Origin of the sequence: Larkinella knui (genome assembly GCF_003858645.1) — a bacterium.
Classification (GTDB): Bacteria; Bacteroidota; Bacteroidia; order Cytophagales; family Spirosomataceae; genus Larkinella; species Larkinella knui.
In genome coordinates this window covers 57672-288357 of the sequence record NZ_RQJP01000007.1, presented here as the reverse complement: position 1 = coordinate 288357, position 230686 = coordinate 57672, and the positions used below count along the sequence as shown (strand labels likewise).

Annotated in this window: 173 protein-coding genes and 1 pseudogene (2 of these 174 only partly in view); 78 read left to right on the top strand and 96 right to left on the bottom strand. The window is 53.3% G+C overall.

Annotated features, from left to right (window positions below; translation table 11 throughout):
• Both EHT87_RS29655 and EHT87_RS29650 read right to left on the bottom strand, forming a co-directional pair.
• Positions 1 to 447, bottom strand: the 5' end (the start) of a protein-coding gene (locus EHT87_RS29655; protein ID WP_124910405.1) for a sensor histidine kinase. The gene continues 828 nt to the left of window position 1, outside the view; 447 of the gene's 1275 nt are visible here — the first part of the coding sequence; the start codon lies at positions 445 to 447; the stop codon falls past the left edge of the window.
• Positions 444 to 1121, bottom strand: coding sequence for a response regulator transcription factor (locus tag EHT87_RS29650; RefSeq protein WP_124910404.1), 678 nt, complete (start codon positions 1119 to 1121; stop codon positions 444 to 446). The genes EHT87_RS29655 and EHT87_RS29650 overlap by 4 nt, the downstream gene beginning before the upstream one ends.
• Before the next feature lie 282 nt (positions 1122 to 1403).
• On the opposite strand from EHT87_RS29650, the gene EHT87_RS29645 reads away from it, so the two are divergent.
• The 4 genes from EHT87_RS29645 (at position 1404) to EHT87_RS29630 (ending at position 7859) form a co-directional block, all read left to right on the top strand.
• Entirely contained in the window at positions 1404 to 2810 is a 1407-nt protein-coding gene (locus tag EHT87_RS29645) for a TolC family protein (protein WP_124910403.1), read from the top strand.
• 128 nt (positions 2811 to 2938) lie between these two features.
• Complete coding sequence (locus tag EHT87_RS29640; RefSeq protein WP_124910402.1) at positions 2939 to 6166, top strand: efflux RND transporter permease subunit; 3228 nt, start codon at positions 2939 to 2941, stop codon at positions 6164 to 6166.
• The gene (locus EHT87_RS29635) at positions 6163 to 7305 is read left to right on the top strand and encodes an efflux RND transporter periplasmic adaptor subunit (protein ID WP_124910401.1); all 1143 of its coding nucleotides are present in this window, start codon (positions 6163 to 6165) and stop codon (positions 7303 to 7305) included. The genes EHT87_RS29640 and EHT87_RS29635 overlap by 4 nt, the downstream gene beginning before the upstream one ends.
• Positions 7302 to 7859, top strand: coding sequence for a hypothetical protein (locus tag EHT87_RS29630; RefSeq protein WP_124910400.1), 558 nt, complete (start codon positions 7302 to 7304; stop codon positions 7857 to 7859). Before EHT87_RS29635 ends, EHT87_RS29630 begins: the two co-directional genes overlap by 4 nt.
• Positions 7860 to 7862: 3 nt before the next feature.
• Here EHT87_RS29630 and gloA2 read toward each other — a convergent pair whose 3' ends face one another.
• From gloA2 to EHT87_RS29615, 3 genes are read right to left on the bottom strand one after another with little or no spacing between them, the layout of a single operon-like run.
• Positions 7863 to 8252: an SMU1112c/YaeR family gloxylase I-like metalloprotein gene (gloA2, locus tag EHT87_RS29625; RefSeq protein ID WP_124910399.1), complete on the bottom strand. Its 390-nt coding sequence runs from the start codon at positions 8250 to 8252 to the stop codon at positions 7863 to 7865.
• Between the two features lie 19 nt (positions 8253 to 8271).
• Positions 8272 to 8754 (bottom strand): FKBP-type peptidyl-prolyl cis-trans isomerase, encoded by a 483-nt coding sequence (locus EHT87_RS29620; protein ID WP_124910398.1) that lies wholly within the window; start codon positions 8752 to 8754, stop codon positions 8272 to 8274.
• Between the two features lie 36 nt (positions 8755 to 8790).
• Entirely contained in the window at positions 8791 to 10383 is a 1593-nt protein-coding gene (locus EHT87_RS29615; protein WP_124910397.1) for a Na+/H+ antiporter, read from the bottom strand.
• Between the two features lie 235 nt (positions 10384 to 10618).
• Here EHT87_RS29615 and EHT87_RS29610 point away from each other — a divergent pair, with 235 nt between their 5' ends.
• The 6 genes from EHT87_RS29610 to EHT87_RS29585 all read left to right on the top strand — a co-directional run bounded on the left by EHT87_RS29610 (position 10619) and on the right by EHT87_RS29585 (position 17945).
• Positions 10619 to 10861: a hypothetical protein gene (locus EHT87_RS29610; protein WP_124910396.1), complete on the top strand. Its 243-nt coding sequence runs from the start codon at positions 10619 to 10621 to the stop codon at positions 10859 to 10861.
• 80 nt (positions 10862 to 10941) lie between these two features.
• On the top strand, positions 10942 to 14418 hold the full coding sequence (locus EHT87_RS29605) for a ThuA domain-containing protein (protein ID WP_124910395.1): 3477 nt from the start codon (positions 10942 to 10944) through the stop codon (positions 14416 to 14418).
• Between the two features lie 173 nt (positions 14419 to 14591).
• Positions 14592 to 15203 carry an RNA polymerase sigma factor gene (locus EHT87_RS29600; protein WP_229321465.1) on the top strand — a complete coding sequence of 204 codons (612 nt, stop codon included), beginning with the start codon at positions 14592 to 14594 and terminating at the stop codon, positions 15201 to 15203.
• A gap of 367 nt (positions 15204 to 15570) precedes the next feature.
• The gene (locus EHT87_RS29595; RefSeq protein ID WP_124910394.1) at positions 15571 to 16248 is read left to right on the top strand and encodes a winged helix-turn-helix domain-containing protein; all 678 of its coding nucleotides are present in this window, start codon (positions 15571 to 15573) and stop codon (positions 16246 to 16248) included.
• A 111-nt stretch (positions 16249 to 16359) separates the two neighbouring features.
• Positions 16360 to 16560, top strand: a complete 201-nt coding sequence (locus tag EHT87_RS29590; protein ID WP_124910393.1) for a hypothetical protein — start codon at positions 16360 to 16362, stop codon at positions 16558 to 16560.
• Between the two features lie 8 nt (positions 16561 to 16568).
• Positions 16569 to 17945: a sensor histidine kinase gene (locus tag EHT87_RS29585; RefSeq protein ID WP_124910392.1), complete on the top strand. Its 1377-nt coding sequence runs from the start codon at positions 16569 to 16571 to the stop codon at positions 17943 to 17945.
• A 29-nt stretch (positions 17946 to 17974) separates the two neighbouring features.
• On the opposite strand, the gene EHT87_RS29580 is transcribed toward EHT87_RS29585, so the two are convergent.
• The 3 genes from EHT87_RS29580 to EHT87_RS29570 all read right to left on the bottom strand — a co-directional run bounded on the left by EHT87_RS29580 (position 17975) and on the right by EHT87_RS29570 (position 20366).
• Complete coding sequence (locus tag EHT87_RS29580) at positions 17975 to 18646, bottom strand: NAD-dependent epimerase/dehydratase family protein (protein ID WP_124910391.1); 672 nt, start codon at positions 18644 to 18646, stop codon at positions 17975 to 17977.
• Positions 18643 to 19227 (bottom strand): TetR/AcrR family transcriptional regulator, encoded by a 585-nt coding sequence (locus EHT87_RS29575; protein WP_229321464.1) that lies wholly within the window; start codon positions 19225 to 19227, stop codon positions 18643 to 18645. The genes EHT87_RS29580 and EHT87_RS29575 overlap by 4 nt, the downstream gene beginning before the upstream one ends.
• A 173-nt stretch (positions 19228 to 19400) precedes the next feature.
• Positions 19401 to 20366, bottom strand: coding sequence for a dihydrodipicolinate synthase family protein (locus EHT87_RS29570; protein WP_124910390.1), 966 nt, complete (start codon positions 20364 to 20366; stop codon positions 19401 to 19403).
• Between the two features lie 279 nt (positions 20367 to 20645).
• Between EHT87_RS29570 and EHT87_RS29565 the strand changes: the two genes are divergently transcribed.
• The 3 genes from EHT87_RS29565 (at position 20646) to EHT87_RS29555 (ending at position 23368) form a co-directional block, all read left to right on the top strand.
• Positions 20646 to 21704: an Atu2307/SP_0267 family LLM class monooxygenase gene (locus tag EHT87_RS29565; protein WP_124910389.1), complete on the top strand. Its 1059-nt coding sequence runs from the start codon at positions 20646 to 20648 to the stop codon at positions 21702 to 21704.
• Positions 21705 to 21791: 87 nt separating this feature from the next.
• On the top strand, positions 21792 to 22703 hold the full coding sequence (locus tag EHT87_RS29560; RefSeq protein ID WP_124910388.1) for an alpha/beta hydrolase: 912 nt from the start codon (positions 21792 to 21794) through the stop codon (positions 22701 to 22703).
• 71 nt (positions 22704 to 22774) lie between these two features.
• Positions 22775 to 23368, top strand: a complete 594-nt coding sequence (locus tag EHT87_RS29555) for a 2OG-Fe(II) oxygenase (RefSeq protein WP_124910387.1) — start codon at positions 22775 to 22777, stop codon at positions 23366 to 23368.
• Positions 23369 to 23468: 100 nt separating this feature from the next.
• Here the strand turns inward: EHT87_RS29555 and EHT87_RS29550 are convergent, their stop codons facing one another.
• A complete protein-coding gene (locus EHT87_RS29550) occupies positions 23469 to 26108 on the bottom strand; it encodes a DUF7133 domain-containing protein (protein ID WP_124910386.1) in 2640 nt (879 codons plus the stop codon).
• 389 nt (positions 26109 to 26497) lie between these two features.
• Here EHT87_RS29550 and EHT87_RS29545 point away from each other — a divergent pair, with 389 nt between their 5' ends.
• Complete coding sequence (locus tag EHT87_RS29545; protein ID WP_229321462.1) at positions 26498 to 27877, top strand: glucuronyl esterase domain-containing protein; 1380 nt, start codon at positions 26498 to 26500, stop codon at positions 27875 to 27877.
• Positions 27878 to 27996: 119 nt separating this feature from the next.
• On the opposite strand, the gene EHT87_RS29540 is transcribed toward EHT87_RS29545, so the two are convergent.
• Positions 27997 to 30030, bottom strand: coding sequence for an alpha/beta hydrolase domain-containing protein (locus EHT87_RS29540; RefSeq protein ID WP_124910385.1), 2034 nt, complete (start codon positions 30028 to 30030; stop codon positions 27997 to 27999).
• Between the two features lie 104 nt (positions 30031 to 30134).
• Positions 30135 to 31565: a sulfatase family protein gene (locus tag EHT87_RS29535; protein ID WP_124910384.1), complete on the bottom strand. Its 1431-nt coding sequence runs from the start codon at positions 31563 to 31565 to the stop codon at positions 30135 to 30137.
• Between the two features lie 293 nt (positions 31566 to 31858).
• On the opposite strand from EHT87_RS29535, the gene EHT87_RS29530 reads away from it, so the two are divergent.
• Entirely contained in the window at positions 31859 to 32176 is a 318-nt protein-coding gene (locus EHT87_RS29530) for a hypothetical protein (protein WP_124910383.1), read from the top strand.
• A 164-nt stretch (positions 32177 to 32340) separates the two neighbouring features.
• On the opposite strand, the gene EHT87_RS29525 is transcribed toward EHT87_RS29530, so the two are convergent.
• Positions 32341 to 32664 (bottom strand): thioredoxin family protein, encoded by a 324-nt coding sequence (locus EHT87_RS29525; protein WP_124910382.1) that lies wholly within the window; start codon positions 32662 to 32664, stop codon positions 32341 to 32343.
• A 232-nt stretch (positions 32665 to 32896) separates the two neighbouring features.
• Between EHT87_RS29525 and EHT87_RS29520 the strand changes: the two genes are divergently transcribed.
• Both EHT87_RS29520 and EHT87_RS29515 read left to right on the top strand, forming a co-directional pair.
• Positions 32897 to 34117, top strand: coding sequence for a PAS domain-containing sensor histidine kinase (locus EHT87_RS29520; RefSeq protein WP_124910381.1), 1221 nt, complete (start codon positions 32897 to 32899; stop codon positions 34115 to 34117).
• On the top strand, positions 34095 to 35150 hold the full coding sequence (locus tag EHT87_RS29515) for a response regulator (RefSeq protein ID WP_124910380.1): 1056 nt from the start codon (positions 34095 to 34097) through the stop codon (positions 35148 to 35150). Before EHT87_RS29520 ends, EHT87_RS29515 begins: the two co-directional genes overlap by 23 nt.
• A 266-nt stretch (positions 35151 to 35416) precedes the next feature.
• On the opposite strand, the gene EHT87_RS29510 is transcribed toward EHT87_RS29515, so the two are convergent.
• From EHT87_RS29510 to EHT87_RS29460, 11 genes are all read right to left on the bottom strand, one after another.
• Complete coding sequence (locus tag EHT87_RS29510) at positions 35417 to 36346, bottom strand: SMP-30/gluconolactonase/LRE family protein (protein ID WP_124910379.1); 930 nt, start codon at positions 36344 to 36346, stop codon at positions 35417 to 35419.
• 301 nt (positions 36347 to 36647) lie between these two features.
• The gene (locus EHT87_RS29505; RefSeq protein ID WP_124910378.1) at positions 36648 to 37760 is read right to left on the bottom strand and encodes a bile acid:sodium symporter family protein; all 1113 of its coding nucleotides are present in this window, start codon (positions 37758 to 37760) and stop codon (positions 36648 to 36650) included.
• Positions 37761 to 38011: 251 nt separating this feature from the next.
• Positions 38012 to 39292, bottom strand: coding sequence for an amidohydrolase/deacetylase family metallohydrolase (locus tag EHT87_RS29500; protein ID WP_124910377.1), 1281 nt, complete (start codon positions 39290 to 39292; stop codon positions 38012 to 38014).
• Positions 39293 to 39420: 128 nt separating this feature from the next.
• Positions 39421 to 40638: an aminotransferase class V-fold PLP-dependent enzyme gene (locus tag EHT87_RS29495; protein WP_124910376.1), complete on the bottom strand. Its 1218-nt coding sequence runs from the start codon at positions 40636 to 40638 to the stop codon at positions 39421 to 39423.
• 10 nt (positions 40639 to 40648) lie between these two features.
• Positions 40649 to 42118, bottom strand: coding sequence for a PQQ-dependent sugar dehydrogenase (locus EHT87_RS29490; RefSeq protein ID WP_124910375.1), 1470 nt, complete (start codon positions 42116 to 42118; stop codon positions 40649 to 40651).
• Positions 42115 to 42501, bottom strand: coding sequence for a c-type cytochrome (locus EHT87_RS29485; protein WP_229321460.1), 387 nt, complete (start codon positions 42499 to 42501; stop codon positions 42115 to 42117). Before EHT87_RS29485 ends, EHT87_RS29490 begins: the two co-directional genes overlap by 4 nt.
• A 274-nt stretch (positions 42502 to 42775) precedes the next feature.
• The gene (locus EHT87_RS29480) at positions 42776 to 44533 is read right to left on the bottom strand and encodes a PQQ-dependent sugar dehydrogenase (RefSeq protein ID WP_124910373.1); all 1758 of its coding nucleotides are present in this window, start codon (positions 44531 to 44533) and stop codon (positions 42776 to 42778) included.
• A gap of 38 nt (positions 44534 to 44571) precedes the next feature.
• On the bottom strand, positions 44572 to 45819 hold the full coding sequence (locus tag EHT87_RS29475; RefSeq protein ID WP_124910372.1) for an amidohydrolase/deacetylase family metallohydrolase: 1248 nt from the start codon (positions 45817 to 45819) through the stop codon (positions 44572 to 44574).
• Positions 45820 to 45846: 27 nt separating this feature from the next.
• Positions 45847 to 47067 (bottom strand): aminotransferase class V-fold PLP-dependent enzyme, encoded by a 1221-nt coding sequence (locus tag EHT87_RS29470; RefSeq protein WP_124910371.1) that lies wholly within the window; start codon positions 47065 to 47067, stop codon positions 45847 to 45849.
• Between the two features lie 153 nt (positions 47068 to 47220).
• Complete coding sequence (locus EHT87_RS29465) at positions 47221 to 47682, bottom strand: RidA family protein (RefSeq protein WP_124910370.1); 462 nt, start codon at positions 47680 to 47682, stop codon at positions 47221 to 47223.
• Positions 47683 to 47786: 104 nt separating this feature from the next.
• On the bottom strand, positions 47787 to 48809 hold the full coding sequence (locus tag EHT87_RS29460; RefSeq protein ID WP_229321458.1) for a FecR family protein: 1023 nt from the start codon (positions 48807 to 48809) through the stop codon (positions 47787 to 47789).
• Positions 48810 to 49101: 292 nt separating this feature from the next.
• On the opposite strand from EHT87_RS29460, the gene EHT87_RS29455 reads away from it, so the two are divergent.
• The 3 genes from EHT87_RS29455 to EHT87_RS29445 all read left to right on the top strand — a co-directional run bounded on the left by EHT87_RS29455 (position 49102) and on the right by EHT87_RS29445 (position 52814).
• Positions 49102 to 49908 (top strand): ThuA domain-containing protein, encoded by an 807-nt coding sequence (locus EHT87_RS29455; protein ID WP_124910368.1) that lies wholly within the window; start codon positions 49102 to 49104, stop codon positions 49906 to 49908.
• A gap of 84 nt (positions 49909 to 49992) precedes the next feature.
• The gene (locus EHT87_RS29450) at positions 49993 to 51216 is read left to right on the top strand and encodes a DUF5009 domain-containing protein (RefSeq protein ID WP_124910367.1); all 1224 of its coding nucleotides are present in this window, start codon (positions 49993 to 49995) and stop codon (positions 51214 to 51216) included.
• 71 nt (positions 51217 to 51287) lie between these two features.
• The gene (locus EHT87_RS29445; protein ID WP_124910366.1) at positions 51288 to 52814 is read left to right on the top strand and encodes a T9SS type B sorting domain-containing protein; all 1527 of its coding nucleotides are present in this window, start codon (positions 51288 to 51290) and stop codon (positions 52812 to 52814) included.
• A 29-nt stretch (positions 52815 to 52843) separates the two neighbouring features.
• Here the strand turns inward: EHT87_RS29445 and EHT87_RS29440 are convergent, their stop codons facing one another.
• Together EHT87_RS29440 and EHT87_RS29435 are read right to left on the bottom strand one after the other, a co-directional pair.
• The gene (locus EHT87_RS29440; protein ID WP_124910365.1) at positions 52844 to 54469 is read right to left on the bottom strand and encodes a S8 family peptidase; all 1626 of its coding nucleotides are present in this window, start codon (positions 54467 to 54469) and stop codon (positions 52844 to 52846) included.
• 232 nt (positions 54470 to 54701) lie between these two features.
• Complete coding sequence (locus EHT87_RS29435; RefSeq protein WP_124910364.1) at positions 54702 to 55325, bottom strand: RNA polymerase sigma factor; 624 nt, start codon at positions 55323 to 55325, stop codon at positions 54702 to 54704.
• Between the two features lie 230 nt (positions 55326 to 55555).
• On the opposite strand from EHT87_RS29435, the gene EHT87_RS29430 reads away from it, so the two are divergent.
• Complete coding sequence (locus tag EHT87_RS29430; protein WP_124910363.1) at positions 55556 to 56680, top strand: FecR family protein; 1125 nt, start codon at positions 55556 to 55558, stop codon at positions 56678 to 56680.
• A gap of 53 nt (positions 56681 to 56733) precedes the next feature.
• Here the strand turns inward: EHT87_RS29430 and EHT87_RS29425 are convergent, their stop codons facing one another.
• Complete coding sequence (locus EHT87_RS29425; protein WP_124910362.1) at positions 56734 to 56931, bottom strand: hypothetical protein; 198 nt, start codon at positions 56929 to 56931, stop codon at positions 56734 to 56736.
• A 77-nt stretch (positions 56932 to 57008) separates the two neighbouring features.
• On the opposite strand from EHT87_RS29425, the gene EHT87_RS29420 reads away from it, so the two are divergent.
• The 5 genes from EHT87_RS29420 to EHT87_RS29400 all read left to right on the top strand — a co-directional run bounded on the left by EHT87_RS29420 (position 57009) and on the right by EHT87_RS29400 (position 66390).
• On the top strand, positions 57009 to 60284 hold the full coding sequence (locus EHT87_RS29420) for a TonB-dependent receptor (protein WP_124910361.1): 3276 nt from the start codon (positions 57009 to 57011) through the stop codon (positions 60282 to 60284).
• Between the two features lie 34 nt (positions 60285 to 60318).
• A complete protein-coding gene (locus EHT87_RS29415) occupies positions 60319 to 61986 on the top strand; it encodes a RagB/SusD family nutrient uptake outer membrane protein (RefSeq protein WP_124910360.1) in 1668 nt (555 codons plus the stop codon).
• Positions 61987 to 62077: 91 nt separating this feature from the next.
• Positions 62078 to 63940 carry a glycoside hydrolase family 97 protein gene (locus EHT87_RS29410; protein ID WP_124910359.1) on the top strand — a complete coding sequence of 621 codons (1863 nt, stop codon included), beginning with the start codon at positions 62078 to 62080 and terminating at the stop codon, positions 63938 to 63940.
• 105 nt (positions 63941 to 64045) lie between these two features.
• Positions 64046 to 64237 carry a cold-shock protein gene (locus EHT87_RS29405; RefSeq protein ID WP_114409215.1) on the top strand — a complete coding sequence of 64 codons (192 nt, stop codon included), beginning with the start codon at positions 64046 to 64048 and terminating at the stop codon, positions 64235 to 64237.
• 224 nt (positions 64238 to 64461) lie between these two features.
• On the top strand, positions 64462 to 66390 hold the full coding sequence (locus tag EHT87_RS29400; RefSeq protein WP_124910358.1) for a histidinol-phosphatase: 1929 nt from the start codon (positions 64462 to 64464) through the stop codon (positions 66388 to 66390).
• 110 nt (positions 66391 to 66500) lie between these two features.
• Here EHT87_RS29400 and EHT87_RS29395 read toward each other — a convergent pair whose 3' ends face one another.
• A complete protein-coding gene (locus EHT87_RS29395) occupies positions 66501 to 67628 on the bottom strand; it encodes a hypothetical protein (RefSeq protein ID WP_124910357.1) in 1128 nt (375 codons plus the stop codon).
• Positions 67629 to 67923: 295 nt separating this feature from the next.
• Between EHT87_RS29395 and EHT87_RS29390 the strand changes: the two genes are divergently transcribed.
• From EHT87_RS29390 to EHT87_RS29380, 3 genes are read left to right on the top strand one after another with little or no spacing between them, the layout of a single operon-like run.
• Positions 67924 to 69372: a class I SAM-dependent DNA methyltransferase gene (locus EHT87_RS29390; RefSeq protein ID WP_124910356.1), complete on the top strand. Its 1449-nt coding sequence runs from the start codon at positions 67924 to 67926 to the stop codon at positions 69370 to 69372.
• Positions 69369 to 70922 (top strand): restriction endonuclease subunit S, encoded by a 1554-nt coding sequence (locus EHT87_RS29385; RefSeq protein ID WP_124910355.1) that lies wholly within the window; start codon positions 69369 to 69371, stop codon positions 70920 to 70922. The genes EHT87_RS29390 and EHT87_RS29385 overlap by 4 nt, the downstream gene beginning before the upstream one ends.
• Positions 70919 to 72421: a restriction system-associated AAA family ATPase gene (locus EHT87_RS29380; RefSeq protein ID WP_124910354.1), complete on the top strand. Its 1503-nt coding sequence runs from the start codon at positions 70919 to 70921 to the stop codon at positions 72419 to 72421. The genes EHT87_RS29385 and EHT87_RS29380 overlap by 4 nt, the downstream gene beginning before the upstream one ends.
• Positions 72422 to 72503: 82 nt before the next feature.
• On the opposite strand, the gene EHT87_RS29375 is transcribed toward EHT87_RS29380, so the two are convergent.
• From EHT87_RS29375 to EHT87_RS29370, 3 genes are all read right to left on the bottom strand, one after another.
• Positions 72504 to 73637 carry a hypothetical protein gene (locus tag EHT87_RS29375; protein WP_124910353.1) on the bottom strand — a complete coding sequence of 378 codons (1134 nt, stop codon included), beginning with the start codon at positions 73635 to 73637 and terminating at the stop codon, positions 72504 to 72506.
• Positions 73638 to 73774: 137 nt separating this feature from the next.
• Positions 73775 to 73915, bottom strand: coding sequence for a hypothetical protein (locus EHT87_RS31475; protein ID WP_185716380.1), 141 nt, complete (start codon positions 73913 to 73915; stop codon positions 73775 to 73777).
• Between the two features lie 27 nt (positions 73916 to 73942).
• Complete coding sequence (locus tag EHT87_RS29370; protein WP_185716379.1) at positions 73943 to 75877, bottom strand: glycoside hydrolase family 2 protein; 1935 nt, start codon at positions 75875 to 75877, stop codon at positions 73943 to 73945.
• A 191-nt stretch (positions 75878 to 76068) separates the two neighbouring features.
• On the opposite strand from EHT87_RS29370, the gene EHT87_RS29365 reads away from it, so the two are divergent.
• On the top strand, positions 76069 to 77799 hold the full coding sequence (locus tag EHT87_RS29365; protein ID WP_124910352.1) for a DUF885 family protein: 1731 nt from the start codon (positions 76069 to 76071) through the stop codon (positions 77797 to 77799).
• A 27-nt stretch (positions 77800 to 77826) separates the two neighbouring features.
• Here EHT87_RS29365 and EHT87_RS29360 read toward each other — a convergent pair whose 3' ends face one another.
• Positions 77827 to 79893 carry a caspase family protein gene (locus EHT87_RS29360; RefSeq protein WP_124910351.1) on the bottom strand — a complete coding sequence of 689 codons (2067 nt, stop codon included), beginning with the start codon at positions 79891 to 79893 and terminating at the stop codon, positions 77827 to 77829.
• A 101-nt stretch (positions 79894 to 79994) separates the two neighbouring features.
• Positions 79995 to 83612: a tetratricopeptide repeat protein gene (locus EHT87_RS29355; RefSeq protein WP_124910350.1), complete on the bottom strand. Its 3618-nt coding sequence runs from the start codon at positions 83610 to 83612 to the stop codon at positions 79995 to 79997.
• Positions 83613 to 83677: 65 nt separating this feature from the next.
• On the opposite strand from EHT87_RS29355, the gene EHT87_RS29350 reads away from it, so the two are divergent.
• The gene (locus EHT87_RS29350; protein WP_124910349.1) at positions 83678 to 86464 is read left to right on the top strand and encodes a CHAT domain-containing tetratricopeptide repeat protein; all 2787 of its coding nucleotides are present in this window, start codon (positions 83678 to 83680) and stop codon (positions 86462 to 86464) included.
• On the opposite strand, the gene EHT87_RS29345 is transcribed toward EHT87_RS29350, so the two are convergent.
• From EHT87_RS29345 to EHT87_RS29335, 3 genes are all read right to left on the bottom strand, one after another.
• Positions 86461 to 87156 (bottom strand): hypothetical protein, encoded by a 696-nt coding sequence (locus tag EHT87_RS29345; protein ID WP_124910348.1) that lies wholly within the window; start codon positions 87154 to 87156, stop codon positions 86461 to 86463. The genes EHT87_RS29350 and EHT87_RS29345 overlap by 4 nt on opposite strands.
• Positions 87157 to 87253: 97 nt before the next feature.
• The gene (locus EHT87_RS29340) at positions 87254 to 87808 is read right to left on the bottom strand and encodes an RNA polymerase sigma factor (protein WP_124910347.1); all 555 of its coding nucleotides are present in this window, start codon (positions 87806 to 87808) and stop codon (positions 87254 to 87256) included.
• Between the two features lie 127 nt (positions 87809 to 87935).
• On the bottom strand, positions 87936 to 88172 hold the full coding sequence (locus EHT87_RS29335; protein WP_124910346.1) for a hypothetical protein: 237 nt from the start codon (positions 88170 to 88172) through the stop codon (positions 87936 to 87938).
• A 91-nt stretch (positions 88173 to 88263) separates the two neighbouring features.
• Between EHT87_RS29335 and EHT87_RS29330 the strand changes: the two genes are divergently transcribed.
• Both EHT87_RS29330 and EHT87_RS29325 read left to right on the top strand, forming a co-directional pair.
• The gene (locus EHT87_RS29330; protein ID WP_124910345.1) at positions 88264 to 89271 is read left to right on the top strand and encodes a hypothetical protein; all 1008 of its coding nucleotides are present in this window, start codon (positions 88264 to 88266) and stop codon (positions 89269 to 89271) included.
• Positions 89268 to 89909 (top strand): hypothetical protein, encoded by a 642-nt coding sequence (locus EHT87_RS29325; protein WP_124910344.1) that lies wholly within the window; start codon positions 89268 to 89270, stop codon positions 89907 to 89909. Before EHT87_RS29330 ends, EHT87_RS29325 begins: the two co-directional genes overlap by 4 nt.
• Here EHT87_RS29325 and EHT87_RS29320 read toward each other — a convergent pair.
• Positions 89902 to 91494 (bottom strand): tetratricopeptide repeat protein, encoded by a 1593-nt coding sequence (locus EHT87_RS29320; RefSeq protein WP_124910343.1) that lies wholly within the window; start codon positions 91492 to 91494, stop codon positions 89902 to 89904. The two genes, EHT87_RS29325 and EHT87_RS29320, sit on opposite strands and share 8 nt — an antisense overlap.
• A gap of 200 nt (positions 91495 to 91694) precedes the next feature.
• Between EHT87_RS29320 and EHT87_RS29315 the strand changes: the two genes are divergently transcribed.
• From EHT87_RS29315 to EHT87_RS29285, 8 genes and pseudogenes are all read left to right on the top strand, one after another.
• Positions 91695 to 92489 (top strand): hypothetical protein, encoded by a 795-nt coding sequence (locus EHT87_RS29315; protein WP_124910342.1) that lies wholly within the window; start codon positions 91695 to 91697, stop codon positions 92487 to 92489.
• Positions 92486 to 93874 (top strand): annotated as a pseudogene (locus EHT87_RS31910) (cytochrome D1 domain-containing protein); the annotation flags it as partial. The gene EHT87_RS29315 and the pseudogene EHT87_RS31910, both read left to right, overlap by 4 nt.
• Complete coding sequence (locus EHT87_RS31905) at positions 93875 to 96049, top strand: caspase family protein (RefSeq protein ID WP_229321456.1); 2175 nt, start codon at positions 93875 to 93877, stop codon at positions 96047 to 96049.
• A gap of 141 nt (positions 96050 to 96190) precedes the next feature.
• A complete protein-coding gene (locus EHT87_RS29305; protein ID WP_124910340.1) occupies positions 96191 to 96898 on the top strand; it encodes a hypothetical protein in 708 nt (235 codons plus the stop codon).
• A gap of 32 nt (positions 96899 to 96930) precedes the next feature.
• Positions 96931 to 98046, top strand: coding sequence for a hypothetical protein (locus EHT87_RS29300; RefSeq protein WP_124910339.1), 1116 nt, complete (start codon positions 96931 to 96933; stop codon positions 98044 to 98046).
• 19 nt (positions 98047 to 98065) lie between these two features.
• Positions 98066 to 98812, top strand: a complete 747-nt coding sequence (locus EHT87_RS29295; protein ID WP_124910338.1) for a hypothetical protein — start codon at positions 98066 to 98068, stop codon at positions 98810 to 98812.
• A 27-nt stretch (positions 98813 to 98839) separates the two neighbouring features.
• A complete protein-coding gene (locus EHT87_RS29290) occupies positions 98840 to 99535 on the top strand; it encodes a hypothetical protein (RefSeq protein WP_148096043.1) in 696 nt (231 codons plus the stop codon).
• A 245-nt stretch (positions 99536 to 99780) separates the two neighbouring features.
• Complete coding sequence (locus tag EHT87_RS29285; RefSeq protein ID WP_124910557.1) at positions 99781 to 102147, top strand: M1 family metallopeptidase; 2367 nt, start codon at positions 99781 to 99783, stop codon at positions 102145 to 102147.
• Positions 102148 to 102510: 363 nt separating this feature from the next.
• On the opposite strand, the gene EHT87_RS29280 is transcribed toward EHT87_RS29285, so the two are convergent.
• Positions 102511 to 104292: an ABC transporter ATP-binding protein gene (locus tag EHT87_RS29280; protein ID WP_124910556.1), complete on the bottom strand. Its 1782-nt coding sequence runs from the start codon at positions 104290 to 104292 to the stop codon at positions 102511 to 102513.
• A gap of 532 nt (positions 104293 to 104824) precedes the next feature.
• Between EHT87_RS29280 and EHT87_RS29275 the strand changes: the two genes are divergently transcribed.
• The 5 genes from EHT87_RS29275 (at position 104825) to EHT87_RS29255 (ending at position 112288) form a co-directional block, all read left to right on the top strand.
• Positions 104825 to 105895 carry an N-acetyltransferase DgcN family protein gene (locus tag EHT87_RS29275; protein WP_124910336.1) on the top strand — a complete coding sequence of 357 codons (1071 nt, stop codon included), beginning with the start codon at positions 104825 to 104827 and terminating at the stop codon, positions 105893 to 105895.
• Positions 105885 to 106958 carry a mandelate racemase/muconate lactonizing enzyme family protein gene (locus EHT87_RS29270; protein WP_124910335.1) on the top strand — a complete coding sequence of 358 codons (1074 nt, stop codon included), beginning with the start codon at positions 105885 to 105887 and terminating at the stop codon, positions 106956 to 106958. Before EHT87_RS29275 ends, EHT87_RS29270 begins: the two co-directional genes overlap by 11 nt.
• Before the next feature lie 12 nt (positions 106959 to 106970).
• Complete coding sequence (locus EHT87_RS29265) at positions 106971 to 108323, top strand: APC family permease (protein WP_124910555.1); 1353 nt, start codon at positions 106971 to 106973, stop codon at positions 108321 to 108323.
• Between the two features lie 231 nt (positions 108324 to 108554).
• Positions 108555 to 109658, top strand: coding sequence for a 3-oxoacyl-[acyl-carrier-protein] synthase III C-terminal domain-containing protein (locus tag EHT87_RS29260; protein ID WP_124910334.1), 1104 nt, complete (start codon positions 108555 to 108557; stop codon positions 109656 to 109658).
• Between the two features lie 242 nt (positions 109659 to 109900).
• Positions 109901 to 112288: a mechanosensitive ion channel family protein gene (locus EHT87_RS29255; protein WP_124910333.1), complete on the top strand. Its 2388-nt coding sequence runs from the start codon at positions 109901 to 109903 to the stop codon at positions 112286 to 112288.
• Positions 112289 to 112384: 96 nt separating this feature from the next.
• Here the strand turns inward: EHT87_RS29255 and EHT87_RS29250 are convergent, their stop codons facing one another.
• From EHT87_RS29250 to EHT87_RS29230, 5 genes are all read right to left on the bottom strand, one after another.
• Entirely contained in the window at positions 112385 to 115006 is a 2622-nt protein-coding gene (locus EHT87_RS29250; RefSeq protein WP_221622092.1) for an ABC transporter permease, read from the bottom strand.
• 83 nt (positions 115007 to 115089) lie between these two features.
• Positions 115090 to 117795 carry an ABC transporter permease gene (locus tag EHT87_RS29245; protein ID WP_221622091.1) on the bottom strand — a complete coding sequence of 902 codons (2706 nt, stop codon included), beginning with the start codon at positions 117793 to 117795 and terminating at the stop codon, positions 115090 to 115092.
• A gap of 104 nt (positions 117796 to 117899) precedes the next feature.
• The gene (locus tag EHT87_RS29240; RefSeq protein ID WP_221622090.1) at positions 117900 to 120605 is read right to left on the bottom strand and encodes a permease prefix domain 2-containing transporter; all 2706 of its coding nucleotides are present in this window, start codon (positions 120603 to 120605) and stop codon (positions 117900 to 117902) included.
• A gap of 108 nt (positions 120606 to 120713) precedes the next feature.
• Positions 120714 to 123308, bottom strand: coding sequence for an ABC transporter permease (locus tag EHT87_RS29235; RefSeq protein ID WP_124910332.1), 2595 nt, complete (start codon positions 123306 to 123308; stop codon positions 120714 to 120716).
• A gap of 105 nt (positions 123309 to 123413) precedes the next feature.
• Positions 123414 to 123749, bottom strand: coding sequence for a PadR family transcriptional regulator (locus tag EHT87_RS29230; protein ID WP_124910331.1), 336 nt, complete (start codon positions 123747 to 123749; stop codon positions 123414 to 123416).
• 325 nt (positions 123750 to 124074) lie between these two features.
• On the opposite strand from EHT87_RS29230, the gene EHT87_RS29225 reads away from it, so the two are divergent.
• Positions 124075 to 125505 (top strand): glycoside hydrolase family 125 protein, encoded by a 1431-nt coding sequence (locus EHT87_RS29225; protein WP_124910330.1) that lies wholly within the window; start codon positions 124075 to 124077, stop codon positions 125503 to 125505.
• A 370-nt stretch (positions 125506 to 125875) separates the two neighbouring features.
• Here EHT87_RS29225 and EHT87_RS29220 read toward each other — a convergent pair whose 3' ends face one another.
• The 9 genes from EHT87_RS29220 to EHT87_RS29180 form a co-directional block, all read right to left on the bottom strand.
• Positions 125876 to 128245: a TonB-dependent receptor domain-containing protein gene (locus tag EHT87_RS29220; protein ID WP_229321455.1), complete on the bottom strand. Its 2370-nt coding sequence runs from the start codon at positions 128243 to 128245 to the stop codon at positions 125876 to 125878.
• 37 nt (positions 128246 to 128282) lie between these two features.
• On the bottom strand, positions 128283 to 129632 hold the full coding sequence (locus EHT87_RS29215; protein WP_124910328.1) for an HTTM domain-containing protein: 1350 nt from the start codon (positions 129630 to 129632) through the stop codon (positions 128283 to 128285).
• Positions 129632 to 130789 carry an imelysin family protein gene (locus EHT87_RS29210; RefSeq protein ID WP_124910327.1) on the bottom strand — a complete coding sequence of 386 codons (1158 nt, stop codon included), beginning with the start codon at positions 130787 to 130789 and terminating at the stop codon, positions 129632 to 129634. Before EHT87_RS29210 ends, EHT87_RS29215 begins: the two co-directional genes overlap by 1 nt.
• Before the next feature lie 91 nt (positions 130790 to 130880).
• Positions 130881 to 132062, bottom strand: coding sequence for a DUF4856 domain-containing protein (locus EHT87_RS29205; RefSeq protein WP_124910326.1), 1182 nt, complete (start codon positions 132060 to 132062; stop codon positions 130881 to 130883).
• A gap of 183 nt (positions 132063 to 132245) precedes the next feature.
• A complete protein-coding gene (locus EHT87_RS29200) occupies positions 132246 to 133550 on the bottom strand; it encodes a porin family protein (protein WP_124910325.1) in 1305 nt (434 codons plus the stop codon).
• Positions 133531 to 134106: an RNA polymerase sigma factor gene (locus tag EHT87_RS29195; RefSeq protein ID WP_124910324.1), complete on the bottom strand. Its 576-nt coding sequence runs from the start codon at positions 134104 to 134106 to the stop codon at positions 133531 to 133533. The genes EHT87_RS29200 and EHT87_RS29195 overlap by 20 nt, the downstream gene beginning before the upstream one ends.
• A 70-nt stretch (positions 134107 to 134176) precedes the next feature.
• Positions 134177 to 134704 carry a hypothetical protein gene (locus tag EHT87_RS29190; protein WP_124910323.1) on the bottom strand — a complete coding sequence of 176 codons (528 nt, stop codon included), beginning with the start codon at positions 134702 to 134704 and terminating at the stop codon, positions 134177 to 134179.
• 91 nt (positions 134705 to 134795) lie between these two features.
• Positions 134796 to 135467 carry a hypothetical protein gene (locus tag EHT87_RS29185; RefSeq protein WP_124910322.1) on the bottom strand — a complete coding sequence of 224 codons (672 nt, stop codon included), beginning with the start codon at positions 135465 to 135467 and terminating at the stop codon, positions 134796 to 134798.
• Between the two features lie 257 nt (positions 135468 to 135724).
• Entirely contained in the window at positions 135725 to 136765 is a 1041-nt protein-coding gene (locus tag EHT87_RS29180) for a sensor histidine kinase (RefSeq protein ID WP_221622089.1), read from the bottom strand.
• A gap of 237 nt (positions 136766 to 137002) precedes the next feature.
• On the opposite strand from EHT87_RS29180, the gene EHT87_RS29175 reads away from it, so the two are divergent.
• Positions 137003 to 138139: a redoxin family protein gene (locus tag EHT87_RS29175; RefSeq protein ID WP_124910320.1), complete on the top strand. Its 1137-nt coding sequence runs from the start codon at positions 137003 to 137005 to the stop codon at positions 138137 to 138139.
• A 16-nt stretch (positions 138140 to 138155) separates the two neighbouring features.
• Here the strand turns inward: EHT87_RS29175 and EHT87_RS29170 are convergent, their stop codons facing one another.
• Complete coding sequence (locus EHT87_RS29170; protein ID WP_124910319.1) at positions 138156 to 139397, bottom strand: MFS transporter; 1242 nt, start codon at positions 139395 to 139397, stop codon at positions 138156 to 138158.
• A gap of 210 nt (positions 139398 to 139607) precedes the next feature.
• Between EHT87_RS29170 and EHT87_RS31690 the strand changes: the two genes are divergently transcribed.
• Genes EHT87_RS31690 through EHT87_RS31785 form a run of 3 tightly spaced genes read left to right on the top strand, consistent with a single transcriptional unit; the run spans position 139608 to position 140613 of the window.
• Positions 139608 to 140135: a DUF1016 N-terminal domain-containing protein gene (locus EHT87_RS31690; protein ID WP_229321453.1), complete on the top strand. Its 528-nt coding sequence runs from the start codon at positions 139608 to 139610 to the stop codon at positions 140133 to 140135.
• Positions 140136 to 140156: 21 nt separating this feature from the next.
• Entirely contained in the window at positions 140157 to 140321 is a 165-nt protein-coding gene (locus tag EHT87_RS31790; RefSeq protein WP_262707766.1) for a PDDEXK nuclease domain-containing protein, read from the top strand.
• A gap of 13 nt (positions 140322 to 140334) precedes the next feature.
• Positions 140335 to 140613 carry a PDDEXK nuclease domain-containing protein gene (locus EHT87_RS31785; RefSeq protein WP_262707765.1) on the top strand — a complete coding sequence of 93 codons (279 nt, stop codon included), beginning with the start codon at positions 140335 to 140337 and terminating at the stop codon, positions 140611 to 140613.
• Positions 140614 to 140650: 37 nt separating this feature from the next.
• On the opposite strand, the gene EHT87_RS29160 is transcribed toward EHT87_RS31785, so the two are convergent.
• Positions 140651 to 140989, bottom strand: a complete 339-nt coding sequence (locus EHT87_RS29160) for a cupin domain-containing protein (RefSeq protein ID WP_124910318.1) — start codon at positions 140987 to 140989, stop codon at positions 140651 to 140653.
• A 251-nt stretch (positions 140990 to 141240) separates the two neighbouring features.
• Here EHT87_RS29160 and EHT87_RS29155 point away from each other — a divergent pair, with 251 nt between their 5' ends.
• Positions 141241 to 142350 (top strand): sensor histidine kinase, encoded by a 1110-nt coding sequence (locus tag EHT87_RS29155; protein ID WP_185716378.1) that lies wholly within the window; start codon positions 141241 to 141243, stop codon positions 142348 to 142350.
• Here the strand turns inward: EHT87_RS29155 and EHT87_RS29150 are convergent.
• The 4 genes from EHT87_RS29150 to EHT87_RS29135 all read right to left on the bottom strand — a co-directional run bounded on the left by EHT87_RS29150 (position 142347) and on the right by EHT87_RS29135 (position 146952).
• Positions 142347 to 142934, bottom strand: a complete 588-nt coding sequence (locus EHT87_RS29150) for a biliverdin-producing heme oxygenase (RefSeq protein WP_124910316.1) — start codon at positions 142932 to 142934, stop codon at positions 142347 to 142349. The two genes, EHT87_RS29155 and EHT87_RS29150, sit on opposite strands and share 4 nt — an antisense overlap.
• Positions 142935 to 142937: 3 nt before the next feature.
• The gene (locus tag EHT87_RS29145) at positions 142938 to 143363 is read right to left on the bottom strand and encodes a response regulator (RefSeq protein WP_124910315.1); all 426 of its coding nucleotides are present in this window, start codon (positions 143361 to 143363) and stop codon (positions 142938 to 142940) included.
• Between the two features lie 12 nt (positions 143364 to 143375).
• On the bottom strand, positions 143376 to 145643 hold the full coding sequence (locus EHT87_RS29140) for an ATP-binding protein (protein WP_124910314.1): 2268 nt from the start codon (positions 145641 to 145643) through the stop codon (positions 143376 to 143378).
• Positions 145644 to 145815: 172 nt separating this feature from the next.
• Positions 145816 to 146952 (bottom strand): DUF4421 family protein, encoded by a 1137-nt coding sequence (locus EHT87_RS29135; protein WP_124910313.1) that lies wholly within the window; start codon positions 146950 to 146952, stop codon positions 145816 to 145818.
• Positions 146953 to 147108: 156 nt separating this feature from the next.
• Here EHT87_RS29135 and EHT87_RS29130 point away from each other — a divergent pair, with 156 nt between their 5' ends.
• Entirely contained in the window at positions 147109 to 147927 is an 819-nt protein-coding gene (locus EHT87_RS29130) for a glycoside hydrolase family 16 protein (RefSeq protein WP_124910312.1), read from the top strand.
• Positions 147928 to 148035: 108 nt separating this feature from the next.
• Here the strand turns inward: EHT87_RS29130 and EHT87_RS29125 are convergent, their stop codons facing one another.
• The 4 genes from EHT87_RS29125 to EHT87_RS29110 are packed head-to-tail and all read right to left on the bottom strand — an operon-like array spanning position 148036 to position 150951.
• Positions 148036 to 148719, bottom strand: coding sequence for a LytR/AlgR family response regulator transcription factor (locus EHT87_RS29125; RefSeq protein WP_124910311.1), 684 nt, complete (start codon positions 148717 to 148719; stop codon positions 148036 to 148038).
• A 6-nt stretch (positions 148720 to 148725) separates the two neighbouring features.
• Positions 148726 to 149763 carry a sensor histidine kinase gene (locus EHT87_RS29120; RefSeq protein WP_124910310.1) on the bottom strand — a complete coding sequence of 346 codons (1038 nt, stop codon included), beginning with the start codon at positions 149761 to 149763 and terminating at the stop codon, positions 148726 to 148728.
• Positions 149764 to 149776: 13 nt separating this feature from the next.
• The gene (locus EHT87_RS29115) at positions 149777 to 150202 is read right to left on the bottom strand and encodes a DUF2846 domain-containing protein (RefSeq protein ID WP_124910309.1); all 426 of its coding nucleotides are present in this window, start codon (positions 150200 to 150202) and stop codon (positions 149777 to 149779) included.
• Positions 150199 to 150951, bottom strand: a complete 753-nt coding sequence (locus EHT87_RS29110; RefSeq protein WP_124910308.1) for a hypothetical protein — start codon at positions 150949 to 150951, stop codon at positions 150199 to 150201. Before EHT87_RS29110 ends, EHT87_RS29115 begins: the two co-directional genes overlap by 4 nt.
• 433 nt (positions 150952 to 151384) lie before the next feature.
• Here EHT87_RS29110 and EHT87_RS29105 point away from each other — a divergent pair, with 433 nt between their 5' ends.
• Positions 151385 to 152644: a ComEC/Rec2 family competence protein gene (locus EHT87_RS29105; protein WP_124910307.1), complete on the top strand. Its 1260-nt coding sequence runs from the start codon at positions 151385 to 151387 to the stop codon at positions 152642 to 152644.
• Positions 152645 to 152675: 31 nt separating this feature from the next.
• Positions 152676 to 153401, top strand: a complete 726-nt coding sequence (locus EHT87_RS29100) for a DUF72 domain-containing protein (RefSeq protein ID WP_124910306.1) — start codon at positions 152676 to 152678, stop codon at positions 153399 to 153401.
• Between the two features lie 5 nt (positions 153402 to 153406).
• Here the strand turns inward: EHT87_RS29100 and EHT87_RS29095 are convergent, their stop codons facing one another.
• From EHT87_RS29095 to EHT87_RS29065, 7 genes are all read right to left on the bottom strand, one after another.
• Positions 153407 to 153841, bottom strand: a complete 435-nt coding sequence (locus tag EHT87_RS29095; protein ID WP_124910305.1) for an ester cyclase — start codon at positions 153839 to 153841, stop codon at positions 153407 to 153409.
• 83 nt (positions 153842 to 153924) lie between these two features.
• Positions 153925 to 154458 (bottom strand): Crp/Fnr family transcriptional regulator, encoded by a 534-nt coding sequence (locus EHT87_RS29090; RefSeq protein ID WP_229321451.1) that lies wholly within the window; start codon positions 154456 to 154458, stop codon positions 153925 to 153927.
• Between the two features lie 58 nt (positions 154459 to 154516).
• Positions 154517 to 155980, bottom strand: coding sequence for a sulfatase family protein (locus EHT87_RS29085; protein ID WP_124910303.1), 1464 nt, complete (start codon positions 155978 to 155980; stop codon positions 154517 to 154519).
• Positions 155981 to 156064: 84 nt separating this feature from the next.
• Entirely contained in the window at positions 156065 to 156574 is a 510-nt protein-coding gene (locus tag EHT87_RS29080; protein WP_124910302.1) for a GNAT family N-acetyltransferase, read from the bottom strand.
• 74 nt (positions 156575 to 156648) lie between these two features.
• Positions 156649 to 157929, bottom strand: a complete 1281-nt coding sequence (locus EHT87_RS29075) for an O-antigen ligase family protein (RefSeq protein ID WP_124910301.1) — start codon at positions 157927 to 157929, stop codon at positions 156649 to 156651.
• A 250-nt stretch (positions 157930 to 158179) separates the two neighbouring features.
• The gene (locus EHT87_RS29070) at positions 158180 to 159169 is read right to left on the bottom strand and encodes an ankyrin repeat domain-containing protein (RefSeq protein ID WP_124910300.1); all 990 of its coding nucleotides are present in this window, start codon (positions 159167 to 159169) and stop codon (positions 158180 to 158182) included.
• Positions 159170 to 159396: 227 nt separating this feature from the next.
• Positions 159397 to 160899, bottom strand: a complete 1503-nt coding sequence (locus EHT87_RS29065; protein WP_124910299.1) for a right-handed parallel beta-helix repeat-containing protein — start codon at positions 160897 to 160899, stop codon at positions 159397 to 159399.
• A gap of 329 nt (positions 160900 to 161228) precedes the next feature.
• On the opposite strand from EHT87_RS29065, the gene EHT87_RS29060 reads away from it, so the two are divergent.
• From EHT87_RS29060 to EHT87_RS29045, 4 genes are all read left to right on the top strand, one after another.
• Positions 161229 to 162233 carry an NAD(P)/FAD-dependent oxidoreductase gene (locus EHT87_RS29060; RefSeq protein WP_124910298.1) on the top strand — a complete coding sequence of 335 codons (1005 nt, stop codon included), beginning with the start codon at positions 161229 to 161231 and terminating at the stop codon, positions 162231 to 162233.
• 83 nt (positions 162234 to 162316) lie between these two features.
• On the top strand, positions 162317 to 162631 hold the full coding sequence (locus EHT87_RS29055) for a 2Fe-2S iron-sulfur cluster-binding protein (RefSeq protein WP_124910297.1): 315 nt from the start codon (positions 162317 to 162319) through the stop codon (positions 162629 to 162631).
• Positions 162632 to 162741: 110 nt separating this feature from the next.
• Positions 162742 to 165903: a sensor histidine kinase gene (locus EHT87_RS29050; RefSeq protein ID WP_124910296.1), complete on the top strand. Its 3162-nt coding sequence runs from the start codon at positions 162742 to 162744 to the stop codon at positions 165901 to 165903.
• Positions 165904 to 165982: 79 nt separating this feature from the next.
• A complete protein-coding gene (locus tag EHT87_RS29045) occupies positions 165983 to 168298 on the top strand; it encodes a glycoside hydrolase family 20 protein (RefSeq protein ID WP_124910295.1) in 2316 nt (771 codons plus the stop codon).
• 4 nt (positions 168299 to 168302) lie between these two features.
• Here the strand turns inward: EHT87_RS29045 and EHT87_RS29040 are convergent, their stop codons facing one another.
• Together EHT87_RS29040 and EHT87_RS29035 are read right to left on the bottom strand one after the other, a co-directional pair.
• Complete coding sequence (locus EHT87_RS29040; protein WP_124910294.1) at positions 168303 to 168713, bottom strand: putative toxin-antitoxin system toxin component, PIN family; 411 nt, start codon at positions 168711 to 168713, stop codon at positions 168303 to 168305.
• Positions 168710 to 168955, bottom strand: a complete 246-nt coding sequence (locus EHT87_RS29035; protein ID WP_124910293.1) for a DUF8507 family protein — start codon at positions 168953 to 168955, stop codon at positions 168710 to 168712. The genes EHT87_RS29040 and EHT87_RS29035 overlap by 4 nt, the downstream gene beginning before the upstream one ends.
• Positions 168956 to 169107: 152 nt before the next feature.
• On the opposite strand from EHT87_RS29035, the gene EHT87_RS29030 reads away from it, so the two are divergent.
• From EHT87_RS29030 to EHT87_RS29015, 4 genes are all read left to right on the top strand, one after another.
• On the top strand, positions 169108 to 170019 hold the full coding sequence (locus EHT87_RS29030) for a DUF1338 domain-containing protein (protein WP_124910292.1): 912 nt from the start codon (positions 169108 to 169110) through the stop codon (positions 170017 to 170019).
• Between the two features lie 96 nt (positions 170020 to 170115).
• On the top strand, positions 170116 to 171132 hold the full coding sequence (locus EHT87_RS29025) for an alkaline phosphatase D family protein (RefSeq protein WP_124910291.1): 1017 nt from the start codon (positions 170116 to 170118) through the stop codon (positions 171130 to 171132).
• Between the two features lie 442 nt (positions 171133 to 171574).
• The gene (locus EHT87_RS29020; protein WP_229321449.1) at positions 171575 to 172741 is read left to right on the top strand and encodes a sensor histidine kinase; all 1167 of its coding nucleotides are present in this window, start codon (positions 171575 to 171577) and stop codon (positions 172739 to 172741) included.
• Complete coding sequence (locus EHT87_RS29015) at positions 172707 to 173123, top strand: response regulator (protein WP_124910290.1); 417 nt, start codon at positions 172707 to 172709, stop codon at positions 173121 to 173123. The genes EHT87_RS29020 and EHT87_RS29015 overlap by 35 nt, the downstream gene beginning before the upstream one ends.
• Before the next feature lie 8 nt (positions 173124 to 173131).
• On the opposite strand, the gene EHT87_RS29010 is transcribed toward EHT87_RS29015, so the two are convergent.
• The 6 genes from EHT87_RS29010 to EHT87_RS28985 form a co-directional block, all read right to left on the bottom strand.
• Positions 173132 to 173953 (bottom strand): hypothetical protein, encoded by an 822-nt coding sequence (locus EHT87_RS29010; protein ID WP_124910289.1) that lies wholly within the window; start codon positions 173951 to 173953, stop codon positions 173132 to 173134.
• Positions 173954 to 174146: 193 nt separating this feature from the next.
• On the bottom strand, positions 174147 to 174893 hold the full coding sequence (locus tag EHT87_RS29005; protein WP_124910288.1) for a class I SAM-dependent methyltransferase: 747 nt from the start codon (positions 174891 to 174893) through the stop codon (positions 174147 to 174149).
• Between the two features lie 26 nt (positions 174894 to 174919).
• Positions 174920 to 175357, bottom strand: coding sequence for an SRPBCC domain-containing protein (locus EHT87_RS29000; RefSeq protein WP_124910287.1), 438 nt, complete (start codon positions 175355 to 175357; stop codon positions 174920 to 174922).
• Positions 175358 to 175618: 261 nt separating this feature from the next.
• Positions 175619 to 177244, bottom strand: coding sequence for an acyl-CoA carboxylase subunit beta (locus tag EHT87_RS28995; RefSeq protein ID WP_124910286.1), 1626 nt, complete (start codon positions 177242 to 177244; stop codon positions 175619 to 175621).
• 109 nt (positions 177245 to 177353) lie between these two features.
• A complete protein-coding gene (locus EHT87_RS28990; protein WP_124910285.1) occupies positions 177354 to 178349 on the bottom strand; it encodes an MlaD family protein in 996 nt (331 codons plus the stop codon).
• A gap of 166 nt (positions 178350 to 178515) precedes the next feature.
• The gene (locus tag EHT87_RS28985; protein ID WP_374756049.1) at positions 178516 to 179286 is read right to left on the bottom strand and encodes an N-acetylmuramoyl-L-alanine amidase family protein; all 771 of its coding nucleotides are present in this window, start codon (positions 179284 to 179286) and stop codon (positions 178516 to 178518) included.
• 250 nt (positions 179287 to 179536) lie between these two features.
• On the opposite strand from EHT87_RS28985, the gene EHT87_RS28980 reads away from it, so the two are divergent.
• The gene (locus tag EHT87_RS28980) at positions 179537 to 182449 is read left to right on the top strand and encodes a putative LPS assembly protein LptD (RefSeq protein WP_229321447.1); all 2913 of its coding nucleotides are present in this window, start codon (positions 179537 to 179539) and stop codon (positions 182447 to 182449) included.
• Between the two features lie 116 nt (positions 182450 to 182565).
• Here the strand turns inward: EHT87_RS28980 and EHT87_RS28975 are convergent, their stop codons facing one another.
• On the bottom strand, positions 182566 to 183015 hold the full coding sequence (locus EHT87_RS28975) for a DUF1573 domain-containing protein (protein ID WP_124910284.1): 450 nt from the start codon (positions 183013 to 183015) through the stop codon (positions 182566 to 182568).
• A 316-nt stretch (positions 183016 to 183331) separates the two neighbouring features.
• Here EHT87_RS28975 and EHT87_RS28970 point away from each other — a divergent pair, with 316 nt between their 5' ends.
• From EHT87_RS28970 to nuoK, 4 genes are all read left to right on the top strand, one after another.
• Positions 183332 to 185755 carry an alpha-ketoacid dehydrogenase subunit alpha/beta gene (locus EHT87_RS28970; RefSeq protein ID WP_124910283.1) on the top strand — a complete coding sequence of 808 codons (2424 nt, stop codon included), beginning with the start codon at positions 183332 to 183334 and terminating at the stop codon, positions 185753 to 185755.
• A 75-nt stretch (positions 185756 to 185830) separates the two neighbouring features.
• Positions 185831 to 187249: a 4Fe-4S binding protein gene (locus EHT87_RS28965; protein WP_124910282.1), complete on the top strand. Its 1419-nt coding sequence runs from the start codon at positions 185831 to 185833 to the stop codon at positions 187247 to 187249.
• Positions 187250 to 187272: 23 nt separating this feature from the next.
• A complete protein-coding gene (locus tag EHT87_RS28960; RefSeq protein WP_124910281.1) occupies positions 187273 to 187797 on the top strand; it encodes an NADH-quinone oxidoreductase subunit J family protein in 525 nt (174 codons plus the stop codon).
• 7 nt (positions 187798 to 187804) lie between these two features.
• A complete protein-coding gene (gene nuoK, locus EHT87_RS28955; RefSeq protein ID WP_124910280.1) occupies positions 187805 to 188113 on the top strand; it encodes an NADH-quinone oxidoreductase subunit NuoK in 309 nt (102 codons plus the stop codon).
• 76 nt (positions 188114 to 188189) lie between these two features.
• Here nuoK and EHT87_RS28950 read toward each other — a convergent pair whose 3' ends face one another.
• From EHT87_RS28950 to EHT87_RS28930, 5 genes are all read right to left on the bottom strand, one after another.
• On the bottom strand, positions 188190 to 189596 hold the full coding sequence (locus tag EHT87_RS28950; RefSeq protein ID WP_124910279.1) for an MBL fold metallo-hydrolase: 1407 nt from the start codon (positions 189594 to 189596) through the stop codon (positions 188190 to 188192).
• The gene (locus tag EHT87_RS28945; protein ID WP_124910278.1) at positions 189593 to 190393 is read right to left on the bottom strand and encodes a sulfite exporter TauE/SafE family protein; all 801 of its coding nucleotides are present in this window, start codon (positions 190391 to 190393) and stop codon (positions 189593 to 189595) included. The genes EHT87_RS28950 and EHT87_RS28945 overlap by 4 nt, the downstream gene beginning before the upstream one ends.
• A gap of 128 nt (positions 190394 to 190521) precedes the next feature.
• Positions 190522 to 192093, bottom strand: a complete 1572-nt coding sequence (locus EHT87_RS28940; RefSeq protein ID WP_124910277.1) for an amino acid permease — start codon at positions 192091 to 192093, stop codon at positions 190522 to 190524.
• Between the two features lie 137 nt (positions 192094 to 192230).
• Positions 192231 to 195236 (bottom strand): protein translocase subunit SecDF, encoded by a 3006-nt coding sequence (gene secDF, locus EHT87_RS28935; RefSeq protein WP_124910276.1) that lies wholly within the window; start codon positions 195234 to 195236, stop codon positions 192231 to 192233.
• A gap of 147 nt (positions 195237 to 195383) precedes the next feature.
• Positions 195384 to 195758: a hypothetical protein gene (locus tag EHT87_RS28930; protein ID WP_124910275.1), complete on the bottom strand. Its 375-nt coding sequence runs from the start codon at positions 195756 to 195758 to the stop codon at positions 195384 to 195386.
• A 125-nt stretch (positions 195759 to 195883) separates the two neighbouring features.
• Here EHT87_RS28930 and nadC point away from each other — a divergent pair, with 125 nt between their 5' ends.
• From nadC to nadB, 5 genes are all read left to right on the top strand, one after another.
• Positions 195884 to 196717, top strand: a complete 834-nt coding sequence (gene nadC / locus EHT87_RS28925; protein WP_124910274.1) for a carboxylating nicotinate-nucleotide diphosphorylase — start codon at positions 195884 to 195886, stop codon at positions 196715 to 196717.
• A gap of 207 nt (positions 196718 to 196924) precedes the next feature.
• Positions 196925 to 197848: a quinolinate synthase NadA gene (nadA, locus tag EHT87_RS28920; protein WP_374756048.1), complete on the top strand. Its 924-nt coding sequence runs from the start codon at positions 196925 to 196927 to the stop codon at positions 197846 to 197848.
• 12 nt (positions 197849 to 197860) lie between these two features.
• Entirely contained in the window at positions 197861 to 198085 is a 225-nt protein-coding gene (locus EHT87_RS28915) for a DUF2281 domain-containing protein (protein WP_124910272.1), read from the top strand.
• 3 nt (positions 198086 to 198088) lie between these two features.
• A complete protein-coding gene (locus tag EHT87_RS28910) occupies positions 198089 to 198475 on the top strand; it encodes a type II toxin-antitoxin system VapC family toxin (protein WP_124910271.1) in 387 nt (128 codons plus the stop codon).
• Between the two features lie 17 nt (positions 198476 to 198492).
• Positions 198493 to 200085, top strand: coding sequence for an L-aspartate oxidase (gene nadB, locus EHT87_RS28905; RefSeq protein ID WP_124910270.1), 1593 nt, complete (start codon positions 198493 to 198495; stop codon positions 200083 to 200085).
• Here the strand turns inward: nadB and EHT87_RS28900 are convergent.
• From EHT87_RS28900 to EHT87_RS28890, 3 genes are all read right to left on the bottom strand, one after another.
• Positions 200082 to 201323 (bottom strand): serine hydrolase domain-containing protein, encoded by a 1242-nt coding sequence (locus EHT87_RS28900; protein WP_229321444.1) that lies wholly within the window; start codon positions 201321 to 201323, stop codon positions 200082 to 200084. The genes nadB and EHT87_RS28900 overlap by 4 nt on opposite strands.
• 195 nt (positions 201324 to 201518) lie before the next feature.
• Positions 201519 to 202793 carry a dicarboxylate/amino acid:cation symporter gene (locus tag EHT87_RS28895; protein WP_124910269.1) on the bottom strand — a complete coding sequence of 425 codons (1275 nt, stop codon included), beginning with the start codon at positions 202791 to 202793 and terminating at the stop codon, positions 201519 to 201521.
• A gap of 66 nt (positions 202794 to 202859) precedes the next feature.
• On the bottom strand, positions 202860 to 203582 hold the full coding sequence (locus EHT87_RS28890; protein WP_124910268.1) for an arylesterase: 723 nt from the start codon (positions 203580 to 203582) through the stop codon (positions 202860 to 202862).
• Between the two features lie 164 nt (positions 203583 to 203746).
• On the opposite strand from EHT87_RS28890, the gene EHT87_RS28885 reads away from it, so the two are divergent.
• A complete protein-coding gene (locus tag EHT87_RS28885) occupies positions 203747 to 204445 on the top strand; it encodes an ABC transporter ATP-binding protein (protein ID WP_124910267.1) in 699 nt (232 codons plus the stop codon).
• A gap of 65 nt (positions 204446 to 204510) precedes the next feature.
• Positions 204511 to 207021, top strand: a complete 2511-nt coding sequence (locus EHT87_RS28880; protein WP_124910547.1) for an ABC transporter permease — start codon at positions 204511 to 204513, stop codon at positions 207019 to 207021.
• A gap of 216 nt (positions 207022 to 207237) precedes the next feature.
• Here the strand turns inward: EHT87_RS28880 and EHT87_RS28875 are convergent, their stop codons facing one another.
• From EHT87_RS28875 to EHT87_RS28825, 11 genes are all read right to left on the bottom strand, one after another.
• Entirely contained in the window at positions 207238 to 209940 is a 2703-nt protein-coding gene (locus EHT87_RS28875) for an ABC transporter permease (protein WP_221622088.1), read from the bottom strand.
• 101 nt (positions 209941 to 210041) lie between these two features.
• Positions 210042 to 212714, bottom strand: coding sequence for an ABC transporter permease (locus EHT87_RS28870; protein WP_221622087.1), 2673 nt, complete (start codon positions 212712 to 212714; stop codon positions 210042 to 210044).
• A complete protein-coding gene (locus EHT87_RS28865; RefSeq protein WP_124910266.1) occupies positions 212711 to 213049 on the bottom strand; it encodes a PadR family transcriptional regulator in 339 nt (112 codons plus the stop codon). Before EHT87_RS28865 ends, EHT87_RS28870 begins: the two co-directional genes overlap by 4 nt.
• Positions 213050 to 213242: 193 nt before the next feature.
• Positions 213243 to 214259: a T9SS type A sorting domain-containing protein gene (locus EHT87_RS28860; RefSeq protein WP_124910265.1), complete on the bottom strand. Its 1017-nt coding sequence runs from the start codon at positions 214257 to 214259 to the stop codon at positions 213243 to 213245.
• A gap of 107 nt (positions 214260 to 214366) precedes the next feature.
• The gene (locus tag EHT87_RS28855; RefSeq protein ID WP_124910264.1) at positions 214367 to 215689 is read right to left on the bottom strand and encodes a Gfo/Idh/MocA family protein; all 1323 of its coding nucleotides are present in this window, start codon (positions 215687 to 215689) and stop codon (positions 214367 to 214369) included.
• A gap of 86 nt (positions 215690 to 215775) precedes the next feature.
• A complete protein-coding gene (locus tag EHT87_RS28850; protein WP_229321442.1) occupies positions 215776 to 216588 on the bottom strand; it encodes an endonuclease/exonuclease/phosphatase family protein in 813 nt (270 codons plus the stop codon).
• Between the two features lie 261 nt (positions 216589 to 216849).
• On the bottom strand, positions 216850 to 218034 hold the full coding sequence (locus EHT87_RS28845) for a purple acid phosphatase family protein (RefSeq protein WP_124910263.1): 1185 nt from the start codon (positions 218032 to 218034) through the stop codon (positions 216850 to 216852).
• A gap of 156 nt (positions 218035 to 218190) precedes the next feature.
• Entirely contained in the window at positions 218191 to 219921 is a 1731-nt protein-coding gene (locus tag EHT87_RS28840; RefSeq protein WP_124910262.1) for a RagB/SusD family nutrient uptake outer membrane protein, read from the bottom strand.
• A 24-nt stretch (positions 219922 to 219945) separates the two neighbouring features.
• Positions 219946 to 223563, bottom strand: coding sequence for a TonB-dependent receptor (locus EHT87_RS28835; RefSeq protein ID WP_124910261.1), 3618 nt, complete (start codon positions 223561 to 223563; stop codon positions 219946 to 219948).
• 230 nt (positions 223564 to 223793) lie between these two features.
• On the bottom strand, positions 223794 to 224810 hold the full coding sequence (locus EHT87_RS28830; protein WP_124910260.1) for a FecR family protein: 1017 nt from the start codon (positions 224808 to 224810) through the stop codon (positions 223794 to 223796).
• Positions 224811 to 224883: 73 nt separating this feature from the next.
• Positions 224884 to 225468, bottom strand: a complete 585-nt coding sequence (locus EHT87_RS28825) for an RNA polymerase sigma-70 factor (RefSeq protein ID WP_124910259.1) — start codon at positions 225466 to 225468, stop codon at positions 224884 to 224886.
• Positions 225469 to 225800: 332 nt separating this feature from the next.
• Here EHT87_RS28825 and secA point away from each other — a divergent pair, with 332 nt between their 5' ends.
• From secA to EHT87_RS28810, 3 genes are all read left to right on the top strand, one after another.
• Complete coding sequence (gene secA, locus EHT87_RS28820) at positions 225801 to 229190, top strand: preprotein translocase subunit SecA (RefSeq protein ID WP_124910258.1); 3390 nt, start codon at positions 225801 to 225803, stop codon at positions 229188 to 229190.
• Positions 229191 to 229300: 110 nt separating this feature from the next.
• Complete coding sequence (locus tag EHT87_RS28815) at positions 229301 to 229882, top strand: Uma2 family endonuclease (protein ID WP_124910257.1); 582 nt, start codon at positions 229301 to 229303, stop codon at positions 229880 to 229882.
• Positions 229883 to 230074: 192 nt separating this feature from the next.
• A protein-coding gene (locus tag EHT87_RS28810; RefSeq protein ID WP_124910543.1) for a 3-oxoacyl-ACP synthase III family protein crosses the window boundary here: on the top strand, positions 230075 to 230686 show its 5' portion. The gene runs 333 nt beyond the window's last position; the window shows 612 of its 945 coding nt (coding positions 1-612); it begins with the start codon at positions 230075 to 230077; its stop codon lies beyond the right edge, outside the window.

Here is a 230686-nt window from a genome sequence, read left to right as displayed (position 1 = left end):
GAACGTGCCGAGCAGCAGCAGCCCCAGACAGGTCGCCATCGTAGCGGTAATGACCTCGATCAGCTGGTAGGATTGAATCAGCGATTTTCGAATCGACACCCGGTTCGTTACGCCCTGAATGGTGGTATAAAACGTAAGCTGCCGGAACGGCATCAGTTCATCGTCGTACCGGTTCCGGATCAGGGTGTCGATAAACGTTTCGGGCAACAGCGGACGATGCCCAACCGGCACGACGTCGACTTTATTTTCAATAAAATACGTACTATCCGACCAGGACTTATGAGCGCGTATATAAGCCTCAAAATCAAGTCGTTCCACCCGCAACCGGCTTTCGACTTCCCGATAAATCAAAATCCGGACGACCTGATAAAAGGCCAGCCCGGCGAACAGATAAATGGCCAGCGAAAAGGCCAGGTAAATGCGGTTGGTTTTAGCGAGCAGTTTCAAGGTTCTCCGAATTTATACCCAATGCCGTACACCGAGCGCACATAATCCGAACCGCCTTTTTCCAGTAGCTTTCGGCGCAGGTTTTTAATGTGTGAATAAACCATATCCAGTGAATCGGCGGAATCGATGTTGTCGCCCCACAAATGTTCGGCGATGGAAACTTTGGTCAGCACAACGTCGATGTTCGACAGAAAATACAGCAATAAATCGTATTCTTTTCGGGAGATGACGGTCAGCTGATCGTTGATGTACACCTTCCGCGACGCGGGCAGCACCCGGATTTCGTGGTACCGGATTTCGGTCTGTCCGCCAAAATTCCGCCGGCGAATCAGCGACTTCACCCGGGCGTTCAGTTCCGACAGATGGAACGGCTTGGTCAGGTAGTCGTCCGAACCAATTTCCAGCCCCCGAATCTTATCTTCCAGCGCATTACGGGCCGAGATGATGATCACCCCCGTAGTGGCCAGCAGCTTCTTCAGCGTCTGAATCAGTTGAAAACCGTCGCCGTCGGGCAGCGTCAGATCCACGATAACACAGTCATAATCATAGAGATAAATCCGCTCGTCGGCTTCCCGGAACGTCCCCGCCGTCTCGCAAATATACCCCTCTTTGTTCATATAGTCGGTGATGCTTTCGGCCAGGCCTTTTTCATCTTCTACTACCAGTACCTTCATTTTTCTACGGGGTTCGTCTAAACTAAACACCAAAAGTAGAGGCCAATGTTGGAAAGATTCTGGAGGTTTCTCATGGAGGGGGTGATGAAAAAAAGATTGTTTCGCAGAGTTTAGCAGAGAAAAAGGGGAGTTACACAGAGAAAAATAACTCTGATAAACTCTGATTTTCTCCGCTAAACTCTGCGAAACAATCTTTTTACTTTCCAAATGTTTCCAGAATTGCCCCTTTGTTTTGCAGGCTGTTGATCACCGATTTGTCACCATCGTGATCCGCAATCGCCAATGAAACACGCTATTTTCTGGTTTATCCGATCATTCAAACTTTTCCTGGTTGCTACGGTACTTCTGCCCGGCCCCGGTATCAGTTTCGCCCAAACCCTGACGCTGTCGCAGGCCATCGAGCAGGGGACGCGGGCTTATCCGTTTCTGAAATCCAAACAGGCCGAAATCCAGAGTGCTGAAAAGCGGATTCAGTCCAGCCGGACGGACTATCTGCCCACCGTCATCCTCCAGGATCAGTACACCTACGCAACCAGCAACAGCCTGAACGGGTCGTTTTTCCCCAACGAAGGAACGTCGGTTTCAACCTCCGGCGGTATTCGGTCCGACAACATCTACCAGGGCACCACCGGCAGTTTCGCCAGCGCCGTCATCGACTGGCGGGTGATCAATTTTGGCCGGGTGAAAGCCAACGTGAAGGTGGCCGAAGCGGATCTTCACCGTTCGCAGTCCGATTACGAAAACGAACTCTTTCAGCATCAGATTCGGATCATCGACGCTTATTTAACGCTGCTGATCAACCAGAAACTGGCAGAAGTCCAGCGCAGCAACGTCGAACGCGCCCAGACGTTCAAGAATGTGGTCGATGCGGGCGTTCAATCCGGTATGCGGGCGGGCGTCGATAGTTCGCTGGCGACCGCCGAAGCGGTTCGGGCGCGGCTTCAACTCCTGGAAAGTCAGCAGCGTGAACAGGTGCAGCGGCTCAGGCTTTCGGAACTCATCGGCCAGGTGCAGGCCGGTTTGCGGGTCGACAGCATGAAATTCTATACGACTTTACCGCAAACCACTTTCCAATCGGATTCAATTTCTCCGAAAAACCCGGTTTTGCGGTTTTTTCAATCCCAGATCAACTTCTCATCCGCGCGGACGGTGGCGCTCCAGCGTTCCATGCTGCCGTCGATTTCGCTCGTCGGAGCCGGGTGGGCCCGGGGTTCGGGATTTGCCAATACCGGCGATGCCTTCAGCATGGATTTTAGCCGGGGCCTTGGTTATCAGGCGTATAATTATCTGTTCGGCGTCGTGGCCCGCTGGAATCTGACCAATACGTTGCGCGTCAAACACGATTACCGCAGCGAACAGTTTCAGGTCGAACGTTTCCGGCAACTCTACAACGACCAGCAATTGCGCATTACCCGCCAGAACCGGGAAGCCGATACGCAATTGCAGGTTGGGCTGGAACAGGCCCGGCAGGCACCCGTCCAACTCCGGGCCGCGCAGCAAGCCTACAACCAGGCCAAAGCCCGCTACCAGAACGGACTGGCCGATTTGCCCACCCTCCTGCAAAGCTTCGTGACCCTGAACCGGGCCGAAACCGACGGCTACATCGCCACCAGCAACGTCTGGCGGTATCTGCTCCTGAAAGCCGCTGCCGAGGGAGATATCTCGCTGTTTATGAACCAGATTAAATAAAGTATACGGTTTTCGGTTTACCGTTTTCGGTGGCTGACGCATGCCAGCTAACACGCTGCATAAATCCGTCAGGAAGCATGCGTCAGCCACCGAAAACGGTAAACCGAAACCGAAAACCCAGAATTTTTATGTATCAACTCATTCGTTCCGCACTGCGGAAGCCCATTTCGGTGCTGGTATTGGTGCTCGGCCTCCTGTTTTTTTCAGTGATGTCGCTGTTTACCATTCCGGTGGATATTTTTCCGAATCTCGATTTGCCAACGATCTACGTGGTGCAGCCCTACGGTGGGATGGCCCCCGACCAGATGGACGGTTTTATCGCGACCCGCTACCAGGACCACTTCCTCTACGTCTCCGGGATTCGCGACATCGACGTAAAAACCATTCAGGGCCTGTCGCTCATCAAGCTTTCGTTTTATCCGGGCACCGATATGGCGCAGGCGGCCGCCGAGGTGGCCAACAACGTTTCGCGCGCCAAAGCCTACATGCCGGAGGGAACCGTGCCGCCCCAGGTGGTGCGGTTCGATGCCAGTTCGGTGCCGGTGGGGCAACTGGTTTTTGAAAGCCCCAGCCGCTCGCTCAACGAAATTCAGGATTACGCGTCGTCGCGGGTGCGGCCCATGTTCTCGCGGATTCCGGGCGTTTCCAGCCCTCCGCCCTTCGGGGGAAACCAGCGGACGGTGATCGTGAAAGTGAATCCGGCCCTGGTGCGGAGCTATCAGCTCACGCCCGAGGAAGTGATCAAATCGATTGTGACCAACAACCAGCCATCACCGGCCGGAAACATTCGGATTGGCGAAAAAACGCTGATGACGCCCGTTAACTCGCTGGTCAAGAAGCCGGAAGACTTTCTCAATATCCCGATTCGGGTCGGATCGGGAACCACGGTTTTTGTGCGTGACATCGCCACGGTGGAAGACGGCGCCGACGTCACGGTGAGTTACGCGCTGGTCAACGGGCGACGGGCGGTATACATTCCGGTGGTCAAAAAATCGGATGCCTCCACACTCGACGTCGTCAACAACATCCGCAAGGCGCTTCCCGAATTGCGGGCCGCCGTGCCGGAAGATGTCAAGATTTCCTACGAATTCGATCAGTCGGTTTACGTCACCAACGCCCTCAAAAGTCTGGTAACGGAAGGAATTCTGGGGGCGGTTTTGACCGGTTTGATGGTGTTGCTTTTCCTGCGCGACTGGCGAAGTGTGATTATCGTGGTGGTTACCATCCCGATCTCGATTCTGTCGGCGGTCATCATGCTCAACCTTTGCGGGCAAACCATCAACATCATGACGCTGTCGGGGCTGGCACTGGCCATCGGGATTCTGGTCGATCAGGCCACGGTGACGATTGAAAACATTCACCAGCACCTGGAAATGGGTCGGCCCAAAGCCGTGGCAATCTGGGATGCCTGTAAAGAAATCGTTTTCCCGGAATTCCTGATTCTGCTGGCCATTCTGGCGGTTTTTGCGCCCGCGTTCGTCATGAGTGGCGTACCCCGTTCGATGTTCCTGCCACTGTCGTTGTCCGTCGGTTTTGCCATGATCGCGTCATTTTTACTGTCGCAAACGTTCGTTCCGGTACTGGCCAACTGGCTCCTGAAAAGTCATCCGGCCCACGAACCGGCTACGCTGGCACTCGATGCGCAGGAACGGCATACGATGCTGGAAGAAGGCGCTCATCCGGTCAAAAATGCCACCGGTTTTGACAAGTTCAAACAACGGTATTCGGCCTCACTCGAAAAAATCCTGAATCGCCGGGGGCTGGTGGTTGGCGGTTATCTAATTGGTAGTCTGGCGATTATCGTCGTGTGCTTTCTGGTGATCGGAACCGATATTCTGCCCCACGGCAACAGCCACCAATTTCAGATGCGCCTGCGGATTCCGGACGGAACGCGGGTGGAACGCACCGAAACCGCCACGCTGAAAGTGCTGGATATTATCAAAGAATCGGTCGGGGCCGACAACGTGGAAATCTCGTCGGCCTACGTCGGCACGGTTCCTTCCAGCTACGGAACGTCCAACATCTTCGTGTTCAACAGCGGTCCGCACGAAGCGGTTTTGCAGGTGTCGCTGAAGGAAGATCATCCGGTGAAAATGGACAACCTGAAGGAAGAACTGCGGGAGCGGATTGCCAAAGCTTTGCCGACGGCCAACATCTCCTTCGAACCGATTGAGCTGACCGAAAAAATCATGAGTCAGGGCGCGTCGACGCCGATTGAGGTGACGGTAGCCGCCAAAGACCTGAACGAAGCCGGGCGGTTTGCCAACAAAATCCGGCAGGAAATGGCGAAAATCGACTTCCTGCGCGACGTCCAGATTGCCCAGCCCCTCGCCTACCCGGTTTTGAACGTAACACTGAACCGCGAACGGGCCGGTCAACTGGGAGTTACGTCCACGCAGGTGGCCCGCTCGATGGTCGCGGCCACCTCATCCAGCCGGTTTACGGACAAAAACCTCTGGCTCGATGAGTCGAAAGGGCTGGCCTATCAGGTGCAGGTGCAGATTCCGGAATACAAAATGAGCAGCGCCAGCGACATCGGAAACATCCCGCTGAAGAGTGGCGAAATGCACCCGCTGCTGTCAGACGTCGCGACGTTTTCGGAAGGTACCGCCCCCGGCGAATACGACCGCGCCGGACCCAACCGGCTGGTGACGATCACGGCCAATTTGCAGAACAAGGATTTGGGTTCGGCCCAAAAAGCCGTTCAACTGGCGATCAAAAACGCGGGTGAACCGCCCCGGGGTGTGCTCGTTGAACTGGGTGGTCAAACCAGCCTGCTGACCGACACGCTGAGCAGTTTGCAAACCGGTCTTCTCGTCGCGATTGTGATTATTTTCCTGTTGCTGGCGGCCAATTACCAGTCGTTTAAGTTGTCGCTGGTTATTCTGGCGGCCATTCCGGCCGTCATCGCCGGGTCGCTGCTGATGCTGCTGGCCTGTGGGGCCACGCTCAATCTCCAATCGTACATGGGTTTGATCATGTCCGTGGGCGTATCGGTCGCCAACGCCATTCTGATGGTGACCAATGCGGAAAATTTACGGCTGGAAATGGGCGATACGCGCAAAGCCGTCGTGCTGGCGGCCAACAGCCGGATTCGACCGATTCTAATGACCAGCATCGCCATGATTGCCGGGATGGTGCCGATGGCCTCCGGTATGGGCGAGGGTGGCGACCAGATTGCCCCGCTCGGCCAGGCCGTCATCGGCGGTTTGATTGCTTCCACGCTGGCGGCTTTGCTGATTCTGCCCTGCGTTTTCACGCAGTTTCAGACCAAAGCTTCCGTTCAGTCTGTATCTCTCGATCCGGAAGATCCGGAAAGCAAATTTTATAATCAACCCCTCAGTACTGTCGTATGAAACCGCTTTTGAAACTCGTTTGGCCCGTTGTCGCTGCTGCCGGAATGGCCGCCTGTACTTCGGCCGCCAGTGAAGAGAAAAAAACCGCTAAAGAGCCTGCAATTCAACAGGTTGCCGTAGCCGAGGTGCAGACGATGCGGCCCCGCCAGGAAGTGATGTTACCGGGCGAACTGAAGCCGTGGAACCGGGTAAGTCTGTACGCCAAAGTAAAGGGTTTTATCCGGGATGTGCGGGTCGATCGGGGTTCGTCGGTTCGGAAAGGGCAGGTGCTGGCGTTGCTCGACGCGCCGGAAGTGCTGTCGGAACTGAGCACGGCCCAGGCCCAACTCCAGGCGCAGGAAGCCGCGTTGCAGGAGCAAACCGCCCGGTTTCGCGCCAGTCGGCTGACTTACAACCGTTTGCTGCAAACCAGCAAAGTCGAAGGGGCGGTTTCGCTGCACGAACTCGATCAGGCGCAGGCCAAAATGCTGGCCGACAGCGCGACCGTAGCCGTGGCAACCGGCACTATTCAGGCGGGCCGTTCCAATTACCAGACCAAAAAAGAACTGCGGCAATACCTGACCATTACCGCCCCGTTCGACGGCGTCATCACCGAAAGGAACGTGAGTGCCGGGGCGCTGGTTGGCGCGGGCGACAGCAATTCCAAACCGCTTTTTGTGCTGGAAGACAGCCGGACGCTGCGGTTGACGGTGGCGATTCCGGAAGCTTTCGCGAATCAACTGGCCAGTAAAAGTGCGGTTACCTTTACCGTCAACGCCATTCCCGAGCAGCGGTTCAACGCGCGACTGGCCCGGAGTGCCCAGAGTCTGGTGGAAGCCAACCGCTCGATGCTGGCCGAATTTGACGTAGACAACAAGGCGAATCAACTGAAATCCGGGATGTATGCCGAAGTGAAGATGCCCATGGAACGAACGGCTTCCACGCTTTTTGTTCCGAAAACCGCCGTGGTCAGTTCCAGCGAAAAAACGTTTGTGATTCGTGTCAATAACAACAAGGCGGAGTGGGTGTCGGTCGAAAAAGGCAATACGCTCGATAGCCTGGTCGAAGTGTTCGGTGGTCTGCGAACGGGTGAGCCCATCGTCAAAATCGCGTCGGAAGAAATTCGCGATGGCCAGACCTTAACCACTACTAAGCAATGATGCGGTATTGGTTTTTCCTGGGAGCGGTGTTGCTGCTGGTTCAGGGCTGCAAAACCCACCGAACCCGCTATCAACTGGTGTATCGTACCAACCGGGGCGACTACCAGGTGCAGGCTCCCGATCTGCGGGCGGTAAAGGTGCAGTGGCACCCGTACACCGTGCAGGTGACGACGGCTGCGGGCCAGAAAAAAACCGCGGCTACCGAACAGCTCTGGGGGTATCAGCAGACCGACGGAACGTTGTACCGGCTGTATCTCGGTACGGCGTACGAGGTGGTGCAGGAAAAGACGCTGACGCTCTACCGGCAGTCGGAGTTTGGGGAAGGGGCCACGGAACACTATTTTTTCAGTGTTACACCCGATGAACCGGTTTTGGCTTTAAACCGTCATAATCTGGAAGTTGCCTTCGCCAAATACCCGTGTATGCAGGACCTGATCCAGCAAACGCCCGCCCGAAACTGGCTCAAAGCCGATCACAAAAGCTACCGGCTGATCGAGAGCTACGATCACTGCCGGCAAAAAGCCGCGGGTTCGCAACTCTCGACGGTTCACTGACGATCATTCCTCGTACAGTTCCAACGGTAACCCGTCCGGATCGCTGAAAAACGTAAACCGTCGCCCGGTATGCGCATCGATCCGGATGGGTTCGGCTTCAATACCGGCGGTTTCCAGTTCCTTTTTGGCTTTTTCTACATCTGGAACCGCAAACGCCAGATGCCGTAACCCCAGGGCTTCGGGCCGCGATGGGCGCGCGGGCGGATTCGGAAACGAGAACAGTTCGATGATGTACTGCCCGTTCAGTTCCAGATCCAGTTTGTACGATTCGCGTTCGGCGCGGTATACTTCCCGGATTATTTTCAACCCTAAAATTTCCGTGTAAAACCGCTTCGACCGTTCGTAATCCGAACCGATAATGGCGATGTGGTGCACGCGCGTGAGGTGTAGCATAAGGCTTCCTGATGATCCGTTATTGGTTAATCCGAACCAGATCGATGGTAAAGATCAGGATCGAATTGGCCGGAATTCCACTTTGCGCCTGTTGACCGTAGGCCAGACTGGGAGGCAGATACAAGGTGATGCTGCCCCCGGGTGCCACCAGCGGAATGCCTTCCTGCCAGCCCAGAATGAGCTGGTTTAATCCAAAAGTAACCCCGTTTCCACTATCGAAAGTGCTGCCCGTGGTTAATTTGCCGGTATAATTGACCGTCACATTGGAACAGGCCGTGGGTTTGGCCCCGGAACCGGGCGACTGGATGCTGTAATAAAAACCGCGATCATCGGCGGTGGCGGCAATGCGGCTGGTGTCGATAAACTTTTTTAGGGCCACTACTTCAGCCTGCGGAGCTTTGATGGAAACCGGGGTTGGGTCGCAGGGCGTTTGCTCGGTATTCGACAGGCAACCGCCCATCAGAAGCGTGCCGATCAAGGCAATAAATCCGTATTTTTTCATTGGTGTTAAAAACTTGACCGGGCAAGCTACTCATTTTTATCGAATGGCGTGGTCGCTTTTTTCTTCTTCCAGATCCAGTTGCGCTTCCACTTTCCGGATCACATCCTCGTCGAATTCCTCCTGATGCCGAAGCTTTTCCAATTCCCGGCGCTTGATGCGGTGGAGTTGCGCCACGGTTTCGTTGTAGCGGGTCAATTGCGCCCCATCGCCGTCTGACGTAATGAGTTGACTGAGCAATAACCCGCCTTCCAGCCGGTTTTTCAAATTGACCAGCAAATCGTTGTCGCCCAGTTGAGTCGCCAGATTCTGGTTCAGTTCAAGCAAGGCGGCTTCCTGCATCTGCCGGTTGATAGCGGCTTCCTGGTGCTTTTCGGGCAAGCGCGGAAACACTTCGTTGGGGTGTACCCAGCGAATGATCAGCGGCAGCGTGAGTCCCTGAAACACCAGCGTAACCAGAATGACCACAAACGTAATGAATATAATCAGGGGGCGCTGGGGAAAGGGCGCTCCGGTGGGCAGCGTCAGCGGGATCGACAGGGCGGCCGCCAGCGAAACCACGCCCCGCATTCCCGCCCAGCCGATCACGACCGGCCCCCGCCAGCCCACATTTCGCACGGCAACCGTGATGAAACGACCCGCAAAATCCGTAAATGCCGACGAAAACAAGGCAAAAGCCACCCGAACCGCAATTACCAGCGCGGAAATGGCCAAACCGTAGCCAATGGAACTTAGCAGCGAATGGCCGTCCAACCCTTCCACGACAATAGGAAGTTCGAGGCCAATCAGAACAAACACCAATCCATTGATGATGAAAATAACCGTAGCCCACATCGACAATCCCTGCACCCGCTCGGTGTGGTTGAGGAGTTGGGAGCTGTGTTTGGACAGAAACAAGCCCCCGCTGACTACGGCAATGACGCCCGAATAATGAAATTCCTCCGCGGTCAGGTACATGATGTAGGGCGCGATGAACGTCAGCATGATACTGATGCGCGGCTGAATGGGCAACCAGCGGTGAATGGCGTAGAACAAACCCGCCACCGCCAGCCCGATGCCCGCCCCCATGATCGTGACCATCACAAAACTGAGCGCCACTTGCTGCCAGACGAAGTTGCCCGAGATAATGGTAGACATGGCAAATTGAAAGACAATCAGGCTGGCGGCATCGTTGATCAGACTTTCGCCTTCCAGAATGCTGATGGTACTTTTGGGAATATTGACGCCTTTGAGCACCGACGTTGCCGCGACGGCATCCGGAGGAGAAATGATTCCGCCCAGCAGGAAGCCAATCGCCAGGGTAAAACCGGGGATAAAAGCCGCCGACGCATAGCCCACCGCCGTTGCGGTCAGAATAACCAGACCGAAAGCCAGCACCAGAACGATCCGTCGCCAGCGCCAGAGTTCGCGCCAGGACATAAACCAGGCGGCTTCGTAGAGCAGCGGAGGCAGAAATACCACAAAAATGAGGTCCGGCTCGACGCTCACGTGGGGAACGCCCGGAATCAGGCTGGTCAGCAAACCGCCGATGACCAGAAAAATGGGGGTCGGAATCCGCAGCCGATGCGCTAATGTAGCGAGCAACGCCATTCCCAGTAAGAGAGTGAGGCCGATAAAAACCAGTTCACGCATGTGTATTCGAATTAAGTAGTGAAAAATTGAGGGAACCGCTTCCGGGTTTGAAAAGACAGCTTACGTGGAGCGGTTTTCGCTTCCGCCGTGATTTTGACCGGTCTTTTAAACATTTTTTAGAACTATAAAGCAGATTTCTGGAACGATTTGCTTTAGGTATTCAAATGCCTGTTTTCAGGAACAACCCGTTCGTGAATTCCGGAAACCGGCCCACTATGATGAACTTTATTTTTCTATGAAACGAAGAATCGCACTCGAAAACGGAGCGATGGTGACCGGCGCTTTGCCGGTTTGGCCGACTGAACCCGGCGGTTTGGCTACCACCGGCGTCAAACCCAGTCCGGCGGTTTTCGCCCGGACACCTCTTTTCCGACCCGATTCGCCGGGCACCCGGGCCCTCAATGTACAAACGTTCAGCCAGAAAATGGCGGTCGATGGCTCCAAAAAAACAAGCCGAATCCTTTTTCTGCCGATTTGAAGAACGAAGAAACCGCCAGCCGAACCTCCGCAAACCGTTTGGAATGCGAATGTATAAAACCACAACCTAAATCCTGCGTTATGCCCTTCCTACTGCGAATCAGTTCCCTTATAATCATCGGCATTGCTTTTCTGCTGCATTCCAGCATGACCGTGCGGCTGGCCGATCCGGCCCGGGTGCTGGTGTTTTCGAAAACCAAAGGCTGGAAACACACCTCGATTCCGTTCGGGATTGCGGCCATTCAGAAACTGGGTCAGGCGAATAACTTTCTGGTGGATACGACCAAAAATGCCGCCGTTTTTACGGATGAAAACCTGAAAAAATACGCTGCGGTGATCTTCAACAACACCACCGGCAACGTCCTCAACGGCGAGCAGCAGGCGGCTTTTGAACGCTACATCCAGGCGGGCGGTGGCTACGTCGGTATTCACGCGGCCGCCGATACGGAATACGACTGGCCGTGGTATGGCAAACTGATGGGCGCGCATTTTGCCAGCCATCCGCACAACTCCAACGTCCGCAAAGCCACCGTCGATGTTACTGACAAGAAGCATGTTTCCACAACAACGTTACCGGATCATTGGGACCGCACCGACGAATGGTACAATTACCGCTCGTTTTATTCGGGCATCAAAGTGCTGGCCAACCTCGACGAAAACAGCTACGAAGGCGGTACCAACGGGGCCAGTCACCCGATTAGCTGGTACCACGAATTCGACGGCGGGCGGGCTTTTTATACCGGCAACGGCCACACCGACGAAAGCTACAGCGAACCGCTGTTTCTGAACCACATCCTGGGCGGCATCAAATACGCCATCGGCGACGCCAAACCGCTGGATTACAAAAAATCGTACGCCAAAGTGACGCCGGAGCAAAACCGCTTCGTCAAAACGATTCTCGTCAATGACCTGGCTTCGCCGATGGAAGTGGCCGTGACACCCGACGGACGCGTGTTTTTTTCCGAAATTCAGGGCAACTTATCGGTGTATGACACCCGGACGCGGAAAAATGCGCTGGTCCACAAATTCCCGATTACGTACGTGGGCGGAACCGGCCTGATCGGTCTGACCATTGACCCGAATTTTGCCAAAAACGGGTACCTCTACGTCTATTATACCCCCGCCGGACAAACCGAGGAACCGATTAATTTTCAGCTTTCGCGGTTTACGGTCAACGCCAATAACACGCTTGATCTGAAATCGGAGAAAGTTCTGCTGACGGTTCCGGTGGAGAAAAACAGCGGTTCGCACCACGGCGGTTCGCTGGCCTGGGACAAGGAAGGCAACCTGTATTTGTCGACGGGCGACAGTTCCAGTCCGTTTCCGTCGGATGGGTATTCGCCCATGGACGAGCGGCCCGGCAAGGAATTTTACAGCCTGGACGCCCAGCGGTCGGCGGGAAACACGAACGATCTGAAGGGAAAAATACTGCGGATTCATCCCCAGCCCGACGGTTCCTACACGATTCCGGACGGTAATTTATTCCCGAAAGGAACCGACCCGTCGGGGGTGCGGCCTTCCGACCGCGCGAAAACGCGCCCCGAGATTTATACGATGGGTTGCCGCAATCCGTACCGCATCGCCGTCAACCCGAGGACCTCGGTTTTGTACTGGGGTGAAATTGGCCCCGATGCGGGCAAGGAAGGCGCGCAGGGACCGCGCGGTTACGACGAATTCAATCAGGCCAAAAAAGCCGGTTATTTCGGCTGGCCGTATTTTGTCGGCAACAATTACTCGTACGTAAAGTGGGATTTTGCGACCAAAACCGCCGGTCCGAAATTCGATCCGGCGGCACCGGTCAACAACTCACCGAACAATACCGGGTTGAATCAACTGCCGCCCGCGATGCCCGCCATGATCTGGTATCCGTACGCGGCTTCGGAGGAATTTCCGGAGTTGGGGCAGGGTGGCCGCAGCGCCATGGCGGGCAAGTTTTACACCTTCGACAAGAATTCAAAATCGGCTACCAAATTCCCGGAATACTACGACGGTAAGCTGTTCGTCTTCGACTGGATGCGCAACTGGGTGCTGGCGCTCAGTTTCGATGAAAACGAAAACTACGTTCGCAGTGAGCCTTTTATGGCCGGGAACGGCGATTTCCGGCGTCCGATCGACCTGGATTTCGGGCCCGACGGGGCGATGTATATGCTGGAATACGGCTCGGTGTATGGTGCCGACAACGAAGATGCACGTCTGGTAAAAATCGAGTACAATACCGGAAACCGCCCCCCGCTGGCCCAGGCCAGCGTACAGGATACGGCGGTGGAAAACCACCTCGACCGCACGGTTTTTCTAACCTCCGAACGCCGGAACTTCCCGGTTTTGCGCGAAGCCGCCGGCCAGGCTCCGTTGGCGGTGGCCTTCGTGAGCCGGGGTTCGCGCGACCTCGATGACGACGATGAGGTAAGCTACGAATGGCTGTTCGACGGCAAAAAAGTGGGTGCCACCACCCCGAATGCGAAGTATACCTACACCAAACCCGGTATCTACAAAGCCATCCTGAAAGTAACGGACCGGGCCGGATTGGTGGGCCGGGATACCGTTGTCGTTAAAGTTGGCAATACCAAGCCAGCGGTAACCATCGCCAGCACCGATAATAAATCGTTTTTCTGGGAAGGCAAGCCGTTTACGTATACGGTAAAGGTTCAGGATCAGGAAGATGGCAGCGTGGACCCGAAGCGAGTCAAGGTGTTTTATGCCTACAACCCGCAACCCAGTACTGCCGATCCGAATGCGCCCAAATCGCCGACGTCCGTGCTGGTGAGCAATCCGCCGGGCAAAATGCTGATGGACGCCAGTGACTGCAAAGCCTGCCACACGATTGATAAAGTGTCGGTGGGGCCGTCGCTGTTGAGCGTGGCGCAGCGGTATAAAACCCAAACCGGCGCGCTGGAACAACTGGCGACTAAAATCATCAACGGCGGTGGCGGCAACTGGGGAACCACGCACGTGATGAGTGCCCACCCGCAGGTTTCGGGAACCGATGCGCAGGAAATGGTGCGGTATATTTTCTCCCTGACTGACAAACCGCACGCCCGGAAAACCATGCCGCTGCAAGGGTCGCTCACCCTGAATGACCACCAAAAGGATGAATTGAGAGGGCAGTATACTCTGCTGGCTTCTTATACAGATAAAGGCGGAGCGGTTGGGCCGCTGACCGGTTCGGATGCGGTAACGCTGCGGAATGCGAAAGTGCGGGCCGTGTATACCGATGCGCAATCCGGCTTTCCGCGGTTTGGTGCCAACCTGTCGCAGGGGGGTCACAAGGCGTATATCCTGCTGAAAAACATCGACTTGACCAACATCAAACAGTTTACGTACGAGTACGCGTCGCTGGACCAGCCGGGTGAAATTCAGGTGCGGATCGACTCGCAGGCGGGTCCGGTCATCAGCACGACGGCCTATCAGCCGACGGGTGCCTGGAACACGAATAAGGAAGTTACCGGCACGATCAGCAAACCCGTTACGGGCAAACATGATGTCTACTTTTTTGCCATCAAACGCACCAAACCCAACGACGCCATTCTAAAATTTGTCACGATTCAGTTTCAGGAATGAGTTTATGCCGGGCCGTCGTGGCGGCCCGGCATAAACCGTAAACGATTCTGCACAATTTTATTTTGAAAAACTGGTATTTAAACGGTCTTTACTTGCATAAATCGCAAAATCTCGATTTTTTATTTATGTTTTAACGATTAATGCTGTTATTTTACCAAAGAATAGCATCAGGTATGTTGGACCACCGACAGCGTATAATCGAAGAAAACGACTATTTACTGGAACTCTGGCAGCGATCGAAAGCCGGAGATAAGGTTGCTTTTTGCCAGTTGGCCGAATCGCAATACCGTTCTCTGTTCAGCTATGCGGCTAATTTTACGGAGGATCGCGAATTCATCAAAGATTCGATTCAGGAAATTTTTATCAATATCTGGGAAAAACGCCAGTCACTTACGATTCAGTTTGTGGCCATTTACCTATTCAAATCGCTTCGGAATCAGCTCATGCAGGAATTCCGGCGGAGCAAGAATGCGGTTTCGGTCCCGTATCTTCAGGAGATCAGTCAACTGTCTGATTGGGAGACGGTTGAAACCGCCATTGAGAAAAACGAGGTCGATTCAGAAAATCAGCGCAAGGTTCGGCTGGCCATCGAGTCGCTCCCCAAACGGCAGCAGGAAGTGGTTTTCCTGAAATTTTACAAGGGGCTGGAAAATGAACAGATCGCGGAGTTAATGGAAATTAACCGCCAATCGGTCGCCAATTTGCTTTACAAAGCCTTGTCTACGCTCAAAAGTCAAATAGCCTTTTTTAAATACTGGCTGGTGGTTTTGTCTTTACTTTGGTAAAACCGCACAAAAAATAGCCACTGAACTCATTTTCAGTGGCTATTGACATTTGACAAACTTAAAACGCATCAACGATAAAAAAGATAAAGAGCACTATCAGTCGGTTGAGTGGCCGATCAAACGGGTTGATCATTCAACCATGCGTCAAAGGAAGGGCGCTGTTCTTAGAAGTTCTTTAAAATAAGATTAGAATTTGCTTACAAACGGGTTGAATTAGCCGGCACGCCCGGAAAGGACGGTCGGCGGCTGAAAAAACCATCAACGACCGATTAACCTGGTCAGAAACAGAAACGTATACAAACCGCAGTGAATCATAACAATCCAATTGGCTGCTGGTTAGTAAGGCTGTAACCGGCTTTTTCTGAACATGAAAATTTTAGTGGTTGAAGATGAGCCCAAAACCCTGAATGCCATTCGACAGGGACTGGAAGAAACTCAGTTTGAAGTGGACATTGCCTATGACGGCCTGATTGCCAAGCGGTTGGCGCTAAAAAATTCGTATGCCGCCATCATCACCGATGTAATCATTCCGGGGCTGAATGGTTTTGAGCTGATTCGTCAACTCCGGGCGCAGGGCGTAACGACGCCTATTCTGCTGCTGACGGCACTGGGCGAAACCAGCGACAAAGTGATGGGCTTCGATGCCGGAACGGATCAGTATCTGACCAAACCGTTTCAGTTTGCCGAACTGCTGGCGCGGGTTCGGTCGCTAACCAAACGCAGTACGCAGGTCGCCATGACGGCCCAGACGCTCCGGTTTGCGGGTATTGAAATGAACCTGGATGCCAAAACCGTTCGTCGCGACGGCCAGGTGGTCGACCTGACGGCCCGGGAATTTGCCCTCCTCGAATACCTGATGCGAAACCAGGGGCGGGTGCTGTCGAAAGTGGATATTGCCGAGCGGGTTTGGGATTTAAATTTTGATGCCGGAACGAATGTAGTCGAAGTCTATATAAATTATCTGCGTAAAAAGATCGATAAAGAGTTTTCGAAGAAACTCATCCACACGCAGTTTGGCATGGGCTATGTGCTTAAAGAAGAGTAATGTATGGATTGGCCGAAGCGGTTTTTCTAAGTAAATTCTAAGCAGTTCCTTACTCCGGGTTAAGAACTTCGTTCCAATTTTGCAGTCAACGCGTATCTTTTTCTGATCCCTATGACGCCTAAAGTGCAATACCGCTATGCCTCCGGAACGGATTCGAGCCAGTTGATGGGACCCGGGAGCAATCCGAACCCGGCCGCTTCCCCTGCCCGCGAACCCCGTCGGCCCGACTGGCTGATGATTTTGATGGTTGGCCTGTTTGTACTGACGTTACTGATTGCCTGGCTGGTCGATATTCCGGCTTTATTGCGGTAAACTTCCCTATGACGATCCGAACCCGACTGACACTCCGTTTTACTGGGTTGGTTTCGGCCATTCTTGCCCTCGCATTTGCCTGTCTCTACGCCTTCTGCTGGTATTTTATTTCGTCGGATTTTTACCGCCGGCTCGACCGGAAAGCCGATACCGTCGGCGAGTTGCTGATTCACCAGCGCCTGGGTCCGCCGTTGCTCAGTCAGTTTACCCGCCTGCGAAAAGATCAGCTTCCGGCCCAGAAAATTGCCGTATACGACGGTCGGAACAGTCCGGTTTTTATCACCAATGAACAAACCCCGCTGGCCGTGTCCACAAAGGTGCTGGATGAAATCCGGAAGAAAAAGAGTAAGAAGTTCCGGCAGGGAGCGGCCTTTGTAACGGGGGTGCGCTACGCAACGGCATCACAGCAGTATGTTGTTCTGGCCAGTGCCGAAAACCGGTATGGCGACCAGTTTCTGCGCCGGATGCTGGGCGTTTTGATCGGCTTATTCGGTGCCATTGTTGGCGTGGTGGCTTTCTCGGGCTGGCTCTACGCGGGCGAGGCACTCCGGCCCATGCAGCGCATGGAACAGCAACTGAATCATATTTTCCCCAACACGCTGCAGGAACGGTTGCCGGTTAGTACGGACAACGACGAAATCAGCCGGCTGTCCATCACCATCAACCGTTTGCTCGACCGGATCGATGAATCGTTTCGACTGCAACGGATGTTTGTGGCGAATGTCTCGCACGAATTAAAAAATCCGCTGACCCAGATGAGTTCTCAGTTGGAGGTGGCGCTGCTCAACCGCCGGGAACCGGCGGTTTATGAAGAAATTATCCGATCTGTGCTGGACGATGTCGGCGAATTATCGACCCTTACGCGGGACTTGTTGCAGCTTTCGCAGGTCAACCAGACGTCGGCGGTTGGTTTGCTGACCGATTCGGTGCGCCTGGACGAAGTGGTCTGGGACATTCGGGAGGAAGTCAGTGGCATTCATCCGCGCTACGAAGTGACCGTTCAGTTTGATGAATTACCGGACGATTTCAACCAGTTGACCGTGCCGGGCAATACGGCGCTGCTGCGAACGGCGCTGAAAAACCTGACCGAAAATGCCTGCAAATTTTCCAGTGATGGCAAAGCGTCGATTCAGGTTCGGGTTAAGGAAACTGCCGTACAGATCAGCGTTCAGAACCAGGGTGTCCCGATTCCCGCCGACGATCTGCCCTACATTTTCGAACCCTTTTACCGGAGTCGGCAAACCGCCGAAGTCCGCGGAAACGGGGTTGGTCTGTCGCTGGTCGAACGGATTATCCGGCTTCACCAGGGAAAGGTAACGGTTAGCTCCGGTGAAGGCCAGCCGACGGTTTTTCACCTGGAACTGATTCGGGAATTAACCCATTGACTGTAAGAAATTTACCTAAATACACATCGCTACCTTTTTGCCAGTTCAATAATATCCTTTCCTTCCACCGGATTCTTTTCGTAGCCTTTACGGACGGTATTGATCATGGCCAGGCCCAGCTCTTTGAGCGTGCAAAAACCGCCGGGATACAAGGCCCGGCCAAGGGGAAACAACCAACCGACATACCGGTACATTTTCAGCGTATTTTTTAATCCTTCGGTCGGTTTAATGAAGCCCGGACGAAAGTTAAAGACCTGTTTGAAAGGCAGTTTCAGCAAATCATTTTCGGTTTTCCCCTTTACCCGCGCCCACATCGAACGGCCTTTTTCGCTGCTGTCCGTACCGGCTCCGGAAATGTAACAAAACGTCATAGCCGGGTTCAGGTTGCTGAGCGTGGTCGCCACGTTCAGCGTCAGCGTATAAGTTACCTTAAAATAATCCGGCTCGCTCATGCCCACCGAGGAAACACCCAGGCAGAAAAAACAGGCGTCATAGCCAACCAACTGATTTTCAATCGACGACAGATCATAAAAATCAGTATGAATGATTTCCTTCAGTTTAGGATGCGACAAACCAGACGGTTTTCGGTTTAGGATCAAAACCGCTTCCACATCCGGGTGCTGCAGACATTCGTGCAGCACTCCCTCGCCGACCATGCCGGTCGTACCGGTAATAATGGCCCGTATTCCGTTCGTTTTCATCGTGTTTCGGGGTTTGCGATCATCGTCCAGGTCAATTCGAAGACCTCGTCGATCAATTTCCGTTGGTCGTCAGCGGGTACTGCATGGACGGTCAGGTACTGGTACATTCCGTTGATCTGGTTTCCGGTAAGTGCGGCAATCAGGTCCACGGGCAACGGTTTCAGAATCTTCGCATGCCACGCATCCTGCAGCAACGACGTGTGCAGTTCCGTTTGCTTCCGGATTTCTTCTTCGGGAACCAGTCCGAGATGCGGTGAAAAATGAAACTGCTGGATGAAGTAAAAAGCTTCTTTATTTTCCAGCGCCCATTCTACCGAGCAACGGAACAGATTCCTGAATTTTTCCTTGACCGCTTCCGCTTCGTTGATCTTTGCCGCTACATACTGGTTCAGTTCCGCCTTAATGGACGAATACAAAGCCACCACCAACTCATCTTTCGTCTTGAAGTAGTGGAAAAGCGTCCCGTTGGAAACTCCGGCTTCACTGGCAATTTTACTGGTCGGCGTCCCGTGAAAACCGGACGCAACAAAGAGCCTCAATGCCGTTGCCAGTATTTTTTCGGGTTTATCTATTGTACGCATTTCACAAACTGACTGATCACTCTACAAACATAGAGATCGAATTACGAATTTCAAAACCACAACGGTTATTTAATGAGCCGTTAGCCGAAAAATCAATTCCATCGGGTAATTCCGGCGGAGCGGTCTAAGAATATTTATCAGGCTGCTCCGCCGGGGGCATTTTTCTAAGCCGGTTACCGGTTTTCGCCTGGGGTGAAAAATTCCGGGATCAGGCGTTTGGCGGCCTCCCGCACCGGCCCGGCCTCGCTTTCCGGAATCGATAGGTAAGGCCAGCGGAGTCGGCTGCCAACCGTCCCCCAACCGCCGACAACCGCCAGAAATTTGTCGCAGGCCTGATTGGAATACCGGTTTCCGGTGATGAAGGGAGCAATGCATTCGGTGATGAACTGCCGGATGCGGGTTTCCCATTCCAGTGCGGTTTCCAGATTGGTTTGCATCAGATTATACCAGTCCTGCGCCACTTTTGGATGCAGACAGGCCACATTGGAATAGGCTCCGTGCGCCCCTTCCCGAACGCCCGTTGCCAGGAAATGGCCCGGCACGAATACCGACAAATCGGCCATGTGTTGCCGCATCTGGGCGTACCAATTCAAATCGCCCCCCAGCACTTTCACGCCAACGAGTTGGGGAATGGCCTCCTTCAAGCGGCCGAATTCTTCGGGCGTCAGCCGGACTTTGGCGTGGGGCGGGTTGTAGAGCACCAGCCGAACGGTTTCTGAAACAGCCGCCATTTTGCGTAAAAACGCGATTTGCTCGGCTTCAGTGGTCGGAAACCAGTCGGGCAAGATGACCTGTACCGCACCCGGTTCCCACTTCAGACTGCGCTTCAGGCGTTCCAGCGACAGGATCGGACTGATGTGACTGACGCCAATCTGAAACGGCATACCCGCTGTCCGGCATTTCTGCGCCAGCAACGCCTGAATCTGGTCGAATTCGGTTTCGGTCTGGTTGTAAAACTCGCCCGCCGTTCCATTGGAATAAATACCGTCTACATCAAACCCGATCAGGGTGTCGATTTCGTCGGCTAAACGGGTAAAATCAATGCGCTCATCGTCATTGATGGGGAGCATGAGCGTCGCCCAGTTGCCCCGGATGTCGGCGGCTTCGAGGGGTCGATCGACTGTTTTTTTTAGTGTCATACGCTGGCATTCGCTTGGGCGCGAATTTCCGGGTTTATTTAGTGTTGATAAGCCATGCGGGGCACATCTTGTTCGGCGTACTGGCTAATCATCGGCTTTCGTCGGGAAATATACTCCATTTTGCCGATCATCGGATGGGCCGGAAAAATCTGAAGTATTGACGGTTCGTACCTGAACGAATGAACTATTAGGGGTTTTTCGAAGTACTACTATCATCAGAATCCGGCCGATCGGGGCGGAAAAATCCTTTTGAAGACTTGTCGTTTAAATCACATAATCATGGAGCTAGGAATCAGTAGTTTTGGCGAAGTTCTGCCCGACGGCGTGGCCGGAAAAGCCGTCAATGCCCACCAGCGGATGCAGCAGTTGCTGGAAGAAATTAAGCTGGCCGACGAAGTTGGCCTGGATGTTTTTGCGCTGGGTGAACACCACCGGCCGGATTTTATGGTTTCGGCCCCGGAGGTCATTCTGGCGGCCGCGGCCACCATCACCAAAAACATCCGGCTGTCGAGTTCCGTCACGGTATTGAGTTCCGCCGATCCGGTTCGGGTGTTTCAAAACTTTGCCTCGCTGGACCTCATTTCCAACGGCCGGGCCGAGATCATGGCCGGGCGGGGTTCGTTCATCGAATCGTTTCCCTTGTTTGGCTACGACCTGAAGGATTACGACGAATTATTTACCGAAAAACTGGATCTGCTCGTCGCCATCAATAAAAGTGAAATTGTCAACTGGCAGGGCAAACACCGGGCCGCCATCCGCAACCTGGGCGTTTATCCCCGGCCTTACCAGGAATCGCTCCCGATCTGGCTGGCTGTCGGTGGCACGCCCGCGTCGGCGGTTCGGGCGGGCACCATGAACCTGCCGATGACGCTGGCCATGCTGGGCGGTTCGCCCGACCGGTTTGTTCCCTTCGTGAATCTGTTCCGGCAATCGGCGCAGAAAGCCGGACATGACGTGGCCCGTTTGCCGCTGGCAATCAATTCGCACTTTTACCTGGCCGATAATTCGCAGCAGGCGGCTGATGAATTATTCCCTTCCTACGAGCAGATGATGAACCGCATTGGCCGCGAACGGGGCTGGTCGCCCATCGGTCGCGATCATTTTGAGTACATGCGCCAATCCGGCCCGTTGTTGGTGGGCAGTCCGCAACAGGCTATCGACAAGATTTTGCACTTTCACGAATTGTTCAAGAACACCCGGTACCTGGCCCAATTGATTGGTAGCCACCAGCTTCCGCACAGCAAAGTGCTGCACGCAATTGAGTTGTTTGGAACCCGGGTGGCGCCCGTGATCCGGAAGGAATTAAGCACCCACGGACCGGCGGGTGTCACGGTTTAGTCCGCGAGCGTACTGATTAAGAACTCCACTTATTGCCAAAATCTCACGGACTGAACGGGGACGCCCGCCGGTCCGCGGGCACTTTTTATGAATCAAAAAACCTTCGCCTTCGGGCTGCTGCTGTCCTTTTTAGGCGTTAAAGCGCAGACGGCCCATCCCGTACTGGCCATTTTTCCGCCGGAAACCCGGATGTTTCAAAACGTGGCCTACGCCGGTGACACGCTGAAAAAGCATCAGCTGGATATTTATCTACCCGCCAAAACCGGGCCGTCGACGCCACTGGTGGTCTGGGTTCACGGCGGGGCCTGGATGCTGAACGACAAGTATGCCGACATGGGGTATATGAAAAATACCATCCGTGCCATTCTCGAAAAAGGCTATGCGTTTGCGTCGATCGATTACCGCTACAGCACCACCGCCCCTTTTCCGGCCCAGATTCAGGATTGCAACCAGGCCCTCACGTTTCTTTACCGGAACGCCGAAAAATACAATTACGACAAAAACCGCATCGCCCTGATTGGTTTCTCGGCGGGTGGACACCTGGCTTCGCTGCTGGCGCTGTCGAACAACAACCCGGTGCCGGATTTTTACGCCGACCGAAAACCGGCTCCCTTCCGCATCAAAACCGTGATCGATTTCTACGGCCCGGCCGATCTGCTGGCGATGATTCCCCGAACCGGTTCGCTCTCAGACAGCATTCGTGATCCCGAAAGCCACCTGTTGGGAGCCACACCCTTACACCGGCCCGATCTGGCCAAAATTGCCAGCCCGGTTACGTACATCGACAAAAATGATCCGCAGTTCCTGATCATCCACGGCCAGAAAGACGAGTCGGTGCCACCGGCACAATCGATTTTGCTCAGCTCGTGGCTGACGCTCGCGAAGGTCAAAAACCGGGTCATCATTGTCCCGAACGCTCCGCATTACGGTTCGATGTTCGACAGTGACTATAACCGGAAAGCGATTTTCGAGTGGCTGGAGACGTACTTGCAACGGTAATTGCCCCGAATTAAACGTACCTTACCGAAATACCGGCAATTGGCCGAAGGCTGTGCTCACTACGCTCCTGCTTGCAAACGATCTTTGATACCCTGATTACGAGTTTTATTGACCATAAAGTAGGCATCGCTGATCATTTTTTAAGTGCGTCACTAGCGACGCACCTCAAAGAAAATCTGACCACGCTGCACGCCCAAAAGCAGCTCCGATCGGCTGGAACGGGAAATGATGCGCTGGTTGTGCATGATAAACAGGTCAGAAGTGACAGGATCTACTGGCTGGATCGCAGCCACAATAACGGGTACGAAAATGAGTTTTTCGACCTCATGGACCGGTTTGTAAGCTACCTGAACGAAACTTGTTATACGGGCATCACCGGCTACGAATTTCATTATACGCTGTATGAAACGGGCAGTTTTTACAAAAAACACCTCGATCAGTTCCGTACAAACGACAGCCGCCAGTATTCGATGATACTGTATTTAAATACCGACTGGCAGGCGGATGACGGTGGCGAATTGTGCATTCATCAGGGCGATACACGGCAATACATCGCACCGGAAAATGGCAAAAGTGTGTTCTTTAAAAGCAGTGAATTAGTACACGAAGTGCTCCGAACGAATAAGCCGAGAATGAGCATAACCGGCTGGTTGAAAGTAAATTAGTTTTCGGTATACAGTTTTCGGTGGCTAACGCATGTTTGCTGGCGCGTTTTTGCATTGCGTTAGCTGGGATGCGTTAGCCACCGAAAACCGTAAACTACCTCTATTTCTTCTGCTGTGACAAAAACGTAATCAGCGACGCAAATTCTTCGTACGACAGGGCGTTTGCCAGACCGGACGGCATCATCGACGTTTCTTGCTCTTTGCGCGTCAGAATATCGCTGGCTTTGATCGTGAATACTTCGCCGGTGATGTTGCGCATCACCACTTTGCTGGCCGATTCTTCGGAAACAAAACCCATGTAACTTTTACCGCCTTTGGCCGTGATCAACACCGTGGCAAATCCCTGGGAGATGGAGGCATTCGGTTTGAGAATCGACTCGGCGATCTGTTCGCGGTTCATGATCGAGCCAATTTGGCCCATAAAGGGCCCTTTCATCGGCTCGCTTTTGCTGAGGCTGTGGCAGGCAATGCAGCCCTGCTGGGTGAACAGCGTTTTGCCCAGAATCGGGTCGCCCTTGATTTTCGCCATTGCCAGCATTACGTCTTCAATCGACGCTTTTCCAACCTGGCCTTTCTGGTTTCTGATTTTCTCCAGATCGACCTTTGTTTCTTCGTTGGCCGCCACGACTTCTTCCCCACCAAATTCGGTGATTTCCATCCGGTGCCGACCGTTTAGATCGGCAAAAAACGACTTGCCGGATTCGTTGGCTTTCGTCCATTCCTGCATCAGCAACTCTTTGATAACCGGTGACGATTCCCACGTAATCCCTTTGTAATAAGGGCCGTGCGTATCGGGACGGGTACTCCACCACCATGAACCGTCGTAATCGGCTTCTTTTTTATAAAGCCGCGATAGAGTCGTCAGTATCTGTTTTTTCAGCGCTTCATCTTTCGCGTTTTTATAGGCTGCGATCAAACCGGTTGCGGCTTTCGGATCGTGCATATACCGCAACGCCCAGAGCGCAATCGTTGAATTTTCGGTACCGATCGCGTTCACACACGCATCGACTGCGTTCAGGCTCACCAGTGCCCGCACCGCCATGTGTGGAGGAACAATGGCCGCATTCGGCGTCGCGTGGGGGCCTTCCGTGCCTTTCGCCGGAGCAACAAACGAAGCCGGCACTTTCACCTGCAACAAAGCCGGAGCCGCTTCAATCCGTCCCAAACGGCCCAACCCAATGGTTGCCGCCAGCCGTACCCGCTCCGAAGGGTCTTTCAATCCCTGGAGAAACGGTTCGATCGGGACATTTTTGAGGTTCGGTTTCCGGTCGGCCAGGGCTTTCAGGGCAAATTCCCGGACATCGGCTTCCGACGTCAGCTTCACCAGGTTTTCAATACCGCTGGTTCCGGCGGCCTGCGCATACGTAAAAATTCCGGCCACCCGGACGTACAGCGGCAGGCTTTTGTCGGCGGCCAGTTTCCAGGAAGCGTCAGCCGCGTCTTTCGGGCGGGAGAGCAATTCCTGCTGGGCCGCCAGACGCGCCACGGCGCTGCCGGATTTCAGCAGCGCAACCAGTTGTTTCACTGATGCTTTTTTGACATCCGCAAACGGTTTGTATTCCCAGCTTTTGGGCACCACCCGCACCACGTAGCCTTTGGACGGATTGCCGGAATAACCCGCACCGTCCCAGGCCGACAGGTACATCCGGCCCGACGCGTCGACGTCCACATCCGTAATTTGCGGCAACTTGATAAATTCTTCCTCCTTTTGCGTGAAACTCGGGCCGTCCGGCGTGACGCGGTGAATGTAAAGCTGGCTTCGTCCCCAGTCGGCCATCATCGGAACGTGGTTGTATTTTTCCGGCCAGGTCGAATCGTCCATGAACAGCGAACCCGTCCCGGAACCACCGCCCACATCGACCAGCGCCGGAATAATCTCATCCGTAAAGCCCTTAAAAAGAACCGGATAGCCGTATTCGCCGGACTGAATCTGATGGCTAAACCGGATGTTCCAGCCCCCGCCGTCGTTGGTGTTGTCACGCGTAAAAATATTCATGTAGGGATCGATGGCAACGTCATAAATGTTTCGCATCCCGTGCGAATACACTTCCATTTCAGTACCGTCGGGCCGCACCCGCACAATACCGCCCCCGAGTTGGGTCAATTTTTTTCCGCTCCGGTCCACGGCGTCGTGGAAACCAAAGTCGCCGACGGCAATGTAAATCCAGCCGTCGATGCCCATCCGGATTCCGTTGGTGGCGTGGTCGGTGCCCCGGCTTTGCAGAAATTTCGGGGAGCTGATGTTTTGAATGAGCGGTTTTGACGGGCCGTCGGCCAGGCCGTCGTGGTTTTTATCTTCGAAAACCACCAGATCCATGCCGCTGGCTTTTCCGGTTTCGGCCGAAAACGTCGTGTGCAGAACGAACACCTGATCTCCGCTGGCGATGATACCGCGCGGGTCATCGGCCATCGCAAATTTGGTGTGCTGATCGACTTTGCCGTCGTTATTGCTATCGACCAGCTTGACAATGAAGCCTTTCCCCGGCGTTTTGCCCAACGATCCGATCATGTCCACCCCTACATACACTTCACCCGTTGGCGCGACAGCGAGACAGGCCGGGCTGGGCGTTAGATCCGGCCCGGCAAAGTTCGTAATCAGAAGTTCTTCAGGATCAGCCCAGCCACCCACAGCGGGTTCGGCGGGTTTTGGGACTAGTGTTGGTTCAGAACCGCCCAATTTCCCAATCAGGGCAATCAGGATCAGGAAAGCATAAACCAGACTCAGGGAAATTTTTAACATGGTTTTTCTCTTTAAAACGTAACTCCGGTGTCGGGAAATTGAATACGAAGTACGTCTACTTTACGGAAAAATAAAAATGATTAAACCGGCGGGTATCACCCCGAATTTTCATATTTTTTCATGGAAAGCAATCGGTTGCATCGAATCAGCCCCCTGCGAATTTTGGTTCTCTTTATTTTTGTATTATTACAAAAAAAGGAGATTAGTCAGGACTTTAAAAAGGCGAAATGGGCAGAAATGAACCTTCTTGCGGTTTTGGCAAATCAGCATTACCAATACCATTCTGCTAAACGCGAACGGATCGTTCGGCAGTCGTCCCAGCGAACGTAATCTGGATCAAAACCCCAACGCATTCCGTTTATTCAGTTCCTAAATACCGCTTACTACCTATGAAAAATGCTGCTTATCTCCTCTCTTTCGTCGTTCTGACCGGTTTTCAGGCCGCGGCTCAGGATCAGGATTCTACCCGAAAAGCGTTCATGGTCGCTCAGGCGCTTATTCAAAAGCAATCGGAGCAGGATCATAAAAAGATGCTGGACCAACTGAACATCACGTCGCTTCGGCCCGGTCCGTCGGGCAATCCCAGCGCACCCAATGCCGCCAACGTCGATGAGTCGCAGGCGACGCCCTACACCCGTTTACCCGATCCACTGGTGTTGAAAGATGGCAAAAAAGTAACGACGGCGCAGCAATGGTGGCAGCAACGGCGACCCGAAATTGTGGAGGATTTTGACCGGGAGATATACGGCCGGGTGCCGAAAAACCTTCCGAAAGTAACCTGGGAGGTCACCAGCGAAACGAAAGAGATGAACGGGAATTTTCCGGTAATTACGAAAAAGCTGATGGGGCATGTCGACAATTCGTCCTATCCCGCCATCAAAGTCGACATCGAGCTAACCCTTTCAACCCCCGCCAACGCCCCCGGCCCGGTACCGGTCATGATGAGCTATGGGTTCCGGTTTCCACCCGGTTTCCGTCTGCCGGCACCGACCGCGGCCACCCCACCGGCGAAGCCCGAACCCACCTGGCAGCAGCAGCTTCTGGCCAAAGGCTGGGGCTATGCGGTTTTGTATCCGACGAGCTACCAGGCCGACAACGGTGCGGGGTTGACGCAGGGTATCATCGGTCTGCTGAACAAAGGCCAGACGCGCAAACCCGACGACTGGGGAGCGTTGCGAGCCTGGGCCTGGGGAGCCAGCCGCGCGCTGGATTATTTCGAAACCGATAAGGCGGTGAATCCGAAAAAAGTGGGCATCGAAGGACTTTCGCGGTATGGCAAAGCTACCATTGTAACCATGGCGTACGAACCCCGGCTGGCCATCGCGTTTGTCGGTTCTTCCGGCGAGGGCGGGGTTAAGATTCACCGCCGTAAATTTGGCGAACAGGTCGAAAATGTGGCTTCCGCGGCCGAATACCACTGGATGGCGGGCAATTTTATCAAGTATGCCGGACCGCTGACGCCCAATGACTTACCCGTCGATGCGCACGAACTGGTGGCGCTGTGTGCTCCGCGACCGGTTTTCATCAGTTCCGGTTCGCCCCAGGTGGAGGGCAACTGGGTCGATGCCAAAGGCATGTTTCTGGGGGGTGCTTTGGCTGGGCCGGTTTATAAATTACTGGGCAAAAAAGACCTGGGAACTACGGAATTTCCGCCCATCGAAACCGCACTGGTCGACGGCGACATCGCTTTCCGCCAGCACAGCGGAGGGCATACGACCGGCCCGAACTGGCCGACTTTTCTGATTTTTGCGGATCGATATTTCAAATAATCAATCCACTGGTTGCGGGTGATCACTCAGCCGATTCTGGACAAAACCGGAAAGCCGCTGCGGGTCGCTGAACATTCGGCAGCCGGAGGTACGTCCGCCAAACGCCCCGCGGTTTTACCCTACTTCAGAACGGAACTGGCTTCGGCGGCCTGGCTGTATTTCTGAACATCTTCATCCAGCAGCAGGCGTCGTCTGGCCAGATTTCGGGCGGCTTTCCGAACCGCTTCGACGTAATTGGCGTGTGTTTGGTAGCGTTCCTGTAACGACAATCGCGGGTCGCGGGCCAACTCGCGTTCGGCTTTGGTGGTCTTGAACGGAATAAACTGACCGGCTCCTTCGCACCCTTCATTTTCGCCAAAACCGGCCCGTCGCAAGGCCCAGCCCGTGGTCGTGGCCACCGGAACCGCCACGGGCGGCAGCCGGATTCCGGCCACTTCATTGCCGTCCTGATCGACCCTGGACACAAAGTTTACATACGCCGGTCGGCCCGATACGTCGGGCGGGAAATGGGTCAGAATACCCTGTGCGAAAGCGGGGCCAAAATCAAGCGGGTAGCGGGTGGTAATAAGTCCGGTATAGGTTATGCCCGGAATCGTCGGCCAGCCCAGATCAGCTTGTGGAACCAGGCCGGTTTGCAAACCGGGTTGGGGAATGGCGACCACCGCCGTACCGTTGGACCGGCGCGGAACCTCGCTGTCCGGCGGTTTTGTTCCCTTGGTCACCCACTCATCCAAAGCAATGAAGAGCGCCCGCAGCAACGGTTCGGCGTTGGTTGGATTCTGCCCTTGCTGACAGATTCCGGCCGTCGTCGCGTTTCCGGTGCCGTGTTGTGCGCCCGATACCAGAAAAAAACGCACATTTTCGGGGTCAGGCAGGTCATTTCCTTTCGGATCGGTATGCAGCAGCGAAGCAGCTTTTACCCAGTATTCATTGGCCGAATTGATTTCGAAAACCTTGGGACAGGTACCCGTCGTGGAGCAGGCCGCCCCCCGACCGGCGGTTTTTCCGGTCAATGGATCGGTCAAAACCGGGTAGGCAAACGGAAAAATACCTTCCGGATAGAGGTGGTTCTGCCGGTTGCGCTCGGTGCGGGAAGGCTGGGCAAACCGAACGTTCAGGCCAATACCGTTGCCGCCACCCAGCCAGTTTTCCATGCCGTCGATCACGCGCCGGTTTTGCTCATCGGCATTGAAACCCAGGGTCTGAAAGTCGTTCAGATACCGGGCGGGTTGCGAAAGTGTAAACGAGAACGTATACCGCACGTCGTCTGCCAGCGGATTCGGATGGCCGAAATCATCTTCTTTGGCGTAGCGCAAAAACGAGACAAAATCCCGCGTGGCGGCAAAACCGATTCCGGCCACAATGGGGTCGCGGGCGATGTAGGCAAATTCATACACCGCACTTTGTCGAAAAGCCGTTCCGGCGGGTGATAGCCGAATGGTCCGCTCGTTGACATACTCCCAACCGCCGGCCGGAATCACCGTTGGCGTATCCTGCAAATGATCCCGCACGGTAAGCGTGGCCCGGGATTGGTCCAGGGTTGCCGCCGGATACGCCAGTGCGTATGTCGTCGACGTCGCCTGATCGAATGAAATGTATTCGTACGAAGGACCGGTTATCGTTGACCCATCGGCATGTTTGGCAACAGGGACGCTGATGGTCAGGTTAGTAGAAACGGGAGCAGCTGAAGGATCCCAGCCGTTCCAGGCAATCGTGTAGCCCCGGTTCATCAGAAATCCTTCCCCCGCATCGTCGGCGGTGGTCGGGTCGTTGCCGCCCCGGCTGTTGTTCAGCCCACCAAAAAGTTTGCCGCCCCGGTTATTGACTTCCAGAAAAAGTTTGTGGTTTCCCGCCTTCAGGTCGATTGGTTTCAGAATATAAATATCCATCGCGTATTCCACCAGCCCTCGGGCGTTGCGGGGTGCCAGCCGGAGGTCGGTGATGACGGCATTCGGGGGGCTGTTCGGATCCAGTTCGCCGTAGGCTTTTCCCCGAAGTTTTTCATAAGCGCCAACTTTTCCAAACAGCCGGCCTTCGAACGTCGGCGATTGACGGCTGGTAATTTCAATTCGGACAATCCGCGCCTGAAGAGCGGGACTATCGAAAACCAATCCAGCCAGCAACAGAAGCAACAGATGGGGGCAACGTATCACAGTTCAGGAAAATTAGATGCGTTTTGAGCGCAGTGGCGTCTTCGGCATGAAAGCCGTTATACCCACACTACTACCGGGTTAAGTCCGAAAAAACCAGCATTCGACTACTTGACGGTTTGTTTCAAAACCTGGTATCGTTTTCGAAGTTCGTCCATTTTGGATTTATAATCGGGATGGGTAGCCAGATTGGTCGTTTCGTGCGGATCGGCCGCAATCGAATACAGTTCCTCGTAACCGTGCTCGATAAAGTTCATGTATTTGAAATCCTTCGTAACGACGCCCTCCACTTTCGGAAGTCGCGGGCTGCCCATAAACGTATGCTCGTAAAAGAAATCCGTCCGCGCCGGACTGGTAGCTTTCATCAAATCCAGGCCCTGCATGGTTTTCGGTATTTCGACGCCCGCAAGCGCTAAAATGGTGGGCGCAATATCAATATTCAGCGCGATTCGGGTTGGTTTTATCCCTTTCAGATGGGTGGATAACGCTGGATTATAAACAATGAGTGGCACCCGGATGGATTCTTCATGCCCAAACCACTTGCCTTCCAGGCCGTGTTCGCCCAGGTAAAACCCATTGTCGCCCATGAACAGAATAACGGTATTCTGATCCAGCTTCAGCTGTTTCAACTGAGCCACCAGCTTGCCAACCACCTCATCGACCCCGGTGATGAGACGGTAATAGTCTTTCACGGTTTTCTGATGCCGTTCGGCCGTAGAAAACAGCGGTTTCCAGCGTTCCCGGGCGATGTTTTTATCGGTACGAAAAAAGTCGGGGAAGCGATTCCAATAGGCGGGATCGGCGGTTTCCGGCACCGGAATTCTGGCGTTTTGATACAAATCCCGATACCGCTCCTGAATCGGATACGTGGGCGGATTCCCGTCCAGCTCGTGCGGAGCCTTGAAGCTAACCGATAAACAAAACGGTCGTTTTCCGGCAAAATCGTTCAGAAACCGGCTGACGGCGTGGCCGACGCTGTCGGTATGATGAATCGATTTGCCGCCCGAATCGGTCAGTTCATACGGCGGCTGGCCTTTGCGATTACAGGCCCAGAAATTATACTGGTTTTCGGGCGGATTCTCGCCAACACCGTATTTGCCGACGAATCCGATTGTATATCCGGCTTTTTTGAGCAACAACGGATACGTATGGGCAAGGGCTTCCGGCGAAAAATCCGTCACAAAATCATTGATTTTATGCCGCGATTCATACTGCCCGCTCAGGATACTCGCCCGGCTGACACAACAGATCGACGTGGTAACGTAAGCATTCTGAAACAGCATCCCGCCCTTCGCCAGCGCATCCAGATTCGGCGTTTGAATAATCGGGTTGCCCATCGCTCCCAGGGCATCCCAGCGGTGGTCGTCGGTCAACAGGAAAATAATGTTGGGCTTTGGGCGCGCCTGTCCAACCGGGTTTTCCATCGGAATACCGACAAAGGCAACACTAAAAAAAGCCAGTAGCCCGATCCCGATCATACCGACGCCCATAAAACCCGGTTTATTCATAGATTCCTTCCGAAACTTAAATGATGTCATCCAACGGTTTTCGGCTTCGAAGAAACACGAAAATGCGTAATAAATCAGCAGCACCCCGAAAGAATTTCAAGGGAGGTCGTGCCGCTATACACGGGCGGGCGTACAGGGTCAGCGAAGGTTGTCGTGTCCACAAAACACCAGCAACTCGACGTTGTCCCTGGCTCATGCGTGCCCCGGCGCCACCCCGATTTTATAGTTAAACGAATTCCGAACGTCTATGAATGAAAATACCGTAAGTAAAAATGATACGACATAGCCTTTGGCGTTTATCAGGAAAACAACAAATCAAGCGTATGAACAAGAATCTAGTGCTTATTTACTGTCTGGGGTGGTTGCTAACTGCCTGCGTTTCTAATCATATTACCTGGAATGCAAATTCCGCCATGAAAAAAGTAACCATCGGAATGAGCAAGGAGCAAGTCATCCAGCTTGTGGGCGACGATTACATGATTGCTTCTTCATCAAAAGATGATAAGGGGAACCACCTGGAAGTACTGGCCTACAAAAGTGATGTTGACGAAGAATACAAGCTCAAATTTATCAACTCCCGACTGATGGGGTGGAGCCGGGAACATATCAATAAATATCCAGTACCCGTCCCTTCTTCTTAGAGCGAAGTGGCCTGAAAAGGCAGAAACAGAAAACCCGGCCGGAGTGGTTTAGAACTCCGACCGGGTTTTTCCGCAACACGCTTTCTTTTTTACGTTTCCGAACAGCAAAGTCAGGATTCACTCGACAACGGGTACTACCGGTACTCTATTGAACTAGCCCTATTTTACGCATCCGCTTCCTGCCGTAACTGGGCGGACAGAAGTCGGATCAATTCGCGGGAATCCAGCGGACCATTCTGCCGCCAGATTTCGATCCCTTGTTTCAGCAGAATAAACGACGGCACCTGGTGAACGCCAAAACTCCTAACTACTTCAGGATGAACCGCCTGGTCGACGCGGGTGATTCGAATTAGATCGCCCAACTCTGCCCCGACCCGTTCCAGCAACTGATTGACTCCGGCCCGCTGCGTCAATACATTAGGGACAAATACCAGCAGAACCGCCGTTTTGGCGGGAACAATAAGGGGTCGAAAAAGAGTCGCTTCCATAAAACAAACAGATTATTGACGCATGGAAATGGTCACTGGGTTTCCGGATTTCGCCGGGCGGTCGCGACAGACCGGCGAAATCCGGAAACAAAAATGCGTCTTTTGCCACCCAGCAAACATGAGATACGTTGGTTGCCGAACTGATATTTGTCAGCTAGTTCTTCCTTTTTCCCCATTATCTTGCAGAAAATCCCGCAATCCGCCATTACTTGCAAAGCACCAGACGTATTTTATGATTACCGACTTATTTTCTGCCGTTTTTGCTAACGCCACCATCGGCATTATTCTCTCTGACAGCCGGGGACGGATGATTTCGGTTAGCCATTACGCGTTGAAATTGTTTGGCTATACGGAAGCTGAAATGGTGGGTCAAACCATCGAATTGCTGGTATCTGACTCCATTACGCACCTCCACAAGAACCTGCGAATGTCGTTTAACGCCAACCCGCAGGTGCGACCGATGGGCCACGGCCGCGGGGATCTGTACGCCAAACGCAAAGACGGTTCTTCGTTCCCGGCCGAAATCAGCCTGAGCTATTTTTATCAGGAAGAAGAACTTTACGTGGTTGCTTACATCATTGATACGACGTATAAAAAAGAAGCCGAACGGGTTCTTGTTGAACAGAAGAACCGCATTGAACAACTCAACGCCGAACTGGAACACAAGGTAGCTGACCGAACCAACGCGCTCATGGTCACGTTACACCAGCTTGAAATGTCGAAAGATGAACTCTCCAAAGCGCTGGCCACCGAACGCGAACTGGGTGAACTGAAATCGCGCTTTGTGTCGATGGCGTCGCACGAATTCCGAACTCCCCTGAGCGCGATCCTGACCTCGGCGGACCTACTGAATAAATACACGACGACCGACCAGCAAGACAAACGAAACCGCCACATTCAGCGCATCAAGGGGTCGGTCAACCACCTCAACGACATTCTGGAAGAATTTTTATCGGTGGGCAAGCTGGAAGAAGGCAAAATTGAAGCGTCCTATTCATTATTTGATCTCAATGACCTGGTAGACAGCGTGATCGGCGACATGCAGGGCATGTTAAAAGCAGGACAAACGATTCAAACCGAACAGGACTGTCCGGAAAAAGTCTGGCTCGATCAGTCGCTGATTCGCAAAATGCTGGTCAACCTGCTGTCAAATGCCATTAAATATTCCGGCGAAGACCAGCCGATTCGAATCAGCCTCTGGTGCCGCGACGGCCAGGTTCGTATATCGATTCAGGACCAGGGCATTGGTATGTCGGACGAAGATCAGAAACACCTGTTCGAACGATTTTACCGGGCAAAAAATGTTACGACCATTCAGGGGACGGGTTTAGGCTTACACATTGTCGCTCAGTATCTTACACTCCTGAACGGTTCCATCGACTTCCACAGCCAACTCAACCGCGGCACAACCGTAACCCTTTCATTTCATCATGAAAACCATTCTGCTCATTGAAGATAACGATCACATTCGGGAAAATACCGCCGAGATTCTGGAACTTGCCAATTACCACGTTCTGACCGCCGAAAACGGCAAAATTGGCGTTGGAAAGGCGTTGGAAACCAAGCCGGACCTGGTCATTTGCGACATTATGATGCCGGTATTGGATGGGTATGGTGTACTGCATATTTTCAACAAAAACCCGGAGCTGGCGGGAATTCCGTTTATTTTTCTGACCGCCAAAACGGAGCGCGCCGACTTCCGCCGGGGCATGGAAATGGGGGCCGACGATTACCTGACCAAACCGTTCGATGAAATTGAATTGCTGAATGCGGTGGAAGGACGCCTGAAACGGTTTTATCAAATGCGCCCCACCTATGAGCCCACCAAAGAAGGCCTGGTTCAATTTTTGGATGATGCCCACTCACTGACCGGTATCGACTCGCTGACGGTGGACCGGAAGGGGCATTTAATCAAGAAAAAGCAGTTTATTTATTCGGAAGGCGACGAACCCATGCGGCTGTATTTTATCCAGGCTGGCCGTGTCAAAACGTATAAAACCAATCCGGATGGCAAAGAATTTATTACGGGATTACACCAGCCGGGCGATTTTTTCGGGTATGTGAGCCTGCTGGAGCAAACCGACCAGACGGATTCGGCCGTCGCGCTGGAGGATTCCGAGTTGGTCTATATTCCGAAAGACGTTTTTATCGACCTGATTTCGCGCGACGGCGAAGTGGCCCGCCGGTTTGTTCAGCTGCTGGCCAATCGGGTCACCGAGCGCGAACAGCAATTGCTTGAGATGGCTTATGACTCCCTGCGCCGACGGGTTGCCGACACGCTCCTGCGTCTGCATCAAAATCTGCAAACCAATGGCCATGAATCAGTCATCCAATTCTCACGCGATGACCTGGCGGCCATGGTCGGAACCGCAACGGAATCGCTGATTCGAACGCTGAGTGAGTTTAAAGCCGACGGGCTGGTCGACATCAGCGGCACCAATATCCGCGTGCTTCAACCCGAAAAACTGAAGCGCTCACGCTGGTAATGCGGAGGAGGAGGCCCATTTTTCTACCGGATTTTCAAGGCAAGGATGGTTGTCAATCCGGTAGAAAATCAGATTTCGTTGTCGCTTTCGTTCTCGCTTGCGTGTCGCGAGTGACTTCTATCCAAAGGGCGTCCGGCCCGTGCATCGCCCACCGACAAGCAGCTACCTGTCCGAAAACCACGCGTCGGGCCGGAGGCCCTATTTATATTCCTCACTCGCGACACGCGAGCGAGAACGGAACAACGGAAAGAACGGAAAATCAGATTTTACTTCTTCCGTATCGCCCATTCCCGGCCCGGCTTATCGACCCGGAAGCTTTCCAGATTGCCCTGATCCTGAAGCGTTACGTAGGCCGTGCGACCATCCTTTCCGCCGAAACAGATGTTGGTAGGGCGCTTGCCGACCAACTGAATTTCCTGAACCACTTTGCCGTTCGGCGCCACTTTGGCAACGGTTCCTTTCCCAAACCGGGCGATGTAGAGATTACCGTCCACGTCGCAGCGCATACCGTCCATGCCGAAATCCGGAAACTCGATCAGCAGGCGTTTGTTGCTGAGTTTGCCATCGGCCGATAAATCATAGGCCCAGACTTTCCGCTGATTCGACTCGTTGACGTACAGGTGTTTATCATCCGGACTCACTTCGACGCCGTTGGTGGTTCCCATGTTTTCTTCCAGCAACGTCACCTTGCCATCGGTATCGATGCGCCAGAGATTACCGGTATTGTTTTTCCAACTCGGGTCGCTTGCATACAGCCGGTCTTTGCTGTCGATGGCGATGTCGTTGGGCTGGTTCATGCGCGGTTCGTTGGCAAAAACACTCAGGTTTTTGGTACCTGCGGCCACCTTCAGAATGTTGTGTTTGGGGTAGTCGGCAATAAACATATCGCCCTTCTTATTGAACCGAATGCCGTTGCCAATGCTGCCTTCGGGCAGTTCGATGAACACGCTGGCTTCGCCGGTCGGCGTTACCTGCCCAATGGTGCCCTGTTTCCCAAAGTTGACCGCGTAAACCGTGCCGGACTTGTCTACCGCCGGACCTTCCACACCAGACGTAAATCCGTTGACCGGCGTAAACACACTCGATTTAAATAATTCCTCAGCGGTATTGGGCATGGCAGAAATCAGCAATAAGCCCGCGCCGGTCAGCGAGGCAACAAAAGCACGTGATCGGTTTTTCAAACGCATTCGATTCATTGTATCTGGTTGGTTGATTCAAGGTCTATAATAGAGCAGAAATGATTTGGCTCCGGAGGAGCCCCCTGTTACTAGAATTCCGATGCTCGATTTGATTTCAAGCCCCGGCGGGGCGTCCTCGTAATGAAGAACAGGACGCTACTGTTGACGCTCGCGTGCCGCGAGTGACGTTTATCCAAAGGGCCTCCGGCCCGCGCATCGCCCACCGACAAGCAGCCAACTCTCCGAAAGCCACACTTCGGGCCGGAGGCCCTATTTATATTCCTCACTCGCGGCACGCGAGCGAGACGTCGAACGTTAGTTACAGACTCCGGTGCCCATGCACTACTTCCTGCGGGGCTTCCCGCTCTTCTTTTGGCATCCGGCGGTGCCACCATGACGCCAGAATAGAGCCGGTGATGTTCATCAGCGGACCAAAAATAGCCGGAGCCAGACCGACGGTGGCCATTTTACCCATCTGGTTGGCAATCCCCGACGCCAGACCGCCGTTTTGCATCCCCACTTCAATTGCAATGGTTCGGCAGTCGCGCTCGCTCATCCGGAACAAACGACCCGACCAGTAGCCCAGCAAGTAACCGGATAAGTTGTGAATCAGGACCAGAACAAGCAGGATGGGGCCAATCGACAGCAGGCTGTTGCGACCCGCCGAGGTAATGATGACAATGATAAACGTGATGCCAAACATGGAAACATACGGCATGGCATCGTCCAGCCATTTGGCCTTTCCACTCAGAAACTTGTTGAACAGCAAGCCCGCGCCAATCGGCAGAATCACCATTTTAGTGATGTCCCACATCATCGCCAGCGTATCGATTTCGACGAAAGCACCCGCCAGCAACCGCATCAGAACCGGCGTCACAAACGGGGCCAGCATGGTGGAGATGGCCGTGATGGTGATCGACAAGGCCAGATTGGCTTTGGCCAGGTACGAAATCACGTTGGAAGCCATGCCGTTGGGCGAACAACCGATCAGGATAATTCCGGCGGCAATTTCGGGCGGCAAACCGCTGATGCTCGCCAGCGTATACCCAATGGTCGGCATGATGATGAAGTGGCTAACAACGCCGATCAGCACCCCGCGCGGCATTTTAACCACCCCGACAAAATCACCGAGACTCATCGAGGTTCCCATCCCGAACATGATGAGCTGGATCAGGGGCGTAATTAACGTACTGAATTTGAACCCGTTGTAGGAAACAAAATATGTGGGATAAAACAGGGCCGTGGTGACGGCGGCAAAAATCATCACCGTGTAGGAAAACCCTTTCAAATTTTCGAACCCCCGAAAACCGATGGCGACTGCCAGAAAAAAGGCAATCAGAAAAGGTCCCGCCAGCGGAAGATTTCCGGAGACCATCAACCCAAGCGCAACCAGCAGACAGACACCCGCCAGACCCAGAATCAGCTTATGCATAATACTATTTTCAGAAGGTTTAGGAATTACCCCCAAATATAACAGTTTGAGGTATTCGGTTTACGGTTTTCTGTTTACGGTGGGCTGACGCGTTTCTGCTAGCGGAGTTAAACTAAATGCGCTGGTCGGCATTTGAAATGCCGACCTAAACTGTTACGGATTTTAAATCCGCAACAGCCACAATCAAGATTGCAAATCTTGATTAGCCCGGTTAATGCTTCAGCCCACCGTAAACCGTAAACCGAATACCGTCACTGCGGCCGCTGCCGAACCACAATCGGCTCGGCAATGCCGTTGAGGTCATACACGATCCGGCCTTTGCGGATGGTCATTTCGCAGATCAGTTTTTGTTTTCCCTCAATTTTGTGGCCGGTGTAATCGAAAAAGCCGAAGTAGCCCGTATCCCGAACCGCAAATTTACCGTCCTGCAAATCCAGAATAGCCACATCGGCTTCGGAGCCTTCCGTCAGACTGCCCAGTTCGGGCCGTTTGATGGCCTGCGCCGGACTCCAGGTGCTGGCCTTAATCACCGCCGGAAGATCCATACCCATTGCCAGAAATTTCGACATCACGTTCAGCATGTCTTTCATGGCGTTGTTCATGCTGCCGGTATGAATATCGGTACTGATCGTGTTCGGAAAAAAACCGCTTTTCAGCGCCGGAATGGCCTGGGAGAACGCAAAGCTGATGCCGCCGTAGCCCACGTCGAACAAGACACCTTTCTTCTGCGCTTCCCACACAAACGGTTTTACCTTGTTGGTCGCCACATCCAGAATCGGCTCGCGGGTGGCCAGTTGTCCGAAACAATGGGTGAAAATATCGCCCGGACGAAGGTGTCTCAGGAATAACTCTTCAATGGAAAGTGTCGGTTTGCTGCCGCCGAAGTCGATCATCACCGGCTTGTTCGCCAGCTTTCCGGCTTCCACGGCGCGGTCGGTTGGGGTCCAGTCGTGGCCGTTGAAGTGCGCCAGTTTGACGCCCACAACCAGATCCGGGTATTTCCGGGCCATTTCCGCCGTCGCTTTAGGGTCCATGTCTTCGATGTTCTGCTCGAATTTGCCACCCCGCATACCGCTACCGACAATGTTGAGCAACGCCAGCACCCGTGTCTGCGACGCATCGATCGTTTGTTTCTTGAACGTTTCGAAATCCCGCCAGCCCGAACAGCCCGCATCGACGATGGTTGTCACGCCATTCCGAAATGTAAACCCGTCGGGCGGCAACGCATTCGGTCCGTTACTGTAGGTCTGGTCCATATTGGTCCCAAAAAAAACGTGGGTATGGATGTCGATGATACCGGGCGTCACGTACATTCCTTTGGCCTTGACCACCTGCCGGGCACCCGTCGCATCGATGTTTTTCGCCACCTTCGCGATTTTCCCGTCCAGAATGGCCACATCCATAATCCCGTTGATGTTATTTTTGGGGTCGATGACGTGCCCGCCCTTGATCACAACGTGGTAGGGTTGCGCCCAGGCCAGATGAGCGACAGTGACCAGGGCGGTAAAAATGAAAAGAAACCGATTTTTCATACGATTAGGGTTAGTTAATTCAGGAGAATACCCCCAACCGAATCGTCGGACCGGGCCCTGAAGGGAACTTTTATATCCGGATTGGAAGCCTTTCAGGGGCCGGGCCGACGATTCGGTTAAGGGCAATTTTAAACCGCCTTCGAAAGCTCTTCCTTAATTCGTTTCGCTACGATTTTTTCCTGGCCCGGTTTCAGCATCCAGACCGTAACGCCGATGCTGCTGGGACCACCGCCACCGACTTCGATGGACGGATCACCGTTCCGCAGTGCTTCCTGCAATTGCTTGCCCGAAATCTTGAGTTGCGCCGGGTCCCAGGAGATGCGGAGCGAGGGCGTATGATTGCCCAGCGGATTCACACGGACTTCCGTTTTGATGCCATTGATGGTTTTAACGGTATTTTCGACGTGCGCAACGCCGTCTTCCCACGACTTCCAGAGCTTGGTATAATCCTGCGTGATGAATTTTTCGAGGGCGACGTACATGCCCAAAATTTCTTCCTTGTTCACTTTCATGCCGCGGCCGATGTTGAAACCGCGCGGGGGCATGTGCATCCGGGCGGCTGCAATGATGTCTTTCTTGCCCATCAGCAACCCCGCACTTTGCGGTCCGCGCATGGCTTTTCCGCCCGAAACGACCACAAAACTGAACCCCATGTCGTTGAATTTCCAGAGGTTTTCGGTCGGCGGCACATCGGCGGCAATGTCGATGGAGGTTGGAATGTTGTGCTTCTTACCCAAAGCCACCCACTCCTCGTGCATAATTTTGCCTTTATCCGACTGAATATGCAGGAAGTGCATAAGAGCGGTTTTCTCGTTGATGGCTTTTTCCACGTCCTCAACGGTTTCGACCATCACCATTTTGCAACCGGTATTGGTCAGCGCGTGGTTATACACAATTTCGTGTCCTTTCTGGCAAATCACCTCCGATTTCATCCCCGTCCCTTCCAGGTGCGGCAACGCTTCTACTTTTTTCTGGTCCAGGCCGGTCAGGATGCCCGCCAGCCCCAGCGTCATTCCCGAAAACGCACCCGAGGTTACCACAGCCGCTTCCGAATGCACCATTTTGGCAATTTTCTCGCCAACTTTATCCTGCAATTCGTCCAGCAAACAAAACTCTTTCGAGGCATTGTTAATGGCTTCGAGCACTTCGTCGTGCATCAGCGAACCGGTCATATACGTCAGTGTTCCGGCCGCATTGATAAACGTCCGAACGCCAAACTCCTTGAACAAATCCCGTTTGGGAGCCGCCAGCGAAGCTGCTGATGAAGTGAGGGGAATACCGCCTACCAATCCGCCCAGAAGGGGCACGGTCGATAAACGTTTAATGAGCTTTCTTCTGCTTAACATAATCGTGTCGTTAATCGGTTAATTTGGATTTTTTACGCTGTTTCTTCATCGCTTTCTGATCGGCCGGCAAGGTTATTTTCCAGATGTTGCCGCCTTTCCCGCCGTATTCGATCACATAGACGGCATTATCCACCAGCAAAGCGTCCGTTGGTTCCGTAAAACCGTCAACAATCCGGGTGGTTTTAACCGAATAATTATCCGTGGTTTTGTTGTACGTTAAATCAAGATGCAATAAGTCGCGGCCCTGTTTTTTAAGTGGATTGATCGCCGTTGCATTACGTCGCGGGCCCGAATACCGGATTACAAAACCGTCGCCTTTTAAGTCATCGGCCAGCACTTTTTTGGTATCGAAAAACAACGCCAAAGGCGAACTGTGCGCGTTAAAGGTTCCGACCGGAACGTGCGTCGAATCGCCGTCCATCACGATCCCGGTCGCCCGGTCGCGGTATTCATTCGCATCCGGCCCCACGTTCAATACCGGCCCTGTAAAGTTGACGCCCGCCGGTTTTTTCGGAAACTCCGGATCGTTCCGGAAATACCGCATCAGCCACGCGTGGGCAAATTTGCTCATGAACGGATCTTTCTCCGGGTCGGGCTGCCAGTCAGGATTTTGCTGCGGATTTTCGATGCCGCCCATGACCCACGGAAAACCGTAATGATGGCCCTGCCGCACCCAGAACATATCTTCGGGATGGTCGTAATCGCCGGAATTGGAAACCGCAAACAGCTTGCCGTCACCATCGAATGCCATGTCGTAGGCGTTCCGGATGCCTTCGGCGTAGATGTAGCCATCGGCTCGCAACTTCGCTTCATCATTCGCCAGTTCCAGATTTTTAGCCTCGACCGGAAAACGGAAAATCCGGGCGGTCAGCGCATTATCGCGCGCATTCGGGTATATACCACCGTTATCTTGCACCTCCCCGTGATCGGTCCGGGCGCCGGTATTGACGTAAATGTATTTCTCATCCGGGCTGATTTCCAACGCATTCCAACCGTGGTCAAAGGTGGTTTTGTTGGTCCCGTACTCGACGGTATTGAACACGACGGTCATCTCCGGTTTTTCGCCCGAGGCCAGGTCGTAGCGCACCATCCGGCCTTTTGTGCCCTTGTTGTTATTGACGCTGATGTTGCCCGCCAAAAACAGCGTATTTTTCAGAAAAGCCGCTCCCTGCAAGCGCGTAATGCCGTGGTCTTCGGCCGAAAAAACCTTTTCGGCAACCGGCGGCTGGCCGTTCATTTTAACCCGAAACACGTCGCCGGTAAACGTCGTATAGTAAATGTCGCCGGTCGTCGGATGCTGAATGAGCCGCACGGCTTCGGGCCCGACGGCCATGAAATGTTCCACTTTAATGTCCGGGCGCAGGGCTGTCGGCGGCACAGGCGGCTTGGCATCGGGGCCTTGCGCACAGAGCAATACCGGGCAACATACGACGGCGGTCAGTACGCTTATTTTTCTCAGAAATAAGTTGAATGAAGTCATTTCGTGTCCGGGTTCTTTTTGGTTAATTTACGGAGATAGCCCACTAATTGCCACCGCTGTTCTTCGGAAAAAACATCTTTAAAAGGTGGCATATTTCCCCGACCATTCGACAGTTTCCAGAACAAAGCCCCGTCGCTTTGTTTGCTCACTTCCGGGTCGTGAAAGTTGGCCGGTTTGGCTCCTAAAGCCCGGCCCGCAGCGCCATCGCCATACCCCGCTTCGCCGTGGCAGGATGAGCAATATTCCATGAATAATTCTTCGCCCTGCGCCAGTGTTAACGGCTCCGTCGGAAAGTGACTTTTCAGCGTATCGGCCCAGGTTGGTGCCTTCCATTTGTCCTGCTTCGGATCGTCGGTTTTTGGCTTATCCGTGAAGCTCATCATCCCGATTAAACCCAGCGTTAAAAACGCGGTAATACGTAATTTATATGAATGCATTTAAGAATAAAATGAGCGTAACAAACCATTTAAATAACCAGGCAGCTGCTTCAGCATGTCATGTTAATCATCAGCCCACGGGCGGTTCGCCGTTGCGATTTAACTATGGGTTTAAACGAATACCGGTCACTCCTGAAACCGTTTCAACGGTTTGTCTGAAACGGCGTTTTTTCATCGCGGTCCCACGGTTAAAACCGTAGGCTAGTTCAATTACCGCTGCTTACTTCTTCTTTTTAATCGACTTCCGAACGGCATCTACTTCATCGACGGAAACCGCACTGGCCGAATTACCGAAGCTTTGCCGAACAAACGTCAGCACTTCGGCGATGGCTTCGTTCTTCAGGAAATCGTGCTGCGGCATTACGTTGTTGTACGACTGGCCTTTCACCTCGATGGGGCCTTCCAGCCCTTTCAGAAGCACTTCGATCAGCCGGTTTTTGTCGCCCAGGACCCATTCGGAATCGGCCAGGGGCGGAAAACGCTGCGAGTCGCCCCGCCCGTTGCGCTGGTGGCAGGCGGCACAATAGACGCCGTACACTTTGCTCCCCAAAACCGGCTTATCCTTGTCCAGGTTGTCGGCAATTTTATCCGGCGTCCGGATGTTCGACATCGATTTCCGCTTTTCCATCTGCGCCAGTTGCGCCGGCCCAAATTTGCTTTTATCGCCTTTGTAGGTCACCTTCCAGATTTTCCCTTTTTCGGTTTCGGCAATGTAGAGTGAACCATCGGGGCCCATCGCAATGCCCATTGGCCGATAAACGGCATCGCTCACGTTCACAACCGGATCGACACCGGCAAACCCATCGGCGAATACTTCCCAATTGGTGGATGGTGAGCCGTTTTTGTCCGGAACAAAGCAAATGAAATACCCCGCCTGCGGATACGGGGCGCGGTTGGTCGAACCGTGAAACGCAATGAAAGCGCCGTTTTTGTAGTGCTCCGGAAAACCGTTCGTAGCCCCGGTTTTCTGGTAAAACACCAGATCGTTCGGTGCCCAGTGGGCGGGAAAACCGATGACGGGCTGCTCATAATCAGCGCCTTTGCCCGCTTTTTTGCCGTCTCCGCCGTACTCCGGATTGAGGAGCTTTTTCTTCTGGATCTGGTCGTAATAATAATACGGCCAGCCCGCATCCATTCCCTCCTTCACCCGCAAAAACTCCTCGGAGGGCAACACCGCGCTTTCCCAGGGTGAATACAAATGGGACCACAGCATCAGAAAATCATCCCGACCGTGCCCCACCGTGTACAGCGTCTGATCTGCCGGATTCCAGTCCAGGGCAACGATACTCCGCAGGCCGGTGGCAAAAAGTTTTCCGTCTTTCTGGGTCTGGCCCACTTTGTTGGCATCGAACCGCCAGATGCCGCCGTGGTCGGCCAGCAGGCCGCAGGGGTTGAGGCCCGGCGAACTCGGAATGCGGTTTTTCTCCTGACACGCGTTGGAACCGGCGCCGAATGGCACATACATATACCCTTTGTTGTCGAAGGCCACCGGTTTGGTAATGTGCTCGTGCATGCCGTGGGCGTGGTCGTCGGTCAGCATAATTTCCGCCGGGCCTTCAGGCACCAGCTGGCCGGGGGTCAGTTTGTAGCGGTAGACGATCAGTTCGGAACTAAAATACAGGTAGCCGTTGTGAATCCGCATCGCCGTGCCATAGGCCCGTTCGCGCGTCAAACCGCCGAACCGTTTGATGATGTCGGCCCGACCGTCGCCGTTGGTGTCCCGGAGGGCAATCACCGATTCGTCTTTGTCCCGTGCAAACCGGGCTTTGACGTAAATATCGCCGTTGTCGTTCACGGCAAGATGCCGCGCGCGACCGGCCAGACTGTCGACGACGACGGTGGCTTCAAACCCTTCGGGCAGAAAAAGTCCGCCGTTTTCCGCCGTCCGAACCGGCAGCGTAGTAGTCGTTTCAGGCCGGACAAAACCGACCACAGCTAGTAAAGCCAGAAAAAGGCCTCGGGTGTATAGTTTTGACATTCAGAATATTAAGAGAATAGGATTAGTCAGATTTAGTTCTATTTCGCCACAATCGGATTGGCAATGCCATTGAGGTCGTAGACGATCTTGCCGCCTTTGATGGTCATTTCACATTCAAATTTTTTCTTGCCTTCCATCCGGTAACCGGTTTTGTCGTAGAAGCCAAAATTGCCTTCGCGCATGGTCAGGATGGCCACATCGGCGATGGCTCCCACCGACAGATGACCCAGAATTTCGCGTTTGATGACCTGCGCTGGCGTCCAGGTACTGGCTTTGATGACATCCGCCACGGGAACACCCATGACGACGAATTTGGACATGATGCTCAGGATGTCTTTCATCGAACCGTTCATGCTGCCGGTATGCAAATCGGTGCTGATGGTGGTCGGATAAAAACCGGCTTTAATGGCCGGAATAGCCTGCGAGTAATTGAAGCTGGCTCCGCCGTAGCCCACATCGAAAACGATGCCTCTTTTGCGGGCTTCCAGCACAAACGGTTTCACTTTTCCGGTGGCTTCATCCACGATCGTTTGCCGGACGTTTCCTTCCAGCAGCGTGTAGGTGTGGGTAAAAATATCGCCGGGGCGCAGGTGTTTCATAAACAACTCTTCCAGCGACAACGGCGGGTCGTGCATCCCGAAATCGATCATCACCGGCATGTTGGCCAGTTTTCCGGCTTCCACGGCCTTGTCGACGGGCGTCCAGGTGCCGCCCATAAAGTGGGCCACTTTGAAACCGACGACATCATTCTGGTTACCGAGAGCCATCGCTGCGGCCATTTTGGGGTCCATGTCGGTGGTATCCTGCTCCCAGTTTCCGCCCCGCATGCCTTCGCCGACAATGTTCAGCAGCGAAAGCACCCGCGTTTTTGACGAAAAAATGATGTTCTTTTTGAAAGCCGGGAACGACTGCCACCCCGCCCCGCCCGCATCGACGATGGTGGTGACGCCCACGCGGAAGGTAAAACCGTCGGGCGAAACCGCCGTCAGGCCATTGCTCAGGTAATGGTTCGGTTCGGTTCCGTAAAAAACGTGGCCGTGGATGTCGATCAGGCCGGGCGTGACGTACATGCCTTTGGCATTGACCACCTGCTTGGCCTGCCGCGCATCGATGGTTTTGGCAACCTGGACGATTTTTCCGTCGGTAATGGCCACATCCATCACCTCGTTGATGTTGTTTTTCGGATCGATTACCTGACCGCCTTTGATAACCAGGCTATAGGTCTGGGCCTGAACCGAACCGCTAATCAAGCCAAGTACGGAAAGTAAAAAGTAGAGTTTTCGCATGGGTTTAGGCACAACGGGCCGACAAAATCAGACGGACGCTTTGCTGAGTTCTTCCTTCAGCCGGGTAGCAACGATCTTCTCCTGGCCGGGTTTCAACATCCAGGTTGTGAGGCTAATACCGCCCTGTTCGCCAACCACTTCGATGGATGGATCGCCGTTGCGCAGCGCTTCCTGCAAGGCTTTGGTCGTCAGATTGATTTTGGCGGGTTCCCACTTAATCCGCAGGGTCGGCGTGTGGTTGCCCAGTTCGGGCCGGAAGGTTTCGGTCGTTACCCCATTGACTTTTTTGACCGCATCGGCAATGTGCGCCACGCGGTCTTCCCACATTTTCCATTCTTTCTGCTGATCCTGGCCAACGAATTTTTCGAGGGCAACATACATGCCTAGAATTTCTTCCTTGTTCACTTTCATGCCCCGTCCGATGGTCGACCCCCGGGGCGGCATGCTCAGTCGGGCGGCCGCAATCAGGTTTTTCTTGCCCATCAAAATACCGGCACTTTGCGGTCCGCGCATGGCTTTTCCGCCCGAAACGCACACCAGATCGAAGCCCATTTCGTGGAATTTCCACAAGTTCTCGACCGGCGGCACGTCAGCCGCAATGTCGATCATGGTTGGAATGTTGTGTTTTTTGGCCAGATTCACCCAGTCCTGGTGCATGATTTTTCCCTGATCCGACTGGATGTTCAGGAACCACATCAGGGCGGTTTTTTCGTTGATCGCCTTCTCGACGTCCTCGACGGTTTCCACAAAAATCATCTTGCAGCCGGTGTTGGTCAACGCGTGCGAATAACCCACATTATGGCCTTTCTGAAGAATCACTTCGGATTTCATTCCCGTGCCTTCCAACTGGGGTAACGCTTCCACTTTCTTCTGATCCATGCCGGTCAGAACCCCCGCCAGTCCGAGCGTCATGGCCGAGAAACAGCCGGCGGTCACCACCGCCGATTCAGCGTGGACGAGGGCGGCAATTTTCTCTCCGACTTTGGTTTGCACATCGTCGAGCATCATAAACTCTTTCGATGCCGCCTGAATCGTTTCCATTACCTCGTCCTGCATCAGCGAGCCCGTCATGGCCGTATACGTACCGGCCGCATTGATGAACGTCCTGATTCCTAACTCTTTCACCAGATTTCGGGGTGCCAGCGCGGTAGCGGCTACGGCCGATTGCAAGGGAGCAACACTGCCAATAAATCCGCCTAACAGCGGCATGGCTGACAATCGTTTGAGGATGGTTCTTCTACTGATCATGGGATGGGTTGACGTAAGATCGGGGAACAATTTTCTTCCCGCCAGGTCTGGCGGGAAGGGTGTTTTTAGTTTAAAAGTCGGATGGCAAATCCTCAACAGCTGGGATCGGGATTGCAATGGCACCGGCCGTCCAGTCCCAATCAGCCAGATCCGCTAGATATAGGCGATGCAGTCCATTTCGACCAGCGAAGCGCCGGGAACACCGCCGTACGTCGCCACCGTTGTCCGTACCGGCGGCTTGCTGCCAAACCGGCCTTTGTAGACGTCGCTCATGGCCTTCCAGTCGTTCAGATCGTGCAGATACACATTCACTTTCAGCACTTTCTCCATCGACGAACCGGCCTTGATCAGTTCTCTTTCCAGTTCTTTCAGTACCTCGTCGGTATGCACTTTGATGTCTCCTTCTTTGTGGTAGCCTTTCCCTGCCACAAAAACCAGATTGCCAAACTTGGTAGAACCCGAAAACAGCGGTATATCCTGTTCAGTAACCACATTGAAGACTTCCTTTTCGGGAGCGGCTTCGGCTTTAGCCGCGGTAGTAGCGACGCCCAGACCGGTTACACCGGCAATGGAGGCAAAAAGGCGTTTTAAGATGGATCGGCGTTGTGATTTCATTATAAAATTGAAGAATGGATAAATGATTAGTAAAAAATTTAAGTAAATCAACCATTTTTTTGCATATACCACCACATTTTGGTCAAAAATGTAAGCAGCTATTTTTACAGGGATTCGCAGCCCTTGCTGTTGATGATGATGTGGGCGTCCAGTTGCTCGTAGCGGGCGTTGATGGTATTACAAATCAAATCCAGCTTTTCGAAAAGCGGCTCATCTTCCAGCGACGCCGTCAGATAACACGCTTTCATGACTTCTTCATCAAAAACGATCCGAATTCCGTACGCTTTTTCGAGGGTGGCAAACACCTCGGCAATCGGCGTCCGCTTGAAGCTAAACGGCTGCTTCTGAGCGGGTTTCTCCAATAGAGCCGGTTGCGCCACCAGGCTTTTGATGATCCGCGTATCGGTCGGCGAGAAGACGATCTGCTGGTTGGGCGTCAACACGATGCCCCCCAGTTTATAATCTTCTTTCTGCTGCGTTACCGTCGCCTGGTTGCCGGCAAAAACAGACACTTTCCCGGTTCTTACCATCACTTTGACCTGCCGGTTCGTCTCGAAGGTCTGCACGCTAAAGCTGGTACCCAATACTTTGGTTACCAGGCCGTTCGCGTAGACGTAAAACGGTTTAGCCGGGTCTTTATGAACTTCAAAAAATGCCTCCCCGACCAGGTATACTTCCCGGATTGTTCCCGGAAAACCGTCCGGGTAACTGATCCGGCCTTTGGGTTTGAGGGCAATTGTACTGCCATCCGGCAGGTTAATCAGCCGGGAGGTACTGGTGGTATTGGTAACTTCCAGAAGCGGTTTTGAAACCTGAGCCACCAGGTCGTCGTACGTTACATTGCCTTTTTTTACGGAAAACGGATGGGTCGCATACTGCCAGAATACGCCCAGCATGACGACGATACTGGCCGCCATTCCATACCGCAACGGCGCAAACTGGTACCATTTGGCCACCGGTTTTGCCTGGCTGTCAATCGATTGGCTTAGTCGTTGAATTTCGGTCTGTACTTCCCGGTCAGAAACCAGGGCCTGATCGGCTGGCAACCCTGCATACACCTCATTGAGGGTGTTCAGCAACTGGTAGGCTTTATCGATCAGTTCCTCTTTATCAGGATTCTGGACCATCCAGGTTTTCCAAAATTCACTTTCTGTAGGATCGTTAAAGAGTTTCCAACGTTGAAAAGACGGATCAATAGCTAATTCCTCAGGCTCGAAATTTCGATAATCTTGCATACAAAACAGTAATACTTTGCTATTTGTATCTAAAGATGCACGTGTGTACAGTCAATACTCCTTTTTTCGAAATAATATTTTGAATGAAACTTTACCCATTTTTCTTTTTTTACACCACCCGAATGCGCTTACATTTGGTGCCGGTATGGCATCCTGTTTTCCCGAAACCCACTGAAAAGTACGCATGAAAAACAAAGCACTGGTTTCATTCTGTCTTTCCTGCCTGCTGGCCTGCGTCTCTTTGAGCAATCCGGCTTTTGGCCAAAACAAAAAACCGGCCTTCCGGGTCGTCGCCATCGCCGAGAAAGACGGTGGGGTGCATGCCCCTTTTGTGGCTGCGGCCAAAGAGTGGCTCCGGCAACAGGCAACAGCGCACAATTTCACCATCGACTACATCGAAACGACCGACCCCATCAACGACACTTTTCTGGCTAACTACCAGGTATTCATTCAGTTGAACTACCCACCCTATCGGTGGACCGACGGGGCAAAAGCGGCTTTTATCAGGTATATTCAGGAAGGCAAAGGGGGCGGATGGATTGGTTTTCACCACGCGACCCTGCTGGGTGAATTCGACGGATTCCCGATGTGGCCGTGGTTTTCGGAGTTCATGGGCGGCATTCGCTACGTGAATTACATCCCCGGATTTGCCAAAGCAACGGTCAACGTGGAAGCAAAAGCCCATCCGGCCATGAAGGGATTACCGCCCTCGTTCGAGATTGAAAAAGAAGAATGGTACAGCTACAACAAAAGTCCCCGGCCCAACGTAAACGTATTGGCAACGGTCGATGAAGCAACGTATTCGCCCGATTCAAAAATTAAAATGGGGGGCGACCATCCCGTAATCTGGTCCAATGAACGGATGAAAGCGCGGAATATTTACATTTTCATGGGCCATCACCCTGACCTGTTCAAAAACGAAGCCTTCAAAACGCTCTTTCGAAATTCCATTTTCTGGGCCGCAGGGCATTCAAACAGGAACACGGATTAAGCAGATTAAACGGATTTACACAGATAAAAATCCGTTTTTTGATCCGTTCCATCCGCCCGATCCGCGTTCCCATCCGGCATAGACATGAACAAAACCGCTATCCTCCCGTCTCAATCCATCCAAACCGCCCTGAATCCGGCGCGGGTTGGTGCCATCGACCTCCTGCGCGCCCTGACCATGGTGCTCATGATTTTTGTGAATGACCTCTGGTCGTTGCAAGACATTCCGGCTTGGCTCGAACACGTGCCGAGGGGAGCCGACGGTATTGGTCTGGCCGACGTTGTTTTTCCGGCTTTTCTGTTCATCGTTGGCATGTCGCTGCCCTTCGCGGTTGACAACCGGCGGAAAAAAGGCGACAGTGATCGTCAACTCGTCGGCCATGTTCTTCTCCGCTCGGCCGCGCTGCTGATGATGGGCGTTTTTCTGGTCAACGGCGAATCCATCAACGAAACCGCAACGGGAATGCCCCGGCTTTTGTGGAATGTCCTTTCCTGTACTTCCTTCATCCTGGTCTGGAACACCTACCCGAAATCAGTCCCGAACTGGCTGGGTACGGTTCTGAAAATCATTGGCTTACTGGCTTTGCTGGTATTGGCATTTCTTTATCGCGGTGGCGACGCCGAAAAAATCACCCGCTTCGAACCGCACTGGTGGGGCATTCTCGGACTCATCGGCTGGTCGTATCTGGCGGCCGCTCTGGTTACGGTATTTGCCCGGAACCGGCTTTCCATACTCATCGCGGCCTGGTGCGGGTTTGCCATTCTGAGCATGGCTTCCCAAGCGGGTTTATTACCCAAAGCCATCGACTTCATTCCGGCGGCCATCCGGGGCGGCACGCTGGCGGGCTTGAGCATGGGGGGCGTCGTGATCGCAACCTTATTCCAGCACTACCGGAAACAGGGCAACAACCGGCAGATGACCGCTGTTTTTCTCGGAATAGCGGTTTTCCTGACGGGTTTGTCGGTAGTGACCCGCCCCTATTGGGGACTCTCGAAGCTGGATGCCACCCCGGCCTGGCTGTTTCTGTGCAGCGCTTTCACGATTCTGGCTTTCACGGCTATCTACTGGCTTGCTGACGTAAAACAAAAAGGGCCTTGGTTTAGCTTCATCAAACCCGCCGGAACGGATACGCTGCTTTGTTACCTGATTCCGTATTTTGCCTATGCCACCACCGCTTTTCTGGGCATCAGGTTGCCCGATGTTCTGTTAACGGGTGGAATCGGACTGCTGAAATCTTTTCTGTTTGCGCTGCTGTGTGTCTGGATTACCAGAATCCTGAGCAAAGCGGGCGTTCGGCTGAAGTTGTAGCGCACGAACTGCAAATTCACAAAAAGACCGTATATTACATCTCCCCGCTACCTTTAGAGATGTACTGAAACATGCAAAGCCGTGTTGTCCGGATGGTGTGCTGGCTGGCCGTATGCCTGCCCGGAATGGCTATGGCCCAAAATCTCCTTGAAAATGGCGGTTTTGAAAACTACCGGAGCTGCCCCCGCCAGGATAATCTGCTGAACGAAGCGGTTCCGTGGTACAATCCCAACGGCGCTACGCCCGATTTTTACCACCAATGTTTTCCGACGGTTCAGATGGAGCTGGCCCCTCATTCGGGGCAGGGGCTGGGGCGGCTTTTTCTGGACGTCAGCTGGGCCGAATACCTGGCGACGCCCCTGAAAAAACCGCTGGTGGCCGATGAATGTTATTTCTTCGAAATGTACGTCGCCACGCCGACGCCCGGGAAGTATCTGAATGGAACGATGGGCGCTTTTTTGTCCGAAAAACCGATCACGTCTTCGGAAAAAGGGCTCTTTACGGCGGATGCGCAAATCATCGACAATGCCCTGACAACCAGCATTCCGCAACTACGCTGGGAACGGATTTCGGGCTACGTCAAAGCCAAAGGCGGGGAGCAGTATCTGACCATTGGGAGCTTTAAACGCCTGCCGGTTTTTCTGGGGTATTTCTACATTTTTGTCGATGATGTCTCGCTGCTTCCCATCGAAATGAACCTGGGAAAAGACACCACCCTCTGCGGTCGGAAAAGCACGCTTTCGCTCGATGCCACCACGCCCGGCGCTACGGAATACCGCTGGCAGGATGGCAGCACCTCCCCCACGTTTCGGGTCACCAAACCGGGTACGTATTCCGTCACGGTCACCACGCCCTGCAAAGTCCTGCGCGACACCATCAAGGTCGACTATGCGCTCGATTTCGATCTGGGCCGCGACACGACGCTCTGTGAAGGCCAGACCATGACGCTGAAAGTTACCCCCGGTCTGCCGCCGACGTTCCGCTGGCAGGACGGTTCCACTGCCACGACGTATCCGGTCAGGCAGGCGGGTTTGTATACGTTGCGGGTTGAGCAGGCGCGTTGCGTGGCCACCGACAGCATTCAGATCCGGTATGTTTTGCCCCCGCGCCTGAATCTGGGTCTCGACCAAAACCTGTGTGGTGCGGAAGTATACACGATCCGGCCCGATTTTGCCGAAGGGAAATTTAGCTGGCAGGACCAGTCCGAAGCCATTGTCAGAACCGTGGGCCAATCCGGATTTTTCCAGGCATCGGTGAGCAATGAGTGCGCAACGATCCGCGACACAATTCGCATTTCGTACGGCGATTGCGGTTGTGTATTGTATACACCGGATATTTTCACGCCCAATGCCGACGGACAAAACGATGTTTTTCAGCCTTTTGGTTGCGGAGATATTACCATTACGTCCCTGTCAATTTTCAATCGCTGGGGCGAACTGATTTTCCAAACCACCACAGCTCCGTTCGAGTGGAACGGCAAGTATCTGGGAAAAACCGCTCCCGTTGGCGTCTACGGCTGGCTGATTCACTACCAGCTCAATCAGGGCACCGGTGTGCTGGCCGAAAAAAAACGGGGCGCACTCAGTCTGACCCGATAGTGCGCCCCGCGTTGGCGTATCAAAAATTGTTAGCCTTTCTTCGCAGCGGAGGCCGCTTCTTCAGCTTCCGCCAGTTTAACGGCTTCGTACAGGTTCACGATGGCTCCGGTTTTTGACAAATCCTTGAAGTCGACCAGATCGTTGGATTCAGGCCGTAGCACCTGCCGGTTTTGCACAATGGCCGATTTTTCGATAATCCGCTTCAGATCGCTGTACGTCAGTTTTGGAAAATACGATTTCAGAACGGCCGCAATACCGGTTACCACCGGAGCCGCCATGCTCGTACCACTCAGATTATCATAGCCGTTGCTGGGGGTTGTGGAGTAGATAGCCGCGCCCGGCGCAAAGACATCGACGGTTTTCCGGCCGTAATTGGAGAACGAAGCCACCAACCCCTCGTTGTTTTTGGAGGTGATTGCCCCCACCGTAATCAGATTCGGAATGGCCGACCCATCGATAAAGCGGTCGGACGGAAAACTGGCGGTCGTATCCAGTAATTTGTTGTCGTTACCGGCCGCATGAATCAGCAGTACGCCTTTGGAAAGCGCATACCGCATGGCATCGTCGACGGCTTTTCGCTGGGGCGAAACGTCTTTCCCGAAGCTCATATTAATAATCTGAGCGCCGTTATTGACCGCATACCGGATGGCATTGGCCACATCCTTATCCCGTTCGTCGCCATCGGGAACCGCCCGAACGGCCATGATCCGCACCTGATCGGCCACGCCCTGCACCCCGAGATTGTTGGTTCGGTCGGCACCAATGATCCCGGCAACGTGGGTGCCGTGCAACGGATCGGGTCCTGTAATATCCGGATTCCCATACGCGGTTTCGTTCACATCGTCGGGCTTATCACCCACAATCGAGCGGCTTTCGTAGTCGGGATTATACGCGTATTCGGCCTTGGCTTTGAGGTCGTCCAGACCCCGTTTCAGTTCACTTTGAATATCTTCGGCCTGGCCAAATCCCTGCGCGCTGGTCATCTCATACAGAGCTGCGGCCGCTTTCTTCACAAAATCGTTGTCGGTAGCCGGATTTCGCAGGGTGGCCGTATCCAGTTTGGAGACGTTCAATGCTTTTTTCAGACCGTCGATAATCGTCACGAGTTGGCTGCTGAAGGTGCTGTAGGACTGGTATTGCTCCTGGTATTCAGCCCGTTTCTTTTCGACTTCCGTTTTATATTTCACAAACTGGTCGAATTCTTTCTGCTGCGCCGGTTTCAGCGACGCCCGTTTTTTGCCTTCATACAAAGGACGCAGCCGGGCATACTGGCGGGTCACTTCGGCGGTTTCGTACTGAACGTTGCGACCGTCTTTTGCACCGATAAAATTCCAGCCGTGAACGTCATCGACGTAGCCGTTTTTATCATCGTCAATCCCGTTGCCGGGGATTTCCTTCGGATTGGTCCAGAGAATTCGCTTTAAATCTTCGTGCGTAGAATCGATACCGCCATCGATCACGGCAACAACGACCGGCGTCGGTTTGCGGTTGCTGAGCAGTTCGCGGTAGGTGCGGTCGGTGCTGATGCCCAACACGCTGTCGGTCTTCGCATCGAGGTGAAACCATTGGGAGGATTGAGCCTGACTTTGGAAGGCCCCGAACAGGCCAAATGTATAGAGACAAAGGAGTCGAAATACACACTTTTTAAAGAACATAGAAGAATAGGTTAGCAGTTATCTATTTCCGGTAACAACTGAAACAGAAACACTGTTCCGAGCTGGTGGCAAGGTTATATAACGAATCGAAGGCAAATTACCGTATAGTTTACTGATTATAGAATTTAGATCCTGCAATTTCACCCGGTTTAGGGGATTTGAACGGGTGAAATCCAGACATCACTGGTTTTGGAATAGAGCCTTTCGCTTTTTACTCCTGAACCCCGGGCGGTTATTTTAACAGACTGATTCCCGGCCACATCAGAAGCAGCAAACCGGCGTACCAGTAGTCTTTTAGCTCTTTCAGCGCCCGCCAGAGCAGGTTGGCAACCGCCCCGCGGCTCAGCGACATGACTTCGGCAATGGCCTCGTTGTCCAGGTTTTCGTAAAACCGCAGGTAAATAATTTCCTGCTGACGCCGGGTGAGTTGGGGAATGAGCTGTTGCAGTTTCCGGACGTAATAGCGGCTGGTTTCGTCTTCAATGATGGCCGTTTCGATGGGCAAATCGCCAATCAATGTAGAATCAAAATCCAGTTCTTCGCTTTGTTCCAGCCACTTATCTTCGGTTTTCCTACGAAAAATTCTTCGGCGAATCGAAACCAGCAGATAGAGTTTGACGGAGTCGGGTTCGCTGATGGTAGTTCGCTTGTCCCAGATTTCCAGAAACAGGTCCTGAATGCAGTCTTTGACCACTTCGCGGTCGCGGGAAAATTTGCTGCCGTAGCCATACAGGCGTTTATAATACCGCTGTGCCAGTTCGCCCAACGCCAGTTCGTCCCCTTCCTTGAAGTTATGCCACAGGGCTGCGTCGGTTAGCGATTCGGAGGAGTGATTTTGGGATGACGAGCGAAACATACGGCATACGGGAACGACTTTTTGTTGGTGTCAATGGCAAAATAAAACCGTATTCGACAAGCGGTTGCCGGTAAAAGGGAGCACCCGGCGGTTTTTACCCGCTCCAATCGGATACAAAAGTCGGGGTACGTCCGGCATTTATAAAAAAATAAAATGATTTTTTTGATTATTTCCGGCAGAACACGGATTCTCCCTACCTGAACCGCTTTTTTAACGCCCTGCTCTTTTCCATGAAGCCATACCAACAGGTTGAAGACTTTCTGCACGATTCCTCTTTTCGGGCCTGGATCGACGGCGACCCCGAAGCGACCGCCTTCTGGATGACCTGGCGCAACCAGCACCCGGAACAACGGACGGTTTTGGATCAGGCCAAAGCAATGGTGTACGCCCTGAAACAACAGCCGGTGGATCTGTCCGACGACGAAGTACGGCAAGAAGTCCGGAATCTGGTGGAGCAGTTCCGGCAACGGAAACGGGCAGAACCGGTCCTGGACGAAGCGGATTCCTCCGGGCCCGTCGTCTGGTGGGGTCTTCACCGTCGCACCTGGCTAAGCCTGGCCGCTTCGGTTCTGGTGATCCTGGGAGTGAGTTTCTTTCTGATTCAGCAGAACCGGACGCCACCGGTTTCCCAGACGGGTTCCCGCAAGCTTTTGAGCGACGTTCCCGCCGTTCTTGCCGAGAAAGTGAATACAACCAACAAGCCACTGACGCTGGTGTTGAGCGACGGTTCGGCCATTACGCTGGAGAAAAACAGCCGCATCAGCTACCCAAAAACGTTTACCGGTTCATTCCGGGAAGTGTATTTGTCGGGAGAGGCTTTTTTTGAGGTCGCCCGCAATCCCGCAAAGCCGTTTTTGATTTATGCCAACGAAACCGTCACCAAAGTGCTGGGGACCAGTTTCCGCATTCGGGCGTTCGATCATGAACCGGAAGTGGCCGTGGCGGTTCGAACCGGGAAAGTTTCGGTGTATTCCAAAAAAGCTTTCCGGAAAACGCAACCAGAAACCCGTAACGGCGTGTTGCTGACGCCGAATCAGGAAGTGGTTTTTAACCGGAAAACCGAACAGTTGCAACGGGGCGTGGTCGAAAAACCGGAGCTGGTTGCCACCGCCACCCACGTTCAGGAGCTGGATTTCGAAGACGTTCCGGTGACGCAGGTGCTGGCCAAACTGGAGAAAGCCTACGGCGTCGATATGGACTACAATGCCGATCTGCTGGAAAAATGCCCCATTACCGCTCAGTTTTCGGATGAAACGCTGTCCGTTAAACTCGGCTTTATCTGCCAGGCGATTGGAGCCACCTTTGAAGTGCTGGACGGCCGGGTAATTATTCACAGCCGGGGTTGTGCGCCCTGAGGAGTACCGGATGCCTGTCGTAATTCTAAACCTTTCAAAACCACCCGTATTGCCTATGCCGGACTAAAAACTTTACACCTTTCATCGCCTTCGCGAAAACGTCGCTGGGTTAGCGTGCCCGACTGCCTGACCGGTAATGGTTCCAACAGCATCGTTCCGGCATCCGACCGCGCCACCCAGCCCGTCCCACCAACTTCCTCATCGTAGTTGCAAGACGCCAAAAGGGCGTCGATGAGGTATTTTTTGTCCATTTCTTCCCGAAACGACTCAAAAAACGACCCAATTTATGAAAAATCCAGACTGGATTTCACCCTCCTTTATCAAGCTTATGAAACTTTCCCTCCTCCAGGTGCTGCTAGCGGCCTGCGTGGTCAGCCTCTCCTTCGCCCGCGATAGTCGGGCTCAGGAAATGCTGAACAAGAAAGTAACCGTGCAGGTGGTCGATAAGGACATTAAAACCACCCTGAAATACATCGCTAAAGTGGCTCAGGTCCGGTTTCTGTACAGTTCAATCCTCATTCAGGCCGACCGGAAAGTTACGTTTACGGCCGTCGATGAACGGCTTGAGAACATTCTCGACCAACTGCTGACGCCGTTGAAGATTACCTATAAAGTGCAGGGCAAACAGATTCTGCTAACCGCTGCACCGTCGGGGGCGATAAAACCGCAGCCAGCCGACGATCTGGCGCTGACGGCTCCCCTCGACCAGTCGGTTTCCGGCACCGTGACGGACGAAAAAGGCGAAGGCCTGCCGGGCGTCAACCTGATTCAGAAAGGCACCAGCCGGGGCACAACGACCGATAAAGATGGCAAGTTTAAGTTTCAAATAGCAGACGGTCAAGCGGTTCTGGTGATCAGTTCCATTGGCTACGTAACGCAGGAAATTGCGGTTTCGAACCGGCAAACGCTTACGATCCGGCTGGAGTCGGACACCAAGGCGCTGAACGAGATCGTGGTGGTCGGCTACGGAACGCAGTCGAAACGGAACGTAACCGGTTCGGTAGCCAAAGTAGACATGAAGGTCACCGAAAACCTGCCCAACACCAACGTCGGTCAGGCGTTGCGCGGGCGGGTGGCCGGGGTGCAGTTTATCGACAACGGGCGACCGGGACAGAGCGGCAGCATCCTCATTCGGGGTCGTCGGTCGATCACGGCCAGCAACGATCCGCTGATTATTCTGGACGGTATTTTTTTCAATGGCAGTCTGGCGGAAATCAATCCGAACGACATCGAGTCGATGGAAATCCTGAAAGACGCCAGCGCAGCCGCCATTTACGGTTCCAAAGCGGCCAACGGCGTTATTCTGATTACGTCCAAACGCGGCAAAACGGACAAGCCGACCATTCGGGTGAACAGCTACTATGGCGTTTCTGACTGGAGTAACCGCATCAAAATGCTGTCGCCGGAACGCTACCTGCAGAAAACGCTGGACTACCGCGCCCAGAGCGGGCAGGAAGCCAATCCGGCCAACGTGGCCAGTTATCTCCAGAACACCGAAGCCGAAAATTACCGCAATGGCACCATCACCGATCCCTGGGATGCGATTTCGCAGAAAGCCGGGGTGCAATCCTACGACCTGAGCATTGCCGGCCAGTCGGGCCGGACGAATTACCTGGTATCCGGGGCATTTGTGAATGAACAGGGGCTGATTTACAAGGACATGGCGAAACGTGTCACGCTGCGAACCAATCTGGAAACGAAGGTGGCCGACTGGCTGACGGTGGGCCTCAATGCCACGTATGCCCGCCGGGATTTATCGGGCGTCGATGTGGCCCTCAACTGGGCGGCCCAGATCAGCCCTTTCGCCAAAATGTATTACGATGACGCCAAAACAGACCCGGTTCACTTTCCCCAGGATGTGCAACTGGTTCCGAACCCGCTTTTCAACTCCATCCGGCGTCAGAATGAAGAAATTTACCACAATCTATTTTCAAACTTCTACGCCAAAGTCGAGGTACCTTTCATCAAGGGGCTCAGCTACCGGATCAATTATTCACCCAACTACCGCTGGGAACACAACTACCTGTTCGAACCGGCTTACCAGCGTTTCGGCGAGAATATTCTGGCCAATGCCAGTAAATACAACCGGGAAACGTTCGACTGGGTGCTGGAAAATATTGCCACCTACAGCCGCCAGTTGGGCCGCGATCATGCGTTTGATGTGACGCTCCTGTACGGACGAAACCACCGCCAGTGGGAATCGACTACTGCTACGGCTTCCAATTTTTTCAACGGCGCCAACGGCTGGAACAACCTGGGCATTGCCCAAACCCAGCAAACTACAACGGATGCTTCTGTTCAGGAGGGTATTTCGTCGATGTTACGGCTGAACTACCATTTCAAAGACCGCTACCTGCTGACATTCACCGCCCGCCGGGACGGCAGTTCGGTATTTGGTGCCCAGAACAAGTACGCGACCTTTCCATCGGCCGCCCTCGCCTGGATTGCGTCCGACGAGCCTTTTCTGAAGTCGATGCCTTTCATCAATCTGCTGAAATTTCGCCTGTCGTACGGTTCGGTAGGGAATCAGGCTATTTCGCCCTACCAATCCCTGAGCCGCTCCACAACCACGCAGTATGTTTTCGGCGACGGCAGCCCAACCTTTACCGGCACGTATCCGTCGGGGATGGCCAATACGGATCTGAAGTGGGAAACCACCACTTCGGCCAACGTCGCCATGGATTTTGAACTCCTGAAAGGGCGCATTGGCGGTACGCTCGAATACTACAACATGGACACCAAAAACCTGCTCCTGAACCGTTCGCTGCCCTCCGCAACCGGTTTTCAGTCGGTCATCACCAACCTGGGTGCAACCAACAACCGGGGATTTGAGCTGACGATCAATACCGCCAACATTCAGCGCGGGCCTTTCGAATGGAGCAGCAACATCGTGTTTTCGACCAACCGCAACCGCATCGTCCATATTTACAGCCGCGACCTGAACAAAGACGGCGCGGAAGACAATGATCTGGGCAACAAGTGGTTCATCGGCCAGCCCGTGCAGGTCGCTTTCGATTACCTCATCGACGGGGTTTACCAGGAAGGCGATCAGCTCCCAACCGGGTATAAAGCCGGTTTTTACCGGCTCAAGGACCTGAACGGCGATGGCAAAATTACCACCGACGACCGCACCGTGGTGGGGAACCTGGAACCCAAATACCGCTGGGGTTTCACCAACACCTTCCGTTATCAGAACTTCACGCTGTCGGTTTTCATGAACGCCATGCAGGGCTGGATCAGGAGCTTCAACCAGATGATTCCGAGCAACAACTTTCCGGGTAGCGCGTCCAATTTTCCGGACAACGGCTGGTGGACGGCCGAAAACAAGTCGAACACGATGGCATCGCTGGTGTATACCAATCCGTACGGACACGGCTATTACGTCAGCCGCAATTTCGTCCGGGTACAGGACGTATCGCTGGCGTATGAGTTGCCCAAAACACTGGTAAATCGCTGGAAAGTGGGTTCGGTGCGGGTCTATGTCAGTGGCAAAAACCTGCTGACCTTCACCAAGTACCCCGGTTTCGACCCTGAAATTGGCTCGGAAGCCAGCGGTTATCCCATGTCCCGCACCTTGACGGGCGGTATCAACCTCAGTTTTTAATCCCATTCCTGTCATCCTGAACGGACTTCAAACGATGAAACGCATTCTTATTTTAGCTTCAAAACGGCATCTGACCCTGTTGGGAACGCTGATGCTGGTTTTCTGGGCCAGCGCCTGCAAAGACAGTGTCCTCGACGAGGTGCCCAAAGCTTTTCTGAATCCCGACGTGGTGCTGGTGGATAAGGCCGGTTTTGAAACGGCGATTATTGCCATTCATTCGGCCGCCCGGAACGAACTGTTCGGCACCGACACCGAAAACCTGCACGCCATGAACATCGGTACGGATGCCTACATGCCGGGGGCGGTTTCGACGCTGCTGCGCGACTACAATGTTTCGCTGACCCCGACGCTGGCTTCCGTCGATCTGTGGTGGGAATGGGCCTACCTGAATATGCTGCCGCGTTCCAACATTGTGGTCGATTATGCCGATAAACCAGCCGTAAAATGGGCCAGCGAAGCCGAAAAGAACGCGATTGTGGCCGAAGCCCGGTTTTTTCGGGGCTATACCTACTCCATTCTGGCGAATCTGTACGGCGGAGTACCGCTGGTGGCGCATGTCGAAACGGCCCCCAAAACGGACTATACGCGAGCCAGCCGGCAGGAAGTCCTGGAGTTTGCCCGGCAGGATCTCGAATTTGCCTCGCAGTGGTTGCCCAAAAAACCGGCGGCTCCGGGCCGCATTGTGAAAGCCGCGGCCGACCATTTTCTGAGTGAAGTGTATCTGGCCCTGGGCAACAACGACAAAGCGATTGAAGCCGCTTCTGCCGTGATCAACGATGGCTCGTATAAGCTCATGACGCAACGGTTTGGGAGCAAACTGGCGCAACCCGGCGACGTTTTTTCGGATTTGTTTCGGGATAAAAACCAGAATCTGGCCGCCAACACCGAAACCATCTGGGCGCTCCAGTTCGAATACCAGACGCCCGGTGGCGTCACCTACACCAACGCGACCAATGCCACCGCTTTTGGCGGAAACAGCAGCATGCGCGCCTGGGGAGCCGGTTATCACAACATCAAAGACCCGGAAGGCAAGTCGGGCATGGTGGTCTGCGACAGCCTGGGCCGCCCGGTCGGCTGGGTGATGGGAACGCCCTACGCCAGTTACGACGTCTGGAAGGAGGACTGGAACGATATGCGGAATTCGCCGTACAACATCCGGCGGACGTTCTATTACAACAACGCCACCTCGCGGTTTTTTGGGCAGAAAGTCGATCCGATTGCGGCCAAAATCGACACGCTGAACTCGGGTTGGTATTATCCGTATACCCGCAAGCTGGAAGGCGATCCGCTGGCCGGGAATACAACCGGGCGGACGTTCGTTGAGTTTTATAAAATCCGGCTGGCAGAAACCTATCTGCTGCGGGCGGAAGCGTACATCCGAAAAGGCGACAAACAAAAAGCCGCCGACGACCTCAACGTGCTGCGCAGCCGCGCCAAAGCCAAACCGGTCACCGCCGACCGCGCCACGCTCGACTACATCCTGGATGAACGCGTGCGGGAGCTGATCATGGAAGAACCCCGCCGTCGAACGCTCATCCGCTTCGGTTTTCTGGCCAATTCGCCCGTTCTGGTCGACCGCGTGAAAAAATACAATACCAAAACGGGCAGCAACATCGCCGAAAAGCACGAATTATTTCCCATTCCGCAGAAATTCATCGATGCCAACCTGGATGCCAAAATTGAACAGAATCCGGGGTATTGATCAATAACCGGTAGTAAATAGCGTGCCGGAGATTCTTCATGGTATGAATCTCCGGCATCGACTACGCATCTTTCTTAAACCGTCAACCTGAATGACCCGACTACTTGGTATTCTTTTCACCCTGTTTTTTCTTGAAAAAGGGCTCGCGCAAACCCCGGACTCTCTGCGGATCAGTTCGCCCAACGGCCTGCTAACCTGGTCGATCGTCCTGCGTGACGGGCCGGAATCACCCCAAAGTCCGGTTTACGAAATTACGTACCGGAACAAACCGCTCATTCAGCCTTCGCGGCTCGGCTTGGGCGGTAATCCCGCCGGTTCCCGGCCGTTCAATTGGGACAAGAACCTGCGGATCGTGTCGGCGACGAAACGCAGCCAGCAATCGAGCTGGAAACCGGTCTGGGGTGAACGCTCCGAGATTCCCGATCGTTACAACGAGCTGATTGTCAGCCTGCGCAACGGTCCGGGGTCGGGAGGAACGATGCAGATCATCGCCCGGGCCTACGACGAGGGTGTGGCTTTCCGGTATTTCTTTCCGGAAGATCTGCGGATGCAAATTCTGGAAGTCGGACAGGAAATGACCTTTTTCAACCTGCCACCGAAAACCAAAGCACTCTACACCGATCATGCCCAGGGAAGTTACGTAGAACGACCGGTGGAGAACTGGACGAAAGCCGCCCAGATGCCGCTGACCCTGAAACTCGACAACGGAACCTGGGCCTGTATTACACAAGCCGAGCAAAGCAGTTATCCGCTGGTGCGGCTGAAAACCGCCGGTCCCGATCAACTGGTCAGTCAATTGGCGGGTGAAATTACCGAAGCCTCGCCGTTTGCGAGCTCGTGGCGGGTGGTCCTGGCCGCCGACCGGCCCGGCGACCTGCTCGAACATAACTACCTGATTCAGAACCTTAACCCGCCGAACGCGATCAAGGACGTGAGCTGGATCAAACCGGGAAGGGTGATGCGGGAAGTGACGCTGTCGACCACCGGGGCCAAAAATCTGGTCGATTTTGCGGTTGAACAACACATCGATTACATCCATTTCGACGCGGGCTGGTACGGTCACGAATACGAAATTGCGTCGGATGCTACCACCGTCAACGTCGATCCGCGCCGGAACCCGAAAGGCGATCTGGATTTGCCCGAAGCCATTCGGTACGCCAAATCGAAGGGTAAAAAAGTGATTCTGTATGTCAACCACCGGGCGCTCGAACGGCAACTGGATACGTTGTTACCGCTCTACGAAAGCTGGGGCGTAGCCGGAATTAAATACGGTTTTGTGCATACCGGATCGCACCACTGGACAGTCTGGCTCCACGACGCCATCCGCAAAGCCGCCAAACACCACCTGATTCTGGACATTCACGATGAATATAGCCCGACGGGTTTTAGCCGGACGTACCCCAATTTGCTGACGCAGGAAGGCGTTCGCGGCAACGAAGAGTGGCCCGATGCGACCCACAACACGGTTTTACCCTTCACGCGGTACATTGCCGGGGCCGCCGATTACACGTTTTGCTTCAATCAGCCGCGCCTAACTAATACCAAAGGCCACCAGTTGGCTCTGCCGGTAATCTATTTCAGTCCGCTCCAGTATTTGTACTGGTACGGAAAACCGGCCGATTTTCCGGATCGGCAGGAAATTGAATTCTGGAAAGATTTGCCAACGGTTTGGGAGGAGACGAAGGTGCTGGATGGAACGCCCGGCCAGTTTGTGTCGGTAGCCCGGCGGAAAGGGAATGACTGGTTTGTGGGTACTATCACCAATACCGAAGCCCGGAAAATCGACCTCCCGCTCACGTTTTTAGAGCCGGGGAAACGGTATACGCTGGAATTATATGAAGATGACGGAACCGGCAAAGTCCGGAAGCAAACCCGGACGGTGACCGCCAAAGACCGTCTGACGGCCAATCTGTTACCTTCGGGTGGACAGGCCGTGATCCTGAAAAGAAATTGAGGTGTTTTCAGAATCCGGAAGGTTTTTAAAATAAATTAGGCGAATGGTGCGGTTTTGACATATTTTACCTACCTTTGATCAAATTTTAAAATACAATACAATATAATGCAAACAGGAACTGTTAAATTTTTTAATGAACTCAAAGGTTTTGGGTTTATTACCCCTTCGGATTCAGACAAAGACATCTTTGTTCACGTTTCAGGTTTAATTGACGAAGTTCGTGAAAACGACAAAGTTCAATTTGAAGTTGAACAAGGTAAAAAAGGTTTGAATGCCGTTAACGTAGAGGTTATTTAATCGAAAGATATAATAATTTGAAACGCTTGAAAAAACATGCTTCCGGGCATGTTTTTTCGTTTTAGGGGTTTCGTGTTCATTATTCTATCGTCATTTAGCACCGGTGTACCAGAATTATCATAGAGTAAGTCCTGGCATATCAAACACGACCCGCTAAAAAGCATATTTTTCGGTTAGAAACCGCTCTTCCCTCCCTTTTCCGGTTGCATCCTCTTTCTGCCATCATGCGACCGCTCTTACTCTTCTTTTTTCTTCTGTTCACTTTCCCAATCGCCCAGGCCCAAAACTGGTACAAAGGCAACCTGCACACGCATTCGCTCTGGAGCGACGGCGACGACTATCCGGAGATGATCATGGACTGGTACAAGGCCAACGGTTACCAGTTCATCGGTTTATCGGACCACAACACGTTTCAGGAAGGTGAAAAATGGATCAAAGTGCCGCGCGCTCCCGACCGCCGTCGCACCTTTGAGCGGTATCTGCGCACGTTCGGCCCCGATTGGGTGAAGTACCAGACCGGCCCGAATGATTCGTTGAAAGTGCGGCTCAAAAACCTGAGTGAATACCGGACTTATTTTGAAGAACCGGAGAAGTTCCTGATTCTCAAGAGCGAAGAGGTGTCGACCGGTTATCAGGGCAAGCCAATTCACATCAACATGACCAACGTGAAGAACCTGCTGAAACCGCTGCCGGGCAACAGCGTTTCGGAGGTGATGCAGAATAACATCGACGCCGTGGTGGCGCAACGGCGGCAAACGGGCCAGCCCATGTTCCCCCACATCAATCACCCCAATTTTTATTATGCCATTACGGCCAATGACCTCATGAAACTCCGGCACGAGCGGTTTTTCGAGGTTTTCAACGGCCACCCGCTGGTGCACAATTACGGCGACAGCACCCGCGAAGGCACCGAGTCGATGTGGGACAAAATCAACCTGCATTTTCTCCGGGAGGGTCGGCCGCTGATGCTCGGTCTGGCCACCGACGACAGCCACCACTACAATTTTTTTGGGCCGACGTTCAGTAATTCGGGGCGCGGCTGGGTCATGGTCAACGCGCCCGCGCTACAACCCAACACGATTGTGGAAGCCCTGGAAGCCGGGCGGTTTTATGCAACCACCGGCGTCACCTTTGAAAGCCTGACACAAACCGCCACGACGGTGGCCTTCAAAATCAAAACGGAGCCGGACGTCAAATACCGTATTCAGTTTATCGGCATTCGGAAAGGCCAGGAAAAAGCGGAAATCCTCCGCGAGTTGACCGGGAATGAGGCTAGTTATACGCTGACCGATGAGTTGCTGGTGCGGGCGAAAGTGATTTCGACCAAGCCCAAATTCAATCCTTTCGAGCCGGGTGACGTCGAAACCGCCTGGACGCAGCCGCTGGCCCGCTTGCAAGCTCCACCGCCCCTCGCCAATGTGGTGCCGCTGCCCAACGCCCACGCGCACAACGATTACGAGCAATCGCGGCCGCTTTGGGATGCCCTGGATCACGGTTTTACGAGTGTCGAAGCCGATGTGTATGCGAAAAACGACACCCTGTACGTCGCCCACAACCGCCCGGCTTTCTGGAATCCTGATAAGTCCCTGGAAAACCTGTACCTGCGGCCATTGGCCGAACGAATTCGGCAGAACGGTGGCAAAGTCTACCCGAATTACAACGGGCCGGTTTACCTGATGATTGACTTCAAAACCGGGGCCGACAGCACGTACAAGGCGCTGGAAAAGATGTTGCAAAAATACCGCTCCATCCTGACGTCCTGCCGCGGAAATCGCTGCCAGCCGGGCGCTGTTACGGTTTTTATTTCCGGAAACCGCCCCATCGAAACCCTGAAAAAAGCAAAAGACCGACTGGCGGGCATCGATGGTCGGCCTGCCGATCTGGGCAAGGGTTTCAGCCGCGAGCTGATGCCGGTGGTAAGCGATTCGTACAGCAATCAGCTCAGCTGGCGCGGGCAGGGCCCAATGCCGGATGATCAGGCGCAGAAACTCCGGCAACTGGTTCAGCGCGTTCATGCCGAGGGCAAGAAATTGCGGCTGTGGGCGTGCCCCGAAGATCCGGCCGTGTGGACCAAACTCCGCGAAGCCGGAGCCGATTTCCTGAGCACCGACCAGCTGGAATTGGTGCGGGATTTTTTGTTGACCACTAAGTAATGTCTTTCTTAAAGCCTGACGAACCGATCACTCTGACGCTGACAACACCGGCTTTCGGGGCGGATCTGGCGGCAATTTTACGTACCCACGGACTGAAGTCCGTGGGTACATTAATTGAGCAGGATTTTTTTGGAATACTTAAACTGGTTGGTTCGCATCTGAACGATTTTCAGCGCGGGCGTGGCCAAACCAGCCTGATTCACGTGCAGAAGATACCGGGTTGCGTTCACCTTTTCGACCCGGCCCAGGTTTGGCATTCCCTGCAAATTTACCAGCGCAAATGCCGGATCCGGCGCATTGGTTTGCACTTCAATCTGACCCCGATCCAGCGCCCGCACCTCAAAATAGAAACCGGCGGCATCGAACGTCAGGCCCAGAATCTTTGAGTATTCAAACCGCCCGTCGCGGTCGACCTGCCGCAACCGGTAATAGTTCGTTCCTTTCAGCGGAGCCTCGTCCGTAAACCCATAGGTCTGCATCGACTCGGAGAAGCCCCGGGACGTCACCCGGCCAATGGCTTCAAAGGCCTGGGCATCGGTGCTGCGTTCAACGACGAAATAGGCGCTGTTGGATTCAAAGGTGGTTTGCCAGCCCAGCAGCAGCTGGTTTTCAACCCGTTTGCCACTGAACGACGCCAGCCGCACGGGCAACACGGGCGCATCGTCCCAACCAAAATTTGAAATATAGATAAACTGCTTTTTGGGATCGACCCATTCCGGTCCGGCGCAGTACTGAATGGTCACTTCGGTAACCGGACTGCTGAAATTGATCGAGTTAACCGCATTATTGACGGTACTATTGATGCCCGTAATCGTGTTGCCACTAACGGTATTGGTAACCGCCGACCCGATGGCCGGATTGACCGGTGTTCCGGCGTTGCTACCCGTTACCGTTACCTGATCCTGATACTGGCTGTCACCATCGATCCGGTCAATATCGAGCAGGTTGAAGTTCAGGTTGCTGACGGGCTGCGAAAAGGTAATTTTGACGGAAATACAATCGCCGTTCGTCGGAAAGTTGGCATTCAGTTCCAACCCGCTGGTGACAGGCCGGGGATAATCGAGGCTGAACGAGCTTGTGGAGCCGGTAATGTCCACCGTAGCATTGACCGGAATGTTCCCTATGTTGGTATAGGTGTTCGTCAACTCTCCTTCCGGATAGGTATTCCAATTCAAATCCTGCGCCCAACCCACAGATTGAGTGAGCCACGTAATGGCCAGTAGTAAAAATCGTTTCATGATACTTAATGTTTATTTGTGTGTACATGCGAATTAACATATATTCGCTATAAATCCAAGATAAATTAAAACTGGTCGTAGAAATAGACCGAAAAAGGGTTCAGGAAGGGTCTTATCAGCCTCCTGATTAAAACAAGAAAGAGCCGTTTTGGCCGAAAAGGTAGCATGAACGAATTTCAGAAATAGCAACTACATGTTTCTGTTTTTTAGAAATAGCGGACTAACTCGTGCGGTTTCCCTGCTTAAACCGCCTATTTTAGCAACCATCTGCCCGTACCGCGAGAAGAACGACCTTATGAAACCTATTTCCAACGACATTATTGCCAAGCTATGGACCCTCTGCAATGTTCTGAAAGACGATGGCGTAACGTATCATCAATACGTTACCGAACTGACGTATCTGCTCTTTTTCAAGATGGCGAAGGAAACCGGCACCGAACACCAGATTCCGAAGGGCCATCGGTGGGATAACCTGATTGCCAATCCAAAACTCGGACGACTCGAAGCCTACAAAATTACGCTCATCCATCTGGGTACGCACGGGGATCAGATTGTCAGGGAAATCTTCAGCAATGCCAGTTCGTTCATCAGGAAGCCCGCAACCCTGTCTACGCTGGTGGAAGGAATCGATAAACTGGCGTGGTACAATGCCGGACGGGAAGATCTGGGGGATATTTACGAAGGATTGCTGGAAAAGAATGCGAATGAAAAGAAGTCGGGGGCGGGTCAGTATTTCACCGCCCGTTCGCTGATCGACAGCCTGGTGAGGGTCATGAAACCGTCGCTGGATGACACGATTCAGGACCCGGCCGCCGGAACGGGCGGTTTTCTGATTGCGGCCAATCACTACATCCGCGAACACTATCCGCCGGAAAACTGGACGAAAAACCAACTGGAAAAATACCGCAACAGCACCTTTTTTGGCATGGAACATGTGCATGATACGCATCGGCTTGCACTCATGAATTTATTTCTCCACGGTATTGATTTCAACCCCGGTGCGGGCGGTGTCCACTACGGCGATACGCTTTCGGCAGACGGCCAGAAACTGCCCGGAGCCACGCTGATTCTCTCCAATCCTCCTTTTGGCAGCAAAAAAGGCGGAGGGTTGCCCGAACGTACCGACCTCCCCTACCCCACCAGCAACAAGCAGTTTTGCTTCCTGCAGCATAGTTATCTGGGACTCAAACCGGGTGGCCGGGCAGCCGTCGTATTGCCCGACAACGCGCTTTTTGAAGGCAATATCGGCAAACAAATCCGGGCGGATTTGATGAACAAGTGCAATCTGCACACCATTTTGCGCCTGCCTACCGGTATTTTTTATGCGCAGGACGTAAAAACCTGCGTGATTTTCTTCACAAGAGGCCAAACCGATCACGGGAATACGAAAGAAGTGTGGGTCTACGATTTGCGGGCGAACATGCCCCAATACGGGAAACGCACCCTGCTGACCCGGGATCATTTTTCCGGGTTTGAAACCGCTTTTGGTACCGATCCGCTGGGGCAGGCGGAAGCGTTGTTGCTCCGCAGAAAGGATTCGGATGGGTCGAACCGGTTCCGCTGTTTTACCCGCGAGTGGATTGCCCAACACAACGACAACCTGGATATTTCCTGGCTCAAGGACGAAAGTGAAGAACTGCCGGAACCGGGCGTGCTGGCGCGGGAAGTCCTGGAAGAACTTGAGGGAGCGCTGGAAGAATTACGGGAAATCATGGAGGAATTGGGAGAGGAGGTTGACGTATGAGTGAATTACCGCCGGGCTGGATAAAAGTAAATCTGGGCGCAATCAACGAATTCCTGTCGCAGATCATTACCCCCGCCAGGCAACCTGACGATTGGTTCGAGGTATACAGCGTCCCCGCGTTTCCAACCCATCAGCCCGAACTGCTGGCCGGTTCGTCCATTGGCTCCGTCAAGCAACTGGTGGAACCCGGCGACGTTCTGATCTGCAAGATTAACCCCCGCATCAATCGCGTCTGGAAGGTGATGCCCAAAGCGAAGTTCGCGCAAATTGCCTCCTCGGAATGGATCGTGCTGCGGGCACCCGCGTTATCGCCGGATTTTTTGCGGTATTATTTCAGCACCCCGGCTTTCCGGGACCTGATTTGCCGGGGAGTATCGGGCGTCGGGGGATCGCTCACCCGGGCGCAACCCAAACGAGTAGCCACCTTTCCGGTTTTGATTGCGCCGATCAATGAACAGGATCGAATCGTGAACAAGATCGGGGCTACACTCGCCCGAATTGAAGCGTGCCACGAACGGCTGGACCGGGTGCTGGATCTGTTGAAAAACCTGCGCCAGTCGATTCTTTCGGCGGCTACCTCGGGCAAACTTACGGAACTATGGCGCATGAAAGACCTCTCCGACTGGACGACGGAGCGGGCGGAAGAGGTTTGCGAAAAAGTTCAGAACGGCGGAACACCAACGGAAGGCTTCTTCGATCAGCCGAATATTCCCTTCCTGAAAGTGAATAACCTGGTGAATCAACGGGTTGACTTTGCCGGTAAACCGCAGTTCATTTTGCCGGTATCCCACAACGGTGCGCTTAAAAAGTCGAAGACGGTACCGGGTGATGTCCTGATGAACATCGTTGGGCCGCCCCTGGGCAAGGTTGCCGTGGTTCCGGACACCTACCCGGAATGGAACATCAACCAGGCCATCACGCTTTTCCGGCCCAGCCCGCGCATCACGAGCGGGTGGCTCTATTACCTGCTTTGCAAAGGCGACAACCTGGCCGCCATTTTGCACGAAACGCGCGGGTCGGCCGGACAGATCAACATCTCGCTTTCCCAATGCCGTAATTTTTTATTTCCGGTGCCCCCGGTTGCCGAACAGCGGGAAATCGTCCGCCGGGTCGACAGTCTGTTCGCCTATGCCGATGCCCTTGAAGCGCGTTGCGTGGCGGCTCACGCCAAAATTGAGCGGTTACCGGCGGCCACGCTGGACCGGGCCTTTCGCGGCCAGCTGGTTCCGCAGCACCCCGAAGACGAACCCGCCGGGGTGCTGCTCAGGCGCATGCAAGCCGCCCGAACGGCGCGATCCGCCACGGCAAAGTTGCCCAAACGCACCCGAAAACTCAAGATGACCAAACTTTCGCCCGAAACGGTCCTGGAATCCATCCGATTCCTGCCGACCGATCAGTTCACGTTCGACGAACTGCGCAGCCAACTCGCTGTAGACTACGATGTTCTGAAAGAAGCGGTTTTTACCCTGCTCTCCGAAAAACACCCTGCGCTAAAACAGGTCTTTGATCCCGAAAAACAGGCCATGACATTGATCCGGATAAAACCATGAGGCTATTACGTATTCACATCATTTCGGCCGATACGTGCGGTGGCCTGCTCGACGGGCTCGATATTATGCTGCGCTCTCAAATGGATGAGCAAACAACATTCGAGCCATTGTGCCTGATTGGTGCCAATGGTACGGGCAAATCGCAGCTGCTGCAGGTGCTGGCCGAAATGTTCCAATCGGCCTTCCACGCCGTTGTGAGTCAGGAAGAGCGCATTGAAGGCAATCCCGGCTTGCAATTTGAAGTCGAATACCGCATCCGGCCCCACGGCAGCCCTTCATCGGTGCATGTACGGATCACGCGCCGGGCCCAGACGAAACGCCGGCCGGTTGTTGTCATTGAAAAGCTGGCCGACGGCAGTTGGGTGAACTGTGACTTGACCGCCCCCGAAACGAAAGAACTGCTGCCCAGCAAAGTGGTCGGTTATTCATCCGGAGACAACGAGACGCTGAGTCTGCCGTTCCTGCTGAGCCGCAGCGGGTATGCGGAAGAAGTACGCGAGAGTGCCATCGACCGGGCGGTAAAATCGACGGTTTTTCAGACCATTCAGGATACCCGCCTGATGCTGATCGACTACGGAACCCACCTGGAAGTGCTGGTTGCCAATCTGTTGCTGGGCAGCGACGAGCAGCGTTCGGCGCTCCTGAAGTACGCGCATCTGGACGATCTGCATTCCTTCCGGTGCAGCATTCAGCTGGCGCATGGGGCGGCTCCCAGAGCCCCCGCCCGAGCGGGAAAAACGTCGAAACGGAAGGGCATTCAACTGACGGACGAACTCGAAGAATACCTGACTAACCTGCAAAAATGCGCTACCTGCCATCAATACGACGATAAAACGGAAACCTACACCTTCGACTTTCGGGTGGATCAGGAAACCAAAACCGCTTTTCGTTTTTTCTGGAAAACCGCCTTCGACCTGTATTCGGCCTTTCACAAGCTGGCCATGCTCAATGATCTGGTGATTCCTAAACACGCCCGCGAACGGTTTAGCAAAGAAACCAAAGCGCGCCGGTTTGCATCGCGCCTGCCGGAGCCCCAGGATGAAGACAAAGTGTTTCGTTTTGAACGCGTCAACTTTCACTCCCGCGGCAATACCGCCATTGTCGATTATGTATCCCTTTCGGACGGCGAGCATCAGTTGGCGCAGCTTCTGGGGACATTCAGCATGATTTCGTTTTCCAACGTGGTCTTTTTGCTCGATGAACCCGAATCCCATTTTAACCCGGTCTGGCGCATGAAGTTTCTCGACCGCCTGCGCGCCCTTCCAACGTCGGAAGGAAATCGCTGTGACAACCGGGAAGCCCTCCAGCAGGATTGCCTCATTACGACCCATTCGCCGTATCTGCCGGCCGATTTACCCCGGGAAAAAGTTTTCATCTTCAGCCGGGCACCACTCACCAGAAAGGTAGAAGTAAGAAGCCCGGATCTGGAAACGTACGGAGCAACATTCGATACCATCCTCCGGTCCTGCTTCGGCATACAGCCGCAACCCGCCGATTGATCGGAATAAAAACACCCGGTCAGCAAGGCCGACCGGGTGTCCGTTATACACAAATAAACATTAATTTTCTGCCTCAAGTCTGTCATTCATTCAGCAGCACCCGCCTGGCATACCCAAACTGATTCGCTCGCATCTGAACGATTTTCAGCGCGGGAGCAGCCAGCCCCGACGGCGTTACCTGCAGAAGATACCGCGTTGCGCTCACCTTTTCGACCTGACCCAACTGAGGAATACCCCGTAGGTCCACCAGCGCAAATGCCGGGTCCGGCGCATTGGTTTGGACTTCAATCTGACCCCGATCCAGCGCCCGCACCTCAAAATAGAAACCGGCGGCATCGAACGTCAGGCCCAGAATCTTTGAATATTCAAACCGCCCGTCGCGGTCGACCTGCCGCAACCGGTAATAATTCGTTCCTTTCAGCGGAGCCTCGTCTGTAAACCCGTAGGCCTGCATCGACTCGGAGAAGCCCCGGGACGTCACCCGGCCAATGGCTTCAAAGGCCTGAGCATCGGTGCTGCGTTCAACGACGAAATAGGCGCTGTTGGATTCAAAGGTGGTTTGCCAGCCCAGCAGCAGCTGGTTTTCGACCCGTTTGCCACTGAACGACGCCAGCCGCACGGGCAACGCGGGCGCATCGTCCCAGGTGAAATCGCCAATGTAAATCTCCTGGGTTTCCGGAAGGGCAAAAGAAGGACCAGCGCAATACTGAATGGTCACTTCCGTAACCGGGCTGCTAAACGTAACCAGGTTGGTCGCTAAATCAACGGTTCCGTTGGTGCCCGTAATGGTATTGCCACTGACGGTATTCGTAGCGGCCGAGCCAATGGCAGGGCTAACACCCGTCCCGCCGTTACTACCCGTAATGGTTACCACATCCTCATAATCGCTATCGCCATCCGAGTAATCAATGTCAAACATGTTGAAAATCAGATTACTGATGGGTTGCGAAAAGGTAATTTTTACCGAAACGCAATTGCCGCTGGCGGGAAAGTCAGCGGCCAGACGCAAGCCCGTCGGACGACCGTTCGGTTCGTTCAGATTGAGCGACGATGTACTGCCTGAGGTCTGTACGTTAACACTGACGGGCAGATTACCGACACTTGGATAGGTATAATTGAGGGAGCCATCCACGTAGGTGTTCCAATCCAAATCCTGCGCTGATCCAGCCAATGCCGACAGGATCAAAGAAAACAGAAGTAAAAGTCTTGTCTTCATAAAGATACTTGTTTGTAGTTACAAGCAAGTAATCGTTTTTTATTTATATACGCAAACAAAACTTAAAGTTTCGCTGCGAATTGTTCAGCACAACCATTGCAAAAAACCATAAATTTTTGATAATCAGGATGCTATAACTATTGTTTCAGAACCGGAAAGCGTTTGGCGCGGGTTGTCTGGAAGTAACTTGTACGATAGAGCATGAGGTAAAAAGAAACCGTCTCAAACCGGGCGGCAGCGCCTTGGCCACTGCCCGGTTTGAAACGGTTCAGAATCATTCCGCAGAGGTCGGAACTCCCCGAAAGCTATTTATACAAGGGCGCGTGGATTTCCCGCAGCGTTTCAATCGGAATCTTGATGATTTCCCGATCATACGTCAGCAACCCGTTTACTTCGCCTTCTACGTCCGTAGTCTGGGTATAAACGGCCGCCGAAACGCCATTTTTCTGCGCCATCTCCACCATTTTTCCGTATTTGGTTCGGTACGCTTTAATTACCGCGTCTTTATCATGGTAGGTCTGATAGCCCCAGTTGCGTTTGGATGGATCCCACAAGTGACCGGTGATGGGCCAGCCAATACCGCCGAATTCGCCGACGACAATCACTCGGTCTTTTTTGGGCTCCGGCACATTCGGCACTTCTTCGTACGTATGAATGTCGAAAAAATCCCCCGCGCCCAGATCGGACCAACCGCTGGCAGCATTCACCAACCGGCTCGGGTCGAGCGCTTTCACCCAATTGGCCAGCCGAATGTTGTCATACTGGCCCCACCCTTCGTTGTGTACGACCCACGTCACAATGCTGGGATGATTGTGCAGCCGGTTCACCATCCGGCGCAATTCCAGTTCAAACTGCTCCTTACCCTTCGACCGGCGCAACGGTTCCACCACCTCACTCCGGCCCATATCCTGCCCGCTCAAAAAACCGGAGGGCATGTCCTGCCAAACCAGCAAACCCAGCCGGTCGCAGTGGTAGTAATACCGCTCAGGCTCCACTTTGATGTGCTTGCGCAGCATGTTGAAACCGGATTTTTTCAGAAAATCCAGTTCAAAAATCATGGCTTCGTCCGACGGGGGCGTCAGCAAACCTCCCGGCCACCAGCCCTGATCGAGCGGACCATTCTGGAATACCGGTTTGTTGTTGAGCAGCATCACCGGCTGACCGGCAATCTTGCCCGGCCCCATCGAGATTTTTCGCATGGCGAAGTAGCTCGTCACGGCGTCGGTGGCAGTGCCGGTTACCTCGGCTTTGGCATAGGCCGAGCGCTCGGCTTCGTTGTGGCGCGGCCGGTTGCGGTTTTCCATTCCGGGAAAAGGATCTTTTACCGTCACCAGTTCGGCTTTCAGATTGTACAGAAACGGACGGTCGGGCGACCAGAGTTTCGGATTTTGGATGGGCAGATACGCCACCCGGCCCGACCGGATCAGGAGGGTCGAAACGGCTTGCGTGCCGTCCAAAGCCGTCAGCCTGACCGCACTCGTCGGGCTGGTATTCGGCCGGTTCAGCAGCACCTCCACCCGAACCCGTCCCGAATCCAGTTCGGGCGTAAGCTGAACTTCTTCGATGTAGGACGGATTGGGAACGGGTTCGAGCCAGACGGTTTGCCAGATGCCCGAAACCGGTGTATACCAGATGCCTCTGGGGTCGAACACCTGCTTGCCGCGCGGTTGTTCTCCCTCGGTTGTTGGGTCGGTTACGCCCAGAACGAGCTGATTCTGACCGGATTTCAGGAAGTCGGTGATATCAAATTCAAACGCATCGGAACCGCCCGTGTGCGACCCCACCAACCCACCGTTGACCCACAGATTGCATTCATAATCCACGGCACCGAAGTGCAGCAAAACCCGCTGGCCGTTCCAGTCGGCCGGAATCGTCACATTCCGGCGGTACCAGAGCCGCTGATCCGGTTTGAGCGATTTGGTTACTTTGGAAAGCGTCGATTCCACGCAGAAGGGCACCAGAATGGGGCCGTCGAAATTCGCGGGCTGGCCTTCGGTTTTGGGCCGGATGGCATATTCCCACATTCCGTTCAGGTTCTGCCAGTTGGCCCGTACCAGTTGGGGCCGGGGATAATCGCGCCAGGCATTTTCGGGTGTCACCTGCTTTTCCCAGCGGCTCAGAATAGCGGCCGGTGCCGGACCCGGCGCAGAGGTTTGCGCCAATGCGGCATTCAGGCCGAGCAGGCCCAAAAACGAGCCGTGTAAAATAAAGTTGAATGACTGTCGGAGTAGATAGTTCATGAATTTGGGATCGTTTCTTCACTCTCTTTCAAAAGCCAACTCAAGGAACCACCTACTACATCAGGGCCGCAAAACCGGCTTACTTTGTCACTAAAAATTTGGTATTGGGCGGTTTTCCACGTTTCTTATCTGACTTTTATCGAAATACATCCTTCTACGAACGCTTGCCGGAAATGGTCGCCACTTTCCTTATGAAATCTCGCTTTACGACGCTGTTCCTTTTCGCCAGTCTCCCGGCGGTTTTTGCCCAGCCGACACCACCGAACGGGTTGGCCCGGCAAACGAGCGATGTTCACCACCTGCTGACGAACTACGAAGCCGACCGGGGCAGCCTCAGCCGGTTTTACACCATTGAAAATTCACCCGAGCGACGCGAACGCTTCAGGACCTTTCATACCGACTACCTTCGGCAGTTGCAGCAGTTGGATTTCGACCGGATGAGCACCGACAGCCGGGTGGATTATGTGCTGTTTCAACGAAACCTGAAAAAAGAAATTCAGGCGTTAGCCGACGAAGAACGGGAGGTTAATCAGACAAAAGCCTGGTTTCCGTTTGCCGACAAAATCTATGCCCTGGAAAAACTCCGCCGGCGCGGCACCCCGCTGGTGGCCGAGCAGGTGGCTGCGGATCTGAACGCCATCGGGAAGGAAATCGGAGTGGTTCGGAAGGCGGTCGAAAAAACGGAAAAGATCGATCCGGCGCAGGCCCGGCGGGCGGAAGGAACCGCCAAAGGATTGCAGTCGGCGTTGAAAAGTGTCTTCACCTTTTACAACGCCTACGACCCGCAATTTAGCTGGTGGGTGCCCGATCCGTACCGAAAAACCGACAGTCTGTTAACGGCTTACACGGCTTTATTCACCAAAAAAGTCCGGGAAGCGGCCCCGACCAAAGACGACGGCAGCGGTATTGCCGGTATTGCCGTGGGTCGGGAGGAGCTGCTCCGCCAGCTCCAGTTTGAGATGATCCCGTATTCGCCGGAAGAACTGATCGACATCGCCAACCGCGAGTTTGCGTGGTGCGACCGGGAACTGCTGAAAGCCTCGCAGGAAATGGGTTTCGGTACGGATTGGAAAGCCGCTCAGGAAAAAGTCAAAACTACCGCCGTTCCCGCCGGGCGACAACCCGAGCTGATCTTACGGCTTTATAATGAATCGATTGCGTTCCTGAAGCAAAAAGACCTGGTGACCATTCCGCCCATCGCCGAAGAAACCTGGCGGATGAACATGATGACGCCCGCGCGGCAGAAAGTGGCGCCGTTCTTTCTGGGCGGGGAATCCATCCTGATTTCGTACCCGACCAGCACAATGGAACACGAGGACAAGCTGATGAGTATGCGGGGCAATAACCCGCATTTCTCGCGGGCGACGGTTCACCATGAACTGATTGCCGGACACCATCTTCAGGGATTTATGAACAACCGGTATAAAACCTATCGCCATTTCGACACCCCATTCTGGACCGAAGGCTGGGCGTTGTACTGGGAAATGATTCTGTGGGATATGAAGTTTCCGCAATCGCCGGAAGACCGGATCGGGATGCTGTTCTGGCGGATGCACCGCTGCGCCCGGATCATTTTCTCGCTCAATTATCACCTCGGGAAATGGTCCCCGCAGCAGTGCATCGATTTTCTGGTTGACCGGGTGGGGCACGAGCGCGCCAATGCCGAGGGCGAAGTGCGCCGGTCGTTCGTGGGCGGTTATCCCCCACTCTACCAACTGGCGTATATGACCGGCGGTTTTCAGTTTTACGGCCTGAAAAAAGAATTGGTCGACAGCAAAAAAATGACCTATAAGCAATTTCACGACGCCATTTTGCAGCTCAACGCGATGCCGGTGGAGCTGATCCGGGCCATTCTGACCAACCAGAAATTGAGCCGGGATTTTAAAACGTCGTGGCGGTTTTATGAGACGGGAGTAAAGTGAACGGTTTCGGGGTTCAGGCGGACAGCTTTACGGTTTTTTCGGAACAATCAGGAAAGGGTAGCTAAACGAACCGATGGTCGTTTCAGGAAAACCGGTTTCGGCAACGGACGACCGGGCCATTACCTGAGCCCGACCAAATAGGATTTCCAGCACACTGTTGACGCCCCGCAGGCTCAAATTTCCCCGTTCACGCATTTTAATGACGTTACGCAGGTCAAACTTCTCGAGTGACGCCAGCACTTTGAACGTTTCGCTGCCGTAGGGCGCAGAAATGGCCACACGGCTCGGAATGATCAGGCTTTGCTTCGGCTCGAGTCGGTATTGGTCGGGCGTATCGGGCGTGTTCGGTCGGGGAAAAATAACCGACACCAGGCCGTCGGGTTGAATGTCGATCACGGAATAATAAACCGGTAAATCGCCGGCATTCATCATGCGCACCGAGATCCACCCCGGCGGCAACGCCAGCAAACCATTCTGAAGAAACGGCGCCCGGCTGGTGGTATCGTTGGCGTCCCGGCTTTGGGGTTTGTTGGGAAGTAGTTCCATCCGAACGTCGATGCCGGGATACGACGGATTGAAATTTTGCAGAAATTTGGCCTGTACATAATCCTGAATCCGGAGACTCACTTTTTCTGCCCCGCCCGGTTCATGCAGCCTTATCAAGTCGCCAAATTGCGTTCCGTCAGACATTCGCTTCACGGCTACCCGCGAAAATCCCGCGGAATCGCGCGGGCAAAGTTGCAAGTCGGGTGTCGTCCGGTCAAATTTAACCAGCGGCAGTTTAGCCAATGAAGCCTGCATCTGTTGTCGCAAGGCGGGTCGCTGCAGGCTGTCGAGACTAACCCGAACCGTCAGATCGCCAAAAGTCCGTTCCTGCAGAAATACCCAGTATTCACTCTCCAGACCCGGAGGAAGCGGTTTGGCCAGGTTGATGGTCGCCGAAAACAGCGTACCGGTCGTTACCGTTCCCGAAACCGCCCTCGTAGCCGTCGCGGGATTTTGGATTCCGGCCGGGCAAACGCGGACGGTTGTTCCGGGATAAATCATTTCCAACCGCCCCGCCGGAATGGTCAACTGACGCCGGTTTTCAGCCACTTCGCTCAGGGTGTAATAGGGCTGCTGCTCCACCACCTGCCCCCCAAACAGTTGCCGGTCCACATCCCCTTCCACTTCGGGGTGCTGACTCTTGCCCATGCGCAGCAACTCCGTCACAATCCGGTTGAATAATAACCGGTAGGTTTCCCCCGGCCGAAGGTTCGTCATCGATCGGGTGAAAGCGTAGGAGAGTGATCCGGCGGGCATTTTGGTCGCCGTAAGGCATTCCTGATTGACTTCATTGGCCCGGGCCGCCGAGATCACGACGTAGGGTGCCATACCGGTCTGGCTGGCGGGGCGGTTGTAGGTCGCAGCCAAAAAAGGGCGCGGTTTTGGCACAACCGGCGGGGCGGTTTTGGTTTTATGATTGGCCAGATACATCGGTTTTTTATTGCCGCGCAGGAGAAACGGGCCCTCGTTTCCGCGCGTAATGGTGCCGGAATGACAGGCATCGGCAATCAGCAGGACGTCGCCATCGGCCCCCAGTTTGGTACGGAGCCGGTTGATGGATGCGCCCAGATCTTCATCGCGCAGGTGCTGGCTTCCGTCGTACGCTGCAAATTCACCGGTCGTATCGCTCGGTGCGCCGTAACACACAATGGCTTCGTCGAGGGCATCCAGTTCGTCGCTGTCATTATCATTAATCTGCTGGCCGTGGCTGGAGAAATGAATGACCACAATATCTCCTTTCTGACACCGGGCAATCAGGCTGTCTACGGCCGCCAGAATGCCTTCCCGGGTCGCTTTGGCGTCGCGCAGCACGACGATGTCCGTAAAATTTTGCCGTTTCAGCGCTCCCTGAATCAGCAACACATCGTTGGCCGAATTGATATCCGGCCAGTCGGTGTTGCCCCGGTTTTTGTTGGTTTCGTTCGGGTAGTCGCCAATGGCTACAATGAGGGCGCGTTTGGTCTGGGCCAGTGCGGGCGTCGTTGCCAGCAGCAACGCAGCTAAAACCGCCAGAACCGAATAGGGGATCAATTGACGCAGGGCATCCATAAAAAAAAGTTTCAGGTTGAAAGAACGTACTCAGTGGGTTATTCCGAAGACCGGAAAAAAAGTAACAGGCATGAATGACAATTTACGCAGGATCAGACCCCTTACTCCACCAGCACAAAAGCCGCCCACTTGAAAGGCTCCTTTGGATACCGGCTCTGCATCTGGCTTTGGGCATAGTCGTAGGCTGCGGGCACAGACCCTTTTTCGAGTAAATGGCGGTAAAACAGGGTCATGTATTCCGCGGTTTCCTGGTCCGACACCCGCCACAGGCTCATCAGCAGATACCGCGCTCCGGCCATTTTCACCGCCCGTTGCAGTCCATACACGCCCTCACTACCCCGCACCTGCCCCAGCCCCGTTTCGCAGGCACTCAACACGACCAGTTCGGTGCCCCGCAGGTCCAGGTTCGACAGTTCATAAGCCGTCAGAATACCGTCGTCCACGCCCTCGATGGGCGTTCCCCCTCTCCAGACGTAGTTGGCCCCGGCCATGACCAGCCCCGACCGCAGCAAGGGATTTTCCGAAAACCGAAACCGACTGCGTTCGTCGGTGGCATCGGCCAGCCGTTTAGCAGCCTCTCGTTCTTTTCTGGCTTTTTCGGATAATTCTCTCACGTCGATCGTAATGTTGTCGCCCGGAGGAATCTCGATGACATTTTGCGGTTTTGGAGGGGGAGTGAAGAAAAAACCGTGGGTAGCAATATGCAACACGGAGGGAGGCCGGCCCGACAACGCTTTTACACTGCCTTCGGTGGCGGCTTCGCGATTCAGGAAGGTCGTCTGGGCAGGCGGTAGCAGCCGACGCAGGGCATCGATTTCAGTTTGCGTGCCTGGCAAATACTCCCAAGCCTTGACTGCTTTATTGTCAATTGCTTGGCTTGTCTTCTGGCCCGACGGCGTACCCTTGTTAGCCTCATAAGTAATACCGCCATACAGACGGGTTTTAAATGAATTTTTAGCGAAGGGCCGCTCGGTCTGGGCATTGCGCAGGGCCACCACGCGGGTACTCCCCACCTGCCGAATCCGGAAACGGTCGGCCATGCGCTGATTCGTGTCGGCCGGATAAGGCAAGGCTGCCAGCGCAATCTGGTGCAATCGCCCGGCCGGCGACACATACACGGTTTTAACGCCCTGCAACAACGAATCGAGCGGTTGCCAGATCAATTGGGAAAGGGCTCTGCCCCGGGCCAACTGCGTTTTGTCATTTCCACTTTCCTTTTCGGCCACACCGCCCCGGTACAGGTCGTTGATCTGCATGGGGGATTCGGCATTGGCCGCGAGGAGTTCATCCAGGTCTCCTGCTTTCCCCAAATAGACGAACTTAGGATGGCGATAGCCCGGCCGGAGCACCAGGGCTGCGTAAACGATGGCGCTAACATTCGCAGAGTACTTGTTGTGATAATAATCGTAAGCCACGAATTCAATCGCAGCTTCATCGGTACGAAGGGCGCTCTGCACCTCCGGCCATTCCATTCTCAGCACGTTGAACGAGTCGCGGTATTCGGGCAATCGCATCACAAGCTGTTGCTCCAGTACATCCGATAAGCGTTGTAACGAGTCGACGCCCCGCTGTTGGCGAAGGGGAATAGTAAGCTGTCGGTTGAGGAGTTCCCTCGTGTCGCGGAGCCGTGTCAGTAAGCGGACGGTTGCCGTATCCTTGATTTGACCCAACAAGCGATTAAGTTGCTGACCAGCCATGAGCCCTAGCCCTTTACTCAGCAGTAAATCATTGTAACTCTGATCGATAAGAGAAACATCGCGGGTTTGCCTGGCGAGCGAATACGTAAAATCGTTTCGATCAAACTGCTGTTGAAATTGGATCAACGCTTTTTCACTGAGGATCGTACTGTTTTTTAGAAGTTGGTTTTTATAGTGTTGCCGCGTCTCAATAAGCAGGGATGCGGCTTTCCCGAATTCGCGGGTTTCTTCATACAAATCGGCCAGTTCATACTGGATCCCGGCATAGTCCGGGTGCGATTTCCCCAACACTTTCTCCGTGTTTTTCAGGGCCTCCAAATACAAGTCAAGCGCGGGTTGATATTGCCTCCTATTCTTGTACAAAGTAGCCAGTTCCACTTGCGTATTGATATAATTAGGGTGCATTTTCCCCTGAACCTTTTCCCGAATGGCCAGGGCCTCCTGTAGCAACGGGAGGGCCTGGGCGTAATTTCCGTCTTCTTTATAAAAATGGGCTCGCTGAACTAATGAGTTGGCATACGCATTGTGTTCTTTCCCAAGCACAGCCTCCCGAATCCGTTGACTTTCTTTTAACAATGAATCGGCCTCCGTGTGTAGCCCCCTTGCCTTGTACTGGCTGGCTATACTAGCCAATGTCGTGGCATAATGATCCTGCCCCAGATTGCCGCTTTTCATAACCGCTAAAACTTCCTTATACAATTTTAAAGCTTCATCGCTTTTGCCCATTTCATTGTACAGATTAGCCAGGTTATGTTGTGTTGTTATGTACAGAGAATGTTGTTTTCCTAAAATTTCTTCCTGAATCTTCAGGCAATCTAAAAAGAGTGGGAGCGCTTTTTCGAACTGGCCCATTCTGTCATATAAAACAGCCAGATTATTCAGCGTATTGGTATAATTTGGGTCTCGTTTAAGTCCTACCCGCTCCTGAATCGTCTTACACTCAATATACAACGGCAGTGCTTTTTCGTACTCCCCCTGTTGTTCATAGCTATGAGCCATGTTGTTACACAAGAGGGCATAGGTAGGATGAATATTGCCAAAAACCCGCTCCCCAATCGATAAAGCCTCTTTGCAAGTCTCCATCGATTTGTCGTACCTATCGAGATTATCGTAAACAGTAGACAGACCGGCTAAAATGCTGACATAAGTCTGGGTTTCTTTCCCTACTGCTTTTTCACAAATACCCAGTGCTTCCAAACCCCGTGATAATGCTTTGTCATAATGCCCCATAGCCCTTTCCAACACGGCTATATCGTTCACCATAACGGCATATAATTCATCAGTCTGGCTAACAGTTTGGGCGTAAATAGCACGTCTCAGCTCCGCGAAAAAAGTCGCCCGATCATACCGCCCCCTTTTGTTATATTCCCACGACAGGGCCTTGATTAAGCCTAGATAACGGTCTTTGTATTGGCGGTAGTCCGGATGTGTCGGCTGCAATCGCAATCCCTTATCCAGTAAAAATCCGGCTACAGGGTCCTTTTTTCGATCTAATGCCAGGACAAGTGCATTGTCGCTACTTACAGTCAAATCAGCCCCCCTACTGGTCAAGTAAATCAATACCGCCAGATTCCCGTTAAAAGCTGCCCACTCCGCCGGAGTCCAGCCATCGTTCTTCTTCGTCTCCGGATTATATTCCGGTTCGTTGACGGGCAACTTCAGCGTTTCGATCAAATAGCGCAACAGGGGCAGTTTGTTCAGTCCGGCCGCCAGGCCCGTCAGACTACCGTAGTACGAACTGGTGTCGGCAGAAAGGATACCCCGGCACTCGGTTTTGGCTCCGCGTTGCACCAGCAGTTTCACCACGGCGGTATCGGCTTTAAAACAGGCCCACATCAGGGGCGTGGCACCCAGTGAATCGGTGGCGTTGGGGTTGGCTCCGGCCTTGAGAGCGGTTTGAACCCCGGCGGGGTTGTTCTGGCGGATGGCCGTCAGCAAGCGCGGGTCAATCTGAGCCTGCGCCAGCAGCGGCAGCAACAAAAAAAGCAGTCCGAATCGACCTGACAGAGAACGGGTTGGCATACAGATAGGAATTTCATCTATATTCGCCAATTCGGCCGAATAGTAACATCAAAACCTTATTTTTTTTGATTCACCGACATTTTCTGCCTCTCAGGGCCTGGCTGCTGCTTTTCCTGCCTTTGGCGGGCTCGTTCGGCGCGTTGGCGCAGTCGGCGGAAGCCCTGCAACGGGAGGCCAATGCCCTCTACCGCACCGAGCCCGCCAAGGCCCTCCGGCTCTTCGGGCAAGCGCGGCAACTGGCCCTCCGGGCCGGACAAGCCGACCGGGTCGCCAACATCCGTGTGGACGAGGCCACGGTTCATTATGCCATGTACAACGACTACCGCCGGGCCACCACGATCTGCCGGGACGGGCTGCAACTAAGCCCGCTGGCCGACAGCACCCGGTTTAAGCTCTGGGCCAGCCTCGGCGAAATGTACCACCAGCGGAATCGCCCGGACTCCCTGAATTGGTTCTGGCAACGTGCCGATTCGGTGCTCAACGCACAACCGGCCCTTGAAAACGACATTTTTCCCTATGCGGCCGCTTTCTGGGGCAACCGGGGTACGGTTTATTTTGAGCAGGGAGATTACCGGCTGGCGGAGCGTTGTTTTCAGAAACGGCTGTTGCTGCTAACCCATCACAGCACCCCGACCCGCCAGGCTATCGCCGAAAACCAGTTTGGTTATTTCTACCTCAAAACCGGGCAACCCGTTCGTGCCGATTCCTTCTTTGTGTCCTCATTGCAAAAACACCGCGCCCCTGACCTTACGCGGGGCTGGTTACTTCTGGGTTTGGTTGACTGCCGACTGCAATTCTCTCAGGCAAAATCGGTGCCTGCATTGGTGCAGGAAGGAATGCAAATAGCCAAACAACTCGGGAAAGATGGCACCGAACTGGCGGGTTACCTCGATGAAGCGTTTGGAAAATACTGCGTACAGAAACGGCAATTTCAAACCGCCCATACTTATTTCCAACGGTCATTGGCAGCGGGCGAAAAGTTAGGTAATACCAGTCGCTTGGCATGGCGTAGTTACACGGCCCTAAGTCGGTTGGCCCAGCAAAGGCTCGATGCACCCGGCGCACTGGCCTTTACCCAGCGGGCTATCCAGCAGGCCAGCATCCGGTTTCGAAGCGCCGATCTGAGCCAGAACCCCGCCCCCAATGATTTTTTAAATGGACCTGACCTCTTCGAATCGCTCTGTCAGAAAGCCCGCTTGCTCCGAACGGCGCGGGAAATACCCAACCACCTGCACCTGGCCGACCAGACGTTTGAGCGGGCCTTCGCCCTCAGCGACCTGTTGCAAGGGTCCTACAGTTCGGAACTGACCAAATTATTTGTGCAGGAAAAGCTCCGGCCAGCCTACCGCGTCGCTGTCGCTGTCGCCTACGCCCGTTACCGACAACAGCCCGGACCCGCTACCCTCGCGACCCTGTTGCACCGGCAGGAACAGGGCAACGCGTCGGTCCTGCACGAACTGCTGCAAACGTTGCAAAAACCGTATGCCAACGCCCCTCCGCACCTGATCGAACAACTGCAACGGGCCAAAAGCCGGTTAGCAACGGCCAAAACCGCCTGGAACGAACGCGAGCAGGCGAGCACACCTCAACCCATTGATACGGAACTGGTCAACGCCGAACTGGCCTGGAGTCGCGCCTACCAGAAACTACAGCCCTACAACCAGCATACGCCCGCCCAACCCAATGAACTAAAGCGCATGCAAAGCCGCCTGGATCGCCAAACCGCCTTTTTACAATACAGCCTTACGCCCGACTCGTTGCTGCTAACGGTGGTGAAGGCCAACACGGTTCGGGTTCGGATGTTGCCCATTACCGGCACCGAGCTGAACCGGCTGAGTGCCCTCCTCCGGCGCGAAGCCTACCGCAACCCCGACCCATTTCAGTATGCCGGTCAGGCAACCGCGCGGGCCCTGTTCGATCGACTGCTCGCTCCCGTCTGGACGGATTTACAAGGCATGAGCCGACTGGTGATCGTGCGCGACGGTCCGCTGCATTACCTGCCCTTCGAGGTGCTGGAAACGGGTCTTCGGCCTGATGATTACCTCCTGCGCTATGCCGCCATCACCTACGCCTACTCGATGCGTAGCACTACCGAAAGCAACCTGTCGCCCCCGGTAGGAAATCCGTCGGTGTTGAGTATGGCCCCGTTTGCCGTCACGAAAAACGGACTGGCGGCTGTCCGCCAACGCGGCTATGAACCGTTGGCCGGATCGGAACTGGAAGCCGACGTCTTGCCCGGAACCCACTCAACGGCCGATAACGCCAGCAAAAGCACTTTTCTGGCTCTGCTGCCCCAGCACCAGTTGCTGCACCTGGCAACACACGCCGAAGCCAGCGACACCGATCCCGGCAATTCCTACATCGCGTTTTTCCCCGCCGAATCGTCACACCGGCTTTATGCGCATGAACTGGATCTGCTGGATTTGCGGCACATCCGGCTGGCGGTACTGAGTGCCTGCCGCACCGGAAGCGGCCATTTCCACGAAGGCGAAGGACTCCTGAGCCTGAGTCGCGCCTTTGCCTCTGCCGGTTGTCCGCAGGTGATCACCTCGCTCTGGAATGCCCACGATGGCACCACGGCGACCCTGACGCGGCTTTTCTACGACGAACTCCGGCGCGGCCAACCGACGGATGTGGCCCTGCAACAGGCCAAACTCAGGTTTCTGGCCGTACAGACGAATAATGGCGCGTTCACCCCGCCCCATTTCTGGGCTCATTTGATTCTGATGGGCAACCACCAGCCCGTTTACGCCGGCTCGTCAGCGTGGCCGTGGGGCTGGATGGGCATTGGCGCGGTGGTTTTACTGCTCACACTAACGTATGTGTATTACCGTTACGATCACTTGCGTTAATGCGCCAGTTTCTGCCAGCGAATTTGCCACCACACTTTCCAGCGATCCGTTCGGTTGACAGGGTAAACAGGCTCCCCCGACTGGGCGAGCAATTGAAACGTCGCGTCGGCATTATCGGGCTGGTTGTTAAGAAGATAAGCATTCAGCAGGTGCCACTGCACGGCCTGCCGGAAGTACGGTCGCAGGCTGTCAGCCCGCGACAGCGTCTCCAGGTTCGTAATGGCCATTTCGGGTTGTCCATTGGCCAGAAACGCCTGAGCGTCGAAAAAGTCGCGGTAAAACGCCCGTTGCCGGGGGGTCAGGTCGGTTTCCTGCAAATCGTCGCCCGACGCCCGGTAGCGCTGGGTCAGCGTCACATCGTCGCGGTAGATTTGCAGGTCAACCCGGTCGAACGTCAGGTAGGCCAGCCCCAGCCCGATCAAAACCACCCCAGCCGCCACCACCCGGCCCAGTCGCCACCGGCGGAAGGGCCGACTATGCGCCAGTTCGTGTTGAACGGTTTTCCGAACGGTATTTTCCAGGCTCAGGATCCGCAGGGCCTGGTCGGCGGTTTGGAGCCGCAGGGCGGTTTCCCGGAATTCGGCATCGCGGGCCAGTTCCTGTTCAAAAACCAGCCGCTCGGCAGCCGGTAATTTGTTCTGATAGTAGGCTTCGATCCATTCCCATTGTTGCACTTGATCGGTTGGTCGCATAACAGATGTGGTTTGTGAGTGACGGGCCGAAACCCCGCTCATCGTGTGTTTTCAGTAAATGATCCATCCGGTTTCAGGCCGTGTTTCTACAGGCTGATTATTCAGTCGGGCCGGTTTTTTTCCTCAATATCTCCCCCAGTCGCAGCATACAGCGGTATTTCCGCACTTTGGTAGCCTCCATCGTGATTCCCAACAGGTGGGCAATCTCTTCCATGGAATAGCCTTCCCAGTAAAACAGCTTCAGCAGTCGCTGACAGGCCTGACCCAGCCGGGCCATCGCTTCCTCCAGATCGGAAAGCCCGTGGTGTTCGGTCAACACGGCATCGGTTCGTGAATCATGGAGATCGTCGGGTACGGTAACCGACCGTTTTTGCAGCGTTCTCAACCATTTATTCCGCACAATGCTGGCGGAATAAGCATCCAACGGTACACCGTGCCGAACCTCATAACTCCCCGACCGCATCTGCTGCCAAACGGCCACCACCGTGTCCTGCACCACATCATCGATATCCGAACGGGTTCCACTGTTGCCCAGCACCATTCGCCGGGCAATAATTCTGACGCGCTGGGTCAGCAGACGGATTGCCGCAGCCAGTCGGCGCGGGTCATCGGAACAAAGGTCTTCGTAGAGCTGTAGGTCCTGGCTGGTCATGCGGAAGCGGATCAGGTTTCATACCCATATTCCGCAATAGCCGAGGAATGTAACATTTTTTTCAGGGGGGTTGTGATTTTTTTTTCGAAGCCGGGCATACACCCTCGAAACCCTGCTTCGAAAGCTTTTAGCGGACGTCCCGGAGCCGGTTTTCACCAACCAATAAACGACCCGTAACAGGGTTATCGACCATGCAAAAGAAAGCCAACGCTTCGGCGATGGGCTGGCTGGGCCTGTGCGGATTGGTGGTGATGCTGGCGATGAGTGCCTGCGAATCGGTGGCGGTTGAACCCGCTCCGGCCGAAACGCAGCCCACTGTCCGCGTGACTTCCGCCGACGACGACGCACCCGAGCACCCCATCAAGCCGCCCGGACGGTAAAACCAGCCGCTACATTACGGGAGTGTAATGTGGCGGCTTTTTCTTTACTTTGTGGCTCAACCGTTCCCGTTCCTGATGGCTGCCCCCCCGAGCACTCCCGACGACCAAACCTTGTACCTCTCACAGATAGAACCGGTTATCACCCAAACGCTGGCGACAGACTTTTCCTTCCTCCCGGAAACAGCGATTGACCTGATTACGAGCAAGACGCTGACGACGGCTCTCCACATCCGGCGGGTAGCCACCAAACAACGACTGAACCGGGATGCCTTTGCGAAACGCCTGACCCGGGAACAGGCCCAGGTCTGGCTGGCCGTACACGGCGACGCCCGAAAGCAGGCTGCGGCCATGAACCAGATCATGGCCGAAAACCGGGCGACGGTCCAGCGGTTTTTGAGTACGTACACCTTTCGGACCACCGACCAGGAAGAAGATGTGCTGAACGAAAGTTTCAGGACCTTTTTTGAGATGATCAACCACCAGAAACCGGTAATGGCGCTCATCGCAACCGTGGTCAAGGGCGTGGCCCGCTTCAAGGCATTAAAACAGGTGGGCATCAATCGGAAGGATTCGTGGCAATGGCTCGAAACGCCTTATGAATCGGACGGCGACGACGACATCGGAACCTTCGACTACCCCATGCCCCCCGACGAAAACCCGGAACCGGAAAGCATCGACCTTCACCTGCGACTGGAAGAAATTTTTCTGGAAAATACCGCACCGGGTGGACCCGATGACTTCAGACCGGTTCTCAAACGAATCGATTTTGGCGAACTCCAGCGCTCCATCGCGGATTGTTTCAAGCAGCTACGGGACCGCCGGCAACTGTTGCTGCGATTCAAATACGCCTTCTGGAAGGGCTATGACCAAGGGCCCCTCAGCGACGAAGCCATAAACAGCGATCAGGCCCCGCTCAGCGACGAAGCAATAGACAGCAGTTTCGACAAACTAAGCATGGAACAAATTGCAGAACTGGCAGGCTATAAGGATGCGCACACCGCCAGCGTACGGCTCAAAGAAACCCGGCAAAAGATTTATGATTGCCTGAAACGCAAACTGAACATTACTCCCGCAGCCCGATGATTACCGACGATAACAAATGGACCTTTATCGAGGCATTTCTGGCCGGAAAACTCGATGCGTCAGCGCAGGAACTGGTGCGCCGGAAAATGGATGAAGACCCGGTTTTCCGAACCGACGTGCTGATTCAACAGGCCCTTAACCGCGAAATCGAAGCGCAGCAACAGGCCGAAGAACGCGATCTCGTGGCGAAATTCATGGCCAACCGGCCGAAGCCCGGCATCGTCAGGCCGCTTCCGGTACCCATACCGATCTGGCGACAAACCTGGGTGCGGGCCGCTGCCGTCATCGCGCTGGTGATGGGCTTAGGCTGGGTGTTCTTTTACAACCGGCAGCCGGAGACGCTGGCCGTGCAGATCGTGTATGACCAGCGGGGTTTGGGCATGGCCGGCGACAGTGCCAGCCAGCAAACGACCTTCCCGGTCGAATTCAACAGCCGGGGACCCGCCGGGGGTGAATACAGCAGCGGTGCCAACGGCATCCGGCTGTACTTCCCGGACCTGCCCGCCAATGCGAAGCAATGGACCCTGCGCGACGACCCGCAACAGGGCGGCTATCTGCTCAAAACGCCCGAAGGCCCGACCTACCAGTTGGATAAAGATACGTTTGGAGCGCGCAAACCGCTACAGCCTGTCAACTAGGCTTAGGCTCGGCAGCGACCCAACTCGTCAACCGGTTGTCGCGGTATTCCAGAAAGAGCCACCGACTGGCTTTTCGAAACCCGTAAAAAACCGTGCCCCGCGCCCCGGTTATGGTCGTGGTCGGCGGGCCATACCGGGCAAGCTGACCGGAAGAACTGCCCATCGGAAGCCCTTTCAGCGCCCGGCGACTGCTTTTTAACACCCGATAGATCCGCACCGCTGGTTTGTCATGGGTCGCCGATTCGAGCGCCAGGGGTATTTCGTAGCTCGTCAGCGAATCCGTGCGGGCCACCTGCCCACCGCCGGGCAATACCATCACGGGCAACTGGCGGGCCGGGGCCAGCTGTGCGGGCCAGGCCGGGAGTGAAGCCGGTTTTTCCTGCTTCCGGTTCTGGCGGGCGGCCACCTGATCAAACCACGACAGCCAACCGGATTCCAGCCCTTTCAGGAAATACGCTTCGTTTTCTCTGGCCCGAAACGCCCCTTTTGCCACCGCCATTTTGAACGATTTTCGGGCTTCGTCATTCTGGCCAAGATCGGCCAGAACGATGCCCAGCATCAGCTGCTCATTGGCCGACTTCGGCAACGGCGCATTGCCCAACGTTTGTCGGGCCTGCTCAGCGTTTCCAAGCAGATACTCCGCAATGGCCAGATTGAGCCGGGCCGACTGGTGGGTGGGCTGTTCGTCCAACGCCGTTTTAAACAGGTAGTGGGCTTCGGTCAGCAGTTGTTCATACCGCAGCGGTTTGTCCCGGCGGGGCAGGGTCAGGAGCCGGTTGTCGCTGTCGAACTCGATCGGAAAGGCAAACCGCAACCGGGGAGCCTCCCGGGCCGAGGGCATCCGCGCCAGTGCCTGATTCAATTTACTGGCTCCCAGATTATTCCGCGTGGTGACGTCTGGATACCGGGTGATCAAGGCGTCGAAGGCCCGGCTGGACGCTGCGTAGTCGCGCATCAGGTAGCTGATTTCGCCGATTTCGAAGAGTTGCGCCAATTCCTGCACCCGGGCAGCGGTGTCGGCAACCATCCTGAGTCGTTGATTTTTGGTGGGATAACCCGGGATCTGATCGGGCTTTTTAAAGGTTCTGTAATACGCTTCGTAAACCGCCGGGGCTATCGAAAAAGCGTCGTATCCCGCCAAATAAGCCATAAATATTCCCGAACGGTCGGCGAGGGCTTCCAGATTTCTGGACGAATAAGCCGCATCCGTTGGCATGACGACCGGTGAAAAGAAGCCCTGTTTGCTGCCGTGCCGGTATTGAAAATGGGCCAGCTCATGCCCCAGCAAACAGGCCAGCGCCACTTCGGCATTGGGCCCGAAGGTGGCACAGAGCGTCAGAACATCGTCCCCCAGTTCGATCCGGGCCGGGTTTCCGGGCTGGTAAAGCGCATGTCCATCGATACCGGTTTCCCGGCGCGGCAGGAGCTTCAGCACGGGCGCATCGGGCGGGTTGCCCATCGTTTGCAATAACCGGGCATAGACCCGGAGCAGCCTACCCGTCTGGTCGACCGGTTTTTTCGGAGGTGAACCGGAAAACAGCAGGCTGGCTAGCAGCACAATGGACATCAAAGAAGACTGACCCATGATAAAATATTTTCCGGCGAACCTGTTACATTTCTTTATTCCGCAAGAATAACCAAATGTAACACAGACTACCAGCTGTTTTCCGATTTTTATCCATACCTGTTCATACGGCACCCGGCCTCAATCCGTACGAAGCCGGGTGCTTTTAACCGACTGGTTGCTGGTTAACTCCTATGTATTGTATAAAATTAACGCTGATTATGCTCCGCTCTTTCTACCTCCTGATCGTCGTTGCCATCCTTTTAGGATTCACCAGTTGCCAGCAACTAAGCCCAACCGATTCGCTCAAAAGCCACATCGACGGAACCATCAACCAGTTCGACAACGACATCGCGTTTGTGGCTTCATTGATCCCCTTTGCCAATTTGGAAAATCAGCTTACCTTACCGGATAAAGAACACCCCGAACAGATTACAACACTGAACGACCAGTTGAAACAGTTGGATGAGCACATCCTGGCCGTCGAAGCCTACGACCAAACGACCCAGGGAATCAAAGAGGAAATGCTGGTGCTCTGCCGCCAGGCCCAGCAACTGACGGCCGACCTGACGCAAGCCATCCGGGAGGGCGAAGCGATTGAGGAAGATGCCGCCGATTTTGGTCTGCTGGACCTCTTCGACATTCCCCTGAAAAAAGAAGCGCTGGAACAGAAGTTTGGTCAAATCACGCTGCGTACGAAGTCCCTTTCCGATGCCCTGCGGGACTGCAAGCTGCACATCAGCACCTACGAACAGTCGCTGGCCCGGCGGTTTCGGCAGCAGATCCGGCAGGTCGACAGCCCGCTTCTGTTTTTGGTCACCAAGGCCGACGAGCAGGAACTGGCGCAATACGCCATGACGCGCCTGGAGCAATCCATCGCCGACCGCTACCAGCAGCGTCACCGCAACGACCGCAATGCGGCCCGCTACACCCAAACGTTTTCCACGAAGATTCTGGCCAATTACGCCGATGCAAACCTGATGGCCAACCTGCAACCCATGAACGGATCGCGATGAAAGCATCGACTACGCTGTTTTTTTTTCTGCTGACTTTTTGCGTTCAGGCCCAGAAGCCGACGCTGGTGGTGCCGGTTGGGCATACGGATTGGGTTAATTCAGTGGTTTTTTCGCCTGATGGCCGCTATGTTCTTTCCGGGTCTTCGGATCATACGTTCAAATTGTGGGAGGTCACTAGCGGAAAGCTACTACGGAGTTTTGATGAGAGGGGCAGCGTTTATTCCATCGCTTTTTCACCTGATGGGCGCTTTATTTTGTCGGGATCTGTTGAGCTTAAACTTTGGGAAGTTACCACTGGGCGGTTGCTGCGACGGTTCGAGGGGCATACCGGTAGTATTTTTGGTGTTGCTTTCACCCCGGATGGCCGCTATGCCTTGTCAGGGTCAAGTGACAGCACCCTTAAATACTGGGAGGTGAGCAGTGGAAAATTGATCCGGAATTTTCGAGGCCAACTAGGTAAGGTTACGTCTATCGCTTTATCCCCCGACGGTCGCTATGTGTTGTCGGGGTCACGTGATAATTCAATCAAATTGTGGGAGACTACTAGCGGTAACTTATTGAAAAATTTGGGAACCCATTCAAAAGCGGTTCATTCCGTTGCCTTTTCTCCCGATGGTCGTTATGCTTTATCAGGCTCACAGGACGGCACTGTTCGAATTTGGAAAATAGATAGCGGGAAAATGTTTCAAGATTTTAAGGGACTTAAGGGCTCCTCTCGTTCGGTGGCATTTTCACCTGATAGCCGCTATGTGTTGTCGGGGGGGTTCAACGGATTAAATATACTGGAAATTAGCAGTGGGAAGGTACTCCACAATTTTGAGAAAGGTACACAAATTAACTCCGTAAGCTTTTCCCCCGATGGTCGCTATATCTTGTCGGGCGATGTGAATAATAATCTGAGTCTATGGGAAATCAGTAACGGAAAGCGAATTCGACAGTTCAAGGGCCATGCCGATGAAATTTATTCTGTTGCTTTCTCCGCTGATGGCCACCGTATCATGTCAGGTTCATCCAGTGTCTGGGAAGTTGACAAGGATAAAACAGTACGACTATTTGGAAGGAAAAAGAAGGACCCTTTTCCTATTTCTTTTTCCCCTGATGGCCGTTATTTTGTAGAGGGGCTCCTTCTCGAAAATCTCAAACTTTGGGAGGTCAATACAGAAAAGCTACTCGGAAGATTTGAACAATCCAGATCTCCTGAATCAGTTGCTTTTTCCCAAAATGGTCAATATGTCTTGGCCGGTTTAGGAGATAGTACGCTCAAACTCTGGGAGGCTACTACGAAGCGGTTTATACGAAATTTCAAGGGACATGCGGGTAAGGTTACTTCTGTTGCTTTCTCCGCTGATAGTCGTTACGCCTTAGCAGGAGCTAGCGATAACAACATGTATCTATGGGAGGTTACTAGTGGCAGGCTAATCCGACGATATGAAGGGCATACGGGGGAAATTTACTCCATCGCATTTTCACACGATGGTCACTATGCACTGACGGGGTCTGAGGACAAGACGGTTAAACTCTGGGAAATCAGTACGGGCCGGTTGCTTCGTACGTTGGGAAAGCACATGGACGCGGTTATGTCGGTCGCCTTCTCGCCTGATGGCCATTATGCCTTGTCGGGGTCATGGGACAGGACGGCTAAACTCTGGGAAGTCGGAACAGGCAACTTGTCTCAAATCCTTAAAGGCCACAAAAATGCCATTAGGTCTGTTGCTTTTTCTCCTGATAGTCGCTTTGCCTTGTCGGGGTCTTTTGACAATACGACCAAACTCTGGAACGTAGCCACGGGCAAGGAACTCGCCACGCTGATCGCCGTTGACTCCACGGATTGGGTCATTACTACTCCAGCCGGGCTATTTGATGCCACGCCCGGGGCAATGCAACTGATGCATTATGTAGTTAATGACTCGACCGACCATGATGAGCCCTGGAAAGTCATCGAGTTGGACCAACTCAAACAGCGCTACTACCAGCCGGGTTTGCTGCCTATTCTGATGGGTTTTAGCCAAGAACCGCTCCGCCAGGTGCCAGCCTTCGAGGACGTTGCCTTGCCGCCCAGCATTCAACTTTCCTTGAAAGGCGACGAACTCACCGTCAAACTCAAAAACCGCAAGGGCGGCATCGGGCCGGTTTCTGTTTTTATCAACGACACCGAAGTGGTTGAGGATTTGCGGACGAATCCCCGGAAAGATGCGACCCAGACGACGCTGGCCCTCAAGGTGTCACTGGCCCGGTTTGCCAATCGCTTCGATACGCTGAACACCATCCGGGTGGTGGCCGCCAACGGGGCAAGCTGGCTCAAAAGCCGCCCCGCCGAAATCCCTTACCGAGTTGTCAGAACGACGCGGGGTGGCAAAGCCGAGCATTCTGCCTCGGCGGGCGAGCGCAAAACCGTGCGGTTGCGGGCCGTCGTGGTCGGCACCTCCAACGTCGGACTGCGGTTTGCCCATACCGATGCCGAGCAGCTTGCGAATGGCCTGCAACTGGCCGCCACCGAACTCCTCGGCCCGGCCAATGTAACGGTGCAGTTGCTCGTCACAAAGCCGGGTAGCTCCTCCCAAACCACCAAAGCGGATATTGTGAAGGCGTTGGAAGCGGCCCGGCAAACCCGCCCGGAAGATCTGTTTGTGCTGCATCTGTCGGGCCACGCCATCAACTACGGGGGCCAGGACGGCGATCTGTATTACCTCACCGCCGGGGCCACCTCGGCCGACGCCAGCTACCTCAACGATCCGGCTATTCGCCAGACCTACGCCCTGTCGAGTCAGGAACTTACCCGGTATCTCAACCTGATCCCGGCGCGTAAAAAGTTGCTGATTCTGGATGTATGCGCGGCCGGAAAGGGAGCCGAAAAGCTGCTCGTGGCGGCCCGCGACATTCCCGCCAGCCAGATCCGGGCACTGGATCGACTCCAGGAGCGAACCGGTTTTTATGTGCTGGCCGGTTCGGCGGCCGATGCCGTCAGTTATGAAGCCAACGTGTATGGGCAAGGGTTACTCACCTACGCCCTGTTGAAAGGCCTGCGGGGGGCGGCCCTGCGCCGGGAGGGCACCGAGGAGTTTGTGGACGTGGAAAAGTGGCTGGGCTACGCCGTCGAGCAGGTTCCTCTGCTGGCCAGAGACATCGGTGGCATTCAGCAGCCGTTCTACCGGGGCATTCAGAACCAGCGCACGTTCGATATAGGTCGGGTGACGGAGGAGGTAAAAGCTAAAATCCGGATATCCGAACCCAAACCGGTGCTGCTGGTCAAAAGTTTTCAGGAAGAAACGCAGATCGACGACGTGCTGGATTTCAAAAGCAAGGTCGAAAGCGCGCTGAACGACCTCATTGCCACGCGGGGTGCCGACGCGCCGGTGCTGACAATGGATGCCAAAGAGTATCCGGGGGCCTACACGCTGAGCGGTCGGTACACACAGCGGGGTGAAGCGGTGGCGGTATCGTGCAAAGTATTCCGGGCTGCCGTTTCGGTGGGCGAATTTGTGGTAACAGGAGCAAAAAGTAACCTGACCGACCTGGCGCAGCTGGTGCTGACCCGGGCGCAGGGCGTGGTGAAACCGTGAGGGTTCAGGCGCGTTTTTGAGGGCAAATGGCGGGCGTAACGCCCGGGCAAAAAAGGTTGTAAAAATTTTCGGGGTGGGTTGTTACATTTTTGCCTCCCCCCTGAATAACCTACTATAACAACCAAACATTTGTCAAGTACCATGAAAAAATCCGCTGTTTTCGCCCTGATGTTGACCCTGCTGAGTGCTTCTCTGTTTGCCCAGCAAGCCCCGGCCACCAAACCCGAAGAAACTGACAAACCCGCCGTACCAACCACGCCCCAAACCCAGAAAGTGGAGGACTACAGCGCGGCCCTGAACCTGGCCCGCTACGGCTACACCACCAACAATGCATTGTGCCTGATTACGGCGGCCGAGATGATTTATCAGCTCGGCGTAACGCCCCTGCCCGCCGATGCCCGCCAAAACCCATCCAAACCAGCCCCGGCGGATTCCAAACCCGCGAAACCCGATCTGGCCAACCCCGAACAACTGCTGACCGATGCCCGTCGGCTGGCCAAGGGCGACGCAACGGTGCTGGCCCTGGCCAACCGGGTGAAACCGGCACCGGCCACGCGGGGTGCCGTTGGGGGTCCCAAACGCAGCACCACCAGCGTTTCCGCCAACTCGGTCGATGTGTTTTACATCCGGTTTCGGGGGTATGAGTCGGCGATTGTGGCACTGCAGGGTGATGGCGACACGGACCTCGATCTGTACATCTACGACGACAATGGCAACCTGGTTGCCCGCGACGATGACTACACCGACGGCTGCGTGGCCTCCTGGACACCCCGCTACACCGGTCTGTTCACCATCCGCGTCAAAAACCGGGGGACCGTTTACAACCGCTACACGCTGGCCACCAACTAGTCTTCCGAACCCCATCCAAAACGAACACGACCATGAAAGACCTATTGGTTCTCGTCCTGCTGACGGCCGCGCTGCTCGTCGGATGCAAAAAGGAGGAGAAAGTAGACCCCGCCCCTGATCCCGTTCTTACTCCGCAAAAAGTTACCGGCTCGTGGGTCGCGGCCCAGGGGGGGGGCGGGGGATTCAATAATTTTGACTCCTTTAAAAATTACCAGTTCAATTTTGAGGTCAAAGACGCGAATCAGGATGTGTTGGTAGAACTCATTTCGCCGACCATCAATGTGCAGTATGCCTTGTTCGATCCGCTCGGACAACGGATGGATGCCAGTGGACAAGAGCGAAGTCTTTCGAGGTTATATAAGCAACTGGGTGCGGGCAAATACCGCGTGGTCGTAACGGCAGATCGCCGGGCCGTGGGCAATTTTGAGCTAACGATGCTGGGTGTGAATGGAAAACCGGTCCCTATCCCGTTTGCAACCCTGCAAACGGGCACCCAAAACTGGGGAAAACTGGGTGGCGGTGGAACCGAGTTCACTTTTAAAAACCACTTTTACACCGTCGACGTCACCGAGGATAATACCACCGTAGATATCGAACTGCTTTCGGCCGATACCGATATTTCACTGTATGTGTACGATGGCCTGGGGCAGCGGGTGGCCTACACCAGCGGGGGCCGCTACAAATACATCCTGCAAGCCACCCGAAAAGGGAGCTATACCGTCACCGCGGGCACCCAGAACCGGGGCGATGTTGGCGATTATCAACTCAATCTGTTTGGAAAAGTAGCCAATCTGAAACGCATTGAGTCGCAGGTGACGACGGTTACCGGGAAATGGGATACCAGCTCGCCTACCAGCACGCTCTTTCCCTATGAGCCCTACAACACGTATTCGCTGCAACTGACGGCGACGAATTCGCCCCTGGATGTTGAATTATCATCGCCGGATATCAACGTTGATATTCGATTACAGACCAGTGTCGGCAATCAGATTGCCTACGCCACGAGCGGCACGCGCAAATCTATCTACCTGGTTGCGGAAAAAGTCGCCCAGGGATCCTACCGAATAAAAGTATCGGCCTACAGAAAAGAGTATGGGAACTATACGCTGACCGTGCACGGTCAGTTTGCCGATTTGAAGAAAATTTAACCCCTTAAACAAGTCACTTATGAAAAAGTCTCTAACCGTATGGCTTATGTTGCTGGTCCTCAGCCTATCGGTGACCGTTCGCGCCCAGACCAAAGCCGTAAAGCAGGCTCCGGCCAAGACCCCGGCTAAAAAACCGGCTGCGCGTCCCGCCATCACCCCCGCTGCTGACCGGTCCAATTCGGAGAAGCTTCCCCAAAAAACCACCCCAGCACCCCCGCCACCTCCGCCAGCCCCCGCCCCTCCGACGGCAACGGCCAGACCGACCCGAAGTTATGCCAAAAAATCGGGCGGTTCGGGCGGCTATGGCTACCAGAAAGGCGACAACCTGCTGAACATCGGCGTCGGTTTGTCTTCGTATTATTACGGAAATCCCATCGGGATCTCGTATGAAGCGGGTATTGACAAAGACTTCAGCGTTGGCGCGCAGCTGGACTACAACGCCGGCAATTACGGAAACTATTACTACAACAGCTCCCGCTGGCGGTATACGGCTACATATCTGGGCGTCAGAGGGTCGTTCCACGTCAACCGCCTGCTGAAGCTGAACACCCAAAAGGTGGATCTGTATGCCGGGATTGGGGTTGGCTACCGCAGCTTCCGGTGGAACGATTCCAGTTATGGCTACGGCTATGACTACCGCAGCGGCCTCTTTCTGAACTACTTCATCGGTGGAAAATACTACTTCACCAACAAGGTCGGCGCGTTTCTGGAATTGGGCTACACGGGCCTGTCCTCGGCGCGGGTGGGGATTTCGGTCAAGTTTTAGAACGATCAAACCGTTTTTAGGATGAATATGTACAAAAAAATTACCCTTGGAATCGTTGCGCTCGCGGTGTGCTGGCATATCGTCGTGGCCATGAACGACCAGATTACCGTCTGCGGCCTCTTTTTGTCGAAACCGGCGGACCCGGGGTATGTGTGGGTCGACACCGAAAATCCGGATGCCCGGTTTTTCTGGCAAACGACCGGGGTAAAGTGGCGGGCGGGCGTCAGGCACCCGACGTTTAATGCCGAAACCACCGCCACCGTGGGCGACTGGCGGCCCCTCCCCGGCTACGCGTTTACGGACAAAGAAAAAGGGCTGGAAACCGTCTGGGAAGCCGGGCTGCTGCATTCGGATTACATGGCCTGGTCCGACGAGGTGGAAGGCAAGTGGATTCCCGTCACCGGATACCGGTTTGTATACCAGGGCGATACCTTTATCGAATCGGTTTGGGACCCGGGCAAGCGGTACGATGATCTGAAAGTCATTTCATTGCCGGAAAAAGACCAGTACAAACCGTTTGCGGGTTACACGTTTGTGGAACCGGGGAAGTCGCTCAAAGTGATCTGGATGCCGGGACTGGTCAATTCGGATAATCCAAAACTGGTGGCAGGTACTAAAGAAGGTACCTGGAAGGTCAATAGCCGATCGTACCGGCAGACGGACAGCGAGGTACCGTGGGTAGTCCGAAAAATTGCCGGGCGGGCGATAGACCACGTTTTCTGACCACGATACGACACCTTCACCCGTCTATTCATTGACCGTCCTGATGCCCGTTTTGTAAGGAGTGAGGTCGCTGCCTGATGCCGAATCCGAAAGTGCGTCAGATTTTCACAAGGCCCTGGTTTCGCCGGAATCAGGGCTGAAAATTTGGGGCATTTCGGCTTTCGCTTTATCTTTAGAGTTGACTTCAAATTTTTACAAACTCTTCATCAATGACACTGAAAATTCCCGCGCTGGTGGCGGTATTCATGAGCCTGGCCGTGCGAAGCTGGGCGCAGGCCCCCTCAACGACCACTTACAAGGCCAACGATCGATTTGAACAGTTGGGCCCCCAACTGCCCACGCCCAACACGTTTCGTACCGCATCCGGTGCGCCGGGCCGGGACTTCTTCCAGAACCGGGCCGATTACGACATCAAGGTTGAACTGGATGATGCCAACCAGAAAATTATTGGGTCGGAGACCGTTACGTACTTTAATAATTCGCCCGACGCCCTGAAATACATCTGGCTGCAATTGGATCAGAATCTGTTCGAGAAGAATTCAACGGCAAACTTAACCACCCGATCGGCGGTTTCGGCCAGCGGAACCAGTCTGAGCCGGCTGCACAACCTGAACAATGCCGAAGCCGGTGCCCAGGTTGATCCCGAAAAAGAATATGGTCATAAAATAACCGCCGTTCGGGACGTTGCCGGTAAACCGCTGAAATACACCATCAATGGAACCATGATGCGCATCGACCTGCCCGCGCCGTTGAAACCGGGTCAGAATTTCGTGTTTGGCGTCGACTGGAATTATAACATTACCGCTTACTACGGACGGAGCGGTTACGAATATTTCGAGAAAGACGGCAACCGGAATTACTTCATTGCCCACTGGTTTCCGCGTTTGTGCGCCTACGACGACGTGAATGGCTGGCAAAACAAGCAGTTTCTGGGACAAGGCGAATTCACGCTGATTTTCGGAAATTACAAAGTGGCCATCACCGTTCCCAACGACCACATCGTGGGGTCGACCGGCGAGTGTCTGAACTACAAACAGGTGTTGACCCCGACGCAATTCCAGCGTCTGCAAAAAGCCGCCACCTCGAAAACACCGGTCAAAATTGTGACCCAGGACGAAGCCGTAGCGGCCGAGAAGGGCAAACCAACCGGTAAAAAAACCTGGATTTACAAAGCCGATAACGTCCGGGATTTCGCCTTTGCGTCATCGCGGAAATTCATCTGGGATGCCATGCAAACCGACGTCTACGGCAACGGAAAGAAAATCTGGAGCATGTCGTTTTACCCCAAAGAAGGCAATCCGCTCTGGGAGCAATACTCGACCCGCACGGTGGAACATACGCTGCGCTCGTACGGAAACCGCACGATTCAGTATCCGTATCCGGTTGCCATTTCGTGCCACGCCACGCGGTATGGCGGCATGGAATACCCCATGATCAGCTTCAACGGCGGGCGGCCCGAACCGGATGGGACGTATTCCGAAGCCACCAAAGCCGGGATGATCGGCGTGATCATTCACGAAGTGGGCCACAACTTTTTTCCGATGATCGTCAATTCCGACGAACGGCAATGGACGTGGATGGACGAAGGGCTCAACAGCTTTTGCGAGTACCTGGCCGAGAAAGAATGGGATTATAATTTCCCGAGCGACTATGGCGAACCACAACGCATTGTGCCCTATATGAAGTCGGACCCGGCCACGCTGTCGCCCATCATGACGTCGTCGGACAACATCATTCAATTTGGCTCCAATGCCTACGACAAACCGGCGGCCGCCCTGAATATCCTGCGCGAAACCGTCATGGGTCGCGAGTTGTTCGACTATGCCTTCAAGGAATATGCGCGCCGGTGGGCCTTCAAAAACCCCACTCCGGCCGACTTCTTCCGCACCATGGAAGATGCCTCGGGCGTCGATCTGGACTGGTTCTGGAAAGGCTGGTTCTACGGCGTCGAGCCCGTCGATCAGGATCTGGTCGAAGTCGCCTGGTTTACGCTCAATACCCAGAATCCCGAGATCGAAAAAGCCCTGGCCCGCTCTGAAGCCGAAGCCAGAGCCAACACCATGAGCAAAATTCGGGATGCGGCCACCAAAGACCAGACCGTAGTGGCCAAGGACTCGACCATGAAGGATTTCTACAACCGCTACGATCCATACGCCGTAACGGATGCCGACCGGAAGAAATACCAGGATTATCTGGCGACGCTGTCGAACGACGAACGCAAGACGCTCGAATCAAAGAGCAACTTCTATACGCTGACGCTGAAAAACAAGGGCGGTTTGCCCATGCCGGTGATTGTGCGGATGCAGTTTGAAGACGGTACGGATTCGGTGGCACGTTTTCCGGCGGAGATCTGGCGTTTCAACGATGTGCAGATCAACAAGGTGATTGCCACCAGCAAGAAGGTGACGCAATGGACGCTCGACCCCTTCCAGGAAATTGCCGACATCGATACCGACAATAATTCATTCCCGCGTCAGGCGCAAAAGCCGACGCGTTTCCAGTTGTTCAAGCAGCAGGAGCAACGCCGGGGCGCAACGGGACCGAATCCGATGCAGCAACAGCAGCAAAGTACGCAGCCACCGGCCCGGCAGGGAGGAGCGAATAAGAATTAAGAGTTAAGGGAATGATGAATGTAAAGCGGTTTCCTGATCCGGCCCTTTTACATTCATCATTCCTTTTTAATGAACTACGGCCCCGAAACGAAAAGTCCAGACTTCGTAGCGGTTTCATCCTGTTATTTCTTCTTTGTATCTTTCGAAGAAACCGAAAAATTACTCAGCCGCATGTCCCGTGCCGAAAAGGCCGAGATCCTGCAATGGATTATTCAGGATTTAAGCGATACCTTTCCCGGCATTGAAAGCAGCCCGAGTCAGAACCCATCGCGACGAAATCGAACGGAAGATTGCTGAAAATGAGCAAGCCTGATGGCTGCGCTCTATGCAGATGAGAACTTCCCACTTCCTGCGGTGGAGCGATTAAACCGCCGACACGGCCCCGACGTCCGGTTCCCGTTCCTGCCGCCGTTCGCCAATCTGCTGCCGCCACATGGCGTAATACAATCCCTTTTGTTCGAGCAACTCCGCGTGCGTACCGGTTTCGGCGATTTTGCCTCTTTCCAGCACAATGATCGTGTCGGCGTGCATGATGGTCGAAAGCCGGTGGGCAATCAGAATAGTAATTTGCTCGCGCCGGGCCGAAATGCTGCGGACGGTATCCGAAATAGCTTCCTCCGTCAATGAATCCAGTGCCGACGTAGCCTCGTCGAATATCAATAGCCGGGGGTGCCGGATGAGGGCACGGGCGATGGAAATCCGCTGTTTTTCGCCCCCCGATAGTTTCATGCCGCCTTCGCCCAATACCGTATTGATGCCCTTGTCGGAACGCGCAATCAACTGGTCGCAGGAGGCTTTGTGGAGGGCGTCGCGGATGTCTTCATCGGTCGCGTCGGGTTTCACGAACAGCAGGTTTTCCTTGATCGTACCGGCAAATAACTGCGTATCCTGCGTCACAAAGCCGATTTGCCGACGCATTGGGTTGTAGCGAATCTGGCTCGCCGGAACGTCATTGAAGTAAATTTCACCCGAAACCGGTTTATACAAACCCAGCAAAAGCTTGACGAGCGTCGATTTTCCGGAACCCGACGGTCCCACGAAAGCGACGGTTTCGCCCATGCCCACGCCGAACGAAATACCGTCCATCGCATTCTGGCTGGCCGTCTGGTGACGAAAAACGACTTTATCGAAGCGCAGGTGTTCCAGGACGCCAAAATCGATGGAATCGTCGGGCCGACGCTCGATGGATTTGTGCATCAGATTGTCGAAAAGCCCGAGTGAGGCTTCGGCTTCGCGGTACGACAGGATGATGTTGCCCAAATCCTGCAAGGGTGCGAAAATTGCCGTCGAGATAAACTGCATCGAAATGAGTTCGCCGGTGGTCAGCACATCCCGGAAAATGAGCCACAACAAGGCAAACAGAATCGACTGTCTCAGCACGTTCAGCGTGGTGCCCTGCAAAAACGACAACGTCCGGACCTGCTTCGTTTTGTCCATTTCAAGGTCATAAATTCGCTGCGTGTAGTGCTTCAAGCGCCGGATCTCGGGAAACGTAAGTCCCAGACTCCGAACCAGTTCGATGTTACGCAGGGATTCGGTGATGGCCCCGGCCAGCTTGACGGTTTGCCGGTTGACGGCCTTCTGAACGGTTTTGATTTTCTTGCTGAGCAGTCCGGTTAGACCGCCCAGAACGATGATGCCGACGAAAAAAATAGGAATCAGCGCCCAGTGTTTGGTGATGGCGTACCAGATCAGAAAGCCCATGCCGACGATGGACGAAAACAGAATATTGATAAAGGCGTTGATGAATTTTTCGGTGTCGGTCCGTACTTTTTGCAGCAGCGCCACGGTTTCGCCACTCCGCTGTTCTTCAAATTCCTGAAACGACAAACGGAGCGTTTGTTTCAGCCCGTCGTTAAAGACCTGCGTACCAAACCGTTGCACGACCAGCCGCATGAAATACTCCTGAAACGATTTGGCCAGCCGCGCCAGCGTGGCAATCAGTACGGCAATCAACAGCCAGAATAGCACGCCTTTGACCAGCTCGTTTTCGGGCCGAACCGCCGGTTTGGTGGCGTATTCATCGATGATTTTCCCAAAAATCAACGGATCGATCATCATCAGAATCTGACTGACGCCCGCCAGCAGCAACGACACCACCACCAGCCAGCGGTGGGGTTTCAAATAGGTCCACAGTATGCCCATAAAGCTGAATTTATAACTCGCACCAGCCTGAAAGGCTGTCATCATTAGCCCCGGGTATCGCCCGGGGAACGCCGGATGTTGGGATCGGGGAATGCCGGATGTTGGGTCCCATTACCAATACACCGAATGTAATAATTCATATCCAAAACCCCGGGTGATTTCCATACCCCGGGCGATCCCCGATCCCACCATCCGGCATTCCCCGGGTGATCCCCGGACCCTCCATCCGGAATTCCCCGGATGATACCCGATCCCACCATCCGGCGTTCCCCGGGCGATACCCGGACCCTCCATCCGGCATACCCCGGGTGGTACCCGGGGCTAATGATGACAGCCTTTCAGGCTGGTTGGTAAGTAGACTCGGAAACCGCCGGTTTTGTTAGATTGGATTTCAGAACCGGCCACGGAATAAATAATAGATAAAACAGGAATAATCAGTTATTTTTTCATGAATAGCCCGCCAGCGTTGAAATTTTAGTACTGATTAAGCAGAATACGCTTTATTTGCCGAACTGTACGCTTAAAAAATAGAATGAAAGAACGTGCTCTTCTTTTAACCAACGGCTTGCTGGCAACGCCGAATGCAAAAACCGCTCACGGACTTATTCGGGATAGTGAACGGTATGCCATTGCCGGCGTGATTGACCCCCCCACGGCCGGACGCGATGCGGGCGAGGTGCTGGATGCAAAAGCCCGGCAAATACCGGTATTTGCTTCTCTGGAAGAAGCTCTGGCTGCGGTCGGGCCGGTGCAATACGGCATTGTGGGTGTCGCAACGACCGGTGGTATCCTGCCGCCGGAAGTGCTGACGTTGATCGAAAACTGCCTGCAAAACGGGTTGTCAATCGTCAATGGCCTCCATGATTTGCTAAACGACCGCCCCCGGATGGTGCAACTCGCGGCTGAACACAACGCCCGGCTGATCGACATCCGGAAGCCCAAACCCCGCGCCGAGCTGCATTTCTGGTCGGGCGACGTTTTCAGGATTACCGCCCCGATCGTGGCCGTGCTGGGCATGGACTGCGCCATGGGCAAGCGAACCACGACCCGCCTGCTGACCCAGGCCTGCCAGGCTGCGGGCCTGAATGCGCAAATGATTTATACCGGCCAAACCGGCTGGCTACAGGGCGGGAAATACGGTTTTATTTTCGACTCGACGCTGAACGATTTTATTTCCGGCGAAATTGAACACGCCCTCGTTTCGTGCTGGCAGGAAACCGGTGCCGACGTGCTGCTGATCGAAGGACAATCGTCGCTGCGGAATCCGAGTGGGCCCTGCGGACTGGAATTTATGGTTTCGGGAAACGCCAAATACATCGTGCTGATGCACGCGCCCAAGCGTACATATTTCGATTACGACGCGCATTGGGGCGCTATTCCGTCGGTAGAATCGGAAATTGAGATCATTCAGAAGTTTGGATCAGAGGTGCTGGCGCTGGCTTTAAACACGGAAGATTGCACGTTGGAAGAAGCCCGACAGTTTCAGCGGGAATACGCCGAGCGGCTGGGCATTCCGGTGCTTCTGCCGCTGGAAGAAGGCCTGGCTCCCCTGGTTCCGCTCATCCGTCAACTCGTCGAAAAAACCGTCCCTCATGCTGATTAAATCCATCCGGGCCTACCGCCGGGATCTGGCCCTGACCTGGCCGTATACCATCGCCTACCAGACCATTTCCACCGTCGAAAATATTTTTCTGGCTGTCGAACTGGTCAATGGAATCATCGGGTTGGGAGCCGCCAATCCGTCGCCGGAAGTGGTCGGTGAGTCGCCGGATCAAGCGTTCGCCAATCTGCAAAGCGATGCCATCGCCCGGTTTGTGGGTCGCGACATTCGCCATACCTTTCAGTTGATCGACGAAGCCCGCCAGCAGTTTCCGGATCTTCCCGGCACGCTGGCAGCTTTTGATATTGCCCTCCACGACGCCCTGGGGCAGTTTCTGGGCATTCCGGTGGTTGCGTTTTACGGCCAGAAAGTAACGGCTCTGCCTACTTCGATCACGATTGGCATTATGCCGATTGCCGAAACACTGGAAGCCGCCCGGGAGTACGTTCAACAGGGGTTTCAGGTTTTAAAAGTAAAAACCGGGCTGGATGTAGCCGAAGACATTGGCCGGATTCGGAAGCTCCGCGAGCAGTTTGGCCCCGACCTGGTGCTGCGCGTCGACGCCAACCAGGGCTATACCCTGGATCAGTTGACCCAGTTCATCGGCCAGACCGACGACGCCAACGTTGAACTGATTGAACAGCCGATGGCGGTGGGTACCGAAGAAGAACTGCGGTCGTTGCCGTTGGCGCTTCGTCAACGGCTGGCCGCCGACGAGTCGCTGAAAGGGGGCGAAGCGGCTTTAAAACTGGCGCAGGATCCGTACCCATTCGGCATTTTTAACATCAAGCTCATGAAATGTGGCGGTATTCGGGGTGCGTTTGACATTGCAACCGTGGCCCGACTGAGTCAGATCGAGCTGTTCTGGGGCTGCAACGACGAAAGCATCATCAGCATCACGGCGGCTTTGCATGCGGCTTTTGCCTGCCCGAACACCCGGTATATCGACCTGGACGGCAGCCTCGACCTCGCCGAAGATGTTGTAAAAGGCGGTTTTGTGATTGAAAACGGGTTGATGCGACCGACCGGAATGCCCGGCCTGGGATTAACGGATTCGTCCCTGTAGCCGATGAAACCAGTGACCAAACTCGCCCGCGTTCTGAGCCTGCCTTCGGCCATCATTCTGGTTGTCAGCATCATGGTCGGATCCGGCGTCTTCAAGAAAATTGCCCCTATGGCCGACGCCCTGCAGTCGCCGGGTCTGATTCTGCTTTGCTGGCTGCTGGCCGGGCTGGTGAGTCTGGCCGGGGCGCTGACCAATGCCGAAATGGCGGGGATGTTTCCGCAATCGGGGGGCGAGTACGTCTATTACCAGAAAGTCTACAACCGATTTTTTGCTTTTCTCTACGGCTGGAGCAATTTTATGGTGGTGCGAACGGCATCCATTTCGGCCTTAGCCTACATTTTTGCCCAGTCGCTGGTGGGTCTGCTTTCACTGGCCGATGAAACGGGTTTTCAGACAAAAGGAATCGCTTCGGTGCTCATTATCATCCTCAGTCTGGTCAATTACCGGGGCATCCGGTTTGCGGGCGGCATCAGCTGGGTGCTGACGTGCGCGATCTTAGTAACCATTATCGGTTTAGCGGTCACGGGCTTCAGCTCTCCGCTGGGTAGTTTCACCAACCTGAGTCACAACAGCGCAGCCTTCGACGCCGGGGCCATCGACGGCATGGTGCTGGTGAAAGCGATGTTCATCGCTTCGCTGGGCGCTTTCTGGGGCTACGATGGCTGGAACAATATCGCGTTCATTGGGGAAGAAATCAAGAATCCGCAACGGAATCTGCCGCTGGCGCTCGGGATTGGAACCCTGTTCGTGATGGGGTTGTACCTGCTGCTTAATGTGATGTATACCTACGTCATGCCGATTGAAGACCTGATCGCACTCGGCAAAACGCCCAACCGGATTGCCGCCGTCGAGGTCATTCGCCGGGTAAGCGGAGCGACCGGGGCCACGCTGGTATCGGTGCTGATTTTATGCACGACGTTCAACGCGACGAACAGCACCATTCTGACTTCGGCCCGGATTTATTACGCCATGGCCCGCGACGGGCTGTTTTTTCGCTCGGTGGCCCGGATTCATCCCGCCTATCAGTCGCCCTCGGTATCGATTGTCTGGCAGGCGGTTTGGTCGGTGGCGCTGGTTTGGTCGGGCACATTTGACCAATTGACAGACATGCTGGTGTTTGCTTCGTTCATTTTCTACGGCGCAACGGCGTTCGGGGTCATGCTCTACCGGCGTTCGCACCCGGATTTGCCGCGCCCGTATCGGGTGATTGGCTACCCGGTTTTGCCGGTCGTTTTCTGTTTGTTCTGTCTCACGCTGGTGGTGATTACACTCATTGAGCAGCCCCGCGAAGCGTTCATGGGGCTGGGACTGATTGCCACCGGCGTTCCGTTTTATGCGTTCTGGCACCGGCAGAAGCCGGGGTGAAATTAGATGGGAACGCGGATTAGGCGGATTGAAGTACGACAGAATCTCGAAACCGCTCGTAAAACCGACAACCGTTCCATTTTTTAAAGCCGATTTCAGGCCGTTCGGATAAACAATGAAACGGCCTGCATAAAACCAGCTGACCCTGGTAAAATCCTGTTGTTATTTCACGGTTGAAGAAAAAACCGGACAACCCGCCCCGGCTTTCTTCCCACGAAAAACAACGTACTAATGTCAACTTTACCTTCTCATCCACCGGTGCGGCCCGTTCAACGGGTTATCGCCGGTTTGAGCAGTTACGTCGCCGACCCGACACCCATCGCCGAGTGGGCCGAATCGTTTCAGGTCCCCGACCGCAAAGATTCTTCGAAATACCTGGACGGTCCGATGGTGGAAAAAGTCCTGGGCGTGCGGTCGAAAAGCTGGGCACCCGAGGTGTTTCAAAATCAGGAAGTGGTTACGCAGGTGGCCCGGGAAGCCCTGGCCAACGCCCAGCTTTCGGCCCGCCAGATCGACGCCGTCCTGATCGTTACGTGCTCGCCTTATCAGGTTCTGCTGGATCAGGATGCGTTTTATTTTCTAAAGTGCCTGCGGATTCCGGATTCGGTGGTGCCGGTTCAACTGGGCGCGGGGTGCGCGGGAATGGCGCGGGCCATGCAACTCGCCACCCAGCTGTCGGCCGAAAATATCCTGATTATTGCCTACAGCCTGAGCAGCCTCTACACCCGGACGTCGCTCTACAAACAGAACCCGGTGCATCCACTGGGACGATCGCTGTGGATGTCGGCCGCGCTTTTTTCGGACGGTGCGTCGGCCGTCGTGCTACGCAAAAATGGCTACCGGGGTGGGCTGGCCTTCTATTCCCGCGATTCGTTGGCGTTCGGGACCGAGGGCGGTTTTGATGATCCGCTGATTCATTACATGGGCGGAGGGGCGCTGAATCCGCCGGGCCAGGACCATTCCGAAGAATTATCCTGTTTCGGCATGGCGGGCGACCGCGTGAAGGAATACTACATGAAAGGCATGCGGTTGAATCACCAAACGCTGCTCCAAAACCGCCCCAACTACCTGACGGATGTCCGAAAAATTTATACGCACCAGGCCAGCCCGGTGCTGACCAACGGTTTTCTAAACCACCTGATCGAAACCAATGCCATCCCGCGCTCCAAGTTTGGCGTCAATGTGGAGACGTACGGTAATCTGGTTGCCACCAGCACCTTAAAGCTCCTGCACGACGACATGACGAGCGGAGTGGCCAGAACCGGGGATGAAATCTGCATTTCCGTCGTGGGTGCCGGTCCCGAACGGGGTGCATTTATTACCCGAATTGCCTGAGCTTTCTAAACCTGAACAAGTGAGTTCCAGGCCCCTTTCATCAAGGGGCTTTTTTTGTATAAACCTCCAAAAAACCGCAATACGGATCATATTTCCGCCATTTGGGCTGACAAAAAAGGGGCCGTTGCCGGGTCCGCTGGGTTGAAAGCATCCCGGAATGACAACAATTTAGGAATCCTGATCGTATTATTTTAAAGGTATGACACTCCTGGAAAGAAAGAGTCTAACCAAAACCAGATACGATGATTCTAAAAAACTGCTTTTCAACGTTTCGATTATTTACAAAGTCACTCTTCTTTTTCATTCTATTTCTCTGTTTTGTAAACGGCTCCCTGCACGCCCAGAAAATCGCCAAAACTAGCCCGGTCGATAGCCTGCCCATCATCCCGCAACCCGGTATTCCGGCCGACAGCATTATTGCCCGCCTTGAAAAAGGGCATACGGTTTTGAATGACATCACCAACCGCACCCGGCGGGGATACAACACCTGGCAAATCGAAGAAAATCTGCCGGAAGCCCAGTCTTACCTGAAAGCCATCCGGACCAATCTGCTGCTGTATCGCAAGGTGCATGACATGAAAAACATGCTCATGTTCCAGGTATTGCTCAATGACGTACAGACCCAACTGAAGGCCTGGCGACAGACGCTTTCGGCGTATGAAAAAGATTTATCCGGGATGAACGGAGCACTTATTTCGCTGGCCCGCGACTCGGTACTTGTTTTACCCGCCGACAGCAGCTACCGGGTTCTGTATTTTAATTCGTTGAAAGAATTGCGACAACAGTGGGTTCAGGCCAGCGAATCGACCAATCAAAACCTGATCCGTATCAACAAATTACAGGCTTCGGTTTCCAACAGTTATTTTGAAACGGCCGACTTAACCAACGTAGTTAATGAGCGAATCCGGGAGTTTAACGTCAAGATAACCGGTAAAGAAACGGAGTTTATCTGGGCGATTCCGAAAAGTGCGGGTTCCGACGAGCATCTGGATAATTTAGTCAGACAATCGTATGAAGGGCAGCGCGATATGCTGGCGTATTATTTCAACCGAAGTGCGGGTAACTGGATTTATATGGTGGTAATCGGGGCGGCTTTTTTTGCCTGGGTATACCGAAGTTTTGCGGTTATCAATCGCCACGGAAACCGGCAGGAAGCGCTGAATGACTTAAAAATACGGTACCTCCGCCCCTTCCCCATCTTTGCGATGCTGGTTGTCGTGTTCAACTTCGCTCCGTTCTTCGATCTGCGCCCGCCGGCAGTTTACGTCGAGCTGATGCAATTTATTTTATTGCTGGCCCTGACCGGCCTTTTTTACCGGAGCTGGTCCCGGAAGCTTTTCCTGTATTGGCTCGCCATCGTTACGCTTTATATCCTGGTCATTATCACCCGGTCGTCAATTATCGATCCCGGTCTTTTCTTCCGGCTCTGGCTGCTCATTCTCAACGCGGTATCCATCGTTTTCGGCTTTTTATTTCTGTTTCATATCCGAAAGATTCTGGCACTGACGGGGTTTATAAAACAGGTTTCCATTCTCTATATTATCCTCAATTTTCTGGCGGTATTCTGTAATATCGTTGGCCGGATTAGTCTGGCGAAGATTTTTACCACCGCATCGATTTATGGATTAACCCAGGCTGTTGGCCTTTTTACGTTGATTCAGATCATTAACGAAGCGTTTGCCCTGCAGGTAGTGAGCAGCAAACTGTCCGCAGGAATTACGTCGCGGTTTAATTATGCGAAGCTGGAAGTCGGCCTGCACCGGCTGCTGAGCGTCATTGCGGTCATCGCCTGGCTGATCATTTTCACCAATAATTTATACGTTTATAATGCGGCTTATACCGCCATCGAACACTTTTTAACGCTGGAACGGAGCGTGGGCAGCACCCAGTTTACCTGGGGAAATATTGTTCTGTTTTTCCTGGTTTTGTATGTATCGGGAGCCTTGCGAAAATACATCGGTTATTTCTTCGGCGAAACCGACGACGAAATCGGTGGAAGCATCAGCAATGCCGATTCACGGCTGGTAATCATCCGGCTTATTATGCTGATCGGCGGTATTTTATTTGCGGTTGTGGCGTCCGGAATCGGGCTGGATAAGGTGACGGTTATTGTTGGGGCACTGGGCGTTGGCATTGGATTAGGACTTCAGAATATCGTCAATAATTTCGTCTCCGGCATTATCCTCATCTTCGACAAACCCTTCCAGATCGGTGATTTTATCGAGATTACGAATAAAAAAGGACGCGTTAAAAACATCGGTATTCGTTCGAGCCGGTTGCTGACGACCGAAGGATCGGAAGTCATTATTCCCAACGGTGATCTGCTCTCGGGTCAGGTCATTAACTGGACCATCAACCACAAAGCCAAACGAATTGAACTCACAATAAAGGCCGATACCGAACACGAACTGAGCGATTTAAAAAAGCTCGTGAAAGAAGAAATAACGAAACACCCGACTACCGTCAAGCGTATGCAACCCGAGATTTTCTTATCGACCATCTCTGCGGATTCCATCGAATTAAAAGTGCGGGTCTGGATCAATTCGGTGAACAAGGAAGATCAGTTCCGAAGCGAAGTTCTGCTGAATCTATACCGACGGTTTAAGGAAGCCGGAATTAAAATGATGTAATGGATGGGAACGCGGATGGAACGGATTGGACGGATGCACACCGATTAAAATCCGTTTTGATCCGTCCGATCTGTTCCATCCGCGTTCCCATCATTGTCACTCGCTCCGCAGACTCTTCACCGGGTTCATTAAAGCCGCTTTGATGCTCTGAAAGCTGACCGTCAGCAACGTAATCACTAACGCCCCCGCGCCGGAAACGGCAAAAATCCACCAGGAAATTTCCGTGCGGTATTCGTATTTCTGAAGCCAGGTATGCAGGAAATAGTAGGCCACCGGCGTAGCGATTCCGAAGGCGATAATGACCAGAATGACGAAGTCTTTGGATAACAAACGCCAGAGGTTGAAGACCGAAGCGCCCAGCACTTTCCGCACGCCAATCTCTTTGGTCCGCTGTTCGGCCACAAACGACGCCAGACCGAACAAACCCAGGCAGGAAATGAAGATGGCCAGAGCGGCAAAAAGACCCGCCAGGGTTTTGGTCCGTTGTTCATGGTCGAACTTTCGGGCGTATTCCTGGTCGACGAACTGGAAATCAAAGGGATACGCCGGGTTATATTTTTTAAAAATCGGCTCGGCTTTCGCCAGATTGTCCGCCGTCGAATTCGCAGGATTGAACTTGATATGCATCGTGTTGAACCACGCCCCCGGACCTTCGATGACGATAGGCGGTATTTTTTCGTAGGGCGAACCCACAATGTAATCTTTGACAACGCCCACTACGCGCCACGTAATCGATCGATCCCGGTTGGAAATGGTTTGCCCGATCGGATTCCTGAAGCCCATCAATTTGACGGCGGTTTCGTTCAGTACCACGGAGAAACTGTCTGCCGGATACTGGTAACTGTCGATGTCACGCCCTTCGATCAACGTCATGCCCGCCGTTTTGACCAGATCGGCATCCGAACTGAAGAGGGTGATGGCCGTGTTGGTATCTTTCGGATTTTCGCCCGGCCACCGCAGCCCCCAGGTCCGCCAGCTTTCATTGGTCAGGTCGGTCATGGTTTTTGTGACGGACACCGCAGCCCCCGAACGGATCAATTCCCGCTTGATCGGCGAATAATTTTTCTCAATATCACCGACAAAATTGACGTGAATCAAATTACTATTGGCGTAGCCCTTGTCCCGCTCCTGCGCATACAGGATCTGATCGCGAACAATGATCGTCGCAATAACGAGAACAATGGCAAACGTAAACTGGAGCACCACCAGTATTTTTCGGGGCGATAACCCCAACTGGCTTTTTTTGAACTGCTTAGTGAAAATGCCGATCGGTTGAAAGGACGAGAGGTAAAAAGCGGGATAACTCCCCGCCAGCAAACTGGTCAGGACGACGAATCCAACAGCCCAAAGCCAGAACGAAAAGTTCTGGTAAGGAATAGCAAGCTGCGTGCTAATGAGCGTATCGAACGACGGCAGGGCGAGTTGAACCAGCAACAAGGCAATGGCTCCGGCCAGGCAGGCAGTGAGAAACGCTTCGGTAATAAACTGCCCGATCAACGACCCGCGACCTGCGCCGGCCACTTTCCGAACGCCAATTTCTTTGGCCCGTTTTTCGCTTCGGGCCGTGCTCAGGTTCATGAAATTGATACAGGCAATCAACAAGATAAAGGCGGCAATGAGGCCAAACACGCGGACGGTTTCGATGCGCCCGCCCACCGGTTTTCCGTTTTCAAAATCAGCATATAAATGCCATTGCCTCAGCGGAAAAAGAAAATGAGTCCACACATCCCTGCGCCCCGAATACCGCTGGGTCAGGTCTTTGATTTTCGCATCGAAAGCGGCCTGGTTGGTATTCGGTTTCAGCAAGACAAAGGTTGGCGTATTGTTGCTGAGCCAATCTTCATTGCTCCATCCGGTTCCTAACTTCTTCAAATACTCCCAGGGTAGGAGATACTCAAACGTAAAGCGGGTATTCGGCGGCAAATCCTTTAAAATACCGGTTACCACGAAGTGATCGACGGAGTCGAGCCGGATGGTTTTATTCAGAGCGTCGGTCGTACCGAACAGTTTCCGGGCCAATTTTTCGGTAATAACAATGGAGGAAATCGTCGTGAGCTGCCCGTTTTTTGGGCCTGCCACCAGCGGAAAACTGAACATGTGCAGGAAAGAAGGGTCCGCAAAAGCCCCCTGAATGCCGGTAAAACTTTGACCATCAACCCGTACCAGAAATTTATCGATGTCTTTAATCCGGGTTACGGCTTCAACTTCCGGGTAGTTCTGTTTCAACGCCGGGGCCAGCGGTTGTGACGTTTCCGGTATGGCATAAGGCGTTCCACCAACGGGATTCGTCAAACCATAGACCTGGTAAAGCCGGTCCTGGTGTTCGTGAAATTTGTCAAAGCTACTCTCGTTCTGGAGCCACAAGGCGATCAGCGCGGCCCCGGCCATTCCAACCGCCAGCCCACCAATATTGATGATAGAGAAGCTTTTTCCGCCCATCAGGTTGCGGAAAGCAATAAGGAAATGATTGCGTATCATGGCGGAATGGGTTGGATTGGGATATTCGGATGGTTTTCGTTTGATAAAAGCCGGTCGCACATACGCCAGCGAATCCCGCCAATACCGCTGCCGGGCTTTGGCCACGCCCAGCCGCTGCACCCGCAACTGATAGCGTTCGTGCAGATCGCCCAGCACCTCCTCGCGCAAGTGCGGAGCCACCAGCCAGGAAAGCAGCCGGTCGGCCCAGCGGGGCGGTTTGGGATGATTCGGGTTTCGCATATTTTTTTTAATAACGAATATTGAATAACGAAATAGCTCCGCCAGCGTTCGTCACGGCTTTCACTTCGGTATTTCCTTCTTTTTCATTCACTTCGCAGACTCTTCACCGGATTCATCAACGCGGCCTTAATCGACTGGAAACTTACCGTTACCAGGGCAATCCCGATCGACAGCAGTCCGGCCAGCGCAAAAATCCACCATTCGATGCTGATCTTGTACGCAAAATCCTGAAGCCACCGGTTCATGACATACCAGGCCACCGGCGAAGCAATCAGAATGGCGATCAGGACCAGTTTCAGGAAATCCCGGGAAAGGAGCGTCACAATACCGGTGGTGCCGGCACCCAGCACTTTGCGGATGCCGATTTCTTTGGTGCGCTGCTCGGCCATGTAAGTTGCGAGTCCAAACAGTCCCAAACTGGCGATCAGGATGGCGAGTCCGGCAAACGTCAGGCTAATTTGTCCAACCCGCTGCTCGGCACGATACATCGTATCGAAGGCTTCGTCCATAAACCGGTATCTGAATTGAACCCCGGCGGGCATTTTTTGCCAGACGGATTCCACCTGTTTCAGCAGATTCGGAAGGTTTTGGGTATTGACCCGAAACGAAGCAAGCGCCGTACTTTGACCCAACGAAAACACCAGCGGGCCGATGTTTTTCCGCAATGACTCATAGTTGAAATCTTTCACAACGCCAATGATGGTCAAAGGAGTAGACGCGCCATTTGCCCCCGCATAAATTTTCTGCCCGATCGGATTGGCAAAACCGAGGAGGTGTGCCATCGACTCGTTGATCACGACCGCGCTGGCATCCGAACCGAAATCTTTCGAAAAATTCCGCCCTTTCACCATTTTCATTCCCATCGTTCCGATGTAATCGTAGTCTACCGTCCAGTTTTGGGTATCGATCATATTGTCGGCTGCCGTAACCGGTTCCTTCGAAAATGTCCGGCCATTCCGTTGTGAAGAAGATACCGGCAGAAAACCGCTTAGTGTACCGGCCGTAACGCCCGGCAGGGTAAGCAACTCATTCTTAAAGGCTTCGACATTGGAGCCCAGGGCGTGGGTGCCGTCAATGATCAGGATCTGTTCTTTGTTAAAACCGAGGTTTTTCGTCTGGATATAATTAAGCTGGCGGTAAACAATGAGCGTTCCGATCATCAGGATAACGGAGGTGGCAAATTGAAAAACAACCAGCGCATTCCGGAAATTACTCTTTCTCAGGCCACTGCCGATCGTGCCTTTCAAAACGGCAATTGGGTTGAAACCGGACAGGAAAAACGCCGGATAACTGCCCGCTACGAAACCCACCACAATCGGCAACACCAGGAGAAAGGGTAAAATGGGTAACGCAAACAGGCGGTTTACGGAAAGCGTTTTGGCGGCTAGTTCGTTAAAAAATGGCATAATCAAAGCCGTTAATCCCAACGCCAGGAGCAATGAAAGTGTTACGGTCAGGGTCGATTCGGCCAGAAACTGCCCAATCAGGGCCTTTCGATTCGTTCCCATTGCCTTCCGGATTCCGACCTCTTTGGCGCGTTTGGCCGAACGCGCTGTCGATAAATTCATGAAATTGACGCAGGCTATCAGCAAGACAAACAGCGCAATGGCCGAAAAAATAGACACAAACTGGATGTTGCCATTTACGTCCAGTTCGTCCCGACGATCCGACCGCAAGTGAATGTCGGTCAGCGGAAACAAGCTAAATACCAGTCTATTCCCGCCCCGGTTAAAGTCCTTCGCGCTGGTTATCTGCATTTTCTGTTTGGCCTGTGGGAAGAGGTATTTTTCAATTATTTGCGAGAAATTCCGATTAAAGGCTTTGTAATCAACCCCTTCCTTCAAGACAACATAGGTCTGAAAATTACTTGTCAGGTAATTTCCCCAGTCGTACTTGACGTTCTTCATCGAGAAGATAAAGTCGAAATGAAAGTGGGAATTTTGTGGAATATCGTGGATGACGGCCGTTACGGTATAAAGCGCTTTGTTTACCTCGAGCGTTTTACCAACCACATCGGGCGTTCCGAAATAGTTTCTGGCGGTCGACTCGGTGATGACCACCGAATTGGGGGCATTCAGAGCGGTTTTGGTGTTACCGAAAAGGGCAGGCAAGGTAAATACATCGAACAACGTCGGATCGGCGTAAACCGATCGGCGCTCGTCGATCGATTCGTTGCCTTTCCGAACGATTTTCGACTCGTTAACCCCATAAAAACGGACGAATTCTTCCACCTGCGGGTAATCTTTTTTCAACGTCGCGCCCATCGCATCGCCAACCTGGGTCAGGCTTTGTTCCGTACCGCCGAACGTAGCATCGACGTTGATCCGGTAAATCCGATCGGCTTTTTCATGGAAGCGGTCATACGTCAGTTCATCCACGACATACAACGTAATCAGCAGACAACTCGCCAGACCGAGCGCTAATCCGAAGATGTTCAGAAACGAAAGAAAAGGCTGATTGCGCAAATTCCGCCAGGCAATTGTTAAATAGTTTTGGAGCATGTCAAGGCTAAAAATAGAGGTTGATGGATACTCACCGAATCGTCGGTGGTGCGGCATTCCGACTGTCGGTTGTCGTTTGATAAAGGCCGGTCGCACATACGCCAGCACATCCCGCCAATACCGCTGCCGGGCTTTGGCCGCTCCCAGCCGCTTTGCCCGCAGCTGATACCGCTCGTGCAGATCGCCCAGCACCTCCTCGCGCAGGTGCGGAGCCACCAGCCAGGAAAGCAGCCGGTCGGCCCAGCGGGGCGCAGTCTGACGGTGCGGTTTTGGAGTTTCAGTCGGCATAGGCTTTTTTTAGTGAAGAGTGAAGACGGACGGAGCCGCATCGGCCGTCCGACGCCCCTGCGCTTGGCTGACGCATTCACTCTTAACTCTTCATTCTTAACTCATTATTCCGAACGCAGGGAGGTAACCGGGTTCACCAAAGCCGCTTTGATACTCTGGAAGCTGACCGTCAGCAAGGTAATGGCTAACGCCCCCGCGCCGGATGCGGCAAAAAACCACCACGCCAGGTCAATTTTATAGGCGAAACTTTGTAACCACTGGTTCATGGCATACCAGGCAATGGGCGATGCAATCAGAATGGACACCAGGACCAGTCGGATAAAATCTTTGGAGAACAGCGCAACGATCTCGCCGACCGAAGCCCCCAGCACTTTCCGAATGCCAATTTCTTTGGTGCGTTGCTCCGTAGAAAACATCACCAGCCCCAGCAGTCCCAGACAGGAAATCAGAATGGCCAGCACCGCAAACACATTGGAAAGCTTCGCCATCACCTGTTCACTCCGGTACAGCTTTTCATATTCCTGGTCAATAAACTGATAATCAAAGGGGTAGTTCGGATTAAGAGTTCTATAAACCTGTCCCAGACTCGCCAGGGCTTCTTTCGTTTGGCCGGGTTTGGTGCGCACCAGGATCACGCCGAAATATTCGTATTCTTTCACATCCACAATCAGCGGCTTGATGGGCTCATGCAGCGAGTGGGTGTGGTAGTCTTTGAGGATGCCGATGATGTGGCCCTTTTTTTGCCAGGCCGATACCCATTTGCCAATGGGTTTTTTCAGGCCCATCAGCCGGACGGCTTCTTCGTTCACCATAAAAGCGTCCGTCGAATCCGTCGCGTTGGTTCTTGAAAAATCACGGCCTTCTATAATTTTCAGATTCATGAGTTTTACAAAATCGAACCCGACCGACGTGGGTTTAAAACCAACAGAGGTGTTTTTTTGCTTGCCTTCCCAATTGATGGCGTCATTCCCGGTATTGGTCTCCGCACTTCCGTCGTTATCGTCCACCACAAATCCCATGGCGTGCGGGGCTTCGCTGCTGCGATCCACCATCGCAATACCCGGCATTTTAGAAGCCTGTTCTTTGAATAATAAATAGTTCTTTTGCGTCGACAGAGCCCCTTCTACACGGATATACAGCAGATTTTCACGATCATAGCCCAGGTGCGTTTTTTGGACATAATTGGTCTGCCGGGATACGACGATGGTCGCAACGAGCAGGATGATGGCCAGTCCGAACTGAAATACCGTCAGCCCTTGCCGGAACCAGATGGCACTTTGCGTAAAGCGCAACACACCTTTCAAAATGCGAACCGGCTGGAGCGACGATAGAAAAAGGGCGGGATAACTACCTGCCAGCAGACCCGTGAAAACCGTCAGCCCCACCAGCGAGGCCCAGAAAGACCCGTGCATCAGGGGCGACTCAATCTGCTTTCCGGTGAAATTATTAAAAGCGGGCATCAGCAGTACCACCAGGATCAGCGTAACGCCCATGGCCAAAAACGCGAGCAGCAACGCTTCACCAAAAAACTGCCCGATCAGATGACTGCGGTTGGAGCCTAACACTTTTCGGACACCCACCTCTTTGGCCCGTTTGACGGATCGGGCCGTGGCCAGATTCATGAAATTGATGCAGGCAATGAGTAAGATAAAAATGGCAACCCCACTGAATATACGCACGTATTCGATTCGCCCGCCTTCCGGTTTTCCGTTTACAAAATTGCTGTGCAAATACTGCTCGCTCAGGGGTTGAAGCCCAATCTGGGTAGTAACCCCTTTGCTGTTCGCCAGCCGGGGCTGGAGAAACCGATTGATTTTCGTCTCTACGGTTTTTACGTCCGCCGTTTCCGAAAGTTGTAAATAGGTCCGAAAGTCGTTGGACGACCATTCCAGCTTCGTTTTTTGGGCATCCCAGTTGAACAGAAAATCAAATTTCAGGGAGCTTTGTACCGGCAGGTTTTCAAAAACCGCCGATACTTTAAAATCCAGCCGGTTCTCATACCGGAGACTTTTGCCAACCGCCTTTTCCGGACTTCCAAAAAACAGTGCTGCCATTTTCCGGGAAATGGCAATTCCGCCGATTTCTTTCAGGGCCGTTTCCGCATTGCCCGCCAGCAGTGGATAGCTGAAAATTTTAAAGAAATCCTGGCCCGCCCGGGAGCCTTCCAGTTTGAATTTCTTTTCCCCCGCCTGAAACGTTTCGGGATGGCCCCAGGGAAGTTCGTAGCCCGTGGCATAAAAGGCCTGGTATTTCACTTCCGGAACGGCCGTCTGCAAATCTGCCAGGAGAAAAGTGGGGGGCTGGCCCTGTGCATAACGAACGGGACTCGAGTAGTTACCATCCACTTTTCCACCCGATGTGATGGTTTGATAGGCGATGTACAGGTGTTTTTCGTGGGCGTGAAAATTATCGATGCCCTTTTCATCCTGCACCCAAAGAAAAATAAACAGGCAGCAAACCATACCCAGGGCCAGGCCAACGATATTGATGGCGGAGAAACCCTTGCTCTTGACCAGGTTCCGAAGGGCGATTTTTACATAATTGCGTAGCATATCCGTATTCAGGAAAAAAGGGGTTAGGGACTCCGATGGGTTACGTTTGATAAAAGCGGGTCGCACATACGCCAGCGAATCCCGCCAATACCGCTGCCGGGCTTTGGCCGCGCCCAGCCGCTGCACCCGCAGCTGATAGCGCTCGTGCAGATCGCCCAGCACCTCCTCGCGCAGGTGCGGAGCCACCAGCCAGGAAAGCAGCCGGTCGGCCCAGCGGGGCGCGGTCTGACGGTGCGGTTTTGGAGTTTCGGTTGGCATAGGCTTTTTTTAGTGAAGAGTTAAGAATGAAGACGGAGCCGCATCGGCCGTCCGACGCCCCTGCGTTGGCTGACGCATTCACTCTTAACTCTTCATTCTTAACTCATTTTATTCCGAACGCAGGGAGGTAATCGGGTTCACCAAAGCCGCTTTGATGCTCTGGAAGCTCACCATTAGCAGCGTCACCGCCAGCACACCGGCACCGGCGAGCGCAAAAATCCACCACGACAATTCCGTGCGGTATTCGTAATTCTGGAGCCAATCCGACAGCACATAATGGGCAATGGGAGCCGCCAGACAGAAGGCGATTCCAACCAGCATCACAAACTCCTTCGAGAGCAATTGCCAGACCGTGAAAACGGATGCGCCCAACACTTTCCGAATACCAATTTCTTTGGTGCGCTGTTCGGCCATGAACGAAGCCAAACCAAACAGGCCGAGACAACTGATCAGGATCGCTAAACCGGCAAAAACACCCGCCAGCTTGCCAATCCGTTCTTCGTGCCCGAATTTTCGCCCATACGTTTCATCCACAAATTTGTAGTCAAAGGGAGCCGCCGGATTATAGGATCTGAACACCTGCTCAACTTTGGCAAGGGCCTCACTGGCAGAAAGCTGGGGGGCCAGTTTGATATGGATCACATTGGCCGCTTTGTAATTCAAGACAAAAAACGAAGGACTGACGGGTTTAAAAGGAGACTCTTTGACCATGTCTCTGATCACGCCGATTACGTTGTATTTTTCATTTCCCCAGCTTATAATTTCACCAACCGGGTTTTTAAAACCCATCAGTTTGACCGCCGTTTCATTGAGAATAACCGCCGTAGAATCGGTGGAAAACTGCCTGGAAAAATCCCGGCCGGTGGCCAACCGCCAGCCGACGGTTTTGCCATAGTCGTGGGTAATCCGGTTCGACATCAGCAAAGGTTTCAGATCGGCCGCCTGCCCTCGCCAGGTGATGTTGGCCACTCCGCCAGCCTGGGCCGTTACTGAAGCATTCGATTCCGCCATTTCCGCAACGGCCCCAGTGCCCAGCAAATCGTTGCGGAGTGATTCATAGCGCCCATAAAGCTCGGGGGTGCTTATGCTGATTTCAATCAGACCACTGCGGTTGTAGCCAACCGGGCGGTCTTTCGCGTACTCGATTTGCCGGAAAACGATGATGGTACCGATAATCAGTGTGACGGAAACCGTAAACTGAAATCCGACCAGAACCTTCCGGGGAACGGATGCAAAACGACCGGCCCGGAAAGCGCCCTTCAGCACTTTTACCGGCTGAAACGAGGACAGATACAAAGCCGGGTAGCTGCCCGCAATCAGGCCCGTGAGCAAACTAAAACCCAGCCCGACCAGCCAGAACCCGGGGTTCGACCACAAAATGGTCATCTTTTTGTCGGCCATTTGATTGAAAAACGGCAAGGCAAATCCGACGAAGACGAGCGACAACGTAAACGCCACCAGGGCCAACAGGAGCGATTCGCTAAAGAACTGGAAAATCAACTGACTCCGAACCGAACCGACCGCCTTCCGAATCCCGACTTCTTTGGCCCGCTTTTCGCTTCGGGCGGTGCTCAGATTCATGAAGTTGATACAGGCCATCAGCAAGACAAAACCGCCAATGATGCCAAAAAGCCACACAAACACAATCAGACCACCGGTATTGACGCCATCTTTAAAATCCGAATACAAATGCCACTTATGCATCGGATGGAGGAAAAACTCCGGTTTATAGGCCGGTGGATTGTCCCGTTTCATCCGGATATCCCTGATTTTGGCCGAAACCTGGTCGAAATCTGCGCCCGGTTTCAACTGGGCAAATAGTTGGTAATCATTGTTATCCCACTTGTCCTGCGAGTCTTTTCCACCCGCATCGATGGCCACGAACAACTTCCAGGGAGCCAGAAACGCAATGTCGCTGAAGGTACTGTTTGGGGGAAAATCCTGGTAAACGCCCGCCACTCTCAAATTCCGCTTGTTGTTGAGCTTAATCAGCTGATTGATCGGATTTGCCGAACCAAAAAAGGTGGTGGCGGCCGACCTGGAAAGCAGGATCGAATTGATATCGTTCAAACCGGCATCCGTTCCGGCCAGCATGTTCACGGACATCATCCGGCTAAAAACCGGCTCGACGTACTTACCGGTTTTGGTAAATTTCCGGTCACCGGACGTAAGGACAACTTCGCGGGAAACCGCCAGGCTAACCGATTCAAAATCAGGATACTTGCTGCGCAGCTCGCCCGCCAGCGGAATCGGCAGAACGTTATAAGACGATTTTTCGGGGCCGAAGGTGACAAATTGCCAAAGCTGGGCAATGCGGTCGTAGTTTTTATGGTGCTTATCGAACGACACTTCGTCGTAAATCCATAAACCGATGAGCATCGCCACGGCCATGCCCGTTGCCAGTCCAAAAATGTTGATGAAGGAATACACCCGGTTTTTGACCAGGTTGCGAAAGGCAATTTTCAAATAGTTACTGATCATATCCGTATGGGTAGGTTGGGGGTATTCGGATGGGTGTCGTTTCATAAAAGCGGGTCGCACATACGCCAGCACTTCCCGCCAATACCGCTGTCGGGCTTTGGCCGCGCCCAGCCGTTGGACGCGGAGGTGAAAGCGTTCGTGCAAATCGCCCAGCACCTCCTCGCGCAGATGCGGAGCCACCAGCCAGGAGAGGAACGTGTCGGCCCAGCGGGGCGGTTTCATACGAGTGATCAGTTAGGAGTGATGAATCAGGAGTTGAATCGTGCAAGTAAGAATCCAGTGGAGCAGGAGGTCATAGCGATGGTTTTTAGCTTTAACGCCCCCATTCTAGCTCCATTCCAGCAGCGTCGGCGGTACGATGCGTTCCCACAGCCGGTTTCGGACCGAGCGAACTTCCGTAAGCACCCGCCCGCCCAACGCGGAAACCGTAAACAGCCGCTTTCGGCGACCACCCCGTTCCGCCGTTGCTTCGCCCATAACGGACGTCACATACCCTTTCTGCTCCAGTCGTTGCAGGGCCGCGTGAACCGCCCCGGTGCTGACGGTTTGACCGGTTTCCCGTTCGAGTTCTTCCGCAATCATCACGGAATACGCTTTCGGCACCAGCACGGCCACCGCCAGTAAAACAACTTCCTCAAATTCGCCTAAATCACTGCGTCGCATGAGTCGAAAATCAGTAGGATTAAGAGTCTGATCTATTTCTTCTATTTCCGTATATCAAATCCTTTGCCAAACGAAAAAGTATGCATTTCCGTCGAATGGGAATATGTTTTCGAAAACTGAAACTAATCGTTCTGTCCGATTTTGGACAATGCCTGTACGCATCTGGACAGTTTGGCGACGGGCGGAAAAAGGACCATCAGAAGCTATTAATTTCCTACTTTTGGGGATAGGAACGCAGATTTAGCGGATTGAACGGATTTGAACGGATTAAATAAAATCCGTTCAAATCCGCTCGATCCGCGTTCCCATCACAAGCCAACTGATTATGAATCGTCGTTATTTTATCCACCAATCCGCCGGTGCCAGCGCCGGAATCCTGTTGGGGGCTCATCAGGCTTTTGCAACCAGCGAACCCACGTTTCCGGTGGTGCGGGTGGCGGCCGACAAACGGAATTTTACAAGCGCGGCCGTTGAACGGGCGATCGAACGCGTCAAGAAAACCGTCAAAGATCCCGAGCTGGCGTGGCTTTTTGAAAATTGCTTTCCCAATACGCTCGATACCACCGTCCGGTTTAGCGAGGTCGGTGGCAAACCCGACACGTTCGTCATCACGGGCGACATCGACGCCATGTGGCTCCGCGACAGCACCGCTCAGGTGTGGCCCTATTTGCCGTTGACGAAAGACGATGAACCGCTGCGCAAATTGGTCGCGGGCGTGATTCGGCGGCAAACGCAGTGCATCAAGCTCGACCCGTACGCCAATGCGTTCTATTCCGATCCGAAAAAAGAAGGGGAATGGAAGAAGGACCTAACCGCCATGAAACCGGGTTTACACGAACGGAAATGGGAGCTGGATTCGCTTTGCTACCCCATCCGGCTGGCGTATCACTACTGGCAAACCACCGGCGACACCAGCCCGTTCGATGCCGACTGGGCCGACGCCATGCGGCTGATTCTGAAAACCTGTCGTGAACAGCAGCGCAAAACCGGGCGGGGGTCCTACACGTTCGGGCGCGAAACGTCCTGGTCGACCGACACCGTTCCGGGCAATGGCTACGGCAATCCGACCCGTCCCGTTGGCTTGATCCACAGCACGTTCCGCCCGTCCGACGATGCGACGGTTTTTCCGTTTCTGGTCCCATCCAACTGGTTTGCCGTCGCATCGCTTCGGCAGGTGGCTATGATGACGGACAAAATCCGGCCCGATGCGGCTTTTGCCAGCGAATGCCGGGCGCTGGCCGACGAGGTTGAAAAAGCCCTGAAACAATACGCCGTGTATACCCATCCGAAATACGGCAAACTGTATGCGCTGGAAGTGGACGGGTTTGGCAATCACCTGTTGCAGGACGACGCCAATGTGCCCAACCTCATTTCGTTGCCGTATCTGGGAGCGGTTTCGGCCAACGATCCGATTTATAGAAACACCCGGCGGTTTTCGCTTAGCACCGACAATCCGTATTATTTCCGGGGAAAAGCCGCCGAAGGCATCGGCAGTCCGCACACGCTGGTGAACAACATCTGGCCCATGAGCCTGACCATGCGGGCGCTGACGTCCACCGACGATCAGGAGATTCTGATGCAGCTCCGGCAGTTGAAGAAAACCCATGCCAATACCGGTTTTATGCACGAATCGTTCGATAAAGACGACCCGGCAAAATTTACGCGAAAATGGTTCGCCTGGTCCAATACGCTGTTCGGGGAGCTGATTCTGAAAGTGGTCAACGAACGGCCGCAGTTGGTGAGTAAACCGTTGTAATGCGAATAACAGCGTGATTTAGGCGTATTTACCCGTTTAACCCCGGAGGGGTTTGCTGTCAATAGCCAAATGGCATGAGTATAATTTTTAAGCCCCGGAGGGGCGTCCTGAATTTTATAGGACGCCCCTCCGGGGCTTGGGAGGATATGGAGACTCTTTGGCTATTAACAGCAAACCCCTCCGGGGTTAAAAGGAAAAACTAAACGCTCAATTTCTCCGCCATCCGTTTTCGCATTGCCAACTGACTCATGCCATAAACCGCCAGCAAGCCGGAATCATGAAGGCAAGTGGGTTGATTATCAGCAAGAAAGTTGCCAATAAACACCGCTTGTCACCACACTTCCAACATCTATTGAGTAAGCGGTTTTATTTACCATTTCACGCCAACCGTCAGAAAAAACCCCCGCCCGTCAGACGGCAGAATTCCGGGGCCGGGATAGCCCGTTGCCCGGCGGGTGTAATAATATTCATTGGTCAGGTTGTTGACGCTGCCCTCCAGCTTGAGCCACCGGTAATTCCACGAAAGCGAAAAATCCATAATCCGATAGGCCGGTATTTGTCCGACAACGCCCGAAAAACCGCCGTCGATGGCGTTCGTCGCGTCGGAAAACTGGTCGGTCAGGTACGTTAGCTGAAACGATGCTTTCAGATTCCGATAACTCCACCGCATCCCCGATTTGAGGTTAACCGCCGGAACAAATTCAACCTCATTGCCCTGTACACCCGGAATCTGGCTTTTCACGTAACGGGAATGAATCAGGGCGAGATTCCCAAAAACCGACCAGCCCCACTGTTCCGGTTTGGTTCCCAACAGGCTTAACAGCTCTACTTCGCCGTAGGATTCCAGTCCGACAATCACCGCCCGGCCAATGTTGGTCCGTTTGCGCAGAACGCGGTCGCTTTCGTCGTAAAACTGCACTTCGCCAATGCGGTTTCCGTAGTTGAGGGCAAACAAACTCAGGTCGTAATTCAGCACTTCGTTTTTTTCGCCCCGCACGCCCACGTCCGCCGAAAAACCGCGCTCATCCTGCAAATTGGGGTCGATCACCGCCGACGGGTTGGAAATCCGCATGTCACTGAACGTAATCGAGCGGTAATTCTGGGAGATATTTCCGTAAAATTCAACCGGGGCGGACGGCTTGTAACTCAGCCCGATACCGGCAATCAGGAAGCCGCGCGGGTTGACGCGTTTCTCCGGCGTCTGGGTAATGGTGATGATGTTGCCGGCCAGATCGCGGATGATGTTGCCGTAAAAACCGTCGGCGGTGGTGCGGATGTATTCGTAGCGAAGACCGGGCGTAACCGATACTTTTGAGCTCAGAAAAAGTACATTTTCGGCAAACAACGACACATTCCGGTTCGGAAACCGGTAGTCGGACGACGTCAGCTGGTCGGGTTCCACGAACGTAAAATCCGCGCCTTTGCCCGCTGGTCCAACGCCCTGCCGACTGTGGTTGAAACCGTGGTAATACCGGGTTCCGATCAGGAAAACGCCGTCTTTCCGGCCCAGTTTGTAGCGGTTCAGAAACCGCCCTTCGAATCCCCAGTTCCGAAAATCACCGGCAATCAGATCGCGTTCGAAGTTTTCGTTATCGACCGTTGCTACCCGGTTGGGCCGAAAACCCAGCGAATACCGGGAAGCCACCACGCCAAACGCCAGCAGATTAATATCCGACCGGCGGTTCACTTTCCAGTCGTAGTGCACATTGAACAGGTTCCAGTCGACTTTAAACCAGTTCCGTTCGCGGTTCGACTGGCGCGGATCGGCCCGAAACATATCGTCGCTCAACCCGCCGGGCTGCTGGGCCAGATAATCCATGTGCGTCACTTCCAGACCGATTTTTGCTTCGTCGGTCAGTTGGTAATGCACATCGGCGTAGATGGTTTTGCTGTCGAAATGCGAATGGGGCCGCCAGCCGTCCGCTTTTTTATACTGAAAAAAGGCGTAATAACTCAGCTTCTTGGCCGTCCCGCTGACGCTGTTGAATGAATTGAAAAAGCCAAAAGAGCCCACGGTCTGCCGCGAAGTGACTTCAAAGGTTCGGTCGGCGACGGGCTGACGCATCTCGAAATTGAGCAAACCGCCAAACTGCGTTCCGTATTGCAACGAAGCCGCGCCACGCACAATCTTGATGCGTTTGAGTGCTTCGATCGGCGGGGTGTAATAGCTTTCGGGGTAGCCCAGGGCATCGGCACTGATGTCGTAGCCATTTTGCCGGACGTTGAAATTGGCCGTTCGGTTGGGGTCGAGGCCGCGCCCGCCGATGCTGAGTTGCAAACCGCCCCCGTCGTTTTCCCAGATGTTCAAACCGGCGACGCGCGCGTAGACCTGCCGGGCGTTGTTAGTGGCTAAATTGGCAACCAGATTTTCGGGCAAAATCACTTCCGATTTTTTCGCGGCAAAAATAGCCGTGCCTTCCACCTCACGCAGCCGGGTCATTCCAAAACTGCCTTGCTGGGCCGTTACGGTCACTTCGCTGAGCGTTTTTTCGGTACTTTCCAGACTAAACGCCACCGTTGCCGTGTCTGAATCGACGGTAATTTCCTTTTTTAACGAGCGGTGATTTAGCGAGAAAAACTGGAGCTGGTAGACGCCGGTTTTCAGGTTTGGAATGGAAAACCGGCCCAGGCTGTCGGTGATAAAAATGGTCCGGGAGCCTTTCAGATACACGCTGCATCCATCGACCGGAACCTGGGTCGCTGTCTCCCGAACAAGCCCCCGCAGCGTGTGCTGGGCCATTCCGGCATGAGCAATAAGGAAAAACAGAATAGAAAACCTATAAACCTTTAATTTCATCTCCAAACGGTAAAATCCACTTTTTAGGCGTAAACGAGTCGGTTTCCTGCGCCAGATTGACCGTCGGATCAATGTACGGTTTTCCCAGACGACCGTTCAAACTGACGTAGGTATCGACATACACTTCCGGTTTCTGAAAACCCTGCCGGGCGTAATAATCCCGCAGATAATGGGCAAACTGAACGAGCATATCCGGCTGGGTTGCCATCATTTTCTCCTGCAATCTGGTCAGGTGGTCTTCATTATTGACCATGATTTGCTGCCCCTTTTCGTCCACCACTTTAAATTGCACGTGGCCCATTTTTTCCATCAGCATCACCCGCCACGAAAACCGGTAGCCCTCTTCCGACCAGAATAACTCGTTGGGATAGAGGGCATACCGAAACGGAAAAAGGAGCTGAACAACAAAAAATACCGCCAACCCTGATAAAAGCAGCCGGGCTTGCCTGCCGCTGTAAACCTTTTTTTTGCCAGACCCGACAAGCGCAGCAGGCAGCCGCAGCAGACGGCTTAAAACCGCAATTATTCGCTGGTGAAAACCGGCCGAAAAGAAAATCAGGGCCGCCACGATCATGATGTAGGGAAACATGCCGATCGGAAACAGAATGACGGTCAGGACGTGAAAAACCACAACGGCGACGTAGGCAAACGGCCGGGTGAATCGGTTGAGCAGGAAAAACGGAATGCTTAGGTCGTACAAAGCGCCCAGCCAACTGAACGTAAAAGCCGTCTCGCGGTAGTTGAACAGAAAACCGATGATCGGTAAATCGTTGCGACCGGGCAACCAGATCCGGAGCGGAAGGGCCTCCAGCAGCCAGTCGGAATTCAGTTTGGCCAGCCCGGCATACACGTAAACAATGCCCATCAGCAACCGCAAACTGTCGATGGTCCAGCGGGGAATCTGGTCGTAGGAATCGGTGCGGTTCTGGTGCGCATCCACCGAAAAATAGACGTTGGCGGGCAGGAATAGCAGCAGGAACGCCACCAGACTCACAAAATAATAGTGGTTCAGGTAGGTGCTTTTGTCCATCAGTTCGATGTACGTAAAACTGAGAAAAAGCAGAACGGAAGCTGTCCGATAAAACCAGCCAACAGCCACCAGCAGGGCACTGAGTCCGCAGGCCACAAACAGCAGATACGTATACTCACCGAGCGGTTTAATGAACTCAAAACCGTAATACGGAAAGAAAAACGAGGGTTTGATGTAAAAATCGTCAATCCAGCCTTTCGACCAGAATCGAACGACGCTGCCAAAAATCATCAGCCCAAAGGCGATTCGGAATACCGACAAAGGTGCCGCTGAGGTGTATGTCCGAAGATACCGGCCCATCAGTCGCCGTCATTATCCGCGTAGGTAATCGTGATGCTCATGGCCGACGTCATGTCCACTTTCAGCATCCGGACGGCTTTTTGCATTTCGGTATACACCGCCACCATCGCAGCGTTATTGGTTTTCACTTCGTCGTAGAGGCTGGGTTTCAGCGTGTTCAGCTTGGCTTTGCTCGCTTCAAACTGCGCATTGATCACGTCGACCAGCGATTTGCCGCTCTGGCTGTCTTTGGCACCGAGGGCATTGAGGTAGCTTTTAAAACCGGGTCCCTCCTGCCCCGTTTTCACATCTTTGCCGTTGAAAAAATCGATCGCTGCCTGATGGGCGGTTTTGGCCAGCGTCAGCGACAGATCTTTTTTGTAAAAAGCTTCCACTTTGTCGGCAGCCGGAGTACCATTGGCCATTGCTCCCGACGGAATTCCGAATTTTCCGGAACGGATATAGCGCTCATAATGAAGCACATACCCATTGACCAATTTTGACGTGGAACTGTTTACGTCGATTCCCGTAGCGTTCACAAACTTGTCGCGGTAGGTGGTGGTCCACTCGGTCTGAACGGCAGTAAATACCGTTTTCATCTGGGTCGTAACTCGCTTCAGATAGGCGATCCGTTTGGCCGCGTCAGCCGCCGTGGTGTAGCGTACGAGTATGGCCTCATCGCTCTCTCCCAGGCCGTTAATGAGGTAATCCAGCGCTGGAAAGCCCTGTTTCGGGTAAGAAGCCGGCACGTCCAGCTGTGCGGTACCGGAAACGATATTTTCCTCGATACCAGTGGCATTGGCCGGGTAAATGTTGAAAAAATACCGCAGGGTCTGCGCTTCCGCCGGGCCGACATCGAACAGTTCCACTTTCTGCCATTCGGTATAGGCATCGACCCAGGCCTGCCGAAAATCCGTCAGCGTTGTTTTGTCGGGTTTGGCGGCAAAAGCCTCCGACTTCGTCATCATGGCATCCAGTTTACCCTTGAAATTGGCGTAGCTGGGCAGAATGATGTTATCCGCCAAATGCGTCAGCATGGCTTTTCGGTCGGTTCCTTCCGGCTTGGCAGGATTCGGATCAGGCCCGGGATCGGGAGTATCCTTGCTGGTTGAACAGGCCCAGATAAAACTCACAAAGACGACCAAAAAACCAACGGTTTTCCAACTTAAATGTGCCATAGGTTAAAAAAGAGGACCGAGCGACGCATTCGCATCGCTCGGTATTTTACTGATAATGAATCCTGTTCTGCTTTTACGAGCGGCAGGTTTATTAATTAGGAATGTTGAATTTCGTCCGGATGGCTGCGGAAGCCGCATCAATTTTAGCATTGGTCAGGCCCCAGAAACCGTTCGGAGCGCCAATCAGTCCGGCCAGGAGAGCATCCGAGAAAGCCGCATCGGCCCCGGCCAGTTTGGCGTAACGCAGCGAATACACAAATCCCAGACCTTCACCCATGGCGTGGGCGCGGGCGGCATCGTTCGTCGCGTTCGTTTTCCACTTGGCCAGATAACCCAGTGCAGCGTTGGCAACGGCTTTTTCCAAAGCGGGGCGGATGATGGCCACCTGTGCTTTCATCGTGGTCGGGTCGTTGTTGACAATGGCCGCCCGTCCTTTCAGCAGAGCCAGGTAAATTTTGGGGAAATCATCCTTATTATATTCCCAGATATAAGACCCCAGAAAACTCTCACCGGACGACGTAGCCGTAGCCTTGCTGCCGTAGGCGGCATTGGCCGTCAAAAGGCCAAAAATCTGATCCCAGTTGTGTTCGAGTTCGGTGTAGCTTTTTCCGGAAACAACTTTCGAATTATCCAGCGCCAGGTTTTTATCGCTCAGCAGAACGTTGTTGATGTAATCCATCTGCAAGCCCCCGATCATCGATTTCTGGATAATCTGGCCCCATTCGATGCCTTTGGCATCCACCAAATAGGAACTGGTTCCGGTTACGAGTTTGCCCGCTTTGCCTTCCGAAGCCGTGGCCGTTACGGATTTGCTGGCGGTGGCAATGGCTGGAAAAGCCGCTTCCAGCGTTTTGCGTTCTTTTTCGGCATCGGCAGCCGGCAGCGAAGACGCAAAGATCGACCGCAAACTGACCCCCGATGTGTTCAAAGCTGCGTCGGTAAAGGCGTTACCGGTATTGGCAAACATATTTTTCAGCACCGTTGAATCCAGCGTCGCGCCGGTTCCAACCGCCGTGCCGTTGTAGGTATTGATGGCTCTGAACATCAAAAGCCGGGTGCTGCTGGGTGTCAGATCAACCGTTTTGACTTTGCTGTTATCGACAAAAAAGTTGGCATACGTCGTGGTATCAGTCAATTTGGAATAATCGACCGCCGTACGGGAATTGGGTGGAAGCGTGAGCGTGTTGTCGTCATCATCCTTATTACAGGCCGTCAGACTGACTGCCAATGCGACAACGGGAATTACTTTGAAAAACAAATTGGTTTTGAACATGGTCAGGTTGCTGGAAACGTTATTAGCCGTAAAGGTAAATACTATTTAGACTGGTTATAAAATTATTAGTAAGAATGTTTTTAAATAATAACTTAACTGTTTGTTTAATAGAAAGTTATAAAAAAACAAAATCCATCTCCAATCCCGATTACGAGACTGAAGATGGATTACCGGTAACTTAAATCATTTACCGGACTGAAATCCGAGCCGCAAATTCACCCCGCCCGACCCGACCATCAGGTTCTCCCGGGTGAAGGGGCCGATCGGGTATTTGAGATACGGTTCGGCAGACAACCGGAGCCGGGTACCGATCCGGCGCTCGACACCGATCGACAGGTTGACGATCCTGCCCCAATAAATCTTCTGAAAAGCCGGTTCGGAGCGGTTGATCATTTCCTGCTCCCTTACGTATTGCGTGACCTGCTGTTCCTGGCCGTTGGTTCCCATCACCAAAATCGTCACCGGTTTCGCCTGTTCGTACGTGTAGGCGTAGTGTTCGTTCAAAAAAGCGACCGACGACAGCCCGGCTTCGGCATAAAAACCCGTACCGGACGACTTTTTAGGTCGAAACCGGATGTTGAGCGGCAGATCGACCGCCGTCAGCCGGATGTTGGTCGAAATCAGTTGGGGAACGGTCGAAAAGAGCACGGCGGCCGGCTCCGCAGTTCCGAGGTTCTGCTGCGCCACCGACAGTCCGGTCGATACGCTAAACCGGCTTACGAGCGGAATTTCTGAAAAAAGTCCTCCGCCAAGTGCCCTGGCGGGCGAACTCCCGGCCGCGTGGACCGACTGCGGTGTCAGGCTGAGGCCCCAAATGGGCTTCTGCCCGGTTTTAGACGGTTCGATTTTCGCCCCGGCCGGTTGTTGTGTCCAAAACGTCAAAGGGAGTGCCAACGCCTGGCGGGGTCGTTGGGCAAACCGGATGGATCGCGGAACTATCGGGTCATACGTAGCAGATGGTCTATCGGAATAAATAGCAGGAAGGTTAGTGTGGCGAGTGTTGAAAAATGAGTCTAAAGATTCAGAAGAGCCGCTTTTTACCCCTAAATCCCCTAAAGGGGACTTTCTGAATCCGGATTTTGCTGCGGCCAAGTCCCCTTTAGGGGATTTAGGGGTAAAAAGCGAAAGCGATGTTTCCTGAGCAGCATCAAGGCTTTTGCTTTGTTTTATTGACTCAGCCGCGTCACTTCCCTGACGTTTCCTGCCCACGAGCCGACCTTCTTTTTTCTCCGAAAACCCGGTTTTGGGTGGACGAACCGCTACTTGATCCGAATCCGGGCGACCCTCATACAGCCAAACCGGCACGCCCAGAACGCCCAGCAACAGACAGGCCGCCAGCGCATACCGGAACCAGATCAGCGGTCGTTGTTTGCGTTTGCGCTGCTGCCGCTGAAATTCCTCCCACGAGCCGGGTTCGTAGGGCAGTTCATACGACCCGATTGTTTTCCGGATGTGCCCGATCAGCTTTTTATGGATAGAATCTTTCATCGTGATTCGGGAAATAACGTTTCACCAGACGGGCCAGTTTTTCCTTCGCCCGAACCAGATACACCCGCGACGAGCTGACCGACAGATTGAGTTGCCGGGCAATTTCTTCGTGCGAGTAGCCTTCGATTTCGTAGAGATTAAACACCATGCGGTAGTGGTCGGGCAGGTGTTCCAGGAGCTTCAGAATGTCCTCCGCCGTGAGTTGGCTAATCACCGCATCCTCAATCAGTACCGCTTGGCTATCAAGATGATCCGGGTCGGTTGAATAACTCTGCTTTACCCGTTTCCGGTAATGATCGAGGGCGGTATTGACCACAATCCGGCGCAGCCAGCCTTTAAAGGTTTCGTCGAACGAATACCGCCCGATCCGGTCGAAAACCTTCATGAAACTATCATTGACAACACTGCCCGCGTCTTGCCGGGCGGGGTGATATCGCAACGCAATGGCCATTGCAAACCCGTAAAAATGCTTGTAAAACATTTCCTGGTGCTGCGGGCTGCCTTTCCGGCATCCTTCAATGAGCTGTCGTTCAAACGGAGTACAATCGGGTGCCATACCACCGGCCACGGGCGATAACAAAGAACGGTGAGCCGGTCAGCCCACCGTTCCACGTATGAATGGTGATTTACTGGTTGGAGGATACGCTGCCGTCGGGATTGAGCGTGGTGTCCTGCACCTTCGACCCGTTGTAGACCCTAAAGGTTGTATTCGAATGGTCGCCGTCGCCAACGACTTTGGTGATGTCAATTTTGAGCGTGTGTTCCAGGTCGGTCGGGCACCCGGACACCTCGCCCGCATCGTGAATCAGGGCAATGCTGATGGTTGGCGGATAAATCATAATTTCCACTCCGTTCCAGACGGCTTTGAATGATTCGGGCGAACACCCGCCTTTCACTTTGACCGTCAGAATGTTGCCTTCCCGCGTTACGTTTTCGATGGTAAACTGCGGCCCCTCGGCTTTGGCCCGGGCATTCATCGCCCGGTTGTACTCTTCCGGGCTTTTCAGCAAGGTCGTCAGGTCTTTATCCGACGGCGCCGGATCGTTGCCGGAATCCTGATTACAGGCTCCGAGGGCCATCAGGAGTGCAAAACTCAAAACGGCAGACAGTTTTCGAATGGTCAGGAAGCAGGATAAGATGGAATGGGTTTTCATGGCAGTAATACAGTTGTTTTGTGTTTACTACCCCATGACGTAACGCGCCGGACGAACGCTACAGGCCGCCCAACTTATTTTCTAAAACCCGTTAATTTAATGCCGTTCCGACGACGCATGTTTGGTTATAAGCCGCCACGATTTCACCAAACCGGTTCCAATCCCGGCGTGTCGCAGCCGGAAACTGCTTCACGAAAGCCGGGCAGTCGCCGAAAAGGGCCTCGTGCTCGTCGTCGATGGTTCCTTTTTTCACGATGCGGGCGTTGGTCTGATCCTTTACGGCCACAAAGCTGAGGTCTCTGGGATTGGTGCCAATTGTAAAATTGCCGAACGTATATTCCGAATGCTTCTTCCAGCCATTGGCGTCGAAGTACAGCGTAATTTTGCCGGGATGGCTCAGTCGTTCGAGCAGGGCGGTTTTTCCGCCTTTGCGGGGATTCGGAACCCGCTCAAAAACCACCTGCCCGCGTTCGCGGGGAATGGCCCCGGTGGCGTAGGCAAAGCCGGGAATGTTCTGGGCAACCAGCCGGAGTTTGTCGCCTTTGAAAGTCGTTTTTTTATCGTCACCGGTCCGGACGACAACGCTGGCCGGCGCGTCGTTGACCATCGTACTGACGCGGACTTTCCCACGAATGGTATCGTTTTCGGTCGTCACCACATAGCCGTCGGCCCACGACGTAATGGCACCCAGCGGTGCATATTGGGCCATACAAATCGTCCTGCTCAGCAGAGCAAGGCAAACGCTGATTTTCAAGGTGTTCATGATTGTTGTTTAACTGGTTTTAAAACTGGTATTTGGTATACGATTTTCCTTTTACAGAGTTATAAGGAAGCTACGTTGTCTCCGTTGTCGCGCCCCGTTTTCGCTCGCGTGTCGCGAGTGAAGTTTATCCAAAGGGCCTCCGGCCCGTTCCTTCCTATCCGCCAATATCAAATCCGCCGTTTTCGCTCGCGTGTCGCGAGCGAAAACGGACGGAACAGCGACAGCGGAAGTCCGTGGGTACTCCTTTCCGAAAATCACTACCGCCGAAGCAACGGCACCAGCACCCGAAATTCTTTTCCATCGTCATTGATTTCCAGCGCAGGCAGGCCCAGCCGCCGGAAGCGGTCGGTGAGCGTCCCTAAACCGATCGGTATGGCCGTTACGCGCAGCGGTTTAAGCTGAATCGGATTGGTTACCAGCAACTGACCGCTGTCTACGGTGCGGATGGTCAGCAGCAGCGGTTTTTCGGGTAATATCATGTTGTACCGAATCGCATTTTCGACCAATGTCTGAAGCGTCAGCGGGGGCAGCATGTCATCAAGAAACCGTTCATTCACGTCAATCGTGAATGAAATAGCCGAGCCAAACCGGGTCTGAATCAGGAACAGATACGACCGGATAAATTCCACTTCGCTGCGGAGCGGAGTCAGTTCCCGGTCTCCCTCCTGCAGCAGGTAGCGGTAGACGCTGGCCAGTTCATCCAGAAAAGCGCCCGCCTGTTTCTTGTCTTCGGTAATGAGCGAGGACAGGGAGTTGAGCGAGTTGAACAAAAAATGCGGATTAACCTGGTTTTTCAAATTATCATACTGGCTTTGCAGCGTCGCTTTTTTGAGCGCTTCGGCTTCCGTGATGGCTTCCCGGTTTTTCTGCAAATAATACATACTTTCGTAAATCGCCCCCACCAGAAAGGCGAACAGGAGGGCCATGCCGATATGAATCAGGTAGACGCGCGGAAATTCGGCCGGGGTAATCAGCCCCGTCAGATCGAGGTGGCTCACGACCCAGGTTTCGACGGGCTGAAAGGGAATCGTAAACAGGGCATAGCCCAGAAAGGTCGTTAAAACCCGCTGCCGGAACTGCTCGCGTCCGGCATACCACGCCCTTACTTTCATGACCCACCACCGCAGCAATTGCCAGATGATCGCCGTTGAAACCAGGCCCCAGCTAAAAGTCTGCGCAAACAGACGCCAGTCGTACCCATATTCCTCCAGGTAAAAGACCACAAACGGTATTACCGCCAGCGGAATGCCGATGATTTGCAGCCAGCGGTCGTTGATCGGTTCCGCACCGTTTGCCACTAAAGCTGGCGTCTGTTTAGTCACCAAATCGTCTTGTTCTTTTCGTAGTCCCTTTTTAATGAAGCATTTAGCACGTCTAAAAGTACTGTGCTACCAAACCGATGCAAAAGATAGTCGGTTGAATCCGCATTTTTAGTCGATAAAGCGTAAGAAATCGATGCGAATTTTCCCATTCCCACTTTATTTAATTATTTTCAGGTTAAATTATAGTATTTCTACATGAACCGATCTATTCCTATGATTAGTAGATCCTTAACCAGAAGCATTCAACGGATTACCGGACTGGTCATCCTGATCGGCGTGGTGGCTTTTATGCCAAAATCGGATCATAAAACGCTGGAAATTGGCGCTTCAGCACCGGATTTTTCGCTGCCCGGCGTCGATGGGAAGTCGTATAGCCTGAAGAGTTTTGCCGGTTCGCCCGCGCTCGTCATTGTGTTCAGCTGCAACCACTGCCCCACCGCCCAGGCCTACGAAGACCGCATGATTCAGCTGGTGAACGATTACAAACCGAAGAAAGTGAACTTCGTCGTCATCTCACCCAACAGCCCGGCCACGGTGAGTCTGGCCGAACTGGGGTACACCGATCTAAGCGACAGTTTTGCCGAAATGAAGATGCGCGCCAGGGAAAAAGGCTATAATTTCCCGTATCTGTACGACGGCGATACCCAAACTACAGCCTTGAAATACGGACCGGTTGCAACGCCCCACGTTTTTATCTTCGACAAAGACCGCAAATTGCAGTATACGGGCCGGTTTGATGCCAAAGAGAAACCCGGAACGGCCAACGCCGAAGACGCCCGGGCGGCCCTGGATGCGGTATTGGCGGGCCAAAAAGTACCCATGGCAACCACCAAAACCTTCGGCTGCTCGGTGAAATGGATCGAAAAGGAGGATTACATCAAAAAACAGCAGGCCGAGTGGGCGAAACGACCGGTTTCCATTGAAGATGTGGATGTGGCGGGTCTCAAGAGACTCATCAATAACGATTCCGATAAACTGCGGCTGATCAACGTCTGGGCCACCTGGTGCGGGCCATGCGTACAGGAATTTCCGGAATTCATCACCATCGACCGGATGTACCGTGAACGTGATTTCGAGTTCGTTACGGTTTCGGCCGACAAGCCCGACAAAAAAGCCAAAGCCCTCGAATTCCTGAAAAAGAAGGAAGCTTCCAACCAGAATTACCTGTTCAGTTCGGAGGACAAATACGCGCTGATCGAAGCCATCGACCCCAACTGGCAGGGCGCACTGCCCTACACGATTCTGGTGGAACCGGGTGGCAAGATCGTCTACAGCAAACAGGGGCCGATCGATCCGCTGGAAATGAAACGAAAAATTGTGGAAAACCGGCTGATGGGGCGGTATTATTAACACCGCTGACAGAATTTTACGTCAGAACCACCTCTTCCGTCGGGTCGATGCGGAGCCAGAGCAGGCAACTGCACAACAGCAGAAACGCAATCAGAAACAGCGGCAGGTTGAAATCGCCGGTCAGGTTGACGATATAGCCGAACAGGACGCCCAAGAATACCGCCCCCAGTTGCCCGACGGTATTCATCGCGCCCGACACCATGCCCGACTGGCTCCGGCCCACATCGTTGCAAACCGCAAACGAAACCGGAAGCGTCAGGTCCTTGAAACCCATGCCCATCGACAGGAAGATGGCCGCCATTTGATTATCTTCTGTCAAGGCCGACAGCAGAATCATGGCCGACGAAAGCCCCAGGCCCACAATGCCGACCACCCGGCGGCCCACTTTCAGTCCGTACCGTTTGGACAGCCAGTCGCTCAGATAACCGCCGGTGAAGCAGCCGATGGCACCCAGAAAAAACGGTAAGGTGGAAAAAAGCTGCATTTCTTCCTTCCCGAAGTGGCGGCCTTCCTTGAGGTAAGTGGGTAGCCAGCCCGTGAAGAAATACGCGCCGTACATGTAAAAATGGAACATCATCATGATGGCCCACATGTTCTGGCTGCGCAATACTGCCCGCCAGGGAATATGGTGGCTGGCGATGCGAAACCGCCGGTTTGCTTCGATGTGTTCCCGTTCTTCGGCGGTGATGTTCTGCTTTTCGTGCGGAAAATCACGAAACCAGACATACCAGCAAAGTGCCCAAATGAGGCCCAGTAATCCCATCGCATAAAAAGAGGCCCGCCAGCCGAAATGCGTCGCCACCGGCACCACGATCCAAGGTGCGAGCATGCCGCCCACGCGCCCGGCGGCCCAGATAAAGGCCTGAGCACGACCGGTTTCCTGCCGTGGAAACCAGCGGGAAACCACAATCGAGGCATTGGGATAGGCCCCGGCCTCGCCCGCACCAAACAGAAACCGCACGATGACCAGATAAAGCCAGCTGGTCGCGGTGCCGGTCAGGGCCGTAAAAACCGACCACCAGCCCACCACCCGCGTCAGCACCCGCCGGGGACCGAGCCGGTCGCCGAGCGCACCCGTTGGCAATTCGAACAGCGCGTAGGAAAGCGCGAAGGCACTCAGAATCCAGCCCCACTGGTCGTTCCCAATCTTTAAGTCACTCTTGATATCCGACGCCACCAGTGAAATACAGGTGCGGTCGATGTAGGTAATGGTGGAAAGGGCAAACAGAAACGATAAAACCCGGGAGCGGTACTTCATGGGAAGGGTCGGTGGTAAAATCCGGTCTCAAAATAGTGAATTACTAGACAGGATTTTAGCGATTGCAAAGGTTGTTCGAAAACTCGTGAAATCTGAAACGATTAATAACCCGTTGATTAGGACTTTTCGGATCGTAAACTCATAACTTTGAGAGTCCTTTTGGTCCGCCAATGGGTCTTTCCACCCCTTTGAACTCTCTAAATTTTAACAATGAATCCAGTTACCCACTTTGCTGAAATACTTACGCTGATTCAACAGGCCCGGCAGCGAGCGATAGCCAGTGTAAACCGGGAATTAATCGACCTGTATTGGAATGTAGGAGCCTACATCAGTCAAAAAGTAGAGACCAGCGAATGGGGCGATGGCACTGTCGTGCAATTAGCCGATTACCTACAACAACAACACCCTGACTGGAAGGGATTTAGCTATAGAGGCCTCTACCGAATGAGAAGATTTTATGAAACTTATTGCAATGCCCCCGAAGTTTTGACAGCAGTGCTGTCAAAAATAAGCTGGACAAATCATCTCACTATTCTGGCTCAATGCAAAACGCCGGAAGAACGGCAATTCTACTTGTTGCTTACGACAAAAGAGCGATACAGCTCTCGCGAACTCGAACGCCAGATTGCAGCGGGCATTTATGAACGGGTCATGCTTTCGCCAAATGTGTCGGCCGTACGGACTCACTTACAGGAGCAGGGCCGTGACTCATTTGACGAAGGCATTTTTCGGGATTAGTATGTATTTGAGTTTCTCGATTTGCCCGAACGCCACTCCGAACGCGATCTTCAACGGGCCCTGATTCAGAACATGAAACGCTTTCTGCTCGAACTGGGCCGCGATTTTACGTTTATGGGCGAAGAATATCCCGTACAAGTGGGGATGCGCGATTTCCGGCTGGATCCTGCTGTTCTATCACCGTGATCTGCAGTGTCTGGTGGCTTTTGAATTGAAAGCCGGACCGTTTGAACCGGAGTATATAGGTAAACTTAATTTCTATCTGGAAGCGCTGGACCGCGATGTACGCAAGCCCCACGAGAATCCCAGCATTGGCGTGTTGCTTTGCGCCAGCAGCGACCAGGCCGTGGTGGAATATGCCCTCAGCCGAATGCTGTCGCCCACGTTGGTGGCTGACTATACCCGCCAATTACCCGCCAAGCACCTGCTCGAAGCTAAATTGGCTGAATTTTATCAATTCAATCAATCCAGCACATAAATAGAAATACCCGTCTGCATGGCATTTAACCATAAAATCACACAAAATCTTCCCGCATCGGCGTAAACACATCCACCAGCACCCCGGCTTCCAGTGCCACCGCGCCGTGGGGAATATCCGGCGGCAGGTGATACACGTCGCCGGCTTGCAGTTCGCGGGTTTCCCCGGCAATGGTGATGGCAAACCGCCCGCTTTCGACGTAACTCATCTGGGTGTGGTAGTGGTGATGAATGGCGCCCACACCGCCCGCATCGAAGGCTACTTTCACCAGCATCAGATTCGCATCATACGCCATGATTTTCCGCCGGACACCGGGGCCAACGTCTTCCCAGGGCAAACTTGCATCATTGATAAAAAGAGGATCGAGCGTCGACATCCGGTATGGGGTTTACGTGAGACTTCGCTGCAAAAATACCAGAATACGCCGGATGAAAACCACCTTTGCGGAAAAGACCAAACAATAGTTTTTTAGGATTTCGGGCAAAAAATCAACAATTAACTATTTATCTTAGTTGATTAGAACCGGGGACACTGTCCGTCCGATTTGTTCAGTCATAAATGAATAGTCCACTCTTGGATTCAATCACAGATCCGTCCTTGACCGAAATTTCCCGATTACGAGCGTTAATGGACAGCTCACAATCGGCGTTATACCTCTTAAAACCGGTTCGGGATGAGCAGGGCGAAATAACGGATTTCATCTTCACGATTGCCAACAAAACGCTGGCGGCTTTTATCGGTCAGGAACCGCAGCGGCTGATCGGGGAGCTTCACAGCCGGTGGTTTCCCAGGTATAAAACCAATGGCATTTTCGAGCATTATTGCCGGGCGTTGGCCCACCATGAGCCCCTTCAGCTCGAACATCATTACAAGAGTGAGGACATGGATCGCTGGCTGACGGTGGTTGCCAACCGGTATGAGGACGAGTTAAGCGTGACGTTTCTGGATATTACCGAAAACAAACGGATTCAGCACCAATTGGAAGCTACGATTCACCAGATTCGGAATTCCAACGAAAATCTGGAGCAGTTTGCCTACATAGCGTCCCACGACTTGCAGGAACCGCTGCGGAAATTGCAGGCCTTCGGCGATGTGTTGCAAAGCCAGTTTGCGGATAGTCTGGTCGATGGTGAAGTCGACCTCGTTCGCCGGATTCAGAATTCGGCCAAACGCATGCAGGTGCTGGTGCGCGACCTGCTGACGTATTCCCGGCTATCGACCCAATCCGAACCGTTTGAAAACATCTCGCTGGCTCGTTTGATCAAAGAGGTTCTTGGCGATCTGGAGATGTCGATTATGGAGAAAAAAGCCGCCGTCGAGGTGGGTCCCCTACCCAATTTGCTGGGAAATCCGCTTCGTCTACGGCAATTATTTCAGAATCTGGTGGCAAACGCTATTAAATTTCAGAAAGCCGATCAAAAACCACGGATTCAGATCCGGGCCCGCTATCCTAAACCGGACGAAATGCCGGAAGAACTGCGGAATCAAACCCAGCGACTGTTTTTGCTGATTGAAGTGGCCGACAACGGAATCGGTTTCGACGAGAAATATAAGGCCCGAATTTTCCAGCCTTTCCAGCGTCTGGAAAGCCGGTCGGCCTACAGTGGCACCGGTATTGGCCTGGCCATTTGCAAGAAAGTGGCCGAAATTCACGGCGGAACCATCGACGTTACCAGCCAGATTGGACAGGGTTCGACATTTAAAGTTTTCCTGCCCGTTTATGAACAACCCGGTTAGACGAGGGCCTGGTTTTGAGATTGTGCCTGTCTGAAAATAGTGTGATAAGCCCGAAATGTTCGGTGGGCCGCTTCCACTATGTTATCTTGATCCGACTCGACCTGCCCGGCCAGAATGGCGTTGAACGCCTTCCATTTCTCGACCGTTTCTGACCCATAACCCCGGTAAAACCGGGCATTCGGAAGCAACGGCTGCAATTCCAGGCTTTGTTGCAAATAATGCATCACCACTTTTCCGCCCAGCATCGAGCCTTCTCCTACATAAGCCGCTCCCAGCAATTCGACGGGTGACCAATGGGCAAAAAGGTCCGGAATCGAGTCTGGCAAAGGCACACCCAACGCAGCCAGATCGGATTCCAGCCACGGTGTTTTCCGGCGGTCGTCCGGCCGGTACGACTGAAAAAAATCCGGATTCCGGTCAATGGCGGCTTCCAGTGCGTGATGAAATACCCAGTGAACCTGCAACAAATGACGGTATTGCTCAGGCGTCAATGTGCCGGTTCGCAGGGGTTCGGTATACAACAACGCTTCGGTTTGTTCGTGTAAATCCCGGGTTTCGTGCCGCAATCGTTCCGCTAAAGTCATGAATCAGTTAACTACGTTATTATCGATCAGCCAGAAATCACAAAGCCGACGCAGCAACTGCCCAATCGACTGGTAGCTCCCGGGTTTTACAACATAGGCATTCGCCCCCAAATGAAGCGACTGGCTAATGTCCTGCGGATTATCGGAAGTGCTGAAAACCACGATGGGCAAAAGCCGGGTGCGGGCCAGTGAGCGCGCTTTTTGGATAATTTCAAACCCGCTGTATTCCGACAAATCCAGATCGAGCAGCAGCAACTTAGGCAACGGGGCCGTTTCAGCCTGGTATTTGCCATCTGCCGTCAGGTAGTCCAGCGCTTCAGAGCCGACATTGATTACTTTGTAGGAGATTGCGTTCTCCATTTTTCGGACAACCCGACTAAAGACGTCGGCATCGTCCGGGTTATCTTCAACATACAATACATCTAACATCGTCGTACAAGTTTAGGGAGTCCGAGGCTCCTTTGGAAAAGAAATGGAAAACTGGGTTTCGCGGTTGGGTTCGCTGTGAAACCAGATTTTCCCTCTATGTCGATTAATAATCCGTTTAACGATAGCCAGTCCGACACCGGTTCCTTCAAAATTGGCCGCGTTTTCTAAACGCTTGAAGAGGTCGAACATTTTAGCGGCATGCTTCATATCGAAGCCGATTCCGTTGTCTTTTACGGTATAGATGACTTCCTCATCCGTTTCCCGGCCATCGATCCGAACCACGGCTTCCTTGGCTCGCTGGGTATATTTAGCCGAATTGGACATCAAATTGGTAAAGACCTGATTAACCATCGTCGGGTCGCCGTAGATCGAGGGCATGTGGCCAAATTCAATTCGTAAACTCCGGTTTTTCTTGTTTTCCGTAACCAGAATTTCATCCCGAATCACCTCCAGCAATTTGGGCATATCGAGTTTCTTAAAATTAAGCTCCGTGCGGCCCATCCGGGAATAATACAAAATATGTCGAATCAAGGACCGCATCCGCTCCGTCGAATCCAGAATTTTCTGGAACATAACGCGCGTATCCTCGTCCATCGCCGGGCCCTGTTCCTCCATAATGATTTCGGCGTAACAGCGGATCGACGACAGGGGCGTTCGCAAATCGTGCGAAACGGTGTAGCTGAACGCATCCAGTTCTTCGTAAGCCGTTCGCAGCCGTTCATTCAATTGCCGGACATCATTGGCCTTACGCGCCACCACCTGCAGAATATCCTCCCGCAGTTTGATGGCCACCGAAATCTCGGCGTCTTTCCAAGGTTCCGACGTATTGCGAACGGTTTGCAGCCAGGCTTCGAAACTCTTGCGGGGATGCAGCTGATGCTGACCATTTTCGGCAACGGTTACGGGCTTATCCGGATTCCCCGCCCAGGTTACTTTCCGAACCTGCTCCGGTTTGAACCAGAGCACGTATTCGTTCAAATCTTTTGATAAAGCAATCGCCAGCAGGCCGGAAGCAACATCCCGGAAGGCTTCCGCCGATGGATAGAGTTCCGGCAATCGATCGGTTTGAAATACCGTATCGAAGGGCTCCGTTCCCAGCCAGTTTGTAATCCCGGCCACCGCCGATTCGTCGGGTACCGAACCCATTGAATAATAGGTATTATCGAACACCAGAACCGCACCCGTAGCACTGGTGATGTCCAGCGCCGTAACCGGATGCTGCGTCAAACCCACCACCACATCCCAGTCTTTCAGAATCTGGCTATTGATCTTTTGTTCGTTCTGCTGGATCTGAAACAGGAATGCCTGGTCTTCTTCGTCTTTCCGGAATTCAAGGGCCGACGAAAGCAACTGGCTGACGAACTTGGCCGCCTGCCGTGCCGGAAAATCGACAAAGCGGGGCGTCGCGTGGTGGCAGGAAATCAGTCCCCAAAGCTCCCCGCGATACAGCAGCGAAATGCTCATGGACGCCTGAACGCCCATATTTTTCAAGTATTCGATGTGAATGGGCGAAACCGCCCGCAGTACCGAATGGGTAAGATCGAGCGGCTGGGCTTCCCGTTGTTCGGCCACCGAAAAAATAGGCGAAGGGGTGCTGCCCACATCGGCGATGATCCGAACCAGATTGGTTTTGTACAATTCCCGGGCCTGACGCGGAATGTCCGAAGCTGGATAATGCAAGCCCAGATACGGCTCCAGATGCGGTTCTTTTTCTTCGGCGATCACCTCCCCGTGCCAGTCGGCGCTAAACCGGTACACCATGACGCGGTCATACCCAATGATTTGCTTGACCCGCCGGGCGGTGTTCTGAATCAATTCGGTCAGCGTACGGTTCGACTGCACTTCGGTCAGAGCCTCCGCCACCAGTTGTTGCTCAAGATTACCGGGGGTCGTATCCGCCGATTCCCATTCCAGAATAATCAGATTGTCATGCTGGTGGGCAATCAGATTCCAGTCTCTGCCGTTCAGCCGGAAACGATGTGGATTCATCCGCGACCAGGCATTCTCCCGCTTTCCAACGTTCAGAATGGCGGCCACATCGGCGACGGGCAGTTCGGTTCCGCTCAATAAAGCATCAAGCGGTTTTCCCAGCAAATCGGTAGCCGACCGGTTTACGAAGGCATTCGTATTCTCGCTGACATACCGAATGATAAAATCGTCTGCTGTAAGGGCCACTAAAAAACCGTGGGCCTGAATGTAACCGGGAATGTGAATAGGCTCAGACTCACAGTTGGTCAGATTTATTCCTGAATGCGCTATGTTGGCTGTTGGTACAATCATTTTATAGGGTTAACCGACCGATTGGGCCTTTATTCGATTTGGCAAAGGGGGCGTATAAAAAAGTTGAAAAGTTAAAAACCGCCTGGTAGTTGAACAAATAAAACGTGAAAAACTTATTTTGGGTTTTAAAAACCGCCTTAAAAATGACCCGCTTTGTCGTTTTTTTTAGCGTTCAGAAACCGGGCAGGCGGTGTAGCAGCCCTTTGGGTTTGAAGGGAAAATGCATGCCAATTACGAAGCGGATATCGGTCTTGTAGCTGCGCAGAACGCTGGCGCCTTCCAGATTGCCGGAAAGAAAGACGACGGAATACGTGGCTCCCGCAAAATACCGATCGGTGTTGTAGCCAACCGTTACGCGCGAATCGCCCTGCATACCGACCCGGACGGGCAACGATCGGGTGTTTTCGCCCGTCGAAACGCTGCTGGCATTATGGAGCGAAATCCCCGGCCGGATCAGCAGCGTCGTAAAAAAGTTGGTTCGAAACACAATCGTCCGGATGTATCCGGCATTGATGCTGTAGCTGAAGGAACGGTATTGGGTGAGATTGGCATTCGACGGAAACAGCGGTCTGACGGCGTGGGGAAACAGCGATGAGTCGCCCTTGATCTGCGTAAAAAGCAGGGTGGCCCCCACCAGAAAGGAACCGGCGCTTTTTTTCTGCCGCTCGCGCTGCATCTGAGACGCCGGATTGGAAAACTGCCGGTGATTGAAACAGTAATACAGCGAACTATACCAGATACGACTCTCTAAATCAGGCCGTTGTGGATACTGCGAATGAACCGTAAACCAGTCTTTTTCGAGAACATCCGGATTGTTGAGGTACAAACCCTGGTATGACTGGTACTTGGTGTTGACCCAAACCCGGCGGCCGTTATAACTCAGGCTGGTACCAAACTGCTTCGTTTCGCCCTTGGCCGTTCGCAGGTTTCGATTCACATACGGCACCTTGGAGGTTAGTTCCAGACTCAGCCAGGAATAACTCACGCCAACCCCCAGCGACGAAGCGCCGTTGGGTTTGTAGGTCAGATGGTCGGTTGGTCCAATCAGTTGCAGAAAATAATCATTTCCCTGCGCAATCAGACGCAGGTGTAAATGCGCGTAATAACTGGTGATGTAATTGGTGTCTACTTTCGGCGGCCGGGCCTTCAGCAGCGTATCGAGTGAAATGCCGAGAACGATAATTTCCTTCCGGGTTGTATCGGCGTCAGTCTGGGCCCGCACAAACGGACAGAGTCCGGCCTGTATGACCAAGCCAAGCAGAATTTTTACTCCACCAAAACGTCTCCAGAAACGAATTTTACTTTTCATTCGCAGCGCAATAAACCAGCCTATTACGTATAACCGCTGGCAACCCGGTTCGGTTAGATTAGCGGCTGATTATCGATCGATTGTCGTGTTAAAACGCATTTTTCAAATCTGCCGCGAACGGTTACATTTACCGGACTATTCCAAACCCGATCGTTTATGAAACCGCTTTTCTGCCTGTTTCTCTGGCTGTTGTCCAGTCAAACCGCTCCGCCCGCTGCCGACTGGAAACTGGTCTGGGCCGATGAATTCAACACGCCCGGTTCGCCCGACCCGAAAAAGTGGGTGTTCGAAACCGGTTTTGTCCGCAACAACGAACTTCAGTGGTACCAGCCCGACAACGCCCGCTGCGAAAACGGTCTGCTCATCATCGAAAGCCGGCGGGAGAGCCGCCCCAATCCCACCTACCAACCCGGCAACACCAACTGGAAAACCAGCCGCGACTCGATCCGGTATACGGCATCGAGCCTGATGACGAAAGGGCTGCACCAGTGGCAATTCGGGCGATTCGAGATGCGGGGGCGCATCGACACCCGACCGGGCATGTGGCCCGCTTTCTGGTCGCTGGGCGTGTCGGGCTCCTGGCCGTCCAACGGCGAAATCGACATCATGGAGTATTACCGGGGCATGTTACTGGCCAATGCCGCCTGGGGGACCCAAAAGCAATGGGAGGCCGAGTGGAACAGTGTCAAAACGCCGATCACTTCGTTCCGGGACCCGAACTGGTCGGCGAAATTCCACCTCTGGCGTATGGACTGGGACAGGGATTTTATCAAACTCTACGTGGACGATCAGTTGCTTAACTCGGTCGATCTGAGCAAAACCATCAACGGCGACGGCAGCGGCAAAAATCCGTTTCACCAACCGCATTACCTGCTCCTGAACCTCGCCATTGGCGGTCAGAACGGCGGAGATCCGTCGGCAACGCAATTCCCGGCCCGGTTTGAAGTGGATTATGTGCGGGTTTATCAACAATGAGGGGTTGTATCGCGGAGTTGAGCGGAGTAAAAGAGGAGTTTAGCAGAGTTTTTAATAATTGCTCCGCTTACCTCCCTTTTACTCCGCTCAACTCCGCGACACAACCCCTCATTTTCGCAGGAGCCGTTGTTCCAGCGCCTGCCGGTAACTGGCCGCCAGCGGAATCGTAACCTGGCCCACCGTCACCTGATGGCGTTCCAGTTTGCGGATGGCTTTCAGCGCCACCACGTACGATTTATGCACCCGGATGAACTGTTCGGCGGGCAGCATTTCCACCATTTCGGCCAGCGTCATGCGGGTGTTTACCTGCCGGTTTTCTTCGTAAATAAAGAGCAGATTGGTGTCCGAATGAATGTAAAGAACTTCGTTCAGCGTCACCCGAACCCAGTCGTATCCATCTTTCACAAAAATGCTCGATGGTTCGCCCTGTTGCTGCAAATACCGGGTATAAGCGCGGTTGCAACTGTGCAGAAACCGGCTGAATTCGATGGGTTTGAGCAAATAATCAAGTGCGTTGAGCGCGAAGCCTTCCAGGGCATAATCGGCATAGGCGGTCGTGAAAATAACCGGTTTGTTGAGCGGAGCGATCAATTGGGCAAAATCCGTCCCGGTCAGATCCGGCATCCGGATATCCAGAAAAATCACATCGACCCGCTGCGTGTGCAAAAAATTCAGCGCGTCGGTCGTGTTCATAAAGGTCTGAACCAGCGTCAGAAAAGGCACTTTTTCGGCATACCGGCTCAAAACCTCCAGGGCCGCGGGTTCGTCATCGATGGCAATGGCTCGAAGCATACGACTTTATAAATCAATTCGTAAAGTAACAGCAAACGTTTGACCGGTTTGCTCAATGTGCAGATCGTGCCGGTCCGGATACAACAGCGCCAGTCGCTTCCGGGCATTGGCGATTCCGGTTCCGGAGCCCCTTTTCAGGCCGGTTACGGCCCCCACGGTATTGACAACCCGCAGGTGTAGCGCCCGGTTTTCGACCGTTACCTCTAGTTCCAGACACGCCGGATGAACCAGACTAACACCGTATTGAAACATGTTTTCCACGAACGGAATCAGCAGTAGGGGCGCGAGTTGCGCGGGATGACCGTCCCAATCCAGCCGGGTCGTCAGTTGCAGCGTGTCCAGTTGCGGGAGCCGGGCGCGTTGCAGGGCCAGGTATTTTTCCAGAAACTGGAATTCCTGCTCAATGGAAATCAGTGGCCGCGTCGATTCCTGGAGGGTAAATCGCAGAATACCGGATAGCTGTTCAATTCGATCCGCCACCGATTGGTTGTCCAACTGCTGGGCTTCGTTGTAGATGGTATTGAGCGCATTGAACAAAAAGTGGGGATTGATCTGGGCCTTGAGCGCCGTCAGTTCGGCCTCGGTTTTCTGCTGAATCAGTTGCTGCTGTTGCCGCCGGGTTTGCAGCGAATCGGCGATGAAACCGTACAGGATCAAAACGCCCACCAGCAAAAGAGTTACCAGAATATTTTCGTCCACAAAGTCAGGCTCCTGATCGGTGCGGATTTGCAGGATTTCGAACAGCAGCCACGCGAGAAGGCACAGCCAGCTCCAATACAGCGGTCTGGTTTGTTTGCGGTTCATCCACCGCCGAAAGGCCAGCCGGTAATTCAGATAAGCCAGCAACCCGATACAAGCCAGCAGAAAAAGCAGGCCCAGCAGATACCGCATCAGGCTGCCCAGATCCGGCAGCTCCTGATCCAGTTGCGGCCAGACAACCTGATACAGACGCCATCCCCAGTAAGTCAGCAGCGCGATCAGGGCACTCACCAACAGCAGCGATGACCGGAAAAACCGGGGAAGAAACACAGATCGTCGGTTCATACGGGCGGTATGCTTAATCAGGTTTTCGGGTTGCATTCGTGGCTTCGGGTTTCATCCGGCGAAGCTCTTTCTGAGCCTGTGGCGCGTCCACCGGTGCCATCAGCATCATCGAACTCAGAAAATCCACTTCCACGACCGCCTTGACGTAATAGGTCTGACCGGCCTGCACCCGTAACCAAAGCGGGCGACTATCGGTAAAATAATCATTGGTAAACTCAATTTTAATCCGGCCGGGCGTTACCGGCAGCTGAACATACCGGTTGGGCGACAGTTCACCGACTTTTTGATCGTTTATTTTGAAGACATACGCCCTGCCCAGCCCCGAAATAAACTCTTTTTCGCGGTAAATGATCAATTGCGCGGGTTCGGGCTGAACGGGCTGCCGATCCGGATTTCCCTTAAAAAACAGCACCAGCAGGCTGACCAGAAGCGTTTTCATGGCTTTTGGCGACCGGGTTTGTTGCGAGCGATGTACAGCCCAAACTGGAGATAGAACTGGCCGAGCCGTTCCTGCGGGGCATCCACGAGTTGATAAACCTCAGAATGCCAGGGCGTACGTTGAAAACTGCGCCGGTAACCGAACCGGCTAACCCATTGAAACGTATTAGGCCGCTTTTCACGTTGCGCAACCTCCACGTTCACATCCCAGAAACCGGTGGTCTGTTTTAAAGAGGGTACCGTTGCGGGGGGCGTATACTGGAGTATATTCTGAAACGAAACCACCTGACTGCTGGGTCGAAACAAGCTGTATTCGTAGTTGATACTGCCCAAACCGGCGTTGATAAAGACCCGTTTGTTGCGGGTATTGGCCACATCGTATCCCAGTAGGAATGTCAAACCGCTGACGCTCTGGCTCCGGGCAAACAGGGATGTGCCTTTTTTATCGGGCGGCAGTAAGCTTTTGTCAATCCCAAAAAATGCTTGCAGAGTCACTTTAAAACGTTGTCGCCGATAGGCAAAGGCCGCCAGCGCCATCCGGTCCAGCGACTTGTCTACTTTAACCTGATTGTCACGAAAATACCTTTGCATAGCGGGCAGATGAGTTACCGCATACGCAAAACCGGGTTCCATGATGAAGCTGGATCGGAAATTGCTTTTCGGAGGAATCGCTGGTGTAGCGGTTGAGTCATCGGATTGCCCCCAAACCGGATAAGTAGCCAGCATTGCCAGTAAAAAAATGAGTTTCATACAACGGATCGATTGATTTTGGTGGTTCAAAAAAACCGCTGTTCCAATCCGGTTCCAAATGCTCGTGGGTAAGGCCGTCAAGTTTGTGGTCAAACCGCCCAACTTTGTGGTGATAGTCCTTTGGCTCCGTCAGGAAGCCATCCCCTACCGTCGTGCCTTCTGGTTCCCCTGGCTCCAGCGGAGCCTCCTGTTACTAGCTACGAAACGATCGGATTAGACCAAAGCTCCGGAGGAGCGTCCTATTCTGTCCAAGACGCTCCTCCGGAGCTTCAAACGTCTGCTTTCCTTTGTTTCTACCGACAGGATGCCCCGCCGGGGCAAATTCAGGCATAGTTCCTCTTAACTTAACAGTAATTTTATTCCGGAATTCGTACCGGATACTTTCGATTGCTTAAGTTTATCCGGTCTTTCGCTGATCCCTCTTTTCCCGCCTATGAAACGGTTTTCCCTACTCGCCTGCTTCCTCATTTTCGGAAACGCCCTGATCATGCAGGCCCAGACGGTCGGCCAGCCGCTGCCCGTCTGGCAGGAAGGCTACCTGGACATTCACCAGATCAATACCGGTCGCGGCAATTCGGCGTTGTTGATTCTTCCCGACGGCACCACCGCCCTGATCGACGCGGGCGAACTGGACCTGACCGACCCGCGAACGACGAGCCCGCGCAACACGGCCGCCAAACCCAGCGCCGAGCGCCATGCCGGGGAATGGATTGCGCGCTATGCCCGCAAAGCCCTGAGTTTCCGCCCCGATCCGGCCATCGACTACGCCATCATGACGCACTTCCACGACGACCACATGGGTGCGCCTTCGTCGGCTTCCAAAAAGTCGCCGGCGGGCGGTTATCTGCTGACCGGGATTACGGAAGTGGGCGAACACATTCCGATCCGTACCCTCATCGACCGGGGCTGGCCGGATTATACTTATCCACGATCTTTCGAGCAAGACCCGCTGGTGACGAATTACCGCCAGTTTCTGGCCTGGCAAACCCGGAATAAAGCGTTGAAAGTCGAGCGGTTCCAGGCCGGGCGGAACGATCAGATTAGGTTGCTGAAACAACCCGCGAAATACAAGGACCGGTTTGAAATCCGGAATCTGGCCGTCAACGGCGAGATCTGGACGGGTGTCGGCTCCGTCACGCGCCAGCATTTTCCGGAACTCAAATCACTCCCGCCCAATCAATATCCCAACGAAAACATGTGCAGCATGGCCCTGCGGCTGAGTTATGGCAAGTTCGATTATTTTTCGGGGGGCGACATTCCCGGCGTCCTGCAATTCGGCGCTCCGCTGTGGCACGATGTCGAAACGCCGGTGGCGCGGTCGGTTGGGCCGGTGGAGGTCCAACAGCTCGACCACCACGGCAACCGGGATTCGCAGAACGGCTTTTTGCTGGGCAGCCTGCGCCCGCGTGTACTGGTCATTCCAGTCTGGTCGTCCGACCATCCGGGTCACGACGTCCTGGCGCGCATTTACTCGCAGCAGGTCTACGCCGGCGACCGCGACGTCTTTGCCACCGACATGCTGGAAGCAAACAAACTGGTGATTGGCGAGTTACTAAACCGTCTGAAAAGCGACTCCGGGCACGTGCTGGTGCGGGTCGATCCGGGCGGAGATACCTATCGCGTTATCATTCTGGACGATAACGACGAGTCGTTTCGGGTAAAAGCCGTTCATGGGCCGTACGAGTCGCGCTGAAACCGGACGCTTTGCTGCATTCGCGCATTTTATGAGCATTCACATTGGCACATCGGGCTGGAGTTACGACCATTGGCAAGACGTTTTGTACCCGTTTCACACGGCGGTTCACGATCGGCTGGATTACTACGTGCAGCACTTTCAGACCGTCGAACTGAACAGCAGTTTTTACCGCTGGCCGAAAGTCAGCACGTTTACCGGCTGGCGAAACCGCCTGCCGGAAGGATTCCGGCTGACCGTCAAAGCCCCGCGCGGGCTGACTCACGGCAAGAAATTGTATGGTCCGGAGCAATGGATTGAACGCATCCAGACCTGCTGGCACGCTTTACGGGAAAAACGGGGAATTTTGCTGGCCCAGCTTTCGCCCAACCACACCTTCGACTACGACCGGCTGGCTTATTTTCTGGATCAGATTCCCGACTGGATGCAAACGGCCGTCGAATTCCGGCACGACAGCTGGCACAACGAAGCTATTTTTTCGCTGCTCGAAAGCCACCAGACGGCGTACTGCATCACGAGCGGGGCCAATCTGCCGTGTATCTTGCGGGCCACGGCCCCGTTTGTGTATGTTCGGCTGCACGGCCCCGATCCGCAGCATTTGTACGGCGGCTCCTATTCCGATACCGACCTGCGGTGGTGGGCCGACCGCATCCGGGAATGGGCCGAGATGGGCAAGGATGTGTACGTCTATTTCAACAATGACGGCGGAGGAAATGCCGTACGGAATGCGCTGACGCTGAAAGGATTTGTCAGCTAAAGTACCTACCCCTGAATTTTACACCCGTGCGCGCTGCTTCTCAATTGATTTTCCAGCGAATTGCCATCCAGCAACGCCCAATGCTGACTGATTTTTCCGTCGAGCAATTTAAAACAGCGATACCCGACCACGGACGCTTCCGCACCAGCGGGTTCGATGTCGCGCCAGACCCCGATTTGCCGAACGTGCATTCGCAGTTTTAAAATGCAGGTAGTGCCTTCCGTTACCAGTTCTTCAATCACCGTTTTATGATCGAATGCCTGGCTGGTTGTCTTAATCCAGCGCTTCAAACCTTCCTGATTAGCGGGAAAAGAAACGGGCAACGAATGATCGATAAAATCCGGATGGAGATACGCATCCAGCGTATCGAAGCGGTTTTTATTCCAGATCTGATCGATAAAATCAGCAACGATGGTACGGTTTTCTACGAAAGTTTCCATGTGACTTTGAAGGTTGATTACCCGACAAAAGTCGCCGGTTTTCGGGAGATCAGCCTGTGACAAAAATCACAAAATGAAACGCCTTACGGATTTTTACGGATTCGGCTCAGGGTTTCGCGCGCGATGCCTAAATACGAGGAAAGGTGCGAGAGTGAGACCCGTTGCAGCAAATGGGGAAACTGCCGGATCACGTACTGATACCGCTCGGTGGGCGAATAGATTTTAAATAGATTGGCGTGCTCTTCCTGATCGATCAGCATCTGTTCCAGCAAGTTACGACCAAAGGATTCGATTTCGACCGACTGGCCGTATAAATCCAGCAGCTTTTCTTTCGTAAATTCCCACACCACCGTTTCTTCACCGGTTTGAATAGAATAGTCAGATGGAATCGCCGAACGGAGACTTTTCAGTTCGGTCACAAAGTCATTTTCAAACGAAAAGCGGGTGTTGATTTCTTTGCCGTCTTTAGTATAAAACGTTCGTAAATAGCCTTTTTCAACGTAATAAATCGCTTTACAAACCTGACCTTCTTTCAGTAGATACTGTCCTTTACCGATCGGTTTTGGCTGCATGGAATTCATCAATAAACCAAACGCTTCGGCGGAAAGATTCGCCATCGATTTGATTCTATTTTCCAGAATACCGGTCATTATCTCGAGCGTTTCGAGTCTTTATTTACTCAAATTCCCACTTACTCACCCACAAATCCTTCGTCTGTTGCTGAAACCGCCGAAGTTTTTCCTGCATGCGTTTCAATACCGCCTGATGCTTCGGATCGGCCGCCAAATTATGCACTTCATCGGGATCCGTTTGCAGATCGTACAACTCGAAACGCGGGCGGTTCAGATACGCAGCCACCGTCCGTTTGCCATATAGTTTACGACCGGTTTTGCGAACATCCTGCCACGTAAAGGAATGGTACAGATCGAGCGCCATCGGAAAAGGTAGCGCGTGGGCCAGGTTAAAAATCAGCTTGTACCGCCGTTCGCGCAACACCCGCATCGGATAATACATTGTCACTTCGTGCAACGAATGCGACGCGTAGACTTCATCCCAACCCGTTACGTTTTCCTGCTCGACGATCGCTTTGAAACTCCGGCCCTGACTATAAACCTTGTCCGACAAGGCACCGGCAAAATCCAGCAGCGTCGGCGTTATATCGACCCACGAAACCATCGCATCCTGCACAAACCCCGGTTTTTGCGGTTTCGGCAGTTTGACAATGAGCGGCAATTTCATACCCGGTTCATACAAGGTCGTTTTCGATCCGGGAAAGGGCGCACCATTGTCCGACAAATAAATAATCAGGGTATTGTCGTACTGACCGGTTTCTTTCAGCAAAGCCACCAGCCGCTCCACGCCCTGATCCAGCCGGCTGATCGATTCATAATACTGCGCCAGTTCCATCCGGGCCGCCCGCGTGTCCGGCAGATACGGCGGAACCGGCACCTGAAAAGGCTGGTAGAAAACATCGTGCACCTGCGGATAACCGCCCGGCCGGTTGCCGAACAAATTGGCCTGATCACTTTTAAAAACCGGCGAACCGTTGGGCGCAACTCCATTGCTGCGGTGCGGATCGTCGGTGGCGAAATACAGAAAAAACGGTTTTTCAGACTTCTCGGTAAACAGCGAATAGCACAAATCCGCCATCGAAACCGGGCTGCGGCCAATCGATGCCGGATCGTTGACACCACCGCCCTGAAGCACCTGCTGAAAGTGATAGGCGCGCTCGGGCGCGACGTGAAATTTTCCAATCCGCGCCGTTCGATAGCCGGCTTTTTCGAGTTGTACCGGCAGCGTCCGAACGGTATCGAACGAACTGAAATGGTGTTCGCGGTGCTCCAGGCCGTACATGCCGTTGGCGTGGTTGTGCAAGCCCGTCAGCAACACCGACCGGCTGGGGCTGCAACTGGCCGTGGTGCAAAAGGCGTTGGTAAAGCGGGTTCCTTCGGCGGCTAAGCGGTCGATGTGGGGCGTTTTGATGACCGGATTTCCGTAGCAACCAACGGCTTCGCGGCCGTGGTCGTCGGCCACAATCAGGACAATATTAGGCCGGGAATCCTTCGGACGGCGGGTTTGCCGGAAGGCGGTAATGGCCGTTAGAATCAGTATTGTACAGGCGAATAAAATCCGTACCATCTTTCCCTTTTTCCGGTAAAAATAGGGTAATCATTCGCAAAGCGGCAGCAGACGCAGGAATAATTCGGGATTTCAGGCCAAATTTCAGGAAAGAGTCAACCGCTTTTCGTAACAGTAAAACCGCAAACCGGGCCGGAAGCCCAGCCCGATTTCACCGGCAAACTCATAACCGGCTTTCGGGAAAAGCCGTTGCGTCGCTTCGTTTTGGGTATTGGTATCGATCCGCAACACGTTGATACCGCGTTGCCGGGCCACGTTTTCGGCCTGAGCCAGCAACTGAGCCGCAATGCCCCGCCCCCGAACGTCGGGGTCGACCGCCAGGCGATGCACCACAATGGCGGTTTCGCTCAAATCCCAGCCTACCTGGGCATATTCCGGCTCCTGATCGGTAGTAATAGCCGCAACACCAACCGGTTTTCCGTCCAGATCTGCCACCCAAAGCTGATTCTGTTCAATATCTTTTTCAAATACCGCAGCATTCGGGTAGTGCTCATCCCATTGAAAATTGCCACTGGCCTGCATGATGGGAACGACGTGACGAAGCAACTGAAGTAAATCCGGGATGTCTTTTAAGGTGGCTAAGCGTACGGTCATTCTCTGGTTTGAATTTTCATTGAAATCCGCGGTACACAACGGAGCGTACCGGCGGCAACCGCCATCTGGTGTATCTACCCAATCTCATGCACTAGCTTTTCCTCGCGGCTCTTGCTTTTTACGATTTCTACCCCATTCGGCTGCGGTTTCATGCCGGTCAGGAAAAACAAGGAAGTAAAAAAGGAATAAAACACCACGCCGTGCTGCTGCGACCACACGTTTTCGGTAAAAAAGGTGACCGTGAAAATCATCAGCAGAATGGCATACAGATGATCGCGTCTTCGGGCCGCATTGGCAAACTGGATACCCAGAATAAAAAGCATCAGGCCAATGCCGATCAAGCCGAACGAAAGCCATTGGTTGATGTATTCGTTGTGGGTGTCGTAGGCCACCAGCGGCACCTGAAGCTTTCGGGCGTAAACTTCATATTGGGCGGTCAGGGCCGGATCGACCCCTCCGGGACCAAGCCCGGCCACCCAGTGTTGCTTCAGCACATCCAGATCGACCGACCAGATTACCTGGCGCATCTGAACCGAATTATCCATCGGATTGTCGTTCGGTTTGGCGTTTAACAGGGCCGAAAATTCGCCGATCCGCTGGCTGCTGAACGGAATGGAAATGCAGGCAACCGACACCGAAAGCAGCAGGACGGCCAGAATAGGAACGAGCCGGTATTTGTGGGTCCGGTTGATCCAGCCGTAGTAAACCAGAATAACAAAAAGGGCAATAACGGGCGCTTTGGGCATCAGGGCCATCAGAAACAGGAACAACGGAAAGAGAACCGCACCCAGTTTCCAGCCTTTCAACTGCTGCCGGTGTCTGGGCGAAATCAGTAAAATCGCGGAGGCAAAACACAGGTTGATACCCATGTAGGTCGGGTGAAAACTCGTAATTTCCTCGAAGTAGAGCCGGTATTGAATGTGAGCTTCCGGGCCGCTGATCTGCCAGCCGTATTTTAAGAGGTAAAACAGATTACCCGCCAGGCAGGAAATAAAGCAGGCATAGACGAAGTAAATCAGCTCGCCGGAAATGATTTTGCGCGTCTGGGGTTGTAAGAAAAGAAGGGCAAACGGCACCACGAATAAGCTGGCTTTCTGCTCGAGATCAAAAAGAACCCCGGAGCGGTATTCGGGAGCGGTAAACGGGACGTAAATCGCGTAGAGTAAATACACACTACCCAACAGCAAGGCCCCGCCATACGGCCGAAAGTGTTTGTTTTTGTTAAAAAAAACGTCCCGGATCACCCAGAACAGAAAAATTCCCATTAGAACTAAAATCTGCATCCGGTTTGGCAGAAAAAAGGCAATCATCACCATCCGGGCCAGATACTTATCGTACGCAGTCAAGCTATCCATTCGTTTTATTTTTATTGGGATAGCGTCACAGAGGCTCGCCAGGCAGGCATTTTTATCACCCTACGACTCTGTTTTTCATACAGTTAAGACGGAAATGGGTTATCAAAAGAACCAGTCACCAACCGCTGCATGCGCTTTCACCGTTTTCTATAAGACCCATTCGAGCGGAAAGTAGTTGCAATTGTTTCGGTAAACTTATCGTATAGCCTAAAAACTACAACGGAAAACCAGCCCCCAACGGTCTGATAGTTCATCGGTTAAGGCTTTTTTGGAGAGCGATAAAAGCCGCCGGTGTCGTGCCCGCTTCGGCATACATCACTTCCCGTTGGGCCATCAATTTCCGAAAATCGAGATTCTGAGGACCAGCAATTGCAGGATCAGCACCGTGTTCGAGCAAAGCCTGACAAACCTCCCACAAATCCTGACGAGCCGCGGCCAACAACGCTGAATGGCCCGCCAGCCAACCGTAATCAGCAAGGGGATAGCTGGCATTCGGATCAGCGCCGTAATCAAGCAATAGTTTGACTTTTTCCAGCCGCTCTTTGGGATCATCCAGAACCACAAACAAAATCGGCAGGTCCTGATTCTGGCGGTGTTTTGCGTTGGGATTGGCCCCCTGTTTCAGAAACCAGCCGAGCAAAGCCGCCGGACTCTGCCGGGCCACCCGCACGTGCGTCGCCGTGTGGAGCGAGTCGGCGGTTTCAAACGTGGCTCCTTTGGCTAGCAATAACGCCAACGCTTCCACGCTAAAAGGTTCGTTATACATACCGGCGGCCCGCATAGCCGCAAAATCGAGTAAGGTGGTGTGTTCTTCACCGCTTTCGTTCAGCCGGGGCTGGGGTTCGGTCAAGAGCGTTTTCAATTGCGGAATAGCATTGGCGGCAATGGCCTCCGCAATCCGCCGTTGGTCGGGATCTTTGAAGTAGTACGAGCCATCCCAGCGCCCCTGATCTTCCGCTCCGGCCCGTTGCGTAACGTAAAAATTACCGGCCAATTCCCGCAAGCCCAGGACCAGGGGAACGAGCAGTGCTACCAAAACCGTAATTTTAGTAACCGGGAAAGGCAGCAGATTCAGGCCCAGAACCGCCACCAGCAGAATGGCCCCGACGAAAAGATAGCCGACAGCCAGTCCCCGACCCGCAGCGTCGGTGCCGGATTGGTTCAGCGTCAGCGCCAGATAAACAATCAAAACCGCATAACAGCCGATGAGCGACCCGTTGACCAGTGCAATGATTTTCATGACTTGAAATTGCCACCGGAAAACCGGGAACGCTACCCAAACTTAACAACGGGTAGCATTCGGTAAATAGCTGGTAACGACAGCGTTCGCGTGTCCCGGATGCGCCTTTGCCGAACCGTCGATACGGGCTTCAGGATGGTCATTCATCCCACAAAAAACAGCCCGGCACAAGCAGTGCCGGGCTGTCTGAATTATCCCTAAACCCTTAATCTCTATTCTTTAATTCCTTATTTTTCAAGCAGAACATTATCCTGTGCGTTGGCCTTGAATGTGTTTACGGTTGAGGCATCGGCGTTCAGTTTTGAACCGTAATTGACGAAGATTCCGTAGCCGCCACCGTTGGCAATCGTGGTGTTTTTGATCGACAGATTACCGCCGTACAGGGCCAGGTTGGCCTTTTTCCCCGAAACCAACGCCAGGCTACCGCCGTTGCTGATCTCCGCGTTTTCGATCACGTTCCGGGAGTTGTTCGAATAAATCATCAGGCCTTTCCACGAAGGCGAGGTGCGGTCGGCACCCGTGAAGGTGACTTTTTCAGTTGCCGTTCCTTTCGCAATCAGGAACCCCTTGCTGTTGATCATCATGACCACATCGCGGCCGCCTTCGATGGTCACACCGGGGCTCAGCGTCAAGCCGGCTTCGACCGCAAAATCACCCGTCAGGCGGTAGGGCGTTTTGTCTTTAAAACCGGCCCAGGTAATGTCACCGCCTTCCCGCAGATAGTATCCTTTAATCTCAACCACATTCCGGCCGTTTTCGCCCGTGAAGGCAGAAGCCGCATCCAGCTTATCGACGTTGCTGGGGTCAATTTGAATCCCGGCTTCGGTGTTTTTAGTAAATGAATTCGTCGCAAATTCGCGCAGAATACCGCCTTCCTGCACCAGCAACCCGTACCCGTCGTTCTGGGTAAACAAGCTGTTTTTCAGCGCAATCTGTGCTTTTCCACCACCGAACAACGCCATACCGGCTTTCGTAGAACTGACCAGAGCCCGGCTTCCGGCGTGGGCAACTTCGATATTTTCCAACACGTTGGCGTTGCTGCCCGAATAGACCATGATACCAACCCAGTAGCCTTTGGTCTTTTCGGCACCGATGAAGCGGATTTTCTTCTCGGGCGTTCCTTTCGCGATAATCAAGCCGCCACCGTCGTTGATATCCATCCGGGTATCGCGTTCAAACGCAATGACCACACCGGGGTTGATGGTCAGCTCATTGGATACGACGATGCTTTTGGGAACGATGTAATCCGGATAATCCGGGTTTGAAATGCGGTCGGTCAGTACGGTTTTAACCGTGATGTTTTTATCGATGGCGAGGGGTTGCGCTACGGCAGCGGCTATTTTCACTTTATCCTTGCTGGTTCCGTTGGCATTTGAAACCGTCAGTTCCAATTCGTAGTCACCAACTTCATCCGGCACAAACGTCGGCTTGGCGGTGGTTGCCGATGAAATGGCTGCGGTACTCTTGGCGGGTTTCGTGGCAATGGTCCACTGGAACGTCAATGGGGCTCCTTTGGTATCGACGGATGCGCTTCCATCGAGCTTGACCGTTTCGCCTACCTGAACGTCCTGATCAGCGCCGGCATTGGCGGTCAGCGTGTTGGCGGGCGGATTGGGCGTTGGATCCACTTCGTCTTTTTTACAACCGGTTACCAAAAAGGTAGCCGCGAGGAGAATGGCAAACGATTGTTTTGCGAACTGAATCGCGGCAGAATTGACAATTTTTTTCATGGTCTGATGTTGTTTACTGTTTGTACGTAGCGTTCAACTACGGGTACAAAGGTGCGGGATTCATCGAATTGCGGAGGTTTCATTTTCCGACAAAAAACAGGCTTTATGCGTCAACGGATGACCACTTACTCAATCGACCAAAAATCTACCCTGGTTATTCCCTGTACTTATAGCTCATTCTGATTTATCATACCTTTTGTTATGACCTTGGGCGAGTTTGGTCACTACCTTTGCAGGGCAGAAGCGGTTCAAGATTTGCACCGCAACAGAATGCGTCAGGAACGGTCCGCCGTCACACTCCAAATCCTGACGAGCAAACAGAAAAGACCATGATCACAACAGATATTTGCATCATCGGTGCCGGACCCGTAGGTCTGTTCGCCGTTTTTGAAGCCGGTTTACTGAAGATGCGTTGCCACCTGATCGATGCCTTGCCGCAGGTGGGCGGGCAGTTGTCCGAAATCTATCCGCAGAAACCGATCTATGACATTCCCGGCTTTCCCGATATAAAAGCACAGGACCTGGTAGACAATCTGATGGAACAGATTGCTCCCTTTCATCCTTCTTTTACGCTGGGTGAGCGCGTAGAGAGTCTGGAACGCCAGGCCGACGGCTCGTTTCACATCACGACCAATGAACAAACCACCGTCCATTGCCAGGTGGTGGTCATTGCCGGCGGACTGGGCTGTTTTGAACCCCGGAAACCCGACATTGCTGGCCTGGAAGAATTTGAGGGGAAAGGGGTGGCCTACATGGTGAAGAATCCGGAACTCTTCCGCGACCGGCGCGTGGTGCTGGCGGGCGGGGGCGATTCGGCCCTCGACTGGACGGTTTTTCTGGCCAACATTGCCCAGGAAGTGACGTTGATTCACCGCAGCGACAGTTTTCGCGGGGCACCCGATTCGGCCGAAAAGGTGTTCGAACTGGCGAAAGAAGGCCGAATCAACCTGATTTTGCAATCGAACATCACGAGCATTTCCGGAAACGGCCATTTGCAGGAAATCACCATCGCGGCCAAAGACAAAACCGTTACCAAACTGGCCACCGACCACCTGATTCCGCTTTTTGGCCTGACCCCGAAACTCGGTCCCATTGCTGATTGGGGCCTCCAGATCGACAAGGCGGCCATTCAGGTCGATACCACCGATTATTCCACCAATGTGGAGCGGATTTACGCCATCGGCGACATCAATACCTATCCCGGCAAGTTGAAACTGATTCTATGCGGTTTTCACGAAGCCGCCCTGATGTGTCAGAGCGCGTTCAAATACGTGTATCCCAGCCAGAAATTGAGTTTCAAATACACCACCGTCAACGGAATACCTACTTTTTAAAAGAGAAGAGACAAGAGAATAAAGACGTGCAGCAAATACGGTTTTCAGTCTTTACTCTCTTGTCTTACGTCTTTACTCTCCCCATGATTCACATCACAATTGAAGACCTTAACGGCGACCGGGAGCCGATTGAAATTCCGGAAGGCATCAGCCTGAGCCTGATGGAAGTGCTGAAAGCGTCGGATTATCCCATTCTGGCCACCTGTGGGGGCATGGCTTTGTGCGCGACCTGCCACGTCGGCGTACTGGAAGGTGCCGACGCTCTGCCGCCCGTCAACGATGCAGAAGGTGCCATGTTGGATACCCTGCCCGATGCTGATGCCGACAGTCGGCTGGCTTGTCAGTTGCGCGTCGACGATACGATAAATGGAGCCGTTTTTCGACTCCGGGCAACGTAGTTTAGGAGGGAAACTCTCTCAAATGGTGCATTTTAATATTATTTTTGCGTCATTTGAAAGCCGGGATAACGAACAAGTGTTTCGGCCCCCTACTCCCTTTCATTGGTTCAATGGTTACCCAGCGACGCCCGGCGTTATTTCTGCTCATCTGGTTGTTGTTTAGCCGCGCCTGGGCTCAGTCGCCAACGCTGTCTTTTCAACGGCTGACGCTGCGCCACGGATTGTCCACGAACTTTACGTCTTCGATTACGCAGGATGATCTGGGCTTTATCTGGATCGGTACCGTTAATGGAGCAACCCGCTTCGACGGCCTGCGCTGCATCAATTATGGCCCACAGGCCGGAAATGCTCAGTCGCTTTCACACCGCATCATCCGCTGCGTGTTCAAGGCCCGGGATGGCGTTTTGTGGATGGGAGCTCAAAAAGGAGTAAACCGCATCGATCCCAAAACGCAGGTGTTCCGGCGCTTTTATTTTACGGCCCTGGGAGAAGGCTGTAACTTCATTCGTACCATTGCCCAAAGTCCAGACGGCCTGCTCTGGTTCGGTACCAACGGTGGAGTGGTCATTTTTGATCCGGTTACCGAAAAATCCCGGTTGTTAGTCGTTCCGTACGATTCAACCAACCGGCCAACCACCAACTCCATTCGGCATTTACTGACCGATGGACCAACACTCTGGATTGCAACCCAGGCTGGCCTGTATGCCTACAACCGGCAAACGCACCAGTTTCGAACGTTTCGGCATTCTGAGTCTCTATCTACCACATTACCTGATGATTACGTATTGTCACTAGCCCGACATCCCCGTTCGGGAGAAATCTACGTTGGCACGCGAAAAGGACGGGTTGCCGTCCTGAATCCGGTCAACGGCCATTTTCGGCATCTGCCCCTCGAAGAAGGGCGGGGCATTACGTCGATCTTGATTACCAAAAACGAAAACGTCTGGGTCAGCACGGCGGGAGAAGGGCTGTTTCGGTACGACGCGTCGAAAAACCGGTTTCTGGGGTATAAAAATGACGAGAACAACCCCCGAAGTCTCGTTTCAAACTCGTTAAAAACCTTGTTTGAAGACCGCTCCGGCATTATCTGGATAGGCTCCGACGATGCGGGAGTAAGCTGGTTCAATCCGAAAGTCGATAAGTTTCGCTCGCTCTACGATGACGTTTCGTACCATCCGGTTTCAACGCTGGGTCTGGATGCGGCTTCCATTTCTTTTGACCGACAAGATCGTCTCTGGATCGCAACCCGCGACGGACTCGCGATGATCGATCCGCAATTGCAGTCTTATCGCCTGTATCGCCATGATCCGAAAAATCCGAAAAGTCTTGGCAACAACCTGACATACAATGTACTAGCTGACCGTACTGGGAAAATTTGGGTGGGTCATTTCACGGGACTAAGCCGTCTGGACACCACCAGGCATCTTTTTGAGCAAATCCGCTGTCTGCCCTCGTCGGATGATCTGGCCGGTTATCCGGTTTTTAACCCCAACCGACGCGATTTTGTCGCCGGAAACCAGGTATTCAGTGTGATCCAGCATCGGGATGGGCGCGTTTTCATCGGTTCCAACGAAAAATTGACGATTTACGACCCGCGAACCAACACGTTTCTAAATCAGTTCAACGACGAACGAATTCGGAAACTACCCGGAAAAAACTACAACACCATGTACCTCGACCGCTTCAACAACCTCTGGGTGGGCGGTTTAGGGCCGGTTTTCAAGATTAGCCCCGATCTGAACGTACTGGATGAATACCGCCATAAAGAAGATGATCTGCACAGCCTGCCCGACGATGGCGTAACGGATTTCGCCGAAGATGAAACCGGTAAATTATGGATCAGTACCGACAACGGACTGGCCCGGCTCGATGAACAAACCAAGCGTTTTGACGTCTTTACCACCCGGCACGGTCTGCCCAATAGCGACATTGCCGGTCTGCGACTGACCGGCGACACGCTCTGGGTCAGCACCTCCAATGGAGTTGCCGTTACCGACATTCATCAGATTCGTTTCATTCCCTTCGACGAAGCCGACGGACTGCCGATGACCGAATTTGAGTCGGGATCGAGCGAACGTGATTCGAAAAAGCGGCTTTATTTCGGAGCCATGCGGGGGCTGGTTTATATTCAGCCCGGTAAAATCCGGATCAATCGCTTCGTTCCGCCGGTGTATCTGACGTCTTTTAAAGTCAACGGCCGTGAATTTCTGCCCAATCCCTCGGCTACTCCGCCCGATATCGTGCTTGACTACGACCAGAATCAGTTCAGTTTTGAAATGGCCGCACTCAATTTTGACAATCCCGGTGCCAACCGGTATGCGTATCGGCTCGAAGGTTCTGAGGAGCGCTGGAACCAAACCGGCACGCGCCCGTTTGCCAGCTACACGAACGTTCCTTCCGGCGATTACGTGCTGCACATCATTGCAGCCAACAACGATGGCATCTGGAACCGCGAAGGCTACCGGCTTCGCATCACGATCCGAACGCCGTTTTGGGAAACCTGGTGGTTTCGGCTGGCCTGTCTGGCTGCCCTGGTCACGCTCGTGGTTTTCATTGCTCAATGGCGAAACCGGCGGGTAGCGAAGGAACAACAGGAGAAAAGCGAACTGCGCGAACGGATTGCGACCTCGGAAATGAAGGCACTTCGCTCGCAGATGAATCCGCATTTTCTGTACAATTCGCTGAATGCCGTCCGGCTTTTTGTGCTGCAAAACGACAGCGACAATGCCGACAAGTATCTGGTCAAATTCGCCCGGCTCATGCGGCTCATTCTCGGCAACTCGCGGCAGGAATGGGTAACGCTGGCCAGCGAAACCGAACAGCTTCAGTTGTATCTGGAACTGGAGCAATTGCGGTTTGGCCACAAATTCGACTTTTCGATTGAAACCGATCCGTCACTCGATCAGGAACGGGTGTCGATTCCGCCGATGATCATTCAGCCGTACATCGAAAACGCGATTTTGCACGGGATGGCCCACAAAAAAAGCCGGGGATCGATCCGGGTGTGCATCAAACCCGTCGGCGAACACCTGGAATGCATGGTCGATGACGATGGCGTAGGCCGGCAAAAAGCGGCTTCGCTCAAAAGCCACGCGGCTTCGTCGCACCAGAGCGTTGGCCTGCAGGTGACGGAAGAACGGTTGCAACTGATTCAGCAGCGCAGCGGAAAAGAAGCCGGGGCGAAAATAGTCGATAAAGTAAATGACGACGGTGAACCGGCCGGAACTCAGGTCGTTATCCGGCTTCCGCTGACGCTTCAGGAACCGGCCTGAGCCGGTTACTCGTAATCCGAAAGCGGTAAACCCATTTTTGTCTACCTTTGAATTTTGCCAACCACCGTCAACTTTCTGCATGAAACGACTTGCCGTCATTCTGCTTTGCCTTACCGTTTCTTCAACGCTTTTTGCGCAATCTGACAACGCCTATCATCTGCTCCCCTTCCCGGCCCAGTTTGTGGGGAAAGACGGCCATTTCACCGTTTCGGCAGCAACGCGCGTGGTGATTGCCGCCAAAGACGCGGGACAGCGGGCAGCCGCTCAAACGCTGGTCAGTCAACTCAAGCTCGCCAGCGGTTTTCCGGTTGCGGTGGCTCCGGCGACGCCCGCGCTGACCAAAGGCAAACACATTGTTTTTCAGGCGCATAAAGCCGGGCGGTGCGGCCCGGAAGGTTATATTTTGAATGCTACGCCCGACCGGGTTGTGGTGGAAGCCGAAACCCCGAAAGGCTATTTTTACGCCGTTCAGACCTTGCTGCAACTGTTGCCGACGGCGGTTTTCAGCCCGACGAAGGTTGAGAACGTGGCCTGGACCATCCCGGCCTGCCAGATTCTCGACCGGCCGCGCTACCCGTATCGCGGTTTGATGCTCGATGTGAGCCGCCATTTCATGCCTGTTTCGTTTGTCAAGCGGTTTATCGATCTGATGGCGATGCACAAATTCAACACCTTTCACTGGCATTTGACCGACGATCAGGGCTGGCGAATCGAAATCAAAAAATACCCCAGACTGACGCAGATTGGTTCGAAACGCAGGGAAACCGTGGTGGGTCACAATGCGGCCAATTATCCGTTTCAGTATGACGGAAAAGAATACGGCGGTTTTTATACGCAGGAGCAAATCAGGGACGTCATCCGGTATGCCGCAGCCCGGCACGTGACAATCATTCCCGAAATTGAAATGCCGGGGCACGCCCTGGCGGCTTTGGCGTCGTATCCCGAATTCTCGTGCGATGCGTCAAAAAAGTACGACGTGGCGACGCGCTGGGGCATTTTCAAAGACGTTTATTGCCCCAACGAGCAAACGTTTACGTTTTTGCAGAATGTGCTGACGGAAGTGATGGCACTATTTCCGGGAAAATACATCCACATCGGCGGGGACGAATGCCCGAAAGATGCCTGGAAAGCGAGTGCTTTTTGCCAGGATCTGATCAAGAAACTGAAGCTAAAAGACGAACACGAATTGCAGAGTTACTTCATTCAGCGCATCGAAAAGTTTGTCAATTCGAAAGGCCGCGCCATCATCGGCTGGGATGAGATTCTGGAAGGCGGTTTGGCTCCCAACGCGACGGTCATGAGCTGGCGCGGCACCGAAGGCGGTCTGGAAGCCGCCAGACAGAAGCACAACGTGGTGATGACGCCCGGCGAATTCTGCTACCTGGATCAGTATCAGGGCAATCCCGCTCAGGAGCCGCTGGCGGGTGGCGGCTATATGCCCATCGAAAAAGTGTACAGCTACGAACCTACACCCGCCGAACTGACGCCCGAGCAGCAAAAATACATTCTGGGCGTGCAGGGCAACATCTGGACCGAATACATTCCGACGACGCAGCACGTCGAATACATGGCTTTTCCGCGGGCGTCGGCGCTGGCCGAAATTGGCTGGATGCCGCAGGGGCCGCGCAATTTTGAGGATTTTGCGATGCGCCTGAAAGAACACCTGAAACGGCTGGGCTACCTGAACGTCAATTATTCCAAACGGCTCCTCGATGTCCGGGCCGTCACCCAGTTTACCGACGCCGACCAGTTGCAGGTTCGGCTGGAAAAACTCGACTCCGACAGCAAAATCTACTATACCACCAACGGCAAACAACCCACGACGGCGTCGACCGAATACACGACGCCCATTACGCTCAAAAAAACCACGACCATCAAAGCCGTCACCACCGCCGGTGCCTCATTTGAAGAAACATTTTACATCCACCGGGCGAAAGGCAAACCGTATACTTACGCGAATACGGCCGCCGAAAAATCCGATCCGACCAGGAAAAAACTGACCGATGGACAGGTCGCCCAGAGTCCCCGCAACAAGTCGGAATGGGTCAGCGTGTCGGGCGACGATCTGGAAGTAACGATCGATCTGGGCGAAGTTCGGCCCGTTACCAAAGTATCGGCCAACTTCCTGAAACGCATTTCGTACAATGATTTTCCGCCGTCGTCGGTCGAAATCGGGTTGTCGCAGGACGGCACGACCTACAAGGATGCGATCAGCCAGCCGGTGAAGTATCCGCTCGAAGGGTCGTGGGGCATGTTGCCGGTGGTGGCCGATTTCAAAACCGCCCGGGCGCGGTATGTCCGCATCAAGGCCAAAAACGCGGGGGTGGCTCCGGCGGGATTACCCCGGGAGGGCCTGCCGACGGCGGTTAGCGTAGATGAAGTGGTGGTGGAATGACCCCTCACGCCTGGTAAAAAATATCAAAGAATTTATCCGGAGTGATGGGACTCACCTTTGGAAATTTTATCTTTTTCAGGATATCAAAATGACGATCAAAAGTGATGATGTAATCGGCCTGACAAGCCACTGCACAATCTACAAACTTATCGTCGTCGTGATCGGATTCGATTAAATGCCAGAAATAAGTAGGTGATACAAGACGTGCATTTTGGCTGTTCACTAATCCTTCGATTACGTTTTGAGCCAGATTAAAACTGTAATAAGTTTGAAGGTGCTCTTCGTATTCCGCCAGGATATCGGTTGTAATCCCAAACTCAAATTTCTGATTACGCAAGGCATCGAAGAGCCAGCGATAGGGTGATGATTTTCCGATGGATGCCGACAAACAGTTGGAGTCAATAACGACAATCATTTCTCGGTTGGCCGATAGGGTCTCCGGCGGTGCCCATGTGCCATTTTTTCAAAATCGTCGGTAGTATATCTTTTTTGAGTTACTATTTCGTCGATTTCGTTATCAGCCAACCGAAAAAAATAATCCGCAATAAGCTGTTTGACTTCTTTTTCTTGTTCTTCAGTTAACTTCCGATCAAATGTTTTCAGCATGTGAAGCTGTAATGGGGTAAGTTTCCCTGAAGCAAAACTATTTTGTTCCATAACCATTTCCAGAAGGTACGAAAACACGTGCAATAGATTAAAGATAGTATAATTACGTTTTCATTGCAAACGATACGAGTAGGCTTCCTGATGGAAATCCAGCTCGTAAGACGGTCTAATTCTTTCTAACTTGTCTGGTAACTCTATCCAACATGACCACTCCATCCCAAAAACTGAAAACCCTCGACGCCGTCCTGGACGGCCTCATGAGCCGGTATCGTGAACGCGTTCCGGACGTATCGGGCCTTATCGACGCGCTGGTTGATGAAAACGTTATCCGGACCGCCGATGACATTGAAAACGACCACATTGCCTTTCGGACGATGGGCCTGCCGAGCCTCGGCATTCAGTCGTTTGAGAAAATATTCCTGCATTACGGCTACGAAAAGCGCGAACCGTATGATTTTAAAGAAAAGAAACTGAACGCCTGGTGGTACAGCCCGCCCAAACCGCATTATCCGCGCATTTTTGTCAGCGAACTGCGGGTGCGGGATTTGTCGGACGAGGCCCAGCATATCATTTACCAATACACGGATAGCGTGGTTTTTGATCCGGTCGATACGCTGGATCTGGACGATGCCCGGGCCGTCGATCAATTTCTGCACCAGCCGCTCTGGCAAATCCCCGCACTTGACGATTACCTGAGGCTGCTAAACGAAAGCGAATATGCCGCCTGGGTGATTTATAACCGGTATTACCTCAATCACTTTACGATTAGTGTTCACAACCTGAAACCGGGTTACAACACCATTCAGGATTTTGTGGCTTTTCTCGAACGGCGCGGGTTCAAGCTCAACACCTCGGGCGGCACGATCAAAATCAGCCCGGACGAAGGCTTGTTGCAGGCGTCGACCGTTGCCCAGCTCATCGACGCGGAATTTGCCGACGGCCAGACGCACCGCATTGCCGGGTCCTACGTCGAGTTTGCCGAACGGCGGGTTTTGCCCGAATTCCGGCACCTGCCCGCCGACCAGATCGGGCGCGAACACCGGCGCGACGGTTTTGAAGCGGGCAACGCCGACAAGATTTTTGAGAGCACATTTACATCGCAGACCGGGAAATAACCGGGCGATTTTTCTGTGATTAACAAATGGTGAAGTTGGCTCAGAAACGGGCCAACTTTTTTACATTTGCGGGAGTAACGATCCTAAATCACGTCCATGAAAAACTTCATTACCCTCAGTTTGCTTGCCTGCGCGGTATGGGTGGGGTGCCGCAGCCCGAAAACCGCAAAAACCGCTTCAGGCCGTCAGCAAGCCATCACCACCATTGCGTTCGGTTCGTGCAGCGACCAGAAACGCCCGCAACCGCTCTGGGACGATATTGTGGCCCAGAAACCGGAGGTCTGGATCTGGCTCGGCGACAATATCTACGGCGATTCGGAAGTCATGGACACGCTGAAAGCCAAATACGATAAGCAAAAATCCAACCCGGTTTATGGCCAGTTGCGCCAGTCGGCCAAAATCATCGGCGTCTGGGACGACCACGATTTTGGCGTCAACGACGGCGGCAAAGAGTACCCGCGCCGGAAAGAAAGCCAACAGCTGATGCTGGATTTTCTGGACGTGCCCGCCAGCAGCCCGTTGCGGAAGCAGGAAGGCGCGTATTCCTCGCATGTCTACGGCCCGAAAGGCCAGCGGGTGAAGGTGATTCTGCTGGATGGCCGCTACTTCCGGGATCCGCTGAAGAAAGTCAACAAAGTCAACACGCCCGATCCGTCCGGCGACATTCTGGGTGCAGCGCAGTGGCAGTGGCTGGAAAAGGAACTGACCAACTCCGACGCCGATGTTCACATCATTGGAAGCGGTATTCAGGTGCTGGCCAACGATCATACGTCCGAGAAATGGGGCAATTTCCCCACCGCCCGCCAGCGGTTTTTCGATTTATTGACCAAAACCAAACCCAAAGGGGCCATCCTGATCAGTGGCGACCGGCACATCGCCGAAATCTCGAAAATAAGCCTGCCGGGCCTGGGATACGATCTGTATGACATCACCAGCAGCGGTCTGACGCACACTTCCAAGCCGTACGAACAACCGAATGCCCTCCGCGTGGGCAACATGGCTTTTGATCTGAACTACGGTTTGTTTACCATCGACTGGAACCGGAAAACCGCTACCGTTCGGGTCAATGGCGACAATCAGGCGACGTATTTGACGCAGGAGATTAAGTTTTGAGGGTAGCAAACGGGGAGTTGCGCATGGACAGACATGTTGATTATTCAGCCACGGTTATTTGATTTAAACTAATTTTTATCAGCCCATTGCTTATCCACACAGCTAAAGCAGTGGGCTGATAAGCTAAAATATGAATTCGGCGGATGGGGAATCCACCTTTCCTGGAGCAGAACAGCTCATACGGTTTCCGGCAATGGGGATATAAAAATCCGATTGGTAATTAATGGCTTGAACCATTTGCGGCCTCTTCTTGCTTCTCAATTCTGGCTGTAAAAAAAATAGCGTCTCCTTCTGAAAGTACGCTCACTTTCCAGTAAGTTTAAACTCAAATTTCAACTTTATACGTCTGATTCAGAAGCCACGCCCGTGCTCTTTTCGTCCGGCTTTCTGTGACGATTCCGGGCACCGGCGGCTATGACACCACTCTATTAATCCGTTTTGCATGATGCAACCTTTATTCGACTTTTTCCGACGACTGGCGGATACGAGCGACTGGCCGCCCCGGTGGCATTGTGGTACCTGGACCGATTTTCACGGGTGGCTGTATATCCTTTCTGATCTGACCATCTGGCTGGCCTACATGGCGATTCCGCTCATTCTGATTCGGTTTGTCTTCATCAAAAAAGGGGTTCCGCTGGCGGGTGTTTTCTGGATTTTTGGCGCGTTTATTCTGTTTTGTGGCCTGACGCACCTGATCGATGCCGCCATGTTCTGGATTCCGGCCTACCGCATCAATGCGCTGATCCGGTTTCTGACGGCCGTCGTCTCGGTCGCCACGGTTCTGGCCCTGATCCGGTATTTCAACGAAGCGGTTGGGCTGCGGACCTCCAAAGAATACGATCGTGAGTTGTCTTACCGCCAACTGGCGATGCAGGAATTGACGCGCTCGAATCAGGAGTTGCAGCAGTTTGCCTATATCGCATCACACGATCTGCAATCGCCCCTCAAAACGATTGCCAATTACCTGTCGCTGCTTGAAAACAAACACGGCAACGAACTGGATGCGGACGCCCGGCGGCTGATCGGGGTCTCGACGGCTGCGGCCGAACGAATGCGCAACCTGATCAACGATCTGCTCGATTTCTCGCGCATTGGCGCCGATGTCGCCTACACACAGGTCAATCTGAAGGAGCTGGTCGACGAAATTCTGGAAGAACAACAAGCCGAAATTCTGGCCACCGGCGCCGGGGTGGACGTCGGCTTTCTGCCAACGGTGATGGGCCACCGGACCGACCTGAAACAACTCTTTCAGAACCTGATTTCCAATGCGCTCAAATACCGCCGGGCGGATGTAGCGCCTATGGTCACCATTCGGGCGACGGAAGATCTTCACCAGTTTCGCTTCTCGATCAGCGACAATGGCATCGGCATCGATCGCCAGCATTTCGAACGGGTATTTCAAATCTTCCAGCGGCTCCACGGACGGAATCAGTACTCCGGCACCGGTATTGGTCTGGCTACCTGCAAGAAAGTGGTCGACATTTATGGCGGTCAGATCTGGCTAGACAGCACCGTTGGGAGCGGAACGACGTTCTCTTTCACCATTCCTAAAGTGATCAAAACCCTCCATCAGTATGCCCAGGCCGATTCACTGCATTCTCTTAATTGACGATGATCCGGACGATAATTACCTCCATCAACTGGTTATTGAAGAATCGGGACTTTGTGATGCGGTTCGGTCCGCCGAAACCGGTTTGCAGGCACTGACTTACCTAACCGAGACGCATGATTCCAACTACGTTCGGCCGGATGTCATTCTGCTGGATATCAACATGCCGGGCATGAACGGTTTCGAATTTCTGGAACGCTATTGCCAGCTCGACGAAGTGCTCCGGAGTCGGTTGGTGTTGCTGATGCTGACGACCTCCCTCAACCCCGTCGATAAAAACCGGGCCGGGCAGTTTGAAGACGTGAAAGGGTACCTCACCAAGCCGGTGACGAAAGAGATGTTACAGGAAATCATCGACCAGTACTTTCCGGCTTCGGTTTAGAACCGGTCTCACTCATACTGATAATCAACCGTAGTGGCGGGAAACGGCTTTGTCGTCGTTAGCTGCTGGGTTTCACGCGTTGGATACCCCTGTTCGTTGTACTGATACGTCAGCGTCTGCACCGAAATGATCGATTGGTCATCTGCATTTTTAACGGTGATCCTGCCCGGATTATTTACCTGAGTTCGTTCCTGGGATAAAAAAGGATAACTAACGACGGGAAGGTTCGGATTCTTTTTATCGTCGTAGCCTTCGTAATAAACCGTTTGCCAGGGTTTAAATGATGACGCTCCCGGCTTTCGGATAAATCCCTGCGCCTGCGTCACATTGCCCCGGTTGTCATACTCATACCGGTATTTTATAAACGTAGCGGTTTCAAAGGTATCGTTGTCGGTATCATGAATCTGATCGAGCAGTTCAACGAGTCGACCTTCGACACTAAACAGGTAAAAATGCGATAGTGCCAGCCGGTTACGGTGATCATATTCTTCCGTTTTATCGAGCATTTTTCCTTCGTAATAAAATTTCACGTACATACTGCCATTGCTGGTGATCCGGCTCAGCCGCTGTTGCGAATCGTACGCCAATTCGGCGTTCAGGACAGCGGCCGTACTGTCGTTATAAGCCCAGTTGGACTGAAAGCCGGACAACAGCCCTTCCGCATTGTAGATATACCGCTGAAAATTCTTTTCGCCGGAAGTGATTTTCTGAAGCCGCAGGGGTTTGGGGTCCGGCGCTGGTTCCGGAGAACCGGCAGTCTTTGGCGAGCAGGCATTCAGGCTCATTAAACTACCCAACAGAAAAATTAGCACTATTGACCTGGTCATCATGGTGGTGGAGGTTGTATAACGGCAATAGAAATCCAGCCGGGACTAGCGGGAGGCTAGCCGACGGGACGAAGCAAAACTAACGGGGATGCTCTGGTTACCCAGATTACTTTGTCATCAACGGAGGATTAGTCGGGCTGAAGCCGCCAAAAAAGGAACTGAATGGGAGCACGTAAAACCGGTTGAGTAATCTAAATTAAACTACGGCGACCACCCGCAGCCGTTTGTAGTCGGCATACCACCGCCCATCGCGAAAAAGAGTGGGTTTCAATGCCGCCTGGGTAGCTTCCAGAACGGCCGCTTTGTCTTCCGGATCGACACCCTTGAAAAAGTTACTGCCAAACTGTTCGACCCAGTCGATTATCCCCTTATCAGGATCGTTTAACAGCGTATCGCGGTCATAATGCTGGGCGAATGTTACCCGAAAACCGTGCTTCTCCAACGCCGATGCGTACGCTCCGATGGACGGAAAATACCACCACCAAACCGCCAGATCGTAGCCCCGTTTCTGGAGCTGATGAGCAACTTCATCGGTGATCTGCCTGACATTGTCCTTTCCGCCAAACTCGGCCACCAGCCGCCCGCCCGGCTTCAGGTGCTTCCTGATCTGGCAAATGGCGGCTTCATAATCGGTCACCCAATGCAAAACCGCATTCGAAAAAATAGCATCGAAGCGTTGCGGTAATTCAAATGTAGTGGCATCGCCCAACCGGAAATCGAGCGTGGGAAATTGCTGACGAGCCTTGACAAGCATCGATTCCGACGAATCAAGGCCCATAACCGCAGCGCCCCGGTCGGCAATCTGCCGGGTCAGTTCGCCGGAACCGCAGCCCAGATCCAGAATAACCTCGCCGGGCTGCGGAGCCAGTACGTCAAGTAAACCAGCTCCGTAGTGAAAGACGAAAGCATGTTTTTCGGTATAGGAATCGGCGTTCCAGTTCATCTACTAAGAGCGTATTATTTTCTGATTTACTTTCCTTCTTCCACGACTTCCTTCAGTCCTTTCAGAATTTTATCCCAGCCTTTCTCCGATTTTTCAAACCGTTCCCGGGCACCTTCGCCCTGACCGACATCGTCCGTAATGGACAGCACGGTTTCGCCATTTTCATACGTCAGTTCATCCGTTACCGTTGAAAAACCGAAATCATCCTCCGCCATATCGCCATTGGTCAAGGTGTATTTCAAGAGCTTATTCGGTTTGAATTCCACGATCAAACCTTTCATTTCGATCTTTTTAACCAGCAGGATGGTTCCCGTAAACGTGATCGTACTTCCTACTTCCCAGTCAGAATAGACTTCGCAGTTAAAAAAATACTTCTTGGTTTTTTCCGGATTAGTCAGCGCGTCCCAAACCTCATAGGGCTCCGCTTTGAGGCTCACTTTCCGCCTTACTACGAATTCTTCCATTTTGTTGTTTGCCGGTTTCGATTCCTGAAGTAGTTGTAAACCGCATATGCTTCGCCCACAATCCCGGCAACCATCAGGACTTTACCAGAAAATGGGTACCCTGAGACGAATAAAAAACAACCCGCTACAACGACAAAACAGCCAATCAGAAAGATGCGAAAGGCTTTTCGGAGCATTGAATTACTGATCATGGCATGAAACAACTTGCGTTTATCAGTATACTAATCGATTGATAGAACAGATTGTTCTGACAGCTTTTACTCAGGTCTGGATCACGCCCACGTTAAACGCCTTCGTGATTGGTGCGTGGTTGGCAGCTTCGATGCCCATCGAGATCCAGGTGCGGGTGTCGAGCGGATCAATCACGGCGTCGACCCAAAGCCGGGAAGCGGCAAAATAGGGCGAAAGCTGCTCGTTATACTGGTTCGTAATTTTTTGCAGCAACTCCTGTTCTTTTTCCGGGGTAATGGTTTCGCCCCTGGCTTTTAACGATGCCACCTGAATTTGCAGCAGCGTTTTGGCCGCCGACGCCCCGCTCATCACCGCCATCTGCGCCGTGGGCCAGGCCACCATCAGCCGCGGATCATACGCTTTGCCGCACATGGCGTAGTTGCCCGCGCCGTAGGAATTACCCACAACCACGGTAAACTTCGGCACCACCGAGTTGGCCATCGCGTTGACCATCTTGGCGCCGTCTTTTATAATACCACCCTGCTCCGACCGGCTCCCGACCATAAAACCGGTGACGTCCTGCAAAAACACCAGCGGTATTTTTTTCTGGTTGCAATTCATGATAAACCGGGCAGCTTTGTCGGCCGAATCGGAGTAAATCACCCCGCCCATCTGCATTTCGCCCGGTCCGGAGGTGCCGCCTGCGCCCGTCCGGCCTTTCGCTTTCACCACTTTCCGCTGGTTGGCCACAATGCCGACCGCCCAGCCGTCGATTCGCGCGTAGCCGCACAGGATCGTCTGGCCGTATAATTCCTTGTATTCATCAAATTCGGAGTTATCCACCAGCCGGGCAATGATCTCGCGCATGTCGTACGGTTTGACGCGATCGACCGGAATGATATCGTAAATCTCCTGCGGATTTTTAGCGGGCAAAACCGGCTCCACATGGCTAAAACCCGCTTTTTCCGGCTCGCCCAATTTGTCGAAACTTCGCCGGATGGCATCCAGACAGCTTTTTTCGTCGGGGTATTTGTTGTCGGTTACGCCCGAAATTTCGCTGTGGGTGCTGGCACCGCCGAGGGTTTCGGCGTCCACATCCTCGCCCACCGACGCTTTGACCAGATACGGCCCGGCCAGAAAAATCGACCCGGTTCCTTCCACAATCAGGGCTTCGTCCGACATAATCGGCAAGTAGGCCCCACCCGCCACGCAACTGCCCATGATGGCCGCAATCTGCACAATCCCCAGGGCCGACATCTGGGCGTTGTTGCGAAAAATCCGCCCGAAATGCTCTTTATCGGCAAATACTTCGTCCTGAAGCGGCAAATAGACGCCCGCGCTATCGACCAGGTAGATGATGGGCAGGCGGTTTTCCATCGCAATTTCCTGCGCCCGGAGGTTCTTTTTGGCCGTAATCGGAAACCACGCCCCGGCTTTCACCGTCGCATCGTTGGCCACAATCACGCACTGCCTTCCCGACACGTAGCCGATGCCGACCACCACGCCCCCCGACGGACAACCGCCGTGTTCGGCATACAGGCCTTCTCCGACAAAGAGCCCAATTTCGATAAAGGCCGAATTTTCATCGATCAGGTAGTCGATGCGTTCGCGTGCCGTAAGCTTGCCTTTGCGGTGCTGGTCTTCGATTTTTTTCGGACCACCGCCCAGTTTCGTACGGTCAGTTTTAGCGCGGAGTTCGTCCAGAAGCGGAGTCATCGTCAGGCAGGTTAAGTGGTTTTCAGTTTACGGTATTCGGTTTACGGTGGCTGACGCATTCAGAGAAGCACGCGTCAGCCACCGTAAACCGAATACCGTAAACCGTAAACTAGTTATTTGTCGTATCCGAAAGCGGCACCACAACCGTTGCACTCTGCGCCGACGTGGTCGTGGCCGGTTTCTTGTCCTTCTTCCCAAACAGCGAAAAATGAACATACCGCTTGGGATTCTCGCGGAAGTCGGTCAGCAGTTTTTCCAGGCTGGCGGTGGCACCGTTGACATTTTTATACAGAGCCTCGTCGCCTTTCAGCTTGCCCAGCGTTCCTTTGCCGCTGTTGATGTCGGCCAGCATCTGTTGCAGCGTACCGATGGATTTGTTGGCATTTGCCAGCGTCTGGCTCAGTTTCAGCGCATTGAGCGAATCGGCAAACGTTCCGGCTTTCGACAGCAGCGGTTTGATTTCTTTCTCGGTTTCGGCCAGCGACGCCGACAGATTACCGAGGTTCGTCATCAGCCGCTTGATGCCTTCGCGGTTTTCGCCAATGGTCAGTTGCAGGGTTCCGGTGGTGGCTTCCACGCCTTCCAGCGTCCGGGTCAGGACCAGTCCGGTGCGGTCGAACTGTTTGACAATCCGGTTCAGATTCAGCGTCAATGAATCGACGGTATTTAAAACCGGCAGCGTTTTCTCCCGAATCAAGGCCGTTAGCCCTTGTTCTTTCCCGCTAATGAGCGTATCACCCACCTCGAGCATCTGGCCCGATTGCGCGATTTGGAGAATCACCAGCTTGCCGCCCAACACCCCGGCATCGGCCAGAATGGCTTTGGAGCCACGACCGACCTGAATCCGTTTCTCAATATCCAGCGTAACCAGTAATTTATTTCCCTGTTGCTGCATAATGTCGATCCGGTCCACCCGTCCGATATTCAAGCCGTTGAGCTGCACCGGATTCGAGGGCGTCAGCCCATCGACATTATCGTAAACGACTACGTATTTGTTCGAACTGGAAAAAATATCGGAACCTTTGAGGTAATTAAACCCGAAATAGAGCATCGCCAATGTTACCACGGCCAGGATGCCCACCTTTGCTTCTTTTGAAATTTTCATGCGTGGGGTGTGAATGGTTGAAATGGCTACAACTGGCTGAATAGCTACGTTACAGTCCGGCCATCAAAACCAGTTGTAGCCATTCAGCCATTAAATCCAGCTAACCCTTGGTAGCCCTATAACCATTGATCAATTAAAAACCGTTGCCAAGTTACTAACAACTTGCTTACTCTACTGCATCTACTTCGTCTTTATAGGCCTTGAAAGCGCGAAAAATGGCGTTTGCCATTTCATTCTGCCCCTCTTCGGAGGCCAGATACCGTTCTTCGTCCGGATTGGTGATGTAACCGGTTTCTACCAGTACACTGGGCATCGTGGTCCGCCAGAGCACCAGGAATCCCGCCTGTTTGACCCCACGGCTCGGTCGTTCGGCGTTTTTCTTAAAACTCCATTCCACTTTCTGGGCAAAATCAACGCTGCTGTTCATAAAGGCGTGCTGATAATTGGCCAGCATAATGTGGGCTAGCGGAGAATCCGGATCAAAGCCCTGATAATTTTCCTTGTAATTGCTTTCTTTCAAAATAACCGCATTTTCCCGTTTGGCAACGTCCAGGTTTCCGTTGGTTTTGTGCAACCCCATCGTGTAGGTTTCCGTTCCGTTGACGCGGCTCGACGAGGGGCTGGCGTTGACGTGGATCGAAATGAACAGGTCGGCTTTGTTGCGGTTGGCAATGGCCGAGCGTTCATTCAACTCGATAAAAACATCCGTCGACCGGGTAAAAATCACCTTTACCCCCGGCAATTCTTCTTTAATCCGGCGTCCCAGTTCCAGCGCGATTTTCAACACAATTCGCGATTCGCGGTTGCGCCTGGTCATCGTGCCGGGATCTTTGCCGCCGTGGCCGGGGTCAAGAACGACGGTTCGCAAACGGCCTGGGCGCACCTCCGCCTGCTGTTGATCCTGTTTTGGATTATCCTGCGGTAAAACCGGCGTCATGGCGGGCAGCGCCAGAAGACACAGGACGGGCAGGAGAACGGGAGAACCCATCAGCGTGACTCGGGCGGTCGTTTTTGCAACCGTCCGGAATACTTTAATAATTTTTAACAGGTTTAACCGTTTCAAGGCAGTATTGGAATGAAGTTAGCGACTAACTTTGTGATCCGGAGTAGGCCGGGCCCTATTGGCAATTCGACCGAACGGGTTAACAGCGTAAGCCAGCGCTGTAGGACGAGCAAATATAATTTTTTTGATAAAACTGAAAAATACATACTTTATTTTACGGAACCTGATCACTTGCCTGATCATCATTTTCCCGCTGGTGTTACACGCGCAGCAGAAACCGGTGCGTCGTACGGTTCCCGCATTCACACCGCGTTCGGCAACTCCTTCTTCGGCTACCGTTACCGGCAATTCCGTGGTGGTGGATACCGTGCGCCGGGATTCGCTCACCGTGACAAACCGGGATTCGGTCGATACGGGCAGTAATTTACAAACAACCGTTAACTATTCAGCCAAAGATTCAACACTCTTCGATGCTACGGGCCAGATTGTCGAACTTTTCGGTGATGCGAAGGTCGATTACGGCGACATCCACCTGACGGCTGCCTATATTAAACTCAACTGGACCACCAACGAAGTGTATGCCCGCGGGCGTTACGATTCCACCGCCCGGAAAACCGTTGGGCTGCCCGTTTTTCAGGATGCCAGCGGCCGGTATGATACGCAGGAAATCCGCTTTAATTTCAAAACTAAAAAAGGGTTCATCAAAGGCGTTATTACGGCTCAGGGTGAGGGAAATGTTCGGGGAAAAACCGTTAAAAAAGACGCTCAGGACAATCTTTACATCCGAAATGCCATTTACACCACCTGCAACCTGGCCACTCCGCACTTCCACATCAATGCCAGCAAGATTAAGGTGGTACATAATAAACAGCTCATTTCGGGACCGTTCAATCTGGTTATCAACGACATACCAACACCCTTGGCGCTTCCGTTCGGTTTTTTTCCGATTCCCAAGAAAAGCGAAATCGGAACGTCAGGACTTATTTTCCCCCAATACGGTGAGGAACCCAACGGACGCGGTTTTTACCTCCGCGACGGGGGGTATTATTTCGCCATCAACCAATACATCAGCATGAGTTTGCGGGGTCAGATTTACTCCAACGGAAGCTGGGGGCTCGGCCTGTCGTCGGAATACCTGAAGCGGTATCGCTATGGCGGCAATTTCGCGCTGACGTATGCGCGGAACCGAACCACTTCCCTGGTGGATACCGCGTCGAAACCCCGCAACGATTTCAGCATTATCTGGTCCCATTCGCCCCGGCCCCGGGGCAATTCGCAGTTCTCGGCCAACGTCAACGTCAGCAGCAACAGCTACAACCAGTTGAACACGTCGTTGAGTTCGGGCCGCTACGTTTCCAATGCAGCCAACTCGGGCGTCAACTATAGCCATAAGTTTGGGCAGTACGTGACGAGCTCGGCCAATCTCAACGTGAGCCAGAATTTTGGTCGATACAATCCAGCCACTAACGTGCGTGAGGGCGGTCAAACGAATATTTCGTCGGGTTTTAACCTGGGTGTTGCGCAGATTGCGCCTTTTGCGCTGAAAGGCGGAACGGGAAGGTGGTTCGAAAGCTTCCGGCTGGGGCTGGATTTCAACGCGCAGGCCACGTTGAATAACACCCGCCGGACGGTTGATGCTACCAATCTTGGCTTTCCGGTTGCCACCACACTGGCGCTTCGGGGTGATACGTTACAGCGTCTGCGGGATAGTCTGGCGGCAATCGCCAATCAGGAAGTTTATATCAATTCCAACCTGATTCCGATGACACTTGAGAATCTGCCCACCATCCTGAAGAACGCGCAGGTGCAAAGCCGGTATTCGATCCCCATTTCACTGCCTAACTTCAAGCTGGCGCGGTACCTCAACTTTACGCCGGGCGTTTCACTGAGCGGGGATGTTTATACCAAAAGCCTGGAGTACACCTATTTGCCGGACCGCAAAGCCGTGCGTGTCGACACATCAAATCGCATTTCTGCGACGTACTTCCTTTCCTTCAATGCCTCGATGAACACCCGGGCCTACGGGACGTTTTTTATGCGACTGGGTCGGTTGGAAGCCATCCGGCACACCATTGCGCCCTCCATTTCGTTCAGCTACACACCGGACTTATCCAGTGCTTTTACGACCACCCTGTCGCAATACCGTGACCCATTCGACACCACCAAAGTCCTTCGGGTGTCGCGCTACCGGGGTTTGGGCGGCACCGCCGGTGCATCCAGCTTCACAGGGCGGTCGGCGTCGATCAGCTACAGCATTGTCAACCAGCTGGAAATGAAGGTTCGCTCGCGGAGCGATTCGGCCAAGAGCGAATTTGAGAAAGTTTCGCTGTTCGACAACATCAGCCTGTCGGGGTCGTATAACCCGTATGCACCCCAGTTTAAATTTTCCACGCTGAACTTCAGTGCCAATACGCAGATTTTCAAAAAAGTCAGCTTTAACTTTTCGTCGGTCTTCGATCCGTATGCCTATGCCAATACCCCCACAGTTTCTAGTGTATATTGGGTGCCGGATCAGTCACAATATTTCCAGACTGGACCTTACATAAATGCCTATCACCTCAACAAGATCGATAAACTGGCGATAACGCAGGGTCAGGGCCTGGCCCACTTGCAAAATCTTAATTTTTACCTGAGTACCCAGTTTGCCCCCAAAGAAGCGCGGAAACCGAAAGTAGCCCCCAATTCCTCAACGCCCACCGATGCGGCCGAGCTGCGAAATGTCAACAAGAATCCGGAAGACTACGTTGATTTTAACATTCCCTGGAGCATCAATCTCAGCTACACCTTTAGCCTGACCAAATTTACGCCTATCGAAAGCCAGATTATTCAGGCGTTGCAGGTAACGGGCGATTTGAGTCTGACGCCCAAGTGGAAAGTGTCGCTCCAGACCGGTTTCGATTTTTCGGCGAAAGCACCGTCACTGACCACCGTTACGCTCCACCGCGACCTGCATTGCTGGGATATGAACTTCAGTTATACGCCGTTTTCGGGCAACCGTTACCGTTCCAATTTCTATTCGTTCGACCTGCGCGTGAAATCCGCCATTCTTCAGGATCTGAAACTAAGCCGTCGCCGGGGTACCTCGATCAACTACTAGAAGCAAACCTGCTCTGCTTCAGAAGTCGAAATTTCCTTCAAGCTTTTGAACCAAAAAAGGCATCCCACGTTGGCGGGATGCCTTTTTTGTTCAGGATTTGTAACGCTTATTCTTGCTTACTTGGTCCCTTTTTTCTTGCTTTTTTCAGTTGCCGGTGCGGCTGCTGGCGTAGCGGCTGCCGTAGATTGCCCCTCTTTCGCGATCACTTCACCCGTCAGATTCAGGGGAATCGACGTGCGTTCTGCGTTGCTCACTACCGTCACATTCTTATTGAATGACCCCATGGAAGCCGCGTTGTAAGTTGCTTTCACAAAACCCTTCTGGCCTGGCAAAACGGCGCTCTTGGTCCAGTCTGGCGTTGTACAACCGCAAGAAGGCTGAGCGTTCGAGATAACGACGGGATCAGTACCGGTGTTGGTAAACTCAAACGTGTAGGTGACCGGTGTTCCTTGCGGAACTTTACCAAAGTCGTGTGCTTCTTTGGTGAATTTAATAACGCCTTTCTGAGCGAAAGCAATTGTCGTAATTGCCAGAAATACCACGATTAGTGAAAAAGCCTTTTTCATTTTCTTTTTAAAATTTAGTTACAAAACAAACGGGTAGACTACTTACTTTACAATCCTGTTATACAATTTATACTACAAAAGGGTTGCCAAATGACGGTTTGCCGGATAAATCCCGGCACATGTTCGCTTAACAAAGAAAGTCAAAAAATCGTTTTTTTGAAAGCTGTGAAACTTTATATTATTTTTACTCCGATCGCCGGAGTTACTTTGTTTGTTCAATGATAGTTATTTGGGGTATCCACTTGAAAACCACCGACAAATCATTGAACAGGCAATTAATCGAGCAAACAAGTACCTCTAAAACTGTGGCCGTTCTGTGATTGCAAACGAACAATTAAATATAACCGATACGCTGACGCAGGAAAAAATCCTGCAAGATTATCGACTGGCTTGTGAAAGCCGCCACGCCAGCTTGCTGGGTCGGCGCGAGGTAATGGGTGGACGAGCCAAGTTCGGCATCTTCGGCGACGGCAAGGAAATTGCCCAGCTTGCAGCCGCTCACGCCTTTCAGGCTGGTGATTTCCGTTCGGGCTACTACCGCGATCAAACGTTCGTAGCGGCTCTCGGCGAACTCCGGTGGACCGAGTTCTTTGCCCAGCTTTACGCCCACACCGACATTGAAGCCGATCCCAATTCGGCAGGCCGTCAGATGAACGGCCATTATGCCACTCGCTGGCTCGACGAACAGGGGCAGTGGCGGAATCAAACCGAACTTTATAACTCCGTTGGTGATATTGCCCCGACGGCAGGCCAGATTCCAAGATCACTTGGGCTGGCCTACGCATCGCGGCTGTATCGTCAGAATACCCATCTACATCTTTTGACGACGTTCTCCCGAAATGGTAACGAAATTATTTTCGGAACGATTGGAGATTCTTCGACTTCACAGGGAATGTTCCTCGAAACCATGAATGCCGCCGGGGTTTTGCAGGTACCGCTGCTGATGTCGGTCTGGGACGATGGCTACGGCATTTCGGTTCCAGTTGAGTATCAGACCACCAAAGCCAGCATCTCGAAAGCACTGGCGGGTTTTCAGCGGACGGAGACGGAAAAAGGAATTGAAATTCTGACGGTGAAAGGCTGGGATTATCCGGCCTTGATCGAAACCTACCAGAAAGCCGCCCGCATTTGCCGCGAGGAACACGTTCCCGTACTGGTTCACGTACAGGAAGTTACCCAGCCACAGGGCCACTCGACCTCCGGTTCGCACGAACGGTATAAAACCGCCGAACGCCTGGAATGGGAACGGCAGTATGACTGCAACCGGCATTTTCGCCAGTGGATTCTGGAAAATGGCTACGCCACCCACGACGACCTGGATGCGATTGAACGGGAAGCCGTACGCGTTACCAAAATGGCCCGCCAGGAAGCCTGGAATGCGTATCTGGCGTCGCTAAAAAGTGATTTTGAGGAGGCTATGGCGCTGTTACAACAGGCCGCCGAAACGGCCAGACAGGGCGAACCCATTGCCGCACTCCGCGAACAGCTGCGGACTACGCACGTACCGATTCGCCGGGATGCCACGGCGGCCGTGAAACGGGCCTTGCGGTATTTACGAACCGACGACACGGAAGCCAAACAGGGCCTGCTGGCGTGGTTGCATCGGACGAACGCCGAAAATGAAGACCGGTATAGTTCCCATTTATACAGCCAATCGCCGGATTCACCGCTGAAGGTGACGCCCGTTGCGGCCCGTTATACCGACGAAAGCCCGCTGATCGATGGCTACCAGTTGATGCAGCGGTATTTCGATAGCCTCTTCGGTCGCGATCCCCGGGTGGTGGCGCTGGGTGAGGATGTCGGGTATATTGGTGACGTCAATCAGGGGTTTGCCGGTTTGCAGGAAAAATACGGCGATTTACGCATCACCGACACCGGTATTCGGGAAACCAGCATCATTGGCCAGGGCATCGGCATGGCCATGCGCGGCCTGAAACCCATCGTCGAGATTCAGTATTTCGATTATGTTTTTTACGCCCTGGCCACACTGACCGACGACCTGGCCACGCTGCATTACCGTACCAAAGGGGGGCAGAAAGCGCCACTCATCATCCGGACGCGCGGCCACCGGCTGGAAGGCATCTGGCACTCGGGTTCGCCCATGAGCGCCATGGTCAACAGCCTGCGCGGCCTGCATATTCTGGTGCCGCGCAACATGACGCAGGCGGCCGGTTTTTACAACACCCTCATCAAAGGCGATGATCCGGCGCTGCTGGTCGAATGCCTGAACGGATACCGCCTGAAAGAACGCTTACCGGACAATCTGGACGAGTTTTGCCTGCCGCTGGGCGTTCCGGAAATTCTGCGCGAAGGCACCGATATTACCATTGTGACGTACGGATCGATGTGCCGGATCGTGCTCGAAGCCGCCGACCAACTCCGGCAGTTCGACATTCACGCCGAAGTGATCGATGTACAGACGTTGTTGCCGTTCGACCGGTCGCATGCCATCGTCGAATCCATTAAAAAGACGAACCGGGTGCTGTTTGCCGACGAAGATTTTCCGGGGGGCGGTTCGGCGTACATGATGCAGGAAGTGCTTGAAAAACAAAATGCGTATCGCTACCTCGATTCACCTCCGCGAACGCTCTCGGCAAAAGCCCACCGCCCGGCCTACGGTTCCGATGGTGATTATTTCTCCAAACCCAATACCGAAGACGTCTTTGACGTGGTTTATGAATTGATGAACGAAGCAGAACCCGCTCGTTTTCCGAAATTATATGGAGAGAAAAGAGGTTAGACTAAAGAGGAAAGACGCCGGCATGAACCAATCCAGTCTTTGCTCTCTAGTCTAACTTCTCTATTCTATTACGAAATGAGTCCGTACTTTAAAGATATACAGGAAGGCATCCAAACGACGCTGACGGGGCTAAAACTAACGTTCCGGCACTTGTTGGGTGCCCGACAGAGCCGAAAACCCATCAACGTCCAGCAAGCGGATTATTTCGGGCCGGACGGCGGTATTGTGACCCTTCAATATCCATTCGAAACCATTCAGGTGCCGGACAATGGGCGCTACCGGTTACACAATGAAATGGACGATTGCATTGTCTGCGATAAATGCGTGAAAGTGTGTCCGGTCGATTGCATCACCATCGATGCCGTCAAAGCCACGGAGGAAGTCGGAAAGGCGTCGGACGGTTCGCCGATCCGGTTGTATGCGGCCAAGTTTGACATCGACATGGCCAAGTGCTGCTACTGTGGCCTTTGCACCACGGTTTGCCCGACGGAGTGCCTGACCATGACGAAGACCTACGACTTCAGCGAGTATGAGCTGGGCAACATGACGTACCATTTTGCCAATCTGTCGCCCGAACAGGCGGATGAAAAGCGGAGTTTGTACGAACAGTTTGTGCGGGAAAAAGAAGAACTCAAGGCCCGGCAAGCCGCTGCCAAAGCCGCCACAACCGCAGCGCCCATGCCGGAAGCACCGAAAAAACCGGTATTCCGGCCGGGTATGAAACCGGCACCGAAACCCGTTGAAACGGAATCTGAACCCACGGCCGCGCCCGTGGCGCAGGAACCCGCGGTGGAAGCGACTGCGGCACCAGAAGCCCCGGTTTCCAAGCCGCGTCCGGTTTTCCGACCGACGCTAAAAACGCCGGCTCAGCCACCGAAAGAAGAGGAAAAACCGTTGACGGAGCAAAATTCGGCGGGTTCCGTGGCCGAACATCCGCTGACGGACGTGACGCCGGACGAAGCCGAACGGATTGCGATGGAAGGGTTGGAAAAACCGGCCGAAGAACCAAAACCGGTCGCAGCCAAACCCGCCTTCCGGCCCACCCTGCGCCCGAAAGTGGCTCCGGCAGCCGGGGAATCAAAGCCGGTGGAAGCGGCTGGCGATGCGTCGGCACGTCGGGAAACAGCGGAAGAAGAAGCAAAACCCGTTGCGGCCAAACCGGTTTTTCGGCCCACATTAAAGCCCAAAACGGCTCCGCCGATCGCCGAATCGAAGCCTGCTGAAGAACCAAAACCGGCGGAGCAACCAGCCGCAGAAGACGAAAAACCGGTTGCGGCCAAACCGGCTTTCCGGCCAAGCATGCGGCCCAAAACGGCACCAGTTTCGCCCGTAGAAGAGCCCAAACCGGCGGAACCGGTTGCAGAACAGCCACCCCTTCCAGAAGAAACCACCGAGCCACCGGTCGATGAGCAAAAACCGGCCGAACCGGTCAAACCGCGTCCGGTTTTTCGGCCCACACTCAAACCGAAACTGCCGCCTAAAGGCGAATCCTAATCATCCGGTAAAACCCCAAACTTGTGGTTCAACTCGTTTTTTATCTGTTCATTGTTTTCACGCTCGGGTCGGCGCTGGCGGTTTTACTGACCAAAAACGTACTCTATGCGGCTTTCTTTCTGTTGCTGACCTTGCTGGGCGTTGCGGGTTTGTTTGTGCTGGCGGGGGCCGATTTCCTGGCCGTTTCGCAAATCATGATTTACGTCGGGGGCGTTTTGGTGCTGATTATTTTCGGGGTCATGCTGACGCACAAACCCGATACGGGAAAAACTGATTTTACCCAACCCAACTTCATTCTGACCAAACACCGCAGCTGGCTGTGGGCCTTGCTGGTGGCAGGTGGGATTTTCAGCGTTTTGTACCGGGCGCTGGTGCGGGGAAATTTCGTGCTGCTGAATCAGCAAGCGGCTTCGTACCGGTCGACGGTCGATACGATAGGGCGGCAACTGATGACCGAATTTTTGATACCGTTCGAAATGGCGGGGGTTCTGTTGCTGGTGGCCCTGATCGGTGCCACGACGATTGCGGCTTCGTCAAGAAATAAATAATTCAACTATGGAAATCAATTCCGGCTTATTCCTGCTCGTCGGAGCCGCGTTGTTCAGCATCGGGCTGGCGATCGTGATTCTGAAACGCCACGCCATTATGGTTCTGATGGGCATTGAACTGATGCTGAATGCGGTCAATCTGAATCTGATTGCCTTTAGTCAGAACGACCCGGTTCGCTTGCAGGGGCAACTGTTCAGTCTTTTCGTGATGATCGTCGCGGCCGCCGAAGCGGCCATTGCCCTGGCCATTATTTTGCAGGTCTACCGGCATTTCAACACCGTTCAACTGGATGAGCTGAATGAGTTGAAGAAGTAACGTACCCACGGCTCCCGTTTAGTCCGTGTGCTTATAATCACACTTTATAGCCTAGAAGTAGTGAGAATCTCACGGACTAAACGGGAGCGCCCGCCGGTCCGTGGGTACGTTCGACAGGCACCTGATTGGTCTGTTTGATAGCCCCCATTCCGCCTTCTACATTGATCAGGTTATCAAACCCGCGGGCTTTCAGGATCGAAGCCGCCACCATCGACCGGTAGCCGCCCGCGCAGTGAATATACACCGGCTTTTTTTTGTCGATCTCCGCCATGTGATCATTCAAATTGTCTAACGGCAGATTCTCGGCATGCTGAACGTGCTCGAGGGCGAACTCGTCGGGCCGGCGCACATCGATCACGGTGCCTTTTCTGTAGAGCCTGGCAAACTCCTCCGCCGAAACGGAGGCAATGTCATCCACTTCCTTACCGGCTTTCTGCCACGACGAAAAACCGCCTTCCAGATAGCCAATGCTGTGATCATAACCCACGCGGGCCAGTCGCAATACGGTTTCTTCTTCCTGCCCAACCGGCGTTACGAGCGCGATGGGTTGCTTCAAATCCGGAATCAGCGCCCCCACCCAGGGCGCAAACTGGCCGTGTAAACCAATGTTGATGGAATTGGGAATAAAGCCTTTCGCAAATTCCGGCGCGTCACGCACATCGAGCACCAGGGCTCCGGTTTCGTTGACGGCGGCTTCAAAGGCCTCCGGCGACAGCGCCTGATGGCCCCGTTCCATAACCTTGTCGATGGCTTCGTAGCCTTCTTTATTCAGCCGCGCATTTTCCGCAAAATAGGCCGGAGCTTTCGTCAAGCCGTCCAGAACCGCTTTGATAAATTCGTCTTTCGATTTGGCCTGAAGCGCATAATTGAACCGCTTCTGATTGCCGAGCGTATCCGTCGTTTCCTTGCTCATGTTCTTCCCACAGGCCGACCCGGCCCCGTGGGCCGGATACACGATAACATCGTCTTCCAGCGGCATAATCTGGTTATGAAGGCTATCGTAAAGCATTCCGGCCAGATCGTGTTCGGTCAGATTGCCTTTGATGGCCAGATCCGGACGGCCCACATCGCCGATAAACAAGGTGTCGCCGGTAAAAATAGCGTGGTTTTTACCAGCTTCATCAATCAGCAGGTAGGTCGTCGATTCCAGCGTATGACCGGGCGTGTGGAGCGCTTTGATGGTTATTTTCCCCACGGAAAACACTTCGCCATTCCGGGCATGATGAGACGCAAAGGTGGTTTGAGCATTGGGGCCGTAAACGATGGTTGCGCCCGTCTTTTGGGCCAGATCGATATGGCCGGAGACAAAATCGGCGTGAAAATGCGTTTCAAATACGTATTTGATCCGGGCGCGGTGTTGTTCCGCTTTTTTTAAATACGGAGCGGTTTCACGAAGTGGATCGATAACGGCGGCTTCCCCGTCGCTTTCAATGTAATAAGCTCCCTGCGCCAGACAGCCAGTATACAATTGTTCAATGATCATTTACTACTTTCTTTAAAGAGGATATACAAAGCAACGCCCAGCACGAAAACGCCGAAACCGCGTCTGAGCTGAGTCGGTGGAATGAACCGGGACAGATAGACGCCCAGAATGATTCCGCCGATGGAAAAAGCCGTAAATTCGAGCAAAAAACGCCAATCGAGATCGTTCCGGTGTAAATCGCCCAAAAAACCGACGAACGAATTGACCGAAATGATCAGTACCGACGTGGCAACGGCCCGGTGCATCGGCAAACCCGCCAGCAACGCCAGCATGGGCACAATCAAAAACCCGCCCCCTGCGCCGATAGTTCCCGTCAGCAACCCGACGCCGAGCCCGTCGAGTGCCAGCAAACCCAGCCGGGGCCGTTCCGGACTTTGCGCTTCCTGGTTCGGGTTCGGTTGCCGAATCATGGCCTGTGCGGCCAGTATCATGACAAAGGCAAAAAAATAAAGAATCGCATCATTTTTGGGCAAGACAAAGGAACGGTACTGAAACAGCGGATCCGGAATAACGGGCACCAAAAACCGCCGGGCGAGAAACACCGAAAGAAAGGACGGGATGGCAAAAGCCGCCGTCACCGTAAAGTCAATCTGCTTTTTGATTGCATACTCGATTGAGCCCACCAGGGAGGTGGCACCCACCACAAATAATGAATAAGTGGTGGCCAATACCGGTTGAATATGAAAAAGGTACACAAAAATTGGAACGGTCAGAATGGAACCGCCACCACCCGCCAGGCCGATCACGAATCCGGCGACGATAGCCGATAGAAAACCCGCGACTTCATCGATACGCATGCCCAAAATTCGGGAAACTTTTCCAAACCGGAGGGGTCATAAACTAAAAACTCCTAAAACTCTACCGAGTTTTAGGAGTTTTTAGTTTTATTAAAAATCAGTCTGCCTGAAAAGGGGAATTTATAGCCTTATTTAGCCCGCAGTTTGCTATGATACCGCCCGTAGGCGAAATAAATGAACAAGCCGATAGCCATCCAGACGATGAGACGAGTCCAGTTTTCCCAACCCAGGCTCAGGATCATTGAAAGGCAAACGAGCGCGCCCAGCGGACACACAATCATATACATAGGCGTTCTGAACGGACGAACCAGATTCGGGTCGGTCTTGCGTAAAATCATGATGCCCAGGCAAACCAGAACGAAGGCAAACAAGGTTCCAATGCTGGTCATATCGCCCACAACACTATCCGGAATGAAGGCCGCAAAGATCGATACAAACACAAAAAACACCCACTGCGACCGGTATGGCGTTTTGTATTTCGGGTGTAGTTTTGAGAAGATCGCCGGTACCAGACCATCTTTACTCATGGTGTAGAATACGCGCGTCTGACCCAGGAGCATCACCAGAATGACCGAAGAAAAACCGGCCAGAATGGCTACCGTTACCAGCGATGCCAGCCACTCATAACCCGGCATATAATGCGTGATGGCGTAAACGACGGATGCTTCTCCCCCGTGGCCCATGAATTCCTTGTAAGGTGCCAGACCCGTCAGTACGTGGGAAAACAGAATGTATAAAAACGTACAGATCGCCAGCGATACCAGAATACCGATGGGCATATCTTTCTGCGGATTCTTGGCTTCCTGGGCAGCCGTCGATACCGCATCAAAACCGATGAAGGCAAAGAACACAATACCGGCTCCCCGCAGCACACCCAGCCAGCCGTGGTTCAACGGATCAGCGTAATTATGGATTTGCCCCGTACTAAGGGTAGCCGTTCCTGCATCAGCCGGAATCAGATAGGGCACGTGGTTGGCCGGATTGATGAATTTCCAGGCCAGGGCAATGATCAATAGGACGATGCTTACTTTAACAATGACAATGATGTTATTGAACGTCGCCGATTCCTGCGTTCCTCTGATCAATAACAGACTCAGCATCAAAAGAATAAAGACGGCGGGCAGGTTGATGATTCCGTGTACACCGGCTTCACCGGCATACATTCCCAGACCGTCGCTGATCTGAAAGGGGGAGTGACACCATTGATAGGGTATGTGAAACTTGAAGAAATCGTAGAAAAGGGCGTTCAGGTATTGCGACCAGCCGATGGAAACCGTAGCGGCACCCAGGGCATATTCCAGGACCAGATCCCAGCCAATAATCCAGGCGATAAACTCGCCCATCGTGGTGTAGCTGTAGGTATAAGCACTTCCGGCAATCGGAATCATCGACGCAAATTCGGCATAGCACAAACCGGCCAGCGCACAGGCAAAGGCGGCAATGGCGAACGAAATGGTTACCCCCGGACCGGCGTGACCACCAGCCGCAGCGGCCGTTCGGACAAATAACCCGGCTCCGATGATAGCCCCAATTCCTAACGCGATCAAATTCGTTGAAGTCAACGTGCGTTTTAACGTACCCTCCTGGCTGATTGGATCAAGGCTCGTCGGATCGGCCGACGTCTCTTCCATGAGTTTGGTGATAGATTTCTTCGCCCAAAGTTGGTTTTTGGTTTGCGTTGATGCTTTGGTAGACTCCATATAGGACCGAATAAAATTTTACGAAATAAATGTTTTGCAAAATAACGCTTTTGCGGTCTTAGTCAATACGAAGGAATCGAAATATAAAAAAGGGATAAAGATCATTGTTGTCTTTATCCCTTTTTTATTCTCAAACCTTACGCTTTAGCGCGTGCAGCTTTTCCGGTTGCCGGCACCTCCGGGGTGGCCGTTGCTTCATTGAGCTGGTCACGGCTCAAGGCATCGACCACAATGGGCGTGGCGACAAACAGGGACGAATACGTACCGACAATGACCCCGATCAGCATCGCGAACGAGAAACCGCGGATGGTTTCACCACCGAAGAAAAACAACACGATCAGCACCAGCATCGTGGAAAGCCCCGTGACGGCGGTGCGGCTCAGCGTGCTATTCAAGGCGTTGTTGATAATAACCGGGATACTTTCTTTACGGCCTTTTGAGTCGTTCAAATATTCCCGGACGCGGTCGAAGACGACGACGGTGTCGTTCATCGAGTACCCCATAATGGTCAGCAAGGCACCGATAAAGGCCTGATCGACGTCGAGGGAGAAGGGTAAGAATCCGTTGCCAATCGAGAAAATAGCCAGGATGATCAACACGTCGTGAAACAACGCAACCACCGCTCCGTAGCCGAACGCCAGCTTTTTAAACCGGATCAGGATGTAGCAGAACACGACGGCGACGGCCAGCAAAATGGACCAGAGCGCGGAGTAAATCAAATCGTTGGCAATGGCCGGACCTACTTTCTGTGAGCTTTCGATCGACCCTTTATTTCCCTGAATTTTAGTCAGACCACCCAGCAGTTTGGACTCCGTCTGCTTGTCGGCTTCGGGTGTCGTTGCGTCGGCCAGATAGCTGGTGGTGATCCGAACCTGGTTGGCAGCTCCAATACCGGTACCACCGTAGGTTTTTACTTCCAGCGAACCGGGTAGCGCACTTTCCAGCGCATTCCGTACATCGTCGGTGCTCACGCTATTCTCGAAACGAACCACATACGAGCGTCCGCCTTTGAAATCGACCCCCAGACCGAAGCCTTTAAAAATAACGGAAATAATCCCCAGACCGATAATGACCGATGAAATGGTGTAGTATAATTTCCGGCGCGATACGAAGTCGAAGGCAGAATCTTTGAACAGATTCCGCGACCAGCTGGTACCAAACGGCAGCGTTTTGCCATTTTTCACGTATTGTTCCAGAATAATCCGGGTGATGAAAATAGCGGCAAACAACGACGTCAGAATACCGATCACGAGCGTGGTGGCAAAACCCAGAATCAGGCCTGTTCCGAAAATAAACAGGATTACACCGGTCAGCAACGTAGTAACGTTCGAGTCGATAATGGACGAATAGGCGTTCGTAAACCCGTCGGCAATGGCCTGTTTAAACGGTTTTCCTAAAGCAAGTTCTTCTTTGATCCGTTCGAAAATCAGTACGTTGGCATCCACGGCCATACCAATCGTCAACACGATACCGGCAATACCGGGCATCGTCAATACCGCTCCCAGCGAGGCCATGATGCCCAGCAGGAAGAACAGGTTGACAAACAGGGCCAGGTCGGCAATGAATCCGGCGCTGCCGTAGTAGGCAACCACAAAAATCAGGACGATGATCAAACCAACCACCGACGAAAGAACCCCGGCCGAAACCGCTTCTGAACCCAGTGTGGCTCCCACAACGGCTTCCTCCACAATGTTGGTTGGCGCGGGTAACTTACCGGCTTTCAGGATGTTGGCCATATCCTTGGTTTCTTCCACCGTGAAGTTTCCGGAAATGCTGGAGCTACCGTTCGGAATCTCATTCTGCACCGTTGGGGCCGTATACACCAGGTTGTCCAGGATAATCGCTACGGGGCGGTTGATGTTAGCCGCCGTCAGCGCACGCCATTTGCGGGCACCTTCCGCGTTCATGCGCATGGTTACTTCCGGACGGCCCCGGTCGTCGTAGTCATTCGTGGCATCCACGATCACATCACCTTCCAGGGGCGATTTACCCGCTGGTTTGCGGATGAAATACAACGGCAGAATTTCCTTGCTATCGTTGGTCGTGATCGGTTTGCGATCCCACAGCAGAACCGCATCCGCCGGGAACAGGGCTTTTACGTTCGCCCGGCCCAGAATATCGTTGGCACGAGCGGTATCTTTCAGGTACACACCCAGTTGGTTCTGCGAAATCGGCACGAACAGGCTCGTCAAGGCCGCATTCTGGGCGGCCGTTGCCGAAGTGTCTTTTTTAGCGGTATCGCCTTTAGCGGCTTGGTTTTTCTGCGCTAACTGAGCCGCCAGGGAGTTGTCTTTTTTCGTTGTGTCGGTGGTGGCTGCCGCCGTCGGCGTACCCGCTTTTTGGGTAGCCGCAAGTTTCCGCTCGGCTTCCATCTGCACGAGGTAGGCACCCAGTTGATCCAGTCCACCGGCGACGTCGTTCAGCGTGTAGACTTCGGCAAATTCCAGTTTGGCCGCACCGGACAACAGACGACGAACGCGTTCCGGATTGTCGACACCCGGTAATTCGATCAAAATCCGGCCCGAACCCGGCAACCGCTGAATGTTCGGGTTGGCTACCCCAAATTTATCGACCCGCGCCTGAATGATCTGGAACGCCCGGCTGATGGAACCGTCGACTTCGTCGTTGATCAGTTTCCGAACTTCGGCATCCGACGACTGGAAGTTGATCTTCCCGCGGTTGGTGCTGTTGGCAAAAATGGTCGCCAGCTTGGTATTGGGAGACACCTCTTTGAAGGCGCTGATAAAATTATCCACAAATTTCGACTGGCCCGACTTCTGAGCTTCGGTCGCCTTTTTCAGCGCCTGTTCGAATTTCGGATCGCGGGAACCACCGGCCAGACCGCGCAGGATTTCGGAAGGAGATACTTCCAGCACGACGTGCATACCACCCTGTAAGTCAAGACCCAGGCCCAATTCGCGGGTGGTTACTTCTTCCAGCGTGTTGCCCAGATAAACCGGTTCTTTCCAGAGTGAATCGATGTAATGCTGTTTTTTGGAAATATCGACATCACCCTTGGAATTGGTAGCGTAGGTAGTCGCGTCATTTTTGATGCTGTTCGACACGAACGTAAACGACAGATAGTAAATGCACAACAGTGCAATTACACCCGTCAGAATGAGTATTCCGACTCGGTTTTGCATTAGTAATTAAGAATAAAGAGAAAAGATGTGAGACAGTAGAAATTGAAGAAATGGTTGTGAGAAGAAAAAAGAGATGATTTCAAACCGTATCAGTTACTGTTTTTTGTCTTTACTCTCTTGTCTAACTTCTCACGTCTAAGAAATCAATCAGGGTGCATTAATGGCAATGTGATGCCCGAAAACGTAGCGAAAAAACGAAAAATAGAAATAAGGAATCTCAGAATACCGGGGAATAACCGTTTGTTTCAGTACAAAGAAAAGTACTGGCGGAGGCAGCAGATAAACCGTTTGCGCGAACCCAAACGTAAGAGCTGGCGTAACGACGGCATCAAACGAGGTTGCCTGAACAACGACCTGTTGGGCATTGTTGGCCGCTTTTTCCTTTTTCGGCGTTTGAACAGTTTGCTTTACCAAACGTTGTTCAACAGTCAGCCACGACGGCCCGCCCGATGCTACCAGCAGCAGCAACCCGGTCAGGAAGAGGCTCATCAAACGAATATAGTCGTTACGCTGTTGCTTCATGGATGCTTCAAATCGGTTCGCCGGAACGAGGGGAACAAATTTCGCGATAGTTCGGCAAGAAAGCAAATTCGTTTTTTCAGGCATTTTTTAAAGAAGTCCACTAACTTTCGCCCAAATACGTAAAAATGACGTTACAGGAGTTTATAAAATTGGCCCTAGCCGAAGATGTTGGCGACGGCGACCACACGTCTCTCTCGACCATTCCGGCCGATGCGCAGAAACGCGCCCGCCTTCTGGTGAAGCAGGACGGCGTTTTGGCGGGTGTTGAAGTGGCCGAAGCGGTTTTTCGGGAAGTTGACCCGGAGTTGGAAGTACACGTCCACATTGAAGACGGCCGGGCGATTCATTACGGCGATATTGTGCTGACCGTCAACGGCCGGGCGCAGTCGATTCTGAAAGCCGAGCGGCTGGTGCTGAACTGCATGCAGCGCATGAGCGGTATTGCCACCCACACGCGGGCGATGGTAAGCCTGCTGGAAGGGACGAAAGCCAAATTGCTGGACACCCGCAAGACGACACCAAACTTTCGGATTTGCGAAAAAATGGCGGTCAAAATTGGGGGCGCCATCAACCACCGCTTTGGTTTGTTCGACATGATTCTGATCAAAGACAACCACCTCGACTACGCGGGCGGTATTGAAGCGGCCGTTACCAAAGCCGTCGATTATCTTAAAACCACCGGCCGTTCGTTACCCATTGAAGTGGAGGTCCGGAACCGGAAGGAAGTGGAAGAGGTTTTACGCATCGGCCAGATCAATCGCATGTTGTTGGACAATTTTGAACCGGCCGAGTTGAAAAAGATGGTGGAACTGATCGACGGACGGATCGTTACCGAAGCGTCGGGCGGTATTAACGAAACCAACCTGCGTGCGTATGCCGAAACCGGCGTCGATTACATCTCGTCCGGTGCGCTGACGCATCAGGTCAAAAGCCTGGACATGAGCCTGAAAGCCTATTAGCACCTCCGCTCAACTTCCTTTTCTCCGCCCAACTCCGCGACACAAAAACTATTTCGCGGAGTTGAGCGGAGAAAAGGGAGTTGAGCGGAGATTTTATAAGTTACTTTTTGTTTAGACACTATGGCAACGATTCCACTCACTTTAGATGAAGAAATCCGGCAGATCGGCTACATCAGCCGCTCCACGCCGAAAGATAAACAGGTTTTGATGGACGAAATCCGGCGGATGAAGAAGGAGAAAAACGCCGTGATTCTGGCCCATTATTACGTCGATGGTGACATTCAGGACCTGGCCGACTACATTGGCGACAGCCTCGGTTTGTCGCAGCAGGCAGCCGCCACCGATGCCGACATGATTGTGTTCTGCGGGGTGCATTTCATGGGCGAAACCGCCAAGATTCTGTCGCCCGACAAGAAAGTCGTCATTCCCGACATGAACGCCGGCTGTTCGCTGGCCGATTCGGCTCCGGCGGATGAATTTGCGGCTTTCAAGGCGAAATATCCCGATCACATCGTCATTAGTTACATCAACTGCTCGGCGGAAATCAAGGCATTGTCGGACATCATCTGTACGTCGTCGAACGCCGTGAAGATTGTCGAGTCGTTACCCAAAGACCAGAAGATCATCTTTGCGCCGGACGCCAACCTGGGGCGGTTTGTGGCCAAGAAAACCGGTCGCGATCTGGTGTTGTGGGATGGTGCCTGCATTGTTCACATTGACATTTCGCTGGAAAAACTGACGGCTTTGCGCCAGAAATATCCCGAAGCCAAGTTCATTGCCCACCCCGAATGCCAGGAGCACATTCTGAGTCAGGCCGATTTTGTGGGTTCGACCACGGCTTTGCTGAAATACGTGATGGAGCAGCCCGACGAGGTGTTTATTGTCGGCACCGAAGCCGGTATTCTGCACAAAATGAAGCAGTCGGTGCCCAACAAGAAAATTATTCCGGCCCCGGCAAGCGAGAACAACACCTGCGCCTGTTCGGAGTGTCCGTACATGAAAATGAACACGCTCGAAAAGTTGTACAATACGTTGTATTACGAAAAACCGGAGATTTTTGTCCCGGAAGATGTGCGCGTGAAAGCCGAAGCATCGGTTTTGCGGATGCTGGAAATGAGTAAGGGATTGTAACCAATTCGATCAATGGAACTGACTGTTCAAGTTGGATTTGAGGAGTTATTAAGCTTGATAAAGAAACTCCCTGCCGAACAAAAAACGATTGTGAAATCTGTACTGGAAGCTATCGAAACAGACGGTGACACGGCACCTGTTAACTCAGAACGACCGCTAGGAACTATGAAAGGGTTGGTTGTTTATATGTCGGATGACTTTGACGAGCCCTTAGATGACTTTAAGGATTACATGTAGTGTATGAATTATTTGCTTGATACTCACGTCCTGCTTTGGATGCTTGATGACAAAGATAAATTATCTAAAGAGGCTGAATCTGCTATCACGGATCGTTCAAATACGTTGTATGTTAGTACAGCTACATTTTGGGAGCTGGCCGTTAAAAAGAGTTCGAATAAACTAACTCTTGACCGCTCACTTCTATCGATTATGGATACGTTAGCCGAACTGGACATCCGTATTTTGCCGATCAAAGCGATACATGTATTTCCTATTGAAACCCTTAAAACCTATCATCGCGACCCATTTGACAGAATTATTATTGCTCAGGCAATGGTGGAAGAATTGACGGTTATTAGCAAAGATGCGGCCTTTCCTTTTTATCCAATTTCTGTACTTTGGGATTAATTCGTCTGCATTATACCATGCCCCAACACTTCGATTTCCTCGTCATCGGCTCCGGCATTGCCGGACTGAGCTATGCCACTAAACTGGCCATTCATTTTGAAGAAACCGGCCAGCCCGTCCGGATTGCTGTCATTACCAAAGTCCGGGCCGACGAGACCAATACCAAATACGCCCAGGGCGGTATTGCCGCTGTCTGGGCCGTGGAGGATTCTTTTGAGAAACACATCGAGGACACGATGATTGCGGGCGACTTCCTGAGCAAACGCGAGGTGGTCGAAATCGTGGTGCGCGAAGCCCCCGAGCGGATTCGCGAACTGATCGACTATGGCACCCGGTTTGACAAGGAAGACGACGGTGACTACGACCTGGCCCGCGAAGGCGGCCACTCCGACCACCGGATTCTGCACTTTAAGGACATTACCGGGGCCGAAATTGAGCGCGCGTTGCTGGAAAAGACCCAGTCGTTGCCCGCTATTCAGGTTTTCACGCATTATTACGCCGTTGATCTGATCACCCGCCACCACCTCGGCGAAACCGTTCACCGCTACGATACCGACAACCGCTGTTTTGGGGCTTATGTGCTCAACACGCATACCGGTCAGGTCGAAATGTTTCTGGCGAAAACGACGCTGCTGGCCACGGGCGGGATTGGCAACGTTTATCAGAGCACCACCAACCCGACCATTGCAACCGGCGACGGCATTGCAATGGCCTACCGCGCCAAATCGATCTGTAAGGACATGGAATTCATTCAGTTCCATCCGACGGCGCTCTATGAACCGGGCAAAAAACCGAGTTTCCTGATCTCCGAAGCCGTCCGTGGTTTTGGCGGTATTTTGAAAACCATCAAAGGCGAAACGTTCATGGAAAACTATGACGACCGCCTGTCGCTGGCTCCGCGCGACATTGTGGCCCGCGCCATCGACTCCGAAATGAAAAAATCCGGTGATCCGCACGTCTATCTGGACGTGACGCACTGCGATTTCGAGAAATTTGTCGAGCATTTTCCCAACATTACCGCCTATTGCCGCGACAATCTGGGCATCGACATCCGGAAAGATTACATTCCGGTGGTTCCGGCGCAGCACTATTTGTGCGGGGGAATCAAGGTCAACGAGTTTGGGCAAACCAATATCAACTTCCTGTATGCCGCCGGAGAATGTTCGTGTACCGGTTTGCACGGCGCTAACCGGCTGGCGTCCAATTCCTTACTCGAAGCCGTGGTTTTTGGTCATCGGGCGTATCTGAAAACCGTTGAAAATTTCAACGAAGCTTCCATTCCCGATAATCTGCCGGAATGGAACGATGCCGGAACAACGCACCCGGAAGAACTCGTTCTGGTGACCGAAATGCAGCGGGAACTGGAATCGATCATGTCGAACTACGTTGGGATTGTTCGCACCAACCGGCGGATGAAACGGGCGATGGACCGGCTGGAACTGATCTATCTGGAACACGAAGAACTCTACCGCCAATCGAAAGTGTCGAACCGGATTTGCGAGTTGCGGAACATGATTGAAGTCGCGTATCTGATCATCAAAGCCGCCATGGCCCGGCACGATAACCGGGGACTGCATTTTAATCAGGACATCGAAAAAGAAACCGCTTAAACGTCCACTTCGCCGGTTTCGGCTTCCGGTTCGGCGTTGGACGGGTGGCCGTGCAATACTTCGAGCAGTTCCTTAACCTGATACACCGATTTGTTGTAGCGGTTTCCCAGAAGAATAATCACAAAATCATCCTTCGGGCTGAACCAGAACAGGCTGTTGTATCCTTTCCACCAGCCCGTGTGGTAGATGTATTCGGGCTGGTTCTGGTTGTTGACGTACATCCGAAAACCGTAGCCGTAATTCTTGGTGCCTTTGCGTTCGAAACTGCGGGGCAGGAAGGCTTCGGCCAGCAGCGTTTTCCGGAGCAGACAGTCGCCATTCAGGGCGCGATACCACTTGAAAAGATCGCCGACGGTCGAATAGATGCCCTTGTCGCCCACCACGTTGTCGTAGTAATCCTTCGGGATCCGGCGGTTCCACTGGTAGCCCGCCGTGCGATCCCGGTTGATGGAGTCATTGGGCGTGGTGGCCACCCACGTATTTTTCATACCCAACGGCTCGAAGATATTTTTTCGGGCAAACTGGTCGAACGACATCTTCGTGATTTTCTCGATAATGGCCGCCAGAACGCAGTAATTGGTGTTGCTGTAGCTGAAGGTGCGCCCCGGAATGTTGTAGCGCTGGGGCGTGGGATGCACGTTCGCAAACCAGTACATGATCTCGGAATTGGTCGGATACGGTTTTTCGAATTTGTAAAAATTGGTCCGCATGCTGTCTTCGAACGCGTACGCATAATTGGGCAGACCGCTGCGATGCGACAGCAGATTTTCGACCGAGATCCCGTGATAAGGGAAATCCGGAAAGAACTTTTGAATCGTATCGTTCAGCTTCAGTTTGCCGGCTTCGATCAGTTTGAGCGTGGCCACCGCCGTGAAGGTTTTGGAAAGCGACGCCAGCTGGAACTTGGAATTGATGGTGAGCGAGTCGCGGGAAGATTTCTCGAAATGCGCCAGTCCGAACGAGTTTCGGTACAGAATAACGCCCTTCTGCGCAATCAGAACGTTGCCGTTGAAACCGGCGCGGACCTTTCCCCGAATGATTTCTTCAATTTTCTGAATTTTTGCCTCCGCACCGATTTGCTGCCGGATAGCCCGCTCCTCGGCCGCACTCAAGGTCTGTTCTTCGGCGCAATTATGCATGGCATTCGCCGAACGCTTCAACTTCCTGTCTTCACTCGAATCACACCCGACGATGATACAGATGGCAATAATTCCCGCCCAAATTCCCGAAACTCTCATTCCATTACGTTGATATGCACTGACGCGCCCCTGAACTAATCCTGTACTGATTGCAAACAAAAATACATTTTTTATACGGACACCGCAGGGCTTTTTTATCGAATGCCTGGATAGGAACACAGATTGGACGGATAAGACGGATCAAAATCGGATTTTATCCGTGTGAATCCGTTTGATCAGCGTTCCTATCAAAAATCAGTATTTATAATTCGTCAGTTCTTCTTTTTCCAGCAGACCAAACGCTTGCTGCATTTTCGCCCGGTCAAATTCGTTCTCGTTGTTGGCGATAAAAATCGTGGCGACCGTATTGCCGATGATGTTGGTGATCGAGCGGGCTTCCGACATAAACCGGTCGACGCCCAGCAGCAACGCCAGCCCTTCGACCGGAATCACCCGAACCGCCGTCAGCGTCGATGCCAGCACGATAAAACCGCTTCCGGTTACGCCCGCGGCCCCTTTCGATGTAATCATCAGAATGCCGATGATGGTCAGTTCCTGCCCCAGGGTGAGATCCACGCTGAAAACCTGCGCCAGAAAAATCGTCGCCATCGACAGGTAAATCGTGGTGCCGTCCAGATTGAACGAATACCCCGCCGGAATCACCAGCCCCACCACCGACCGCGAACAGCCCATATTTTCCAGTTTATCCATCACCTGCGGCAAGGCCGACTCCGACGACGATGTTCCAAAAACGATCAGCAGTTCTTCTTTGATGTATACCAGCACCCGCCACAAACTAACGCGGTAATAGCGCAGAATCAGGTTGAGCACCACAAAAATGAACAGAAACATGGTGAGGTAAACCGTTCCCATCAGTTTAGCCAGCGGTAATAAGGTCGCCAGTCCGAATTTGCCGATGGTATATGCCATACCGCCCAGCGCACCCAGCGGAGCCAACGTCATGACCACATTCAGGATGTTGAAAAACACCCGCGACAGCTTTTCGAAGGTTAAAATCAAGGAATGGCCGCGCTCACCCATTCGCGTGAGTCCGATGCCAAACAGAACGGAAAAAACCAGCACTTGCAGGATTTCGCCCTCGGCGAAGGCTTTGATGGCATTATCGGGAACGATGTGCATGAAAAACTTGACCCAATCCAGGTCTTTTCCCTGCGCAGCATACGCCGAAATATCACCGCCTTTCACGGCGGCTGCTTCTACCCCGGCACCCGGTTTCACCCAGTTGGCAATGACAATCCCGATCACGAGCGCCACCGTGGTGACGATTTCAAAATACAAAAGCGCTTTCCCTCCTACCCGGCCAACCTTCTTGAGATCGCCCATATTACTGATTCCCAACACGATGGTCAGGAAAATAATGGGTGCAATCACCATTTTGATCAAATTGATGAATACGTCGCCGAGCGGCTTGAGTTTGGCCGCCGTGGTCGGAAAAAAGTGACCGATCAGAATACCGATCGTAATGGCGACCAGGACGCGGAAGGTCAGGTTGTTCAGGAGTTTGCGCACGACAAAGGGTTGAGTGAGTAAACCTGTCAGGTTTTTGAAACCTGACGGGTGTATAGATTCGATAAATTATAATTGCTGTTTCTGAAGCACCGGCTCCAGCACTTTCCAGACATTTTCGGCCACGATTTTATGCCCTTCCGCCGTGGGGTGAATACCGTCTGCCTGGTTCAGTTTTGGAATACCGCCAACATCTTCGAGCAGGAAAGGAATCAATTCGGCCTTATTTTTCCGGGATAACGTCACGAAAAGCTTGTAAAATTGACTCGAATAATCGGTTCCGAGGTTGGGCGGAATGTGCATCCCGGCAATGACGATCTGCACCTGCGGATTTTTTAGCTTCACCGTATCGATGATGGCCTGTAAGTTTTTTCCGGAATCATCGAGCGGAATACCACGCAGACCGTCGTTGGCCCCCAATTCGAGCACAAACACATCGACAGGTTGCCGCAGCACCCAGCTAATGCGGCTTTTGCCGCCCGCCGTGGTTTCGCCACTAACACCGGCGTTAATTACCTGATAATCATACCCGGCGGCTTTGGCTTTTTCGCCAACCAAAGCCGGGAATGCCTGGGCCGGGTCCAGGCCGTAGCCCGCCGTGAGGCTGTTTCCGAAGAACAGAATCGTCTTTTTTTCACCACCGACCGGTTTTTTGGCGCTGTCGGCCGCGGCCGGTTTTTCGGCCTGCGTCTGGCTGGTTTCAGTTTTGGAATTACAACCGGCTACCAGCGTTACGAGCAACCATCCGGCCACCCAGAGATTGTAACTGGCCTTTATTTTCAGTAAATTCATTGTTTACGCAATTTTCAGAATGAAGTTCCAGCCTAATACCAACAAAAATAAGGGGAATTTATCCATTTAGCCCCATTTCCGGCCCTTTATCAAATATTCCGTTTGACAGGGTGAATAAAGAGGCAACTAATTGGTTATCTAACCTTCTGTTAAGCTATTTACTTATGAGCATTCTGCGTGCTGAGAATCTGACAAAAACCTACCAGAGCGGAGGTCGGACCCTGACCGTTCTGAACTCCGTGAGTTTCGAAATTCAGCCCGGTGATACCTTTTCCATCGTCGGACCATCGGGGAGCGGCAAAACGACGCTACTGGGCCTGTGCGCCGGGCTCGACCGGGCGTCATCAGGCAGTATCTACCTGAATAACATCAAATTAGATACCCTGAGTGAAGACGAACGGGCCGCCGTCCGGAACCAATATGTGGGTTTTATCTTCCAGAATTTCCAACTTTTGCCCACCTTGACGGCCCTGGAAAACGTCATGGTTCCCCTCGAACTGCGGGGTGAAAAACGGGCGGGCAAAACCGCTCAGGAATTGCTGGAACGGGTTGGTCTGGGGCAACGGGGCCACCACTACCCGACGCAATTGTCGGGCGGGGAACAGCAGCGGGTGTCGCTGGCCCGCGCGTTTGCCAACCGGCCCAAAATCCTGTTCGCCGATGAGCCGACGGGCAATCTGGACACCGACACGAGCGCCAACGTGGTCGACCTGATTTTTGAACTAAACCGGGAAGCCGGAACGACTTTAGTACTGGTTACCCACGACCTCGAACTGGCTTCACGCACCCAGCGCATCATCCGGATCAAGGGCGGCAATCTGGTGTCGGATACGCTGACCGAAAACCGCATCACCACCAACTGATGGACCGTGAACTTCCTAAAATAAAACCGCAAGCCGCGTCGATTTTCGATCCCTGGCTGTGGAAAATGGCCTGGCGCGACAGTCGCCGGAGCCGCCAGCGGCTATTTCTGTTCATGTCGGCCATTGTGCTCGGCATTGCGGCCCTGGTCGCCATCAATTCGTTCGGCGACAATTTGTCGCGCAGCGTCGATGAGCAGGCCCGCGAATTGATCGGCGCTGATCTGGTCCTGTCTTCCAACAAGGAACTCAGCAAAAAAACCGAGCAGTTTCTGACGACCATCAGCCCCGAGCGAAGCCGGGAGGTGGCGTTTCCGTCGATGGTTTTGTTCCCGCGTTCGCAGGGCGTCCGGCTGGCGCAGGTAAAAGCCATTCAGGGCAAATTCCCGTATTACGGCGCGTGGGAAACCCAGCCCCTCGATGCGGTTTCGCGGTTTCGGCAAGCCAGCCAAACTCACCAGCGGATCGCCCTGGTCGATGATGCATTGCTCATTCAACTGAATGCCAAACCGGGTGATTCGGTGAAAGTTGGCAAGCTGATGTTTTACGTGGCGGGCCGGGTGATGAAAATTCCCGGCCAGTCGGCGGTCACGACCACGGTGGCTCCCACGGTTTTTATTCCGTACGGTTTTTTGCCCGAAACGGGTTTGCTGCAACGCGGCAGCCGGGCCACCTACCGGTCGTATTACCAGTTTGAACCCGGAACCGATGTTGACAAATACGTCAAAACGATTTCGCCCCGACTGGACAAACTGGGCATCAATTCGGATACCGTAACGGAGCGCAAAGTACAAACCGGCCGGGCCTTCGCGGACCTGACCAAGTTCCTCAATCTGGTCGCTTTTGTTGCTCTGTTGCTCGGCTGCGTCGGCGTTGCCAGTGCCGTGCATCTGTATGTGAAGGAAAAAGTGGCTTCGGTGGCCGTATTGCGCTGCCTGGGTGCTACGGGTCGGCAGGCATTTCTGATTTACCTGATTCAAACGTCGCTGATGGGCCTTTTGGGTGCGCTGATCGGTGCGTTGCTCGGTTCGGTGATCCAGTTGCTGTTACCGACGGTTTTTGGCAGTTTTCTGCCGGTTGAAGTCGTGACGACGGTTTCCTGGAAAGCCGTTGGGCAGGGTGTCGGGGCGGGTTTGATCATTGCCATTTTGTTCGCCCTGCTGCCGTTGCTGGTTATTCGGAAAGTATCTCCGCTGCGCACCTTGCGCAGTTCGTACGACGACGATGTGACCGGGCGCGACCCGCTCCAGTGGGCGGTTTATCTGCTGATTGTGCTATCGATTACCGGATTTGCGTATTGGCAAATCCGCGACTGGAAGCTAGCCGTCGGTTTTACGCTCGGGCTGGCGTTCGCGTTTGGTGTGCTGACGGGCATTGCCCAATTGCTGATGGTTGCGGTGCGCCGGTTTTTCCCGGTTTCATGGAGTTACATCTGGCGGCAAAGTCTGGCCAATTTGTACCGGCCCCAGAATCAGACGCTTATCCTGGTGATTTCGATTGGATTGGGGGCGTTTTTGATCGCTACATTGTACCTGACGCAGACGTTGCTGTTGAGCCGGGTGCAATTGTCGGCCAGCGGCAACCAGGCCAATATGGTGTTGTTCGACATTCAGAATGAACAGAAAGCCGGGGTGCAGCAGCTGGTGAAAAGTCATCACCTGCCGGTTTTGCAAAACGTTCCGCTGGTAACCATGCGGCTGGCCGAAGTCAACGGGCGCACGGTGGAAGCCATCCAGAAAGATACCAGCTCGAAAATGCCCGACTGGGCGCTGACCCGCGAATACCGGGTGACGTACCGCGATTCGCTGATCAGTTCGGAAAAACTGACCGCCGGAAAACCGCCGTATCAGGCCAACGGCAACGTCTATATTTCGGTCGAAAAAGGCTATCTGGACCGGATGAAACTGAAACTGGGCGATAAACTGACGTTCAACGTGCAGGGATTGGTCATTCCAACCATCGTCGGCGGAACGCGTGATGTGGACTGGAACCGCATTCAGACCAATTTCCTGATCGTTTTCCCCAAAGGCGTTCTGGAACAGGCTCCGCAGTTTCACGTGTTGATGACGCGCGTCGGCGATACGCAGCAATCGGCCTCGTTTCAGCGCGATCTGGTGACCCGTTTCCCGAACGTGTCGGCCATCGACCTGGGCCTGATCCTGCAAACCATTGATGAGGTTCTGGAAAAAGTCTCGTTTGTGATCCGGTTCATGGCGTTGTTTAGCATCATTACCGGTTTGCTGGTGTTGAGCAGTTCGGTCATCATCAGCAAATACCAGCGGATTCAGGAAAGCGTGCTGCTGCGAACGCTGGGCGCCAACCGCCGTCAGATTCTGCTCATTACGCTGATCGAATACCTGTTTCTGGGCCTGCTGGCGGCTTTTTCGGGCATCGTCCTGGCGTTGTTCGGAACGTGGGCGCTGGCTTATTTTGTCTTTGAAGTACCGTTCAGCCCGAATTTCGCGCCGTTGCTGGCGGTTGTGGGCATCGTGACGAGTTTGACCATCATCATCGGGTTGCTCAACAGCCGTGGGGTGCTGGTGCGTCCGCCCTTGGAAGTGTTGCGGGCGGAAGGGTAATAATCCGAGCAATCGCAAGAGAAGCAATTGTACCCCGGAGGGGTTTGCTGTTAATAGAAAATAGCTCTATTCTGGATGCTTTAAGCTCCAGCGGAGCGTCCTGCTTTAATGAGGGCGCCCCGCTGGGGCTTAAAAATAGGGAGAAGGGCGTCTTTTCTATTAACAGCAAACCCCTCCGGGGTATAAGTGGCTACAATTTGCGGGGAACTGGCCTTTTCATTCACTTCGCAGTGTTTTCACCGGATTCATCAACGCGGCTTTGATGCTCTGGAAACTGACGGTGATCAAGGCAATTCCGACAGCTAACACGCCCGCCAGCGCGAAAATCCACCACGAAAGATCAATTTTATAGGCAAAATCCTCCAGCCACTGACTCACGGCGTACCAGGCAATGGGCGCAGCAAGGACGATGGCGATCAGCACCAGTTTCAGGAAATCTTTCGACAACAGGGCAACAATGCTGGTGACCGAGGCCCCCAATACTTTCCGGACGCCGATTTCTTTGGAACGTTGCGAAATGGTGTAGGACGACAGGCCGAACAAGCCTAGGGATGCAATCAATACCGCCAGGAACGAGAAGAAGGTGGTGATTTGACCAAACACCTGATCATCCCGGTATTGCCGGTTAAACTGCTCATCCATAAAGTAATAGGAGAAGTCATTTCCCGGAAAAAATGCCTGGTATTTCGCCTTTATCTGCTCGATTGTTTTTTCCAGATCGGTCGACGCAATTTTGAAGGAATAATACCCGCCATTGGTGTAGAAGGGCTGGAAAACAATGGGCTCGATGGGGTGCCGCAACGACTGCTGATGGAAATCGCTCACCACACCGACGATTTCCCATTCGCGGCCGAAGATAGTAAACTTCTGACCAACCGCTGAAACCGCATCGGAGAAGCCCAACAACCGGGCTGCGGAGAGATTGATCACGGCGTTTTTTACTTTCCGGCCATCCGGATTGGAGTCGGTCGTAATGAAATTCCGGCCCGCCAGCAGCTTGATCCGGTAGGTATCGAAAAAGTCCAGATCGACGCCCATCTGGCTGACCGTCACGCCCTTCTCTGCATTTGACCCGACCCGCTTCACGTTGAACGAGCGCGAGAGCCGGTTTCCAAACAGACTCAGGGATGACGCAGCCGCCTGAATGGCCGGATACCGTTTCACTTCCGCTTTAAAGCTGGTAATCCGATCGATGGCGGTCGAATCCCAGCGCGTAAGCGCGGGGCCGGAAACCACCAGAACCTGATCCATGTTAAACCCAAGGTTCTTTTTCCGCATGTATTCGAGCTGCCGGAACACGATAAACGTTCCAATAATGAGCACCACTGAAGCCGTATACTGAAAAACCACCAGCGATTTTCGCACCCAGATTCCTTTTGCAGACCGCTTGAAACTGCCTTTCAACACCTGAATGGCCTGAAAAGCAGACAGCGCAAAGGCCGGGTAAAAACCGGACAAAAATAATCCCAGCGCAAATACACCGGCCAGCGCCAGCGCCATCAGATTTCCGCCGTAGCCCTGGCCCGTGAGCAACGATAGTGACAGCGGTTTCCCAACCATCTCATTCAGAATGGGTTGCAGCATAACCGTCAGGATTAACGCCAGAACCAGCGCAAACAGATTCAGCAAAACCGATTCCGACAAAAACTGCCCGATCAACTGCCCCGTCGTTGCTCCGGCCACTTTTCGTACGCCCACTTCTTTGGCTCGTTCCAGCGACCGGGCGGTGGCCAGATTGATGTAGTTGACCCAGGCAATGAGCAGGATAAAAGCCGCAATGATCAGCATCGTCCAAACCGCCTTTCCGTTGTTCACAATACCGATTTCGTATTCGTAATCCGAGTAAAGGTGCGCTTTCCGCAGGGGTTGCAGCGCAAATTTCTCAACGCTCCCCGACACTTTGTCGCCGTTGAAATACCGCTCGCTGAAAGCCGGGAATTTTTGCTCCAAAGCCGCTGCGTCAGCCGTGGGTTTCAGTTTCAGGTAATGCCACATATCCGACCCGTCCCAGCTGGTTTTCACCCAGGGACCCCAGGTTCTGACCAGCGTTTCGTACGAAACCAGCGCCCCGAATCGCAGGTGCGACGTGGCCGGAACGTCTTTCATGACGCCGGTGATCCGAAACGGTTCGGTATCCAGATCGACATACAGCGACTGACCGATCAGCCGGGCATACTCTCCCGGTTCGGCCCCGAAAATCCGTTTTGCGTTGCTTTCCGATAACACCAGGCTATTCGGGGCTTTCATAGCGGTTTGGGGATCGCCGACGAGCAGTGGAAAGGTGAAGAACGTCAGAAAATGATCATCCACATAAAAAATCTGCTCTTCCTGAAAAATCGACTTCTCCCGGCGAAATTTAACGGTTCCGCCATTGACCAGTGTCGTATAAGCGTCTATTTCCTGATAATCCTTCGCCATCGTTTTCCCGATGGTCGGGTAGGTTATGGTGCCGTGCTGAACGAGTTTTCCCTGCTGGAACCGGTCGTTGGTGACGCGGTAAATCCGGTCGATGTCCGTTTGAAACTGGTCGAAACTCAGCTCAAAACTGACGTATTGCAGAATCATCAGGCAGGCCGTAATGCCGAAAACCAATCCACTCAGATTGACCAGCGAAAAGACCTTGTTTTTCAGCAAGTTGCGAAAAGCGATTTTGAAATAGTTGCGGATCATATCCGGACGCAGGGATGAGGGTTGTGGGTAATAATTCGTTTGCGGACGTCGGCGCACAAAAGGCGGCAATACCGACACGACATTGAGCAAATACCGTAGCGTGGCCTCGGTTTTTCCGGCCCGCCGATGCCAGTAGGCGTATAATTCCTCCAGATCGCCCTCCACTTCCTCCAGCGTTTCCGACGGATGAAGCCAGGCCAAAAGCCGCTTGGCCCAGCGGGGCGCGGTCCGACGGTTCGGTTGTGGCATTTCGGTTGGCATAAATTTCTTTAGTGAAGAGTTATGACGAGTTCGCCCGTGCGGTTGCCGACGCATTAACTCTTAACTCTCAACTTTTAATTCTTAATTCATTATTCCGAGCGCAGTGAGCTAACCGGATTCATCAGCGCGGCTTTAATGCTTTGGTAACTCACTGTCAGCAGGGCGATTCCGATGGCCAGCACAGCCGCCAGGGCGAAAACCCACCATTGAATGTCGATCTTATAGACGAAGCTTTCCAGCCAGCGGTTCATGGCGTACCAGGCAATCGGGCTGGCAATGAGCAGGGCGATCACCACGAGTTTCAGGAAATCTTTGGAAAGCAGGGCCACAATGCTGGCCACGGAGGCTCCCAGCACTTTCCGAACGCCGATTTCTTTGGTACGTTGCTCGGCCGTGAAAGCCGTCAAGCCAAATAAACCGAGGCACGAAACCAGAATCGTCAGGATGGAAAAACAGAGAATAATGCGACCGATGCGCTGTTCCGAGCGGTATTGGGCGTCCAGGTCCTGATCCACAAAACCGTAGCTGATGGGATGATCAGGATCCAGTTTTTTATATACTTTCGCTATGTCAGTCAGGGTTTGGGTAACCAGGCGGGGTTTGGTTTTGACCAGCAGGGTAAAATAGAAGTCCTTCGGTCGGAACCGGAAAATGAACGGCGCAATGCTTACGTGCAGGGGCCGGAAATGGAAATCTTTCACCACGCCGATGATGGTGCCGTCGGTGCCCCAGAATTTGACTCGTTTTCCCAGGGCGCTGGCGGGAGTCCAGCCCATGCGTTTGGCGGCCGTTTCGTTGATGAGGTACGTCCCGAGCTTAGACGCGGTATCGCTGGTGATCCGCGCCGAGAAATTCCGCCCGGCCACCAGCGACATCCCGACGGTTTTGACAAAATCGGCGTCAACATTCATCTGGGTTATCAGAAATTCATCTTTCGGTTTCTGCCCTTCCCATTCGATGGTCGTGCTGTTGTTCATGTCTACCATATTGCTCGTCGCAACCGATGCGTGCGCCACGCCCGGCAGGGGTTCCACTTCGCTTTTAAGCCGCAGTGCTTTGCCCCGCAAATCACCTTTGAGCCGCACGTACAACAACTGCGCTTTGTCAAATCCTAGTTTGGTGGTCTGCATGTAAGCCAACTGCCGGTAAATAACGATCGTGCTGATGGCCAGCGTAATTGACAGCACAAACTGCCCGACTACCAGCGATTTCCGAAAGCTCCGACCCGCCTGTACGTTTGAAAAATGGCCCGCAACCCCGGTTTTCAGTACGTTGATGGGCCGGAACGACGAGAGGAAGAAAGCCGGATACAGACCGGTCAGCAGACTCACGACGGCAATGAGCGTCGCAATCGTTAGCCAGAAAACCGGAAGCTGATACGGGATTTGCAGACTTTTGCTGGCCAGATCGTTGAACAGCGGCAACAGCACTTCGGCCAGCACCAGCGACACCAGCACGGCCAGCCCCGTCATCAGCAAAGCTTCACCCAAAAACTGCATGACCAGACTCACCCGCTGCGCCCCCACGCTTTTTCGAACGCCCACTTCTTTGGCCCGCTGCGAAGCCCGCGCGGTGGCTAAATTGATGAAGTTAATGACGGCAATGAGCAGCACGATGAGCCCAACCGTGACGAAAATGCGGATGTAGGCAATGTCGCTGCGCCGACCGTGATCGGTTTCGAATGCAAATTTCGAGTACAAATAAATGTCCGACAGTGGTTGCAGCAACAGGGGCGTTTCGTTGCCCGAATCATACCGTTTGAGTTGGGATCTGATTTTTCCGGCAAACGCCGTTGGGTCAGCAGGACCGCCGGCGGGGTCGGGTCGGAGTTGAACGTAAGTGTGGTAGCTGTTGCTGTTCCATTTCATGCTCCACTCGTCATTCCGCTCGAGCCACTTGAATGGCAACAGGACGTCGAACTCGATATGCGACTGAACGGGCGGGTTTTGCGCCACGCCCACCACCATGAGCGATTGTTCGTTGTTGAGTTTGACCGACTGGCCCAGGATATTTTTTTGCCGCCAGTTGGTTCCGAAAAACCGCTCGGCCATGGCTTCACTGAAAATGATCTCGTTGGGGCCGCGAAAAACCGTTTTGGGGTTTCCCGAAAGCAGCGGATAACTGAACATACTGAAAAAACCGGGATCGACCACCAGCATCTGATTCGATTCGACCGACTGGCGTTCCTGACTCAGCAAACCCGACCACCGCCCGACGCGGGTGACCCGCTCCACCTCCGGAAAATCCTTGATGATCGTACCCGCCAGTGGTCCGGGTGTGGCGGCCACATCAAAAATACCTTCCGGTTGTTTCTGCTTTTCGACCAACCGGTAAATGTGGTCGTAGTTGGTGTTGAAACGGTCGTAACTCAGCTCGTCGTAGACGTACATGGCAATCAGCAGGCAGCAGGCGATTCCGAGGGCCAGTCCGCCAATGTTGATGAACGAATAGACCCGGTTTTTGATCAGGTGTCTGACCGCAATTTTGAAGTAACTCCGAATCATGGCAGGATGCAGGGTTGAAGGGTGACGGTATTCTTCTTGGCGTTGCCGACGGCGCACAAACGGCGGCACGACCGACACGACATTGAGCACATAGCGCAGTGTGGCCTCGGTTTTTCCGGCCCGCCGATGCCAATAGGTGTATAATTCGTCCAGATCACCCTCCACTTCCTCCAGCGTCTCCGCCGGATGAAGCCAGGTCAAAAGCCGCTGCGCCCAGCGGGGTGGATTGGGGCGGTTGGCAGGTTGGGAAGTCTTCATGAGCCGCCTAGTTTCAAGGTGTTGGGCGGAAGCAGTTGCCAGAGTTCATTCCGGAGTTGCTGAATGTCCTGGAGCGCCCGGCTACCGAGAGCGGTTACTTTGAAAAGCCGCTTGCGTCGCCCACCCCGTTCGGCGGTGGCCCCGCCGAGCAACGAGTTCACAAACCCCTTTTCTTCCAGGCGAATCAGCGTGTTATGGACGGTGCCGAACGTCACCTGCCGCCCCGTGTGCTGCTCAATTTCCTGGCTAACGGTTACGCCATAGGCTTCCCCATCCAGAATGGCAACCATCAGCAGAACAATCTCTTCAAATTCACCTAAATAAGTACGACGCATAAGGACTCGGGTATTAGTCTCTATTTTATCGTACAAATCCTTTGCCAAATCGGCAAACAGGCCATTACGGCTCAGATTGAAGGGATTGGCGAGACGGCGGTGTCCAAATACGGACAGATTCCGTCCCGAAACGGACACAAAAAAGCCGAAAACGATGCGGTTTCCGGCTTTTCATTTTTAGAGGCATTCTTTCCTACTTCGCAATGATCACTTTAACGGCTTTCTGGACATTTTCGCCTTTCAGGGAACAGAAATACATCCCGGCGGCCACATCCTGCAAAGTCACTTTTAGCTGGTATTTGCCAATAGCGTGGTGTTTGCGGGGTACCAGTGTCTGTATGGTCCGGCCCTGGGCATCAACGAGATCGATGCCCGCATTGCCGGCCGACAACAGTTGATACCGTACCGTTACTTCGACCGTGGCCGGATTTGGCGTCACCATCAGCTGCTCAGCACCCAGCAAATCATCTGCCGATGCAACACCAACGGTCTGCACACCCAGCGCATCCTTTGGTTTAGTCGTTGCTACGGCGGTGGGGTCGATCAATACCGGCTTGGTAAATTCGATTTTACGCTGAACATCATTTTTGCAATACCGCTGTTCGGCCCGAACGAACGCTTTGACGGGTGACTGGATCGACAGTTCATTGCTGATGTTGCTGCCAAATTTGCTGAGAATATCTTTCTGAATCTTTTCTCCGGTATCGGCAATTCGCACCACGCCCTCCTTTTCAGTGGAAGGGAACGAAAACAGGGCCACTGGCACACCCGCCGTCACCGCCCCGACATCGGTAGCCTGTGGAGCCATGCCAACCTGATGAACCGCGACGCCTTCCATCGATGCAATCGGCGAAAGCGCTTTCGACATAAACAGTTCATTGTCAAACACAAAATCCTGCCATGACCCGTTGATGTTGGTAATTTCCAGTTTCGAATCGCATCCCGAACCGGCCTCCGGGGCGGTAAATCCATTGGGGGTCACAATGCTGAACTGCCCCGTTACCAGACGGTGCGTACTCGATATGGAAGGCACATACCAGGCCGTGATGCGCTGGGTAGCTTTATCGTACGTAAGGCGAAAGTCAACGGTCTGCTCCTTACTGTTTTTTTCTGTGCATTGCGCCAGAGTGACACTAGCTCCCAATAATCCTGTGCTCAGGATTAGCGAAATGTTCCGCAGGGCTGCAGTCAGGCATGTTGCAGTTTTCATAGGCTGTCTTTCGGTGTAATATTTTTATTGTACAAACATATTACTTTAGAAGTTTTTTGCTTCCGAAAGTCACTATTTCCGGAAGCAAAAATGATTCTGTGGATTGCTTATACTTTAGGAAGAGTCCAGTTGCCGTGGTAATGCGCTTTGGCCAGTTCACCCGCTTGACCGGAATCGAGAATTTGATTTTTCTCCGCATCCCAGACAATTTTTTGCCCGCTGCGGTACGCAATGTTGCCCAAATGAGCGTGGAGCGCGACATCCCGGCCGATTTCAACCGGGCAATTGGGTTTCTGCCGACTCCGCACGCAACTCAAAAAATTCAGGGTGTGACTGTCCAGATCCTTCCCGTTTCCGTATTTGGGCGGCATGGCGGGAATCAAATAATTGCCCGCATCGGCTTCCGGAAAAAGCTCCCACTTGGACCGGTCGATGACGACGGTTCCTAAATTGCCGATGAAAGCCACGCCATGTTCGCGATCAAACGGGCCACGGCCGGTACCGAGCGATTGCTCCCAGAGCAGCGTAAAATTACCGTAGTCATATACCACCTGCATCGTGTCGGGTGTTTCGCCGGCATGATCCGGAAAACCGTATTTGCCACCCAGCGCCACGACGGTTTTGGGGGCGGTAACGTTCATTCCCGCCAGTGCCATGTCGATCATGTGGGCACCCCAGTCGGTCATCAGGCCACCGGCATAGTCCCAGAAATAGCGAAAACTACCGTGAAACCGGTTCGGATTGAAGGGCCGTTTCGGGGCCGGACCCAGCCACATAGCGTAGTCGACACCCGCCGGAACGGGTTCGTCGGGCTTTACCGGAAAGGTCTTCCCGTAGGGCATAAAGGCCCAGGTTTTCACCGATCGAATGCGGCCAATTTTACCCGAACGCACAAAATCGAGGGCGGCATTCCAGTGCGCACCGCTGCGTTGCCACTGCCCCACCTGCACGATGCGGTTGTGTTTCCGGGCCGCTTCCACCATCAGGTTGCATTCTTCGATGGAATTGGCCAGCGGTTTTTCAACGTACACATCCTTCCCGGCCTGACAGGCATAAACCGTCATCAGACAATGCCAGTGGTCGGGCGTACCGATGATCACGGCGTCGATGTCCTTGTTTTCCAGCAGTTTCCGGAAGTCGCTGTAGAGAACCGGTTTTTTGCCCGACATTTTTTCCAGTTCGGCCGCGCGTTTGTTCAGTACGTTGCTATCGACATCACACAGCGCCAGACACCGGACGCCCGGGTGTTTGAGCATGGAGTTGAGATCGGACCAGCCCATGCTGTTGCAGCCAATCAGACCGACCACCACTTCGTCGGTCGGGGCGGTTTTAGAAGAATCGGCAACGAGGTCAGGCAGGGCGGTTGTCAGGCCCAGACCGGTAGCCAGTTGAGTCGATTGCCGGAGGAATTTCCGTCGGGAAGAAGTCATCAGGATATAGGAATAGTGGAGTAGCAAATTAGCACAATTCCAACGAATCCTGTACGGCTTCCAACCGGTTTTCAAGCTCTACCGCATCATTTTGTCGTCAACTCCACCACTACCGGCAGGTGGTCGGAGGCATATTGCTCGTCGATGACGCGGGTCGATGGGCTGGTAAACGTGCCATCCGGTTTGTACAGGATGAAATCGATGGCCCGGTTTGGATTTTTGACCGGGATGGTGGGCGAACACTCCTGACAGCTCCGGGTGAAGTTCCGGTCTAAATACTGCATTACCTTGCTATCAGCCTGCGCGTTAAAATCACCGCCCAGGATCATGGGCAAGCCGGATTTTTCGAAATGCTTCACGATGCGTTCCGACTGGCTTACCCGGTTCGGTTCTTTCAAATCCAGGTGCGTACTGGCAAAAATGATCTTTTTGCCTTTCGCAATTTCCACCGTAATGGCCGCAATCGTCCGGGGTTCTCCGCCAATGGCCGGATCGACCGGCAGGTCAAACCGGGTCGAATCCAGAATGGGAAACCGGGAAAGAACCGCGACGCCGTAATCGCCCCCCTGATGGTCGATGGCCTTGGAAAAATAGCAATTCATCCCGGTCAGACGCGCCAGTTCTTTGGCCTGATTCACGCCTTTTCCCGAACGTTCCGTATTCACATCGACTTCCTGCAAGGCCACCAGATCCGGTTTTTCACTTCGGATCACCCTGGCGATGGCTTCCACATCGATCTTCGTTCCGGCCGACGGCGGGTTGCAGTGATGAATGTTATACGTCATCACTTTGATACGCTTGCTTTTCTTTGCAGGTCGGTCAATGGACGCCAGTCGGTCGGCATTTGCCGAAATGGTTAGGGAGAAAATACCTAAAAACAAAATAAAAGCCTTTGACATTCTATTGATTATGAGAGTGATCGGTTGGTTATAAGCGTTACAATCGGTTTGAATTAAGCGTGTGACGCACCGGGAAGCCCTGGAAGGGCGGTCTGTTACTAGGCAAATAGCGCATCAGTAGTGATAGCTCCGGAGGAGCGTGCTAAAAACACGTTCAGGACGCTCCTCCGGAGCTATCCGCTGGTTGATGCGCCAGGGTTTCTAGTAACAGGAAAGGCCTCCGGCCTTTATTTGACACGTTACCCAGTCTTGATTCACCTGTCAGGTGCGCGCCTTTTTCGGAAGGGTATATTTGCCGACAACTTCGCCGTCGTCCCGAATCATTTTCAGATCCAGCGATTTACTGGTCGCGTGCAACTTGATCAACGTCCTGTTTCCTTCCAGCGGCCCTCCGCCGATCACGATGGGATAATTATGCAACGAATCGGGGTCATGCGTGCCGTAGCGGTGGGTATGGCCCGAAAGCTGAAGATCGATTTTTGCTTTGTTCAACAACGCCCCGAACATTTCACGGCAATGCGTCGGGCCGTGCCAGTCGCCGGAATGATATGGTGAAATATGAATCAGCACAATCCGGAAGGGCGCTTTTTTGAAATCGGCGCTTTCAATTTCTTTCTCCAGCCACTTTTTCTGGGTTTCCCGATACCGGTCGAAGGCCGACAAGCCGCCGTACTCCACGCTGTCATCGGTTTTGTCTTCACCCGAATCCAGCACCACAAACCGCACCGGTCCGCGGGTGAACGCATAATAGTATTTCCCTTCGGGATAGGCGAAGTAGCTGGAAATATGGCGTGAAAAACTACCCCGGCATTCGTGATTGCCCTGCGTTAGAATGAAAGGCATTTCGGCGGCAAAAATGTCAACGGACGGTTTAATCAGGTGATCGACCAGCTGGCTTTCTTCCGTCACCCAATCGAAGCAGTCGCCGTTAAAAACGACAAAATCATAATCCCGTTTATTGCCGGTATAGCCGTGACGATACAGCAGTTGCGGGATGATCTGCGGCCGGTCGTGGATGTCGTTGAACACCACCATTTTGAATTCTTCCTCGTTCTCCGCCGGGGTTTTAAAGCCGTACAGCGGACTGCTGATGGTTTCGCCAAACTCTACTTTCGAGCCTTTGTAGCCCAGAATTTCGGTGGAAACGATCTTGTATTTATGCTCCGTACCCGGTTTCAGATCGGTCAGCGTAATTTTATTGATGCGGTTATTGGCTTCGATCAGACCGTTGCTGTAGCCAAATTCCCGCTTGCTGGTGTAGGTTCCGGCGCCGTATTCCACCCAGCTGAACGAGTTTTTGTGCGAAATCCACATGATGGTCACTTCGCTGGTGCCGATGTTTTGCAGATAAGGCCCGGCAATGAAGCGGTTTTTCTCCTCCGCCGTTGCAGAAGCAGCCAGGGTTGCCGAAACGGGAAGCAGGCTAAGCGCCCCGATTTGCGACATTTTTTCAAGAAACGATCGTCGGTCTGTGAGCATGTTTGTAGAAAGATGGCTTGATGGGAACGCGGATTGAACGGGTTGGACAGATAAAAATGGATAAAAATCTGTATTAATCTGTTCAATCGCAACGGCGACCCGGCCGCGTTCCCATCAAATTTTTTACTCCCAGTTCGGGTTCTGGGTCAAATTCGTATTCAAAAGCCGTTCCTGCTTCGGAATCGGATACAGATAATCACGGGCTTCGTTGAACTTCTTGGTAATGTGGCCGTTGACGACAATATTACCGCCTTTGCTGCCATTTTCGAGCAGGATTTCGCTGCCCAGTTTCAGCAATTGCGCCCCCGGAACCGTCGGTTTCGTGCCTTCGTAAATTACCAGATCGACTTTCCCGTTTTTATCCAGATCGTAATTGCCCGGACCCGGCAAATACATGCCTTTGAAGGTTTTGGTCAGCAACTGGCCTTCTTTCCAGCGAATGAGATCATCCCAGCGGAAGTAGTTCTCCATCACCAGTTCGACGCGCCGTTCCCGACGGATTTCCAGAATAACGCCGGTATTGGGTCCGCTCAACTGCGTGTATTGCTGCGCCTGATACGGATCGGGCTGGGCGTTGGCCGTCGCCAGGTTGATGGTGGGCATACCAACCCGGTCGCGGATCGGTTTGATGGAAGCGTCAAGGTCGGCCTGCGTCAAGGTGCCGCGCTCGGCTTTGGCTTCGGCAAAATTCAGCAGCACTTCGGCATACCGGAAAATGGGCATGTCGGTAATATCCTTGCTGAACGTATCCCATTTTGGGGCCGACACGAACTTGATCAGTTGGTAGCCGGTGACGGTGGCGCCGAATTCCGGCACCAGCGGAGTGGTTTCGCCAATACGGGTATAGCCCGGCGTGCGGATGGTCTGCGACAAACGGGGATCGCGGTTTTGAACCTCCTCATAAAACTGCATCGTTTCGTAGCCTTTGATATCCGTAAACCGCGTTCCGTCGGCCATTAAGTAGCTGTTAACCAGCTTCTTTTCCAGACCCGGTTTGCCGTACGAAGCCGTCATCGTGTAATAGTTCAGGTTGTGATACACCTGCAATTCGTCGCTGAAATCGCGGGCCAGAATCACCTCGTCGGGAATCGCGTTGTCCGACGAAAACAGTTTCATATACGCCGTCGAAGGCGTGGCTTTATAAATCGTATAACCGCTGTTTTTCATCAAATCCTCCGAAGCCGAAATGCACTCATCCAGAAACTTATCGGCGTTGGGCAGGCTGAATTCTTTGTGGTATTTCCGGAAAGTTCCTTCATACAAAGCGGTGCGGGATTTCAGGGCCAGCGCCGTCCATTTGGTAACGGTATTGACCTGACGGGAAGCGTCGAGGTTGGCAATGGCGTAGTTGAGATCGGCCATTACGGAGTCCATCACCATCGCCCGGGGGTCGCGCGCCTTCGTCAGCATGTCCTGATCCGTCACTTCGATGGTGTGCGAATACCAGGGCACATCGCCAAACCGTTTGACCATTCCGACGTAAAAATACGCCCGGAAAAAACGAGCCAGGCCGTTGTATTTCGCTACGGCTTTTTTATCCGGACATTTGCCCGAATTGGCCAGGAAATAATTGATGTTCCGCAAACTCCCCCAGCTCCAGCCCCCTCCGCTGGTCGGTACGACGCGGGTTCCCTGCAACTCGTCGCGCAGGCTGTTTTTCACCACATTGTCCACATCCTCGTTGTAGACGTCTTCGGCCGAAGGGAGCGCGTTGTAAAATGAATTTGTATACAGCAACAGGTCATTTTCGGTATTGAAAAAGGTTTCCGGAGAAATGGCATCCTCGGGCAACAGGTCCAGATCGCAGGCCGTCAAGCCGAAAGCGATGGCCAGGAAACTTATGATTTTTTTCATCTCAATTTCGGATTAGAATCGATTTTAGAACGTGACGTTTAGGCCGGCAGAAATCGTTTTGGACATGGGATACGTGCGTCCGTTGGTGCCATCGCCGTCCAGTTGCTCCGGATCGATATACTTGGTTCTCAGGGGCGTATAGGTCAGTAGGTTTTCGCCACTCACGTAAATGCGGGCTCTCGGAATGCGGATTTTTTTGGTGAATTTTTCCGGGAACGTGTACCCGATCACCACGTTTTTCAACCGCAGATACCCCGCATTCTGAATGTAACGGTCGTTGGGCGACCGCAGGTCTCCGCCATCGTTCAGGGCGGTATAGCCGCGCAAAACCGGGAAATACGCATCGGTATTGGTTGGCGTCCAGACATCATCCTCAAAATTTTCCGGAATGAACGAGTAATACGGCCGGGAATACGGTCCCCAGAATTTATCCGCGTTGTTGCCCGGATACCAGTTTCTGCGAAGAATACCCTGCGTCAGCATCGAGAAATCAAGACCGTTCCAGGAAGCGCCGAGGTTGATCCCGTAGCGGTAACGCGCCCGGTCGTTTCCAACCACTTTCAAATCGCCGTGATCCGACAGCGTGTTGGCACCCTGATCGATTTTTCCGTTGCCGTCCAGATCAACAAATTTCAGATCACCCGCCTGCAATTTACTCCAGTCGCCGGGCGCGCTCAGCCGTTGCTTGTTGACCAGCGTCTGATCGACTTTGTAGGCCTGAGCTTCTTCGTTAGTCTGGAAGTAGCCGTCAATCGAATACCCCCAGATGTCGCCAATAACCTGGCCCACGAAGCGGCTCGACAGAATTTTGTTCGGATTGTCGTATTTGGTAATGACTGATTTTGAATCGGAAAGAATGAACGAAGCATTGTACGAGAAAGGCTTACCGGCCACTTTTACCTGATCGCGCCAGGCGATGGCCAACTCAAACCCTTTGGTTTGCAGATCCCCGGCATTCTGCGTCGGAACACCCGCGCCGTAAACCGCCGGAAGCACCTGGCCCGGCACCAGCATGTCCGTGGTGTTGCGGATGTAGGCGTCAAAAGAAAAATTCAGGCGGTTTTTCAACAAATCCGCATCCACGCCCAGGTTCGACGTGGTGGCTTTTTCCCAGGTCAGGTTCGGCGAAATCGGGTTCGGACTATTCACATACGAAAGCTTCTGGCCATTGGCGATCCAGGCCGACTGGGCCGTCGGCATAATGGGCACATAGGGGTAATAACTGGCCGAGTTGGTGTTGTACGGCACCTGGTTGTTGTTGGGTGACTGGTTCCCCAACGTTCCGTACGACGCCCTGATTTTCAGGCTGTTTACTACATTGCGAATCGGCTCAAAGAACTTTTCTTCACTGATCCGCCAGCCCGCCGATACCGATGGAAAGAAACCATAGCGGCTGCCTTCCCCAAACCGCGACGTTCCGTCATACCGCCCGTTGACTTCCAGCAGGTATTTACCGGCATAGTCGTAATTCATGCGGAAGAACGCGCCGAACAAGGCATACTGGAAGGAATCACCGCCCGACAACTGCTCGCCGGTTCCGAGGTTTAGGTCGTTGAGGTTTTCTGAAAGCAGGTTTTTCCGGGCACCAAACAACCGCCGGTGCTTTCTGGATTCGTAGTTCAGCCCCGCCGTCGCGGCAAAATAATGCTTTCCGAAGGTGTGATTGTAAGACGAATAGACGTTCGTGGCATTCAACGGGTCGAACCACATGGTTTGCCGGTATTGATCCGTGTTGTAATTCGGAACGGTGGTCAGAATACCGGGCTGAATCGAGTACTGCGCCACGGCGGACCGGTACCAGTCGTCGGCGATGTAAAACGAATAGGTGTGATTCGCAACCAGATTCCAGGTTTTGGTAAAATCGATGGTGATCGAGTTGATCGTGGTCAGTTCATGAACCTTTTTTTCACCGCCCGCAACGCCTTTCAGCAGGTTCGCAAAGAGCCCGTCGCCAATGGAATAGTTGTTTTTCAACGTGTTATACGTCGCCGTACCGTCCGGATTGCGGGGTGCATACGCCGGTAAAGCGTGTACCGTAACGGCCACAAAGTTCGCGTTGGCACCGCCTTCCAGACCCGGATATTTGTATTTGGAATCGAAATACTGCGTGTTATTGCTCACTTTGAGCCAGGGCGTCAGCTGGGCGTTGATTTTGCTGCGAAGGGTGTAGGAGGTGAATTTATCGGTATTGATTTTCATGATTCCCTCCTTCTCATACATCGACCCCGACAGGTAATAATTGATCTTGTCGGTTCCGCCGGACAGATTCAGGTTGTGCTGCCGGGAAGGCTGCGTCATGTTGAAGAGCGTATTCCACCAGTCATAATTCCCGTAATAATTGTAAATATCCTTGCCGTTGACGTTTTTGACGACCGTCCAGGGCCGGGCCGGGTTTTCGGTTTTATCGTAGCGACGCGCTTCCAGCTCCTTGTAATCTTCTTCCGAATACCGGGTGTAGCTGTTTCCCGTAGCCCGCGTAAACGCTTCGTCATTCATCCTGACGTACTCGTAGCCGTTGGTCAGGAAGTCGGTGCTGACGGTGGGTTTCGACCAGCCGAAGTTGTTGCTGTAGGCGATACTGGTTTTTCCGTTCTTGGCGGTTTTGGTTGTCACCAGAATGACCCCAAAAGCACCCCGGGCGCCATAAATGGCCGAAGCCGCGGCATCTTTCAAAACCGATACCGACTCGACATCATTCGGATTGATGCGGTTGATATCGCCGGGAACGCCATCGACCAGCACCAGCGGACCGCCCCCGTTGATGGAAGTTTCTCCGCGAACGTTCAGGTTTCCGCCCTGCCCCGGCTGCCCGGTGTTGAAGGTAATGTTCAGGTTCGGAACCATGCCCTGAAGAATCTGCGACATGTTGTTTAACGGCCGGTTTTCCAGGTCCTTCGCCTGTACCTGCGATACCGCCCCGGTCAGGTTCACTTTTTTCTGGGTTCCGTAGCCCACCACCACAAACTCTTCCAGGGTTTTATTATCGACCTCCAGCGTAACGTTGACAACCGACCGGTTTCCAACCGTAACTTCCTGAGAGACATACCCAACGAAGCTAAAAACCAGAACCGACGCAGCACCGGGCACCGACAGCTCGAAGTTTCCCTTTCCGTCCGTGGTGGCTCCGCGGGTCGTCCCTTTCAGAACCACACTCACCCCGGCGAGCGCGCCCTGGCCATCGGACGACGTTACCGTTCCTTTCAGCCGCAGTTCCTGACGGGCGATGTATTCCTGAACTTTTTCTTCCAGGGCGGGCAGGGCGGTTTCCAGTTTACCGGTTTTTTCCCGGGCCAGCACAATCTGTTCGTTGATGACCTTGTAGGTAATGCCTCTCGGCACGAGCAACTGGTCCAGAACGCGGGAGAGTTTTTGATTTTTTACATCGATCGATACCGGTTCTTTCAGAGAAACCCGGCTGCTGTAAACAAACTTCGTATTGGCTTTTTCCTGAATCCGGTCCAGTGCTTCCTTGAGCGTAACGTTGTTCAGCTGAAGCGTCATATCCTTACTCAGGATCGACTGTGCCGAAATTTCCTTTGCGTAGCCGATGCCCGCCAGTAAAACGGCAAGTATCCATTGAAGTAAACCGATACGCATAATTTTTCGCCAGTCAACCGACTGGTTTAGGATTGAATTTTGCATAATTTTGATTGTCTGATGGTTAGCCCTGTTGGATAAATCATCCCCTGTTTCGGTGGTACGAAACAGAAAAGGGATGGCAAGTTTGAGCCGGGGGTGGTGGTACACTCCCGGTTTTTTGGTTTATGGAGGATTCGGGTAGTGGTGTTTCATAAAAAAGGGTTAAGGTTCAATTGGTTGTGATTTTCGGGTTTAGGCGCAATCGGGCAACGGTCCCGTCAGCAGCGTGGCCACTATTCGCAGGGCAGGCCATCCATGACAATGACTTTCCCGGACATCGTATACGTCGCATCCAGCGCCGTGCAAAGCATTTCCATGATTAACGGCAACGGTTGTTTTTCAAAGTCGGCATTGAAAAGGCAGGAGCCAATTTTAGGATTAGCCAGCTTAATCTGAACATTAAACCGTTTTTCCAGCCGCTTAACTACCTGATTGATCGGCGTATTTGAAAACACGATTGTCACGGGCTCGTAAATCTCTTTTTTGATCTGACTTGGAATAGTCGAAGAAACAAGCCGTTTGGACTCGGTTTCGAATACCGCCTGCTGCTGGGGTTTCAGAACCACGAGCTGTTCCTTTTGCTGCCGGTCTGGCGCCCGTACTTCAACCCGTCCGGTTACGACCGAAATCCGGAAAACCGTCCGGGCAACCGGGGCGTTTACGTTGAAACTGGTTCCGAGCACCTTAATCCGCATTTCCCCGCTTTGAATCGAGAAGGGGCGGGTTTGATCTTTTTTAATGTCAAAAAAACCTTCTCCTGAAAAACTCACCAGCCGTTTGTCCCGGTCGAATTCTTTCGGGTATTTAATCGATGCTTCCGAGTGCATCCAGACCGAACTGCCGTCGGGAAGCTGATGCCTGACCGGATGCGGTTTATGGTTTACAAAATGAACACGACTATCCAGGACTTTTTTCTCAACGTTGGCCGTAACGGATGCCGGCCGGGTTGCGGAATACCGGTAAACGCTGTACAGCCCGACCACCAGAAGCAGGGATGCGGCCAACCCGGCCAGCCAGGCCAAAGGAAAGGTCTTAACCAGCGGTTTTTCGTCGGGTTCGAGCTGGCTTTGAATCATCAGGAAGGTTTCATCCTGTAAATGCTGCTGCTCCGGTTCCGGCAAAGAATCCAGGTAATCCGGTTTTCCGTCAAGCGATGCATACCAGGCCTCAACCCGTTCCTTTTCCTGCTCGGTACACTGATTCCGGAGGTATTTTTCCAGTAATTGAGGAGGTATATTCGATGGCGGCATAGCTTGGGAACGGGTTACCATTCCTAAGTCGCACGCCGGGATGACAACCCTTAGTCGGTTTGAAAAAAAATTGTTAGAAAAGCGAAATCAGCAGAAAAACGTACGCAAAATGCTCTTTGAGGTAATCCTTCAGAATCCGTAAAGCCTTGGTAATGTGCTGCTCCACTGTCTTTTCCGAAATGTCCAGTTGCCGGGCAATTTCCCGGTTGGAGTGCCCTTTCCGGCTCAGCAGAAAGACGTCTTTGCATTTGGGGGATAGGCGGTGAAGGCCTTTTTCGTAGCGGTTCTGAAGATCGGACGTCAGGAGTTGCTGGTCCGTCAGGTCAATGGAATCCTCGGTTTGGATTTCCCACTGGTTGTAGTGAAACCGGCGGGTATATTCTTTGCGGTAATGCGAAATGATGAGGTTTTTGGTGCTGGAGAATAAATAGGAACGGCCACACTGAACCGCATTCCGGTGACGCTGCTGCCAGATGGTAACGAATAATTCCTGTACAATTTCCTGGGCGGCAAACCGGTCATTTACCTTGCTGAACGTATAATTAAATAAAAGCCGGAAATACCGGTTATAAAGTTCGGCAAACGCCAGTTCGTCGTTGTTTTCGCCGATCGACTTCAGGATGTCTTCGTCAGAACAGGTGCTATACGTTGCGTTCATACCCTGAATTTCCTCAATCCGTTTACGTAATTTGAAATGCGCTTTACAAAATTCGGTCTATTTTTAGTTTAATCGCACGTTTATTTATTAAGGAATCGCACACTTTTTTTTTGCATGATAACAATAAATTAACTCAAATTCCAGAATTGCTCCCGATCCCGGTGAAAGCCGTCTATGCGTCTATTAAGCTACTTTATACGCGAATCAGGTCGCTTTTCCAAAATCTCCCGGCCCATCGCAATGAAACTGATTCAGAAATTGTTACTATTCTATGGCGCAAACCCCTAATTTTGCAGAACTTTATTGAAACATTCGATTTAATAGACATTTAGATGATTAACCTCATAACCAAGAGCATTACGAAACTCTTCGGTACCAAGTCGGATCGGGACATGCGCGACCTGCTCCCGTATGTCGACAAGGTAAATGCCGAGTTTCAGAAATTACAGTCTTTATCCAACGATGAACTCCGGAACGTAACCACTGAGCTGAAGCAAATCATCGCTCAGCGGTTGCAGCCTATCGATACCCAGCTCGCCGATCTTCACCAGCAGGTTACGGACCAGCCCGACATGGACGTCGATGTGAAACAACGCATCTTCAACCAGGTCGATAAGCTCGAAGCCGACCGGAACAAGGAACTGGAAGTGGTTTTGCTCGATATTCTGCCGCAGGCGTTTGCCGTTGTGAAAGAAACGGCCAAGCGTTTCAAGGAAAACGAACAACTGGAAGTAACGGCCTCCGAGTTCGACCGCGAGTTTGCAACCCGTAAAAAGCACATCACCATTCAGGGCGACAAAGCCTATTGGGCCAACAGCTGGGATGCGGCCGGTACGCTCGTGAAGTGGGACATGGTTCACTACGACGTCCAGATCATCGGGGGTACGGTTTTGCACCAGGGAAAGATTTCGGAAATGGCCACGGGCGAAGGAAAAACGCTCGTCGCAACGTTCCCGGCTTACCTGAATGCCCTGGCCGGACGCGGGGTTCACATCGTTACGGTCAATGATTACCTGGCCAAACGTGACTCCGAGTGGATGGCGCCCCTGTTCGAGTTCCACGGTATGCGCGTCGATTGCATCGATAAGCACCAGCCCAACTCGTTTTCGCGGAAACAGGCGTATCTGGCTGATATTACGTACGGTACAAACAACGAATTTGGTTTCGATTACCTGCGCGACAACATGGCGCGGGGCATCGACGAACTGGTGCAGCGCAAGCACCATTATGCGATGGTCGATGAGGTCGATTCGGTGTTGATCGATGACGCCCGGACGCCCTTGATCATCTCCGGCCCCGTACCGCGTGGCGATGAACAGGAATTCGCCGAACTGAAACCGCGCGTCGCCCGCGTCGCCGAAGTGCAGCGCAAACTGGTTCAGGATTTTCTGAACGATGCCAAAAAGAAAATTGCCGCCGGTGACGAAAAAGAAGGCGGTTTATCGCTCTTCCGCGCTCATCGCGGTCTTCCCAAATACAAACCGCTGATCAAGTACCTCAGCGAAACCGGTATTAAGGCGGTTTTGCAAAAAACCGAGTCGATTTATCTGGCCGAAAACCAGAAATTGATGCCCGAAGCCGATAAGCCGCTGTATTTCACGATCGACGAGCGACACAACAGCATCGATCTGACGGAAAAAGGCATCGACTACATTACCGGTTCCGGCGAAGACCCGAACTTCTTCATTCTGCCGGATTTGTCGATCGATCTAAACCGGATTGATAAAAGTACGGAACTGGACGAAAAGGAGAAGATTCTCCAGAAAGAGTCGCTGATTCGTGATTATTCCGTAAAAACCCAGCGGATCAATACCGTCAACCAATTGCTGAAAGCCTACAGCCTCTTTGAAATCAACGTCGATTACGTCATCATGGATGGCAAAATTAAGATTGTCGATGAGCAGACGGGCCGGATCATGGAAGGCCGGCGGTGGTCGGACGGACTGCACCAGGCCGTTGAAGCCAAGGAAGGGGTGAAAGTGGAAGACGCCACGCAGACCTACGCAACGGTAACGCTGCAAAACTACTTCCGGATGTATCACAAGCTGGCCGGGATGACCGGTACGGCCGAAACCGAAGCATCGGAATTCTGGACGATCTATAAACTCGACGTGGTGGTCATTCCGACCAACCGGAACATTGTCCGGAAAGATGAGGAAGACAAAGTATACCGCTCCGTTCGGGAAAAATACAACGCCGTGGTCGATGAGATCGTCAGTCTCGTTGAGAAAGGCCGTCCGGTGCTGGTCGGTACAACCTCCGTTGAAAACTCGGAATTACTGAGCCGGATGCTGTCGCTGCGCAAAATTGCGCACCAGGTTCTGAACGCCAAGCAACACCAGCGGGAGGCCGAAATCGTGGCCGAAGCCGGGAAACCGGGAACGGTAACGATTGCGACCAACATGGCCGGTCGGGGTACGGACATCAAGCTGACGCCGGAATCACGCGCTGCGGGCGGTCTGGCCATTGTCGGGACCGAACGGCACGAATCCCGGCGCGTCGACCGCCAGTTGCGCGGCCGGTCGGGTCGGCAGGGGGATCCCGGTACGACGCAGTTCTTCGTGTCGCTGGAAGACAGCCTGATGCGGCTTTTCGGTTCCGACCGGATTGCCAAAGTGATGGACCGCATGGGTCTGGAAGAAGGCGAAGTGATTCAGCACTCGATGATTACGAAGTCCATCGAACGGGCCCAGAAGAAAGTCGAAGAAAACAACTTTGGCATTCGGAAGCGGTTGCTGGAATACGACGATGTGATGAACTACCAACGGGAAGCCATCTACAAACGTCGCCGGAACGCGCTGTTTGGCGACCGTCTGGCGCTCGACATCGCCAACACGATGTACGACGTTTGCGAAGAACTGGCCAACAATACCGAAGGCAATTACGACGAACTGGCGCTGCAGACCCTCACTTCCCTGGGATTCGAGATCAGCCTGAGCCAGGAGGAGTTCAGCCGGCTGAAACCGAAGGCGCTGGCGCAGAAGCTCTACGAAGAAGCCGACAAGCATTACCACGACAAAAACAACGCCATTCGTCAGAAATCACTGCCGGTTCTGCAATCCATTCTGGCCGAGCGGGGCGCCACCATTCAGGATATTGTGGTTCCGTTCTCCGATGGCATGCGTGAACTGACGGTGGTCAACAACCTCCGCCGGACCGTTGAAACGGAAGGTCGCGAGTTGATTACGGAAATGGAAAAAGCGGTTTCGCTGTCGATCATCGACCAGGAGTGGAAAGAACACCTGCGCGAAATGGATGACTTGAAGCAGTCGGTGCAAAATGCGGTTTTCGAGCAGAAAGACCCGTTGCTGGTCTACAAATTTGAGTCGGTCGAGTTGTTCAAGCGGTTTTTGAGCAAAGTCAATTTCGATACGATCAGTTTCCTGACCAAAACCGATATTCCGGGCCAGGAAGCCGAAGAGGTGCAGCAGGAAGTTCGGCAGGCCCCGGCCCAGCGCCGTCCGGAGCCGCAACCCGAATTGCACACCAACAAAGAAGATCACGAGGAACCCGTCGCTGGTGGACCGCAGGAATATGCCCGTAAGATGGCCGGGGCACGAGAGCCGACAGCGGAAAAACAGGCCCCGGTTCGGGCGGTGAAAATTGCCAACCGGAATGAGAAAGTCAGTGTTCAATACATGGATGGCACCATCAAGCGGGATGTCAAATACAAAGTGGTCGAAAACGACGTGCAAAGTGGCCGGGCGGTTTTGATTGAGTAAAAGCTTACGGTTTACGGTTTTGAGTTTACGCCGGGCCGTCGCTACGGTGGCTGACGCACGCTTATGAATGCGTCAGCCACCGTAAACCATAAACCGAAAACCGTAAAAACATGCTAGCCCAGCCAAAACCACACTATACGCCGGAAACGTACCTGGAACTTGAGCGCAAAGCCGCGTATAAGAGCGAGTATTTCAAAGGTGAAATATTCGCGATGGCTGGCGCGTCCCGCAATCACAACCGGATCAAGGAAAACTTATCGATTGAAATTGGCTCCTATTTAAAAGGAAAACGTTGTCAGAGTTTTTCGTCCGACATGCGGCTTCACATTCCTTCGAACAGCCTGTATACCTATCCCGATCTGGTGGTTGTCTGCGGAGAACCGGAGTTGCTCGATTCCACATTTGATACCCTGCTGAATCCGACGGTTATCATTGAAGTTCTGTCCGAGAGTACCAAAGATTATGATCGGGGTGGAAAATTCATGCTGTACCGCAACATCCCTGCTTTTCAGGAATACATCCTGATCGACTCCGAACAGATTCGGCTGGAAGCCTGGTATAAGCCGGAAAACGGCTTCTGGACATTGCGGAAAGAAACCGACCGCATTGAGGATACTTTAATGATTCAGACGCTTGATTTTACCCTTCCACTGCGTACGATTTACGACCAGACCGTTGGCCTGCTGAATTAAAACAACCTCCAGCGCCCTATTTTTGGTTGTAAATTCGTGTAGTTACAAGTATTTTTTTAAATTTTTTACATAACCAATAAAGAAAGAAAGATTTTGTAGTATTGTTCCAATTTTCAATACTACGCTTTCCCGGAAATACTTAATTTTCGGTGTGGAATCGCTAAAGTTGGTTCCCTTCTTTTATTTCGTATGATGTATATTCATGCAGTTAGCCATTACCTTCCCAGCGAAGTAATTGGAAATGAACACTTTACCAGGCTCAACGGATTATCGAGCGAGTGGATTACCGAACGGACCGGCATTCGGGAGCGTCGCAAAGCGGCACCCGACGAAAATACAAACACCATGGCGCTGGAAGCCGTCCGGCGTCTGTTTGATCAAACGACGATTGACCCCTCTCAGATAGATCTCATTGTTGGTGCCACCTACACGCCCTACGACACCATCGTGACCCTGGCGCACGTTGTTCAGCACAATCTGGGCGTTCCCGATATTCCGGTTATTTCGATCTCCACGGCCTGTTCCTCCCTCATCAATGCTATTGAAGTTGTGGAAGGCTATTTTGCAATGAATAAAGCCACGCTGGCGGTTGTGGTCGTTTCCGAGCACAATACAGCGTATAACAACGAGACCGATACCGTATCGGGGCATTTGTGGGGCGACGGCGCATCAGCTTTGCTGATCTCCAGGGAGCGGATCAGTGAGGATGACATGACGATCCACACGATCATAACGGGCGGGGCTGCCACCAGCGGAAAAGCCACGACGGGTGTGATGCTCAAACCGCTGGAGCAGGGCGTTAGC

Bases quoted from the DNA above. Each gene is read 5' to 3' on its own strand.
- EHT87_RS29650 (WP_124910404.1), bottom strand. From the start codon at position 1,121: ATGAAGGTACTGGTAGTAGAAGATGAAAAAGGCCTGGCCGAAAGCATC.
- EHT87_RS29645 (WP_124910403.1), top strand. From the start codon at position 1,404: ATGAAACACGCTATTTTCTGGTTTATCCGATCATTCAAACTTTTCCTG.
- EHT87_RS29640 (WP_124910402.1), top strand. From the start codon at position 2,939: ATGTATCAACTCATTCGTTCCGCACTGCGGAAGCCCATTTCGGTGCTG.
- EHT87_RS29635 (WP_124910401.1), top strand. From the start codon at position 6,163: ATGAAACCGCTTTTGAAACTCGTTTGGCCCGTTGTCGCTGCTGCCGGA.
- EHT87_RS29630 (WP_124910400.1), top strand. From the start codon at position 7,302: ATGATGCGGTATTGGTTTTTCCTGGGAGCGGTGTTGCTGCTGGTTCAG.
- gloA2 (WP_124910399.1), bottom strand. From the start codon at position 8,252: ATGCTACACCTCACGCGCGTGCACCACATCGCCATTATCGGTTCGGAT.
- EHT87_RS29620 (WP_124910398.1), bottom strand. From the start codon at position 8,754: ATGAAAAAATACGGATTTATTGCCTTGATCGGCACGCTTCTGATGGGC.
- EHT87_RS29615 (WP_124910397.1), bottom strand. From the start codon at position 10,383: ATGCGTGAACTGGTTTTTATCGGCCTCACTCTCTTACTGGGAATGGCG.
- EHT87_RS29610 (WP_124910396.1), top strand. From the start codon at position 10,619: ATGAAACGAAGAATCGCACTCGAAAACGGAGCGATGGTGACCGGCGCT.
- EHT87_RS29605 (WP_124910395.1), top strand. From the start codon at position 10,942: ATGCCCTTCCTACTGCGAATCAGTTCCCTTATAATCATCGGCATTGCT.
- EHT87_RS29600 (WP_229321465.1), top strand. From the start codon at position 14,592: ATGTTGGACCACCGACAGCGTATAATCGAAGAAAACGACTATTTACTG.
- EHT87_RS29595 (WP_124910394.1), top strand. From the start codon at position 15,571: ATGAAAATTTTAGTGGTTGAAGATGAGCCCAAAACCCTGAATGCCATT.
- EHT87_RS29590 (WP_124910393.1), top strand. From the start codon at position 16,360: ATGACGCCTAAAGTGCAATACCGCTATGCCTCCGGAACGGATTCGAGC.
- EHT87_RS29585 (WP_124910392.1), top strand. From the start codon at position 16,569: ATGACGATCCGAACCCGACTGACACTCCGTTTTACTGGGTTGGTTTCG.
- EHT87_RS29580 (WP_124910391.1), bottom strand. From the start codon at position 18,646: ATGAAAACGAACGGAATACGGGCCATTATTACCGGTACGACCGGCATG.
- EHT87_RS29575 (WP_229321464.1), bottom strand. From the start codon at position 19,227: ATGCGTACAATAGATAAACCCGAAAAAATACTGGCAACGGCATTGAGG.
- EHT87_RS29570 (WP_124910390.1), bottom strand. From the start codon at position 20,366: ATGACACTAAAAAAAACAGTCGATCGACCCCTCGAAGCCGCCGACATC.
- EHT87_RS29565 (WP_124910389.1), top strand. From the start codon at position 20,646: ATGGAGCTAGGAATCAGTAGTTTTGGCGAAGTTCTGCCCGACGGCGTG.
- EHT87_RS29560 (WP_124910388.1), top strand. From the start codon at position 21,792: ATGAATCAAAAAACCTTCGCCTTCGGGCTGCTGCTGTCCTTTTTAGGC.
- EHT87_RS29550 (WP_124910386.1), bottom strand. From the start codon at position 26,108: ATGTTAAAAATTTCCCTGAGTCTGGTTTATGCTTTCCTGATCCTGATT.
- EHT87_RS29545 (WP_229321462.1), top strand. From the start codon at position 26,498: ATGAAAAATGCTGCTTATCTCCTCTCTTTCGTCGTTCTGACCGGTTTT.
- EHT87_RS29535 (WP_124910384.1), bottom strand. From the start codon at position 31,565: ATGACATCATTTAAGTTTCGGAAGGAATCTATGAATAAACCGGGTTTT.
- EHT87_RS29530 (WP_124910383.1), top strand. From the start codon at position 31,859: ATGAACAAGAATCTAGTGCTTATTTACTGTCTGGGGTGGTTGCTAACT.
- EHT87_RS29525 (WP_124910382.1), bottom strand. From the start codon at position 32,664: ATGGAAGCGACTCTTTTTCGACCCCTTATTGTTCCCGCCAAAACGGCG.
- EHT87_RS29520 (WP_124910381.1), top strand. From the start codon at position 32,897: ATGATTACCGACTTATTTTCTGCCGTTTTTGCTAACGCCACCATCGGC.
- EHT87_RS29515 (WP_124910380.1), top strand. From the start codon at position 34,095: ATGAAAACCATTCTGCTCATTGAAGATAACGATCACATTCGGGAAAAT.
- EHT87_RS29510 (WP_124910379.1), bottom strand. From the start codon at position 36,346: ATGAATCGAATGCGTTTGAAAAACCGATCACGTGCTTTTGTTGCCTCG.
- EHT87_RS29505 (WP_124910378.1), bottom strand. From the start codon at position 37,760: ATGCATAAGCTGATTCTGGGTCTGGCGGGTGTCTGTCTGCTGGTTGCG.
- EHT87_RS29500 (WP_124910377.1), bottom strand. From the start codon at position 39,292: ATGAAAAATCGGTTTCTTTTCATTTTTACCGCCCTGGTCACTGTCGCT.
- EHT87_RS29495 (WP_124910376.1), bottom strand. From the start codon at position 40,638: ATGTTAAGCAGAAGAAAGCTCATTAAACGTTTATCGACCGTGCCCCTT.
- EHT87_RS29490 (WP_124910375.1), bottom strand. From the start codon at position 42,118: ATGACTTCATTCAACTTATTTCTGAGAAAAATAAGCGTACTGACCGCC.
- EHT87_RS29485 (WP_229321460.1), bottom strand. From the start codon at position 42,501: ATGATGAGCTTCACGGATAAGCCAAAAACCGACGATCCGAAGCAGGAC.
- EHT87_RS29480 (WP_124910373.1), bottom strand. From the start codon at position 44,533: ATGTCAAAACTATACACCCGAGGCCTTTTTCTGGCTTTACTAGCTGTG.
- EHT87_RS29475 (WP_124910372.1), bottom strand. From the start codon at position 45,819: ATGCGAAAACTCTACTTTTTACTTTCCGTACTTGGCTTGATTAGCGGT.
- EHT87_RS29470 (WP_124910371.1), bottom strand. From the start codon at position 47,067: ATGATCAGTAGAAGAACCATCCTCAAACGATTGTCAGCCATGCCGCTG.
- EHT87_RS29465 (WP_124910370.1), bottom strand. From the start codon at position 47,682: ATGAAATCACAACGCCGATCCATCTTAAAACGCCTTTTTGCCTCCATT.
- EHT87_RS29460 (WP_229321458.1), bottom strand. From the start codon at position 48,809: ATGGTCCAGAATCCTGATAAAGAGGAACTGATCGATAAAGCCTACCAG.
- EHT87_RS29455 (WP_124910368.1), top strand. From the start codon at position 49,102: ATGAAAAACAAAGCACTGGTTTCATTCTGTCTTTCCTGCCTGCTGGCC.
- EHT87_RS29450 (WP_124910367.1), top strand. From the start codon at position 49,993: ATGAACAAAACCGCTATCCTCCCGTCTCAATCCATCCAAACCGCCCTG.
- EHT87_RS29445 (WP_124910366.1), top strand. From the start codon at position 51,288: ATGCAAAGCCGTGTTGTCCGGATGGTGTGCTGGCTGGCCGTATGCCTG.
- EHT87_RS29440 (WP_124910365.1), bottom strand. From the start codon at position 54,469: ATGTTCTTTAAAAAGTGTGTATTTCGACTCCTTTGTCTCTATACATTT.
- EHT87_RS29435 (WP_124910364.1), bottom strand. From the start codon at position 55,325: ATGTTTCGCTCGTCATCCCAAAATCACTCCTCCGAATCGCTAACCGAC.
- EHT87_RS29430 (WP_124910363.1), top strand. From the start codon at position 55,556: ATGAAGCCATACCAACAGGTTGAAGACTTTCTGCACGATTCCTCTTTT.
- EHT87_RS29425 (WP_124910362.1), bottom strand. From the start codon at position 56,931: ATGGACAAAAAATACCTCATCGACGCCCTTTTGGCGTCTTGCAACTAC.
- EHT87_RS29420 (WP_124910361.1), top strand. From the start codon at position 57,009: ATGAAACTTTCCCTCCTCCAGGTGCTGCTAGCGGCCTGCGTGGTCAGC.
- EHT87_RS29415 (WP_124910360.1), top strand. From the start codon at position 60,319: ATGAAACGCATTCTTATTTTAGCTTCAAAACGGCATCTGACCCTGTTG.
- EHT87_RS29410 (WP_124910359.1), top strand. From the start codon at position 62,078: ATGACCCGACTACTTGGTATTCTTTTCACCCTGTTTTTTCTTGAAAAA.
- EHT87_RS29405 (WP_114409215.1), top strand. From the start codon at position 64,046: ATGCAAACAGGAACTGTTAAATTTTTTAATGAACTCAAAGGTTTTGGG.
- EHT87_RS29400 (WP_124910358.1), top strand. From the start codon at position 64,462: ATGCGACCGCTCTTACTCTTCTTTTTTCTTCTGTTCACTTTCCCAATC.
- EHT87_RS29395 (WP_124910357.1), bottom strand. From the start codon at position 67,628: ATGAAACGATTTTTACTACTGGCCATTACGTGGCTCACTCAATCTGTG.
- EHT87_RS29390 (WP_124910356.1), top strand. From the start codon at position 67,924: ATGAAACCTATTTCCAACGACATTATTGCCAAGCTATGGACCCTCTGC.
- EHT87_RS29385 (WP_124910355.1), top strand. From the start codon at position 69,369: ATGAGTGAATTACCGCCGGGCTGGATAAAAGTAAATCTGGGCGCAATC.
- EHT87_RS29380 (WP_124910354.1), top strand. From the start codon at position 70,919: ATGAGGCTATTACGTATTCACATCATTTCGGCCGATACGTGCGGTGGC.
- EHT87_RS29375 (WP_124910353.1), bottom strand. From the start codon at position 73,637: ATGAAGACAAGACTTTTACTTCTGTTTTCTTTGATCCTGTCGGCATTG.
- EHT87_RS31475 (WP_185716380.1), bottom strand. From the start codon at position 73,915: ATGATTCTGAACCGTTTCAAACCGGGCAGTGGCCAAGGCGCTGCCGCC.
- EHT87_RS29370 (WP_185716379.1), bottom strand. From the start codon at position 75,877: ATGAACTATCTACTCCGACAGTCATTCAACTTTATTTTACACGGCTCG.
- EHT87_RS29365 (WP_124910352.1), top strand. From the start codon at position 76,069: ATGAAATCTCGCTTTACGACGCTGTTCCTTTTCGCCAGTCTCCCGGCG.
- EHT87_RS29360 (WP_124910351.1), bottom strand. From the start codon at position 79,893: ATGGATGCCCTGCGTCAATTGATCCCCTATTCGGTTCTGGCGGTTTTA.
- EHT87_RS29355 (WP_124910350.1), bottom strand. From the start codon at position 83,612: ATGCCAACCCGTTCTCTGTCAGGTCGATTCGGACTGCTTTTTTTGTTG.
- EHT87_RS29345 (WP_124910348.1), bottom strand. From the start codon at position 87,156: ATGCGACCAACCGATCAAGTGCAACAATGGGAATGGATCGAAGCCTAC.
- EHT87_RS29340 (WP_124910347.1), bottom strand. From the start codon at position 87,808: ATGACCAGCCAGGACCTACAGCTCTACGAAGACCTTTGTTCCGATGAC.
- EHT87_RS29330 (WP_124910345.1), top strand. From the start codon at position 88,264: ATGGCTGCCCCCCCGAGCACTCCCGACGACCAAACCTTGTACCTCTCA.
- EHT87_RS29325 (WP_124910344.1), top strand. From the start codon at position 89,268: ATGATTACCGACGATAACAAATGGACCTTTATCGAGGCATTTCTGGCC.
- EHT87_RS29320 (WP_124910343.1), bottom strand. From the start codon at position 91,494: ATGGGTCAGTCTTCTTTGATGTCCATTGTGCTGCTAGCCAGCCTGCTG.
- EHT87_RS29315 (WP_124910342.1), top strand. From the start codon at position 91,695: ATGCTCCGCTCTTTCTACCTCCTGATCGTCGTTGCCATCCTTTTAGGA.
- EHT87_RS31905 (WP_229321456.1), top strand. From the start codon at position 93,875: ATGTATCTATGGGAGGTTACTAGTGGCAGGCTAATCCGACGATATGAA.
- EHT87_RS29305 (WP_124910340.1), top strand. From the start codon at position 96,191: ATGAAAAAATCCGCTGTTTTCGCCCTGATGTTGACCCTGCTGAGTGCT.
- EHT87_RS29300 (WP_124910339.1), top strand. From the start codon at position 96,931: ATGAAAGACCTATTGGTTCTCGTCCTGCTGACGGCCGCGCTGCTCGTC.
- EHT87_RS29295 (WP_124910338.1), top strand. From the start codon at position 98,066: ATGAAAAAGTCTCTAACCGTATGGCTTATGTTGCTGGTCCTCAGCCTA.
- EHT87_RS29290 (WP_148096043.1), top strand. From the start codon at position 98,840: ATGTACAAAAAAATTACCCTTGGAATCGTTGCGCTCGCGGTGTGCTGG.
- EHT87_RS29285 (WP_124910557.1), top strand. From the start codon at position 99,781: ATGAGCCTGGCCGTGCGAAGCTGGGCGCAGGCCCCCTCAACGACCACT.
- EHT87_RS29280 (WP_124910556.1), bottom strand. From the start codon at position 104,292: ATGGGCATACTGTGGACCTATTTGAAACCCCACCGCTGGCTGGTGGTG.
- EHT87_RS29275 (WP_124910336.1), top strand. From the start codon at position 104,825: ATGAAAGAACGTGCTCTTCTTTTAACCAACGGCTTGCTGGCAACGCCG.
- EHT87_RS29270 (WP_124910335.1), top strand. From the start codon at position 105,885: ATGCTGATTAAATCCATCCGGGCCTACCGCCGGGATCTGGCCCTGACC.
- EHT87_RS29260 (WP_124910334.1), top strand. From the start codon at position 108,555: ATGTCAACTTTACCTTCTCATCCACCGGTGCGGCCCGTTCAACGGGTT.
- EHT87_RS29255 (WP_124910333.1), top strand. From the start codon at position 109,901: ATGATTCTAAAAAACTGCTTTTCAACGTTTCGATTATTTACAAAGTCA.
- EHT87_RS29250 (WP_221622092.1), bottom strand. From the start codon at position 115,006: ATGCGAAACCCGAATCATCCCAAACCGCCCCGCTGGGCCGACCGGCTG.
- EHT87_RS29245 (WP_221622091.1), bottom strand. From the start codon at position 117,795: ATGCCGACTGAAACTCCAAAACCGCACCGTCAGACTGCGCCCCGCTGG.
- EHT87_RS29240 (WP_221622090.1), bottom strand. From the start codon at position 120,605: ATGCCAACCGAAACTCCAAAACCGCACCGTCAGACCGCGCCCCGCTGG.
- EHT87_RS29235 (WP_124910332.1), bottom strand. From the start codon at position 123,308: ATGAAACCGCCCCGCTGGGCCGACACGTTCCTCTCCTGGCTGGTGGCT.
- EHT87_RS29230 (WP_124910331.1), bottom strand. From the start codon at position 123,749: ATGCGACGCAGTGATTTAGGCGAATTTGAGGAAGTTGTTTTACTGGCG.
- EHT87_RS29225 (WP_124910330.1), top strand. From the start codon at position 124,075: ATGAATCGTCGTTATTTTATCCACCAATCCGCCGGTGCCAGCGCCGGA.
- EHT87_RS29220 (WP_229321455.1), bottom strand. From the start codon at position 128,245: ATGGCCCAGCACACGCTGCGGGGGCTTGTTCGGGAGACAGCGACCCAG.
- EHT87_RS29215 (WP_124910328.1), bottom strand. From the start codon at position 129,632: ATGGGCCGGTATCTTCGGACATACACCTCAGCGGCACCTTTGTCGGTA.
- EHT87_RS29210 (WP_124910327.1), bottom strand. From the start codon at position 130,789: ATGGCACATTTAAGTTGGAAAACCGTTGGTTTTTTGGTCGTCTTTGTG.
- EHT87_RS29205 (WP_124910326.1), bottom strand. From the start codon at position 132,062: ATGTTCAAAACCAATTTGTTTTTCAAAGTAATTCCCGTTGTCGCATTG.
- EHT87_RS29200 (WP_124910325.1), bottom strand. From the start codon at position 133,550: ATGAAAGATTCTATCCATAAAAAGCTGATCGGGCACATCCGGAAAACA.
- EHT87_RS29195 (WP_124910324.1), bottom strand. From the start codon at position 134,106: ATGGCACCCGATTGTACTCCGTTTGAACGACAGCTCATTGAAGGATGC.
- EHT87_RS29190 (WP_124910323.1), bottom strand. From the start codon at position 134,704: ATGAAAACCCATTCCATCTTATCCTGCTTCCTGACCATTCGAAAACTG.
- EHT87_RS29185 (WP_124910322.1), bottom strand. From the start codon at position 135,467: ATGAACACCTTGAAAATCAGCGTTTGCCTTGCTCTGCTGAGCAGGACG.
- EHT87_RS29175 (WP_124910320.1), top strand. From the start codon at position 137,003: ATGATTAGTAGATCCTTAACCAGAAGCATTCAACGGATTACCGGACTG.
- EHT87_RS29170 (WP_124910319.1), bottom strand. From the start codon at position 139,397: ATGAAGTACCGCTCCCGGGTTTTATCGTTTCTGTTTGCCCTTTCCACC.
- EHT87_RS31690 (WP_229321453.1), top strand. From the start codon at position 139,608: ATGAATCCAGTTACCCACTTTGCTGAAATACTTACGCTGATTCAACAG.
- EHT87_RS29160 (WP_124910318.1), bottom strand. From the start codon at position 140,989: ATGTCGACGCTCGATCCTCTTTTTATCAATGATGCAAGTTTGCCCTGG.
- EHT87_RS29155 (WP_185716378.1), top strand. From the start codon at position 141,241: ATGGACAGCTCACAATCGGCGTTATACCTCTTAAAACCGGTTCGGGAT.
- EHT87_RS29150 (WP_124910316.1), bottom strand. From the start codon at position 142,934: ATGACTTTAGCGGAACGATTGCGGCACGAAACCCGGGATTTACACGAA.
- EHT87_RS29145 (WP_124910315.1), bottom strand. From the start codon at position 143,363: ATGTTAGATGTATTGTATGTTGAAGATAACCCGGACGATGCCGACGTC.
- EHT87_RS29140 (WP_124910314.1), bottom strand. From the start codon at position 145,643: ATGATTGTACCAACAGCCAACATAGCGCATTCAGGAATAAATCTGACC.
- EHT87_RS29135 (WP_124910313.1), bottom strand. From the start codon at position 146,952: ATGAAAAGTAAAATTCGTTTCTGGAGACGTTTTGGTGGAGTAAAAATT.
- EHT87_RS29130 (WP_124910312.1), top strand. From the start codon at position 147,109: ATGAAACCGCTTTTCTGCCTGTTTCTCTGGCTGTTGTCCAGTCAAACC.
- EHT87_RS29125 (WP_124910311.1), bottom strand. From the start codon at position 148,719: ATGCTTCGAGCCATTGCCATCGATGACGAACCCGCGGCCCTGGAGGTT.
- EHT87_RS29120 (WP_124910310.1), bottom strand. From the start codon at position 149,763: ATGAACCGACGATCTGTGTTTCTTCCCCGGTTTTTCCGGTCATCGCTG.
- EHT87_RS29115 (WP_124910309.1), bottom strand. From the start codon at position 150,202: ATGAAAACGCTTCTGGTCAGCCTGCTGGTGCTGTTTTTTAAGGGAAAT.
- EHT87_RS29110 (WP_124910308.1), bottom strand. From the start codon at position 150,951: ATGAAACTCATTTTTTTACTGGCAATGCTGGCTACTTATCCGGTTTGG.
- EHT87_RS29105 (WP_124910307.1), top strand. From the start codon at position 151,385: ATGAAACGGTTTTCCCTACTCGCCTGCTTCCTCATTTTCGGAAACGCC.
- EHT87_RS29100 (WP_124910306.1), top strand. From the start codon at position 152,676: ATGAGCATTCACATTGGCACATCGGGCTGGAGTTACGACCATTGGCAA.
- EHT87_RS29095 (WP_124910305.1), bottom strand. From the start codon at position 153,841: ATGGAAACTTTCGTAGAAAACCGTACCATCGTTGCTGATTTTATCGAT.
- EHT87_RS29090 (WP_229321451.1), bottom strand. From the start codon at position 154,458: ATGGCGAATCTTTCCGCCGAAGCGTTTGGTTTATTGATGAATTCCATG.
- EHT87_RS29085 (WP_124910303.1), bottom strand. From the start codon at position 155,980: ATGGTACGGATTTTATTCGCCTGTACAATACTGATTCTAACGGCCATT.
- EHT87_RS29080 (WP_124910302.1), bottom strand. From the start codon at position 156,574: ATGACCGTACGCTTAGCCACCTTAAAAGACATCCCGGATTTACTTCAG.
- EHT87_RS29075 (WP_124910301.1), bottom strand. From the start codon at position 157,929: ATGGATAGCTTGACTGCGTACGATAAGTATCTGGCCCGGATGGTGATG.
- EHT87_RS29070 (WP_124910300.1), bottom strand. From the start codon at position 159,169: ATGAAAATCATTGCACTGGTCAACGGGTCGCTCATCGGCTGTTATGCG.
- EHT87_RS29065 (WP_124910299.1), bottom strand. From the start codon at position 160,899: ATGAAAAAAATTGTCAATTCTGCCGCGATTCAGTTCGCAAAACAATCG.
- EHT87_RS29060 (WP_124910298.1), top strand. From the start codon at position 161,229: ATGATCACAACAGATATTTGCATCATCGGTGCCGGACCCGTAGGTCTG.
- EHT87_RS29055 (WP_124910297.1), top strand. From the start codon at position 162,317: ATGATTCACATCACAATTGAAGACCTTAACGGCGACCGGGAGCCGATT.
- EHT87_RS29050 (WP_124910296.1), top strand. From the start codon at position 162,742: ATGGTTACCCAGCGACGCCCGGCGTTATTTCTGCTCATCTGGTTGTTG.
- EHT87_RS29045 (WP_124910295.1), top strand. From the start codon at position 165,983: ATGAAACGACTTGCCGTCATTCTGCTTTGCCTTACCGTTTCTTCAACG.
- EHT87_RS29040 (WP_124910294.1), bottom strand. From the start codon at position 168,713: ATGATTGTCGTTATTGACTCCAACTGTTTGTCGGCATCCATCGGAAAA.
- EHT87_RS29035 (WP_124910293.1), bottom strand. From the start codon at position 168,955: ATGGAACAAAATAGTTTTGCTTCAGGGAAACTTACCCCATTACAGCTT.
- EHT87_RS29030 (WP_124910292.1), top strand. From the start codon at position 169,108: ATGACCACTCCATCCCAAAAACTGAAAACCCTCGACGCCGTCCTGGAC.
- EHT87_RS29025 (WP_124910291.1), top strand. From the start codon at position 170,116: ATGAAAAACTTCATTACCCTCAGTTTGCTTGCCTGCGCGGTATGGGTG.
- EHT87_RS29020 (WP_229321449.1), top strand. From the start codon at position 171,575: ATGATGCAACCTTTATTCGACTTTTTCCGACGACTGGCGGATACGAGC.
- EHT87_RS29015 (WP_124910290.1), top strand. From the start codon at position 172,707: ATGCCCAGGCCGATTCACTGCATTCTCTTAATTGACGATGATCCGGAC.
- EHT87_RS29010 (WP_124910289.1), bottom strand. From the start codon at position 173,953: ATGATGACCAGGTCAATAGTGCTAATTTTTCTGTTGGGTAGTTTAATG.
- EHT87_RS29005 (WP_124910288.1), bottom strand. From the start codon at position 174,893: ATGAACTGGAACGCCGATTCCTATACCGAAAAACATGCTTTCGTCTTT.
- EHT87_RS29000 (WP_124910287.1), bottom strand. From the start codon at position 175,357: ATGGAAGAATTCGTAGTAAGGCGGAAAGTGAGCCTCAAAGCGGAGCCC.
- EHT87_RS28995 (WP_124910286.1), bottom strand. From the start codon at position 177,244: ATGACTCCGCTTCTGGACGAACTCCGCGCTAAAACTGACCGTACGAAA.
- EHT87_RS28990 (WP_124910285.1), bottom strand. From the start codon at position 178,349: ATGAAAATTTCAAAAGAAGCAAAGGTGGGCATCCTGGCCGTGGTAACA.
- EHT87_RS28985 (WP_374756049.1), bottom strand. From the start codon at position 179,286: ATGACGCCGGTTTTACCGCAGGATAATCCAAAACAGGATCAACAGCAG.
- EHT87_RS28975 (WP_124910284.1), bottom strand. From the start codon at position 183,015: ATGAAAAAGGCTTTTTCACTAATCGTGGTATTTCTGGCAATTACGACA.
- EHT87_RS28965 (WP_124910282.1), top strand. From the start codon at position 185,831: ATGAGTCCGTACTTTAAAGATATACAGGAAGGCATCCAAACGACGCTG.
- nuoK (WP_124910280.1), top strand. From the start codon at position 187,805: ATGGAAATCAATTCCGGCTTATTCCTGCTCGTCGGAGCCGCGTTGTTC.
- EHT87_RS28950 (WP_124910279.1), bottom strand. From the start codon at position 189,596: ATGATCATTGAACAATTGTATACTGGCTGTCTGGCGCAGGGAGCTTAT.
- EHT87_RS28945 (WP_124910278.1), bottom strand. From the start codon at position 190,393: ATGCGTATCGATGAAGTCGCGGGTTTTCTATCGGCTATCGTCGCCGGA.
- EHT87_RS28940 (WP_124910277.1), bottom strand. From the start codon at position 192,093: ATGGAGTCTACCAAAGCATCAACGCAAACCAAAAACCAACTTTGGGCG.
- secDF (WP_124910276.1), bottom strand. From the start codon at position 195,236: ATGCAAAACCGAGTCGGAATACTCATTCTGACGGGTGTAATTGCACTG.
- EHT87_RS28930 (WP_124910275.1), bottom strand. From the start codon at position 195,758: ATGAAGCAACAGCGTAACGACTATATTCGTTTGATGAGCCTCTTCCTG.
- nadC (WP_124910274.1), top strand. From the start codon at position 195,884: ATGACGTTACAGGAGTTTATAAAATTGGCCCTAGCCGAAGATGTTGGC.
- nadA (WP_374756048.1), top strand. From the start codon at position 196,925: ATGGACGAAATCCGGCGGATGAAGAAGGAGAAAAACGCCGTGATTCTG.
- EHT87_RS28915 (WP_124910272.1), top strand. From the start codon at position 197,861: ATGGAACTGACTGTTCAAGTTGGATTTGAGGAGTTATTAAGCTTGATA.
- EHT87_RS28910 (WP_124910271.1), top strand. From the start codon at position 198,089: ATGAATTATTTGCTTGATACTCACGTCCTGCTTTGGATGCTTGATGAC.
- nadB (WP_124910270.1), top strand. From the start codon at position 198,493: ATGCCCCAACACTTCGATTTCCTCGTCATCGGCTCCGGCATTGCCGGA.
- EHT87_RS28900 (WP_229321444.1), bottom strand. From the start codon at position 201,323: ATGAGAGTTTCGGGAATTTGGGCGGGAATTATTGCCATCTGTATCATC.
- EHT87_RS28890 (WP_124910268.1), bottom strand. From the start codon at position 203,582: ATGAATTTACTGAAAATAAAGGCCAGTTACAATCTCTGGGTGGCCGGA.
- EHT87_RS28885 (WP_124910267.1), top strand. From the start codon at position 203,747: ATGAGCATTCTGCGTGCTGAGAATCTGACAAAAACCTACCAGAGCGGA.
- EHT87_RS28880 (WP_124910547.1), top strand. From the start codon at position 204,511: ATGGCCTGGCGCGACAGTCGCCGGAGCCGCCAGCGGCTATTTCTGTTC.
- EHT87_RS28875 (WP_221622088.1), bottom strand. From the start codon at position 209,940: ATGCCACAACCGAACCGTCGGACCGCGCCCCGCTGGGCCAAGCGGCTT.
- EHT87_RS28870 (WP_221622087.1), bottom strand. From the start codon at position 212,714: ATGAAGACTTCCCAACCTGCCAACCGCCCCAATCCACCCCGCTGGGCG.
- EHT87_RS28865 (WP_124910266.1), bottom strand. From the start codon at position 213,049: ATGCGTCGTACTTATTTAGGTGAATTTGAAGAGATTGTTCTGCTGATG.
- EHT87_RS28860 (WP_124910265.1), bottom strand. From the start codon at position 214,259: ATGAAAACTGCAACATGCCTGACTGCAGCCCTGCGGAACATTTCGCTA.
- EHT87_RS28855 (WP_124910264.1), bottom strand. From the start codon at position 215,689: ATGACTTCTTCCCGACGGAAATTCCTCCGGCAATCGACTCAACTGGCT.
- EHT87_RS28850 (WP_229321442.1), bottom strand. From the start codon at position 216,588: ATGTCAAAGGCTTTTATTTTGTTTTTAGGTATTTTCTCCCTAACCATT.
- EHT87_RS28845 (WP_124910263.1), bottom strand. From the start codon at position 218,034: ATGTCGCAAATCGGGGCGCTTAGCCTGCTTCCCGTTTCGGCAACCCTG.
- EHT87_RS28840 (WP_124910262.1), bottom strand. From the start codon at position 219,921: ATGAAAAAAATCATAAGTTTCCTGGCCATCGCTTTCGGCTTGACGGCC.
- EHT87_RS28835 (WP_124910261.1), bottom strand. From the start codon at position 223,563: ATGCAAAATTCAATCCTAAACCAGTCGGTTGACTGGCGAAAAATTATG.
- EHT87_RS28830 (WP_124910260.1), bottom strand. From the start codon at position 224,810: ATGCCGCCATCGAATATACCTCCTCAATTACTGGAAAAATACCTCCGG.
- EHT87_RS28825 (WP_124910259.1), bottom strand. From the start codon at position 225,468: ATGAACGCAACGTATAGCACCTGTTCTGACGAAGACATCCTGAAGTCG.
- secA (WP_124910258.1), top strand. From the start codon at position 225,801: ATGATTAACCTCATAACCAAGAGCATTACGAAACTCTTCGGTACCAAG.
- EHT87_RS28815 (WP_124910257.1), top strand. From the start codon at position 229,301: ATGCTAGCCCAGCCAAAACCACACTATACGCCGGAAACGTACCTGGAA.